Source organism: Rufibacter aurantiacus, assembly GCF_017916345.1.
Classification (GTDB): domain Bacteria; phylum Bacteroidota; class Bacteroidia; order Cytophagales; family Hymenobacteraceae; genus Nibribacter; species Nibribacter roseolus.
In genome coordinates, this window is the sequence record NZ_JAFMSV010000001.1 from 980,017 (window position 1) to 1,210,702 (window position 230,686).

At 50.8% G+C, this 230,686-nt stretch carries 213 protein-coding genes, 4 tRNA genes and 1 riboswitch (2 of these 218 running past the window's edge); of the genes, 61 read left to right on the top strand and 156 right to left on the bottom strand.

Annotated features, from left to right (window positions below; all coding sequences use genetic code 11):
• From J3P34_RS03945 to tsf, 6 genes are all read left to right on the top strand, one after another.
• Window positions 1-595 carry the 3' portion of a sensor histidine kinase gene (locus tag J3P34_RS03945; RefSeq protein ID WP_246853526.1) on the top strand. 512 nt of this gene lie to the left of the window's left edge, so 595 of the gene's 1,107 nt are visible here — the last part of the coding sequence; its start codon lies beyond the left edge, outside the window; its stop codon occupies window positions 593-595.
• A 168-nt stretch (window positions 596-763) separates the two neighbouring features.
• The gene (locus tag J3P34_RS03950) at window positions 764-1,477 is read left to right on the top strand and encodes an RluA family pseudouridine synthase (RefSeq protein WP_210486508.1); all 714 of its coding nucleotides are present in this window, start codon (window positions 764-766) and stop codon (window positions 1,475-1,477) included.
• A gap of 435 nt (window positions 1,478-1,912) precedes the next feature.
• The gene (gene rplM, locus J3P34_RS03955; RefSeq protein WP_210466491.1) at window positions 1,913-2,362 is read left to right on the top strand and encodes a 50S ribosomal protein L13; all 450 of its coding nucleotides are present in this window, start codon (window positions 1,913-1,915) and stop codon (window positions 2,360-2,362) included.
• 14 nt (window positions 2,363-2,376) lie between these two features.
• Window positions 2,377-2,763, top strand: a complete 387-nt coding sequence (gene rpsI / locus J3P34_RS03960) for a 30S ribosomal protein S9 (protein WP_123127659.1) — start codon at window positions 2,377-2,379, stop codon at window positions 2,761-2,763.
• A gap of 24 nt (window positions 2,764-2,787) precedes the next feature.
• The gene (rpsB, locus tag J3P34_RS03965) at window positions 2,788-3,549 is read left to right on the top strand and encodes a 30S ribosomal protein S2 (RefSeq protein ID WP_210466492.1); all 762 of its coding nucleotides are present in this window, start codon (window positions 2,788-2,790) and stop codon (window positions 3,547-3,549) included.
• Window positions 3,550-3,705: 156 nt separating this feature from the next.
• Entirely contained in the window at window positions 3,706-4,539 is an 834-nt protein-coding gene (tsf, locus tag J3P34_RS03970; protein WP_210466493.1) for a translation elongation factor Ts, read from the top strand.
• A gap of 243 nt (window positions 4,540-4,782) precedes the next feature.
• Here the strand turns inward: tsf and J3P34_RS03975 are convergent, their stop codons facing one another.
• Entirely contained in the window at window positions 4,783-4,935 is a 153-nt protein-coding gene (locus tag J3P34_RS03975) for a hypothetical protein (protein WP_210466494.1), read from the bottom strand.
• A gap of 646 nt (window positions 4,936-5,581) precedes the next feature.
• Entirely contained in the window at window positions 5,582-6,928 is a 1,347-nt protein-coding gene (locus J3P34_RS03980; RefSeq protein WP_210486509.1) for an NAD(P)/FAD-dependent oxidoreductase, read from the bottom strand.
• Between the two features lie 270 nt (window positions 6,929-7,198).
• Here J3P34_RS03980 and J3P34_RS03985 point away from each other — a divergent pair, with 270 nt between their 5' ends.
• Window positions 7,199-8,056, top strand: coding sequence for an urease accessory protein UreD (locus tag J3P34_RS03985; protein ID WP_210486510.1), 858 nt, complete (start codon window positions 7,199-7,201; stop codon window positions 8,054-8,056).
• Between the two features lie 119 nt (window positions 8,057-8,175).
• Here the strand turns inward: J3P34_RS03985 and ureG are convergent, their stop codons facing one another.
• From ureG to J3P34_RS04015, 6 genes are all read right to left on the bottom strand, one after another.
• Window positions 8,176-8,928 (bottom strand): urease accessory protein UreG, encoded by a 753-nt coding sequence (gene ureG, locus J3P34_RS03990; protein ID WP_210486511.1) that lies wholly within the window; start codon window positions 8,926-8,928, stop codon window positions 8,176-8,178.
• Window positions 8,929-8,971: 43 nt separating this feature from the next.
• The gene (locus J3P34_RS03995; protein ID WP_210486512.1) at window positions 8,972-9,649 is read right to left on the bottom strand and encodes an urease accessory protein UreF; all 678 of its coding nucleotides are present in this window, start codon (window positions 9,647-9,649) and stop codon (window positions 8,972-8,974) included.
• A 176-nt stretch (window positions 9,650-9,825) separates the two neighbouring features.
• Entirely contained in the window at window positions 9,826-11,547 is a 1,722-nt protein-coding gene (gene ureC / locus J3P34_RS04000; RefSeq protein WP_210486514.1) for an urease subunit alpha, read from the bottom strand.
• Between the two features lie 197 nt (window positions 11,548-11,744).
• Complete coding sequence (locus tag J3P34_RS04005) at window positions 11,745-12,500, bottom strand: urease subunit beta (protein WP_210486515.1); 756 nt, start codon at window positions 12,498-12,500, stop codon at window positions 11,745-11,747.
• Window positions 12,501-12,541: 41 nt separating this feature from the next.
• The gene (locus J3P34_RS04010; protein ID WP_210486516.1) at window positions 12,542-12,820 is read right to left on the bottom strand and encodes an Rdx family protein; all 279 of its coding nucleotides are present in this window, start codon (window positions 12,818-12,820) and stop codon (window positions 12,542-12,544) included.
• A gap of 44 nt (window positions 12,821-12,864) precedes the next feature.
• Window positions 12,865-13,491, bottom strand: a complete 627-nt coding sequence (locus J3P34_RS04015; RefSeq protein ID WP_210486517.1) for an urease accessory protein — start codon at window positions 13,489-13,491, stop codon at window positions 12,865-12,867.
• A gap of 516 nt (window positions 13,492-14,007) precedes the next feature.
• Here J3P34_RS04015 and J3P34_RS04020 point away from each other — a divergent pair.
• Window positions 14,008-14,817: an SDR family oxidoreductase gene (locus tag J3P34_RS04020; protein ID WP_210486518.1), complete on the top strand. Its 810-nt coding sequence runs from the start codon at window positions 14,008-14,010 to the stop codon at window positions 14,815-14,817.
• Window positions 14,818-15,000: 183 nt separating this feature from the next.
• On the opposite strand, the gene J3P34_RS04025 is transcribed toward J3P34_RS04020, so the two are convergent.
• From J3P34_RS04025 to J3P34_RS04055, 7 genes are all read right to left on the bottom strand, one after another.
• A complete protein-coding gene (locus tag J3P34_RS04025) occupies window positions 15,001-15,441 on the bottom strand; it encodes a hypothetical protein (RefSeq protein WP_210486519.1) in 441 nt (146 codons plus the stop codon).
• A 170-nt stretch (window positions 15,442-15,611) separates the two neighbouring features.
• Window positions 15,612-15,857, bottom strand: coding sequence for a hypothetical protein (locus tag J3P34_RS04030; protein WP_210466515.1), 246 nt, complete (start codon window positions 15,855-15,857; stop codon window positions 15,612-15,614).
• Between the two features lie 205 nt (window positions 15,858-16,062).
• Window positions 16,063-17,865, bottom strand: a complete 1,803-nt coding sequence (locus tag J3P34_RS04035; RefSeq protein WP_210486520.1) for a MutS-related protein — start codon at window positions 17,863-17,865, stop codon at window positions 16,063-16,065.
• A gap of 506 nt (window positions 17,866-18,371) precedes the next feature.
• The gene (locus tag J3P34_RS04040; RefSeq protein WP_210486521.1) at window positions 18,372-18,797 is read right to left on the bottom strand and encodes a RidA family protein; all 426 of its coding nucleotides are present in this window, start codon (window positions 18,795-18,797) and stop codon (window positions 18,372-18,374) included.
• A gap of 106 nt (window positions 18,798-18,903) precedes the next feature.
• Complete coding sequence (locus tag J3P34_RS04045; RefSeq protein ID WP_210486522.1) at window positions 18,904-20,247, bottom strand: hypothetical protein; 1,344 nt, start codon at window positions 20,245-20,247, stop codon at window positions 18,904-18,906.
• Window positions 20,228-20,815 (bottom strand): anti-sigma factor, encoded by a 588-nt coding sequence (locus J3P34_RS04050; RefSeq protein ID WP_210486523.1) that lies wholly within the window; start codon window positions 20,813-20,815, stop codon window positions 20,228-20,230. Before J3P34_RS04050 ends, J3P34_RS04045 begins: the two co-directional genes overlap by 20 nt.
• A gap of 83 nt (window positions 20,816-20,898) precedes the next feature.
• Window positions 20,899-21,459 (bottom strand): RNA polymerase sigma factor, encoded by a 561-nt coding sequence (locus tag J3P34_RS04055; RefSeq protein WP_210486524.1) that lies wholly within the window; start codon window positions 21,457-21,459, stop codon window positions 20,899-20,901.
• 236 nt (window positions 21,460-21,695) lie between these two features.
• Between J3P34_RS04055 and J3P34_RS04060 the strand changes: the two genes are divergently transcribed.
• Window positions 21,696-22,652: an alpha/beta fold hydrolase gene (locus tag J3P34_RS04060; RefSeq protein ID WP_210486525.1), complete on the top strand. Its 957-nt coding sequence runs from the start codon at window positions 21,696-21,698 to the stop codon at window positions 22,650-22,652.
• Here J3P34_RS04060 and J3P34_RS04065 read toward each other — a convergent pair.
• The 18 genes from J3P34_RS04065 to dapF all read right to left on the bottom strand — a co-directional run bounded on the left by J3P34_RS04065 (window position 22,649) and on the right by dapF (window position 45,362).
• Complete coding sequence (locus tag J3P34_RS04065) at window positions 22,649-23,146, bottom strand: DUF4442 domain-containing protein (protein ID WP_210486526.1); 498 nt, start codon at window positions 23,144-23,146, stop codon at window positions 22,649-22,651. The genes J3P34_RS04060 and J3P34_RS04065 overlap by 4 nt on opposite strands.
• Window positions 23,147-23,407: 261 nt before the next feature.
• On the bottom strand, window positions 23,408-24,325 hold the full coding sequence (locus J3P34_RS04070) for an SMP-30/gluconolactonase/LRE family protein (protein WP_210486527.1): 918 nt from the start codon (window positions 24,323-24,325) through the stop codon (window positions 23,408-23,410).
• A gap of 5 nt (window positions 24,326-24,330) precedes the next feature.
• Window positions 24,331-24,807: a hypothetical protein gene (locus J3P34_RS04075; protein WP_210486528.1), complete on the bottom strand. Its 477-nt coding sequence runs from the start codon at window positions 24,805-24,807 to the stop codon at window positions 24,331-24,333.
• 153 nt (window positions 24,808-24,960) lie between these two features.
• Window positions 24,961-25,365, bottom strand: coding sequence for a hypothetical protein (locus J3P34_RS04080; protein ID WP_210466525.1), 405 nt, complete (start codon window positions 25,363-25,365; stop codon window positions 24,961-24,963).
• A gap of 41 nt (window positions 25,366-25,406) precedes the next feature.
• Window positions 25,407-26,969 carry an L-piperidine-6-carboxylate dehydrogenase gene (amaB, locus tag J3P34_RS04085; protein ID WP_210486902.1) on the bottom strand — a complete coding sequence of 521 codons (1,563 nt, stop codon included), beginning with the start codon at window positions 26,967-26,969 and terminating at the stop codon, window positions 25,407-25,409.
• A gap of 148 nt (window positions 26,970-27,117) precedes the next feature.
• A complete protein-coding gene (locus J3P34_RS04090; protein ID WP_210486529.1) occupies window positions 27,118-28,617 on the bottom strand; it encodes a Do family serine endopeptidase in 1,500 nt (499 codons plus the stop codon).
• Window positions 28,618-28,800: 183 nt separating this feature from the next.
• The gene (locus J3P34_RS04095) at window positions 28,801-29,235 is read right to left on the bottom strand and encodes an Hsp20/alpha crystallin family protein (protein WP_210486530.1); all 435 of its coding nucleotides are present in this window, start codon (window positions 29,233-29,235) and stop codon (window positions 28,801-28,803) included.
• 1,115 nt (window positions 29,236-30,350) lie between these two features.
• Window positions 30,351-31,556, bottom strand: a complete 1,206-nt coding sequence (locus tag J3P34_RS04100; protein ID WP_210486531.1) for a M20 metallopeptidase family protein — start codon at window positions 31,554-31,556, stop codon at window positions 30,351-30,353.
• A 254-nt stretch (window positions 31,557-31,810) separates the two neighbouring features.
• The gene (locus J3P34_RS04105) at window positions 31,811-32,089 is read right to left on the bottom strand and encodes a hypothetical protein (protein ID WP_210486532.1); all 279 of its coding nucleotides are present in this window, start codon (window positions 32,087-32,089) and stop codon (window positions 31,811-31,813) included.
• A gap of 402 nt (window positions 32,090-32,491) precedes the next feature.
• Window positions 32,492-33,040 carry a sporulation protein gene (locus J3P34_RS04110; RefSeq protein ID WP_210486533.1) on the bottom strand — a complete coding sequence of 183 codons (549 nt, stop codon included), beginning with the start codon at window positions 33,038-33,040 and terminating at the stop codon, window positions 32,492-32,494.
• An 11-nt stretch (window positions 33,041-33,051) separates the two neighbouring features.
• Window positions 33,052-33,723 carry a deoxyribose-phosphate aldolase gene (deoC, locus tag J3P34_RS04115; protein WP_345890333.1) on the bottom strand — a complete coding sequence of 224 codons (672 nt, stop codon included), beginning with the start codon at window positions 33,721-33,723 and terminating at the stop codon, window positions 33,052-33,054.
• Window positions 33,713-37,093: a preprotein translocase subunit SecA gene (gene secA, locus J3P34_RS04120; RefSeq protein WP_210486534.1), complete on the bottom strand. Its 3,381-nt coding sequence runs from the start codon at window positions 37,091-37,093 to the stop codon at window positions 33,713-33,715. Before secA ends, deoC begins: the two co-directional genes overlap by 11 nt.
• Window positions 37,094-37,766: 673 nt before the next feature.
• Entirely contained in the window at window positions 37,767-40,016 is a 2,250-nt protein-coding gene (locus J3P34_RS04125) for a family 1 glycosylhydrolase (protein WP_210486535.1), read from the bottom strand.
• The gene (glf, locus tag J3P34_RS04130) at window positions 40,003-41,220 is read right to left on the bottom strand and encodes a UDP-galactopyranose mutase (protein WP_210466533.1); all 1,218 of its coding nucleotides are present in this window, start codon (window positions 41,218-41,220) and stop codon (window positions 40,003-40,005) included. The genes J3P34_RS04125 and glf overlap by 14 nt, the downstream gene beginning before the upstream one ends.
• A gap of 176 nt (window positions 41,221-41,396) precedes the next feature.
• Entirely contained in the window at window positions 41,397-42,695 is a 1,299-nt protein-coding gene (locus J3P34_RS04135) for a glycosyltransferase family 1 protein (RefSeq protein WP_210486537.1), read from the bottom strand.
• Between the two features lie 231 nt (window positions 42,696-42,926).
• The gene (locus J3P34_RS04140; protein ID WP_210486539.1) at window positions 42,927-43,451 is read right to left on the bottom strand and encodes a GNAT family N-acetyltransferase; all 525 of its coding nucleotides are present in this window, start codon (window positions 43,449-43,451) and stop codon (window positions 42,927-42,929) included.
• Window positions 43,452-43,693: 242 nt separating this feature from the next.
• A complete protein-coding gene (locus J3P34_RS04145; protein WP_210466536.1) occupies window positions 43,694-44,509 on the bottom strand; it encodes a glycosyltransferase family 2 protein in 816 nt (271 codons plus the stop codon).
• Window positions 44,510-44,591: 82 nt separating this feature from the next.
• Window positions 44,592-45,362, bottom strand: coding sequence for a diaminopimelate epimerase (gene dapF, locus J3P34_RS04150; RefSeq protein ID WP_210466537.1), 771 nt, complete (start codon window positions 45,360-45,362; stop codon window positions 44,592-44,594).
• A 391-nt stretch (window positions 45,363-45,753) separates the two neighbouring features.
• On the opposite strand from dapF, the gene J3P34_RS04155 reads away from it, so the two are divergent.
• Complete coding sequence (locus tag J3P34_RS04155) at window positions 45,754-46,641, top strand: class I SAM-dependent methyltransferase (RefSeq protein WP_210486541.1); 888 nt, start codon at window positions 45,754-45,756, stop codon at window positions 46,639-46,641.
• Between the two features lie 238 nt (window positions 46,642-46,879).
• The gene (locus J3P34_RS04160) at window positions 46,880-47,818 is read left to right on the top strand and encodes a Ppx/GppA phosphatase family protein (protein WP_210486543.1); all 939 of its coding nucleotides are present in this window, start codon (window positions 46,880-46,882) and stop codon (window positions 47,816-47,818) included.
• A 583-nt stretch (window positions 47,819-48,401) separates the two neighbouring features.
• Here the strand turns inward: J3P34_RS04160 and J3P34_RS04165 are convergent.
• Entirely contained in the window at window positions 48,402-50,765 is a 2,364-nt protein-coding gene (locus tag J3P34_RS04165; protein ID WP_210486545.1) for a tetratricopeptide repeat protein, read from the bottom strand.
• A gap of 670 nt (window positions 50,766-51,435) precedes the next feature.
• Window positions 51,436-53,073, bottom strand: a complete 1,638-nt coding sequence (locus J3P34_RS04170; RefSeq protein WP_210486547.1) for a DUF4139 domain-containing protein — start codon at window positions 53,071-53,073, stop codon at window positions 51,436-51,438.
• A gap of 116 nt (window positions 53,074-53,189) precedes the next feature.
• Between J3P34_RS04170 and J3P34_RS04175 the strand changes: the two genes are divergently transcribed.
• Both J3P34_RS04175 and J3P34_RS04180 read left to right on the top strand, forming a co-directional pair.
• A complete protein-coding gene (locus J3P34_RS04175) occupies window positions 53,190-54,248 on the top strand; it encodes an Ldh family oxidoreductase (RefSeq protein WP_210486548.1) in 1,059 nt (352 codons plus the stop codon).
• 221 nt (window positions 54,249-54,469) lie between these two features.
• Window positions 54,470-54,997 (top strand): hypothetical protein, encoded by a 528-nt coding sequence (locus J3P34_RS04180; RefSeq protein ID WP_210486549.1) that lies wholly within the window; start codon window positions 54,470-54,472, stop codon window positions 54,995-54,997.
• Window positions 54,998-55,133: 136 nt separating this feature from the next.
• Here the strand turns inward: J3P34_RS04180 and J3P34_RS04185 are convergent, their stop codons facing one another.
• On the bottom strand, window positions 55,134-55,925 hold the full coding sequence (locus J3P34_RS04185; protein ID WP_210486550.1) for a CPBP family intramembrane glutamic endopeptidase: 792 nt from the start codon (window positions 55,923-55,925) through the stop codon (window positions 55,134-55,136).
• 198 nt (window positions 55,926-56,123) lie between these two features.
• Here J3P34_RS04185 and J3P34_RS04190 point away from each other — a divergent pair, with 198 nt between their 5' ends.
• The 4 genes from J3P34_RS04190 to dnaK all read left to right on the top strand — a co-directional run bounded on the left by J3P34_RS04190 (window position 56,124) and on the right by dnaK (window position 64,335).
• Entirely contained in the window at window positions 56,124-58,556 is a 2,433-nt protein-coding gene (locus J3P34_RS04190) for a zinc-dependent metalloprotease (protein WP_428480428.1), read from the top strand.
• 422 nt (window positions 58,557-58,978) lie between these two features.
• Window positions 58,979-60,610 (top strand): TldD/PmbA family protein, encoded by a 1,632-nt coding sequence (locus J3P34_RS04195; RefSeq protein ID WP_210486551.1) that lies wholly within the window; start codon window positions 58,979-58,981, stop codon window positions 60,608-60,610.
• A 124-nt stretch (window positions 60,611-60,734) separates the two neighbouring features.
• Window positions 60,735-62,069, top strand: a complete 1,335-nt coding sequence (locus J3P34_RS04200; RefSeq protein WP_210486552.1) for a TldD/PmbA family protein — start codon at window positions 60,735-60,737, stop codon at window positions 62,067-62,069.
• A 406-nt stretch (window positions 62,070-62,475) separates the two neighbouring features.
• Window positions 62,476-64,335 (top strand): molecular chaperone DnaK, encoded by a 1,860-nt coding sequence (dnaK, locus tag J3P34_RS04205; protein ID WP_210486553.1) that lies wholly within the window; start codon window positions 62,476-62,478, stop codon window positions 64,333-64,335.
• A gap of 109 nt (window positions 64,336-64,444) precedes the next feature.
• Here the strand turns inward: dnaK and J3P34_RS04210 are convergent, their stop codons facing one another.
• The 51 genes from J3P34_RS04210 to J3P34_RS04460 all read right to left on the bottom strand — a co-directional run bounded on the left by J3P34_RS04210 (window position 64,445) and on the right by J3P34_RS04460 (window position 101,687).
• Window positions 64,445-64,750 (bottom strand): FtsB family cell division protein, encoded by a 306-nt coding sequence (locus J3P34_RS04210; RefSeq protein ID WP_210466549.1) that lies wholly within the window; start codon window positions 64,748-64,750, stop codon window positions 64,445-64,447.
• Between the two features lie 169 nt (window positions 64,751-64,919).
• Window positions 64,920-66,197: a phosphopyruvate hydratase gene (gene eno, locus J3P34_RS04215; protein WP_210466550.1), complete on the bottom strand. Its 1,278-nt coding sequence runs from the start codon at window positions 66,195-66,197 to the stop codon at window positions 64,920-64,922.
• Between the two features lie 16 nt (window positions 66,198-66,213).
• Window positions 66,214-67,326, bottom strand: coding sequence for a glutamine-hydrolyzing carbamoyl-phosphate synthase small subunit (gene carA / locus J3P34_RS04220; RefSeq protein ID WP_210486555.1), 1,113 nt, complete (start codon window positions 67,324-67,326; stop codon window positions 66,214-66,216).
• 79 nt (window positions 67,327-67,405) lie between these two features.
• Entirely contained in the window at window positions 67,406-67,930 is a 525-nt protein-coding gene (rplQ, locus tag J3P34_RS04225) for a 50S ribosomal protein L17 (RefSeq protein ID WP_210486558.1), read from the bottom strand.
• 66 nt (window positions 67,931-67,996) lie between these two features.
• Complete coding sequence (locus tag J3P34_RS04230; protein ID WP_210486560.1) at window positions 67,997-68,986, bottom strand: DNA-directed RNA polymerase subunit alpha; 990 nt, start codon at window positions 68,984-68,986, stop codon at window positions 67,997-67,999.
• Window positions 68,987-69,024: 38 nt separating this feature from the next.
• Complete coding sequence (gene rpsD / locus J3P34_RS04235; RefSeq protein ID WP_210466553.1) at window positions 69,025-69,630, bottom strand: 30S ribosomal protein S4; 606 nt, start codon at window positions 69,628-69,630, stop codon at window positions 69,025-69,027.
• Window positions 69,631-69,651: 21 nt separating this feature from the next.
• A complete protein-coding gene (rpsK, locus tag J3P34_RS04240; protein WP_123127710.1) occupies window positions 69,652-70,044 on the bottom strand; it encodes a 30S ribosomal protein S11 in 393 nt (130 codons plus the stop codon).
• A 10-nt stretch (window positions 70,045-70,054) separates the two neighbouring features.
• Complete coding sequence (gene rpsM, locus J3P34_RS04245; RefSeq protein WP_186641349.1) at window positions 70,055-70,432, bottom strand: 30S ribosomal protein S13; 378 nt, start codon at window positions 70,430-70,432, stop codon at window positions 70,055-70,057.
• A gap of 9 nt (window positions 70,433-70,441) precedes the next feature.
• Window positions 70,442-70,558, bottom strand: a complete 117-nt coding sequence (ykgO, locus tag J3P34_RS04250) for a type B 50S ribosomal protein L36 (RefSeq protein WP_071885446.1) — start codon at window positions 70,556-70,558, stop codon at window positions 70,442-70,444.
• A gap of 4 nt (window positions 70,559-70,562) precedes the next feature.
• A complete protein-coding gene (gene infA, locus J3P34_RS04255; RefSeq protein WP_048919321.1) occupies window positions 70,563-70,781 on the bottom strand; it encodes a translation initiation factor IF-1 in 219 nt (72 codons plus the stop codon).
• 3 nt (window positions 70,782-70,784) lie between these two features.
• A complete protein-coding gene (gene map / locus J3P34_RS04260; RefSeq protein WP_210486562.1) occupies window positions 70,785-71,555 on the bottom strand; it encodes a type I methionyl aminopeptidase in 771 nt (256 codons plus the stop codon).
• 3 nt (window positions 71,556-71,558) lie between these two features.
• The gene (gene secY / locus J3P34_RS04265; RefSeq protein WP_210466555.1) at window positions 71,559-72,884 is read right to left on the bottom strand and encodes a preprotein translocase subunit SecY; all 1,326 of its coding nucleotides are present in this window, start codon (window positions 72,882-72,884) and stop codon (window positions 71,559-71,561) included.
• A 3-nt stretch (window positions 72,885-72,887) separates the two neighbouring features.
• On the bottom strand, window positions 72,888-73,334 hold the full coding sequence (gene rplO, locus J3P34_RS04270) for a 50S ribosomal protein L15 (protein ID WP_210486563.1): 447 nt from the start codon (window positions 73,332-73,334) through the stop codon (window positions 72,888-72,890).
• A 2-nt stretch (window positions 73,335-73,336) separates the two neighbouring features.
• Entirely contained in the window at window positions 73,337-73,516 is a 180-nt protein-coding gene (rpmD, locus tag J3P34_RS04275) for a 50S ribosomal protein L30 (protein ID WP_149092193.1), read from the bottom strand.
• A 2-nt stretch (window positions 73,517-73,518) separates the two neighbouring features.
• Window positions 73,519-74,037, bottom strand: a complete 519-nt coding sequence (gene rpsE, locus J3P34_RS04280; protein ID WP_149092192.1) for a 30S ribosomal protein S5 — start codon at window positions 74,035-74,037, stop codon at window positions 73,519-73,521.
• 4 nt (window positions 74,038-74,041) lie between these two features.
• Complete coding sequence (rplR, locus tag J3P34_RS04285; RefSeq protein WP_210466557.1) at window positions 74,042-74,395, bottom strand: 50S ribosomal protein L18; 354 nt, start codon at window positions 74,393-74,395, stop codon at window positions 74,042-74,044.
• A gap of 8 nt (window positions 74,396-74,403) precedes the next feature.
• Window positions 74,404-74,958, bottom strand: coding sequence for a 50S ribosomal protein L6 (gene rplF / locus J3P34_RS04290; protein WP_210466558.1), 555 nt, complete (start codon window positions 74,956-74,958; stop codon window positions 74,404-74,406).
• 9 nt (window positions 74,959-74,967) lie between these two features.
• On the bottom strand, window positions 74,968-75,366 hold the full coding sequence (rpsH, locus tag J3P34_RS04295; protein WP_210466559.1) for a 30S ribosomal protein S8: 399 nt from the start codon (window positions 75,364-75,366) through the stop codon (window positions 74,968-74,970).
• A gap of 86 nt (window positions 75,367-75,452) precedes the next feature.
• The gene (gene rpsN / locus J3P34_RS04300; RefSeq protein WP_186641338.1) at window positions 75,453-75,722 is read right to left on the bottom strand and encodes a 30S ribosomal protein S14; all 270 of its coding nucleotides are present in this window, start codon (window positions 75,720-75,722) and stop codon (window positions 75,453-75,455) included.
• Between the two features lie 4 nt (window positions 75,723-75,726).
• The gene (gene rplE, locus J3P34_RS04305) at window positions 75,727-76,278 is read right to left on the bottom strand and encodes a 50S ribosomal protein L5 (RefSeq protein WP_210466560.1); all 552 of its coding nucleotides are present in this window, start codon (window positions 76,276-76,278) and stop codon (window positions 75,727-75,729) included.
• A 1-nt stretch (window position 76,279) separates the two neighbouring features.
• The gene (gene rplX / locus J3P34_RS04310; RefSeq protein ID WP_210466561.1) at window positions 76,280-76,603 is read right to left on the bottom strand and encodes a 50S ribosomal protein L24; all 324 of its coding nucleotides are present in this window, start codon (window positions 76,601-76,603) and stop codon (window positions 76,280-76,282) included.
• A gap of 20 nt (window positions 76,604-76,623) precedes the next feature.
• Window positions 76,624-76,992 carry a 50S ribosomal protein L14 gene (rplN, locus tag J3P34_RS04315; RefSeq protein ID WP_062543988.1) on the bottom strand — a complete coding sequence of 123 codons (369 nt, stop codon included), beginning with the start codon at window positions 76,990-76,992 and terminating at the stop codon, window positions 76,624-76,626.
• A gap of 1 nt (window position 76,993) precedes the next feature.
• A complete protein-coding gene (gene rpsQ / locus J3P34_RS04320; protein WP_210466562.1) occupies window positions 76,994-77,251 on the bottom strand; it encodes a 30S ribosomal protein S17 in 258 nt (85 codons plus the stop codon).
• Between the two features lie 11 nt (window positions 77,252-77,262).
• Window positions 77,263-77,457 carry a 50S ribosomal protein L29 gene (gene rpmC / locus J3P34_RS04325; protein WP_062543986.1) on the bottom strand — a complete coding sequence of 65 codons (195 nt, stop codon included), beginning with the start codon at window positions 77,455-77,457 and terminating at the stop codon, window positions 77,263-77,265.
• A 2-nt stretch (window positions 77,458-77,459) separates the two neighbouring features.
• Window positions 77,460-77,882, bottom strand: coding sequence for a 50S ribosomal protein L16 (rplP, locus tag J3P34_RS04330; RefSeq protein ID WP_062543985.1), 423 nt, complete (start codon window positions 77,880-77,882; stop codon window positions 77,460-77,462).
• A 26-nt stretch (window positions 77,883-77,908) separates the two neighbouring features.
• The gene (rpsC, locus tag J3P34_RS04335) at window positions 77,909-78,709 is read right to left on the bottom strand and encodes a 30S ribosomal protein S3 (protein ID WP_149092185.1); all 801 of its coding nucleotides are present in this window, start codon (window positions 78,707-78,709) and stop codon (window positions 77,909-77,911) included.
• Between the two features lie 5 nt (window positions 78,710-78,714).
• Entirely contained in the window at window positions 78,715-79,101 is a 387-nt protein-coding gene (gene rplV, locus J3P34_RS04340; RefSeq protein WP_149092184.1) for a 50S ribosomal protein L22, read from the bottom strand.
• The gene (gene rpsS, locus J3P34_RS04345) at window positions 79,101-79,379 is read right to left on the bottom strand and encodes a 30S ribosomal protein S19 (RefSeq protein WP_048919303.1); all 279 of its coding nucleotides are present in this window, start codon (window positions 79,377-79,379) and stop codon (window positions 79,101-79,103) included. The genes rplV and rpsS overlap by 1 nt, the downstream gene beginning before the upstream one ends.
• 3 nt (window positions 79,380-79,382) lie before the next feature.
• Window positions 79,383-80,207, bottom strand: coding sequence for a 50S ribosomal protein L2 (rplB, locus tag J3P34_RS04350; RefSeq protein ID WP_210486565.1), 825 nt, complete (start codon window positions 80,205-80,207; stop codon window positions 79,383-79,385).
• A 12-nt stretch (window positions 80,208-80,219) separates the two neighbouring features.
• Entirely contained in the window at window positions 80,220-80,507 is a 288-nt protein-coding gene (rplW, locus tag J3P34_RS04355; protein ID WP_210466564.1) for a 50S ribosomal protein L23, read from the bottom strand.
• On the bottom strand, window positions 80,507-81,139 hold the full coding sequence (gene rplD / locus J3P34_RS04360) for a 50S ribosomal protein L4 (protein ID WP_210466565.1): 633 nt from the start codon (window positions 81,137-81,139) through the stop codon (window positions 80,507-80,509). The genes rplW and rplD overlap by 1 nt, the downstream gene beginning before the upstream one ends.
• Before the next feature lies 1 nt (window position 81,140).
• Entirely contained in the window at window positions 81,141-81,761 is a 621-nt protein-coding gene (gene rplC, locus J3P34_RS04365) for a 50S ribosomal protein L3 (RefSeq protein WP_210466566.1), read from the bottom strand.
• A gap of 407 nt (window positions 81,762-82,168) precedes the next feature.
• Window positions 82,169-82,474 (bottom strand): 30S ribosomal protein S10, encoded by a 306-nt coding sequence (gene rpsJ, locus J3P34_RS04370; protein WP_048919298.1) that lies wholly within the window; start codon window positions 82,472-82,474, stop codon window positions 82,169-82,171.
• Between the two features lie 10 nt (window positions 82,475-82,484).
• The gene (gene fusA, locus J3P34_RS04375; protein WP_210486567.1) at window positions 82,485-84,584 is read right to left on the bottom strand and encodes an elongation factor G; all 2,100 of its coding nucleotides are present in this window, start codon (window positions 84,582-84,584) and stop codon (window positions 82,485-82,487) included.
• Between the two features lie 2 nt (window positions 84,585-84,586).
• Entirely contained in the window at window positions 84,587-85,054 is a 468-nt protein-coding gene (gene rpsG, locus J3P34_RS04380; RefSeq protein ID WP_210466568.1) for a 30S ribosomal protein S7, read from the bottom strand.
• A 13-nt stretch (window positions 85,055-85,067) separates the two neighbouring features.
• Complete coding sequence (rpsL, locus tag J3P34_RS04385; protein WP_048919295.1) at window positions 85,068-85,484, bottom strand: 30S ribosomal protein S12; 417 nt, start codon at window positions 85,482-85,484, stop codon at window positions 85,068-85,070.
• A gap of 102 nt (window positions 85,485-85,586) precedes the next feature.
• Window positions 85,587-85,901 carry a DUF3467 domain-containing protein gene (locus tag J3P34_RS04390; protein WP_149092178.1) on the bottom strand — a complete coding sequence of 105 codons (315 nt, stop codon included), beginning with the start codon at window positions 85,899-85,901 and terminating at the stop codon, window positions 85,587-85,589.
• A gap of 1 nt (window position 85,902) precedes the next feature.
• Entirely contained in the window at window positions 85,903-90,219 is a 4,317-nt protein-coding gene (rpoC, locus tag J3P34_RS04395) for a DNA-directed RNA polymerase subunit beta' (protein WP_210486569.1), read from the bottom strand.
• Between the two features lie 123 nt (window positions 90,220-90,342).
• Window positions 90,343-94,215 (bottom strand): DNA-directed RNA polymerase subunit beta, encoded by a 3,873-nt coding sequence (rpoB, locus tag J3P34_RS04400; protein WP_210486571.1) that lies wholly within the window; start codon window positions 94,213-94,215, stop codon window positions 90,343-90,345.
• A 154-nt stretch (window positions 94,216-94,369) separates the two neighbouring features.
• A complete protein-coding gene (gene rplL / locus J3P34_RS04405) occupies window positions 94,370-94,750 on the bottom strand; it encodes a 50S ribosomal protein L7/L12 (RefSeq protein WP_149092175.1) in 381 nt (126 codons plus the stop codon).
• Window positions 94,751-94,787: 37 nt separating this feature from the next.
• Window positions 94,788-95,315 (bottom strand): 50S ribosomal protein L10, encoded by a 528-nt coding sequence (rplJ, locus tag J3P34_RS04410; protein WP_210466571.1) that lies wholly within the window; start codon window positions 95,313-95,315, stop codon window positions 94,788-94,790.
• Window positions 95,316-95,324: 9 nt separating this feature from the next.
• A complete protein-coding gene (gene rplA / locus J3P34_RS04415) occupies window positions 95,325-96,014 on the bottom strand; it encodes a 50S ribosomal protein L1 (protein WP_149092173.1) in 690 nt (229 codons plus the stop codon).
• Window positions 96,015-96,025: 11 nt separating this feature from the next.
• The gene (gene rplK / locus J3P34_RS04420; protein WP_123131288.1) at window positions 96,026-96,469 is read right to left on the bottom strand and encodes a 50S ribosomal protein L11; all 444 of its coding nucleotides are present in this window, start codon (window positions 96,467-96,469) and stop codon (window positions 96,026-96,028) included.
• 12 nt (window positions 96,470-96,481) lie between these two features.
• The gene (gene nusG, locus J3P34_RS04425) at window positions 96,482-97,039 is read right to left on the bottom strand and encodes a transcription termination/antitermination protein NusG (protein WP_149092172.1); all 558 of its coding nucleotides are present in this window, start codon (window positions 97,037-97,039) and stop codon (window positions 96,482-96,484) included.
• Between the two features lie 15 nt (window positions 97,040-97,054).
• Window positions 97,055-97,246, bottom strand: coding sequence for a preprotein translocase subunit SecE (gene secE / locus J3P34_RS04430; protein WP_210466572.1), 192 nt, complete (start codon window positions 97,244-97,246; stop codon window positions 97,055-97,057).
• A 24-nt stretch (window positions 97,247-97,270) separates the two neighbouring features.
• Window positions 97,271-97,343, bottom strand: a tRNA-Trp gene (locus J3P34_RS04435).
• A 108-nt stretch (window positions 97,344-97,451) separates the two neighbouring features.
• Entirely contained in the window at window positions 97,452-98,639 is a 1,188-nt protein-coding gene (gene tuf / locus J3P34_RS04440) for an elongation factor Tu (RefSeq protein ID WP_210466573.1), read from the bottom strand.
• 60 nt (window positions 98,640-98,699) lie between these two features.
• A tRNA-Thr gene (locus J3P34_RS04445) sits at window positions 98,700-98,771 on the bottom strand.
• 43 nt (window positions 98,772-98,814) lie between these two features.
• Window positions 98,815-98,887, bottom strand: a tRNA-Gly gene (locus tag J3P34_RS04450).
• A 73-nt stretch (window positions 98,888-98,960) separates the two neighbouring features.
• Window positions 98,961-99,043 (bottom strand) — tRNA-Tyr (locus J3P34_RS04455).
• A 115-nt stretch (window positions 99,044-99,158) separates the two neighbouring features.
• On the bottom strand, window positions 99,159-101,687 hold the full coding sequence (locus J3P34_RS04460; protein WP_210486573.1) for a M1 family metallopeptidase: 2,529 nt from the start codon (window positions 101,685-101,687) through the stop codon (window positions 99,159-99,161).
• A gap of 82 nt (window positions 101,688-101,769) precedes the next feature.
• Here J3P34_RS04460 and J3P34_RS04465 point away from each other — a divergent pair, with 82 nt between their 5' ends.
• The 3 genes from J3P34_RS04465 (at window position 101,770) to frr (ending at window position 103,740) form a co-directional block, all read left to right on the top strand.
• Window positions 101,770-102,264, top strand: a complete 495-nt coding sequence (locus tag J3P34_RS04465) for an acyl-CoA carboxylase biotin carboxyl carrier protein subunit (protein WP_210486575.1) — start codon at window positions 101,770-101,772, stop codon at window positions 102,262-102,264.
• An 87-nt stretch (window positions 102,265-102,351) separates the two neighbouring features.
• Window positions 102,352-103,059, top strand: a complete 708-nt coding sequence (pyrH, locus tag J3P34_RS04470; RefSeq protein ID WP_210466576.1) for a UMP kinase — start codon at window positions 102,352-102,354, stop codon at window positions 103,057-103,059.
• Between the two features lie 117 nt (window positions 103,060-103,176).
• The gene (frr, locus tag J3P34_RS04475; protein WP_210466577.1) at window positions 103,177-103,740 is read left to right on the top strand and encodes a ribosome recycling factor; all 564 of its coding nucleotides are present in this window, start codon (window positions 103,177-103,179) and stop codon (window positions 103,738-103,740) included.
• A gap of 106 nt (window positions 103,741-103,846) precedes the next feature.
• On the opposite strand, the gene J3P34_RS04480 is transcribed toward frr, so the two are convergent.
• The 5 genes from J3P34_RS04480 to J3P34_RS04500 form a co-directional block, all read right to left on the bottom strand.
• Window positions 103,847-104,251: a hypothetical protein gene (locus J3P34_RS04480; RefSeq protein ID WP_210486578.1), complete on the bottom strand. Its 405-nt coding sequence runs from the start codon at window positions 104,249-104,251 to the stop codon at window positions 103,847-103,849.
• Window positions 104,252-104,633: 382 nt separating this feature from the next.
• Window positions 104,634-105,212: a nicotinate (nicotinamide) nucleotide adenylyltransferase gene (gene nadD / locus J3P34_RS04485; RefSeq protein ID WP_210466579.1), complete on the bottom strand. Its 579-nt coding sequence runs from the start codon at window positions 105,210-105,212 to the stop codon at window positions 104,634-104,636.
• Window positions 105,213-105,214: 2 nt separating this feature from the next.
• Window positions 105,215-105,799 (bottom strand): guanylate kinase, encoded by a 585-nt coding sequence (gene gmk / locus J3P34_RS04490; protein WP_210466580.1) that lies wholly within the window; start codon window positions 105,797-105,799, stop codon window positions 105,215-105,217.
• A gap of 21 nt (window positions 105,800-105,820) precedes the next feature.
• Window positions 105,821-106,114 (bottom strand): hypothetical protein, encoded by a 294-nt coding sequence (locus J3P34_RS04495; protein WP_210466581.1) that lies wholly within the window; start codon window positions 106,112-106,114, stop codon window positions 105,821-105,823.
• A 12-nt stretch (window positions 106,115-106,126) separates the two neighbouring features.
• Window positions 106,127-106,723 carry a sigma-70 family RNA polymerase sigma factor gene (locus tag J3P34_RS04500; RefSeq protein ID WP_062543958.1) on the bottom strand — a complete coding sequence of 199 codons (597 nt, stop codon included), beginning with the start codon at window positions 106,721-106,723 and terminating at the stop codon, window positions 106,127-106,129.
• A gap of 168 nt (window positions 106,724-106,891) precedes the next feature.
• Between J3P34_RS04500 and J3P34_RS04505 the strand changes: the two genes are divergently transcribed.
• Window positions 106,892-108,427, top strand: coding sequence for a glycosyltransferase family 2 protein (locus J3P34_RS04505; RefSeq protein ID WP_210486580.1), 1,536 nt, complete (start codon window positions 106,892-106,894; stop codon window positions 108,425-108,427).
• Between the two features lie 340 nt (window positions 108,428-108,767).
• Here the strand turns inward: J3P34_RS04505 and ahcY are convergent, their stop codons facing one another.
• Complete coding sequence (gene ahcY, locus J3P34_RS04510) at window positions 108,768-110,075, bottom strand: adenosylhomocysteinase (RefSeq protein ID WP_210486582.1); 1,308 nt, start codon at window positions 110,073-110,075, stop codon at window positions 108,768-108,770.
• A 150-nt stretch (window positions 110,076-110,225) separates the two neighbouring features.
• Entirely contained in the window at window positions 110,226-110,921 is a 696-nt protein-coding gene (locus J3P34_RS04515; RefSeq protein WP_210486584.1) for a DUF4397 domain-containing protein, read from the bottom strand.
• Between the two features lie 158 nt (window positions 110,922-111,079).
• Between J3P34_RS04515 and J3P34_RS04520 the strand changes: the two genes are divergently transcribed.
• Window positions 111,080-112,267: a THUMP-like domain-containing protein gene (locus J3P34_RS04520; protein ID WP_210486586.1), complete on the top strand. Its 1,188-nt coding sequence runs from the start codon at window positions 111,080-111,082 to the stop codon at window positions 112,265-112,267.
• A 91-nt stretch (window positions 112,268-112,358) separates the two neighbouring features.
• On the opposite strand, the gene J3P34_RS04525 is transcribed toward J3P34_RS04520, so the two are convergent.
• The 3 genes from J3P34_RS04525 to J3P34_RS04535 all read right to left on the bottom strand — a co-directional run bounded on the left by J3P34_RS04525 (window position 112,359) and on the right by J3P34_RS04535 (window position 114,294).
• Window positions 112,359-112,985, bottom strand: a complete 627-nt coding sequence (locus tag J3P34_RS04525; RefSeq protein WP_210486588.1) for a DNA-3-methyladenine glycosylase — start codon at window positions 112,983-112,985, stop codon at window positions 112,359-112,361.
• A 10-nt stretch (window positions 112,986-112,995) separates the two neighbouring features.
• Window positions 112,996-113,454 (bottom strand): hypothetical protein, encoded by a 459-nt coding sequence (locus J3P34_RS04530; RefSeq protein WP_210486590.1) that lies wholly within the window; start codon window positions 113,452-113,454, stop codon window positions 112,996-112,998.
• Window positions 113,455-113,559: 105 nt separating this feature from the next.
• On the bottom strand, window positions 113,560-114,294 hold the full coding sequence (locus J3P34_RS04535) for a DUF4919 domain-containing protein (RefSeq protein WP_210486593.1): 735 nt from the start codon (window positions 114,292-114,294) through the stop codon (window positions 113,560-113,562).
• A gap of 35 nt (window positions 114,295-114,329) precedes the next feature.
• Here J3P34_RS04535 and J3P34_RS04540 point away from each other — a divergent pair, with 35 nt between their 5' ends.
• The 3 genes from J3P34_RS04540 to J3P34_RS04550 all read left to right on the top strand — a co-directional run bounded on the left by J3P34_RS04540 (window position 114,330) and on the right by J3P34_RS04550 (window position 117,997).
• Window positions 114,330-114,518 carry a hypothetical protein gene (locus tag J3P34_RS04540; protein WP_210486595.1) on the top strand — a complete coding sequence of 63 codons (189 nt, stop codon included), beginning with the start codon at window positions 114,330-114,332 and terminating at the stop codon, window positions 114,516-114,518.
• 168 nt (window positions 114,519-114,686) lie between these two features.
• Window positions 114,687-114,865, top strand: a riboswitch (cobalamin riboswitch).
• 119 nt (window positions 114,866-114,984) lie between these two features.
• Window positions 114,985-116,913, top strand: coding sequence for a TonB-dependent receptor plug domain-containing protein (locus J3P34_RS04545; RefSeq protein ID WP_210486597.1), 1,929 nt, complete (start codon window positions 114,985-114,987; stop codon window positions 116,911-116,913).
• 28 nt (window positions 116,914-116,941) lie between these two features.
• A complete protein-coding gene (locus tag J3P34_RS04550; RefSeq protein ID WP_210486599.1) occupies window positions 116,942-117,997 on the top strand; it encodes a YncE family protein in 1,056 nt (351 codons plus the stop codon).
• Between the two features lie 189 nt (window positions 117,998-118,186).
• Here J3P34_RS04550 and J3P34_RS04555 read toward each other — a convergent pair whose 3' ends face one another.
• On the bottom strand, window positions 118,187-118,519 hold the full coding sequence (locus J3P34_RS04555) for a hypothetical protein (RefSeq protein WP_210466592.1): 333 nt from the start codon (window positions 118,517-118,519) through the stop codon (window positions 118,187-118,189).
• Between the two features lie 238 nt (window positions 118,520-118,757).
• Between J3P34_RS04555 and J3P34_RS22075 the strand changes: the two genes are divergently transcribed.
• The 10 genes from J3P34_RS22075 (at window position 118,758) to J3P34_RS04605 (ending at window position 127,855) form a co-directional block, all read left to right on the top strand.
• Window positions 118,758-119,303, top strand: coding sequence for a hypothetical protein (locus J3P34_RS22075; protein ID WP_246853530.1), 546 nt, complete (start codon window positions 118,758-118,760; stop codon window positions 119,301-119,303).
• Window positions 119,304-119,500: 197 nt separating this feature from the next.
• Window positions 119,501-119,833, top strand: coding sequence for a hypothetical protein (locus J3P34_RS04565; RefSeq protein ID WP_210486601.1), 333 nt, complete (start codon window positions 119,501-119,503; stop codon window positions 119,831-119,833).
• Window positions 119,834-119,966: 133 nt separating this feature from the next.
• Window positions 119,967-120,536, top strand: coding sequence for an AraC family transcriptional regulator (locus J3P34_RS04570; protein ID WP_210486603.1), 570 nt, complete (start codon window positions 119,967-119,969; stop codon window positions 120,534-120,536).
• Between the two features lie 166 nt (window positions 120,537-120,702).
• Entirely contained in the window at window positions 120,703-121,032 is a 330-nt protein-coding gene (locus J3P34_RS04575) for a four-helix bundle copper-binding protein (protein WP_210466595.1), read from the top strand.
• A gap of 318 nt (window positions 121,033-121,350) precedes the next feature.
• Window positions 121,351-122,292 (top strand): cation diffusion facilitator family transporter, encoded by a 942-nt coding sequence (locus J3P34_RS04580; protein WP_210486605.1) that lies wholly within the window; start codon window positions 121,351-121,353, stop codon window positions 122,290-122,292.
• Between the two features lie 129 nt (window positions 122,293-122,421).
• Window positions 122,422-122,790: a four-helix bundle copper-binding protein gene (locus J3P34_RS04585; protein WP_210486606.1), complete on the top strand. Its 369-nt coding sequence runs from the start codon at window positions 122,422-122,424 to the stop codon at window positions 122,788-122,790.
• A gap of 347 nt (window positions 122,791-123,137) precedes the next feature.
• Window positions 123,138-124,196, top strand: a complete 1,059-nt coding sequence (locus J3P34_RS04590; protein ID WP_210486608.1) for a flavin-containing monooxygenase — start codon at window positions 123,138-123,140, stop codon at window positions 124,194-124,196.
• A 319-nt stretch (window positions 124,197-124,515) separates the two neighbouring features.
• A complete protein-coding gene (locus J3P34_RS04595; protein ID WP_210486610.1) occupies window positions 124,516-126,762 on the top strand; it encodes a heavy metal translocating P-type ATPase in 2,247 nt (748 codons plus the stop codon).
• A 78-nt stretch (window positions 126,763-126,840) separates the two neighbouring features.
• Entirely contained in the window at window positions 126,841-127,053 is a 213-nt protein-coding gene (locus tag J3P34_RS04600) for a heavy-metal-associated domain-containing protein (protein WP_210486612.1), read from the top strand.
• Window positions 127,054-127,312: 259 nt separating this feature from the next.
• Window positions 127,313-127,855, top strand: coding sequence for a hypothetical protein (locus J3P34_RS04605; protein ID WP_210486614.1), 543 nt, complete (start codon window positions 127,313-127,315; stop codon window positions 127,853-127,855).
• A 311-nt stretch (window positions 127,856-128,166) separates the two neighbouring features.
• Here the strand turns inward: J3P34_RS04605 and J3P34_RS04610 are convergent, their stop codons facing one another.
• Window positions 128,167-129,726, bottom strand: a complete 1,560-nt coding sequence (locus J3P34_RS04610; RefSeq protein WP_210486617.1) for a protein adenylyltransferase SelO — start codon at window positions 129,724-129,726, stop codon at window positions 128,167-128,169.
• A gap of 425 nt (window positions 129,727-130,151) precedes the next feature.
• Between J3P34_RS04610 and J3P34_RS04615 the strand changes: the two genes are divergently transcribed.
• Both J3P34_RS04615 and J3P34_RS04620 read left to right on the top strand, forming a co-directional pair.
• A complete protein-coding gene (locus tag J3P34_RS04615) occupies window positions 130,152-130,895 on the top strand; it encodes a proteasome-type protease (RefSeq protein WP_210486619.1) in 744 nt (247 codons plus the stop codon).
• Window positions 130,892-131,734, top strand: a complete 843-nt coding sequence (locus tag J3P34_RS04620) for a transglutaminase-like domain-containing protein (protein ID WP_210486621.1) — start codon at window positions 130,892-130,894, stop codon at window positions 131,732-131,734. Before J3P34_RS04615 ends, J3P34_RS04620 begins: the two co-directional genes overlap by 4 nt.
• A gap of 149 nt (window positions 131,735-131,883) precedes the next feature.
• Here the strand turns inward: J3P34_RS04620 and J3P34_RS04625 are convergent, their stop codons facing one another.
• The 3 genes from J3P34_RS04625 to J3P34_RS04635 form a co-directional block, all read right to left on the bottom strand.
• Complete coding sequence (locus tag J3P34_RS04625) at window positions 131,884-134,529, bottom strand: cation-translocating P-type ATPase (RefSeq protein ID WP_210486623.1); 2,646 nt, start codon at window positions 134,527-134,529, stop codon at window positions 131,884-131,886.
• Between the two features lie 155 nt (window positions 134,530-134,684).
• Window positions 134,685-134,972 (bottom strand): YciI family protein, encoded by a 288-nt coding sequence (locus J3P34_RS04630; protein WP_210486625.1) that lies wholly within the window; start codon window positions 134,970-134,972, stop codon window positions 134,685-134,687.
• Between the two features lie 140 nt (window positions 134,973-135,112).
• Complete coding sequence (locus J3P34_RS04635; RefSeq protein ID WP_210486627.1) at window positions 135,113-136,537, bottom strand: FAD/NAD(P)-binding protein; 1,425 nt, start codon at window positions 136,535-136,537, stop codon at window positions 135,113-135,115.
• 314 nt (window positions 136,538-136,851) lie between these two features.
• Here J3P34_RS04635 and J3P34_RS04640 point away from each other — a divergent pair, with 314 nt between their 5' ends.
• The gene (locus J3P34_RS04640; protein ID WP_210486629.1) at window positions 136,852-139,128 is read left to right on the top strand and encodes a B12-binding domain-containing radical SAM protein; all 2,277 of its coding nucleotides are present in this window, start codon (window positions 136,852-136,854) and stop codon (window positions 139,126-139,128) included.
• Between the two features lie 83 nt (window positions 139,129-139,211).
• A complete protein-coding gene (locus J3P34_RS04645) occupies window positions 139,212-139,823 on the top strand; it encodes a hypothetical protein (RefSeq protein ID WP_210486632.1) in 612 nt (203 codons plus the stop codon).
• A gap of 54 nt (window positions 139,824-139,877) precedes the next feature.
• On the opposite strand, the gene J3P34_RS04650 is transcribed toward J3P34_RS04645, so the two are convergent.
• Window positions 139,878-140,411: a GNAT family N-acetyltransferase gene (locus J3P34_RS04650; RefSeq protein ID WP_210486634.1), complete on the bottom strand. Its 534-nt coding sequence runs from the start codon at window positions 140,409-140,411 to the stop codon at window positions 139,878-139,880.
• Between the two features lie 273 nt (window positions 140,412-140,684).
• Between J3P34_RS04650 and J3P34_RS04655 the strand changes: the two genes are divergently transcribed.
• The 3 genes from J3P34_RS04655 to J3P34_RS04665 are packed head-to-tail and all read left to right on the top strand — an operon-like array spanning window position 140,685 to window position 144,580.
• A complete protein-coding gene (locus tag J3P34_RS04655; RefSeq protein ID WP_210486636.1) occupies window positions 140,685-141,338 on the top strand; it encodes a (2Fe-2S)-binding protein in 654 nt (217 codons plus the stop codon).
• Window positions 141,335-142,318 carry an FAD binding domain-containing protein gene (locus tag J3P34_RS04660; protein ID WP_210486638.1) on the top strand — a complete coding sequence of 328 codons (984 nt, stop codon included), beginning with the start codon at window positions 141,335-141,337 and terminating at the stop codon, window positions 142,316-142,318. Before J3P34_RS04655 ends, J3P34_RS04660 begins: the two co-directional genes overlap by 4 nt.
• Before the next feature lie 12 nt (window positions 142,319-142,330).
• Window positions 142,331-144,580 carry a xanthine dehydrogenase family protein molybdopterin-binding subunit gene (locus J3P34_RS04665; protein ID WP_210486641.1) on the top strand — a complete coding sequence of 750 codons (2,250 nt, stop codon included), beginning with the start codon at window positions 142,331-142,333 and terminating at the stop codon, window positions 144,578-144,580.
• Window positions 144,581-144,687: 107 nt separating this feature from the next.
• Here the strand turns inward: J3P34_RS04665 and J3P34_RS04670 are convergent, their stop codons facing one another.
• Window positions 144,688-145,683: a hypothetical protein gene (locus J3P34_RS04670; RefSeq protein ID WP_210486643.1), complete on the bottom strand. Its 996-nt coding sequence runs from the start codon at window positions 145,681-145,683 to the stop codon at window positions 144,688-144,690.
• A 287-nt stretch (window positions 145,684-145,970) separates the two neighbouring features.
• Here J3P34_RS04670 and J3P34_RS04675 point away from each other — a divergent pair, with 287 nt between their 5' ends.
• On the top strand, window positions 145,971-147,332 hold the full coding sequence (locus J3P34_RS04675; RefSeq protein ID WP_210486645.1) for a T9SS type A sorting domain-containing protein: 1,362 nt from the start codon (window positions 145,971-145,973) through the stop codon (window positions 147,330-147,332).
• A gap of 87 nt (window positions 147,333-147,419) precedes the next feature.
• Here the strand turns inward: J3P34_RS04675 and uvrB are convergent, their stop codons facing one another.
• The 13 genes from uvrB to J3P34_RS04740 form a co-directional block, all read right to left on the bottom strand.
• A complete protein-coding gene (gene uvrB, locus J3P34_RS04680) occupies window positions 147,420-149,453 on the bottom strand; it encodes an excinuclease ABC subunit UvrB (protein ID WP_210486646.1) in 2,034 nt (677 codons plus the stop codon).
• 176 nt (window positions 149,454-149,629) lie between these two features.
• Window positions 149,630-149,986, bottom strand: a complete 357-nt coding sequence (locus tag J3P34_RS04685) for a hypothetical protein (RefSeq protein ID WP_210466618.1) — start codon at window positions 149,984-149,986, stop codon at window positions 149,630-149,632.
• A 90-nt stretch (window positions 149,987-150,076) separates the two neighbouring features.
• On the bottom strand, window positions 150,077-150,292 hold the full coding sequence (locus J3P34_RS04690; protein WP_210466619.1) for a hypothetical protein: 216 nt from the start codon (window positions 150,290-150,292) through the stop codon (window positions 150,077-150,079).
• Window positions 150,293-150,385: 93 nt separating this feature from the next.
• Window positions 150,386-152,044 (bottom strand): outer membrane beta-barrel protein, encoded by a 1,659-nt coding sequence (locus J3P34_RS04695; RefSeq protein WP_210486647.1) that lies wholly within the window; start codon window positions 152,042-152,044, stop codon window positions 150,386-150,388.
• Window positions 152,025-152,600: an RNA polymerase sigma factor gene (locus J3P34_RS04700; RefSeq protein ID WP_246853531.1), complete on the bottom strand. Its 576-nt coding sequence runs from the start codon at window positions 152,598-152,600 to the stop codon at window positions 152,025-152,027. The genes J3P34_RS04695 and J3P34_RS04700 overlap by 20 nt, the downstream gene beginning before the upstream one ends.
• A 205-nt stretch (window positions 152,601-152,805) precedes the next feature.
• On the bottom strand, window positions 152,806-153,543 hold the full coding sequence (locus J3P34_RS04705) for a shikimate dehydrogenase family protein (protein WP_210486648.1): 738 nt from the start codon (window positions 153,541-153,543) through the stop codon (window positions 152,806-152,808).
• A 33-nt stretch (window positions 153,544-153,576) separates the two neighbouring features.
• Window positions 153,577-154,221 carry a DedA family protein gene (locus J3P34_RS04710; protein ID WP_210466622.1) on the bottom strand — a complete coding sequence of 215 codons (645 nt, stop codon included), beginning with the start codon at window positions 154,219-154,221 and terminating at the stop codon, window positions 153,577-153,579.
• Between the two features lie 18 nt (window positions 154,222-154,239).
• Complete coding sequence (locus J3P34_RS04715) at window positions 154,240-155,022, bottom strand: phosphosulfolactate synthase (protein WP_210466623.1); 783 nt, start codon at window positions 155,020-155,022, stop codon at window positions 154,240-154,242.
• Between the two features lie 7 nt (window positions 155,023-155,029).
• The gene (locus tag J3P34_RS04720; RefSeq protein ID WP_210486650.1) at window positions 155,030-156,430 is read right to left on the bottom strand and encodes a tetratricopeptide repeat protein; all 1,401 of its coding nucleotides are present in this window, start codon (window positions 156,428-156,430) and stop codon (window positions 155,030-155,032) included.
• 74 nt (window positions 156,431-156,504) lie between these two features.
• Complete coding sequence (locus J3P34_RS04725) at window positions 156,505-157,470, bottom strand: NAD-dependent epimerase/dehydratase family protein (RefSeq protein ID WP_345890335.1); 966 nt, start codon at window positions 157,468-157,470, stop codon at window positions 156,505-156,507.
• 28 nt (window positions 157,471-157,498) lie between these two features.
• Window positions 157,499-158,251 carry a tyrosine-protein phosphatase gene (locus J3P34_RS04730; RefSeq protein ID WP_210486655.1) on the bottom strand — a complete coding sequence of 251 codons (753 nt, stop codon included), beginning with the start codon at window positions 158,249-158,251 and terminating at the stop codon, window positions 157,499-157,501.
• A gap of 4 nt (window positions 158,252-158,255) precedes the next feature.
• On the bottom strand, window positions 158,256-160,694 hold the full coding sequence (locus J3P34_RS04735) for a GumC family protein (RefSeq protein WP_210486657.1): 2,439 nt from the start codon (window positions 160,692-160,694) through the stop codon (window positions 158,256-158,258).
• A 15-nt stretch (window positions 160,695-160,709) separates the two neighbouring features.
• On the bottom strand, window positions 160,710-161,540 hold the full coding sequence (locus J3P34_RS04740) for a polysaccharide biosynthesis/export family protein (protein ID WP_210486659.1): 831 nt from the start codon (window positions 161,538-161,540) through the stop codon (window positions 160,710-160,712).
• A gap of 368 nt (window positions 161,541-161,908) precedes the next feature.
• Here J3P34_RS04740 and J3P34_RS04745 point away from each other — a divergent pair, with 368 nt between their 5' ends.
• From J3P34_RS04745 to hpf, 4 genes are all read left to right on the top strand, one after another.
• Complete coding sequence (locus tag J3P34_RS04745; protein WP_210486661.1) at window positions 161,909-163,048, top strand: acyl-CoA dehydrogenase; 1,140 nt, start codon at window positions 161,909-161,911, stop codon at window positions 163,046-163,048.
• Between the two features lie 84 nt (window positions 163,049-163,132).
• Entirely contained in the window at window positions 163,133-163,327 is a 195-nt protein-coding gene (gene rpsU, locus J3P34_RS04750; RefSeq protein WP_149092115.1) for a 30S ribosomal protein S21, read from the top strand.
• A 74-nt stretch (window positions 163,328-163,401) separates the two neighbouring features.
• Window positions 163,402-164,280 carry a tyrosine-type recombinase/integrase gene (locus tag J3P34_RS04755; protein WP_210486663.1) on the top strand — a complete coding sequence of 293 codons (879 nt, stop codon included), beginning with the start codon at window positions 163,402-163,404 and terminating at the stop codon, window positions 164,278-164,280.
• Between the two features lie 26 nt (window positions 164,281-164,306).
• Window positions 164,307-164,606 carry a ribosome hibernation-promoting factor, HPF/YfiA family gene (hpf, locus tag J3P34_RS04760; protein WP_149092113.1) on the top strand — a complete coding sequence of 100 codons (300 nt, stop codon included), beginning with the start codon at window positions 164,307-164,309 and terminating at the stop codon, window positions 164,604-164,606.
• A gap of 74 nt (window positions 164,607-164,680) precedes the next feature.
• Here the strand turns inward: hpf and metK are convergent, their stop codons facing one another.
• Window positions 164,681-165,985 carry a methionine adenosyltransferase gene (gene metK, locus J3P34_RS04765; RefSeq protein WP_210486664.1) on the bottom strand — a complete coding sequence of 435 codons (1,305 nt, stop codon included), beginning with the start codon at window positions 165,983-165,985 and terminating at the stop codon, window positions 164,681-164,683.
• 328 nt (window positions 165,986-166,313) lie between these two features.
• On the opposite strand from metK, the gene J3P34_RS04770 reads away from it, so the two are divergent.
• Both J3P34_RS04770 and J3P34_RS04775 read left to right on the top strand, forming a co-directional pair.
• Window positions 166,314-167,123: a phosphatase PAP2 family protein gene (locus J3P34_RS04770; protein WP_210486666.1), complete on the top strand. Its 810-nt coding sequence runs from the start codon at window positions 166,314-166,316 to the stop codon at window positions 167,121-167,123.
• Entirely contained in the window at window positions 167,123-167,962 is an 840-nt protein-coding gene (locus J3P34_RS04775; protein WP_210486667.1) for a phosphatase PAP2 family protein, read from the top strand. Before J3P34_RS04770 ends, J3P34_RS04775 begins: the two co-directional genes overlap by 1 nt.
• A gap of 79 nt (window positions 167,963-168,041) precedes the next feature.
• Here J3P34_RS04775 and J3P34_RS04780 read toward each other — a convergent pair whose 3' ends face one another.
• The 10 genes from J3P34_RS04780 to J3P34_RS04825 all read right to left on the bottom strand — a co-directional run bounded on the left by J3P34_RS04780 (window position 168,042) and on the right by J3P34_RS04825 (window position 188,607).
• A complete protein-coding gene (locus J3P34_RS04780) occupies window positions 168,042-170,429 on the bottom strand; it encodes a prolyl oligopeptidase family serine peptidase (protein WP_210486668.1) in 2,388 nt (795 codons plus the stop codon).
• Window positions 170,430-170,591: 162 nt separating this feature from the next.
• On the bottom strand, window positions 170,592-172,175 hold the full coding sequence (locus J3P34_RS04785; RefSeq protein WP_246853532.1) for an amidase: 1,584 nt from the start codon (window positions 172,173-172,175) through the stop codon (window positions 170,592-170,594).
• A 264-nt stretch (window positions 172,176-172,439) separates the two neighbouring features.
• Window positions 172,440-173,042: a hypothetical protein gene (locus J3P34_RS04790; protein ID WP_210486671.1), complete on the bottom strand. Its 603-nt coding sequence runs from the start codon at window positions 173,040-173,042 to the stop codon at window positions 172,440-172,442.
• Between the two features lie 17 nt (window positions 173,043-173,059).
• Window positions 173,060-174,565: a RagB/SusD family nutrient uptake outer membrane protein gene (locus tag J3P34_RS04795; RefSeq protein ID WP_210486672.1), complete on the bottom strand. Its 1,506-nt coding sequence runs from the start codon at window positions 174,563-174,565 to the stop codon at window positions 173,060-173,062.
• Window positions 174,566-174,578: 13 nt separating this feature from the next.
• The gene (locus J3P34_RS04800) at window positions 174,579-177,584 is read right to left on the bottom strand and encodes a SusC/RagA family TonB-linked outer membrane protein (RefSeq protein ID WP_210486673.1); all 3,006 of its coding nucleotides are present in this window, start codon (window positions 177,582-177,584) and stop codon (window positions 174,579-174,581) included.
• Window positions 177,585-178,379: 795 nt separating this feature from the next.
• Window positions 178,380-179,897: a RagB/SusD family nutrient uptake outer membrane protein gene (locus tag J3P34_RS04805; protein ID WP_210486674.1), complete on the bottom strand. Its 1,518-nt coding sequence runs from the start codon at window positions 179,895-179,897 to the stop codon at window positions 178,380-178,382.
• A gap of 5 nt (window positions 179,898-179,902) precedes the next feature.
• Window positions 179,903-183,136: a SusC/RagA family TonB-linked outer membrane protein gene (locus tag J3P34_RS04810; protein WP_210486676.1), complete on the bottom strand. Its 3,234-nt coding sequence runs from the start codon at window positions 183,134-183,136 to the stop codon at window positions 179,903-179,905.
• A 746-nt stretch (window positions 183,137-183,882) separates the two neighbouring features.
• Window positions 183,883-184,995 carry a DUF6588 family protein gene (locus tag J3P34_RS04815; protein ID WP_210486678.1) on the bottom strand — a complete coding sequence of 371 codons (1,113 nt, stop codon included), beginning with the start codon at window positions 184,993-184,995 and terminating at the stop codon, window positions 183,883-183,885.
• Between the two features lie 162 nt (window positions 184,996-185,157).
• On the bottom strand, window positions 185,158-185,955 hold the full coding sequence (locus J3P34_RS04820; RefSeq protein ID WP_345890334.1) for a sulfite exporter TauE/SafE family protein: 798 nt from the start codon (window positions 185,953-185,955) through the stop codon (window positions 185,158-185,160).
• Between the two features lie 78 nt (window positions 185,956-186,033).
• Window positions 186,034-188,607, bottom strand: a complete 2,574-nt coding sequence (locus J3P34_RS04825) for a lamin tail domain-containing protein (protein WP_210486680.1) — start codon at window positions 188,605-188,607, stop codon at window positions 186,034-186,036.
• 175 nt (window positions 188,608-188,782) lie between these two features.
• Between J3P34_RS04825 and J3P34_RS04830 the strand changes: the two genes are divergently transcribed.
• Window positions 188,783-189,772: an aspartate-semialdehyde dehydrogenase gene (locus tag J3P34_RS04830; protein ID WP_210486681.1), complete on the top strand. Its 990-nt coding sequence runs from the start codon at window positions 188,783-188,785 to the stop codon at window positions 189,770-189,772.
• An 82-nt stretch (window positions 189,773-189,854) separates the two neighbouring features.
• On the opposite strand, the gene J3P34_RS04835 is transcribed toward J3P34_RS04830, so the two are convergent.
• Window positions 189,855-190,202, bottom strand: a complete 348-nt coding sequence (locus J3P34_RS04835) for a DUF6970 domain-containing protein (protein WP_210486682.1) — start codon at window positions 190,200-190,202, stop codon at window positions 189,855-189,857.
• A gap of 188 nt (window positions 190,203-190,390) precedes the next feature.
• A complete protein-coding gene (locus J3P34_RS04840) occupies window positions 190,391-191,449 on the bottom strand; it encodes a hypothetical protein (protein ID WP_246850394.1) in 1,059 nt (352 codons plus the stop codon).
• Between the two features lie 308 nt (window positions 191,450-191,757).
• On the opposite strand from J3P34_RS04840, the gene J3P34_RS04845 reads away from it, so the two are divergent.
• Entirely contained in the window at window positions 191,758-192,198 is a 441-nt protein-coding gene (locus J3P34_RS04845; protein WP_210466646.1) for a response regulator, read from the top strand.
• Window positions 192,199-192,319: 121 nt separating this feature from the next.
• Here the strand turns inward: J3P34_RS04845 and J3P34_RS04850 are convergent, their stop codons facing one another.
• The gene (locus J3P34_RS04850; RefSeq protein ID WP_246853534.1) at window positions 192,320-195,241 is read right to left on the bottom strand and encodes a VPS10 domain-containing protein; all 2,922 of its coding nucleotides are present in this window, start codon (window positions 195,239-195,241) and stop codon (window positions 192,320-192,322) included.
• Here J3P34_RS04850 and J3P34_RS04855 point away from each other — a divergent pair.
• On the top strand, window positions 195,228-195,431 hold the full coding sequence (locus J3P34_RS04855) for a hypothetical protein (RefSeq protein WP_210486684.1): 204 nt from the start codon (window positions 195,228-195,230) through the stop codon (window positions 195,429-195,431). The two genes, J3P34_RS04850 and J3P34_RS04855, sit on opposite strands and share 14 nt — an antisense overlap.
• Window positions 195,432-195,462: 31 nt before the next feature.
• Here the strand turns inward: J3P34_RS04855 and J3P34_RS04860 are convergent, their stop codons facing one another.
• The 4 genes from J3P34_RS04860 to dxs all read right to left on the bottom strand — a co-directional run bounded on the left by J3P34_RS04860 (window position 195,463) and on the right by dxs (window position 199,624).
• Complete coding sequence (locus tag J3P34_RS04860) at window positions 195,463-196,278, bottom strand: alpha/beta fold hydrolase (protein WP_210486687.1); 816 nt, start codon at window positions 196,276-196,278, stop codon at window positions 195,463-195,465.
• A 56-nt stretch (window positions 196,279-196,334) separates the two neighbouring features.
• Entirely contained in the window at window positions 196,335-196,883 is a 549-nt protein-coding gene (locus J3P34_RS04865; protein ID WP_210486689.1) for a hypothetical protein, read from the bottom strand.
• A gap of 192 nt (window positions 196,884-197,075) precedes the next feature.
• A complete protein-coding gene (locus J3P34_RS04870; protein ID WP_210486691.1) occupies window positions 197,076-197,330 on the bottom strand; it encodes a hypothetical protein in 255 nt (84 codons plus the stop codon).
• Window positions 197,331-197,707: 377 nt separating this feature from the next.
• Window positions 197,708-199,624: a 1-deoxy-D-xylulose-5-phosphate synthase gene (dxs, locus tag J3P34_RS04875; RefSeq protein ID WP_210486693.1), complete on the bottom strand. Its 1,917-nt coding sequence runs from the start codon at window positions 199,622-199,624 to the stop codon at window positions 197,708-197,710.
• 394 nt (window positions 199,625-200,018) lie between these two features.
• Between dxs and J3P34_RS04880 the strand changes: the two genes are divergently transcribed.
• Both J3P34_RS04880 and J3P34_RS04885 read left to right on the top strand, forming a co-directional pair.
• Window positions 200,019-200,795 (top strand): segregation and condensation protein A, encoded by a 777-nt coding sequence (locus tag J3P34_RS04880; protein ID WP_210486695.1) that lies wholly within the window; start codon window positions 200,019-200,021, stop codon window positions 200,793-200,795.
• Entirely contained in the window at window positions 200,779-201,897 is a 1,119-nt protein-coding gene (locus tag J3P34_RS04885; protein ID WP_210486697.1) for a lysylphosphatidylglycerol synthase transmembrane domain-containing protein, read from the top strand. The genes J3P34_RS04880 and J3P34_RS04885 overlap by 17 nt, the downstream gene beginning before the upstream one ends.
• Window positions 201,898-202,023: 126 nt before the next feature.
• Here the strand turns inward: J3P34_RS04885 and J3P34_RS04890 are convergent, their stop codons facing one another.
• The 4 genes from J3P34_RS04890 to J3P34_RS04905 form a co-directional block, all read right to left on the bottom strand.
• Window positions 202,024-202,617: a hypothetical protein gene (locus tag J3P34_RS04890; protein WP_210486699.1), complete on the bottom strand. Its 594-nt coding sequence runs from the start codon at window positions 202,615-202,617 to the stop codon at window positions 202,024-202,026.
• Window positions 202,618-202,724: 107 nt separating this feature from the next.
• A complete protein-coding gene (locus tag J3P34_RS04895; protein ID WP_210486701.1) occupies window positions 202,725-203,132 on the bottom strand; it encodes a DUF6334 family protein in 408 nt (135 codons plus the stop codon).
• Between the two features lie 34 nt (window positions 203,133-203,166).
• Window positions 203,167-204,129 carry a TonB family protein gene (locus tag J3P34_RS04900; protein ID WP_210486703.1) on the bottom strand — a complete coding sequence of 321 codons (963 nt, stop codon included), beginning with the start codon at window positions 204,127-204,129 and terminating at the stop codon, window positions 203,167-203,169.
• A gap of 34 nt (window positions 204,130-204,163) precedes the next feature.
• A complete protein-coding gene (locus tag J3P34_RS04905) occupies window positions 204,164-205,291 on the bottom strand; it encodes an energy transducer TonB (protein WP_210486705.1) in 1,128 nt (375 codons plus the stop codon).
• 444 nt (window positions 205,292-205,735) lie between these two features.
• Between J3P34_RS04905 and J3P34_RS04910 the strand changes: the two genes are divergently transcribed.
• Entirely contained in the window at window positions 205,736-206,212 is a 477-nt protein-coding gene (locus J3P34_RS04910) for a cell division FtsX domain-containing protein (RefSeq protein WP_210486707.1), read from the top strand.
• 140 nt (window positions 206,213-206,352) lie between these two features.
• On the opposite strand, the gene J3P34_RS04915 is transcribed toward J3P34_RS04910, so the two are convergent.
• On the bottom strand, window positions 206,353-206,772 hold the full coding sequence (locus tag J3P34_RS04915; protein ID WP_210466657.1) for a nucleoside-diphosphate kinase: 420 nt from the start codon (window positions 206,770-206,772) through the stop codon (window positions 206,353-206,355).
• 193 nt (window positions 206,773-206,965) lie between these two features.
• Between J3P34_RS04915 and J3P34_RS04920 the strand changes: the two genes are divergently transcribed.
• The 3 genes from J3P34_RS04920 to J3P34_RS04930 are packed head-to-tail and all read left to right on the top strand — an operon-like array spanning window position 206,966 to window position 209,547.
• A complete protein-coding gene (locus J3P34_RS04920) occupies window positions 206,966-207,976 on the top strand; it encodes a DHH family phosphoesterase (RefSeq protein ID WP_210486709.1) in 1,011 nt (336 codons plus the stop codon).
• A 33-nt stretch (window positions 207,977-208,009) separates the two neighbouring features.
• The gene (locus tag J3P34_RS04925) at window positions 208,010-209,017 is read left to right on the top strand and encodes an FKBP-type peptidyl-prolyl cis-trans isomerase (protein ID WP_210486712.1); all 1,008 of its coding nucleotides are present in this window, start codon (window positions 208,010-208,012) and stop codon (window positions 209,015-209,017) included.
• Between the two features lie 11 nt (window positions 209,018-209,028).
• Window positions 209,029-209,547 (top strand): FKBP-type peptidyl-prolyl cis-trans isomerase, encoded by a 519-nt coding sequence (locus tag J3P34_RS04930; RefSeq protein WP_210486715.1) that lies wholly within the window; start codon window positions 209,029-209,031, stop codon window positions 209,545-209,547.
• A 96-nt stretch (window positions 209,548-209,643) separates the two neighbouring features.
• Here the strand turns inward: J3P34_RS04930 and recO are convergent, their stop codons facing one another.
• The 13 genes from recO to J3P34_RS04995 form a co-directional block, all read right to left on the bottom strand.
• Window positions 209,644-210,351, bottom strand: a complete 708-nt coding sequence (recO, locus tag J3P34_RS04935; RefSeq protein ID WP_210486717.1) for a DNA repair protein RecO — start codon at window positions 210,349-210,351, stop codon at window positions 209,644-209,646.
• 92 nt (window positions 210,352-210,443) lie between these two features.
• Window positions 210,444-212,759 (bottom strand): type IX secretion system anionic LPS delivery protein PorZ, encoded by a 2,316-nt coding sequence (gene porZ, locus J3P34_RS04940; RefSeq protein ID WP_210486719.1) that lies wholly within the window; start codon window positions 212,757-212,759, stop codon window positions 210,444-210,446.
• A 100-nt stretch (window positions 212,760-212,859) separates the two neighbouring features.
• Window positions 212,860-213,705 (bottom strand): geranylgeranylglycerol-phosphate geranylgeranyltransferase, encoded by an 846-nt coding sequence (locus tag J3P34_RS04945; RefSeq protein WP_210486721.1) that lies wholly within the window; start codon window positions 213,703-213,705, stop codon window positions 212,860-212,862.
• Between the two features lie 112 nt (window positions 213,706-213,817).
• A complete protein-coding gene (locus tag J3P34_RS04950; protein WP_062543874.1) occupies window positions 213,818-214,012 on the bottom strand; it encodes a cold-shock protein in 195 nt (64 codons plus the stop codon).
• A 110-nt stretch (window positions 214,013-214,122) separates the two neighbouring features.
• The gene (locus tag J3P34_RS04955; protein ID WP_210466664.1) at window positions 214,123-214,617 is read right to left on the bottom strand and encodes a KdsC family phosphatase; all 495 of its coding nucleotides are present in this window, start codon (window positions 214,615-214,617) and stop codon (window positions 214,123-214,125) included.
• 79 nt (window positions 214,618-214,696) lie between these two features.
• Complete coding sequence (iscX, locus tag J3P34_RS04960) at window positions 214,697-214,936, bottom strand: Fe-S cluster assembly protein IscX (RefSeq protein WP_210466665.1); 240 nt, start codon at window positions 214,934-214,936, stop codon at window positions 214,697-214,699.
• Between the two features lie 148 nt (window positions 214,937-215,084).
• Entirely contained in the window at window positions 215,085-215,414 is a 330-nt protein-coding gene (locus J3P34_RS04965) for a 2Fe-2S iron-sulfur cluster-binding protein (protein ID WP_210466666.1), read from the bottom strand.
• Window positions 215,415-215,509: 95 nt separating this feature from the next.
• Complete coding sequence (locus tag J3P34_RS22415; protein ID WP_210486722.1) at window positions 215,510-216,313, bottom strand: Rossmann-like and DUF2520 domain-containing protein; 804 nt, start codon at window positions 216,311-216,313, stop codon at window positions 215,510-215,512.
• 169 nt (window positions 216,314-216,482) lie between these two features.
• Window positions 216,483-219,089, bottom strand: a complete 2,607-nt coding sequence (gene ccsA, locus J3P34_RS04975) for a cytochrome c biogenesis protein CcsA (protein ID WP_210486723.1) — start codon at window positions 219,087-219,089, stop codon at window positions 216,483-216,485.
• Window positions 219,090-219,238: 149 nt separating this feature from the next.
• Window positions 219,239-219,664, bottom strand: coding sequence for a cytochrome c maturation protein CcmE domain-containing protein (locus tag J3P34_RS04980; RefSeq protein WP_210486724.1), 426 nt, complete (start codon window positions 219,662-219,664; stop codon window positions 219,239-219,241).
• 140 nt (window positions 219,665-219,804) lie between these two features.
• Window positions 219,805-220,083 (bottom strand): CcmD family protein, encoded by a 279-nt coding sequence (locus tag J3P34_RS04985; protein ID WP_246853535.1) that lies wholly within the window; start codon window positions 220,081-220,083, stop codon window positions 219,805-219,807.
• The gene (ccsA, locus tag J3P34_RS04990) at window positions 220,070-220,735 is read right to left on the bottom strand and encodes a cytochrome c biogenesis protein CcsA (protein WP_210466671.1); all 666 of its coding nucleotides are present in this window, start codon (window positions 220,733-220,735) and stop codon (window positions 220,070-220,072) included. The genes J3P34_RS04985 and ccsA (J3P34_RS04990) overlap by 14 nt, the downstream gene beginning before the upstream one ends.
• Window positions 220,736-220,766: 31 nt before the next feature.
• Window positions 220,767-221,408, bottom strand: a complete 642-nt coding sequence (locus tag J3P34_RS04995) for a heme exporter protein CcmB (RefSeq protein WP_210466672.1) — start codon at window positions 221,406-221,408, stop codon at window positions 220,767-220,769.
• 498 nt (window positions 221,409-221,906) lie between these two features.
• Here J3P34_RS04995 and J3P34_RS05000 point away from each other — a divergent pair, with 498 nt between their 5' ends.
• Both J3P34_RS05000 and J3P34_RS05005 read left to right on the top strand, forming a co-directional pair.
• The gene (locus J3P34_RS05000; RefSeq protein WP_210486725.1) at window positions 221,907-224,720 is read left to right on the top strand and encodes a TonB-dependent receptor; all 2,814 of its coding nucleotides are present in this window, start codon (window positions 221,907-221,909) and stop codon (window positions 224,718-224,720) included.
• A 59-nt stretch (window positions 224,721-224,779) separates the two neighbouring features.
• A complete protein-coding gene (locus J3P34_RS05005; RefSeq protein ID WP_210486726.1) occupies window positions 224,780-226,114 on the top strand; it encodes a T9SS C-terminal target domain-containing protein in 1,335 nt (444 codons plus the stop codon).
• A gap of 235 nt (window positions 226,115-226,349) precedes the next feature.
• Here the strand turns inward: J3P34_RS05005 and J3P34_RS05010 are convergent, their stop codons facing one another.
• From J3P34_RS05010 to J3P34_RS05020, 3 genes are all read right to left on the bottom strand, one after another.
• Window positions 226,350-226,691 (bottom strand): hypothetical protein, encoded by a 342-nt coding sequence (locus J3P34_RS05010; protein WP_210486727.1) that lies wholly within the window; start codon window positions 226,689-226,691, stop codon window positions 226,350-226,352.
• 282 nt (window positions 226,692-226,973) lie between these two features.
• The gene (locus tag J3P34_RS05015) at window positions 226,974-227,966 is read right to left on the bottom strand and encodes an AAA family ATPase (RefSeq protein WP_210486729.1); all 993 of its coding nucleotides are present in this window, start codon (window positions 227,964-227,966) and stop codon (window positions 226,974-226,976) included.
• Window positions 227,967-228,021: 55 nt separating this feature from the next.
• Window positions 228,022-228,393, bottom strand: coding sequence for a DMT family protein (locus tag J3P34_RS05020; RefSeq protein ID WP_210486731.1), 372 nt, complete (start codon window positions 228,391-228,393; stop codon window positions 228,022-228,024).
• Between the two features lie 638 nt (window positions 228,394-229,031).
• Between J3P34_RS05020 and J3P34_RS05025 the strand changes: the two genes are divergently transcribed.
• A protein-coding gene (locus J3P34_RS05025; RefSeq protein ID WP_210486733.1) for a T9SS type A sorting domain-containing protein crosses the window boundary here: on the top strand, window positions 229,032-230,686 show its beginning. It continues 4,684 nt past the right edge of the window; only the first 1,655 of its 6,339 coding nucleotides appear in the window; it begins with the start codon at window positions 229,032-229,034; its stop codon lies off the right edge, out of view.

Sequence of the window (230,686 nt, forward strand, 5' to 3'; positions counted from 1 at the left end):
TGATGAGCGCGTGCGCGACAAGTTCCTCATGAAAGCCGCCAAAAGTCTGGACGGCCTAGATACCCTGGTGCAGGACCTCATCACCATCTCCCAGCTGGAGAAAGGCGTGATGCAGATGAAGAAGTCTAAGTTTGACCTGAACGAGCTGGGCCGCGAGGTGCTGGAACAGTTAGAAGGCAAGGCACAGGCCAGGAACATCACCATTCACCTCCTTAACGCCCCCGAGGAAGTTTTCAGGGTAATCGGGGACCGGGGTCGTATCAAGCAGGTGCTCGTCAACCTGATAGACAACGCCATCAAATACGGCTCGGAAAACGGCAACATCTGGCTCTCTTTCCAAGACGGAAAGAAAAAGACCTTGGTAACCGTGCAGGACGACGGACCGGGTATTCCCAAAGAGCACCACAACCGCATCTTTGAGCGCTTCTACCGCATAGACAAAAGCCGCACCCGTGATGTCTCCGGCGGAGGCTCGGGGCTGGGGCTAGCCATCTCCAAGCACATTGTGGAGGCGCATAAATCCACCATCGCAGTCTTCAGCGAGGTGGGCCAGGGCACCACCCTCCGGTTTAAGCTCACCCGCGTTAAAGATTAACCCCTGTTTTAAGGCAAGTTTCACCTAAACAGCCCTAAAACGGGGAATCTGCCGGGAAGAAAATAAGTGGTACCTTTGTGCCGCGCAGAGACTGCCGCCGTTTTGGCCCTGTTTTCGTAAAAGCAGAGCAAAAACGGCCAGCCTGTCTGCCGTCACACATCTGTTTCTATGAAGTTACCCGCTTTCCGCGACCTTATTGTTTTTGAGAACGACGATTTCATTGTAGTCAATAAACCACCGTTTCTGGCTACGCTGGAAGACCGTTCTTTCAACGCGACCAACCTGCTCACCCTGGCCCGCCAGTACCACGAGGACGCCCAAGCCTGCCACCGCCTGGACAAAGAAACCTCCGGCTGCCTGGCCATTGCCAAGAACCCCGAGGCCTACCGCCACTTGTCCATGCAGTTTGAGAACCGCCAGGTACAGAAAATCTATCACGCCGTAGCCTGGGGCAGCCACGAGTTTGATAACCTACTGGTAGACCGCGCCATCCAACCCGGACTCAAAGGCGTAGCCAAACTAGCATTTAAAGGCAAACCGGCTCAGACCTATTTCACTACCCTGGAGAAATTCGGTCGGCACACGCTGGTGGAATGCAAGCCCATTACGGGCCGTATGCACCAGATCAGGCTTCATCTGGCTTTCCTGAAAGCCTCCATTGTGCAGGATGAACTCTACGGCGGCGAGCCGCTGTACCTCTCCAGTCTCAAGCGCAAATTCAACCTGGCCAAAGACACCCAGGAACAGCCAGTCATCAAGCGCTTCGCGCTCCACTCCTACCAATTGGGCTTCACCCTGCTGAACGGGGAGCAGGTGACCATCACCTCAAAATACCCCAAAGATTTTGAAGTGCTCCTGAAACTGCTCCGCAAGAACGGCTAGTAGCGGCGTTACACGTAACGCCGTGTTGCCACGCAGAGGCACTGTCTGTAATCAGAAGCAGCCTTACGCCCGGGCAAAAGCCACACCTTTATAATTCACAGTTGCTGGGATAGAGACGTTTCTGTTGAATAAAACCACGGCGTTACGTGTAACGCCGCTACATGACAGCATCCATTTCAGGCCTGTTTTTCAGAAATGAGGCTTGGAATGGATCTTTGTTTTCCAGGGCATTTTCTGTAAGACGGCTCCTAAACACCAAGGCTTCTTTGTGCTAAACGCTTCAGGAATAGCGGGAAAGTAGTTGCCAAACGGTTAATTCTATTGATTTTCAAGGGAATAAATAGCGTTAGTGTTGCACAACAAAAAGGAAGCTTGTATCTTTGTGACCATTTTCAAGAAAAAGCATACATTCTTTTCACCCGTTAACCATTTACAATGGACCATTTAAGTTATAAGACGCTATCAGTTAATAAGGCGGCCGCTAATAAAGGCTGGGTAGTGATAGACGCCGGAGACTCAACCCTTGGCCGTGTGGCCTCTCAGATCGCGATGATCCTTCGCGGAAAATCTAAACCTTCTTTCACGCCTAACGCTGACTGCGGCGATAACGTGATCGTGATCAACGCGGACAAAGTTCGCATGACCGGTAAGAAGTGGGATAAGAAAACCTTCGTTACGCACACTGGTTACCCAGGTGGTCAGAAGACCTTCACTCCGCGTGAGCTGAAAGCCAAGTCTTCTACCCTGTTGGTAGAGCGTGCGGTAAGAGGTATGTTGCCAAGAACCCGTTTGGGCCGTGAGCAATTCCGCAACCTGTTTGTGTACGCTGGTGCTGAGCATCCGCACGCTGCGCAACAGCCTGTTCAAGTAAAACTTACAAAATAATCTAGACATATTTAATGGAAGTTCTCAATACATCTGGTAGAAGAAAAACCTCGGTGGCGCGCATTTACATGACGTCAGGGCAAGGGAATATCACTATTAACGATAGAGATATTAAGGAATACTTCCCTAGTGAAGTATTGCAAACCATCGTTCAGCAGCCATTGTCGCTGATTGATGCGGTTGGCAAATACGACATTAAGGCGAACATCAAAGGCGGTGGCGTGGCCGGTCAGGCAGAAGCCCTTCGTTTGGCTATCACCAAAGCGCTGGTGGAAGAAAACGCTGAGACCCGTCCAGCCCTGAAAAAAGAAGGATTCTTAACGCGTGACCCACGTATGGTGGAGCGTAAGAAATTCGGTCGCCGCAAAGCCCGTCGTTCCTTCCAGTTCTCTAAACGTTAATATATCATCAGCTGTATCAATATCATGGCTAATACCACATATAAAGAATTACTGGACGCCGGTGTACACTTTGGTCACCTTACCAGAAAATGGGATCCTAAAATGGCTCCGTACATTTTCATGGAGAAAAACGGCATCCACATCATTGACCTGAACAAAACCCTTGCCTCATTAGACGACGCGACCAACGCTATTAAGCAAATCGCGAAATCTGGCCGTAAGATTTTGTTTGTCGCCACCAAGAAACAAGCACAGGACATTGTGGCTGAAGAGGCAAAACGCCTTAAAATGCCTTACGTGACCGACCGTTGGTTAGGTGGTATGTTGACTAACTTCCAGACTGTGCGTAAGTCTTTGAAGAAAATGTCAACTATTGACAAAATGGTGAAAGAGAACACTGCTTATGCCGCTATGGCGAAACGTGAGCGTCTGATGTTATCTCGTGAGCGTGAGAAACTTGACCGTGTGTTGGGTGGTATCGCTGACCTGTCACGTCTCCCAGCTGCTCTGTTCGTAGTAGACGTGAAGCGTGAGTCTATCGCTATCAAAGAAGCTCAGAAACTGAACTTGCCAGTATTCGCCATTGTGGATACCAACTCTAACCCAGAGACAGTGGATTTCCCAATCCCGGCCAACGATGACGCTTCTAAATCTATCTCTCTCATCACTTCTTTGATTGGCCGCGCCATTGAAGAAGGTCTGTCTGAGCGTAAAGTAGACAAAGAAGATTCTGACAGAAAACGTTCAGAAGACGAAGGCATCCAGGAGAAAATTGACGCTGAATAAGCCTCTCTGATCTCTTTATAGAATTGTAAAAGAAACTGAACATTAGGAAGCCTGGCCACTGATGTTCAGTTTCTTTTTAACCAAACGGGAACCCGCCTCTCTGGCAACTCCCTCTCCTACTGAAACTTATTATCCGTATTTCTTAATAAAAGAACAATGGCTATTACAGCACAAGATGTAAACAGACTTCGTCAGGAAACTGGCGCTGGTATGATGGACTGCAAAAAAGCGTTGACAGAAGCCAACGGCGATTTTGAGACAGCCAAAGATATCCTTCGTAAACAAGGTCAGAAAATTGCCAGCAAGCGTGCCGACAACGCTACTTCTGAAGGAGCGGTATTAACTCAGGTAAACGCTGATGGTACAGTTGGAACAGTGATCGCGCTTGCCTGCGAAACTGAGCCAGTATCTAAAGTAGAAGATTTCAGAACTTTGGCCCAGACTGTATTGGCGGCTGCCGTTGCCAACACTTCAGGTACCAAAGAAGATTTATTAGCTACGCCTCAGGCCGATGGCCGCTCACTGCAAGACCACATCACTGACCTGATGGGTAAAATTGGTGAGAAAATTGACGTAGTTTCTTACGAGACCGTAACTGCTGAGAAAGTTGTTGCTTACAACCACTCAAATGGTAAACTGGGTGTATTGGTAGGTTTAACCAACACCGGCGGAAACGAAGTAACTGAGGTTGGTAAAGATGTAGCCATGCAGATTGCTGCTATGAAACCAATTGCAGTAGACAAAGACGGAGTTGATGCAAATACCATCCAGCGTGAGATTGAGATCGGGAAAGAGCAGGCTCGCGCCGAAGGCAAACCAGAAGAAATGCTGGAGAAAATTGCCCAGGGCAAGCTGAACAAATTCTACAAAGAAAGCACTTTGCTGAACCAGGAGTTTGTGAAAGACCCATCTGTGACCATTGCCAAATTGTTGGACAACACTTCCAAAGGCATGACCGTTACTGAGTTCAAGCGCGTTGCCATTGGGTAATCTAGCTTAACTTAACCCATATTCAAAAGCCCCGCTGTTCATTCAGCGGGGCTTTTCTTTTGAATTTATTAATAGAATTAATTAACTGATAAGGGTGTAACCGACTAGGCATAGCTGGATTAGCATGCTTTCATAAAGTTAAACCCTGGCTTATTTTGTATAGATTTAGGCTATAGAGGTTTTTCTTATGGTATAGGCAGGTGCCGTAAGGTCAGATTACTTCACTGCTAAATCAGGTACTGTTCAGTTACCGGCAGGCATGGAAACTCTCTGCTCAAGCTGAGGCACTTGCTCTCCCTGGGCTTTGTTGTTCTTTGCACTCTTAGACTTGATCTGCTCTTTTCTCATTCTCTTCTCAGCAGAGATATAACTCAAGAAGGTAGCTTTTGCTTTCATAACTAAAGGGTTTCTGATTTAACAATTTATATTACTTATAGATTAAATATGAACTTGCGAGCACCCAACAAACCCGTTGTTGAGAAGGAGGAGCCAAATGATTTATGCTTATTCTCTTGCCGAACAGAAGAAAAAACCAAATCGTTCTCCTATTTTGAAATTATTTTACAAAAAATATAAACAAAACACTTTATAAAATCTATATCTAGCTTTTCCTATACAAGCCCTGCATTTTTCATGCAGGTACTTTTACCTCTCTTTTTAGCCTTATATAATTTTCTTCATCTAATATAGTGCAAAATTAATAGCATCCAAAATATTATTTACTAATTTTTATAAATTAATGGATAATACCTAATAGTAAGTAATTTATTAATGAAAATAATGACATTTATACTGACCCAAAACCCGCATTATCCTCAATAAGGCATGATTTTACTACCTACCAAGAAAAGGAGGCATAAGGAAAACACAGTCCCTTCTCTCCAGTTCTTAAGTGATGTTTTTATAAACAGAATTTTATGGGAAAGCCATTTGGTATGACTTTCCAGCAATAGTCCTCATCCGGCTTCAGACTACCTCCCTTCATACAAAGAAAGAGGCCTGCTTACGCAGGCCTCAGTACCAGTTATTAAATCGTTAGAGTCTAATCAAGATCGGCCTGCCGGCGCACAAACTCCTGCCCTGCCACATCCTCTTTCCTAATAAATGGCCTGATAATCAACCGGTTACCATTTTCAAAGGTAAAGAACTTGTAAACCCAGTTGGCCAGCACCACCAGTTTGTTCCGGAACCCAATCAGGTAATAGATGTGCACGAAGAGCCAGGCCATCCAGGCTAGAAAGCCTTTCAGGTGCATATCCTTGGGCAGATCGGCCACCGCCCGGTTACGCCCGATGATGGCGAGTGATCCTTTATCAAAATACTCGAAAGGAACGAGCTGCTCATTCCTGATCATGCGGCGCAGATTCTTGGCCAAATGCTGCCCTTGCTGGATGGCAGGCTGCGCCACGCCAGGGTGTCCTTTGGGCCATTTCTCGGTCTTCATGGCTGCCACATCGCCAATGGCGAAGATATCTGGGAAGCCAATGATCTGGTTAAATGGATTCACCAGGTAGCGCCCACGTTCACTGGCCTCCGGCGGAAGGCCGCCTATCTGGGCTCCGGATACGCCAGCGGCCCAGATCAGAGTCTGGGTTTTGATGGTTTCGCCCCCCTTGAACGTCACCGTTTGGCCGTCATAAGATTCTACCAGGGTGTTCAGCTTCACAATGATGCCGGCTTTCTCCAGGTACTCCCGCGTAACCTGGCTTGATTTAGGCGACATGGGCGGCAACACGCGGTCCAGGCCTTCTACCAGTACAATGTTCATCTGGCTGAAGTCAAGCCCCGGGTAATCGCCGGGCAGGATGTGTTTCCGCATCTCGGCCAAAGCGCCTGCCAGCTCCACGCCAGTTGGCCCACCGCCCACAATCACGAAATTGAGCAGGCTTTGCCGCACATCGGGGTCTTTGATCATATTGGCCTGCTCAAAGGCCTGCAGCATCTGGCTTCTAAGATTCAGGGCATCGGGGATCTGCTTCAGCGGGAAAGAGAACTTCTTGATCTGCTCGTTCCCAAAATAGTTGGATTTGGTACCCGTGGCGATGACCAGGAAATCATACCGTAATTCCCCCACCAGGGTAGTGACGGTCTTGGTAGCCGGGTTCACCCCGGTCACTTTCACCTGCCGGAAGTGGAAGTCCTCGTAATCCTCGTCAAACATCTTCCGGAGCGGCTCGGCAATGGCATCTGGCTCCAGACCTGCCGTGGCTACCTGGTACAGCAAGGGCCAGAACCCGTGGTAGTTCTGCCGGTCAAACAACACCACCTGGAAATCTTTCCCAGGCAATCCCCTGACAAGATTCACGCCACCAAATCCGCCGCCAATGATGACCACCCTTGGTTTAGTGGTTTCCGGTATGTTAAGGGTAAGTTCCTTTATATGAAGCATAAGTCTATCTGTAGAAGTTTCAATTGGCAGAGGGCAAATCCACGGCCGTTCTATCTCATAGCCTTATACTGGATTTCCTGTATAGAGGATATTCTATTTAATGATAGCCCTTAACGCAATACAGGCGCAAGCAAATGATTCCACAGAGGTGCCCCTGTTTGGTGCCCGTTTTGGAAAAACGGCTTCAAAACACAGTCAGACAAATCTTACCAATGAGAGCGAGCGGCTTTCTGCCGATTCTTCTCTATTTTGAAGCCGAAAACAAAATTGATGGAGAATACAACTCACTGGAGCGAGGTAGAAGTGGCCCTGGTCAACGGCAAGTCACGGCTTATTTCCAGCAAGAACCTGCAACCGCTGAAAATCCTGAACCCCGGCTCTTTCTATGACAGCTGCCACGTGGTACTGTCCAGCTACGGGGGCGGCATGGTCTCCGGCGACCAGATTAACCTGCGGATTACCTGCGGCGCACACGCCCGGCTTTTCCTGAGCACCCAGGCCAATACCAAGATCTTCAAGAGCACAGATCAGGCCGATGCTGAGCAGCATTTCAACGCGCACGTGGGCGAAAACGGATTGGCCGTCTCGTTCCCAGACCCCGTGGTGCCGCAGGAGAAAAGCCGCTACAAACAGACGCAGCACTGGCACCTGCACCCCTCGGCGGTGCTGTTGGTGGTGGATTGGTTTCACTCCGGCCGCATGGACCAGGGCGAGCAGTTCGTTTTTGAGGCGTTTTCCTCAGAACTGAAGGTAAGCGTGGGAAACAGACTGGTATTGCTGGACCGATTCGGGTTCGCGCCGGAGGAACACATCGCCTCCTCCCCTGCCAACTTTGACGCATACCAAACCATGTTCTCGGCCTATCTGGTGGGCTCACCGGAGAACAGCCGGCTCCGCCAACTCGCCCAAGCGATGCAGGAACTGAAGATGCCGGGCAGCACCGGCCTGGACTTCAACATGACTGAGCAAGACTACGTGCTTTCCGTGTCAGAGGCGAAAGAAGGTGTCTACGTACTCCGGGCCATGGGCAAGACCCGCCAGGACCTGGAGCCGCTTTGCCAACATCTGCTGGAAACCTTGAGCCAGGAAGAGTTCTTCGGGTACAATCCGCTGGAGCGAAAGTATTAACCACAAAGCAACCCTGTTTTCAATCCGATTTTCTGATAACAGGCCTAAAACAACCTTTCGTTAAGACTATAGAAAACTACCGGAGCCGCAGGTAATTTTTAATTGCCAGACGCGCCAACCTATCGTCTGTCTTCCCGCACCGACTCGAGCGCTTTTGCCTTCGCCTGGAAAATATGGTTGATAATCACATCCAGGTTGTAGCCATCCAGCGCGCGGGCAAACACAAACGGACCATCGCCCCGCATCTTGAGAGAGTCGCGCTCCATTACGCCTAAATCGGCGCGCACCAGAGCCGCGATGTCAATTTTGTTGATCACCAGCAGGTCTGACTGCGTGATGCCCGGCCCACCCTTGCGCGGAATCTTGTCGCCGCCCGAGACATCAATCACATAGATGGAATAGTCTACCAGCTCCCGGCTGAAGTGGGCCGCCAGGTTATCGCCGCCGCTTTCCACGAATAAGAGGTCAATCTGGTTATTGAACTTGGCCATGAGGCCCTCCAGCGCATCCATGTTCAGGGAAATATCCTCCCTAATAGCGGCATGCGGACAACCGCCGGTTTCCACGCCCACAATACGGTCGGCGGAGAGGGCACTGTTCCGGATGAGGAACTCGGCATCTTCACGGGTGAAGATGTCGTTGGTGACCACACCCAGTTGGTAGTCGTTGCGCAGGCGCTCGCACAAGGCTTTGAGCAAGGCGGTTTTGCCGGTGCCTACCGGTCCGCCGATGCCCACCGTGAACGCCCGCTTCCGGAAATTGCGGTACGGCGGCAGTTTGCGGGTCTCGCGTTCGTCAAAATTACCCGGTGATTCATAGAACTCGTGGGTGTGTCCGTGCAGCAGCAGCGCTAGTTTATCTACAAAAGGCATAGGATAATGAGTGAATGGGTGGTTGAGTGAATGAGTGAGTAATTTAATTCTGGAACAGTTTGGAATAAATATCTTCCTGCAGGACCTGGGCGGTATCCAGCATGAAAGCCGATCTGGTGGCTTGGGTGTACTCTGTGTTTGTTTGGTTTTGGAGCAGATTTTCGAAAATCGAGTAAAAATCGTGCTGCAGTTTATGCCCCTCCATAGGTCCGATGAATCCCAGCCGGATGGCGGCGCTCACCTGATCCCGAAGCGCCATGTGCAGGTACATGGTCTGCAGATCATACAAAGTAAACTCCACCCGCTTCAGGCACAGCGCGAACACCAGCACGAAATGCGTGGATAGGTCCTGTTCCTCAAACCACCGCCTTACCTGCTGCATGCCAGAGGCCGGGTAGAAAGATTCCAGCAGCTTCACCCAGTTTTTCCCCTGCACCACACTCGCCTTCCGGATGGTGGGCACTAGCATCATGGCATCGTATTCTTCGGCAACGGTCTGGAGAGCATGGTTCAGATCAGGCATTGGCAGATGGAAGCACGAGTTCAGAAACGGGATCTCCATGCCCACCACCTGCTGCAGGTATGAGTACAGGTAATGCCGCAGCCCCAACCGGTCTTTGATGAGTCCAAACGTGATGCTGCTCTCCAGCCCGTAAGAATATGCAAACGAGCCGGTAGGAATGGAGGAATCCACAAGATGCAGCAGCCGGGCGAATTTCATTTGTAAGACGCTAAAGGATAGATGTTAGATATTAGACGGTGGTTCTATTTTGGTGCCGTTTTAGTGAAAACTGGCCTGAAATGTATTGGATCAGGAATAATAGATCAGGCATTGTAGAGACAAAATAGTGCCTGGTCTCTACAATCCTTTTCTTCCAATTCTAAATTCCTAATTAACTAAAACAGGTTGTACAGCTGGGTCAAGGGCAGTTTCTCGGCGGGTTCGCAGGTAAGGTGCACGCCGTCCACGGTGACTTTGTAGGTCTCGGGGTCTACCCCAATGTTAGGCAGGTAATCGTTCAGGGCCATGTCTTTTTTGGTGACGCTGCGGCAACCTTTCACGGCCACCACCTGCTTCTGCAAACCGTAATGCTGCTGTACAAAGTCCTGAGAGGCCTGCGAGACAAACACCATAGATGTCTGCCCAATGGCCTTGCCGAAGGAGCCGAACATCGGTCTTGACAGAACGGGTTGCGGCGTGGGGATGGACGCATTAGCATCGCCCATCTGAGATTGCACGATGATACCGCCTTTGATGATCATCTCGGTCCGGGAACCGAAGAAGGCGGGTTTCCAGAGTACCAGATCCGCCAGCTTGCCCAGTTCTATGGAGCCAATTTCCTCGGAGAAGCCGTGCGCCCTGGCCGGATTGATGGTGTATTTGGCCACGTAGCGCTTCGCCCGAAAGTTATCAACTTCCATGACTTTGCCGGTGTCTTCGGGCAGCAGGCCGCGTTGCTGTTTCATCTTATGGGCCGTCTGCCAGGTGCGGGTGATTACTTCGCCCACGCGGCCCATGGCCTGCGAGTCCGAAGAGATGATGGACAGGGCGCCCAGGTCATGCAGGATATCCTCCGCGGCGATGGTCTCTCCCCGGATGCGGCTCTCGGCGAAGGCCACATCCTCGGGGATGTTCTTGTCCAGGTGATGGCAGACCATGAGCATGTCTAAGTGCTCGTCAATGGTATTCACCGTGAACGGGCGCGTGGGATTGGTGCTGGACGGAATCACGTTGGGTTCACCGCAGATCTTGATGATGTCCGGGGCGTGTCCGCCGCCCGCGCCCTCGGTGTGGTACGCGTGGATGGTGCGGCCCTTGAACGCCGCCGTGGAGGTCTCCACGAAACCGCTCTCGTTCAAAGTATCGGTGTGGATGCAGACTTGCACGTCGTACTGCTCGGCAATGGAAAGGCACGTATCGATGGCTGCGGGCGTGGTGCCCCAGTCCTCGTGGAGTTTGAAACCCAGCGCGCCGGCTTCCACCTGTTCAATCAGCCCCTCAGGCTTGGACGAGTTGCCTTTGCCCAGAAACCCGAAGTTCAGCGGATAGGCTTCCGTGGCCTGCATCATCATCCTGATGTAGAACTCGCCGGGCGTACAGGTAGTGGCCGTCGTGCCCGCCGCCGGACCGGTGCCGCCACCCACCATGGTGGTCACGCCCGAGGCCAGCGCCTCGTTTATCTGCTGCGGACTGATGAAGTGGATGTGGCAGTCAATGCCGCCCGCCGTGAGAATCAGCCCCTCTCCGGCCACAACCTCCGTGGTCACCCCCACCACCATTCCCGGGGTGACACCCGGCATGATGTGCGGATTACCGCCTTTCCCGATGCCGGAGATGCGCCCGTTCTTCACCCCGATATCCGCTTTGTAAATCCCGGTGTAATCCAGGACCAGGGCGTTGGTGATGATAAGGTCCAGCGCCTCGGCCTGCCCGATCCCGGCTGCCTGTCCCATTCCGTCGCGGAGCACCTTCCCGCCCCCGAACTTGCATTCCTCGCCGTAGACGGCATAGTCCTTTTCTACCTGGATCACCAGATCGGTGTCTCCGAGGCGAACGCGGTCGCCCACGGTGGGTCCGTACATCTCAGCGTAGGCGCGGCGGTCAAGGGGAAGGCTCATATCATTGATTGTTAGTTGCTGATTGTTTTAAAGGCGATTTAGAAAACTGGCTTGAAACGAGTTTGCGCAGACGCTCGCAGGTCCTCCGGACGCTACGAGGTCTTTGGAGCTTTTCAGGCTCAAACCTTTGAGGTCTTGAAGTCTTTACAGTTTTTTGTTTTCGGCCTCTTTTTCTTGACTTGGGTGGAAAACGGGCGTTACTTCTGGCTTAAGAACTGCTGTTTTTCGGCTTTCTGAATGGCTGCTACTTTGCCGGCTTCGCTGAGTTGCCCGTCTACCAGGTTATTGCCGCCGTAGCTGATTCTTTCGCCTGAGAGTTCCACCAAGGTCACCCGTTTCCGCTCGCCGGGCTCAAAGCGCACGGCCGTACCGGCCGGAATGTTGAGGCGGAATCCGTAGGCTTTTTCGCGGTCGAATTGCAAAAGGGCGTTGGTTTCGAAGAACGGGTAATGGGAACCCACCTGTACCGGACGGTCGCCCATGTTGGTGACTTCCACCTCAACCGTAGCGCGGTCCTGGTTGAGCGTGAGTTTGTCTTCTCCCAACAGGTACTCGCCGGGATTGGGTTGGATGAGCGTATCTGGCGGGGTGGTTTGCGCGGTTTTGGTGAGCCCGGAGCCGTACAGGGCCAGTTCAGGAGCGACTTGCTCGCGGCAGATGGGATGGTGCACGGTCACCAGTTTGGTGCCATCGGGGAAAGTGCCTTCCACCTGAACCTCGTGGATCAGCTCGGCCACGCCCTCCATGACATCGGCGAAGCCCAAGAGCTTTTTGCCTTTGTCCATGAGCGTGGCCACGCGCTCGCCGTCCCGGATAAACTCCAGCAACTGCGTGGCTATGAGGGCCACCGCCTCGGGGTAATTGAGCCGCAGGCCGCGGGCGTAGCGTTTCTGGGCCACGAAACCGGCGTTGTGCAGCACCAATTTGTCTATGTCTTTGGGCGAAAGATGCATTTGCGGTAGTTCTGAGTCTTGGGTTCTGAGTCCTGAGTTTGTTATTTTTTATCTGAGTGGCCGAGGCTTTTCTCGGGGTTCACCTGATCGCGGACCAGTTGCTTGAGTTCTTTGATCTCGGGAAAGCGTCCAGCGGTTTTCCGGTCGAAGATCACCTGGTCATTGATCCGGATGATGTAAGAGCCGCTGGTTTCGCTGGGTTCCAGGAGCACGCCTTTCACATCGTCGGTGAAGGTGGTGAGCAGTTCCTGGGCCATGTAGGCGGCGCGCAGCATCCAGCCGCATTTGGGGCAATATTCTATGCTGACGGTAGGCTTCATTTATGGGGTATAATTGAAAAAAAGGGAAGAAAACAGCCATGGAGTTACAGAATCAGGTTTTCGTACATCATCCAGCCGCCGTAGGCCACGCACAGCACCGAGGACACCACCACCATACCCATCCGTACGCTTCGGCCTATTTTCATGCGCTGGGTGAAGGGGATGTTCACCAGGCCGGCGGCCACAAACATGCCCAGAATGGAGCCCAGCCCAAACATGACCAGGTACGCCACGCCCAACCACGGATTCTCAATTTTGCCCATAATGGAAATCACCAAGGCTCCGCTTCCGGCCAAGCCGTGGATCAGACCTACAGTGTACGCGTAGCTGTGTTGGTAGCGCGGGGTTCTGGATCGGGAGAAGTTCTGCTTGTTCGTCAGTCGGCTGATGCCCATGATCACGAGCATCAGCCCAACTCCGGCCTCGAAATACCCGAAACCGGCTTCATATTTGGTGGAGTGCAGGAAAATAACCTGGCTCAGGATGATAAGGGAGCCCAGCAGCACAATAGTGGTGGTATGGCCCAGGCCCCAGAACAAGCCGTCTTTCATGGCCAAGAGCCAGCTGTCGCGCTTGGAGACAATGTTACCCACGGCAATGAGGTGGTCTGCCTCAAACGCGTGGCCCATTCCCACCAGGGAGGCAAACATCAGGGGCATCAAGGTCTGCATGGATTCTTAAACTATGTACTTCCTAAATAATTCTGAAAATCAATTTAAGAATCACAGCCAAAGAAACAAAGTGCGGCATTTTCTGCAAAGAAGAACAGTAATATTCAAATTTTCCTTAATGAGAAAATTCTATCTAGATTTCAAAGGTTCTTTCTTCTTTTTTGGAGAATGCATTTCTAACCGAAGCTTTTTCGCGCTTAAAAGGCAAGAAATTTTGCGAAACCAAGAGGGAAATAAATTTTCCAGAGAATAGAGAAAAACATGATAGATGGCTGGAGTTGCCGAAATAAACCGAAGAGTTTAAGCAAAGGGTTTCATACCCGTTTTTCTCAAAATATGCCTGAAACAGAAATACACATTTAAACCCAAGGAAGGAGTTATAGGCCTGCCAATATGTAAAACCTCCAATGCGGTACTTCCTCTATTATCGACTCTTCCCTTTCCGGTAACCCAAGCAAAGACAACATTTACCCATAAGCCGTAGTATCTGATAAGGCACAACTCAAAAACTCAGCTATGGAAGAAACAAGTCAGAAACGTTTACAGAACCAGGTTGCGATAGTTACCGGGGCCAGTTCCGGAATTGGGCAGGGTATTGCCATCAGGTTGGGTCAGCACGGCGCCAGCGTGGTGGTGAACTATCACTCAGACGAGGAAGGTGCCCAGGCCACTAAAGACCAGATTGAGGCCGTGGGTGGAAAAGCGATCCTGGTGAAAGCCGATGTCTCGCAGGAGCAGGAGGTGGAAGCCATGTTCAAAACTGCTAAAGACACCTTCGGGACCATAGATATCCTGGTGAACAATGCCGGTATCCAGAAAGACGCCGCCTTGGTGGACATGACCATGGAAGAGTGGCACAAGGTGATAGGCACCAACTTGACGGGGCCTTTTCTCTGCGCCCGGGCTGCGGCCCGTGAATTCATCGCCCAAGGCATTAGAAAAGAGGTTTCCAAGGCAGCCGGTAAAATCATTTTCGTGAGCTCCGTGCATGACATTATCCCGTGGGCGGGCCACGTGAACTATGCCACCTCTAAAGGGGGCGTGGCCATGATGATGAAAACGCTGGCCCAGGAACTGGCACCGCAACAGATTAGAGTGAACAGTATCTCGCCAGGAGCCATTAAAACCGATATTAACCGTGAGGAATGGGAAAGCAAGGAAGGCGAACAGAAGATGCTCTCGCAGATACCGTATGGCCGCATTGGCGAGCCAGACGATATTGCGCGGGTAGCGGCTTGGCTGGTGTCTGATGAAGCGGATTACATTACTGGTGCCACCTTGTACGTAGACGGCGGCATGACCCTCTATCCCTCCTTCGCTGATTAATTAAATAGTCAGAATTAGTGGTGAAATAAGTTGTGTCCAGGAGACTTCTGCCCGCAGATATCTCCTGGACATAATCTTTTTAGAGAAGGCTTAAACGTATAGCCCAGCCACAGGCAGAAATATCCTTATTTCCTTGGTGAAAGAGCAAGATTTTCAAAAAACCGCCCCTAAATGAGCAAAGCCTTACTGCCGGGGATGATTGCGGTGCACCATCTGCGCCACCGATTCCTCCAGCCATTTTACGGCCTCGTTCTCGGTGAGGAAGGCTTTACGGCACACATCAGAGGAGTTTGAGGTGATCGCTGACAAGGCGGCCCCTTCCTGCAGGCGCTGCATCTGGCGCGGGGCTAAAAGCCAGGCCACCAACACGTGGGAGGAGACCTGTTCCAATACCTTGGGGTAAAACTCAAAACTGAGCCAATCGCTTTCCTTCTGTGACATGTCGCCTTTGGAGCGGCAGTCAAGCAGCCAGGAGCATGCCTCATGCTCTTTGGCCGTGGAGAGAATGGCCAGGCAATTCATTTTGAACTCAGTGAAAGTGACAGGCTGCTGCCAACGGATAATGACCGTTTGCATATCCGCCCGATAGGAGATCTTGATATGTTTGCTGAATCCTATCTTCATGGCGCAAGGGGGACTAAACGCTACTTAGTGGCGCTTGGGTTGAAAATCATACCTAAGTCGTTGTCTGTCTGTTGTTGAATTTAGCGGAAGGGTTTGGTAAATGCAAACTCTGCAACGCATTTTCCTTGGTTTCCGCTAAAAATAGCGTAGAAGTACGAAGAATATTCCAATTATTCATGTCGGCGGCGGGCCTCATGCAGGTTCTTCCGCATGGAAAGGAATAATTCAATACTGCCCTGCAGGAAGGGCTCGTCTAACCAGGTTTTCACTTCCTCATCGCCGCCCGTTACCTCCATCTCACTTACTTTATAGGTTTGCTCAAAGGGGCCTAACTCCAGTTTAAGTAAGTACTTCCCGTTCCAGGCCAATAAGGTAATCTTGATGTCGGGGTGAGGAATATCAGCTACTACACGCATGGGTAAAGAAAAAGAATGAGGGTTTCAGTTCAAAACTACTGTACGCAAAGGTAACCGGCAGGATTTCAAAACTGTTACCCCAAGTTTAAGATTTCTCCTTCCGGGCAGAATCCTTTTCTTCTGGGCAGCCATCTGCCTTCCACACTTCAGAAGCAGAAAAGCGATTACTTGTTTTAGCCCTGATTTCCTCTAAATGGCCTGTAAACTATAACTCAATACCCATCTGGCGCATGAGTTGGCTGGCGTTGAAGCTCTGGCAAATACCGGGCCGCAGGGTATAGTCGAACCGCAGTTGTCCGTCCTCAAAATAGCTGTTGAAACTGAAGTTCTGTACCGAGCCCGGCAGTTCCTGCTCCATATTGCCCAGTTCCAGGTCATGGGTAGACACAAAGCCTGCCGCTTGCCGTTGGTGCAATTGCCTGATCAAGGCCATTGCCCCCTGGTGGCGGTCATGGGAATTGGTGCCTTTCAGGATCTCGTCCAGGAAGAAGTACACCGGTCGGTTGGTGCGCGTGAGGTCCAGCAGGATTTTAAGGCGCTTGAGCTCGGCGTAGAAAGAAGAGGTATTCTCCGCCAGGTTGTCCTCGGTGCGCATGCTGGTGTACACCTGGCCGGGGAAAACCGTCACCTTTCTCGCGCAAACGGCTGCGCCGGTGAAGGCCAGCACCATGTTCACGCCCACCGCCCGCAGAAACGTACTCTTGCCAGACATGTTGGAACCTGTGATCAGCACCGTGTTGCCGGCACCCTTAAAGGAAATGCTGTTGGCCCGGCGGTCCGGACTGAAGATTAGCGGATGACTCAGTTCATCGGCGCAGAACTCAAAAGGCTGGCCACTGATCTGGGGAACGGCGAATCCTGGGTTGGCGTATTGGAATGCAGCCAGGCTGGAAAGCGCCTCAAACTCGGCGGCGGCATCAAGCACCTGCCCTATGTTACCAGACATGGTTTTCTTCCAGCGCTCCAGGCGCCACATCCAGATGAAATCCCACATGAGCATGTGGTTCAAGATAAAGTTAAGGTAAGTATTGAGCCGCGCCGAGAGAAACTGGATAATGGAAGCCAGCTTGCGCACGTGCTCCGAGGCCTGCTGTTCGCCAATCTTGAGTTGCTGCTGCAGAGCTTGGGCCTTTTTGCTTTGAAAACTGCGGCCTTCAATATGCACCAACAGGTCTGTGTAGCTGCGTAGAGTCTCATACATACCGGTGCTCTCCTCATAATACTCATCGCGCTGGCGCTGGAACCGGTAGGCCACCAGAAACTGAACCACTACCAGGGCTATGAACGGATAATGCGAGTGGTCCTGCGCCCAGTAAACGGCGGCGGCGATGGTGAGCAAGGGCAACAGGAACGTCAAGACCACCAGCCAGGGTTTACCGGAGAAAAAATCGGGGCTCTTGAGCCACTGCAGGAAAGGTTGGGGCAATTGCTGGGTTTTGCGGTGGTGGTGCATGGCCCGGGCCTGCAGGTTCTGGCGCCACTCCAGATCAGGCTGAAGCTCGGCCACTGCTTCCTGCCGCGCTTTGATCTCCTCGGCCGGGGCCGGCGCTTTGAGCCACTCGGCCAGGCGTTGCTGCCCCAAACGCGTCACGGCCCTGTTCAGAAGCTGAAAAAGCGAATTTCCCCCGAAAACGTCCAGGTCGGCGGTGTAGAAGTGGTTGGGTTCCTGAAACTCCTCACCCGCTGGGAAATCGGTGAGTTCGCCTCGCAGGCGTTCGTTTTCCTTTCTGTTAATGAGGCCCAGGTAAAGTTGGTGCTTGCGGGCGTATTCAATTTTGTTGTGCCAGTAAATGAGCGCCGCGAAGATGAAGTACCCGCCAATGAGCAGGCCAAGCCCGGCCCCGTTGTGCCCGTAGTAAAATAACACTACGCAGCCCAGCACTGAGCCTACGAAAAAAGACAGCCTGAGCCACCCAACCCATCGGTATTTGGTAGCCTGCCGCTCCTCGGCGGCTAAAAAGTGTTGCTCACGCTGGGTGAACAACGCTTCTGGGGAATTTTGTATCATCAAGAACTACTTCAAATCATCAAAGAACCCGCTACAGGTTCTGTCCTGCGGTTAGGCCCGCGCCTAACTACTCAGGCAAAATAGGAAACTGCTTCCAGTATATATTGTTTCAAGGCCGTTTTTTAGAAACTGGTTTGAAAACAAATATCCTACTTCTAGAAAGATAAAACAGCCGAGTTATTGCCCGCCAAAAAATACTTATTAGCAACAAGGTAGGCTTCTATTTCACACCCATAGTCTTTAACAGCCCAAAGAATTCCTGTTCATTAGAGCCTTGGCGGTTCCTGGCATCCAAAGGCCGCCTCCCTCTCTACTGTCATCCTGAAAGAATCTTGTGGGCGAACTAGAAAAGCAGTGATGTACCGCCTTTACCGTTCGCCCACAAGATTCTTTCAGGATGACAAAGGTGAGTATACGTGTGGACACGAGCCGGAGGCTCGCGCCAGCGTTTGCAGTGGTATCATTTCAGGGCTGTTTTCCGAAAATCGAATTGAAAACAGAAACCCCTAAATAGTAGCGATGCACTTGAGTTCTATGGCAATGGAGGTGGGCAGCGCGTTTACCTCTACCGTGGTGCGGCAGGGCTGGCAGTTCTGGAAATACTGGGCATAGATGCGGTTGTAGGTCTGGAAATCAGCTTTCATGTTGGTGAGGAACACGGTCACATCTACCAGGTTCTCCCAGGCGGAGCCGGCCTCTTCCAGAATGGTGCGCACGTTCTTGAATACCGAGTGGCACTGGGCCTCTATGTCATAGCTGGTGATGTTGCCGGCCTCGTCCAGGGTCACACCCGGGATCTGTTTCACGCCTTTCTCGCGGGGTCCCACTCCTGAGAGGAACAACAGGTTGCCTACCTTCCGCGCGTGCGGGTACAGGCCTACCGGTTCGGGGGCTTGGGAGGCGTTTACTATTGCAGGTATTGTCTTGTCCATGGTCTTTCTGTTTTGAGGCCTGTTTTCCTAAAATAAGCTAAAAACAGGGCAAAAAAGAAGCGGACCTTGGTAGGTCCGCTCTCCCCATGATAAAATGCTGGTGCTTTTAGTTGAAGGCAATGCTGCCGTATCTGCTGGTGACGCTCACCGTGCCTTTGGGCGAGGCCGACTTCCCGTATTTGCCTTTGTAGGTGCTGGAGGTGTTGCGCACTTCCTTGAGGCTGAAGTTAGCCAGATCCTGATCTACCTTGAAGTTGCCGTATTGGGTGTCTACCTCAAAGTTGAAGGCCGAGTTATCGGCGAAGCCCAGGGCCATGCCGGTGTAGCCACCCGTCAGTTCCAGTTTCCGGAAGTTAGATGACACGTTGTTGATCTCGAAGCCCGAGCAGTACTTCACGTTGAGGCTGGCTGATTCACGCAAGCTCCCTATTTTGATGCCAGAATAACTGCCGGTACCGGTGATCTGCCCGGCGCTACCAATGTGGAAGCGGGAATCATAGCGGCTGGCCATGGTGAGCATGTCTACCTTGTCAATGGTGATGCTGCTGTAAGCGGTGACGGTGTTGATGTCATCGGCGCCCATCAAGCGCATGTGAGAGTACTTGAACAGCAGGTCGCCGCCTTTCACGTAGCCCAGCATGCACTCGCCGCCGCTGTAGGCCACCGTGATCCGGTTCTTAGGGTTGTTGAGGCTGCCGGTGGTGAGCTTGCCGTACTGCACCTCAAGGTCGGTGGGGCCGTCAAAGTCGGGCATCTGCACAAGGCCGTATTTATTGGCGATACGCAGTGGGTTGGCTCTGGGCATTTTCACCAGGTAATTGATCTCAAAGGCTTTCTCGCTGCTGGTCCTGATCTGCATGGGCTCCCGCTCCGTCACAAAAGACACCAGGTTGTTGCCAAGATCCTCGTTCACCCTGATGTTGATCTTGTTCAGGATCTCCTGGGCTTTTTCCTCGGTCATGGCACGGGCCACTACAGTCACTTCCACGGCAATCTCGTTTCTGTTCCAGGTCTGCACATCTACTCGGCCAAACTGGTTTTCAATGTTGAGCTTGTCTGAGCGGTCTACCTTAAAGGAGCGTTCCACTTTCTTGATCTTGGTGTGGGCATAGGCTCCCTGCAAGTCTGGGGTGGGCTGTTCTGGCCCAGGCTGCTCGGTTGGGATCTGCGGCGTGTCTATCAGCACCTGGTTCAGGTGGATAGAAGGCAGCGACAGGTGCTCAAGCTCTAATTTCACCTCACAGGGAGAAACCTGGGCCAGGGTGGCCAATACCTCGGGAGCCTGCAGAGCGGCTAGGGCCTGCTGCACCTGCGGGGCCACCTCCACCCTTGTCTCCTCTTTCAAAACTTCTTTGCAGGACGCAGACACACGCGAGGTCTGCCCCTGGGCGGTCCCAAGCGCAAGGCAAAAGCAGAAAAGAGGTAACAGTTTAGATATTGGTTGTTTCATGACGCGCTTGAGTTTTAACGTTACTTCTGCTTTCAAGTACTTCCAGTTGTTGGTTCAGCAGCGCGATCCTCATTTTTAGGTTATCGCTCATGGCCTGCAGAAGCACTTCTTTGTTGGGCGTGGTGTAGAGTTCTTTCTTGAGCTCATTGTACGCTGAGTCCAGCTCTGCGAACCGTACCTGGCCGGCCCCCATGGCCTTCAGCTCAGATTTCTTCTTCTCAATCACCCGCACATACTTGGTTTCTATCTGGCGCAGCTCAGGGGCTATTTTCTCCAGCGGAACCGGTTGCGTGGTGGCAATGGCTTCTGAAGGCTGCGAGGCGTTCAGGTAATAGCGGGCCGAGAAGGCGACCATCACCAGCAGGGCAATGGCGGCGGCATAGCGCCAGGCGGTGTGCCAGTTGATGGAAATTATTTTGGCCTCTTGTTCTCTCTCAATGGGAATGACTGGTTTCTGCTCCTCGGTCTGCAATTCTGCGGCAATGTCCTGCCACAGATCCGGTCGGGGCGCAAAAGAGTCAAACTCTTCTCGGTGGGCCTGTACAAAATCTTTTAATCTATCTTTCATGGCTGTTGCTCTTTGTACTCTTACTCTCTAACTAATGGCACTCTTATTTAAAGTCTGCCCGTTTAGGGGCTGTTTTTATTATTTCAGCTGTAAAACTTCTGCTCCTCAATAAGGCTCAGCAGTTTCTTGCGGGCCCGGCTGTACTGAGATTTAGACGTCGCCTCGCTGATGCTCAGAATATCGGCAATCTCGCCATGGTCATATCCTTCCAGGAGGTACAGGGTGAGCACCACGCGGTAGCCGTCCGGCAGTGACTGGATGGCCTTTTTGATGGTTTCCACTTTGTACTCCAGGTCTTCCTGGTCCACCTCAGGGCCTTCATCGGCGAAGTCCTGATGGTCTTCCATGGGCACCACCTGCAGGCGCCGGCTGCGCACCTTGGTGATGGACTTGTTAATGACAATGCGCTTTAACCAACTACCGAAGGTGGAGTCTCCCTTGAATGTATGCAGTTCCCTGAACGCGCTCAGAAACGATTCCTGCAAGACATCCTCGGCCTCGGTATAGTCATTGGTAATGCGCATGCTCACGTTGAACATGGACTTACTGTAGAGTTTGTACAGTTCATACTGCGCTTTGCGGTCGCCCTCTTTACAGCGGGCCACCACGTGCGCGTTAACGTCGGTGTATTCCAGCGTCTCCAAATTGTTACCTTTTAATGCTCATCATGACGGTAATTTCAGTAACAGCAACCCGGAACAACACCAACACTTTTCGCTGAGCCTATCGGCTCTCTCCTGTTCCAAACTTCTACTCTAAAGACTTTGCAAAAGCCTTAGGGTTGCACCATGCTCCAAAAAAATCCTATGTATTAAATAACCTTTAAATTTTCATTTTATTTCTCATTTTTGCCCAAAATTCACAACCTATCGCCTTTTTCATGAAACTTTCTTTATCCCTTATTCTGATTTTCCTCCTGGGAATCAGTTTCTCCCCTGTGCTGGCCCAGACCCAGAGCGCTCCTGCGGGGGCTAATGATGCCAAAGAAATGCGCCTGACCATGAGCGACGGCACCCAGTTGTATGTGAAAGTATCGGGCAAAGGACGGCCCTGCCTGTTCATCCACGGCGGGCCCGGTGCCTGGAGCCATTCTTTTGAGGTGCTGGGCATCAACACCCTGGAAGATTCCCTACAGATGGTGTATGTAGACCAACGCGGCAGCGGCCGGTCCGGGAAAGCGCCCACGGGAAATTACAGCCTGCAGCGCACGGTCCAGGACTTTGACGAGGTGCGCCAGCAACTGGGCTTTAAGCAATGGACGGTTCTGGCGCATTCCTTCGGCGGGATTCTGGCCACCGAGTACGCCTACTATCATCCCAAAACCATTTCCCGCATGGTTTTGCTGAACGCCACCTTAAACCTGAACTACTCGGCGCAGGTGCAGATAGACAAAGGCCTGGAGATTCTGAAACCCGAGAACCCCGCTCCTTTCCTGGACCAGAGCAAACCCGTGATTGACCGTTTTATGATGATGATCCAGGCTTTGAACGAAAAGGACAAATACCACCAGCTCATGTACACCACGTCTGAGGGCCTGCGCAAAATGAACGAGGAAGACGCCAAACGCCCGCCTAACTACAGCTTCGGGCAGGCTTGGATGAACTACCCCGAGTACTTCCAAGATTTCACCGAGGTGACCCGCCACCTGAAGATGCCCGTGCTGGCGATCTCGGGGAAGCAGGATTTCTCCATCGGGCCGGAGCACTACAAAAGCTTCAAATTCCCGAACCAGACCTCGGCCTCTATGCCGGGCGGTCACGTGATCTATCTGGAGCAGAACGCCCAGTTCCAGAAGACCATCAAGGAATTCCTGAAGAAAACGAGCAAGAAGAGCTAGGCCCTGGGGCTTCTGGCTTTGTAGGACCAGGTAATCCGGAAACGGGCTACTTCCTCGCCCTGTTCATCCCTTCCAATGCTCAGAGCCTGCACGCTTTGCCCCGGCCCCGTAGTCTGGGCGGTACGCACGGCAGCGGCAATGGCTTCCCCGTCCTGGCAGGTAAAGGTGATGGTGCCCACGGCCTTTTTGCTGAAATCGGCCTCTAAACCCACCACCAGCATAGACACTGAAGGCTGGGCGTGGTGCAGGTACATCATGCTCAACACCCCCGAGGCCATCTCGGCGGCCATGCTCAGGCAGGCGAAATAGATAGACCGGAACGGATTTTTGGTCAGGTACTTGTACCCGATGGTCACCTGCGCTTCCCCTTCCGTGAGACGCTTGATTCTGATACCCGCCAGATACGCCATGGGCAGGTTCCTGAGCAGAAACAGCTTCAGCTTTACAGGATTGGTGATCAATGCACGGAAGGCTGCGGTGGAAGCGGTTGTCATAAGCCAGAAGTTGGTACCTCAGAAAAGATAGATATTCTGCCCGAGGATTGAAAACCCTGCCACCGCTGCCTTCCTGTTTTAGGGCTGTTTTCATGAAATCGGCCCTAAAACAGAAAAGCCCGAACCATTCTAACAAGGTTCGGGCTTTTCTGTTTCAGGGCCAAGACTTGGTTCTTGGGTAAGTCTGGGCTAAAGGTTTCGTTTTAGGGCTGTTTTTACCAAAACGGCCCGAAAACAGCAGTCTGTTTAAGCAGCAGATAACTAGATTCCCTTCACCTTCATTTTCAACCCGTACACCGATCCCATGGCCGTGATAAACAACGTGGACCGGTCTTTGCCGCCGAACACCACATTGGCGGTCCAGTTCTCCTGGATGGGGATATGCGCAATCTGCCGGCCTTCTTTGTCAAACACGGTGACGCCTTTGCCGGTGAGGTACACGTTTCCCTGGTTGTCAATGGTCATGCCATCTGAGCCCATTTCCACGAACAACTTTCTGCCGGAGAGCGAGCCGTCTTTGTTGATAGTGTAGACGTAGGTTTTGCCGGCTTCAATGTCTGCCACGTAGAGTTTTTTGCCATCGGGGGTGCCTACAATGCCGTTGGGTTTCACCAGAGTCTCGTCTACGGGATAGAACTTCTTCCGGTCAGGGCTCAGGTAATAGAGGTATTCCCCGGCCTGCTGCTTTTCGGGGGTCCTGGTCCAGTAATCCCGTTTGTACAAGGGATCGGTGAGGTACATAGCACCCGAAGGGGCAATCCAGAGGTCATTGGGGCCGTTGAGGAGCTTGCCTTTGTACTCCTTCACCAGTACGGTAGGCTTCCCGGCCTTATCAAAAGACCAGAGCTGGTTGTCCATATCGGCAGCCGCGATGAGGTTGCCTTTCTGGTCAAAATACAGCCCGTTGGCCCGCCCGGCCTGATCGGTGAACAGGCTGATCTTCCCGGTACTCGCTGACCATTTGTAGATCTTGTTATTGGGCTGATCTGTGAAGTACACGTTGCCCTCTTGGTCTGCCGCTGGCCCTTCGGTGAAGGAGTAGCCATCGCCCAGTTTCTCCACTTTGGCGCCTTTGGCAACAATACCGTTTTTGTCTGTGATCTGGGCAGACAGCAGTTTGGGGATAAGAAAAAGAAGGGCAGCGCTCGCCACCAGAATCAGGACTTTGGGTTTGGTCATTACAATTACAGTTTACTTTTCAGTTTGTAGCCGTACCACAGCCCGGCCACGGACACCGGGATAAGGCACAATACGGCCACCCAGGCAAAAGGCTTCATGATGTAGTTCAGGAGCCAGCCATTTTCCACCGGACCCGCAGCCGCCTGCAAAAGCAACGCGGCGAGGCAGCAGATCAACGTGGAGAACAGCACCACCTTCAGGCTGGAGAAGACTCCCACCCAGGCGTACTTCTTTTTCCGAAGCATGATTTTCACGCCGGCCTTTCTGCCCACCAAAAAAGCGAACAGCAGGCTGGAGAAGACAAAGATGGTCACGTTGGCTGCTCCCAGGTACGTGACGAGGTCCCAAAACATCTGGGCGGAGCTGGTCACGGCCAGCATAAAGGTGAAGAAGAGCACGGCAATGGCCACCTCGGTGACCAGCGTTGCCCTGATTGCGTAGGCAATCCCTTGTCTTCGCGCTCTTTTAAGGGTGGTATCCATGAGGATTTTTGTTTCTTGCTAAGAATCAAACAGGTTAACTAATGAACAGTTTCACTTTCCCTCTTGAGAGGAAATCACCCTAAATACCTTGCCCTTCTCCATCAAAATGGTTGTGCTATAGCGTTGTAATGCGGTATAGTGTTGCAAAGTTATTTATATGGGTTCGGGGTACTTTTCATAGACAGAAGCACATTCGTACTCTTTGCCATTCCAATCAACTATAATTGGTTTACACCGAATATCTACAACATCTTCTCTACTTCCTAAAAGGTCTATACTAATCTTAAAAGATTTTACCGCCTCAAAATGGATTTCTTCTTTATACAAGATTTCTAAAAACCTCACTTTAAGTTGACTCAAGGAGGTTTTTACGCCTGAGTGCTCTATGGAAGGATAAATGGTATTGTTTAAAACATCCAACTCTAAATGAGTAAACCCCATTTTCAAGGCTAATCTATATAAAACAGTACTAGTGTATTTTCCACCTATAAGGCTTAATGTACTCAAATAAGAAGCTGCTGTATTGTGACCAACTGATTTAAGCTTTTTTAACTTCATAACTTTGCTTCAAGCCTCTGCTTCGTACTTTATTTGCCTTCTTAGAAGTCGAATTTGATGCCTTGGGCCAGCGGCAACTCCCGCCCGAAGTTGATGGTGTTGGTTTGTCTTCTCATGTAGAAGCGCCACGCATCCGAGCCCGACTCGCGCCCGCCCCCGGTGTCTTTCTCGCCCCCAAATGCCCCGCCAATCTCGGCCCCTGACGTCCCGATGTTCACGTTGGCGATGCCGCAGTCAGAACCCCAGTGGCTCAGGAAGGCCTCGGTCTCCAGCAGGTTGGAAGAGAAGATGGACGAAGAGAGTCCCTGGCGCACGCCGTTCTGAATGTCAATGGCATTGTTCACATCCCCGCTGTACTTGATGAGGTACAAAATGGGCGCGAAGGTTTCTTCCTGCACGGTGTGGTAATAGTGCTCGGCTTCCACAATGGCCGGGGTCACGTAGGTACCGGTGGCGTATTCCTCGCCTTCCAGCACCTGGCCGCCAATCAGCAGATTCCCGCCTTCCCCCTGCACTCTTTCCAGCGCGGCCAGGAAAGCCGTGGTGGCGTCCTTGTCAATAAGCGGCCCCACCAGAATACCGTCTTTCAGCGGATCCCCGATGGGCAGGTTAGGATATACTTTCAGGAGGCGTTCTTTCACCTCGTCATAGATGCTGTCATGGATGATGAGGCGCCGGGTAGACGTGCAGCGCTGGCCGCAGGTTCCTACCGCCCCAAACACCACCGCCCGGATAGCCATTTCCAGATCCGCGTTGGGCGTGATGATGATGGCGTTGTTTCCGCCTAATTCCAGCAAAGAACGCCCTAAACGCCGACCCACAGCCTCGCCTACTTTCTTACCCATGCGGGTAGAACCAGTAGCCGAGATCAAAGGCAAACGCTCATCATGCGCCATTTTGCTGCCCACCATGGCATCGCCGATGATGATGTTGAACACCCCCTCGGGCACCTGGTTCTGCTCCAGCACCTCCCGGATGATATGCTGACAAGCCACGGCTGTGAGCGGGGTTTTCTCCGATGGCTTCCAGACCACCACATCGCCGCAGATGGTTGCCAGCATGGCGTTCCAGCTCCAAACCGCCACCGGGAAGTTGAACGCCGAGATCACACCCACCACGCCCAGCGGGTGGTATTGCTCATACATGCGGTGCGTAGGGCGCTCTGAGTGCATGGTGTAGCCGTGCAGCTGCCTGGACAAGCCCACCGCGAAATCGCAGATGTCAATCATCTCCTGCACCTCACCCAGACCTTCCTGCAGGATTTTGCCCATCTCGTAGCTCACCAGTTTGCCCAGAGCTTCTTTGTGCTCGCGCAGTTTCTGGCCTATCTGGCGCACCACCTCGCCGCGCTTGGGCGAGGGCCAGGTACGCCACGCCAGAAACGCCTGCTGCGCCGTAGACACCACCTGCTCATAGTCCGCCTCAGAGGCCATGTTCACCGCGGCAATGGGCTTGCCGTTGGTGGGCGAATGGATGGTGCGGGTCTCTGCGTTGTTCTCCCCGCCCCACTTCAGCCCGGTGCTGTAGGCGGGGTTGGTGTCCTGAATGCCCAATTGGGCTAGAATATCAGTGATATCGGTCTGGAGCGTGGTCTCGGTCTGCATATAGGTTCTGGTTAACTTCTGGTTCATTTGGGGAATAAGGCACTAGTATAGCCCTTTCTACCAACATAAAAAACAAAAAAGCTCCTGCCGCAGGGCAGGAGCTTTGCAAGAGCCGTTTAGGGCTTATATTTCTCAAAACAGGTCAAAATTAGCGACCCAGGGCGTAATAAGCACGACGACCATCTGGGTAAACCCCTTCAATGAGGAGTCCGCCGCGGCGGGTGCCTTTCAGCACTTTGTCTACGTCCTGAGGCGCGTTGGTGGGCGCTTTGTCAATGCTGGTGATAATGAAACCATCTTTCATACCAGTCTCGGCAAAGGCGCTTTCCTCCACTCCGGTGATTTTCACGCCACCCGGGATGTCCAGTTTGTTCAGTTCCTGCTTGCTGGCCGCCTCAAACTTGGCGCCGTCAATGGTCATGGCCTTTTTGGAGTTAGGGTCACGCTTCACGATCTCGGTGCTGCCGCTGGCGTTGCGCAGGGTTACATTGGCGGTTTTATTGTTGCCACCGCGCAGGTAAGTCACCTTGATCTTGTCACCAGGACGGTAACGGGTTACCTGCTCCTGTAACTGGGCTCCGGTGTTCACCTTCACGCCGTTGATCTCGGTGATTACGTCACCTTGCTCAATGCCGGCAGATTTGGCGGCGCTGCTCTCAGAGAAACCAGCTACGTACACCCCGTTCAGGGTTTTCAGGCTTTTCTCTTTGGCCAGATCGGCATCCACTTCCTGCATCTGCACGCCTAACAAAGCACGCTGCACTTCACCGTATTTCAGGAGGTCATCCACCACTTTGCTCACGATAGAAGAAGGCACCGCGAAGGAATAACCCGCGAAAGAACCAGTCTGGGAAGCGATGGCAGTGTTGATCCCGATGAGATCACCGTTCAGGTTCACCAGGGCCCCACCGCTGTTACCAGGGTTCACGGCAGCATCGGTCTGGATGAAAGACTCCACGCTCATGTTCCCGGCACCTTGCAGAATACCTACGTTACGACCCTTGGCGCTCACGATACCAGCGGTCACGGTAGAGTTCAGGTTGAACGGGTTACCTACGGCCAGCACCCACTCGCCCACTTTCACATTGTCAGAGTTGCCGTAGCGCAGGGCAGGCAAATTGTCAGCGTTGATTTTCAGCAGCGCGATGTCTGTGTTAGGGTCAGTACCCACCAGAGTGGCCTCATACGTGCGTTTATCGTCCAGAATCACCTGTATTTTATCGGCACGGTCAATCACGTGGTTATTGGTCACCACGTATCCGTTAGAGGCGATGATCACCCCAGAGCCGGAGCCCATGGCCGGACCTTGCTGCTGGCGCTGATATCCTTCAAAATCATCACCGAAGAAATCACGAAAGAACGGATGGATTTCACCTGCACTTGGCCCACGGCGCGCCTGAACTTTATATTCTGTAGTCACGTGCACCACCGCCGGAGTCACCAACTCAGCCGAGGTCACGAAATTGAGGCCTTCCGGCACCACCACATCTGAGGTGCGCATGGCACTGGTATACCTCACGTTGGTATTGGGCAACTGCTGCCCGCTCACGGGAGCATCATCGTCCAACAGTTTGTAACTTCCAACGGCTACGCCTCCACCTACCATAGCAGAGAGCATCAGCCCCAACATTAGCTGTTTAGTTTTCATATTGATTGGTCAGCTATATAGGTTAATAAATTGAAAAGTATCTCTTTTCTTAATGTAATGGACTGTCTTGTTTCTTCTGTACGTGGGTAACGCTAAAATAGCAAAACTAGTATTATATCATACTCAAAGACTACGCCAAAAAGGCGCCCAAAAGCGCCTTTTTAACATATTCTTAACGTTTGGTTACTTTACAGAAATCTGGTGCTTCACCACTTTCTCTTCCACTTTAGGTACGGAAATGTGCAGCACTCCGTTCTCAAATTGGGCATCAATTGCCGCAGCATCAATGTGCTCTGGCAGTTGGAAAGAGCGTCTGAACTTACCGTACAGGTTCTCTACGCGGTGATATTTCTGATCCTGGTTTTCTTTCTTGAAAGTACGCTCGCCACTTACGCGCAACACGCCTTCCTCAAACTCCACGTTGATGTTTTCTTTGGTCACCCCTGGCAGGGCCAGTTCCACCTCATAGGTCTTCTCAGTTTCCCAAAGATCAACGGCCGGCGTGAAACCCTGTACCCGACGGTTGTTCACAGTGTCCTGAAAAAAACTGTCCAAAAGGCTGCTGAAAGTCTGTTGCGCTCTGCCTTGCAATACCGGATGTTGTTTTACAGTTGTCATTGTCTTTATCTCTTAGGTTTAAATTTCTTGTTGGATATCTACCTATTAGTAAATTTTGTACCAACTGTATAATCAGAGCACATACAGACATTAAGTCTTGATTTATAGAATTAACTAGAATTAGTTAAGACATTTTGTCTTATAAGTATTATTCAGAGTGGAAATTTGGTCATCACGCATGGTTGATTTCTAAAAAGCATTGCTCTATGCCGCAGTGGGAGCATTAGAAAGCCCTAGTTGCTACCGGTGGTTTCTGGCTTATTTTCTGAAAAGCGGCCTGAAACTCACCACTCCCTGCCTCTCCGAGGATAGAATTTTGCTATGCGTCAGAAGTTATTTGAGCCGCAGTTTTGGATGTTGGTGATAACACCAACATCGGTGGACGAGGTTGTCTAGAGAACAATGAGGAATGTAGGGACACCTCTTTTGGGTGCCCTTGCAGGTAGCGTCTGTCCTTTGCGGAGAAGACCCGTTGGAGACAAGGCATGCCTTGTCTCTACATGATCAGAAAACCCGAGCAAACACCCTAAAGCCAGCAGTTTCCTGCGGCAGGCCGGGGCGAAGGCCTACAGTGAGGCCGAGACACGGCCTGCCGCACGGATGAACTGTTCAAGCAGTAATGGCCTGCGTGGACTATGGAACAGATAGCCTTTGCCAGGTGGTACCTTGATTGAAGCCTCACTGTCCGAGCGTCAGCGAGTTTGAGGCTTCTTGATTCTTTTGGTTACTTTTCTCATCAAGGAGAAAAGTGACAAACCTCCAAACGGAGGAACAAGCGCTGGAATTAGAGCAAGAAGGTAGTTGGGGGTAAAGACCCAAATACAGGTTTGAGGCTGACGCCTCACTGCAGTTGCAAACTGCAGACCATTATAGGTCCAAGTTGAAAACTTGAACCAGTGAAGAAGGGTTAAAGCAGGAAACAATTACATTCCTTTTCAACCTGCCCTATTCAAAAAGATATCTGCATATGACAAGGGCAGTTTATAAGATTAGCTTAAACACCAAAACCGCGAAAAAACCATATCCTTCTGCTTAGAGCCTCTTTTCTCAAAAAAGGGCTCCAAACAGAAGGCTTTCTATATCTAGAAAAAAAGGTTTCTACAAAGAAAATCAGCTTACAACTGAGCGGTTATTGCGTGAAGTTCGCTGATGGCCAGCCAAGCCATAAGACCACTCCCTACTTCCAGGGCGGCTTCGTCAATGTTGAAGGTGGGCGTGTGCACCCCTGAGGTGATGCCGCGTTCCTCGTTGCGGGTACCCAGGCGGTAGAAGCAGGCATCGGTTTGCTGTGAGTAGTAAGCGAAATCCTCAGCGGCCATCCACATGTCCAGGTCTACTACGTTGTCTGGGCCCAGATAGGTTTCGGCGGCGGTGCGGGCGCGGGCCACCAGTGCCGGATCATTCTTGAGGAAAGGGTAGCCGTCCATGATGTTGATGTCGCAGGAACCGCCCATGCTTTCGCACAGCCCTTCGGCCAGCTTCTTGATTTTCTGTTTGGCCTCGGCGCGCCAGGTTTCGTCCATGGTACGGAAGGTGCCTTCTATGTGCACCTCGCCCGGAATCACGTTGGTGGCGCCGTTGGCAATGACTTTCCCAAAAGACAACACCGATGGTACCTTGGGATTGGCCCGCCGGCTGACGATCTGCTGCAAGGCTACCAGCAAGTGCGCCGAGATCAGGACAGGGTCCACCAGTTGCTCGGGCAAGCCGCCGTGGCCGCCTTTGCCTTTCACGGTGATGTAGATCTCATCGGCGGAAGCCATGTACATGCCGGACCGGAAACCAACTTTGCCGGCCGGCAGAAACGGAAACACATGCTGGCCCATGATGCTCTGCGGGCTTGGGTTCTGCAGCACGCCTTCCTTGATCATCAAAGACGCACCGCCCGGGAATTTCTCTTCGCCGGGCTGGAAAATAAGCTTTACGGTGCCTTCAAACTCATGGCGCAGTTCCTGTAGAATGCGGGCCGTGGTCAGCAGCGAGGAGGTGTGTACGTCATGGCCGCAGGCATGCATCACGCCCTCGTTTCGGCTTTTATACTCCACCTCGTTCGTTTCCAGAATGGGCAGGGCATCCAGATCAGCGCGGAGTGCAGTGGTGGCTTTCTCGGGGTTACGGCCTTTGACCAGCGCCACTACCCCTGTTTCGGTGACACGCTCCGGCTCCAGCCCGTACTCCTGCAGTTTCCTGAACACATAGGCCGAGGTTTCATATTCCTGGAAGGACAGCTCGGGGTTCTGGTGCAGGTGATGGCGGGTAGATACCGTGTCTGACGCGTATTTCCGGGCGAGGTCCTGTATATGGTGGGTTAGTTCTTGCATAGTAGAAAGGCAAACGAATACGGCAAAGGTACGGCTATAAACCGAAAATGCCGTTTAGAGCATGTTTACAGAAATCAGCCTCTAAACGGTACGTTATCCGTTCTCCAATACTTGCAGAGATGTAGGATTCTGAAGCGGAGAATGGTTCACTACTTATTTAGCTCCTATGCTCCAGGCGGCTCAATCCCAAGAAATGCTATGTGTGCTGGGTATTACGTTGAGGGATGTTGTTTCTGACAAAAGACTGCCGCTGGCTAAGAAGCCGATTTTTGCCGCAGGAATCCAAAGGTGGCTTCCATTCTCCGGGCCCTGGCCAGGCCTGTCAAGGTAAGGTAAACCAGAGGCGGGTTGTTCAATGGACTGATGGCTACAAAACCTTCCTGCACAAGGTCATTGCAAAGAGACAATGTTTGCTCTATAGACAGGTGATTGTCCTGGGCTATCTCTGCGGAAGATACGGGATGGTCTTCAGGCTCCAGATACCCGCGTACTCTGCCAAAAAGATTAAGTAAGATCAGGTCCTGTTTATCCATTACACAATGCTCTTACCTAAAACTACGAAGCGCTTTTCTATTCTTGAACCGCCTCTTTGCTAATTAAGTAGTCTCCACTTCATTTTCAGTAATTCTCCTCCCCCCCCCCCGTCAAATCCTAGTGCTGCCATCCGTATTTTTCCAGACTGATTTTACCTGCCCTACAAAGACAATCACCAGCGTTACACCAAACCAGAGCCGAGCTATTCTACAGGCAAAATGTTTCTTAGAAGCAGCAGCGGCACCTTTCATTCCTGTAAATCCATAACAGCCCACACTTCTCAGAAGACTAAATAGGAATGGATGATTCAGCAGAATAACACAAAAAATCCGCCGTTCAGCGCCTGTTTTCTGAAAAACAAGCCCTGAACGGCGGATGGTAAAACCAGACGGTTTAACGTCTTATTTAGGGATGTTGATGGTTTCCTGCACCAGCAGGGCGTTTGGCAACAGATCCTGAATTTTGTTCAAGGCAGCCTGGGCCTCTACCCGGGTAAAGAAATCACCGATCTTGAGCACATAGGTGGGCTGCTTATAGGTGAGGTAATCTTTCTCCTCGGGCAGTCTTCTCACAATGTTGTTGCGCAGGTCCATGGCGGCTTTCCGCTCAATGCCGGTGTAGGCCAGAATACGGTAACCCGCGGCGTATTTGATGTTACGGTTTACCTGCGCCACGCTGTCCATAAGCAGCGTCACCTGCGGACCTACGTGGTTTGTGGGAGCGGGCGGGGCCATGGGTTCCGAGCCACCTTCAGGGGCTGCCGGAAAAGTGGGCCGGTACTTCTTGGTGTCTACCAGGGTAGCCGTGCCTTCTCCCTTTTTCCCGTCAGAACGGCCGCTACCTGTAGAGGCAGAACCGTTACCGTTGTTCGTGGAAGAGGAAGTACTACCGGTGGCAGCACAGCTCATCATAAGGGCCAGGCAAAGGAAGGTAAAAAGTCTATAGGTCATGTCTCTCCAAATCATAGCAATGAAACGCCGGAGGATGTTCCAATCCGGTCTGCTCCCGCTTTCACCAACGCAAGGGCGGCTTCCTTTGTTTTGATCCCGCCCGAGGCTTTGATCTTTATGTGTTCAGGCAGATTGGCGCGCATGAGCAGCACGTCTTCAATCTGAGCACCGGAAGCGGCGTAACCCGTAGACGTTTTCACGTAATCGGCCTCGGCCTCCACGCATATCTGACACACCTGCACAATCTCCTCCGGAGACAAGAGCGCCGTCTCTATGATCACCTTCAGGATAGAATTCTTGAAGTGGCACAGCGTGCTGAGCTCCTGCAACTCTGACATGACTTCCTCATGTTTCCCCGATTTGAAAGCCGCGATGTTCATCACCACGTCAATCTCAGTGGCTCCCTCAGACAGGGCCTGGTGCGCCTCAAAGAACTTCACCTTGGCCAATTGGTACCCAAAAGGGAAACCCACCACGGTGGCTACTTTTACGCCCGTGTCCTGCAGGGCAGCCACGGCCTGGCGCACAAAGCAAGGTGGCACGCACACTGCCGCGAAGCGGTACTGGACCGCTTCCTGACAGAGTTGTGCCACCATATCTTTAGTTGTATCAGGCTTTAGCACCGTATGGTCTATATACGGTGCCAAGCTCTGTTCCGGGGAAATCAGTGATTTAGTCTTCAAGGAGTACGCAACGGTTGTTGAGCAAATCGTTTTCTACGTTTTTGAACTTAACGTCTTTCATAACCCGTCCGTCTGAGTACATCACGTTGACGCGGTCATTTCGGCCAGCGTGCTTCTCTACCCTGATTGGCGCATGCTTTGGAGCGGCGGCCTGCGGCATGGAAGGCATACCCTGGGTAGGCTCTTCTAAGGTAGAATGCACCTCCTCTTTCTGCTCCTGCAATCTTGGTGCTTTCGGGGCTTTAGGCTGGCGGGCTTCCTGCACGGGAACCGGCGCCTCCTGCTGTACCGGAAGATCGGCTTTGAACAGGAAGGAAACGGTTTCTTCGTTCACCTTACTGATCATGCGCTTGAACAGCTCAAATGACTCAAACTTGTAGATCAACAACGGGTCTTTCTGCTCGTACACCGCGTTCTGCACACTTTGCTTCAGGTCGTCCATCTCGCGCAGGTGCTGGGTCCAGGCCTGGTCAATGGTGGCCAGGGTGATTACTTTCTCCACGGTCTTGATGAGCTCGCGGCCGTGGGTGTTCACCACTTTCTCAAGGTTGGCAATGGCAGTGATCTGCTTGCGCCCATCAGAGAAAGGCACAGCAATGTTCTCAATCAAAGGACCACGGTTCTCATAGATATCAGCCATGATAGGCGCCGACTGGTCCATGATCTGGTGGTTCTTGGCCAGGTAGAAATCAAGGGCTTCATTGTACAGGCGATCCATCAACACATCTACAGACTGGCCAGCCAACTCAGACGCGGTAATAGCGGAGTTGAAACCAAACACCCGGATGATGTGCAGCAGGAAGTCCTCGTGGTTACCGGTAGCTTTGTAGGTTTGTACAATGTCCTCGGCGGTATCATAGATCATGTTCCAGATATCCAGTTCCAGACGCTCGCCATACAGGGCGTTGCGGCGGCGCTTGTACACCACCTCGCGCTGGGCGTTCATCACATCATCGTACTCTAACAGGCGCTTCCGGGTACCGAAGTTATTTTCCTCTACTTTCTTCTGTGCTCTTTCAATGGAGTTGGTGATCATGGAGTGCTGAATCACTTCGCCTTCCTCCAGACCCATACGGTCCATCAGGCGGGCTATGCGGTCAGAACCGAACAGACGCATCAAGCTGTCTTCCAGTGACACGAAGAACTGGGAAGATCCCGGGTCACCCTGGCGGCCTGAACGACCACGCAACTGACGGTCAACGCGACGAGACTCGTGACGCTCCGTACCTATGATGGCCAATCCGCCCGCGGCTTTAGATTCCGGGGTAAGTTTAATGTCCGTACCACGTCCCGCCATGTTCGTAGCGATGGTCACGGTGCTTGGCTTACCGGCTTCGGCCACAATCTCGGCCTCGCGCTGGTGCTGCTTCGCGTTCAATACCTGGTGAGGCACGCCGCGCAGCTTGAGCATGCGGCTTACCAGCTCAGAGATCTCCACCGAGGTAGTACCCACCAGTACCGGGCGTCCGGCCTGGGTCAGAGACTGAATCTCTTCTACCACAGCGTTGTATTTCTCACGCATGGTCTTGTAAACCTTGTCGTGCTCGTCTTTGCGCTGGGCTACGCGGTTCGTAGGAATCACCACCACGTCAAGCTTGTAGATCTCCCAGAACTCACCGGCTTCGGTCTCAGCGGTACCGGTCATACCGGCCAGCTTGTGGTACATCCGGAAATAGTTCTGCAGCGTAACCGTAGCGTAAGTCTGCGTGGCGTCTTCTACGCGCACGTTCTCTTTCGCCTCAATGGCCTGGTGCAAGCCGTCTGAATAACGACGACCTTCCATTACCCGGCCGGTCTGCTCATCCACTATCTTCACCTTGTGGTCATCGGTCACGATGTACTCGGTGTCCTTCTCAAACAGGGTGTAGGCCTTGAGCAACTGGTTGATGGTGTGCACGCGCTGCGACTTCTCCTGGTACTCCTGGATCAGGCGCTCTTTCTCGTGCAGTTTCTCATCGGCAGACAGTTCTTTGTGGCTCTCGATGTTGGCCAACTCAGTCCCGATGTCTGGCAGAATGAACAGGTGCGGGTCTTCGCCCTGACCGGTGATCAGGTCAATGCCTTTCTCGGTGAGCTCAATCTGGTTGTGTTTCTCGTCAATGGTGAAGAACAAAGGCTTGTCGGCCTCTGGCATCTGACGGGCATGGTCTTGCAGGTAATATGCTTCGGTCTTCAGCAAGATCTGGCGCACGCCGGTTTCGCTCAGGAATTTGATCAACGGCTTGTTTTTAGGCAGACCTCTGAAAGCGCGGAACAAGGCCAGACCACCCTCTTTGTCATTTCCTTCTTTGATGAGGCGCTTGGCTTCTACCAGGTAGTTGCTCACCAATTTACGCTGGGCTTCTACCAGGGCGGCTACGCGGGGCTTCAGCACATAGAACTCGTGCTCATCACCACGCGGTACCGGACCAGAAATAATCAACGGCGTACGGGCATCGTCAATCAACACGGAGTCCACCTCATCCACCATGGCATAGTGGTGCTTGCGCTGTACCAGTTCACCGGGCTCGCGGGACATGTTGTCGCGCAGGTAGTCAAACCCGAACTCGTTGTTGGTACCGTAGGTGATGTCCGCCAGATAGGCGTTGCGGCGGGCATCAGTATTTGGTTGGTGTTTGTCAATACAGTCAATGGTGATGCCGTGGAATTCAAACAACGGCGCCATCCACTCAGAGTCACGCTTAGCCAGGTAGTCGTTCACGGTTACTACGTGCACGCCGCGTTTAGCCAGGGCGTTCAGGAAGGCTGGCAAGGTAGCCACCAAGGTTTTACCTTCACCCGTCGCCATCTCGGCAATTTTACCCTGGTGCAAGACAATCCCCCCAATGAGCTGCACGTCATAGTGGAGCATGTCCCAGGTTACCTCGTTGCCGGCGGCAATCCATTTATTTAACCAAACGGCCTGATCACCGTTGATCTGCACGTTGGGTTTGCGCGAGGCAAAGTTGCGGTCAAGGTCGGTAGCGGTAACCGTCAGCTGACCGTTTTCTTTGAACCGGCGGGCGGTCTCTTTTACAATGGCAAAGGCCTGCGGCAGCACTTCCATGAGCACCACTTCCAGGTCTTTATTGCGGTCTTTTTCCAGAGAGTCAATCTCAGTGAAGATCTCTTCTTTCTGGGCAATGTCAAGCTCCGGCTCGTTCTCTATGCGTTGGTAAAGAACCGTTACTTTATCATCAATGGGCTTAAGACGCTCTGCGATCACAGCCTGTACCTCCAGGGTGCGGGCGCGCAGTTGGTCATCAGAAAGGGAATTGAGCTTGGCGAACTCCTGGTTGATGAGCGCTACGTACGGCAATACCCCCTTGATATCCCGCTCCGATTTGGTACCGAAAATCTTAGCGACCGTCTTCCCAACAAAATCAAACATATATAACTAATTAAGATGTACTTGAATCAATTTCAAAAATACGCGGTTTTTCCGACAATTTTCTATCTAGCTAAAACAATACCACTTACACAATAGTGCCCTTGGTATGACGGTATGTCATAGAAAGTGAAAATTGGATGGAAATTGCCCTGGGTCAGAAAAAAGCACCGGTATTTCAAGACTCCTTTTGCAAAAACAGCCCTAAACCAAGGTTCGTCTAAAATTAACCTGATTTCTGCCCTTTGTCAACCCACCGGGCAAGCGCTTTCCTCTCCTGCCGATTGAACAGACAGAACTTTCAAGCCGTTCACCAAAGAGATGGAAACCAGCCATGCTTCCCTTGGGAGCAGATTTTCCCCAAGATTTCATCCGAAGGAGAATGGATTAAGCTTATTCAGGAATAGCACATCGGCTCCTATGCACCAAAAGGTTTTGCTCAGGTATTATTTCCTGAATTCAAAGGCCAAAGCCTAAGTTTTAGCCCCACCTTTTACCTCTGTTTGAGGTGTTCAGTTCTTCTGACGGAATTGCCTGTTCAATGAGTTGCTGGGGTTTTCCGGCGCCGTGTGAGAAGGTTACACGCTTTCAAGGCTGAGCAAAAAGAAAAGTCCGTTTGGGGCCTGTTTTACCATAAACAGGCCCTAAACGGACTTAATGGAAATAACACAGATTCTTACGCCTGCGCGGCAAACTGCATCTCGTCTTCGGGGTTATGCAACTGACGATCAGATGGTCTGAAGTTGAATTCACACATGTGCAGGAACCTACGCAAGGCATCTTCTACCGACGGCAGGATGGCTCTTTTTTCTGTCCCCAACGCCGAAGAGGCGGGCCGGGCAGCTGGCAGGTTGAATGTTTCATGCGGTACCGGCTGAAGCCAGGGACTGGGCTCCAGGCCCGCCAAATTGGCCGCCAGTTCCGCCAATTGGGCCCAACTGAGGGCGCCTTGGTTGGCCAGGTGCCAGATGCCGCTCTCCCCGTCAATCAACAGGTCAAGGGCGGCGTTCACCAAATCCGGCACGTAAGTAGGTGTGACAATACTGTCTTCCGCGGCAAGGAACGTCTCCTGGTGGGCAATGGCTTTCAAGGCCTTGTACACGAAGTTATGCTCATCCCAAGGCCCGAAGAAGGCACTGGTCCTGATGACCAGGGCACCAGACATAGCGGCCTGCACCTGCTCCTCGGCCAGGGCCTTACTGGAGCCGTATACATTCAGCGGATTAGCCTCGTCTTTCTCTGCATAAAGGGTTGGCTTGTTACCGTCAAAAACCAGGTCTGAGGAGAAAGTCACAAACCCGATGTTCTGCGCCTGGCACACTTTGGCCAGCACAGCCGGCCCCAAGGTGTTTTCGCGGTAGCAAGCTTCAGGTTCACTTTCGGCGTCATCAACGCGCACGTAGCCGGCCGTATTCACCAAAGCCCAGGGTTGGAATTTACGCAGCGTCTCCTCCACCGAGGCTTCATCTGCAATGTCCATATCCTGCCTGGAGAGCAGCACGTACGGGATTCCCCTTACATCACAGACTTTGGCAAAGGCCCGGCCCAGGGTACCAGTGGCACCCGTAATGAGCAGCGGCTGAACGGTGAGATTATTCAGTTGCCGCAAAGGTCCGGCAGCCATATTCCAGGACTCAGGGCATTCTGCCAAAGGCGGGTAGACACTGCGGCAGGCGCGTTTCCACCAACCGTCAATCTGCAGCACCGGGTGGCGTTCTTCCTGTTTGGTCAGGCCGCTCAGGAATTTGGAGACGGCCGTATGGGCTGGTTCCCCGCTGCGCAGGTCGTAGACGCCAATCTCGTAATGGCCGTTGTTCTGGGTAAGCAGGGTGTTCCAGTCATAGGCACCCAGTAAAGTCCAGGCGGTGACCCCCAGGATGTCTTTGCCCTGATTTCTTAAAAACGAGGCAGAATCCCAGACCTCGGCAAACCAGCGCATCTGCTCCTCACGGGTGCAGCACAGATGGGCCTCGGTAATGGCCACCGGAATGTCATAGCGGTCACAGACCTGCTCCAGGATTTTCTGCACACCCAGCGGATTGGCAGCCTGTACGCGCACGGCTTCCACATCGGCGTAGCGCTGATAGTGGTTGCTGCCGTGGGTGTGCCAAGGATAGTCAATGATGCGTTCGTCCAGGTACCGCTCGCTGGTGACGTAGTAGTTCACCCCAATCACGTTAGGCGGACAGGGGTTCTGCACCAAGTCATCCAGGGTTTCCTCGGGCACGTTTACCTCGCGCAGGTAGTTCCACATGGCGTGCTGCCGGTCTACCTTGCCGCAGAGCAGGTCCCAGGAAAGCCACCGGCGGTGATTCTCAAAGTTTGCCTGGTATTGCAACGCGGGAGTGCTGTGGGAGTACCCCAGGTCATCGGTCTGCACCAGTTGGGCATTTGGGTTTATTTCCCTTATCGCCTGCATGGCTAGCCGGGTACCGTTGATTTGGTTTAGTAAAGCTTTGGCAAAGGAGGAATCGTCTTTGGCGTGAGGGTACCAGAAACCGTATAATGCGCTGAACCGGGCGGTGGTAAGTGGTTCGTTGATGGGGGTGTAATAGGTGACCCAGGGGAACTGTTTGGCCACGGAGCGCGCGTACTGCGCAAATTTCTGGGGGAAGTCGTCGTCCAGAAGGTCTGTATATCGGGGGCCGCTGCCATGATGCAGCAGCCCCACGATAGGGTCAATGTTCAGTTCCCGGAGGCGGTTGAGCCGCTGAGTGGCCCAACTCCAATCCTGTTTTTCCGGGTGCTCTGGGGCCACGCTCTCCCACAGTACCGGGTATCGTAATTTGGTGATACCCAATTCCGCAAACAGATCAAGGTCCGTTAGACGTTGCGCGTGCCCGCTCTTGGCTAGCTGGTCAAAGTACTGCTCACCAACGCGGTTAATGGTACACTCAACGCCCCCCCAAAGCTCAATGTTTCCCATTCGGAGTAACTTTGGTGGAACTTCCGTTTACGGTGCTGGCACCTCCAGTCAGGGCTTCGCGCACCACTTTGGGCAATACGTCCATGCCGTCCACAACAGGCTGTTTGGTCACTTTGTCGCCTGTCAGTTTCTTGTGCAGGGTAAGCGCCTGGGCCACAACCTGGTCCATGTTATAGTACTTGTAGGTAGCCAGACGGCCCACGAAGTGAACGCCAGGGGTGGCATCGGCCAGCTTTTTGTACTTGTTGTACAGCTCGGCGTTCTCTGGTTTAGGCACTGGGTAGTAAGGATCTCCCTCTGCGCGGGGGAACTCATACACCAAGCTGGTTTTAGGGTGCTGCTGACCGGTAAGGTATTTGAACTCCGTTACGCGGGTGTACAGCTGCTCATTAGGGTAGTTCACCACGGCCACCGGCTGGAACACTTCTTTGTTCACGGTCTCGTGCTTGAACTCCAGCGAGCGGTACGGCAGTTTTCCGTATTTGAAATCGAAGTACTCATCTACCGGACCGGTATAGATCATCTCTTTGAAAGGAATGAAGTCTATGATGTCATGGTAGTCTGTGTTAAGCATGATCTTGATGTTGGGATGGTCCAGCATCTTCTCAAACATCTTGGTGAAGCCGTGCAGTGGCATGGCCTGGTAGGTGTCTGTGAAGTAGCGGTCATCACGGTTGGTGCGGGTAGGCACGCGCGAAGTCACGGACTTGTCCAGTTCAGAAGGGTCCATGCCCCATTGCTTGCGGGTGTAGTTCTTGAAAAATTTCTCGTAGAGCTCGCGGCCCACTTTGCTTACCACCACATCCTCTGAGGTACGGATGTTGTCCACCTTCTCAGCCACTGACTCAAAGAACTTGTCCAGCTCAAAGGAAGTTAGGTTGAGGCCGTACAGCTTGTTGATGGTGTCCAGGTTAATAGGCATAGGAACCTGCTGTCCGTCTACGCTGGCCAGTACGCGGTGCTCATATGGGCGCCACTCGGTGAACTGCCCCAGGTACTCAAATACCTCTTTGGAGTTGGTGTGGAAGATGTGCGGACCGTACTTGTGCACCAGAATCCCGTCTTCGTTATAATGGTCATAGGCATTGCCGCCAATGTGCGAGCGTTTGTCTATGATTAGTACTTTTTTATTGGAATACGTAGCTAAACGCTCGGCTAGTACGCTCCCGGCAAAGCCTGCCCCTACAATCAGATAGTCGAACATATTGTCTTTTGGCTAAAAGTTAGATCAAATTTAATTTTGCTTATTTTACACGGATACTAATGGCGTATCTCCTCACACTCTCCTCCAGGGAGAGAGAATCTTGTTTCCTGCTTTGGGGCTGTTTTCTTAAAAATTAGCTTGAAACGGCCGGGCTTTTCTTTCCCAGAAGTGAAGCCCTATTTTGCGGCTGAACTCTGCCTGCCCTTTTTCTCCGTGCTTACGCACTGCATCAGGCGCACCATGTTCTGCCAGGTCTTGTCCCATGAGATACCAGCCAGGTATTCATCTGCGCGCTGCCTCCATTTGGCATCGTCTTTCTGGGCCAGCGCTTTCTCCAGGGCTGCTTCAAAATTCTTAGTGCCGTCAGCTATGTGCACCAGGTTCAGCTCGCCATACGGGCGCACCACATCTCTGATAGAGGTAGACACCACGGGTTTACCGGCAGCCAGGTACTCTGGGGTTTTGGTTGGGCTGATGTATTTAGTGGAATCATTGAGGGCGAACAACAGCATGGCTACGTCCCAGCCGGCCAGGTAAGAAGGAAGTTCCTGGTATGATTTCCCGCCCAGGTAATGGATATTATCGGCGTGCGGCAACACGGCTGCATCTATCTTCACCACCGGCCCGATAATAACAAACTGCCACTCCGGGCGTGCTGCGGAAAGTTCGCGGAGTAGCTCAATGTCAAAGCGCTCATCTACCACCCCGAAGAAGCCCATGCGTGGGTGCGGGATATTGGCCTGGTCAGCGGGATCTTCCTGGTCTTGGCGGGCCTGCGCGAAATGAACTTTATCTATGCTGCTTGGGAACGCATACACTTCTTTATGACGATCCTTTTTGGCTTCGTACAGGCTCTGGCCACCGGTGAAAACCACGTCTGCCTTCTGCAGCAACTCAGCCTCCAGTTCCAGCAGGCGCGGAGGGGCAAACTTAAACGCAGAAAGCTCATCCATCACGTCAAACACGGTAAGAGCCGGCGTGAACTGACGGGTTATCTCTAACGCCATAGGCGTATAGTACCAGAAAACGGTTTTGCTCAGGTCATGGTCGGCCATGAAGGCGTTGAGCAGTTCTATTTGCTTGGCGTCTGATTCTTCTGGGGTAAGGCCATTGGGTAAATGCGCAATGACTTTGGTTACCCGGCCTTCTTCGCGCTCCTCCATTTCCAGACGGGGCTGCGCATTGTCATAGAAGTAAGGCTCCTCAAAGAAGAATAAGCGGGTGTGTTTGGCAAAACGCGAGAGCAAGTGCTGCGGGCGCTGGTACACAAAATCCCATCTCAGGTGCGATAAGCAGATAATGGCAGAAACAGAAGTAAGATAGGCCTCCAGACTTGTGTCGTTGGCTAATTTTGGGGCGGTTTTTGGGGTATTATTTACAGACGGTGTGTGCGTACTGGTTGAGGTTACTTCTGGTTCTGGCGTAAGGGAGCTACTCCCCCCGCCGGGGATAAAATCTAAGTCTAGGTCAAACATATCAAAAGCGAGTTAAGAAGTGAGGGTCCTGAAAAAGAGCGCGATAATGGGTGCCTTTTCCTTTTACAAACCTAGCTTACGCACTTTTGGAAAAAAGGCTGCATTTCAATAGGATTTACCCTTGATTACCCTACAAAAACCGCCAAAATTCAGTATAAACCCATCTATTGGGAATGCGATTTATTCCACCCAGATACACATTGGCACCCTTAGAAATACTTTATCCTTTTTTTAAGATAAGCCTAGTATTTTCTGAAGTTCCACCACTGCCTGCCACCCCTTTGGGGTCCTGAGCCAGTCTTTGCGAACGCCCACTTCCTGGAATCCGGCCTGCCTGAAAAGCTGTAAACTGGTGGTATTCTCCTGGCTTACGGAGGCGTAAAGCTGGTGCAGTTGCAACACCTGGGTGGCGTATTCTTCCAGAAGCTGGAGCGTCTCTTTGCCATAGCCTTGCCCCCGCTGGTCAGAGGCCAGCGCAATGCCTACCCCCGCCCGCTGGTGGAGCGGCTCAAAGTCAAAAAGGTCAACCGTGCCAATGGCACTGCGCTCCTGCTGCAGGCAAACCATGAGCCTGAGCTGCCGGGCCGCATAGATGTCCAGGCTGGCGCTTTCCAGGTACTGACGCAGGGCCTCCTGCGAGTAAGGCGCTACGGACAGACTTACCGGCCAAAGGTTTGGGTCATTCTCCAGTCTGTAGAGAAACGCCAGGTCTGAGGGCTCTGGCGCGCGCAGAAAAATGCGGTCTGTTTGAAGCATGGGCAGCTACAGGTGTAAATGGCTTCTAAAAGGTAGGCGCAGGCACCACGCCCGGGTCCTAAAGGTACAGCCAAAAGTAAATAAACCAGCCTCACATAAAGCCACAACCCTGCTCCTGTTTAACTGTTTTTTGTCTTATTTTAAGAAAACAGGCGCGAAAACCAAAAACCGCTTTTTTTCAGATTTTCCAGACCGTGCAAATGGCATAATACCTTTGGTTACCGTCAGTGGATTTTGGACTGTTACTTCTGCAGGTATTGGTCCACCCCTTTTTGGCAGTAAGTGATGTTGGTCTGGATGGTGGTGCGCAGCAGTTCCTCGTTGATGGCTTTGCGGCTGGTGTCAACATACGTGTGGTGCAGATGGTACTGAACTCCGCCCATTTTCAAAGATTTTTTCCTGATGCCGGCATTCATGAGACGAGCCGCTATCTCACTGTCTTCGGGGCCCCACCCCACGTAATTTTCATTATAGCCATTCACCGCCAGAAGGTCCTTACGCCAGAAAGACATGTTGCAGCCTTTCACGTAGTATTTGTTTTTGCCTGTAAGTTTGTAACGGTCCGCCAGAACCCGGCGCAGGAAACCACTGCGTAGCCCATTAAAAAGATTACTGGTCTTTACGATATCGATTAGACCGAATTGCGTTATTTGTTTCTCCAGTACCTCTTGTGAAATTTCCGGGGAGAGATTAATTCTGCCGCCTGCCAAAAAGCGGCCAGGCGCTGCTATTGAAAGATGGTCTTGAATAAAATTAGGATGCAGAATAATATCACCGTCTACCTGCACTATGTAAGGCTCTTTGGTTTGGGCAATAGTTCTGTTCAGGATCATAGACCGTTGGAACCCGTTATCCGGATGCCAGACATGGATCAACGGAACCGGGAAATGCTTCTGAAAACGCGCGATCAAATCCTTGGTCTCCGGGCCTGATCCATCATCGGCAATTAAAACCTCTTTGGGCATCACTACCTGCTGGGCCACACTCTGCAGACACAGGTTGAGGGCCGCGGGCCAGTTGTAAGTTGAAACAATGAGCGAGCACGTGGGTGATGCCATTCAATAAGGGCTTAGGGTTATGTTCTTCTTTGCAAAATTTTAAACGGGGGAATATTGATTGGGGGAATTAAAGTAAACAGAATTACAGGCTGATTTCTCCTTTGAAAACCTGCAGGGCCGGACCAATGAGGAACACGTTTCTGAAACCGTTGCCTTCCTTCTCAAAGCTTACCTGCAGTTCTCCGCCCAGCACCTGGATGTGGACAGGACTCTCATACCCGGCCCGGCTGGCAGCCAGGGCGCAGGCGGTTACGCCGGTTCCGCAGGAGAAGGTCTCATCCTCCACGCCGCGTTCATACGTACGCACAAACAACTTGTTATGGTGCAGGTGCTCCACGAAGTTCACGTTGGTACCTTCGGCCTTGAACCGGTCTGAGTAACGGATGGCCCGCCCCTCTGCAAACACGTTCAAATCCTGCAGCGCCTCTACCTGCTTCACGTAATGCGGCGACCCGGTGTTCATGAAAGTAGCGGTATCCAGGTCTTCTACTTCGTCCACATCTTTCATCTGCAGGTGCACCAACCCGTCTTTCAGAAATGCCTGGTGCGGACCGTCAGAGGCGATGAAGTACGCCTGGTCTTCTACCACGCCCAGGAACTGGGCAAAGGCCACCAGGCAGCGTCCGCCGTTTCCGCACATAGAGCCCACACGGCCATCGGCGTTGTAGTAGACCATCTCAAAGTCATAGCCTTCTTTTTCCTGCAACAGCATAAGGCCATCGGCCCCGATTCCCTTGCGGCGGTCGCAAAGGAAAGCCACCTGCTCCTGACTCAGTTGAATGTTCTGTTCCCGGTTGTCCAGCACCACAAAGTCATTGCCGGTGCCCTGGTATTTATAGAAAGTCAAATTCATGATGTAAGTAAAGGAGCTTTTCCTGCTTATGGAATGTGGTCTCCTGCTAGTAAGAACCTTGAAAATTAAGAAAAAAAGAATTGCCGCGCTATTTCCTCACTTTATAACCTGATGCTTCTGGTAAAGATTCACTATCGTCCTCGGCGGTTGCTCCTCCAGCCTAAGGTAAGGAAAACCCGTTTTTGGTTTCGGCCCTGATTTCCTGAAAAGAGCCCCTAAATAGCTCTCCCTGCACGCTGAGCCAGAAAACAGCCTTATTTTGGTTTACAGGCGTTTCCTCAAAAACGAGGTGAATACGTAGGTTTTTCTAGCGCTGCAAAGCACCTTACAAGAAGAACAGCACTGCAACCCACAAAACCGTACCTTTGCACCTTTACCACCCCAAAAACCTATGTACACTTTCCTGACCACCAGCGCCTGGACCGATTACGAACTGATTGACTGCGGCAACTTTGAGAAACTGGAGCGCTTTGGAGACTACGTGCTGGCCCGACCCGAGCCTCAGGCCGCCTGGGACAAACACCTCTCCGAGGGTGAGTGGCAAAGGCTGGCGCAGGCTACCTTCAAACGCGAGAAAGGCAACCAGGAGAAAGGACAGTGGCAACTGAAAAAAGGCATGGCCGAGCAGTGGTTCATCAACTACCGTTACAACGATCTCAAACTGCGGTTCCGGTTGGGCTTGTCTTCTTTTAAACACGTGGGTTTGTTCCCTGAGCAGGACCCTAACTGGCAATTCATCTTTGACCGCACCCGCGCGCTGCCCGGCAAGCCGAAGGTGTTGAACATGTTCGCCTACACCGGCGGTGCTTCCTTAGCAGCCAATGCCGCTGGTGCCGATGTCACCCACCTGGACAGCGTGAAGCAGGTGAACTTCTGGGCCCGCCAGAACATGGAGGCCAGCAACCTGGACAACATCCGGTGGCTCGTGGAAGACGCTATGAAATACGCCCGTCGCGAGGTGAAACGCGGAAACAAATACCAGGGCATCATCCTGGACCCTCCCGCATACGGCCGTGGTCCCGATGGCGAGAAATGGCTCCTGGAGGAACAAATCAATGAGCTCATCAAACTCTGCTCGCAACTCCTGGACCCAGAGAATAACTTCTTCGTGATCAACCTGTATTCCCTCGGGTTCTCGGCTCTGATTTTGGATAACCTCATCAAAGCGTCTTTCGGCAACACAGTGCGCAACGAGGAGCTGGGGGAGCTTTACCTTGAAGACCAGGCCAAACGCAAACTGCCGCTAGGCACGTTCTTCCGGTTCAGCTCTGTGAAATAGATTGTTATTTGTTGGTTGTTGATTGCCGTACCGCCAAAGCCGTTTTAAGCCTGATTTGTAGAAAATCGGCTTAAAACGGCTTTCTTTGTTTAGAAGAAGAGTTTGCCTGGTCAAAGCACCGCCTTTTACCGTAGTGCCTTCTTAAAACCTATTGACGTTCAATCCATCAGTAGAATAGAGTTATTTACTCGTACTGATCGATTCTTAATTCCTAATTCTAAATTCCTAATTCAAAAACATGTCGCGCCGATTTGCCCTTATAGACCTTGGAACCAATACTTTCCACCTGCTTATTGTTGAACTGGACGCCGATGGCGGGCAACAGACCCTATATAAAACCAAAGTACCGGTGAAACTGGGCGAGGGCGGCATCAGCAAAGGCGAGATCACGCCGGCGGCCCGGGAGCGCGGCCTCAAAACACTGGCCGAGTTCAAAGAGATCATGGACCAGCATGGGGTGGAAACGGTGAAAGCCACCGCCACCAGCGCCCTGCGCAATGCCAGCAACGGCGCTGAGGTGGTGGCCGCCATCAAAGAACACACCGGCATTGACGTGGAGGTGATCTCAGGCGCCCGTGAGGCCGAACTCATTTTCAAAGGCGTGCAACTGGCCATGGAAGTGGGCCCCAAACCGGTGATGGTGATGGATATTGGCGGCGGCAGCATAGAATTCATCATCGGGACGGACAAAGGCATTCTCTGGAAGAAAAGCTTTGAGATTGGTGCCCAACGCCTTCTGGACAAGTTCTACCCGGAACAGGAACAAGCCATTAAACCAGAGCAAGTCAAAGCCCTGCGCCACTACCTGCAAGACCACCTGCAGAAACTTACCTCCGCCGTGCTGCAGCACCAACCCGAAGTCCTGATCGGTTCTTCGGGCACTTTTGACACGCTGGTAGACATGGACCTGGCTCCCCAGGGAATCACCCGCGACCCCAACGGCTCCCCCGATATGTCTTTAGCGCTGGCTACCTTTCACCGGCAGTACAAAGAACTCCTGCAAAAGACCCGCCCCGAGCGTCTGGCTATTCCCGGCATGCTGGCCATGCGGGTAGACATGATTGTGGTGGCGTGCGTAGCCATTGACTGGGTGCTGGAGAAGTATAATCTGAACAAGATCAGGGTTTCTGCTTATGCGCTGAAGGAAGGGATGTTAGCGGAGTTGTTACAGGGGTAGGTCTTCTTCTTAGTTTCTATTTGATTGTACTCGTAGTCCGCTTTCGCTGGCGCGGCAGTTTGCGTTAGCTCATAAGCTGGGTTGTTGCAAAGCTAGGCTCCGAGCGCTCACGGCCGCGAGGCCCCGCCTTCCGGCCTCGCGCTGCGCCAGCTTCCTTTGCTCCCTTACGGTCGCAATGCCTTGCGGCACCGGAACCTGACAAGGCGCTCCACCGAAAGGCTGGAAAAGGGAATACAGTAGGAACGCCTCAGACCTCACAGGTTTTCAAAACCTGTGAGGTCTTGCTTTGTAGAGACGCAACACCTTGCGTCTCTACAAAGCATTGCTGAGGGGGGGCAGAGTGTTTACACCTGCTGATTCTCTCATTCCAACATTTGCCGAATGTAGAGACAAGGCATGCCTTGTCTTCCACGTGTCCTCCGTAATTAACGTCAGGAACCAGAAAGGGCACCCACAAGAGGTAGCCCTACTTATATTATATATCATATAGACCATTTGCTGAAAATGGCTCCCAAACGAAAACGTGAATCATACAAGCAGAACGGCCTCTCCTGATTAGGAGAGGCCGTTCTGCTTGTATGATTCACGTCAGTTTCTTGAATTGCTTTTGGTAGGCTTTGTTCAGGGTTTTCAGGTCTTTGTTGCCGCCGGTGTAGGTGTTGGCGAGTTGCTTGTAGTCTCCTTTGGGATTAGCCTGGGCATCGCGGGTGGCGAGGAGCTGGCCTATCTGTTCCTGCAGTTGGTTCAGGTTGTATTTGGTATACTTCAAGGTAACTAAGCGTTTCACTAATTCCAGGGCACCGGTGGCGTCCCCGTTGGCGGCGGCGTGCCGGGCAACCTCGGCCACGAAGGTTTTGTTTTCGTGGGTCACGGCAAAAGCGAGCAAAGATGCATGCTCCAAGCCAAACCGAGCGACGGCGGCAGTTTCATAATGCCGGCTGGCTTCCTGGTACACCTTCACGGCCTCGGGCATATTGTTCTGGCCGATGAGCGCATTGGCTTTCTGCAGCAGTTCCTGGTAGTGGGCCGGGGCATCAATCCGGGCCAGTTCCACTTCGGCGGTAGCCGATGGGATGGCGCATCCGCCGTTGTCTTTGGCGGCCGCAATGGCCTGGTCCAACGCAGCGGCGGCCTGGGCAAACTTGCGCTCGGCGCTTAGCTGCAGGGAGCGCTGGTAGTGCTGGTCATAAGAAGCTTGGGCGTTGGCGCACTCCTGGGAGAAGATTCCCTGGTTCAGAGCCCGGAACTTGCCGTCCAGTTCTTTGTCGTTCACCAAACCATAACGGATCTGCAGGTTGGTGACCTCGGCGGAGATGGAACGGGCCTGGGGCAATTTATTGGCGTTGGCCTGTAACTGACCTTGCGCGATTTTCTCCAGGATCACCGGGCGGGCCGCCTGCCGAAGCAGTTTCTCGGCATCAGGTTGGGACTCTAAGCCAAAGTCACTGACCAGGCTCTTCCCTTTCTCAAATGCCATTAACGCTGCAGCATACTGTTTGGTCTGGAGGGCTTTGCGGCCATCGGCCATGTAGCCGGCATACACTTGTTGCTGTACATCGCGGAGCAGATTGGTAGCGGCGGCATCTGAGTCTATGGCGGTTTTGTTGTTGCGGGCGTACTGCTGCGCTTCCCGGGCCAGCTTTTCGGCCTGGTTTAGGTTTTTCTGGTCTAGGGCCTGGCGTCCGTCCTGCAGCAAGTCATCATAGATGCCGTTTTTGGCGAACTCAATGCCTTTCTCCCACAGCTCGGGGCGGCAACGCAGGCTGGAGATGCCTCGGCAGAAATCCTGGGCTTCTTCAAACTGCTCCAGCGCCTGGCGGTACTTGCCCTGGTTGTTCAGCTGCTCTCCGTTGCGCACGTATTCATTCTGGATATCCAGCGCCAGCTCCTGCCCAAACCGGTAGGTCTCTGGATCAACCTGCATGCGGTTGAGGAGATCGCGGGTGCGTTTAGAGGCTTCTTTCAGGTAACCGGCCTTAAAATCAAGCCGGGCCAGTTGCAGGTGCGCCGGCGCGAAGGCGGGGTTGGCCTGCAGCGAGCGTTCAAAGAACTCGCGCCCAGCCCGAACATTGCCGTTCATGGCCATCTCCAGGCCACGGTTATAGAAGATCTCGGGGAGGCGGGCCCACATCTGATCAAGGGCTATCCGGCGCTCTCTCATACGTAGCTCCAGATCCTGCATGCGGCGCTGCAACTGCACGGGATCATGCCGGCGCAGGCCCAGTTCGCGCTCCATGCGGTTGTCATCCAGCAAGGCCAAGTCCCGCTCCAGCAGTTTCAACCGATCGCCGTGTAAGGCCAAGTGATCAATATCATTGGGGTTCACGGCCTGTAGATCGCGGGAAAGCTGGGCCAAACGGGCATCTGCTTCATAGTATCGGTTCACCAAATTCAACCGGTTGCGCACAGCACCATCGTTACTGGCGGAGAAACCCAGTTTCTTCTCTACTACCTTCAACTTGTAGCCCGTGAAATCAGAAGTGTCTTTCACGGAAGTCTGCACCAGCACGGTAGCCCCGTCTTCGCTGATGCTCTTGTTTGAAATATCGAAGGTCTGCAGCACTTTGTCTTCGCGGCCCAGCAACTGCACCTTGGCCGTGATCACGGTTGGGGTTAAGGCATCAGAGAAGTCAAACTCCCGGAAAAGCACCTGCTCGCGCACCCGCACATGGCGTACCGAGGCGTTCACCGCAACCTGGTCTCCGGTGCGCGTGATCTTCTCCTGCTGCTCATACTCCACCGGCAGCACCAGTTTCCCCGACCGATGATGGTTGTCTCTCCCCAGTTGCTGCGCCAGGGCGTTCAGGTCTGAGTTGGCGAAGCTGGAAATGGAGATAGTCTCCTGCTTGGTCTGCTCATACAGTACTTTGGAAGATGACTGCGCTCCAGCCTGCCCGCCCCAGAAGAGCAGCGAAACGATGAAAAAGGAGAGTAAATGAGCTTTCATAATATTAGCAATATCTTATATTCAGCAAAAGGCAAAATCCGTTCCAGAAAAAGAGCCATGGAAAGTTATTTACCAGGAAGATGCAACACCGCGCTTCCAGGTTGCTTGATCCCCTGAAATTTAGTTCGGTGAATACAGGGGCTTTAAGGGTGTTTTGCGGAAAACAGGGCCAAACCCATAAACAGGACACGTAAGTCCTTGGGCTCCCCTATTTGCAATGGGATTGAAGATTTGGGAATGTTTGGCCGGCAGGTGTAAAAATTCTTCTACCCCTTCAAAGGGGGAGTCTTATCAGCAATGTGTGAAGACGCAAGGTATTGCGTCTCTACAGAGGAAGACGCTCACAGGACCTGCGGACGCTGCGAGGTCTGAGGCGTTCTTGCTGGCGTATTTCTTTTCCAGCTTTTCGGTGGAGCGCCTTGTCAGGTTCCGGTGCCGAAGGCATTGTGACCGAAGAGAGCAAAGGAAGCTGGCGCAGCGCGAGGCCGGAAGGCGGGGCCTCGCGGCCGTGAGCGCACGGAGGGAAACCATGAAACAACCCAGCTCATGAACCAACGCAAACGGCAGCGCCACGCCAGCACCAGCGGACTACGTAAGCAAAAAAGACCACTGAAAGACAAACAAACGCCAAGCAAACAGCACTTCATCTCAAGAGAACCAAAGAAGCCCCTTACAACCCACTCACCTTCTTATTCTTCGGATACTTCACCACGTACCGCAAAGTGCGCTTCACCGTCTCATTCGGTTTCAAAGAAATCTGCCAGGTTACCTTCCCAGAATCCTTGTCCAGTTTGCCGCCGTTAAGGTCCACGTCCTCCACCTCAATCTCCGAGGTTGTACTCATGGGAATCTGGTCTTCCACCGTAATGGTCACCGGTTGCGCCTTGGTATTCCGGAGGCTGATCTCGTAGCCAAACTGTTCTTTGATGTTGCTGCCCAATGTGGAGCGTTTCTGGTAATCTTTCAGACGCTCGCGCTGCACCACCACGTTCTGGTCACGGCCCAGGGAAAGGGTGAGCGTGTCACGGGTTTGCTCCGGGTTTAGAAAAGACTTACCGGTAAAGGTGCCCGCCAGAAAAACGTTGGCCTCACCGGGCAGCAGTTTCAGGTTCTCCCAATTGGTTAGATAGGCTACCAGAAAAGCCGTGGGATCAAGCTTAGGTACGGTGGTGTGGGCATAAGTGGTGGTGAGGCTGTGCTGCTGGATGTCTACGGTGTGTGGTTCCCCATCAGATGGTACGCTGAACGGAATGCCAATCTTGAACTCGGCGGCCAGAGTGGTGGCCACGGCTTCGGTGAAGTCTGAAGTGGAGGTGGATACACCTGCCACTTTATTCTCAATGGCTGTTACCACTACTTCGTTTAATGCATCCCCTTCTTCATCCTCTCTAATCACCGGAGAAGAAAATTTCACCTTACTACGGATAGGTGGAGGAGGAAGTTGAATACTCAACTGCTGAGGAAACAAATCAGGCTTCTGCGCGCCTTCAGCCGGGTTGGTAGTTGCCAAGGTCAGTTGCACGTTGTCCCAGTTTACGCCGGTGTTCTGCCGCACGTTGGCCTTGTATTGCAGTTGCACCGGTCCCTGGCTGCCGCTTGCCCTGAGATCATAAATAGGTTCCCAAATGGCATTGATAACAACATAAGACACCTCTAATCCAACCTGCGCCCGGGCAGCCGCCTGCACGGACACAATCACGCGGTTGTTCGCCTGCTGGTTCTGCCGGGTTTGGTTCACCTGGTTGATGAACTGGTTCTGGCGCTCGCGCAGCAGGTTTAATTGCAGGTCTATGGTTTGGATTTCCTTCCGGATGGCCAGCAAACGGGTGCGGTAATAATCGGCTACTTCTTTGAGGCGGGCGGCGGTGAGTCCGGTTTGGGAACCGCCAATGTTCTGGTTGGCCTGCAACAGCCCTTCCTCTTTCTGCAGGACTTCGCGCTGGTCTGAAAGCGTTCTGATGCGGCCGTTATAGCTTTGCAGGGAGTCTTCCAGCCGTTGCAACTCAGTGGGCTTGGTGGTATTTCGAAGGAAATTCTGCTCGTAACGTACCGAGAGCAGCGTTACGTTGCCCGTTGGGTTCACCTGCACGCTCCGCTCATCCAACTGCGCGGGAAGGCCTTCCAGCACCAACTCGGTCACGCCCGGGTCTACCGTTGTTCTGCCAATGTTGGTTACCTGCGCGCGGTTCAGGAACACCGTGACGGCTTTCACCTGGGTATTCATGGTTTCCTGTTTTTGCGCCGAAACAGGAAAAACAAGCCAGAAACAGCTTAGCCATAGGCCCAGGCTCACGCGGAACAAATTCATAAAGGGGAGGTTTAGGAGTAGATAGAACAAATGGATGCTTTCACAAAGGAAGCATTTCTGCTGGAATGTTTTCTTCCGTTTGCCTTACCTTTGGCGCTTTCAATCTGAAATTGCGCATGTACCCCTACGAACGACTTTTCGATTTCTCCCGCAAGATATTCCTGGCCATCGGCTGCCCGCCCGAAGACGCCCAAACCGCAACTGAAACCCTGCTCTCCGCCGATATCCGCGGTGTAGACTCTCATGGCGTAGCGCGCCTCATTGGGTACGTGCGCCTCTGGGAAGCGGGCCGCATCAATGCTACGCCCAACGTGCGCATCGTGCACGAGACGCCCAGCACCGCCACCGTGGACGGCGACGGCGGCTTAGGTCTGGTAGTAGCGCCTAAGGCCATGCAGATTGCGCTGGAGAAAGCCAAAGTAGCCGGCAGTGGCTGGGTGGCCGTGAAGAATTCCAACCACTTCGGGATTGCCGGTTACCACGCCATGAAAGCCCTGGAGCATGACATGATTGGCATGGCCATGACCAACGCCAGCCCGCTCGTAGCCCCTACTTATTCCTTGGAACGATTGCTGGGCACCAACCCCATCGCCGTAGCCATCCCGGCCAACGAGCAGCCGCCCTTCGTCGCAGATTTAGCTACCACCACCGCCGCCAATGGCAAACTGGAGATGCTGCAGCGCAAGAACCTGGAAGCACCCCTCGGCTGGATTCAGGCGGTAGACGGCTCCCCTTCTACTAACCCCAACGAACTGAAAGACGGCGGTGCCCTGCTCCCCCTGGGCGGTGATACCGGCAGCCATAAAGGCTATGCGCTAGGCGCAGTGGTAGACATTTTCTCAGCGGTTTTGTCCGGGGCCAATTACGGGCCGTGGGTGCCGCCATTCGTGAGCTTCCTGGCGCCGCCCGCAGATCCGGTGGGCGAAGGCATCGGGCACTTCTTCGGGGCCATGCGCGTAGACGCCTTCCGCCCTGCCGAGGACTTCAAGCACCACATGGACAACTGGATCACCCGCTTCAGATGCTCCAAAGCCAAAGAAGGCCACCAGGTCCTCATCCCCGGCGATCCGGAGCGCATTTTCACCGAGCAACGGATGAAAGAAGGTATTCCGCTGCTTCCGCCGGTAGTGAAAGATCTGGAAGGCTTGGGCGAGAAGTTTGGGGTGATTTTGTAAGAAATAGTTTCGGGCCTGTTTTGCAGAAGATAGGCCCGAAACACTGCTTACCTTTGTCTCCAAGAAGCATAACTCCAATTCACAGGAACTACCTTGAATCTTATTTTCAAAATCAATCCCTTTCTTAATCACCCTTTATGAAACAAACTTTACTATTTTCCTTCTTCTCTTTATTCTTTTTATCAACTGCTATTGCATAGACAGGCACAGCTGAGAAAAAAGTGACTGATAATATTTGTGCCTGTATTTCCAAGCTTGACTTTGATAATATCACAGACAAAACCACGGCAGAAAAGGCTCTTATGGACTGCTTCTCCCAACAATCAAATCTGTTATTAGATTTGGCCGATGAAAAAAAGATAAACGTAACAGATCAGTCTGCCATGAGAGAGCTAGGCATTGGGGTTGGTAAAAACCTGATCCGGGAAAACTGCCAAGGATACTTAAAACTATCTGTAATTATAGCAAAAGGTTCAGAAGCCGGAGCGGCTGTAACTGGCACTTCTGAGGGCAGATTTAAAAGAATTGACACCAAGGAATTCAACTACTTTGTCTTAACAGACAACACCAACAATGAAAAATCTTTTATCTGGCTTAGACAGTTCCCTGGCTCAGAGAACTTCACTGCTGATGTTAAGAAATTCACCAACAACAAGCTAAAAATCAAGTGGCAGGAAATTGAAGTATATATTCCTTCGGCCAAGAATTATTACAAAATAAAAGAAGTAGTGGGGATAGAAGTTTTGTAAAACGCCATATACTCTTTAAGCTATTTGAAGCATCTGCTTCACCCTATTACCAAAAAGCAACGGCCACTTTCTCAGGAAAGTGGCCGTTGCTTTTTGGCTTATTTTCAACAAAACAGGCTAAAAACATTTTCGCTTTCTACCGCAGCCGAGAAGCTTTACTTATCCTTCTGCCCACCCAGTAATTCACCACTGCAAAAAGAAGAACAAAGATGGTCAGTTCCCAAAGGCCTGAAAAGGTGGAGGGTCCTTCTTTCACGGTAAGCACATCCTGCCCCAAACGGTAGACAATATTACCGGCCCAGTGCGCGCCTACGCTGTACCACAGATTTTTGGTATAGACCAGCGGAATGGCCAGCATGATACCCAACGCGAACAGATACGCCAACGCAGCAAAACCGTCATCAAGGGAATAGAGGTGGTTCAGGACGTAGACCGCGGAAGACACCAACACAAATCCCCACCTACTCAACCGGCCTTGCAGATGGCCAAAAAGGTAGCCTCTGGTGAGAATGTCCTCGGCTAGGGAAGGTAGAAATGTTCCTGCCGCAAAGATCAACGTCTGGGTTACCAAAGTAGAAAAATCGGGTACAAAGGTTACCACCTCTATGCCCATCCACAGCCGAAGAGCAAAAGCTAATCCGTTTACCAGTAAGCCCAGCGCCAATCCTAACAGCAGCAGGAGCGCATACTTCTGGTTGAACTGCATGCCCCAGGCTCTCAGGCCCCGGAAGCCCTGCAACCGGGCCACCAGATAAGCCACCGGCACCACGGCCAGCATTAACCCCAGAAACAGCGGAATATGCTGGTGGAAACGCATAGCGTACTCGGCGGCATGGTACGTCAGGGCCAAGGCCAGGTAACCTGCTACAATGGCCAGCCAGGAATGGGCTCTGGTAAAGCTCGGCGGAGTGGTTTGGACAAGCGGCATCTTTTACAAGAAATAAGAAGGTGCGTTCAGTTCGGTTTCACTGCAAATATAGAGCTATTTAGATATTGCTTCCACCCACGTTTTCAGCGCCTAAGCATGATAACCGGAAGAGATAAGCTTAAACATAGCCTTGCCCCTATGTTCTTAATTCACTACCTTATCCAGCTCATTCCGTTTCAGGCTTACTTTCTCAAAAACATGCGCAAAACGCTACTCCCCTTTCTCTTCGCTTTTCTGGCATTTTCCCAGATCTGGGCCCAAAACAAACCCGCAGGCATCGCCGGTAAAACCGCGGGCATGCAGAAGTTCAGTGGTTATTTCCCGTTTTACTGGGACGAGGCCACCGGCCGTATCCTGCTGGAGATTGACAAACTGGACCAGCAATTCCTATATGTGAACTCCCTGGCCGCCGGCCTCGGCTCCAATGACATCGGGCTGGACCGTGGCCAACTGGGCGGTGAGCACGTGGTGTATTTCCACAAAGTAGGGCCGAAGGTACTCTTGATTGAACCCAACCAGGGCTACCGCGCCATGAACGGCAACCCCGCCGAGGAACAGGCCGTGGCGCAGTCTTTCGCGCAGTCGGCGTTGTGGGGATTTAAGGTGGAAGCCACGGAGGGAGACAAGGTGCTGGTAGACGCCACTGAGTTCCTCCTCCGCGATGCCCATGACGTGGTGGGCAGCATCCGGCGCAGCCGCCAGGGCTCTTACCGCCTGGATGCCAACCGCTCGGTCATGTACCTGCCCCGCACCAAGAACTTCCCGCAGAACTCAGAGTTTGAGGCCACGCTCACCTTTGTGGGCGGTGAGGACGCCGGCGGTTTCGTGCGCAGCGTCGCCCCATCGGCGCAAGCCATCACGCTGCGCCAGCACCACTCGTTTGTGCAACTGCCAGACAAAAACTATACGCCCCGCGCCATGGATCCCAGAGGCGGCTACTTCGGGATTGAGTACTTTGATTTCAGCACGCCCGTGGACCAGCCTATTGCCAAGCGGTTCATTGCCCGGCACCGCCTCCAGAAAAAGAATCCGGCCGCTGCCGTCTCAGAAGCCGTGGAACCGATTGTGTACTACGTGGACCATGCCGCGCCGGAACCTATCAGAAGCGCGTTGCTGGAAGGTGCCCGCTGGTGGGCGCAGGCCTTTGAGGCCGCTGGTTACAAAGACGCTTTCAAAGTAGAGATCCTGCCCGTAGACGCTGACCCCATGGACGTGCGCTACAACGTAATTCAGTGGGTACACCGCAGCACCCGCGGCTGGTCGTACGGCGCTACCGTCTCGGACCCCAGAACCGGTGAGATCATCAAAGGTCACGTGAGCCTGGGTTCGCTGCGCGTGCGCCAGGATTTCCTCATCGCCGAAGGGTTGCTGGCGCCCTATGAACAAGGCAAACCCGCCAATCCCGAGATGATGAAAATGGCGCTTTCCCGCCTACGGCAACTGTCGGCGCACGAACTAGGGCACACCCTGGGCATCATGCACAACTACGCCGCCAGTGTGAGCAACCGCGCCTCTGTAATGGATTATCCCCACCCTACCGTTAAACTGACCGCGGGCGGCGAGATTGACCTTTCTGATGCCTATTCCTTGGGCATAGGTGAATGGGACAAAGAAGCCATCAAGTTCGGGTACCAGCATTTCCCCGCCGGCACCAATGAACTGCAAGCCCTGGACCAGCAGTTGCGCGAGGCCCACAAACGCGGCCTACAATTTATCTCTGACCGTGACTCGCGGGCTCCCGGCGGCGCGCATCCGCAGGCCCACCTCTGGGACAACGGCGCCAGCGCCTCTGAAGAACTGAAGCATGTATTAAGTGTGCGGCAGAAGGCCTTGGAGCGTTTCGGGGAGAACAACATCAAGCCCGGCGTGCCTATGGCGATGCTGGAAGACGTACTGGTGCCCATCTACAACTATCACCGCTACCAGGTAGAGGCGGCCGCCAAACTAGTGGGTGGCGTGAACTACACCTACGCCTCTCGCGGTGACGGACAGTTGGTAACCGAGTTCGTGCCCGAGGCCGAGCAGCAGAAAGCCCTGGATGTCCTGCTCTCCACCCTTCAGCCTAACGTGCTGGTGCTGCCGGAGAAAATCATCGCCGCTATTCCGCCCCGGCCCGCCGGCTGGTCTCCTACCCGCGAGCTGTTTGACAAACGCACTGGCCTCACCTTTGACCCGCTGGCTGCTGCAGAGGCCTCGGCTGATTTTACGCTGTCTTTCCTCTTCCACCCAGAGCGCGCCACCCGCTTGGTGGAGCTGAAAGCCCGAGGCAACAGATTAGGTCTGGATGAGGTCCTGGATCAAATCATCGACCAGACCTGGGAAAGCAAAAACGTATCGGGCATGAATGGCCAGGTGCAGCTACTCACCCAACAACTGGTGCTCACGCATCTAATGGCGCTCTCCCAAAACGAGGAAGCCTCCTACGCCGCCCGTGCCGCCGCGCTGCTGCAACTGAACCAATTGGAGAAGAAAGCCAAGAAACTGGCCAACTCCTCTAACGATGCCGTGAAAGCCAACGCGCTCCTGGCCCTTGACCGCCTCAAAAAACCACAGGAAGCCAAACCGCAACTCCACAAAGACCTTCCGCCCGGCGCCCCCATCGGCTCACTGGACATGATTGGCTGCGAATAGCGTTTTCAGCCGTTTTTCTGAAAACAGCCCTAAAACCCACCTCAAGCAGAGGTGGGTTTTTTATGGATTCTAATTTATAACACGCATATCGTCACCCATTGAAGTGGGTAGGGGATGACAATGCGGTTTGAAGAACCAGTGGCTTTACTACAGAGAAGAGGCTTCAAAGATGCTCCTTACGGAAGGGCAACCACAAGGGATTGCCCCTACATTCTGGGAATGCCATCATCAGCATGAGTAATCATCCCCCTACCCCCTTCAAAGGGGAACGAAATGCGTCACAAAGACTAAAAGAGGTATTCATCATGATCATCAGTTTGGCTGCAACCACACCTTCTATATAGAAAATAACCGATACTATTCCCTTGCAAATGCACTTGAAATTCTTATATTTAAATAACTAACCCTTAACTTCTTCCACCTTGAAAAGACGCGATTTCCTTCAACTTTCCGGCCTTGGGTTTGGTGCCCTCATGTTGCCGATTCCGCTATGGGGCAATGATGTTGCTCCGGAGGCGATGCTCACTCCCCTGGAAGCAACCGTGAAGAAACAAATTGCCGATGCGGCCCTCAACGCCGCCAAGTCTAAAGGTGCTTCTTACGCCGATGTCCGGATTGGCCGCTACCTGAACCAGTACCTCATTACCCGGGAAGACAAGGTGCAAAACACCGTGAACACTGAGTCTTTCGGCCTGGGCGTGCGGGTTTTGGTCAACGGGACCTGGGGGTTCTCCGCGATTGATGAAGTCACGCCCGCCGGGGCCGCCAAGGTTGCCGAGCTGGCAGTGGCTATTGCCAAAGCGAACTCCAAGCTGCAGACCGAGCCGGTAAAGCTGGCGCCGCAACAAGGTTATGGTGAGGTGAGCTGGAAAACGCCTATTGAGCGCAATGCCTTTGAGGTGCCGCTCAAGGAGAAAGTGGACATCCTCCTGGGTGCCAATGCTGCCGCCATGCAGAACGGTGCCAACTACGTGAATTCAGCCTTGTTTTTGGTAAACGAGCAGAAATACTTCGCCTCCACAGATGGTTCTTACATAGACCAGGACGTGCACCGCATCTGGCCCGTGCTCAATGTCACCGCCATTGACCAGAAAACCGGCAAGTTCGAGACGCGGCAATCATTGAGTTCTCCGGTGGGCATGGGCTTTGAGTACCTAAGCGGCCGGCCCGCCGATAAATACAAAGGCATTACCACCCGCTACGGCAGAACTTATGACATGGTGGAAGATGCCACCGCGGCGGCCAAACAGGCCAAAGAGAAACTCACCGCTAAATCTGTACTGGCGGGCAAGTACGATCTGGTTCTGGATCCCTCGCACCTGTGGCTCACCATTCACGAGAGTGTAGGGCACCCGCTGGAACTGGACCGGGTATTGGGCTACGAAGCCAACTTCGCCGGCACCTCCTTCGCTACGCTAGACAAGTGGCAATCCAAAAACTTCAAGTACGGCAGCCCGCAGGTGAATCTCTTCGCCGATAAAGTGCAGCCCGGCTCACTGGGTGCGGTGGGCTACGACGATGAAGGCGTGAAAACCAAACGCTGGGATCTGGTGAAGGACGGTACGCTGGTGAACTACCAGGCCACCAGAGACCAGGTGCATATTCTGGGAGAAAAAGAATCGCACGGCTGCTGCTACGCCGATAACTGGAGCTCGGTGCAGTTCCAGCGCATGCCTAATGTGTCTTTGGCTGCCGGCAAACAGAAGCTGAGTGTAGATGACATGATCAAGAACGTGGAAAAAGGCATCTACATCATAGGCGACGGTTCTTTCTCCATTGACCAGCAGCGCTACAATTTCCAGTTCGGTGGTCAACTGTTCTACGAGATCAAAGACGGCAAAATTGTGGGCCCGCTCAAAGATGTGGCTTACCAAAGCAACACCCAGGAATTCTGGAACTCCTGCGCCGCCGTCTGCGACGAGAGCGACTACCGCCTGGGCGGCTCCTTCTTCGACGGTAAAGGCCAGCCCATGCAAGTCAGTGCGGTCTCTCACGGCTCCGCCACCACCCGCTTCAATGGCGTGAACGTCATCAACACAGGTAGGAAAATCTAGCGATTTTCTGGTTCTGAGTTCTGAGTCCATAGTCTTGATTCAAATTCTTCAACTCAGGACTCAGAACTTTAGACTCAGAACTTTCAACAAGTAGTTTCAATCAACTGAAAGACGCTAATCAACCATGGCAATATATACCCAAGAACAAGCACAGGCCATCCTGAAGAAAGTGATGGCATTGAGTAAAGCCGATGAGTGCGAGGCTAACCTGAATGGCAGCAAATCTGGGAATGTCCGATACGCGCGCAACTCCGTATCTACCGCTGGCGAAGCCCATACAACCTCACTGGTGGTACAGTCTTCCTTCGGGAAGAAAGTGGGCACCGCTACCATCAATGAATTTGACGATGCCTCGCTGGAGAAGGTGGTCCGCAGGTCTGAAGAGTTGGCTAAATTGGCGCCTGAGAACCCTGAGTACATGGGCGTGCTGGGTCCGCAGAAATACATCACCACCAATCCGTACGTAGAGGCAACGGCAGCCATTACGCCAGACAAACGGGCCGAGATGGTGGCGCAAAGCATATCGGCCGCGAAAGCCAAAGAGCTCATTGCCGCTGGTTACCTGCAGGATTCGGTAGGCTTTCAGTCCATGATGAACAGCAAAGGGCTATTTGCTTACAATAAAGATACCGGCGTTGATTTCTCGCTCACGGTGCGCACGCCAGACGGCACCGGCTCTGGATACGTTTCCAGGGGATTCAATGATGTCAATAAACTAAACACCGCCACGGCCTCGGCAATTGCGGTAACTAAAGCCACAGGCTCAAAAGGCGCCAAGGCCCTGGAACCCGGCAAGTACACCGTGATTCTGGAACCTGCCGCGGTAGCGGTGATGTTGGAGAATCTGTTCTTCAACATGGATGCCCGCTCCGCCGACGAAGGTCGCAGTTTCCTCAGCAAGGCCGGTGGTGGAAACAAACTGGGCCAGAAACTGGTGGACGAACGCGTAACCATCTACTCAGACCCCTCGCACCCCGAGCTGCCTACCTCACCGTGGGCGCAGGACGGTCAGGCCCTGAACAAAGTCACCTGGATAGACAAAGGCGTGATAAAACAGATGCCGGTCTCCCGTTACTGGGCGCAGCAGAAAAAAACTACGCCGGTGCCATTTCCCAACTCGGCCATTATGCAGGGCGGCACCCAAAGCCTGGAAGACATGATCAAAGGCACCACCAAAGGTATTCTGGTGACCCGGCTCTGGTACATCCGCCCGGTAGACCCGCAGACGCTCCTGCTCACCGGCCTCACCCGCGATGGGACCTTCTACATTGAGAACGGCAAAATCAAGCACGCTGTCAAGAACTTCCGCTTCAACGAGAGCCCCATCATCATGCTCAACAACCTGGAAGCCTTGGGCAAAACTGAGCGCGTGGTCAGCGGCGAGTCCAGCAACAACTACCTGCTGCCCCCCCTAAAAATTCGGGACTTCACCTTCAGCAGCTTGTCTGACGCGGTGTAAGTGATCTCACAAAGGCCCTCTCCCACCGAGAGGGCTTTTTTAGGCCTACTTTCCAAGAATAAGTTCTAAAATGTAGCGTCGTTACACCGTAACGACGTGGTTCTACAGGGCAAAACCGCCTCCTTACTATATAATATAAACTGCCTTTACAACATTGTCTTGGAGCAAAGCCTTTCTGGTAGTGACGTTCTTGTTTCAAAGACACGCGTCGTTACAGTGTAACGACGCTACTGATTCCATTTTAGGCTCATCTTCAGGAAAACAGCCCCAAAACGCCTCCTTATTTAATTCAGGAATCACGCCTGTCTTTCGCCACCTATCTCACAGGAAACCGTACCCTTTTAAGAGGCTATTTCTTCGTACTTTTGCGGAAGTGCGCTGAAACGCGCTGCATTAACTTTGACACATGGCTAAAATAGCAATAAATCTTACCACCGCTTCCATCCAAAAGGAAGAGGTGATTGTGGGCATTGACCTGGGTACCACCAACAGTCTGGTGGCTTATATGCACCCCGAGGACCATGTACCCATCGCCATCAATGACCAAGGCTTGGGCACCATTGTCCCATCGGTAGTGCATTTCTCCAGAGAAGGGGAAGTGATTGTGGGCAATAACGCCAAAGAATACCTGCTAACTGATTCGGCCAACACCATTTATTCGGTGAAGCGCCTACTGGGAAAATCTTACCAGGACCTGGGCGAGCACAAGGACTTCTTCGGCTACAAGATCATTGACGATAACTCTGAGGGGCTGGTGAAGATTCGGGTGCAGGACAAATTCTACTCCCCTATTGAACTGAGCGCCGAGATCCTGAAGGAACTCCGCGCCCGCGCCGAGCACGCCCTGAAAACCCCGGTGAACCGCGCCGTAATTACCGTGCCCGCTTACTTCAACGATTCCCAGCGCCAGGCCACCCGCGATGCCGGGAAACTGGCCGGGTTGGAGGTATTGCGCATCGTGAACGAGCCCACGGCGGCTTCGTTGGCGTACGGCATCGGCTTGGACCAAAGCGAGGAGCGGACCATTGCGGTGTATGACCTGGGCGGTGGTACCTTTGATATTTCCATCCTGCGCATCCACCAGGGCATCTTTGAGGTGCTCTCTACCAATGGTGACACCTTCCTGGGTGGCGATGACCTGGACCGTGCCATTGTGAACCACTGGTTCCAGCAGAATCCTTCCCTAGCCACGCAGGTATCTGAGGATGCGAAACTATCCCAGGCGGTGCGTTTACAGGCCGAGGAGGCGAAGAAAGCCCTCAGCAGCCAGAATACCTTCACTAGTCAATTGAATGGCGTGGAGTTAGCCTTAGACCGGCCTACGTTTGATCAGCTTATCACCCCTATCGTAGACCGCACCATGGCTTCCTGCCGGATGGCTCTGAAAGACGCCAACTTGCAGCCCGAGCAGATTGACACCGTGATCATGGTGGGTGGTTCTACCCGCGTGCCCCTGGTGTACCAGTCCGTTTCTGAATTCTTTGGGAAGCCCGCGCACAATGAACTGAACCCAGATGAAGTGGTTGCTTTAGGAGCCGCCATCCAGGCTGATGTACTGGCCGGGAACCGCAAAGACATCCTGCTGCTGGACGTGACGCCGCTCACGCTAGGCATTGAAACCATGGGTGGCCTGATGGACTCCATTATCCCACGCAATTCCAAGATCCCTACCAAAGCCGGCCGGCAGTACACCACTTCCGTGGACGGACAGGTGAACATGAAGATCTCGGTGTACCAGGGCGAGCGCGATCTGGTGAAAGAGAACCGCAAACTGGCCGAGTTCGACTTAAAAGGCATTCCAGCCATGCCCGCCGGCTTCCCTAAAGTAGACGTGAACTTCATTTTGAACGCTGACGGAATCCTGAAGGTAGAGGCCATTGAGCTGCGCTCGGGTGTACGGCAGGAAGTGGAAGTGAAACCGCAGTACGGCCTCACCGATGAGCAGGTGGAGCAGATGCTGATGGACTCCATTACCCACGCCCGCGAGGACGTCTCCACCCGCATGGTCATTGAGGCCCGCACCACCGCCGAGCAGATGATTTACCAGGTAGAGCGCTTCGTGCAGAAAAACGGCGAGCACCTGACCTCGGAGGAAATTGATTTGACGAATCAGAACGTGCAGCGCCTGAAAGACGTCCTGCCTTCCGGCGATAAAGACACCATCCTGAAGGCCGTAGACGTACTGGAGGAGCAAACCAGTCCCTTCGCCGAGCGCGTAATGCAGATTTCCATCAAGAAAGCCATGACCGGCAAAAAGATTGAGTAATCTGTTTTAGGGCCGTTTTTCTAAAAACGGCCCTAAAACAAAAAGTCCCTAAAAGCAGAAGGCGCAACCGGTTAAGTTGCGCCTTCTGCTTTTAGGGACTAAAATAGGATTACTTCTCTTCTTCGTCTTTCTCCACAATGAGGTACAGGTCCTCGGTGGGTTTCTTCATGAGGTATTTTTCGCGGGCAAATTTCTCCAGCAGCGCGGGGTTGCTCATCAGTTCCTTGCGGTCTTTCTGTACCTCGGCAATTTTCTCCAGGTAATAATCGCGCTCCTCTTCCAGAATGGTGAGTTTGCGGCTGGTCTGAAACTGGGTGATGAAATCATTAGAGTCAAAGAAGAACATCCAGGCCAGGAAGGCCACACCAGTCAGGAAATAGAAATTACGGAAAAATTTAGGGACGCGTGCTAACATAGTCTAAACAAAAAAATGGCGGCAAACTTTCGCTTGCCGCCATGAATTTACAAAGAATCCCAGAAGGTATCTGCACAGGAAGCAAATCAATTCTGCAAATTCTGTTTATGTCCTGTTTTCTGAAAAACAGATCCAAAACGGATCATTGCTGATTCGCCTCATAGGCTGATTACATGTTCCGGCCCGGAAAATAAGCTACCTCGCCCAGTTCTTCCTCAATACGGAGCAACTGGTTGTACTTGGCCATCCGGTCTGAGCGGGAAGCCGAGCCGGTTTTGATTTGGCCGGTGTTTAACGCTACCGCCAGGTCAGCGATGGTGTTGTCCTCGGTCTCGCCTGAACGGTGGCTCATGATGCTCTTATAGCCGTTTCTGCGGCCTAAGTTGATGGCATCAATGGTCTCGGTCAAAGTCCCGATCTGGTTTACCTTGATGAGGATCGCGTTAGCGGTTTTCTGATCAATACCTTGCTGCAGACGCGTTACGTTGGTTACGAACAAGTCATCCCCTACCAACTGCGTTCTGTTCCCGATAGAATCGGTCAGGGCTTTCCAGCCGGTCCAGTCATCTTCGTCCATACCATCTTCAATGGAGATGATTGGGTATTTGTTTGCCCACTCGGTCCAGAAGCTCACCATCTCAGAAGAGGTAAGTTTGTCGCCGGTAGATTTCTTGAAGTGGTAGTGGCCGGTAGAGGCATCGTAGAACTCAGAAGCGGCAGCGTCCATGGCGATCATGAAGTCCTCGCCCGGACGGTATCCAGCGGCTTCAATCGCCTGCAATACCACCTCAATGGCTTCCTGGTTAGACCCGATGTTCGGAGCGAATCCACCTTCGTCACCCACGTTGGTAGACATACCTTTTTTCTTCAGTACGTTCTTCAGGTGGTGGAACACCTCGGTACCCCAGCGCAGCGCCTCAGAGAAAGAAGAAGCACCCACAGGCATTACCATGAACTCCTGGAAGTCGATAGAGTTGTCAGCGTGGCTACCGCCGTTCAGGATATTCATCATAGGCACAGGTAAGGTGTTGGCGTTTACGCCACCTACGTAGCGGTACAGAGACTGACCTGCCTCTTTGGCAGCGGCTTTGGCGGCAGCCAGAGAAACACCCAAAATGGCGTTAGCACCCAACTTGGCTTTGTTGTGCGTGCCGTCAATCTCAATCATGATCTTATCCAGCAGGCTCTGCTCGAATACATTGAAACCAACCAGTTCATCGGCAATGATGGAGTTCACGTTCTGCACAGCTTGCAGAACCCCTTTGCCCATGTACATGCTCTTGTCATCGTCACGTAACTCTACAGCTTCGTGTTTACCGGTAGAAGCTCCAGATGGAACAGCGGCACGGCCAACAATCCCGTTCTGGGTGATCACGTCTACCTCAACGGTAGGATTTCCGCGGGAGTCAAAAATCTGGCGGGCTTTGATGTCTTCAATTAAGCTCATATAGTTCTATTTTGATTTATGATTTCTTTTCTTTCTCCAGCATCTCTACAAAGAGGTCAAACAGGTACTCAGAGTCGTGCGGCCCCGGAGAAGACTCTGGGTGGTACTGTACGGAGAATGCCGGTTTGTTCTTTATCCTGATGCCTTCAACGGTATTATCGTTGAGGTTGATGTGGGTAATTTCCACATTAGGGTTATTCTTCACCGCCTCGGCGTCTACGGCAAAGCCATGGTTCTGCGAAGTAATCTCGCTACGGCCAGTGATGAGGTTTTTAACCGGGTGGTTCAAGCCACGATGACCATTGTGCATTTTGTAGGTAGGAATACCGTTGGCCTGAGCCAGAATCTGGTGCCCCATGCAAATCCCGAACATAGGTTTCTCTACTGCAAGGATCTGCTCTACGCTTTTCACTGCTTCGTTGGTTACGGCAGGGTCACCAGGACCGTTGGAGATAAAGTATCCGTCGGGTCCCCAGGCTTCCATTACCTCAAAGGTGGTACCGTAAGGGAACACTCGGCACTCGCAGCCTCTGATGGTAAGGTTGTTCAAGATATTACGTTTCACCCCTAGGTCCAGCACCGCTACTTTGAAGCGAAAACCTTCTACAGGCAAGTCATACTGCGCGGAAGTAGTCACTTTAGAAGAAAGCTCCAAACCAGCCATGGAAGGAACCTCCAAAAGAAGGGCTTTGAGTGCTTCAATGTCAGTGGTCTCTGAAGAGATGATGGCGTTCATCACGCCTTTGTCCCGCACATAGCGCACCAGCTCACGCGTATCGATCTCACAGATGCCCACAATGCCGGCTTTCTCAAAGTATTCCTGCAAAGATCCTTCGGCAGTCTTTCTTGAAAAATGGTGCGAAAACTCTTTGCAGACAAGTCCTTTGATCTGGATGTTCCCAGACTCTACTTCTTCTGGCTGTACCCCGTAGTTACCCACGTGAGACACGGTGGTAATCACAATTTGGCCGTAGTAGGAAGGATCTGTAAAAATCTCCTGGTAGCCGGTCATGCCTGTGTTAAAACAGACCTCGCCGCCAGTGGTTCCAACTTTCCCTAGGCTCTTACCATGGAAAACAGTGCCGTCTTCCAGCACCAATACTGCATCAGTTGTTGTATGAAGCTTCATTCTGTTTTAAATATGTGGCAAAAATAAAAAAGGGATACGAGTAATCTCGTATCCCTTTTCATTAATTATTGCATACTTATTATTCTGCAGCTGGAGTTTGAGCTGAATCAGTAGCAGCAGCATCTCCGGAAGTAGCAGCTGGTGTCTCTGGCGTAGCCTGAGCATCAGTTGATTTCTTACCAGAAGACCGGCGTCTTGTTTTAGGCTTGGCAGCTGCGGCAGTACCGGTTGTGCTCAGCATATCATCGTTGTAATCAACAAGTTCAATGATGCACATTTCAGCATTATCACCTAAACGGGTGCCAGTTTTCAAAATCCGGGTATAGCCACCTGGACGATTCGCAATTTTGGCTGATACGCCATCAAAAAGCTCTTTAACGGACTCTTTGTTTTGCAGGTAAGAGAATACAGTACGACGTGAGTGTGTGGTATCGCTCTTTGATTTGGTTAATAGAGGCTCTACATATTTCCGCAGTGCTTTCGCTTTAGCCACCGTAGTGATTACGCGCTTATGCAGAATTAAAGATGAAGCCATGTTAGAAAGCATTGCAGCTCTGTGAGAAGCTGTTCTTCCTAAGTGGTTGTTTTTTTTACCGTGTCTCATTACATTGATTGTGCACGTGCATACCGTCGATCAACCTTTCGGGATCGGGAATTATGCCGTAGATTATTAATCCTCTTCTAATTTGTACTTGGCGATATCCATTCCGAAAGTCAGGCCTTTGTCAGAAACCAGGTTTTCCAACTCAGTCAAAGACTTCTTCCCAAAGTTACGGAATTTCATCATGTCTGAAAGATCCAATTGCACTAAGTCACCCAAAGTTCTGATGTCAGCTGCTTTCAAGCAGTTGTACGCCCGAACAGAAAGGTCCATGTCATGCAAAGGAGTCTTAAGTACTTTTCTCATGTGCAGCATTTCTTCATCAACCGCTTCTTCCTCTTCAGGCTTCACAGTCTCAAAAGTCATAGTGTTGTCAGAGAAAAGCATGAAATGCTGGATCAGAATATTGGCAGCTCCTTTCAAAGCGTCTTCCGGATGGATAGAACCATCTGTAGTGATCTCAAGTAAGAGACGCTCATAGTCAGTCTTCTGCTCAACGCGGGTGTTCTCAACGCTGTATTTCACGTTCTTAACAGGCGTGAAGATAGCGTCAATCGCGATCTGGCCGAAAACCTGATCTGTTGGTCTGTTCTCTTCTGCTGGCACGTAGCCTCTTCCCTTCTGAATGGTTAATTCAATCTCGAAAGAAGACTCAGGGTCCAAGTGGCAAATCACTAGGTCAGGATTCAACACCTGGAACGAGCCAGAGAATTTATTGATGTCACCGGCAGTGAAGGTATCTTGCTTGCTGATGCTTACGGTGATTTTATCATCAACCAGGTCACCAATTTTCTTGAACCGAACCATTTTCAGGTTCAGGATAATCTCAGAGACATCTTCAACCACACCTTCAATGGTAGAGAACTCATGGAGCACACTAGGAACCCGGATGCTGGAGATGGCATATCCCTCCAATGAGGAGAGAAGAATTCTTCTCAGCGCATTCCCAATGGTAACACCATAGCCCTTTTCTAGCGGCTTAAATTCAAACTGCCCGTTGAAATCGTCGGATTTCTCCATTACGACTTTCTCTGGCATTTGAAAGGCTAATATTGACATGATTGCTGGTTTAAGGTTGACACTTAAATTAGAACTGATTACTTAGAGTAAAGCTCGACGATCAGCTGCTCCTGAATTTTCTCAGGGATCTGATCACGCACCGGGTTGGAGATGAATTTACCAGCTAACTGGCTACCATCCCACTCTAACCAAGTGAAGGCACGAGCATTACGGCCAGCAAGGCTGGTAGTAATAGCTTCTAAAGATTTTGATTTCTCGCGTACACTTACTACATCACCAGGACGCAGGGTGTAAGAAGCGATGTTCACCACATTTCCGTTTACCTGGATGTGGTTGTGGTTAACCAATTGTCTGGCACCACGTCTGGTTGGAGCAATACCTAAACGGTACACAGTGTTATCTAATCTTGCTTCTAACAAAGCAAGTAAGTTCTCACCAGTGATACCTTGTTTACGGGCAGCTTTGTCAAACAAGTTCTCAAACTGTTTCTCCAATACACCATAGATGTATTTGGCCTTCTGCTTCTCCATCAACTGGATAGCATACTCAGATTGTTTTTTTCTACGACCACGGCCGTGCTGGCCTGGACCATAAGCTTTCTTAGCTAAAGCTTTGCTTGGTCCAAAAATTGGTTCGTTATATCTTCTAGAGATTTTACTCTTAGGGCCTGTGTATCTTGCCATTTCTAATACTAAATAATATCCTTAAACTCTTCTGCGTTTTGGAGGACGACATCCATTGTGCGGAAGTGGAGTCACATCTTTAATAGAAGTAACTTCAATACCTACGTTTTGCATAGTCCGGATAGCAGACTCACGTCCTGCTCCTGGGCCTTTCACAAAAACTTCAGCCTTTCTCATTCCAGCTTCGTAAGCTACTTTACCGCAGTCGGCAGCAGCCATTTGGGCAGCATAAGGAGTATTTTTCTTAGACCCTTTGAATCCCATTTTACCAGCAGATGCCCAGGAGATAACCTGGCCATTGTTGTTAGTAACAGAGATAATAATATTGTTGAAAGAAGCTTTGATGTGTACCTGACCAACAGGCTCCACCACAACAACGCGCTTCTTGGCTTTATCTTTTCTTTTCTGAGCCATTGTCGTTTAATTATTTAGATGCCTTCTTCTTGTTTGCAACAGTCTTACGCTTACCTTTTCTGGTTCTTGAGTTGTTTTTGGTTCTCTGACCTCTAACTGGTAAACCTTTTCTGTGACGAAGACCGCGGTAAGAACCAATGTCCATCAAACGCTTGATGTGCAATTGAACTTCTGACCGAAGAACACCTTCAACTTTGTGCTCAGCAGCGATAATGCTACGGATCTCTCCGGCTTCATCCTCGCTCCAATCTTTCACCTTCTTGTCAAGATCCACCCCAGCCTTCACCAAAATAGACTGTGACAACTTGCGGCCAATACCGAAGATGTACGTCAAAGCGATTTCGCCTCTTTTGTTATCTGGAATATCAACTCCTGCTATTCTAGCCATGTTTTTAAATTAACCTTGTCTTTGTTTATAACGTGGATTCTTCTTGTTGATCACGTAAAGCTTGCCTTTACGTCTGATCACTTTGCAGTCTTCACTGCGCTTCTTAACTGACGCTTTAACTTTCATCTGTTTATTTGTATCTGTAAACTATTCTGCCTTTACTAAGGTCGTAAGGAGACATTTCCAATTTTACTCTATCACCGGGAAGAATCTTGATGTAGTGCATCCGCATCTTACCGGAAATGTGAGCAATAACTTGATGGCCATTTTCTAATTCTACCCGAAACATTGCATTGGATAGTGCCTCAATGATGGTACCGTCTTGTTCGATGGAAGACTGTTTAGCCATGTATTAGTTCAGTGCTTTATCTATGTAATCAAAAGTAGTTAAAATCTCTGCTTTGCCCTTTCTTACTACAATGGTATGTTCAAAATGCGCAGAGGGTTTCTTGTCTCTGGTACGGATGGTCCAGCCATCGTTTTCCTGAACCACATGTCTTGAACCAAGGTTCACCATGGGCTCAATGGCTATTACCAGGCCTTCCTGAAGTTTCATGCCCTGCCCTCTTTTCCCATAATTAGGAACCTCCGGGCCTTCATGTAAACTGCGGCCAAGACCATGGCCTACTAATTCCCGTACCACGCCATAACCATATTGCTCTACATGAGACTGTATGGCAAAACCAATATCACCAATACGGGAACCTACTACCGCTAATTCAATGCCTTTGTACAAAGACTCTTTGGTGCGGCGAAGCAATTCAGAGACTTCTGGCGCCACCTCACCTACAGCATGGGTATAAGCACTGTCACTGTGGAAACCTTGAAAAAAAACTCCACAATCAATAGATACAACATCTCCTGACTGTAGAGCATACTTACTAGGTATACCATGAACTACTGCAGAGTTTAAGCTGATGCACAAGCTGTGCTTAAACCCGTTATACCCCTTGAAAGAAGGAGAACCACCATTGTCTCTGATAAATTCCTCAGCGACAGAATCTAATTTTAAGGTAGTAACACCCTCAGCTACGTGCTTGGCGACTTCACCGTGCACTTGGCTGAGGATGTTAGCACTTTGTTTAATAAGCTCGATTTCTTCTTCGGTCTTATATAAAATCATTCCTTAGGAAGCAACCGCTATATTTTTTGAACGTCCTCTGAGTTTACCAGATTTCATCATGCCGTCATAATGACGCATCAACAAATAACTCTCGATTTGGTTCAAGGTGTCTAATACCACACCTACCAGGATGATAAGAGAAGTACCGCCAAAGAAGGCAGCGAACTCTCTGGTGATACCAAACAACATAGCAATTGAAGGCAGAATTGCAATAATTGCTAAGAAGAGGGCACCTGGTAAAGTGATTCTCGTTAATACTTCATCAATGTACTCAGAGGTAGCAAGTCCTGGTTTTACACCTGGTACAAAACCACCACTTCTTTTCAGGTCATCAGAGATCTGGTTAGGATTCACACTGATGGCTGTATAGAAGAAAGTAAATACAATGATCAATACTGCAAAAGACAAGTTATACTGCCAAGAGGTGTAATCAGAGAACACATTACCAATTTCATTGGCGATATCACTCTCATTTCTCCAAAAGGAGGCGATCATACCTGGCAAGAACATTAATGATTGTGCGAAGATAATAGGCATTACCCCTGCAGCATTCACCTTTAATGGAATAAATTGTCTCTGGCCAGCTTGTAAGGAAGAAGAACCTCCAACTTGCTTAGCATACTGAACTGGAATTCTTCTGATCGCCTGGGTAAGCATCACTACTCCCATTACCACGAAAAAGAGAACAATCAGCTCAATAATGAAGATCAGGGCGCGTCCAAGTCCTAACGCCAGAGCCTCTCCTACGATGGCACCTGGAAGACGAGACACAATCCCGATCATGATCAACATGGAGATACCGTTTCCAATACCTTTGTCTGTGATCTTCTCACCTAACCACATACAGAACATAGTCCCGGCGGTAAGAATGATCATGGAAGAAATTGTAAAAAGCGGGCCAGCAACAGACGGATCTATGGCTTCTGCGTTAATAGTAGCCAAGAAACCCACTGATTGGGCAAGCGTGATCACAATAGTAAGCACCCTTGTATACTGGTTGATCTTCTTACGACCAGATTCCCCTTCTTTTTGCAATTTCTGGAAATAAGGAACTGCAATGGTTAGAAGCTGTAAAACGATGGAAGCAGAGATATAGGGCATGATACCCAATGCAAAGATGGAAGCATTACCAAATGCTCCACCTAAAAAGGCATCCAATAAACCCAAGATTCCCTGGGCGCCGCTTTTCAATTGAGTTGGATCAATTCCTGGCAACACCACATAGGAGCCTAATCTGAAAATTGCGATGAATCCTAAAGTATTTAGGATTCTAACTCGCAAATCTTCAATCGCAAAAATATTCTTAATCGTAGTAATCAGCTTCTTCATCTGTTACAGAGTCACAACCTTGCCGCCTGCTTTTTCAATAGCCTCTACTGCAGTTTGAGAGAATGCATGCGCATGTACCTCAATGGCAGTAGTTAATTCGCCTCTTCCAAGAACTTTGATGTTATCGTTCTTAGACGCTAAACCGTTGTCACGGAGAACAGCGAAGTCAATAACAGTAGATCCAGATTTAGAAGCTAAGTTCTGAAGAACATCAAGGTTTACAGCAGTGAACTCAACCCGGTTAATGTTTTTGAAACCGAATTTAGGCACACGGCGTACCAAAGGCATCTGACCACCCTCAAAACCTGCTTTAGAAGAATATCCTGAGCGAGATTTTGCCCCTTTATGTCCACGGGTAGAGGTACCACCTCTACCAGAACCGGTACCACGACCAATTCTCTTCCGGTTCTTGGTAGAACCTTCAGCAGGCTTTAAATTACTTAAGTTCATTCTTAGACCTCCTTAACCGATACTAAATGTTGGATGCTGTTAACCATACCTGCAATCTGAGGGGTTAACTCTTTCGTTACAGTCTTATTGATTTTGCCAAGACCCAGAGCCTTCATGGTTCTTTTTTGTCTTTCAGGGCGGTCAATAATACTTTGGATCTGGGTGATTTCTACACTTGCCATAATTACCCGTTGAATACACGTTGTAAACTGATTCCACGCTGCTGAGCAACAACCAAAGGATCACGCATTTTGGAAAGCGCATCAAAAGTTGCTTTTACCACGTTGTGTGGGTTAGAAGAACCTTTTGACTTAGCCAATACGTCTCTGATTCCAGCACTGTCAAACACAGCACGCATCGCACCACCGGCAATGATACCGGTACCAGCTGCGGCAGGCTTAATCAACACAAAACCACCAGAGAATTTACCTTCCATTGGATGTGGAACAGTGTGCTTAAACAAAGGAACACGAACCAGGTTTTTCTTGGCATCATCAATACCCTTTGCAATTGCATCGGTTACCTCGTTTGCCTTGCCTAAACCGTATCCTACAACACCGTTACCGTCACCTACTACTACAATGGCAGAAAAACTGAATCTTCTACCACCTTTCACAACTTTAGCAACGCGGTTGATAGCTACTACGCGCTCTTTCAACTCGATTTCGCTCGCTTTAATGCTTCTGATATTTAATTTAGACATGTTCTTAGAATTTTAGACCCGCTTCACGAGCCCCTTCTGCTAATGATTTAACACGACCATGGTACAGGTAACCACCTCTGTCAAAAACAACTTCAGTAATACCTGCAGCCAAAGCTTTAGCTGCAATGTCACGTCCAACCACAGTTGAAGATTCACTTTTGGTTGAAGTGGCTCCGCCTTCATTTACAGAAGATGAAGAACTTGCTAATGTAACACCATTCACATCATCAATCAGCTGCGCATAAATAAACTTATTGCTTCTGAAGACAGACAGACGGGGACGCTGAGCAGTTCCAGACACCTTGTTACGGATGCTGCGACGAATTCTCAGTCTTCTTTTTGCTTTATCGAATGCCATTTTCTTACTTATTTAGAAGCAGTTTTACCAGCTTTTCTTCTAACAACCTCACCCACGAAACGAATACCTTTGCCTTTGTAAGGCTCAACTTTACGTAACGAGCGGATTTTGGCAGCTACCTGACCAATCAACTGCTTATCAATACCTTCTAAGGTGATCACTGGAGCTTTACCTTTCTCAGTCACTGCCGTAGCAGTGATTTCCGGAGGAAGAGCTACGTAGATATTGTGAGAATATCCTAACGCAAGTTCCAGGCTTTGTCCTTGGGTTGTGGCCTTGAAACCAACACCTACCAATTCCAAAGAAACCTTATATCCTGTGCTCACACCAAAAACCATGTTATTGATAAGCGAGCGATACAAACCGTGAAGGGCTTTGTGTCTTTTCTGCTCTGTTGGACGGGTTACTGTAAGTACCCCATCCTCAATAGCAACAGCAATGTCCGTATCAACTTGTGAAGAAAGGGTTCCTTTTGGCCCTTTCACTGTAACCAGGTTATCCTGGTTAACCAACACCTCTACACCTTGTGGGAGTGTGATTGGCAGTTTTCCTATCCGCGACATTTCTCCTGATTAATACACGTAACACAATACTTCACCACCTACATTAAGGCCTCTGGCCTCTTTGTCAGTGATAACACCTTTGGAGGTTGACAGGATGGCCACGCCATATCCATTCAACACTCGTGGCATCTCATCTAGATGCACATACTTACGGAGTCCCGGCTTACTGACTCTCTCAAGTTTCACGATAGCAGACTGCTTGGTAGCGGGATCATACTTCAAGGCAATCTTAATTGTACCTTGAACTGAACTATCATCGAACTTGTAACTTTGAATATAACCTTTCTCGTAAAGAACTTTGGTTAATTCCTTTTTTATTTTGCTAGCCGGAATTTCAACTACACGGTGATTTGCCTTGATGGCATTCCGTAGTCTAGTTAAATAATCTGCTATCGGATCTGAATGCATTAGACTATATTTTTAGATTCCGCTCTTTTTAAGGAGCCGCAAAGATACTAATGTTTTCCTAACTATAATAATGATAGGAGTAATAATTACCAACTAGCCTTCGTTACTCCAGGAATCTTGCCGGCAGAAGCCATCTCTCTGAAAGTAACACGAGAGATGCCAAACTTACGCATATAGCCTCTTGGTCTTCCGGTTAATTTACATCTGTTATGTAACCGTACTGGAGAAGCGTTTTTAGGCAACTTATCTAGAGCTTCATAATCGCCAGCAGCTTTTAACTGAGCTCTTTTAGCTGCATACTTGGCAACTAACTTTTGTCTCTTGAGCTCTCTTGCTTTCGCTGATTCTTTAGCCATTTCCTTATTTCTTTAATGATGCGAACGGTAAACCAAATCCTTTCAATAACTCCAGGCTTTCTTCATCTGTAGAAGCAGTAGTCACGAAAGTAATATCCATACCAGCAATAGACTTGATCTTGTCAATGCTGATCTCAGGGAAAATGATTTGCTCTTTAACCCCTAATGTATAGTTTCCGCGGCCATCAAAACCTTTGTCGCTGATACCTTTGAAGTCACGTACCCGTGGAAGGGCAATAGTAACCAAACGGTCAAGGAACTCATACATTCTCTCACCACGCAAGGTCACACGGGCACCAATTGGCATACCTTCTCTCAACTTGAAGTTTGAGATAGAGTTTTTAGCCTTGGTTTGAACCGCTTTCTGACCAGCAATGATAGTGAGTTCATCAACTCCAATGTCAACCAGTTTTTTATCTGCCACAGCATTACCAATACCTCTGTTGATAGAGATTTTGGTAATCTTAGGCACTTGCATTATGCTCTTGTATTGAAACTTCTCTTTCAATGCAGGCACAATCTCTTTTGAATACTTATCTTTTAGTCTAGCTGCCATGTTAGATTAAATTTCCAGTTTTTTTGGAATAACGTTGAAGCTTACCGTCGTTGTTCAGCTTCTTACCGGTTCTAGTGGCAACATTTGTAGCAGGCTCTACTAACTGCACATTGCTGGCATGAATAGGAGCTTCTAATTTTACAATACCACCGTTAGGGTTTTTAGCGCTTGGCTTTTGGTGCTTAGAAACCAGGTTCAAACCTTCAACTACCACTTTCTGCTTATCAGTAAGCACAGAAGTAACAGTTCCTGTTTTGCCTTTATCATCACCAGCGATCACTTTTACAGTGTCACCTTTCTTCACATGAAGTTTATGCTTTGACATCTTGTTTTCTCTTCTCGTGTTTAAATTACTTCAGGAGCCAAAGAAACAATTTTCATAAACTGTCTTTCACGTAACTCACGGGCAACTGGCCCAAAGATACGAGTACCACGTGGCTCATCGTTGTTGTTCAATAACACCGCAGCGTTATCATCAAAACGAATATAAGAACCGTCTTTACGACGAACTTCTTTCTTGGTGCGAACAATCACAGCTTTGTGAACAGTTCCCTTTTTTACGTTTCCTGAGGAAAGAGCAGATTTTACGGTAACAACAATTTTATCACCAACAGAGGCGTATTTTTTTCCTGTTCCACCCAATACACGGATGACCAGAACCTCTTTTGCTCCGCTGTTATCAGCAACAGTAAGTCTCGATTCTTGTTGTATCATTTTATTTAGCTCTTTCTACGATTTCAACTAAGCGCCAATTTTTATTCTTGCTCAATGGTCTTGTTTCCATGATGCGTACAGTATCACCGATACCGCACTCATTGTTCTCATCATGGGCCATGAACTTCTTGGACTTGGAAACAAATTTCCCATAGATTGGGTGTTTCACTTTGCTTTCCACAATAACAGTGATGGACTTGTCCATCTTGTTACTTACCACGCGTCCAGTTTTTTCTTTTCTTAGATTTCTCGTCTCCATGGTTTTCTATCTTAGCCATTGAGCTCCAGAGAGCGCAGTTGCGTCTCCAGCCTGGCGATGGTTTTTCTAGTAAGCTTAATTCTTGATGGATTCTCAAGCGGAGAGATAGCATGAGCAAACTGCAAGTTCACCAGGTTGTTTCTCTCTGTTGTAAGTTGCTCTTTCACTTCATTGAGTGAAAGAGCTTTGATTTCAGATTGCTTCATGACTATTTCTCAACGTAATCTCTACGTACTACAAATTTAGTTCTCACTGGTAGCTTTTGAGCAGCCAGTCGTAAAGACTCTTGAGCTACTTCTAGCGACACTCCATCAGATTCAAACATGATGGTACCTGGTTTAACCACGGCTACCCAGTATTCCGGAGATCCTTTACCCTTACCCATCCGTACCTCTGCAGGCTTTTTGGTGATAGGCTTGTCAGGGAAAATACGAATCCATACTTGGCCTTCCCGTTTCATGGCACGTGTCATTGCGATACGAGCAGCTTCAATTTGACGGGCAGTGATCCAAGAGGCTTCTAATGATTTAATTGCGAAAGAACCAAAGGAAATTGTGCTTCCTCTGTGCGCAAGACCGGTTACCCGGCCTTTCTGCATCTTTCTATATTTGGTCCGTTTTGGCTGTAACATTTCTTAAATTCCTAAAAATTGAACAACTACTTGCGTTTTGGTCTGTTATCACCACCACGCTTTTGGTTGGCATCTGCAGGACGCTTGTTGCGGTTGTTGTCTCTGCGATCACCGCGGTCATTGCCTCTCTCGCCTCTTTCGTTGCGAGGACCGGCAGATTGACCACCACTTTGTTGACCAGCGTTAGGAGATAAGTCACGCTTACCGAACACTTCTCCTTTGAAGATCCACACTTTGATACCCAGTTTACCGTACACGGTCTGAGCTTCTGATAAGGCATAGTCAATATCAGCACGCAAGGTATGCAAAGGAGTACGTCCTTCTTTGTAATGCTCAGTACGGGCCATCTCGGCACCACCTAAACGACCAGATACTTGGATTTTGATACCTTCAGCACCTACTCTGATGGCAGAAGCAATTGCTTGTTTCATAGCTCTTCTGAAAGAGATACGCGCCTGCAATTGTTGGGCAACTGATTCACCTACCAGTTTAGCATCCAGTTCAGGACGCTTAATTTCAAAGATGTTAATCTGAACATCTTTGCTGGTGATTTTCTTCAGCTCTTCTTTGATTTTATCAACCTCTTGGCCACCTTTTCCAATCACCACGCCTGGACGGGCAGTGTTGATAGTGATGGTGATTCTCTTAAGGGTTCTTTCGATGATGATTTTAGAAATACCTCCTTTTGGAATACGGGCAAGGATGTATTTACGGATCTTCTCGTCTTCGATCAGTTTATCAGCGAAATCCTTTCCTCCGAACCAATTAGAGTCCCAGCCTTTAACAATACCTAGTCTTAGGCCTACTGGATTAACTTTTTGTCCCATTTTAACTATTTGGCTTCGTTAGAGGTAGATGTTTCAACTGTCTCCACTTCCACTTTAGAATCAATCACAAGTGTCACGTGGTTAGATCTTTTTCTGATTCTGTGGCCACGACCCTGAGGAGCAGGACGCAGACGCTTCAGCATCTTTCCTTCATCTACTCTAATCTCTTTAATATATAGATTAGCATCTTCAATGCGGGCATCTTCGTTAGCTGCTTGCCAGTTAGATAAGGCAGACAAAAGAAGTTTCTCCAGTTTAGGAGCGCCGGAATTAGCAGTGAATTTGAGTAAACCTAATGCTTGGGTAACTCTTTTACCACGGATTAAGTTCGCAACCAATCTCATCTTACGCGGTGAGCTTGGTACATTGTTTAATTTAGCTACCGCTTCCATTATCTTTTACCTTTATCTTTCTTAGCAATATGGCCTCTGAAGTTTCTGGTAGGGGCAAATTCACCTAATTTGTGACCCACCATATTCTCAGTTACATACACAGGGATGAACTTATTCCCATTGTGTACCGCAAACGTATGGCCTACGAAATCTGGAGAGATCATGGAACGGCGCGACCAGGTCTTGATCACCGCTTTCTTTCCAGACTCATCCATTGTCTGCACTTTTCTATCGAGCCTGTAGTCAATATAAGGCCCTTTTTTTAATGATCTTGCCATTACTTATTTCTTCCTTCTATTAACAATCAGGTTCTCGGAGAATTTATTTTTGTTTCTGGTCTTCTTACCTTTTGCGTACAGACCTTTACGTGATCTTGGGTGACCACCTGATGACTTACCTTCACCACCGCCCATTGGGTGATCTACAGGGTTCATGGCAACACCTCTCACTCTTGGTCTGATACCCATCCATCTGCTACGTCCGGCTTTACCAAGCTTCACGTTCATGTGGTCAGCGTTAGATACGGTACCTATTGTAGCCATACAGTTAACAAGTACCATTCTCATTTCACCGGAAGGTAATTTCAAGGTAGCATAACGGCCTTCGCGGGCTACAAGCTGTGCGTAAGAACCTGCACTTCTTGCCAGAACCGCTCCCTGGCCAGGAGCTAACTCAATGTTATGAACAATGGTACCTAGTGGAATATCAGAAAGCGGTAACGCGTTACCTACTTCTGGAGCCACACCAGGACCTGATACTACAGTAGAATCAACAGCCAAGCCTGCAGGAGCAATGATATAAGCTTTCTCACCATCCGCGTAGTACAGCAGGGCAATGCGAGCTGTTCTGTTTGGATCGTACTCAATAGCTTTTACCGTTGCAGGAACCCCATATTTGGTTCTCTTGAAGTCGATGATACGGAATTTCTTTTTGTGACCGCCGCCAATGTAGCGCATGGTCATTTTTCCGTCATCGTTGCGTCCACCAGATTTTTTCTTGGATGCCAACAAAGATTTCTCCGGCTCGCTCTTCGTGATCTCAGTGAAGGCAGGCGCTACTCTAAATCTTTGACCTGGTGTTGTCGGTCTTAGTTTTCTTAATGCCATTCTATTATTTGCTTATATACCGCTATAGAAATCGATTACTTCCCCTGCTTTCAAAGTAACAATCGCCTTCTTAGAGGATGCTGTGCGGCCTGTAACAACACCAGACTTGGTGTTGCGAGACTTCAATTTGCCTTGGGTTCTCATAGTAGAGATCTTCTCTACTGTTACACCGTAACGTGACTGGATCGCTTTCTTGATCTCAATCTTATTTGCTTTTCTATCAACCTCAAAAGCATATTTACCTACTTCGTTCAAAGCGGTAAGCTTCTCAGTCAATAATGGTCTTTTCAGGATACTCATTATTTCGATGTGTAAATTTCTTCAAAAACAGAAAGAGATTCCTCTAAACAAACTACTTTGTCTGCGTTCAACAAGTCATAAGTTGTCAAAGCACCTGGAGTAGCCACCTTTACCTTAGGCAGGTTTCTGCTAGACAGAACCACGTTGGTATCAACATCTTTCGTAACGATCAATGTCTTTCTAGTGCCCACGTTCAAGCCTTGCAGTATGGCTGCGAAGCTCTTTGTTTTTGGAGTATCAATGGTGATGTTATCAACTAACACCAGACGCTCATCTTTAGCCAAAGTTGAAAGTGCTGACAATCTTGCCAGAGACTTCAACTTCTTGTTCAATTTGAAGCTATAGTTTCTTGGTCTTGGACCAAATACACGGCCACCACCAACAAAAACTGGGGCTTTCAAAGAACCAGCTCTGGCTCCGCCTGTACCTTTTTGACGTTTGATCTTTTTGGTAGAACCGGCAACCTCATTACGCTCTTTCGCTTTGTGGGTACCTTGGCGCTGGTTAGCTAAGTATTGCTTAACATCCAGATACATGGCGTGTTCGTTAGGCTCAACCCCGAACACAGACTCAGGAAGGGTTACTTTCCTTCCGGTATCTTCGCCTTTACTATTGAAAACTGATAGCTCCATCTTATTTCTCAACTACAATAAATGAATTTTTAGCGCCTGGGATAGAACCGCTAACTACAAGTACATTTTGCTCAGGCAGGACACGTAACACGCGCAGGTTTTGAACCTTCACGCGGTCGCCACCCATTCTACCGGCCATGCGCATTCCTTTGAATACACGTGATGGCCATGAGCAGGCTCCAATTGAACCAGGGTGTCTTGCTCTGTTGTGCTGACCGTGGGTCTGCCCGCCAACACCACTGAAGTTGTAGCGCTTCACTACCCCTTGGAAACCTTTACCTTTTGAAGTTCCAACTACATCAACGAATTCGTTCTCTTCGAAAAGGTTTACATCTACTGTATCTCCCAGGGAGAAAGAGGCAACATCGTCTAATCTAAACTCTACTAATTTCTTCTTAGCAGTGGTGTTAGCTTTTGCGAAGTGTCCTGCAAGCGCCTTGCTTACTCTTTTTACCTTCTTCTCTCCGTACCCAAGCTGAACAGCGGTGTAGCCGTCTGTTTCCTGCGTCTTAACCTGAGTTACTACGCATGGTCCTGCTTGAATCAAAGTACAGGCCACGCTCTTCCCTTCAGGAGTGAAGAGGCTTGTCATTCCGATTTTCTTACCGATAATTCCAGGCATTCTACTTTTTTATTTAAACAATTAAAATTAACATCCCGAAATAGGGTCTATTTTCGGGAGTGCAAAGTTCTATATTTAATTTTTATTTTACAAGCTATCCTAAATTATTTGTTTTCAGATACTAAGGTATTTTCACCTCTGTACTTACCCTTAGGTCACTCATAAGTAGGTCGTTAACTTTCCTGCATAGGAAATGATTCCAACCTCTTGGCTGTTTTCAGGCTTATTTTGCGAAATCTGGTCTAAAACACCTTTCTTCACTCCTTCTCACTCCATATCAAATGGATGTATTTCCAGGCCAACCTATTTTCAGGTCATTTTCACCAAAACAGCACTTAACAGGTTTTCTGTTGCGGCACAAAAAAAGGGAGAGGTTACCCTCTCCCTTTTATATTGAGTGTTGCTTATCAAACTTTGATTTCAACATCAACGCCACTTGGTAATTCAAGTTTCATCAATGCGTCTACCGTTTTAGAAGAAGTAGAGTAGATGTCTACTAATCTCTTATAGGTGCAAAGTTGGAATTGCTCTCTTGCTTTCTTGTTCACGTGTGGTGAACGAAGTACAGTGAAGATATCTTTCTCGGTAGGCAAAGGAATAGGACCACTCACGATCGCACCAGTTGCTTTTACCGCTTTCACGATTTTCTCTGATGATTTATCAACCAGATTGTGATCGTAAGATTTCAGTTTGATTCTGATCTTTTGATTCATTCTATTTCAACTATTTCGAAGTCCCTTTAATTTTTGCCACGATGCCATCTGCCAAGTTCTGCGGTACTTGCTCATAGTGTGAGAAAGTAAGAGAAGCAGTTGCTCTACCTGAGGTGATGGTACGTAAGTCTGTTACGTAACCAAACAGTTCTGATAAAGGAACATCGGCTTTCACTACGGTAGAAGTACCTTTGGTATCCATACCTTTCATGATACCTCTTCTTCTGTTCAAGTCACCAGTAACCGGACCAGTGTACTCATCTGGAGTAACCACGTCAACGGCCATGATTGGCTCAAGAAGTTTAGGGGCACATTGCTTTCCAGCTTCTTTGAAACCTGCACGGGCGGCAAGTTCAAAAGACAAGGCATCAGAGTCAACATCGTGGAAAGAACCGTGGAACAAACGCACTTTCATTGAATCTACAGGGAAGCCGGCCAGGATACCGTTCTTCATTGCTTCTTCAAATCCTTTCTGCACCGGCGGGATGAATTCTCTTGGAATTACACCACCAACAATTGCGTTCTCAAACTCAAGGCCTGTCTTACCATCTTCGCGAGGACCCATGGTGAACACGATGTCTGCGAATTTACCACGACCACCAGACTGCTTTTTGTACACTTCTCTGTGTTCAACGCTCTTGGTAATAGTTTCTTTGTAAGCCACCTGAGGAGCACCTTGGTTCAACTCAACCTTGAACTCACGTTTCATACGGTCGATGATGATCTCCAGGTGAAGCTCACCCATACCTCTTAAGATCGTCTGACCAGTTTCCTCGTCAGTGTTTACTTGCAGGGTAGGATCCTCTTCAATGAGTTTGGCAATAGCCATACCCATTTTGTCAGAGTCAGCCTGAGTTTTAGGCTCAATGGCGTATCCGATTACCGGTTCTGGGAAGTCCATTGATTCCAGCACGATTTTGGCGTTCTGGTCGCAAAGGGTATCCCCAGTTTTGATATCTTTAAAGCCTACTACCGCTCCGATGTCACCAGCAGCCAGTCTTTCGATTTGGTTCTGCTTGTTGGCGTGCATCTGGAAGATACGGGAAATACGCTCTTTGTTGTTTGAACGGGTGTTGTACACGTAAGAACCAGACTCCAGTACACCTGAATAAGCTCTCACGAAGCACAGACGTCCTACGTAAGGGTCAGTAGCGATTTTAAAAGCCAGACCAGCGAATGGATCGCTTTCACTTGGCTTGCGCACTACCTCTTCTCCTGTATCTGGATTGGTACCTACAATGCTTTCTTTATCCAGAGGTGAAGGGCAAAGCGCCATCACGTAGTCAAGCATGGTTTGTACCCCTTTGTTTTTGAAAGAAGAACCGCAAAGCATCGGCACGATGGCCATGTCAATAGTTGCTTTACGCAACGCGTTCATAATTTCGTCTTCGGTGATGGTCTCAGGATCATCGAAGTATTTTTCCATCAGAGACTCATCGTAATCTGCTACTGCTTCCAGTAACTTCTCACGGTACTCAGTGGCTTCCTCCAGCATATCGTCTGGAATAGGAACTTCTCTAAAGGTCATCCCTTTGTCGTGCTCATTCCACTCAATACCTCTGAAGTTCACCAGGTCAACCACACCTTTGAAGTCATCTTCAGCCCCGATTGGTAACTGTAGCGCTACGGCGTTGCTGCCCAGCATTTCTTTCACTTGCTTACAAACAGCAAGGAAGTCAGCGCCTGAACGGTCCATTTTATTAACGAAACCTATACGGGCTACTTTGTAGTTGTCAGCAAGTCTCCAGTTAGTCTCAGACTGTGGCTCAACACCATCAACTGCGCTAAACAAGAAAACCAGGCCATCCAATACACGCAGGGAACGGTTCACCTCTACGGTGAAGTCAACGTGACCTGGAGTATCAATGATGTTGATGTGGTATTTGTCACCTCTGTAGTCCCAGTTTACAGTAGTAGCGGCAGAAGTAATGGTGATACCTCTTTCCTGCTCCTGCTCCATCCAGTCCATGGTGGCAGCTCCATCGTGCACCTCACCAATTTTGTGGGAAACCCCAGCATAGTAAAGGATACGCTCTGTAGTTGTGGTCTTACCGGCATCAATGTGCGCGGCAATACCTATGTTTCTGGTAAATTTTAAGTCTCTAGCCATTCTTAGAATCTGAAATGCGAGAATGCCTTGTTAGCTTCCGCCATTCTGTGAGTATCATCTTTCTTCTTCACAGCAGCACCTTCTCCTTTGGCAGCGGCGATAATCTCACCTGCCAATTTATCCATCATGGTCTTCTCACCTCTCTTGCGAGCGTAAGAGATCATCCATTTGATACCAAGAGAAATCTTTCTATCCGGACGCACCTCAGTTGGTACCTGGAAAGTAGCACCACCTACACGGCGGGATTTTACCTCTACACCTGGCATGATGTTGTTCAATGCTTTTTTCCAGGTCTCAAGACCGTTCTCTTTAGTTCTTCTTTCAACTAAATCGCAAGCATCGTAAAAAATCTTGTATGCCACACTCTTCTTACCGTCTACCATCAGGTAGTTTACAAAACGGGTAACCAGAGTTTCTTTGTATTTTGGATCAGGAAGAAGAATTCTCTTCTTTGGTTTCGCTTTTCTCATTGTCTTAACTCAATTATTTTTTCTTACCGCCTTTTCCTGCAGCAGCTGCTGGCTGACCTGGTTTAGGACGTTTTGCTCCGTACTTAGAACGGGACTGTAGACGACCGTTTACACCAGCAGTGTCCAACGCACCACGGATAATGTGGTATCTTACACCTGGTAAGTCTTTCACACGACCACCTCTGATCAGCACAATGGAGTGCTCCTGGAGGTTGTGACCTTCACCCGGGATATAGGCATTGACTTCTTTGCCGTTTGTCAAACGCACACGGGCCACTTTTCTCATCGCTGAGTTTGGCTTCTTAGGTGTGGTTGTGTAAACGCGTGTGCACACGCCACGTCTTTGTGGGCATGAGTCAAGAGCTGGAGACTTAGACTTTGATGTTAGCGCTTCTCTTCCCTTTCTTACTAATTGTTGTATAGTAGGCATTTACTAACTTTTTAAACTGATTTCTCTCTTCAAAAAATGGTTTGCAAAGGTATAAATTTTGCTTTGCAAATTCAAAGTTTTAATTCATTAATTATTAACCGCTTAGGCTTCGCCAATAGTTCCCCCAAAATTGAGCGGAAAGCTTGGGGCTTCCGGCGTCTGCTTGATAGCCCCAAAACTTTGCTCATACTTTAGGATGTTTTCCTCCAAAGCAGCCAAGAAACGCTTGGCATGCTCTGGAGTAATCACCACTCTTGACTTTACTTTTGCCTTCGGGATCCCGGGCATCAGACGGATAAAATCAATCACGAATTCACTGTGGGAGTGCGCGATCATGGCCAGGTTTGCATACTCGCCCTCGGCAATCTCCTCCGTCAACTCAATGTTGATCTGTCCTTGTTGTTCTGCTGCGGCCATTTTATTTCTCTTGCAGTTCGCCTTGCTTTGCTTTCACTCCGGATTGTCTGCTTGCTGTAAGAGCTTCGTACTCTTCCTTGGAGCCAACAATGATTTTTGAGTATTCGCGCAAGCCGGTACCCGCAGGGATCAGGTGACCAACGATTACGTTCTCTTTCAAGCCCAGTAATTCGTCTGCCTTTCCTTTGATGGCTGCCTCGCTCAGTACCTTGGTAGTCTCCTGGAAGGAAGCCGCCGAGATAAAGCTTTGCGTACCCAATGAAGCCTGCGTGATCCCTTGCAAGGTTGGTCTAGACACCGCTGGCTGTGCGTCACGCACGGTCACCAGACGCAGGTCTCTACGCTTCAGGCTAGAGTTCTCATCGCGCAGACGACGCGCCGTCACAATCATACCTGGTTTCATGGCGGTTGAGTCACCTGCATCCTCCACTACTTTCATGTCAATGATCATGTCGTTCTCTTCCATGAACGTCACTTTGTCAACCGTTTGGTTTTCCAGGAAGCTGGTATCACCCGGGTCAATCACGTTCACTTTCTGCATCATCTGACGAACCACCACTTCAATGTGCTTGTCATTGATCTTCACCCCTTGCAGACGGTATACCTCCTGGATTTCGTTCACCAGGTATTCCTGCACTGCGCCAGGTCCCTGGATGTTCAGGATATCGTTTGGTGTGATGGCACCGTCTGACAACGGAACACCTGCACGCACAAAGTCATTGTCCTGTACCAGGATGTGCTTGGAAAGAGGCACCATGTACTTCTTCTTAACACCGTCTTTAGACTCAATGTAGATCTCACGGTTACCGCGTTTCACGCCTCCGTAAGTTACCACACCGTCAATCTCACTCACTACCGCTGGGTTAGACGGGTTACGAGCCTCGAAGAGTTCTGTAACGCGTGGCAGACCACCCGTGATGTCGCGGGTTTTACCAATAGCGCGTGGGATCTTGGAGATAATCTGACCAGCCTTGATCTGCTGTCCGTCTTCTACTGTTAAGTGGGCCCCTACCGGAATGTTGTAGGTTTTAGGCTCACCGTTGGCCGGCATGATGACAATAGCAGGGTTCTTGGTCTTATCCTTGGTCTCGATAATCACTTTCTCACGGTGACCAGTCTGCTCGTCAGACTCCTCACGGAAGGTGATACCCTCCACAATGGACTCGTACACGATGTTACCGTCAAACTCAGAAAGGATAACCGCGTTATATGGATCCCAGTTACACAGCTCGTCGCCTTTGGCCACGGTGTCTCCTTCGTTCACCAACAGGAATGAACCGTAAGGCACGTGGTTACTGATAAGCAGTTTGCCAGTGGTTGGCTCTACAACCTTCACCTCACCTGAACGGCCCATTACAACTTTCACCGGTTCGCCTTCTGCATTGGTGGTTTCAATTGTCCGAACATCTTCGAACTCAATCACCCCGTTGAATTTAGCACGGATAGCTGCATCTACCGCAATGTTAGACGCCGTACCACCCACGTGGAAGGTACGAAGTGTCAACTGAGTACCTGGCTCACCGATTGACTGTGCCGCGATAACCCCAACCGCTTCACCTTTCTGCACCATGCGGCCAGTTGAAAGGTTACGGCCGTAGCATTTGGCACAGATACCCCGCTTGGTCTCGCAAGTCAACACGGAACGGATCTCAACGCTTTCAATAGCCGAGTTCTCAATGATTCTGGCTACTTCTTCGGTGATTTCGTTTCCAGACTCGTGGATCAGTTCTCCAGTGATCGGATCAATGATGTCATGTACGTTCACACGACCCAGGATACGCTCAGACAGAGACTCCACAATATCTTCGTTGTCTTTCAGGGCGCTTACTTCCAGACCGCGCAGAGTACCGCAGTCGGTTTCGTTCACAATTACGTCCTGAGAAACGTCTACCAGACGACGGGTCAGGTAACCCGCATCCGCCGTTTTCAAGGCCGTATCCGCAAGACCTTTACGGGCACCGTGGGTAGAGATGAAGTACTCAATTACATCCAGACCTTCTTTGAAGTTGGAAAGAATTGGGTTTTCAATGATCTCCCCTACTGAGCCTTGCAAGGATTTCTGCGGCTTAGCCATCAGACCCCGCATACCACCTAACTGACGGATCTGCTCACGGGAACCACGGGCTCCTGAGTGCATCATCATGAAGATGGAGTTAAATCCTTGGTCGTCTTTCTCAAGACGGTTCATCAGGGTCTCGGTGATCTGGTTGTTAATACGTGTCCAGATATCAATTACCTGGTTGTAACGCTCGTTATCAGTGATCAGACCCATAGAGTAGTTCGCCCAAACAGCGTCCACGTCTTTTTTGGCCTGCTCTACCAGGATATCTTTCTCTTTCGGGATCACAATGTCACCCAAGCCCATAGAAAGACCGCCTTTGTAGGCAGACTGGAAGCCCAGGGTTTTGATGTCATCCAGGAACTGAGCAGTTCTCGCCATACCCGTTACTTTGAACACGCGGGAGATGATCTGCTGCAATTTCTTCTTAGAAAGAAGTTCGTCTACGTACCCAACTTCTTCTGGCACGAACTGATTGAACAATACCCTTCCGGCTACGGTCTCAATCAATTTAGTCTCCAGTTCGTTGTTGTCATTTAAGACTTTCACACGCACTTTGATGAACGCATGCTTAGACAAGCGGCCTTCATTGATGGCGATGATTACTTCTTCAGCGCTGTAGAAAGACATGCCCTCACCGGCGATTTTCTCGTTCTCGGTTGAGCGTTTGCCTTTGGTTACATAGTACAGACCCAACACCATGTCCTGGGAAGGTACCGCGATTGGCGCACCGTTGGCAGGGTTCAGGATGTTGTGCGAAGCCAACATGAGCATAGAGGCTTCCAAGATTGCGGCCGGTCCTAGTGGAACGTGTACCGCCATCTGGTCACCGTCAAAGTCGGCGTTGAATGCAGTGGTTACCAATGGGTGCAGCTGAATCGCTTTTCCTTCGATCAGTTTCGGCTGGAACGCCTGAATACCTAATCTGTGGAGCGTAGGAGCACGGTTCAAAAGAACTGGGTGTCCTTTCAGCACGTTTTCCAAAATATCCCAAACAACCGGGTCTTTTCTGTCCACGATTTTCTTCGCAGATTTTACCGTCTTCACAATCCCGCGCTCAATAAGCTTACGGATGATGAACGGTTTGAAAAGCTCAGCTGCCATGTTCTTAGGCAGACCGCACTCATGCAGTTTCAGCTCTGGACCTACCACGATTACGGAACGGCCAGAGTAGTCAACACGCTTACCAAGCAAGTTCTGACGGAAACGTCCTTGCTTACCTTTCAGCATGTCAGAAAGTGATTTCAGGGCACGGTTACCTTCTGCTCTTACAGCGTTCACTTTACGTGAGTTGTCGAACAGGGAGTCAACGGCTTCCTGAAGCATACGCTTCTCATTCCGCAGGATCACCTCTGGTGCTTTGATCTCGATCAGACGCTTCAGACGGTTGTTACGGATAATTACACGACGGTATAAGTCGTTCAAGTCAGACGTAGCGAAACGGCCACCATCCAACGGAACTAATGGACGCAATTCTGGTGGAATCACAGGCACCATGCGGATCACCATCCACTCAGGCTTGTTCTCGATTCTGGTTGCGGCATCACGGAAAGCCTCTACTACGCGCAGACGCTTCAACGCTTCTGCCTTCCGCTGCTGAGAAGTCTCATGGGCAGCAGAGTAACGCAAATCATAAGAAAGGTCATCCAGGTTGATGCGCTCCAATAACATCTGAAGGGCTTCAGCTCCCATCTTCGCGATGAACTTGTTTGGATCATGGTTGTCCAACATCTGGTTCTCGCGTGGCAACTTGTCAATCATGTCCAGGTACTCATCCTCGGTCAGGAAGTCCAGCATGTTCACGCCGTCCTCGCCCAGGATACCTGGCTGGATTACTACGTACCGCTCATAATAGATGATCTGGTCAAGCTTCTTGGTTGGTAAGCCCAGCAGATAACCAATTTTGTTTGGCAGTGACTTGAAGTACCAGATGTGTGCTACCGGTACAACCAGTTCGATATGGCCCATGCGCTCACGACGCACTTTTTTCTCGGTTACTTCTACACCGCAACGGTCACAGATAATCCCTTTGTAACGGATTCTCTTGTATTTACCGCAGTGGCACTCCCAGTCCTTCACTGGCCCGAAGATCCGCTCGCAGAACAAACCACCCATCTCTGGCTTGTAGGTTCTGTAGTTGATGGTTTCAGGCTTAGTCACCTCTCCGTTTGATCTCTCTAGGATTGATTCCGGAGAAGCCAATGAGATAGTAACTTTAGAGAAGTCTTGGATTAATTTTTTATTTCTTGCTAACGCCATGTTATGTGTTGCTAGATATGTAAATTTCCTTTTTACTAAACGGCCCTTCTAACGCTGAAAAGGGAGATTTCAAGACGAGGCGTATTGCGCCCCTTTTCCTGAAATCTCCTCCAAAACAGCTTATTAGTCCAGCGTAATCTCCAAGGCCAAACCTCTGAGTTCGTGGATCAACACGTTGAATGACTCAGGGATATTTGGCTTTGGCAACACGTCACCTTTTACAATGGCTTCGTATGCTTTCGCACGACCGATCACGTCATCTGACTTCACGGTCAGGATTTCCTGCAGCACGTTAGCGGCACCGAAGGCCTCCAACGCCCACACCTCCATCTCACCGAAACGCTGACCACCGAACTGGGCTTTACCACCCAATGGCTGCTGCGTGATGAGGGAGTATGGTCCGATAGAACGGGCGTGCATCTTATCGTCTACCAAGTGACCCAGTTTCAGCATGTAGATAACACCTACCGTGATTGGCTGGTCAAAGCGGTCACCGCTCAAGCCATCGTACAGATAAGAACGTCCAAATTTAGGCAAGCCAGCCTCGGCCAATTCTGCAGAAACCTGTTCTTCAGTGGCACCGTCGAAGATTGGGGTAGCATAGGTGCGTCCCAATTTCAGACCTGCCCAACCTAGAACGGTCTCGTAGATCTGACCGATGTTCATCCTTGAAGGTACCCCAAGTGGGTTCAACACGATGTCCATTGGTGTTCCATCTTCCAGGAACGGCATGTCTTCCTCACGCACGATACGGGCTACTACCCCTTTGTTACCGTGACGACCCGCCATCTTATCACCCACTTTGAGCTTACGCTTCTTAGCGATGTATACTTTGGCTAGCTGCACGATACCGGCTGGTAACTCGTCTCCTACTTCCAGAGTGAAGCGGTCGCGTTTGAAACGGGCAGAGATCATGTTGCGGCGCTTGGTGTAGTTTTTCACCAGTTCCAACAACATTTTGTTTGTCTGCTCATCCGCGGTCCATCCTTCCAGGATCAGATCCTTGAACATGTTCACCTCTTCAGGAACAGCGTAGTTGCTTTCGTCCTTATAAGGGTTTTTGTCAGGAAAAAGTGCCTCAGAGATGTTTTTCTTACCAAACTTCGCACCCTTGGTCAGGATTTCGTCTCCGAAACGGTGACGTACCCCTTGGCTTGTCTTGCCTTCCAACAGTTGTACCAGCTTCTCAATCATCACGTTCTTCACGGCTTTGAGTTCAGCGTTGTACTTTGTCTTCAGGTCTTCTACCTCTTTCTTCGCTTTCGCGCGGAGGTTTTTATCTTTCTTAGGACGAGAGAATAACTTCGTCTCAATCACCACCCCATTCAATGATGGCGGCGCTTTCAACGAGGCATCCTTCACATCACCGGCTTTGTCCCCGAAGATGGCTCTCAAAAGTTTCTCCTCTGGGGTTGGGTCGGTCTCTCCTTTAGGAGTGATCTTACCAATGAGGATGTCACCTTCTTTCACTTCGGCACCGATGCGGATAATACCGTTCTCATCCAGGTTACGAACGGCTTCCTCGCTTACGTTCGGGATCTCAGAGGTTAATTCCTCCTCACCGCGTTTCGTCTCGCGAACTTCCAGCTCGAACTCTTCAATGTGGATAGAAGTGAACACGTCATCTCTAACTACACGCTCAGAGATTACGATCGCATCCTCAAAGTTGTATCCTTGCCAAGGCATGAACGCTACCTGCAGGTTTCTACCTAGGGCAAGTTCTCCCTGGTTCGTGGCATATCCTTCGCACAGGGGCTGACCTTTGGTTACCCGCTCGTTCTTCTTAACAAGAGGAGTCAGGTTGATACAGGTATCCTGGTTAGTGCGGCGGAACTTGATCAGGTCATACGTCACGTACTCGGCGTCAAAGCTCACCAGTTTCTGGTCCTCAGAGAGGTCATAACGGATGATGATCTTATCTGCGTCAACGAAGTGCACGTAACCGTCGCCTTCTGCTCTTACCAACGCTCTTGAGTCAAGGGCGGCTCTCAGTTCCAGACCGGTACCAACAATTGGAGCCTGTGGCTTCACCAACGGTACTGCCTGGCGCTGCATGTTAGATCCCATCAAGGCACGGTTCGCATCGTCGTGCTCCAGGAACGGAATCAACGAGGCGGCCACCGATACGATCTGGTTAGGTGCAACGTCCATGTAAGTATAGCGCTCTGGCTCTACTACTGGGAAGTCACCTTCAAAACGACCTTTTACTTTGTCGTTGATGAAGTTACCGTTCTCATCGATGATGGCGTTGGCCTGCGCGATGTGGTGGGTATCCTCTTCCTCAGCGGTCAGGTATTTCACTTGGTGGGTCACATCTACTTTACCTTCCACTACATTGCGGTAAGGAGTTTCAATGAAGCCCATGCTGTTCACGCGGGCGTGCACGCAAAGAGAAGAGATCAGACCGATGTTTGGTCCCTCTGGTGTTTCAATGGTACAAAGACGACCGTAGTGGGTATAGTGAACGTCACGTACCTCAAAACCAGCGCGCTCACGGGAAAGACCTCCTGGTCCCAGAGCAGACACACGACGTTTGTGCGTGATCTCTGCCAGTGGGTTGGTCTGGTCCATGAACTGAGACAACTGGTTTGTTCCGAAGAACGAGTTGATCACGGAAGAAAGCGTACGCGCGTTGATCAGGTCAACCGGTTTGAATTCTTCGTTGTCACGCACGTTCATACGCTCCTTGATGGTTCTGGCCATACGGGCAAGACCTACACCAAATTGCGCATATAACTGCTCGCCTACCGTTCTTACACGGCGGTTGCTCAAGTGGTCAATATCATCAACAACGGCTCTTGAGTTGATCAGACCAATCAGGTATTTCACAATCAGGACGATGTCCTCATTAGTCAATACTTTGGCATCCCAGTTTTTGTCAAGGCCTAGTTTCTTGTTGATTCTGTAGCGTCCTACATCACCCAGGTCATAACGCTTATCACTGAAGAACAACTTCTGGATAATGTCACGGGCAGTCTCTACGTCTGGCGCTTCTGTGTTACGCAGCTGACGGTAGATCTGCTCAACGGCTTCCTGCTCAGAGTTTGAGTTATCTTTCTGCAGGGTGTTGTAGATGATGTTGTAATCTGCGATGTTAACGTTTTCACGGTGAAGGATGATGGATTTCACCCCTGAGTCAATGATTACGTCCAGATCGTCTTCGCTCACTTCTGAGTCACGCTCCAACAGCACTTCGTTACGATCGATTGACACCACTTCACCGGTATCCTCATCCACGAAGTCTTCTGTCCAGGTGCGCAGAACCCTCGCAGCCAGCTTTCTGCCAACCACGCCTTTCAAGGTCTTCTTATCGGCCTTCACTTCCTCAGACAACCCGAACAGGTCCAGGATGTCTTTATCCGTTCCGTAACCAATAGCACGCAACAAAGTAGTTACCGGGAATTTCTTCTTCCGGTCAATGTACGCGTACATCACATTGTTAACGTCTGTCGCAAACTCAATCCAGGATCCTTTGAAAGGGATGATTCTGGCAGAGTAAAGTTTGGTACCGTTGGTGTGCTTGCTTTGGGCAAAGAACACCCCTGGTGAACGGTGCAACTGAGATACAATCACGCGCTCGGCGCCATTGATCACAAATGAACCCTTCTCGGTCATATAAGGAATGTTTCCTAAGAAAACTTCCTGTTCAATAGTCTCAAAGTCCTCGTTATCCGTATCATTACAGATCAAACGAAGCTTTGCCTTTAATGGAACTGAATAAGTCAACCCACGGTCAATGCACTCATCAACGGAGTACTTGGGCGGGTCAACATGGTAATCTACGAATTCCAGAACGAAATTCTCTCTTGAGTCAGAGATCGGGAAGTTCTCAGCAAAAACTTTGAATAGACCTTCTTCCGTGCGGTTCTCGGCAGCGGTTTCCAACTGGAAAAAGTCTTGGAAAGATTGTAGCTGAACGTCCAGAAAGTCTGGGTAATCAATTACCGACTTAATGGACGCAAAGTTGATCCGCTCTGTCGTTTTACTTGTAGCCAAAGTTGTCTGATTTTAACGTTTAAACTTTGTCGTGTCGGGAAACAGCCTTTTCTCCGACAGAATATTCTAGAAAATCATTTCTAGGTACAAACAGGAAAAGACCTGACGAAATTGCCAGGTCTAACCCTTAGTGGTAATGGAAGGTAGTGTGGGATTACTTAACCTCCACTTCAGCACCAGCTTCTTCCAATTGCTTTTTCAATGAATCTGCTTCATCTTTAGCAACACCTTCTTTCAATGGTTTTGGAGCACCATCAACCAATTCTTTCGCTTCTTTCAAGCCAAGACCGGTAAGTTCTTTCACTAGCTTCACAACTGCTAGTTTAGAGGCACCTGCTGACTTAAGGATTACATCAAAAGAAGTTTTTTCCTCAGCAGCGGCTCCAGCGTCTCCACCGGCAGCACCAGCTACCATTACAGGAGCAGCAGCTGCTGGCTCAATACCATACTCATCCTTAAGAATAGTAGCAAGTTCATTAACTTCTTTAACAGTTAAGTTAACCAACTGCTCAGCGAATGCTTTCAAATCTGCCATTTTTATTAGTAATTAAAGTTGTTTTAAAATTGAAATGTTATTGTTCTCTCTCTGATAAAGTTTTAAGCACACCAGCCAAAGTATTGCCACCGCTCTGAAGGGCAGAAATAACGTTTTTGGCAGGAGATTGAAGTAAGCCGATGATTTCACCAACCAATTCTTCTTTGGACTTGATTTTGCTCAGGGCATCTAGTTGGTCATCACCTACGTAGATGCTGCTGTCAATGTAAGCTCCTTTCAAGATTGGCTTCTTAGCGCCGGTCTTGCGGAAATCAAGTAATAGTTTTGCTGGAGCATTACCAGTAGTAGCTTCAAATAGGATTCCTGAAGAACCTTTCAAAGCCACATCCAAAGCAGATGTATCTGTGTCTAAGGTATCAAGCGCCTTACGAATCAGAGTGTTTTTGTAAACTTTGTACTCAATGCCTCTATCAAAGCAAAGTCTTCTGAATCTGTTGATAGTAGCAACGGTCAATTCTGAAGCGTCTGTGATGTAGACGAAGGAGTTTTGAGCTAATTTCTCACTCAGGTCACGTACAATGATTTCTTTCTCTTCCCGTGTCATCTCTTCTCGTTAAATTGAGGTTTTGTCAACTACTACACCAGGACTCATTGTGCTTGACAATGTGATGCTCTTAATATAAGTTCCTTTTGCAGAAGAAGGCTTTAAACGGTTAAGGGTAGCAATTACCTCAGAAGCGTTTGCAGCAATTTGATCTGGACCGAAGGACACTTTACCAATGCTAGTGTGGATGATACCGGTTTTGTCAACTTTGAAGTCAATTTTACCAGCTTTCACTTCTTTCACCGCCTTGGCTACGTCTGTGGTTACAGTACCAGCTTTAGGGTTTGGCATTAAGTTACGAGGTCCTAAGATACGGCCCAGTCTACCTACTTTCGCCATTACAGCCGGCATGGTGATGATTACATCAACATCTGTCCAGCCTTTTTCAATCTTCTGGATATAGTCATCCAGACCTACGAAGTCAGCACCTGCGGCTTTCGCTTCGTCTTCCTTGTCAGGAGTGCAAAGCACCAACACACGTACGTCTTTACCGGTTCCATGAGGAAGCGTTACCACGCCTCTCACCATTTGATCAGCTTTGCGCGGGTCAACACCTAGACGTACATCAATGTCAACGGAAGCATCAAACTTAGTGAAAGTGATTTCTTTTACTACGCCTGCTGCATCTAACAGAGAGTACTCTTTTTTAGGGTCGTACTTTGCTAAGACTGCTTTTCTGTTTTTAGAAATTCTAGCCATTTGCTTTTTAATTACTCACTCCAAGGAGCAGTTCCTTTTACTGTGATACCCATGCTACGTGCGGTACCAGCTACCAAACGCATTGCTGCCTCAACTTTGAACGCATTCAGGTCAGGCATTTTGATTTCAGCGATCTCGCGAATCTGATCCCAAGTTACAGAACCCACTTTGTTACGGTTAGGCTCTTTAGATCCGGATTTAATTTTCGCAGCGTCCATCAACAATACTGGAGCGGGAGGAGTTTTAATTACGAAGTCAAATGACTTGTCTGTGTACATTGTAATCAAAACTGGGCATACTTGGCCGGCCTTATCCTGGGTTCTGGCATTGAACTGCTTGCAGAACTCCATAATGTTAAGACCTTTAGATCCAAGTGCAGGTCCTATCGGCGGTGCTGGATTCGCGGCGCCTCCCTTTACCTGAAGTTTCAGATAACCTTTTATTTCTTTTGCCATTATTATTTATTACTACTGTTCTTTTTCTACTTGCATGTAGTTCAGCTCTACCGGAGTATTCCGCCCGAAGATCTTCACCATTACATTCAGCTTGCGACGCTCTTCAAACACCTCTTCTACAGTACCAGAGAAACCGTTGAATGGACCGTCCATTACTTTCACAGTTTCGCCAACAATAAAAGGAGTCTCCAAAGTTTCCACTTGCTCATCTGTTTCGTCAACCTTTCCTAAGATGCGGTTAACTTCAGACATTCTCAGCGGAACCGGTTTTTCGTCTGCTCTACCGTTTCCAGAACCCAGGAAGCCAATAACGCCCGGGGTGCTGGTAATCAAGTGCTCTACCTCACCGTTGGAGATGTCTGCAAAGATCAACACGTAACCAGGAAAAAAGCTGCGTTCTCTAACGCGTTTCTTCCCGTTCCGCATTTCATATACTTTCTCTGACGGAATGAGTACCTGCGGCACCATCTCCGTTAAATTATGACGTGCTACTTCATTCTCCAGGTAAGACTTTGCTTTCTTCTCCTGGCCTGAAACCGCCCGTACTACATACCATTTTAAATCTGCCATTTTCTCCAGCTTAAATTAGAACTGGTTGTAAAACCAATTCAGGGTGGAGTCGTAAACGAAATCCATAGCACCTACAATGATGGCAAACACAATGGAGCCAACCAAAACCAACATAGAGCTCTTCTGGAGCTCTGAGTAAGTTGGCCAGGTAACCTTGTGCTGCATCTCTTCTACAGCGTCATTGAAAAATTTTGTCAGCTTTCCCATTCCTGATGCTATTAACTCTATTTGCACGGGAGGTAGGACTCGAACCTACAACCAATGGTTTTGGAGACCACTACTCTACCAATTGAGCTACTCCCGTAAAAAAATGCACGCCATTCATTTAAATGGAGTGCAAATGTATTATTCTTTTCTTAAAAAAACAAGTCCGCCCTACATTTTCAGCAAGGCGGACTTATGATTTTAATAATTAGTCAAGGATTTCAGTTACCTGACCGGCACCTACAGTTCTACCACCCTCACGGATAGCGAAACGCAGACCTTTCTCCATCGCTACTTTGTTGATCAGCTCAACAGTGATAGTGATGTTGTCACCAGGCATAACCATTTCAACACCTTCTGGCAGAGTGATCACACCAGTTACGTCTGTAGTTCTCAGGTAGAACTGTGGACGGTAGTTGTTGAAGAATGGAGTGTGACGTCCACCTTCTTCTTTAGAAAGAACGTAAACCTCAGCTTTGAATTTTTGGTGAGGAGTTACTGAACCTGGCTTGCAAATAACCATACCACGGCGGATATCAGTTTTCTCAATACCACGCAGCAACAGACCTACGTTGTCACCTGCTTCACCTCTGTCAAGGATTTTGCGGAACATCTCAACACCAGTTACTGTAGACTTCAGGCCTTCAGCACCCATACCTAAGATGTCAACTTGCTCACCAGAGTTGATGATACCACGCTCGATACGGCCAGTAGCTACTGTACCACGACCAGTGATAGAGAACACGTCCTCAACTGGCATCAAGAATGGAAGGTCAGTCAAACGAGCAGGAATTGGAATGTAGCTATCAACAGCTGCCATCAATTCTTCAATGGTTTTAACCCATTTCTCATCTCCGTTCAAGCCACCAAGAGCTGAACCCTGGATAACTGGGATGTTATCACCGTCGAAATCGTAGAAAGAAAGAAGCTCTCTGATTTCCATTTCAACCAGCTCTAACAATTCTGGATCGTCTACCATGTCCACTTTGTTCATGAACACAACAAGAGCAGGAACACCTACCTGACGAGCCAAAAGGATGTGCTCACGAGTTTGTGGCATTGGACCATCTGTAGCGGCAACCACCAAGATAGCACCGTCCATCTGAGCAGCACCTGTAACCATGTTTTTCACGTAGTCAGCGTGACCTGGGCAGTCAACGTGCGCGTAGTGACGGTTCTCAGTAGCGTACTCAACGTGAGAAGTGTTAATAGTAATACCACGCTCTTTTTCTTCAGGAGCGTTGTCAATAGAAGAGAAGTCTCTTTTTGCGGCTAGACCTTTGCTCGCTAAAACCTGAGTAATAGCAGCAGTCAAGGTTGTTTTGCCGTGGTCAACGTGCCCAATAGTACCGATGTTTACGTGCGGTTTGGAACGATCAAATGTTTCTTTAGCCATTTTAGAAAGTATTTAGTTCTTGGGTGAAACGGTGTATTGTTTGTTAAAAAATACCGCTTGAGCCAACGATGGGAATTGAACCCACGACCCCTTCCTTACCAAGGAAGTACTCTACCCCTGAGCTACGTCGGCAAAATAAAAGAATGCAGCTTTCGCTGCATTGCTCTCTTTAAAGAGCGGGAGACGAGGTTCGAACCCGCGACCTACAGCTTGGAAGGCTGTCGCTCTACCAGCTGAGCTACTCCCGCTTGTTACTGGTAACATCAGAAATCTTTACGAAACAACCTGTAACCTTGCCTCAATTTCTGACCGTGTTAAGTGTGGGGAGAGAAGGATTCGAACCTTCGAAAGCTTACGCTAACGGAGTTACAGTCCGTCCCATTTGGCCACTCTGGAATCTCCCCAATACTGTTTCAAAGAACCCTAAAACCGAGTTGCGTTGCCGTTTTCGTTCTTAGGAGCTGCAAAACTAGTGGGTTTTTCTTCCATGTCAAATATTTCTGCAAATATTTTTTTCAATCAATTCATTTGGGGGCTCATGATGGAGGCTAATTTGGGGTCTTTAGCGGCCAATTCCTGAACCTTTTGGCGGCGTTCATCGGTCTCGGCCATGAGTGTAAGCATTTGAAACGCTGCTTGTTTCGCTTCGGCCATGGTCTCTTGCTCCACTACCCGCACCAAGGCTTGCCACCCCCTCTCCTGCCGGTCAATATTTTTTTTCAAAAGGAAGGCGCCGAAGCTCTGCACGAAGTAATATAAGTCACCGCCCCGCAGTCTGGAGGCGTTTTTCAGATACCAGGCGTAAAGCTCTTCTTCATCACTCTGGGTAAAAGCCGAGGCCAGGGCATTGACCACATCTGGGTTCTTGTATTGGAGAAAAGGCTTTAATCGATTCAAGTTATGATCACCTTTGGTCCAGGCGAAGATGGCGGCACTCACCACCTGGTAAGAAGAATCATTTAGCCGGCTCTCTATAATCTCCGGAGGCAAGCCGTTCAAGGTACTCAGCACATAGGTAGCCGTGGCCCGTACCGCACTGTGCGGATCAGTCTCTGCCATACGCTGCACCTGGGCCTGCATACGCGGGTTCTGCATTGATTCTTTAGACACCAGTACCTCCAGGCCGGTGGCTCTTATCTTCCAGAAAGGATCCTGCATGGCTTTCTCCAGAACCTGGTCAATCTGCGTCACAGTAGTATCTCTCAGGTGTTCCAGGGCATTGGCTTTCGCGGCATAGGCGGCACTGTTCAGGAACTGAGCCGACCACTCAGGCACAGACTTTTCATGGTTTATATTGGCCAGCAGCTTCTGCGTGGGATCTACCACCACCGCCTCTGGCGCGGCTTGCATAGTAAAGGTGAATGCCTGAGTTGCTTTCTCCAGTTGCACCTGCTCCTGCTGCCATTTTCCATTCTGGAGCAGAGCAACGGTCAGTGGCATTTTGTAAACTGTAGTGCGGAGGGTATCCTGGGTTTGGTTCACCTGCACGGTCAAGGCTCCGTTCTGGTAGGAATGGCTCACCTTCAGGTCGGGATGGCCCGGGGTTAGGAACCATTGTTGGAAAAACGGCCGCAAATCGCGTCCGGTGGTTTCCTCAAAAGCTAGGCGCAGTTTATCAATCTCTACCGGCGAGTACTTGTTCTGGGTCAGGTACAGGTACAGCGCTGCGAAGAATGCCTCATCCCCTACCTCCTGCCGAAGCATGTGCAGCACCCGCCCGCCTTTAGCGTAGGAGTGGCTGTCAAACATGTCTTCCTTGTCTGTGTAATGGAAACGGATCAAAGGCTCTTGTTTGGTTCTGGACTCGGCCAGGTACTCCAGCAAGGCACTTTGGTGCGTAAGGGCGGCTTCGTCAGGTCCGTATTGGTGTTCGGCCCACAGGTATTCTGAGTAATCGGCAAAGGATTCGTTCAACGGCAGGTTGGCCCAGGACTCGGTAGTGACCAGATCCCCGAACCACTGGTGGAACAGCTCATGCGCGATGATGTGGTCCCAGTTCTTGTCCAGCAGCTCGCGGCGGTCCTGCTGCACAGATTCCATGAAGGTGGAGGCGGAGGTATTCTCCATGGCGCCAGACACAAAATTACGGACCACCACCTGCGCGTACTTATCCCATGGGAAAGCTACACCTAGCTTCTGGGAGAAGAACTCCAGCATGGCTGGCGTCCGCCCGAAGGTGGCTTTGGCAGTGGCCGCGTACTCCGGCTCCACCCAATAACTCACCTCTTTGTTCCGCCATTTGTCTTTGATCACCGAGAACTCGCCAATAGCCATCATGACCAAGTACGGTGCGTGGGGCTGGGTCATCCGCCAGTGATCCGTTTTAAGCCCGTTTTTCAGACTCCTGCTGGAAACCAGCGTCCCGTTAGACAGGGTCTTGAACTTGTTCTCCACCGTGATGAAGATGTCCTGGGTCATCCGCTCGTTGGGCTTGTCAATGGTAGGGAACCAGGCCGAGTTCGCCTCGGTCTCGCCCTGCGTCCAAATCTGCTGGGGCACGCCCTCCTCGTTACCCAGAGGGTTGATGAAGTAGAGGCCTTTGTCTGACTGGATGGCCTGGCTGCCATGGGCCTGCAATTCATTCGGTTTGGCCGTGTAAGAGATGTAAACCTGGAGCGTATCGGTGCGGGTGTAGGTCTTGTCCAGCTTCACCGTTAGTTTCTGCTGGTCATAGTCATAGGTCAGCGGCACGGCCTGCTTGCCTTTGAGCAAAGTCACTTTGTGGATGTCAAAACCCTTAGCGTCCAGCACCACCTGTTGCTGCGGGTAGAAGTACGGCTTTAAGGTAAGGGTGGCTTCTCCCAGCAGGTGCTGCTTCGCCCAGTCAAACCGCACGTTCAGGTTGGTGTGCAGCAGATCCATGAGGCGCTCGGCCGAAGGTTGGTAGGGACCGCGGCTTGTTTGGGGCATCTCCGTAACTACGGAATCTACGGCTATGGCAGCGGTTTCTGAGGCGACAACGGGTGCGGCTGCCTTCTTCACAGCGCAGCCTGCAGCCGAGCCACACAGCAGAATGAACAAGAAGCCACGGGAAAGGATGTGATTCATGTAATGATTTATTAACTTTGGGAACTCAAGTTGTGAATTTATTTCACACGTACGGTAAATTACTGTCTCTAACCCCGCCAACATGTTACAGGTAAAATCGGCTGCCGCCACCTGGCAAGTAGTTCTGGAGAAAAACCAGATTCTTCTCAACGATGCTCCATTTACCTGGGATTTGCTTCCCCTCAGCCCTACTTCCTTCCATATTCTGAAAGACGGCCGCTCCTATACCGCCGAGTTGCTGCAGGCTGACCCGGAAACCAAAACCTTCCAGATCAAAATCAACGGCAATGTGCATACGTTACAGGTGCAGGACCGGATGGATTTGCTTCTGGATAGCCTTGGCATGGGTCAGGCGCTGGCGCACAAGATCAATGACATCAAAGCGCCTATGCCGGGCCTTATCATTGACATCAAGGTACAGCCGGGCCAGGAAGTAAAGAAAGGCGACCCCATCCTTATTCTGGAAGCCATGAAGATGGAGAACATCATCAAGTCTCCCGGCGACGGCGTGGTGTCTGAGGTGAAGGTAACCACCAGGCAGAACGTGGAGAAAAACCAGGTATTGATCGTATTTTAAAGAATATTCCGTTTTGGGCCTGTTTTGTGAAAAGCGGGCCCAAAACGTGTATAGACCCGTGTCACTAACTATTACTATTTTATAAGCATGCGATTCAAAAGAATTCTATTGAAGCTCAGCGGAGAGTCCTTGATGGGCGAACAGCAATATGGGATTGACACCAACATGCTGGTGCAGTACGCCGAAGAGATTAAATCTGCCGTAGATCTTGGCGCCGAGGTGGCCGTAGTGATTGGCGGAGGAAACATTTTCAGGGGCGTACAGGCCGAGTCTGTTGGATTGGACCGCGTGCAGGGCGACTACATGGGTATGCTGGCTACCGTGATCAACAGTATGGCGCTGCAGAGCGCGCTGGAGAAGGTGGGCATCTTCACCCGTTTGCTTTCTGGTATCAACATCCAGCAAGTATGTGAGCCGTACATCCGCCGCCGCGCCATGCGCCACCTGGAGAAAGGCCGCGTAGTGATCTTCGGGGCGGGTACCGGTAACCCTTACTTCACCACTGATTCTGCCGCTTCCCTGCGGGCCATTGAGATTGAGGCCGATGTGGTGCTGAAAGGTACCCGTGTAGACGGCATCTACTCCGCTGACCCGGAGAAAGACTCCTCAGCCGTGCGGTACCAGGACATCACCTTTGAAGAGGTTTTTGAAAAAGGCCTCAACGTAATGGACATGACTGCGTTTACCCTTTGCAAGGAAAACAACTTGCCTATTGTGGTGTTTGACATTAACACGCCGGGCAACCTGGCCAAACTGATTAAAGGCGAGCGTGTAGGAACCTTGGTTTCTATGTAATTACAGGTCTTGCTGCCCCGGCAGTGGATTTTACAGAATTAAATCAGAAATTTGTGCCGCCCTTTGGCATTTGCTACGGTGGTACCGTTTAGTCATCTTTCTAAATCAGAAAACCCAATGACCGAAGAAATTAACTTTTATTTGAGCGAAGCCGAGGAGTCAATGCAGAAATCGGTGCAGCACACTAGTGTAGAATTAACCAAAATCAGAGCCGGCAAAGCGTCCCCTGCCATGGTAGAGGACCTGCGCGTAGATTACTACGGCACGCCAACCCCCATCTCGCAGGTGGCCAACATCATGACCCCAGATGCCCGTACGCTTATGATCAAGCCTTGGGAGAAAAACATGGTGGCTGAAATTGGCAAAGCCATCAAGAACAGCGACCTGGGCCTGAACCCCATGACCGAGGCAGACGGCATCCGGTTGAACATCCCGGCCCTGACCGAGGAGCGTCGCCGCGAGCTGGTAAAGCAAGCCAAAAACGAGACCGAAAGCGGTAAAATCCGCGTGCGTAACATCCGTAAAGACGTGAACGACTCACTGCGCAAACTGCAGAAAGAAGGCACCTCAGAAGATGCGGTGAAAGACGCCGAAGGCAAAGTACAGAAACTGACTGATGCCTACATTGTGAAACTGGATGAGCTTCTGTCTAAGAAAGAGGCCGAGATCATGACCATCTAAGGTTTTGCGTTCCAGGTCTGTTTTAAGGAAAACAGGTTAAAAAGAGAAGGCCCCGCACTTGACAGTGCGGGGCCTTCTCTTTTATGGGAATTTGAAAAAGTAAGCTTTACGCCGGAATGGCCGCCAACCACCTTTGGGCCTCGGCCAGGCTGTCAAACACTTCGATGCCGGTGGTGTCATAGGTGAAGCGCAGGGATTTATCTGTAGACAACCGGCTGAACATGCTGGGCGAGTACACCCAGGCAAAAGACACCATGCCAGCCTGCCGCATGCGCGGAAACCAGTCTGAGCCTACCCACTCCGCCGCGCTGGACCAGATGCCCTCCACATGGGTGTTGTCATTAAGGACTTTGTAGCAATTGAATTGCGCCATGGCCTCCAGAATACGCTCGCAGCCATCCTGTACAGATTGTTTTGTCTGAAAACCAATCCAATCTGCGTTGATGTACTGCTGGTTCTGGTGATAGGTGATAGAAATATAGGTATCCTGGAAGAAGGTGATGGAACTCATTGTCAGGGGGTAGTCCTTCAGTTTGTCTGTCTGGGAAAGAAAGCAAATTACACTACTTCCCTGAGAGAACCAAGTACTTATACGCTAAAAAATATGGCTATTTCAACTCATTCATTGGCTAAACCTTATTTTAACGCCCTTTAGAATAAAAGGTTTCCCATTTTTATCCACATACTAGAAAATAGCAAAAAGTAAGTAGCGTAGAAGAAACAACTAAGCACGGTGCTTTCCCTTTGCCGGCTTAGTCTTCCACTAATCTGCGGTTTCCAAGGTTTTCAAGTGGCTTGAAACTCAAAAAATTTGAAAACAGAAACCGGCGTTCTGGGCTCCTTTTAAAAAAAGGATGCCTAAAACGTCGGCTTATGGCAATTGATTTCTTCTACTAAATATACAGCTTCTTGGCTTGTATGTATTCCTGTACTTCTTCCTGCAGCAGGTAACGGGTAGATTTACCTTCCTTGAGACACTTCCGGATGAAAGTGGCCGAGATATCCAGGAGCGGAGCCGGAACCACGGTTATCTTGGCGTGGTTCTGCAAAGCCTCGGGAATCTTGGCGCTACCCGGCCGCGGATAAACCAGCACCTCGTAGAGATCCAGAATCTGCTCGTAGTTTTTCCACTTGGGCAGGGTAGCCAGGTTGTCTTCGCCCATGATGAGCACAAACTGGTACTTAGGATACTTTTCCCTGAGATAGGTAAGCGTATCTATGGTGTAGCTGGGCTTGGGCATCCGGAACTCAATGTCGGTTACGCCTAGATCGGCGTTATCGGCAATGGCCAGACGCACCATGTGCAGGCGGTCAAACTCATGCAACAGGCTGCTGCTGGGTTTGAACGGGTTCTGCGGGCTCACCACGAGCCAGACGGTGTCTAAGGTGGTATTGGCGGCCATGTAGTTGGCCAGGATCAGGTGCCCTATGTGGATGGGGTTAAAGGATCCAAAGAGTAATCCTACCCGCATGGCTACACAATAGGCTCTTCTGGATAGATAAAGTCCCGCACCAGTTTCTCGGCCCGGGCAAAGGCCTCTTCCAGGTTCTCGTTCACAATCACCTCATCAAACTGGTCTTCAAAGCTCAATTCGAATTTGGCCTTGAACACGCGGCTGGAGATGCTGGAGGCTGAGTCTGTGTTGCGGGCCACCAGGCGCTTGGAAAGCTCCTCAATGGAAGGCGGTTTCACAAAGATGGCCAGGGCGCGGTCTTTGTAGAAGTTCTTCACGCTGAGACCGCCTTTGACATCCACGTCCAGGATGGCGTGCTTGCCTTCAGACCAGATGCGCTCAATCTCAGATTTAAGGGTACCGTAGAAAGCACCCTCGTACACTTCCTCCCACTCCACGAACTCATCCTTCCCGATTTTGTCGCGGAACTCTTCTGGGGTAATGAAATAATAATCTTTGCCGTTAACTTCACTGCGGCCCCGGCGGTCGCGGGTGCAGGCTGAGATAGAGAAACTTAGCTCTGGAAGTACGTTTACTAAATGACGGACAATTGTGGTTTTGCCGGCTCCTGACGGGGCCGAAAAAATAATGATTTTACCTTGCATCCAGGGTAGGAAAGCTTAATACTAAGCCGTTTGGTGGATTTTTGATTTGATGGAGTCTACTAGTGTAGCGGGAGTACCTGGTCTGCGCAGCGAGGCGTTCAGGAACTTTACAAACAACCGTTGTTTGTCAACGCTCTCAAAGCAGGGAGAGCATTCATCGGCTTTCTCAGACAGAAAAGCCTCATCTTCTTCTGTAGCTACACCTTCCAGCCACTTCTCAAAAACGCCCTGCACCTTCTCACAGTCTGGTTCATGGCTCTCATCTGAGGCGTTTGCGCCCATCAATTCATCAGTCATAGTAGTAGTCCCCATCATATTAATTTCTGTTTAGCCATTATAGCCCATTGACTTCGCGTATTTTTCCAACTTCTCTTTCAAAAAATGCCGGGCCCGGTGAAGGCGGCTCCTTACTGTTCCTATGGGAATGTCCAGGATCTTGGCCATTTCCTCATACGTGAACCCTTCAAGGTCACACAGGATAATCACGGTCCGGAAGTCTACCGGCAGTGAGTTCAGGGCACCCGCCACTTCATCGCCAATCAGGTCCTGCACACTTTCCATGCGCAGGTCTGTAGTACCGCCAGAACTGTCCCCCTCTGCGTCCACGTCTTCTGAATTGTAGTAACCTTCCACCTCAGAGTAGTCTACTTTGGCGGGTTGTTTGCTCTTTTTCCGGAAGTCGTTTATGAACGAGTTCTTTAGGATGCGGAACAGCCAGGCCTTGGCATTAGTTCCGGGTTCGAAATAATCGAAGAAACGATACGCCTTGAGATAGGTCTCCTGTACCAGGTCATTGGCGTCATCTTCATCCAGGGTAAGACGGTACGCGAAGTTGTAGAGAGGCGAAATAACCGGCATCAACTCGGCCTCAAACCGGGCGTCTTTCTCCTCTTTTGTCATTGAATTCGCTCTCTGTTCGCTCATTGGTCTTGATTTTGTACTTTTACACTTGGGATAAAAATACCTATACGCAAATATAGAAATTAAATATACATAGGTACATACGAATATTAGGGCAGATGTTTACATTAACCGGCCCCAACGTCGTTTTTCGGGAATCCATCCACCTTCCTTTTTCTGTTTCCGCGCCGCATGCCTCAACCTATTTCTGTTACCATACTCGCTAAAAACAGCCAGGAGTTGCTGCCGCAATGCCTCAAGGCGCTGGCCCGGTTCCCGGAGGTTATCCTGCTGGACAACGGCTCCACTGATGCCACCGTTTCCATCGCCGGTCAGTTCCCCAACGTAAAGGTTTTTTACTCGCCTTTCATCGGGTTTGGCCCGCTTAAGAACCTGGCCGCCTCCTACACCTCTCATGACTGGGTCCTTTCCATTGACAGCGATGAGGTCCTGACGCCGGAACTAGCTCAAACCATTCTCAGCCATCCCTTAGATAACGCCAAAGCCTACCGCTTCTTGCGCCACAATTTCTATGGGAAACGTTTAATCAATGCTTGTGGTTGGGAAAATGATTATGTGCTACGCCTTTTTAACCGCAAAGTTACCTCCTTCACAGACCGCGAGGTGCACGAAGGAATCAAGACCGAGGGGCTTGCGATTGAGACCCTGCCGGGCATCCTGAACCATTATTCCTTTAAGAACACAGATGAGTTACTCAGGAAACTGAACCAGTACACCACGCTTTTTGCCCAGGAGAACCGATTCCGGAAATCGTCCTCGGCCTTTAAAGCCACTTACAAAGGCTTCTGGACCTTTCTGCGCAACTATTTCCTGAAACGGGGCTTCCTGTACGGTTTTGAGGGATTCCTCATCTCGGCCTGCAACGCCAACGGGGCTTTCTACAAGTACATGAAACTGCACGAGGCCAACCGTTCCATGACCACCAGCCTCATCATCTCTACCTACAACTGGCCAGATGCGCTGGAAGTAGTTTTGAAGAGCGTGGCCCTGCAAAACGAATTACCAGATGAGGTGATCATTGCCGATGACGGATCACGCGCCGAAACTAAGGCAGTCATTGAGAAGTTTCAGGAAAGCTTTCCAGTGCCGCTGCGCCACTGCTGGCATGAAGACACCGGCTTCCGGTTGGCGGCCATCCGGAACAAAGCCATGGCCATGGCCACCGGCGAGTACCTGCTCTCCATTGACGGCGACATGGTGCTGCACCCAGACTTTGTCAAGAGCCACAAACGCATAGCGCGCGCCAACACCTTTATTCAGGGCAAACGCGTGCTGCTGCAACCCGAGCTCACCAAGCAGATCCTGCAAAGCAAACAGTGGCACATCACGCCTTTCTCCTCCGGCATCATCAACCGTTTCAATGCCGTTTCCTCAGAAACACTGGCAAAACTCGGCTCCAAAAAACGCCCCGACATCAAAGCCATACGCGGCTGCAACATGGCTTTCTGGCGCGCCGATGTTATACAGATCAACGGCTTCAACGAGGATATTGAAGGCTGGGGCCGCGAGGACAGCGAGTTTGCCATCAGAATGCTGAACGTGGGCGTGGAGCGCCGCAACCTGCCCTTCGGCGGGGTAGGCTACCACCTGTACCACCCTGAGAACGCTCGCACTTCCCTCCCAGAGAACGACAAAATCCTCGCCGATGCCATTGCCCAGAAAGCCAAATGGTGCAGGAACGGGATCAGTAAGTATCTTCAAGCTTAATACTGACCAGAACAGCTATTGCTAACTTTACAAGAGAAGCATGAATCCAGCCGCTTTCATGCTTCTCCGGAATTTCCCTTCTGAGTCTACCTCTCTTTTGTCATCCTGAAAGGATCTTGTGGGCGAACTAGAAAAGCCTTGAATAAGCGCTACTACCGTTCGCTACCAAGATCTTTCCAAGATGACAGTAATGGGGATTACTCATATACTTGGAGGGTGCGTTCATCCTTAGAAGGTGCGTTTATCGTCCCCAGAGCGGCAAAACAAAACGCCCGGCTTCTTTGCAGAAGCCGGGCGTTTTTATGCTGTTTTCCGGAAAAAAGGCCGGAAACGGATATGCTTAGTAGCGGTAGTACTCTGGTTTGAACGGTCCTTCCACCTCCACGCCGATGTAGGCAGCTTGCTCTGGAGACAGTTCTTCCAGTTCCACCCCGATTTTGGCCAGGTGCAGACGGGCTACTTTCTCGTCCAGGTGCTTAGGCAGGGTGTACACTTTGTTCTCATAAGCCTCGGCGTTCGTCCACAGTTCAATCTGGGCCAGCGTCTGGTTAGAGAAAGAGTTTGACATCACGAATGATGGGTGACCAGTGGCACAGCCCAGGTTCACCAGACGACCTTCTGCCAGAATGATGATGTCTTTGCCGTTGATGGTGTACAGGTCCACCTGCGGTTTCACGGTGTCTTTGGTATGACCGAAGTTCTCGTTCAGCCAGGCCATGTCAATTTCATTGTCAAAGTGACCGATGTTGCAGACAATGGTTTTGTCTTTCATGGCCTGGAAGTGCTCGGCGCGGATGATGTTGAAGTTACCGGTAGCGGTTACCACAATGTCAGCCTCAGGAATGGCATTCTCCATTCTGCGTACGGCAAAACCGTCCATGGCAGCCTGAAGGGCGCAGATCGGGTCAATTTCTGTTACGATCACGCGGGCACCGGCACCACGCAATGAAGCGGCAGAACCTTTTCCTACGTCACCGTAACCAGCCACTACGGCTACTTTACCGGCCATCATCACGTCAGTAGCTCTTCTGATAGAGTCTACCAATGATTCTTTACAGCCGTATTTGTTATCGAATTTAGATTTGGTCACCGAGTCGTTCACGTTGATGGCAGGCACCAGCAAAGTGCCGTTCTTCATACGCTCGTACAGACGGTGAACACCCGTGGTAGTCTCTTCAGACAAACCTTTGATACCGGCAGCCAGCTCTGGGTATTTGTCAAACACCATGTTGGTCAGGTCACCACCGTCGTCCAGGATCATGTTCAACGGTTTGCGGTCTTCGCCGAAGAACAAAGTCTGCTCAATGCACCAGTCAAACTCCTCGGCGTTCATGCCCTTCCAGGCGTACACCGGGATACCGGCAGCAGCGATAGCCGCCGCGGCGTGGTCCTGGGTAGAAAAGATGTTGCAGGAAGACCAGGTCACCTCAGCACCCAAGGCTACCAGGGTCTCAATCAACACGGCCGTCTGGATGGTCATGTGCAAGCAACCCGCGATACGGGCGCCCGCCAATGGCTGGCTTGCGCCGTACTCCTCACGGATAGCCATCAGACCCGGCATCTCAGCCTCGGCCAGTTTAATTTCTTTTCTTCCCCACTCAGCCAGGGAAATATCTTTTACTTTGTAAGGCAAATACGTTTCTACCATTGTAGTTAAGGTTTTACTGTAGAAATGCAAAGGTACAGAAAATGTTTATCTTACTCAATTTTCTGCACTTTAGCTATACCAGATTTGCTTTAAAGCACCGTGCCACCTGCCTTGACAAGGCAGGTGGCACGGCAAAGCTCAGCTCTCTGCTTAATTGTTCATAATCACGCCAGCTCCCAACGTGTTGGTGTTGCCAGACGGAGGGTTCAGGAACCCCTGGGCATAAACCGTGTAGATTTTACCAGCCTGCAGGTTCAGAGTGGCCGTTACGGCTGCTACGTCAGTGCCTACGGGCTGCACCTCCAGAGTATAGCTTCCGGCATTCACCGGCGTGAAAGCCGTGCCTTCCTTAAACTCAATGTCAGAGAAGAGGTTATTCCCACCCTGCACCACAACATCCACGCCAGGCGCATCTGGCGAAAGGTGCACGAACCGCACGTGTGCCCGACCGCTGGCCGGAGCCGTCAAGTCATCTACCAACACCACCGGGGTAAGACCAGAGAGCGGACCAGCCGCGAAGACTGAATAATTCTTGTCTTTCTCCAGCGTCACATTGGCATCTATGACCGGACTGCCCATTCCGGCCCCGGCGGCAGTCACTTTGATGTTCCTTGAGCCGGCGGGAAGGGTCAGATAACCCGTATTGTTGGGATAATTCAGAGCCGAAGTATTGGCTTTTGTTCCGTCTACATACAAATCCACTCCAGGAGCATTGGGCGAAGCATGCACCACCAGCACCCGGGCCTCCTCGGTCAGCATTTCCGAAGCGTCATCGTCATCATCGCAGCTCGTGAGGAATAGCACGGGCAAAACGGCGAGTAGGGTAAGTTTCATCCATTTTTTCATAGCTGTACTTCACTTAAGGTAAAAACTAACTCATTTACAGGTAGAACCAGTTCACCAACTCTATGTTTAAGATTTCTACATAAAACATTAAACAAACCTATTTACCCCACACCCGTCTGCATTTCCGTATCTTTGCCTCTCCACGCCCGAGCCGTTTTATGCGTATTTTCACCATTGAAGAGCAAAAGTTCATCCTGGACCACCAACAGCAAGACACTGCTCAACTCATGTTGCAGGCGAAGCGTTTTGCCCCCCTGCCGGTCCCGGAATTAGTGCAACAGATAAAGTCCCGTCAAAAGGCGCAGCAAAAGCTCCCTACCTGGGCAAAGCACCCGCAAACCATTTTCCCGGTTTCTCTTTCGGTTGAACAGAGCTCTTCTGAAGATACAGCTGCCTATAAGGCAAACCTGGTGAAGGGACAGGCGCTGGTGGACCTGACTGGCGGCTTTGGGGTGGACAGCTATTACTTCGCCAGGAGTTTTGGTCAGGTGATCCATATTGAGCAGAACCAGGAACTGCAGGAAATAGCCAGTTATAATTTCAAGTTGCTGGGCGCGGAAAACATCCAAAGTCTTTCTACCACCGCAGAAGAGTATTTGCAACGCATGGATACATCAGTGGATGTCATCTACCTGGACCCGGCCCGCCGCGGGCAGAGCCAGGAGCGGGTTCACCTGCTGCAGGACTGCACGCCAGACGTGTTGGGCTTGCTGCCTTTACTGCTCCAGAAAAGTAAAGCGGTGCTCTTGAAGACCGCCCCCATGCTGGACATTGATCTGGCGTTGCAGCAGTTGAGCCACGTTGCCCAGGTGTGGGTAATCGCCGTGCAGAACGAATGCAAAGAAGTACTCTACCTTCTGAAGCCCGAGGCCACGGAACCGCCTCTCCTCACTACCGTCAATCTCTTGGCGCACCAGGAAGCCCAGCCGCTCAGCTTCACCAAAACGCAGGAAGAGAACGCTGCTGTTACCTATTCAGAGCCCCAGCGGTATCTGTATGAACCCAATACGGCCTTGCTTAAAGCCGGCGCCTACAAGTGGCTTTCTGAGAAATACGGCGTACACAAACTCCACCGCAACAGCCATCTCTACACCTCACAAGAACTGCAACTAGCGTTTCCGGGCCGGATTTTTGAAATCATGACCAAACCGAAAGCCAATACCAAGGAACTGCAGCAGCTTCTGCCCAAAAAGAAAGCGAATATCACCACGCGCAATTATCCGCTTACGGTGGCGCAGCTCCGGGATAAGGTAAAATTGAAGGAAGGCGGAGATGATTATCTTTTCGCCACCACCGATCTGCATAACAAACCCATTCTGCTGCTCTGCCGGAAAGCCGGGGTTTAGTTGTAAGCTGTAGTTTAATGTATACTCAGCCATTCAGATAAATGAAAACAAAAGCCCTCGACGGAAATGGAATCCAGCGAGGGCTTTTGTTTTAGACCGGGTAGACAGGCTTGGCTTTGCTCACCCAGCAGCTGCCTTTGAGGCTGAAGCGCCAGGGCAGCAGCGCATCGGCCCCGGCGTAGGCTACCCCCACCCGTGGACCAGCGATAATCTGCTCCTCTGGCACAGTCACGCCCCGGTCTTCAAACCAGATTTCGTCTCCAGATAAATCAGTGCCGTTATGCTGGGTAGAGATGCCCAGCGCCTGCGTGACCAGCCCAGGTCCGGCGGTAAGGCGGGGCTCTACTTTAGCAAGCCCTCGGCGGAGCCGCATTTCCTCAATCCCTTCCAAGGGTTCAAGGGCCCTGATGAGCACGGCATCGGCGGTGCCCTCCACGTTGGTCACGATGTTGAACAGCGAATAGATGCCGTAGATGAGGTACACGTAGGCCACGCCGCCCTGTTGGTACATGATCTGGGTGCGTTTGGTGCGGCGGCCCAAGTGGGCGTGGCAGGCGGCGTCTGAAGTACCGGAGTATGCCTCTGTTTCCACTACCATGCCACCGGTGAGCACGCCGTCAAAAGAAGAAAAGAAGTACTTGCCAATCAAGTCGCGGGCGATGGTGACCACGTCTGGCCGGGTGTAGAAATCAGGGGTAAGCTTTTGCTGGAGGGGCATAAACGGGCGACTATTGGCGGATGAAGACTTCAGTGGCACCATCGGCGATGACGTTGCTGATCACGAGCGTGTTCTCGCCGCAGAACCAGAACTGGTAACCCACTGGCGGGAGGCTCTGCCCCACCAGTTTGAAGGGTTTGCGCTCACCCTGCAGTTTGCCGTTCACGTGCTCTTCAAACTCGCCGTTCTCATAAAAAGTCAGGGTTTTGGCTTCACCTATCTGCTCCCCGGTCAGGAACTCGTCTTCCTGAGCGCCCATGTAATTGGTCTGGAGGCCGCGCAGCTCCCATTTGCCTTGTAACTGTGAGACCGCCGTAGCCGAATCTGTGGTGGTAAACTCACAAAGAGCCACCGCGGTATCCTTGTTTTCTTCTTTGGGTGAGGAGCCCTCCGCAGGTTTTTCACCGTTGCCCTGGCAACTGGCCAGAGAAGCGCCCAGTATCAGAAGCGCCGCATATATCTTTTTCATAGTAGGGTCAGTTTGAACCTTAGCAAGAACGCAAAAAGAAAAGGGGCAGCCAAGTGACTTTCATCCTTGGTTGCCCCTATCGTTTATAAATCAGGAAATTCCTAGTTAACGCTTTTTCTCCACCGCTTTCTGGATGTTGAAGTAGACCTCGGTGAGGTTGAGTTTGTTAGGGGTCTGCAGGCTTACCAAATCATATTTGTTATCCACCAGCTGCGGCCGGCCTTTCTGCCGAAGCCCCACCACCGTGAGGAACATGTATTCATCGCGGGGGGCGTTCAGCACCACAGCGGTTTCTTTGCTGCGCCCGTTGCCGCTGGCTTTGATGGCAGCCATGAGGCCCTCAAACTTGGTGAGCCACTTCTGGCTTTCCACCTTGTTGTTCATCTCGCCGTAGGCCATGTGCATGAGGTACATCACATCCAGGTTGAAGGGATCGGTGGCCAGCAGTTTTTTGCCTGTGCTTATAATCTCTGGGAACCGCTCATATAACAGCATCTCATTGAGGGCATCTGATTTATCGTTGGGTTTGTAGGGGTTGTAGCCAGGTTGCATGGTCCAGCCGTAATACAGGTGCTTGTACTCGTCCAGAGTGAGTTGGGTGTCATTGGCGTGGTAGCGCTTGAGCAGGTTGGGGTAGTACATCTTGGACTTGGGCGAACTCACCGCAGTCTTGATAGCACTGTAGTCAACTTTGGAAACGGTCTGACCCTGCCCTTCTTTAAAAACTGATTGGGCCTGACCATTTTTAGAGGTTTGGACTTCGCCTTTTTTAGAAGTCTGGGCCTGGCCTTGCAAAAGGAGTCCCAGGCACAGCAGGCTAAGAATAAAGAATTGTTTCATGTGGATGATAAAGGGAAATTGAGACGATTTAGCCCATGGCAAATACAGTGCTAAAAACTACAGGCTTTGTAAAAAGTTACATCTTCATCGCGGTTCCAGCAGCACAGCACATCCGTTTCGGGCCTGTTCTTGCTAAAATAACGCTGAAACAGAAGAATTATGCGTCACAAACCGGCTTTAAAATGACGTATCATTTTCACAATGAAGACACCTGTTTTTCCTGATGACACCTCTAAGCAAAGCTGCTTGCCTGGTAACCGATGTCAGCTCCGCCAGGAACTATCTTCCTGCTGTTTCAGGCTTGTTTCCCGGAAAACAGCCTAATAACAGCCGTTTACAAAAATTCAGCGGGGCTATAGTGGGCTTGTAAAACTTCCCGTACCTTTGCTCCCGATATTGGTGACAGCCTCGGTCTTCTTCCGATGATGTCTTAAAAGGGAATCAGGTGGAAAACCTGAGCTGTACCCGCAACTGTTATCTTCAAACCCATTCTGCCCACCACACGCCACTGTCTGCTTTGCCAGATGGGAAGGCCGGGCCGAAGAAGAGAGCCAGGAGACCTGCCAACATCCAACATTCACCTGGAGGCTTTCGGGAAAAAAAGCAGCAAGGATGGTGGCTCCAACGTGGGCTGGCGTTTTCGTTTATCTCTTTCTCTGCAGTCTTCCCAGGTTGGCAACCCTGAGGAATATGGTACGTCGTCTTTTTCTGTTTGCGTTGGCTACGGTGGCCACAGAGCTTCTGGCGCTGCGGGAAAGCCATGCCCAACTGAAAGACACCGTGCAGCTGGCACCTGTCACTGTCTCTGCCCAGCGGTACACCCGCTACGCCGCGGGTGCCAGGGTGCAGACGACAGACTCCCTCCTGCTGCAACGGCGGCCGGGCCTCACGCTCGCTGATATGCTCCAGCAGCGCAGCCCCTTGTACCTTAGAAGTTACGGCAACGGCATGACGGCCACCGTAGCGTTCAGGGGTACCTCGTCCAGCCACACGGCTGTGCTCTGGAACGGCTTCACCATTGCGCTGCCCACCCTGGGCATGTCAGATTTTGCCTTGTTACCCCCTTCAATCAATACGCAGGTGAGCCTTCAGCACGGACCAAGCGGTGCCTTACACGGCAGCGGGGCCGTGGGAGGAGCTGTTCTTCTGGACAACCCGGTATCATTTGCCCCCCAGCAGCAGATACAGGTACAACAGGAATTGGGCAGTTTCGGGCATCAACGGACCGCTGCGGGCGGATCTTTCTCCAACGGCCGTTTAGCCCTCACCTCCTCTTTCACCCGCACCGCCGGCGACAATGATTTCCGGTTTAGAAACACCACCGCCTTCGGGTCGCCGTGGGAAACGCAGCAGAACGCCGCCTTCGCGCAAACCAGCCTGGCGCAGGAACTACACTACAAACTGGCCCCTGAACAGCGGCTCACCGTGAGGGGCTGGTACGTGAAGACGCATCGGCAGATACAGCCTTCAATGGGCAGCGCCAACACCCACGCCCAGCAGGACGATGAGAACCTGCGCCTCATGGGCGAGTGGCAGGGCCAGTTAGCCGGCGGCACCACCACCGTCCGGACCGCCTTCTTCAACGATGTGCTCAATTATAAAGATGACGGGGTTCTTTCCCTCTCCAAAGTGAACACCTACCAGAGCCAGGTAGAGCACGAACGGGCCTTGCTGCCCAACCTGCTGCTGCAAGTGGGCGGAGAAGGCCAGTTGTTCAAAGCCGATGTGGGCGGCTACGGCGGGAAAGTACAGGAACAAAGATTCTCGGTTTACGGCTGGCTGCGCTATGACCCGTTGCCCATGCTGCAGTTGAGCCTCAACGTTCGCCAAGCCTGGGTACAGGGCTTCAATCCGCCGATTACGCCCACACTGGGCGCCAACCTCCAAATCCTGGAACAGGGTGGCAATACAATAACGGCCAAAGCCAATGTCTCGCGCAGCTACCGGGTGCCCACGCTCAATGACCGTTTCTGGCGCCCTGGCGGAAATCCGGCCTTGAAACCCGAGAGCGGCTGGGGCTACGAGGGCGGCCTGGTGCACCAGCATAAAAGCGGCCCCTTAACGGGCACCACAGAACTGACCGGCTATGCGCTACAGGTGAAAGACTGGATCCAGTGGCAGCCCTCCGCCACCGGCGGCTACTCTGAACCGGTGAACCTGCAACGGGTAAAAGGCAACGGCGCCGAACTGGACAGCAGGTGGCAGTACAGACTGGATGAAAATCGGTCCCTATCCGCTGGGCTGGCCTACGCCTACACCATTTCTGAGCAGAAACTCCCCGATGAACGGGCGCAGCTACAGAGCCGGCAGCTGTTTTATGTGCCCAAGCACAAGGTGGCTACCTGGGCCGAGGTCCGCTACCGCAGCTGGTGGCTTTCTTCTGATGCTACGTTCACCGGCCGCCGCTTCACAGACAATGACAACAACAACTGGCTGCCGGCCTATGCGCTGGTGAACATCGGGCTGGGGAAAACCTTTACCTGGCGTTCCTTTGAGACCCAGCTTATGGCTCAGGTGCAGAACCTTTCCAACACCGTGTACCAGACCATGGCGTACCGGGCCATGCCGCCGCGCAATTACAGAGTATCCCTGGCCCTGAGATGGGCCACCCAACCATAATTCACATTTTTACTCTTTTACCAACTCTATGAAAGTTAATACCCTTAAGAAGTACTTCCTGTATGTATTGCTGGGCAGCAGCAGCCTACTCACCACCTCCTGCGACTCAGATTCTGAAGACTCTACTCCCAAAGGCGCCTACGAGCACGGTGTCTTCATTCTGAACGAAGGCCAGTTTGGCACTCCTACCGCTGAGGTAAGCTTCCTCTCTCCAGAGACCAAAACCCTGATCCCCGACCTGTTCAACAAGGTGAATAATCGCCCTTTGGGCGATGCCGCGCAGTCTATTACCTTCATAGGGGATAAAGCTTACATTGCGGTGAACAACAGCGAAAAGATTGAAGTGGCAGACGCTTATTCCTTTGCCTCCACCGGCGTGATCAACGGCCTGAAAATCCCGAGATACATGGCAGCCCTTAACAACAACAAAGCCTACGTGACCGAGTATGTAGGCTACGCTTTCTCTGGCTACACAGGCACCGGTCGGGTTTCTGTCCTGGACCTCACCACTAACAGCGTGACCAAGACCATCAACGTGGGCCTGTTGCCTGAGGGAGTGTTGATGTACAACGACAAACTGTACGTAGCCAACAGCGGCGGCAATACCATCTCGGTGATCAATACCACCACCGACGCCGTGGAAAGCACCATCCTGGTGGGCGAATCTCCTAAGCACCTGGTGCTGGATGCGAACAACAAGATCTGGGTTCTGCGGGGCGGCTATGGCACACCGGGCGCATTGGTGAAGATTGATCCGGCCAACAACAACGCCATTACCTCCTACGGCTTCCCGCTGGGCACCAGCGGACCAGGCTACCTGACCATCAACGGCGCTAAAAACACGCTGTACTTCACCTACAACGGCAGTGTGTACACCATGGCCACCACTGCAACTTCCGCACCTACCACCGCGCTCATCCACCGCGATGCGTATGGTTTGGGCATTGATCCGCAATCTAACACCCTGTACCTGGGCCTGGGAGGCTATACTTCCAACGGCTGGGTAGTGCGTTACCAACCAACCGGCACGGCTATTGACTCTTTCCAGGTGAGAATCCTGCCTAACGGTTTCTCCTTCAGATAAGCGGTTTCAAGGCCGTTTTCTGTAAAACGGTCATATAACAGAGAGCCGCCAGCTTCTATTGAGGCTGGCGGCTCTCTGTTTATAGGGGCTAGAAATCCTTACTTGCGTTTAGAGCCGGTTTTCTGGGAAATGGGCCAAAAACAGAAAAGCCTGCCTTTTTGAGGGCAGGCTTTCCGGGAGGTATGTCTTTTAATTATTGTCTCGGTCTTGCTTCTGCTCAGCTGCGCCGCCTACACCCTGGTTGCTTACCCCGGAGTTGCGCTCTCTTACCTTGTCTTCCTGCTGGTCGTAGATTTTCTGATTGGTAGAGTCGGTGGCGTTGGTGTTCACGGGATCCTGGGTCTCATCAGACACGCCGGGCGCGTTGTTTTCAGTAGGGCTTTTGTCTTTGAAGTCACTTTCTTCCACGTTCACCTGGCCTTCGCTGGTGCCGGTGCTGCAGGAGGTGGTGCCCAAAAGTAATGCGCCTCCCAACAGAAAGGCACAGGAAACTTGTTTTATAGAAACGATTCGCTTTTTCATAGGTCTGGTTCAATAGGTGACGTTTTCCGGGCTCGGCTAAAAACCTTCAGGCCCACACTTGAGGATAGTACGCGCATGACTGTATTTGAGTTAGCCCGCGGGCGCCTTTCCGGTATTATTTGCCATCGGGCCCGGTCTGGCTAATCTTAACTAATCCGTCTCCGTACAACAGTACACGCCAGGGTATCCTGGCAGAATCATTTGTTTAAGTTTCACCTCAAATAAAGGAGAAAGAACCATGACCAAAGGAAAAGGCGATAATAGCCCTAAGCAGCATAGACGAGACCAGGACAGAAGCTGGCGCGATATCAACAGCCAGGATGACCAGCTCAACAACAGTAACCGCCATAACAACAACCCGCCGTACGAAGGCTCTCCGGAAACCCGGTCTAACCCCAACACGCCGGGCAGCGGAAACCAGAAATCCAGCAACAATGACCAGGGAGGCATGAACACCGGTGCCGGCGTGAGCGGACAGCCTAACAATGAGCATAACCACAACCGCGACCAGGGCACCAACGATCCTAAATTCCAGGATGGTCCGGTAGCCGGCGGTGCCGATAACACCCGCGGCGAGAACGTACCTTCTAGAGAAGGCCACGGCGGCGGCGCCAAGAAAGGCAAGTTTGACCCAGAGCAACACTCACCGCAGGGATCCAACTCCAACCCATCAGACACCCGCGGTTCAGACTCCTCAGACAAGGAGTTCATGAACAACCAGCCAAACGCCAGTACCCTCAAAGGCCACAAAGACAAAGAAGGCCTGGGCAACGAGAAAGAGTAATCCTTCTCTTGATTTCATGACACAAGAAGGGGCAGCAGGCGTTTCAAGCCTGTTTTCCGCAAAAGACCCGGGAAAACGCCCCGGGTCTTTTGTTTTAGGCATCTGGGGAAGTTACGTTTGGGCAGAAAACCAGCTTTGCCGTATCTTAGCGGAAGCATCTGCCTGGGCAGGCTCCAACCATTTTTTTCTAGCGTACCATGGCCAAAGAGGTAAAAAGACATCCGTTCCAGCGTGACTGGCGCCGCGACCTGCTCATTGTCGCGCTCATCAGTATGCTGCTGGCCATGACGCTGCTGCTGTACGCCTTCGGGCTCACCAGCGATTTTATCTACCGGCTGTTCAACGCGTTCCTGGGTATTTTCATCATGGTGGCCGGCACCGCCTTTGTGATTGTGCCCGGCGTGAACTGGGTTTTCATGCGCTTATCCGGAAAACTGCCTAAAAACGCCCCCAAGTCTCCTAAGTCTGCCGCGCCCCGGCCAGCGGCCCCTAAAAAGAACGTGCCCAAAGCCAATTGGCCGGAAGACTGAAGGAGTCCTGAGTTCTGAGTCTTGGGTTCTGAGTTGTGGCAGGTGGATTACACTCTTTTAGCGTTTTCTATGTTACCAGGGAGAAACATTAGCACATCAGCACATTTTCTAATTAGCACATTACCTTAGCACCATGGAACACCACCTGTATATCAAAAACATGGTTTGCCCGCGCTGCATTGCCACCGTGACGGAGGTTTTGCAACAGCAGGGTTTGGCGGTGCAGGAAGTGAAATTGGGCGAGGCCGTGGTAACCAGTGACCAGGAACCAGACGCAGCCGCTATTTCTCCGGCTTTAGAGGCCCACGGTTTTGAACTGCTGCAGGAGAAAGACGAACAACTCACCGATCTCATCAAAACCACCCTGCTGGAGTACCAGCGCCACCTAGAGGAAGAATACCAGCCTATCACCACCTCGGTGTATTTGGCGGAGAAACTGGGCATGTCTTACCAGCACCTGAGCAAGGTTTTCTCCCAACAAACCGGCACCACCATTGAGAAATACCTTATCCGGCTCAAGATTGAGCGCGTGAAAGAACTCATCTCCTACGGCGAGCTGACCCTGAGTGAGATTGCCTTCAGGTTGCAGTACAGCAGCGTGCAGCACCTTTCCAACCAGTTCAAGAAAGTCACCGGCATCTCCGTGACAGACTACAAGAAGAACCCCACCATTGCCCGCACCCCGCTGGACAACCTGTCTTAGACAGGAATCACTTAAAACTCACCATCTAATTTTATAAGAACCGCCCGCCCAAGTGGGCGTACTAATACTATGCCCGGCCGGGCCGGAAAGAAACAAATCATTTTCTGCCCGACCGGCGAAATAGCGTGTGCATGTGAATGAATGTTGTACCCCTTAACCCAACCCTATGCACAATTCCCCAATAAGACATGTATTAGACGCACTCTATGAGTGTATCCTGGCCTGTGAGCACTGTGCCACCTCTTGCCTGCAGGAAGAAAACGTTAAAATGATGGCGCGCTGTATCCAGACCGACCGTGACTGCGCCGATGTCTGCCGCCTGACTTTGACGCTTTTGGCCCGGGGCTCGGCGCACGGCAAGCACCTCTTGCGCGAGTGTATTGAGGTCTGCGAAATCTGCGCCACCGAGTGCTCCAAACATGACCATGCCCACTGCCAGCAATGCGCCGAAGCCTGCCGCCGCTGCGCCGAGGCCTGCAGGTCGGTGACGGTTTAAACCAGGGAAAGCCCCAAGAGTAGAGCAGCCGGTATTCCCGGCTGTTTCTTTTTAATCCCCTATGAGTTTGCTCTGCATATTAGGCTCGTTTTTAGAAAATCGGGCTTGAAACTATCTCTTCTCCTGTTATTTACCGGGCACTTGGCAACCTCATTGGCTGGAGTTCTTGCGCTCTGAAGACGGCAGTTACTACCCAATTTTGTAACTCTGGGGCCTTAAAATGTAATAGGGCGATTTTCCATTTGGCTTTTCTTTGCCTCTCATGCCAGCTTCTCCTGCCGGCTACGTATGAAAGAAAATCAAACGCACTTTGCCCCTATGGCACATTCACATTCCCACGGACACGCACACTCCCACGCGCACCAGCATGGTCATAGCCTGCCTGCTTCCGGTCACCTGAACAAGGCTTTCCTTCTAGGCATCGGGTTGAACATCCTGTATGTGGTGGTAGAGGCCGGGGCCGGTTGGTGGTACAACTCCCTGGCGCTCCTCACCGATGCCGGCCATAACTTCACCGATGTCATTAGTCTGCTGCTGGCTTTCTTGGCCCTGAAAATGGCCCAGCGCAAACCCACTGATCGGTTTACCTACGGCTACGGCAAAAGCACCACGCTGGTATCTTTGCTCAACGCCATGTTGCTGCTCCTGGCAGTGGGCGCCATCGGGTGGGAGGCCATCAATCGGCTGGGCACCGCGCCAGCCCTCAACGGAACGGCCATCTCGCTCATCTCGGGCGTAGGTATCATCATCAACGCGGGTACTGCGCTGCTTTTCTTCCGTGACAAAGACCATGACATCAACGTGAAGGGCGCCTACCTGCACATGGCCGCCGATGCCTTGGTGAGCCTTGGCGTGGTGGTAGCCGGACTGGTCATGTACTACGCGGGCTGGTACTGGGTAGATGCCGTCATGAGCCTGGTCATTGTGGCCGTGATTGTCTGGGGAACCTGGGGGCTGCTGGTAGAATCGCTTCGGCTCACCCTGGACGCCGTGCCGCACGGCATTGACTTAGCCGCCATCAGGACCTATCTGCAGGAGGTGCCCGGCGTGGCCGAGGTCCATGACCTGCACGTCTGGGCCATGAGCAGCACCGAGAACTCCCTCACTGCCCACCTGGTAGTGGAAGACGGCTACACTGATATCCAGTTAACCCAGATCAGGGCCGGCCTGCGCGATCATTTCCACATTCCGCATGTGACGCTGCAGGTAGAGCGCGGCGCCGAGGGCCACGCCTGCACAGAGGCCGGCGTGTACCACTAAGCAAAGGACCTAGGTATGGAGACAGGCAGATCCCAATTGATTTAAGGCTCTTTTCTCAAAAGCAAGGCAAAAACCCCAACCCCATTCTTTTTCAATCGCGTATAGAAGAGGAGACCAAACCTCAAGCCTATGCGTACCGAGTATAAACCGGCCATTGATGCGTTGTTGGCCTGCATCGCGGCCTGCGACCATTGCGCCACCGCCTGCCTGCAGGAAGAAGAAGTCAAGAAAATGGCGCGTTGTATCCACCTGGACCTGGACTGCTCCGCTTACTGCAGCCTCACCGCCTCGTTTCTCTCCAAGGGGTCTGAGCACGCCCGGCTGGTGCTGCGACAGTGCGTGGAGATTTGCGAAGCCTGCGCCGTGGAATGCGAGCGCCACGCCCACGATCATTGCCAGGCCTGCGCCGCTGCCTGCCGACGATGCATTGAAGTTTGCCAGGAACTGATTCCTAAGTCAGACGCAGTGGCTGATCTGCTTTACGCCTCAGCGCCATAATATGCCTGTATAAGTTTTCGGCCTGTTTTCACCAAATGGGCCCCAAAACGAAGAAGCTCCCTTCTCTGCCTTAAGAGGGGAGCTTCTTCGTTTATACCACGCTGTAGGGGCAATCCCTTTTGATTGCCCCTACAGCGTGGGAACTGAAAGGCAACCACAAGGAATTGCCCCTACAGTTCCCACGCTGGCGCGAGCCTCCGGCTCGTGTCCGCACGCATTCCTGACACTCTTCCCCGGTATGCACCTTCGCTACTGAAAGCCGAAATCTTGCACCTCTTCCATATAATTGTGTAAGACCTCGGGATTGCCCAGTTTCTAGCTTTGCCTCTCCACACAGATGAAAAGTGATGCAGAAAACTTGGCAAAAGCAGGAAATCTACGAAGTTCTGGTGATCGGGACTGGTCAGGCGGGCCTGGCATTTGGCTTTTACCTGCAACAGCAAAAAAAGACCTTCCTGCTACTGGACGCCTCCTCCAGAGTGGGCGACTCCTGGCGGAACCGCTATGATTCCCTGCGCCTGTTCACCCCTGCCCCCTACTGCAACTTGCCCGGCTGGCCGCTGGATCTACCCAAAGACCATTACCCCACCAAAGACGAGATCGCCGGTTACCTGGAACAGTACGCCCAACGTTTTCAATTGCCTTTGGCTTTAGAACATAAGGTAGTAGCCTTAACCAAAACGAATGGTATTTTCCAGGTACAAACCCAAAAGCAATTGTTTCAGGCCAGGCAAGTGGTAGTCGCTACCGGACCGTTCCAAACGCCATCCGTACCCAACTACGGCACAAACCCTGCTGATAGTGTTCTGCAACTGCACAGCTCCCAGTACCGCAACCCGGCGCAAATTCCTGCCGGAAAAGTAATGGTAGTGGGAGCCGGTAACTCTGGGGCGCAGCTTGCCGTGGAACTAGCCCAAACGCACGAGGTGCACCTGTCCGTGAAAAGGCCGCCGCAGTTTTCCTCCCTTCAATTGCTGGGCAGAAGTGTTTTCTGGTGGGCTACCAAGACCGGAGCCATCTACGCGCCGGCCACTTCCTTCCTCGGGAACAAGATGCTAAAGCAAGCCGATGTGATCTATGGCCGTGAGTTAGAAATGCTGCTACAAAAAGGAGAGGTTCAACTCCGCCCGGAGATCAGAGCATTTGACCAGGAGCAAGTCATTTTTCAGGATGGTACCCAAACTTCCTTCACCAGTATTCTTTGGGCAACGGGTTTCAGACCAGATTACAATTGGCTACAGATCCCCGGGGCAATAGCGGAAAACGGTGCTCCTGTGCACCAGAACGGAATCAGTCCATTAGCGGGATTATTTTACCTGGGCCTTTCCTGGCAACGGAGCCGAGGCTCTGCCCTGCTATTAGGCGCGGGCAGAGATGCCCAGTTCATCGCGCAACAGTTAAGCTGAAACCATTATCTCCTGCACTTTCTTCCAACGGAACCATGAATGAACGTCAACCTACTCCACCCAGGAGGGGAGTATCAGATAAAGTAGACCTGTCACTACACGCAAAAGCAGCTGAAAAAAATAATTACTCTTAAAAGGGTCAGGGTTGGGTTTCTCACAAGCTATGATTCCTGTTTTCGACCTACTTTCCAGTAAATCTGCCAAAAACAGCCATTCCTTAAAATTATGTAACTCCGGATATACAAAGCTGTAACGACCCCGCCTCTTGCCAGCCGTATCTTTGTCATAGAAATTGAAACTGACGTTAAACCTTACCGATATGGCAACCCTTACAAGTGAAAAAACCAAGCCTGCCATAAGGAACACCTTCCCTATAGATGGCATGAGCTGTGCCGCCTGCGCCGTGAGCGTGGAGTCCATGCTGCAGGCCCAGCCTGGCGTGCAAAGTGCCGCGGTGAACTACGCAAATAAAACCGCGCTGGTGGAATACGCCCCCGGCACCGATCTGCATTTGTTGCAGAGAGCCATCCAGGACATTGGCTATGATTTGTTGCTGGAGAAAGAGGAAGCCACCCAGGAAGCCCAACAGGCCCGCGAAGAGGAAGCCTACCGCCGCATCAAAACCAAAACCATTTGGGCTGCGGCCTTGTCATTGCCGGTGGCGGTCATTGGCATGTTCTTCCACCATATGCCCTACGGCAACTGGATCATGCTGGCCTTCACCCTGCCGGTGGTGTTCTGGTTCGGGCGCAATTTCTATGTGAACGCGTTCAAGCTGGCCCGCCACGGCAAAGCCAACATGGACACGCTGGTGGCGTTGAGTACCGGCATCGCGTTTCTGTTCAGTGCCTTCAACACCATTTATCCTGAGTTCTTCCTGTCCCGCGGGCTGGAGCCGCACGTGTACTATGAGGCCGCCACGGTCATCATCGCCTTTATTCTGCTAGGGAAACTGCTGGAGGAAAGAGCCAAATCCCGCACCTCAGGGGCTATCAAGAAGCTGATGGGCTTGCAGCCGAAATCGGTGAAGGCGCTGCGCAACGGACAGGAAGTGGAACTGCCCATTGAACAAGTGCTGGTAGGCGATGTGTTGCTCATCCGGCCCGGCGAGAAGATTCCGGTGGATGGCCGGGTGGTGAGCGGTTCCTCGTTCCTGGACGAGAGCATGATCAGCGGCGAGCCCATTCCGGTGGAGAAAGCCGCCGGAGACCAGGTGTTCACGGGCACCATCAACCAGAAGGGCAGTCTGCAGATCTCGGCGGAGAAAGTAGGCGCCGAGACGCTTTTGGCCCAGATCATCAAAATGGTGCAGGAAGCGCAGGGTTCCAAAGCGCCCGTGCAGAAACTCACCGACAAGGTGGCCGGCATCTTCGTGCCCATCGTCATCGGAATTGCGCTGCTCAGCTTCGCGGCCTGGTACTTAATGGGCGGCGACAACAACGTGACGCACGCGCTGCTGGCTTTGATCACGGTGCTCATTATCGCCTGTCCGTGTGCGTTGGGGCTGGCCACGCCAACTGCCATCATGGTGGGCGTGGGACGTGGCGCCGAGAACGGAATCCTAATCAAAGACGCCGAGAGCCTGGAGACCGCCCATAAACTCACCGCCGTGGTGCTGGACAAAACCGGCACCATCACCAAAGGCAAACCCGAAGTTACCGAGCTCATCTGGACTGCTCCCCAGGAAGCCCAGAACGAGTTGGCTTCGGTGCTGCTGACGTTGGAAAATCAATCGGAGCACCCGCTGGCCGAGGCGGTTTCCAAATACCTCACGGAGCAAGGCGTGCAAGCCGCGACCTTGGAGCAGTTCGCTAGCGTGACCGGCCGGGGCGTACAGGCGCAGGACCAGGGACAGACGTTCTGGCTGGGCAACGAGAAACTGATGCAGGAGAACGGCCTCCGTTTCTCGGTCGATTTGGAGAAAACAGCCCAGAAACTGAAATCCGAGGCCAAGACGGTGGTGTTCGCGGGTACGCAGGGTCAGGTCGTCACGCTCATCGCAATTGCCGATGCCATCAAAGAGACATCAGCGCAGGCCATCCGGGAAATGCAGCACCTGGGCCTGAACGTCTACATGCTCACCGGTGACAACGCCCAAACCGCCGCTGCCGTAGCCCAGCAGGTAGGTCTGCAACACTTCAAAGCCGAGGTGATGCCCCAGGACAAAGCCGATTTCATCCAGGAACTGCAACGCCAGGGCCAGGTGGTGGGCATGGTGGGCGACGGCATCAACGACTCCCAGGCGCTGGCCCTTGCCGATGTAGGCATCGCCATGGGCCGCGGCACCGACATCGCCATGGACGTGGCCAAAATCACGCTTATGCACTCAGACCTGCGGGCCATTCCTAACGCCATCAAACTGAGCAAAGCCACCGTACGCACCATCCACCAAAACCTGTTCTGGGCGTTCATTTACAACTTGATCGGGATACCGGTGGCGGCGGGTTTGCTCTACCCTATCTGGGGCTTCCTGCTGGACCCCATGCTGGCGGGAGCGGTCATGGCTCTGAGCTCGGTTTCTGTGGTTACCAACAGTTTGCGCCTCCGGACGTTAACTTTGAAGTAATTGTTGATTGTTAAATGCCGATTGTTTTGACTTGATTCCTGAATCTTCATTCATAATTCCTAATTTTTAATTACCGCTATGTCGACTCTTAAATTCAAAACCAATATTAAGTGTGGCGGCTGCATTAGCGCCGTGACTCCTGCTTTAGACAGCACTTCTGGTATCCAGAACTGGGCTGTTGACACCGCCAATTCAGACAAAATCCTGACTGTGGAAGGTGATGTTACCCCAGAGAAAGTGATTCAGGCAGTAACCAAGGCGGGTTATACTGCCACCCCGGTGCAGGCCTAACTTCCTGCTAGGCTTGACAAAAAGGCCACCTGAAAGATTAGGTGGCCTTTTTGTTTCTGGGGCTGGCTACTTCCTTGTTCTTTTCCTTGGGAATGCAGTTTTACAAAGCGGAATTCAGGTTTGAAGCGTGTCAGCTTTAGGCTTCTTTTTCAGAAATCGGCTCTAAAACAGGGAGGCATTGTTTGCCCAAACAGATAAGTAGTCAGATTTATGAATAAGTTTGCGGGCACATCGTTTACAGGTAAACTCCCCCATAGGCATGGCAAAATATCTTCTGTTAGGGTTCTTCCTCTTTTTAGGGTTCACCAGTACTTGCCAGGCCCAGACCGGAGATTCGCTCAAAACCCAGACGGGCACACACCGGTACCTGCTGCTATCTAAAACCGGAACCCTGATGCGGTTCAGAATCTACCCCGGCGAGACGATCACCTTTAAGCGGTTCAAGGACGAAGGCCTGCGCACCCAGACTGTATTGGATATCAGGGGGAATTCTTTCTATGTGGAGGGGCTTGAAGTTCCGCTGAAAGACGTGGAAAAAATCAGACTCCGGAACCATACCGGCGGCCGGAAAGTAGCCAACTTTGCCGGGCTGTTCCTCAAGACCGCGGGCACCATCTTCACCCTGGTAGGCGCCATCAATACCCTCACCAACCTCAATGACAAAGCTGACCGGCAGGATGGTTTACAGACCATGGGTACCGCTGTGGTTCTATACGCTGCCGGAGAAGGTCTGCACGTCCTAAGAAAAGGCACTTATACTATTAATGAAAAATGGACCCTGAAAGTCATGGAGATGTATTAACCTCTCCTTTCTTCCAGGGTCCATTCTCTGTTTTTGTTAGGCTTTCCTAAAAACAGCCTCTAAATAGAACTGATCCTTCCTTACCAAGCCATATTCAAGTAGTAATTACCAGTCACGCATATCGTCCCCCTTTGAAGGGGGTAGGGGGATGATTACTCGTGCAGGTCACGCATTCCCAAAATGTAGGGGCAATCCCTTGTGGTTGCCCTTGCACGGTAGTAAGAGATGGACGGTTCTTCAAGCGTCTTTGTCATCCCCCTACCCCTTCAAAGGGGGACGGAATGCGTGTACTTTTAAATTGTGCTGTCTACTTAAGAACTGCAGGAGAGCATGGAGCAGCCGGCTTTCTGGCTGGCCCAGTCGGGGCGTTTGGCGAAAAGCTCGTCGTGGTGGCGGGAGTACGGGTCTTTCATGGCTTCCTGCAGTTTCAGGAATAGCTTGTTCTCGCCGCGTTCCAGTTCTTCTATGGCCTGGTGCAGAAGGTAGTTCCTCAGGATGATTCTGGGGTTGGCTTTCCGCATGCGTTCCTTAACTTCTTCACGGATGCCTGAATTGGCTTTAAGGCGGGTGGCGTAATCCTGCATCAGGGTGAATAGCGTGGCGCGCTCGCCTGCTTCAATTTCCCGGTAGAAGCTATCTTCGAAATGCGCGGTCACCTCGGCCTCGGTGCCTACCTGCTCCGGCAGGTCCATGAGCAACTGGAAGAAGATGGTCATATCCAGGTTGAGGGTGTAGAGGGTATCGGTGAAGCGGGTGATGAGCTCCTGGTCACCTTCCGTTACCCCGTCCAGGCCAAGTTTGTTAGCCATCATGGTGTAGTACTTCTCGTGGAAGATATCGCTGTAGGTTTCCAGCACAGCCACCAGTTCCTCGGTACCAGATAATAAAGGCGCGATGGCGCTGGCCAGGCAACCCAGGTTCCAGTAGCCAATGGACGCCTGTTTCCCGAAGGCGTAGCGGCGGCCCGGCAAATCGGTGGTGTTGGGGGTAAAATCGGGGTCGTAATCGTCCAGGAAAGAGTACGGACCGTAGTCAATGGTGAGGCCCAGGATAGACATGTTGTCGGTGTTCATGACGCCGTGCACAAAGCCTACGCGCATCCACTCCACCATGAGCGCAGCCGTTTTCTCCACGATTTCCTTAAACCAGGCCAGAATCCGGCCCTCTCCCTGCAAATGCGGATAGTAGCGGTCAATGGTCCAGTCTACCAGTTTTTGGAGGTTCTCGTTCTCTCTTCTGGCGGCCGGCATCTCAAAGCTCCCGAAGCGCAGGAAACTAGGGGCTACCCGCATCACAATGGCACCGGGCTCAAAAGCAGGGTTGCCGTTGTAGAACATATCACGCAGGACCTGGTCGCCGGTAGACACCAGGCTCAGGGCGCGGGTAGTGGGCACACCCAAATAGTGCATAGCCTCGCTCATGAGGTATTCCCGCACCGAGGACCGCAATACGGCCCGTCCATCGGCCCGGCGGGAATAGGGCGTGAGGCCTGCGCCTTTCAGCTGCAGTTCCCAGGATTTGCCGTCCGGCGCCAACCACTCGCCCAGCGTAATAGCCCGACCGTCGCCCAACTGCCCGGCCCAATTCCCGAACTGGTGTCCGGCGTAGCAGGCAGCGTACGGGTACATAGAAGGCGCCACGTGGTTTCCGCCCAGAATGTCGATGTCCTTCTGATCAGTGGGTTTCTCAATGCCCAGTTCCTGCGCCAGTTCTTCAGACCAGGCCAGTAACTCCACTTTCCTGACCGGGGTGGGCAAGGCTTTGCTGTACAGGACGCCCGGTGTCTGGCGCGGTTTCACGTTGCCGCTGTCATCACCGTCAAAGGCTTGGACAAACTCATTTTTATATTCTTTTTCGCTTAAAGACTGCATACGTTTCTGGATATAAGTGCGCTTCCGGCTAGTTGTCCTTCATTTCACAAAAGATACCAGCAGAGCTTTCTTTTAACAGAAATAAAGAGAAAGTAGTTGAGTTTAGCCCTCAATCTTTTTCAAAGAACGGGTTTCTATCAGAAGATCCTATCCCTACCTTATTGCGGCTCTGGTTTACCAGATGATACTCTCTTCACCAGAAGCATCCCCGCCTTACAAACACAGGCAAATTCGTCCTCAGGCATCTATTGATGGGCTTGTATCCAATTGGCTTCGGCAAAAACATGGTGTTGCGGCAAATACCTACGTTAATCTTTCCTATCTTTAAATCCATTACTTACCTTATTTACAATATTTTAACTATAACCGGTTTAGAATATTACTTTGTTTACACCAGGTACTTATTGGCAGAAGGGAGGCTTATTATGACTTACTGTTTAGGAATAAAAGTGAAAGAGGGGCTGGTTGCCATAGCAGACACCAGAATTACCGCGGGCTCTGATACCACAGAGAAAAAGAAAATTTACATTCAGCAACACGGGCAGCATTCGCTCTTCATCATGACCAGCGGCCTCAGGTCGGTGCGGGACAAAGCGGTGCTCTACTTCCAGGAGCTCATGGAAAGCGGGCCCGGGCACAACAAGCTGTACAAAGCGGTCAATGACTTTGGGGCGCAGGTAAAACGGGCAGCCAAAGAAGACAAAGAAGAGCTGGAACAGGCGGGCCTCAGGTTTAACCTGCATACCATCATTGGCGGGCAGCTGAAGGATGACGATGAGCACAAACTCTTCTTGCTCTACCCAGAGGGCAATTGGGTAGAACTGGGCCAGGGCGCCCCGTTTGTGGTGATTGGCAACTCCGGCCACGGCAAAGCCATCCTGAACCGCACCCTAACCGATGATTCTTCTATGCAACTGGCCCTGAAAACCGGTTTTTTATCATTTGATTCCACCCGCGTCAGCGCCAATGACGTAGACTTTCCCATTGATGTCGTGCTCTACCGTTCCAACAGTTTTGAGATGGTAGAACACCGGTACACCAAAAAAGACCTGGAAAGTATCTCTGAACAATGGGCCTCTGAACTGAAATCTGCCTTGAACAAAATTCCGGACACCTGGATGGAGGCTGCTTTCAACAAGATTCCCGTGCCTACTGAAGACCACCTATGAAATTAGCGGTAACTGTCAAGATGAAGTATGACATCATTTCTTCTTCCTCCGTCATCTTGAGCATTTTACCCTTCAAATCTGAAACGCAAACTGTATGGGAGGAGGTCTTTGAGGCAGTACCCGGCGTAACCATGCAGGAAGTGCTCGCGGCGGCCGGCGAAAAGCGCATGAAAATCCTTGAGGTGCCAGACGCCGGCACGGTCACGTTTGCCTTCTCTGCCAAGGTGGAGAATGAGATAAAAACCATCGCTGCCGAACAGCTGGCAGATGTGGCCATCCCGATGATGCCTGCCTCGGTGCTGCGGTACCTGCACCCCAGCCGGTATTGCCAGTCAGACCGCCTGTACAAGTTTGCGCACCATAAATTCGGGCACATTTACCACGGCTTTAACAAGGTCATGGCCGTGCGCGACTGGATTCATGAAAACGTGGAATATAGCGGTGGCTACACTACGCCGCATACCTCGGCCTTTGATACCATCACCGAACAAGTGGGCGTCTGCCGTGATTTCGCGCACCTGGGAGTGGCCCTGTGCCGCGCCCTCACCATTCCGGCCCGGTATGTGACCGCGTATTCTTACAGACTGCAGCCCCAGGACTTCCACGCCTGTTTTGAGGCCTACCTGGGCGGTCACTGGGTTCTCTTGGACGCTACTAAAATGGCACCCCTCAACGGAATGGTGAAGATAGCCTCCGGCGCCGATGCCACCGAGACCGCTTTCGCCAGCACTTTCGGCAACCTCCAGTTCCAGGACCATGAAGTAAGCGTCACCCTGCTGGATTCTGATTTTGAAGCCGTAGACAGTGATAGCACCTCACAAGGCTACTCGTTTTCCTAAAGGCCAGCGTTTTAATGAGTGTTTTGTTTGAAGGGCGTTTTCCTGAAATCAGGCTAAAACCAAAGTTAAACTGATTTAAGCCTGATTTCAGGAAATCGATCAGGAATCAGGTGCTCTAGTTTCTTAGACCTTCCCCAGCAACTCTCATCTTATTTATTTTTCCTGGATACCCACGGCATCAGCTTCCAGACTTCCATCAAGGTCACGGCGCCAAAGGCCAGACCGGCGGCTTTCTGCCATTCTTCCCACCCGAAATCCGCGGGAATGGAGAAGATAGGCCGAAGCGCCGGCAGCACCGTAAGCCCGTACAGCCCGAAGCAGAGCAGCACGGCCCCCCACAGGTATTTGTTCTGGAAGAACCCGGCCCCGAAGGCGGTTTGGGTGTTAGAACGGGCCGCAAAGGTCTGCAGGGTCCGGGCCAGGATCAAGGTGGTAAAGGCCATGGCCACGCTCATCTCCAGCGATTGCTGCAAGCCCAGCCACTGCGAGACAATCACCGCCGTACCAATCAGCAGGCCCCGCATGAGCACCGAGCGCAGGGTATCGCCAGCGAAAATGCCTTCGTTGATGTCCCGGGGTTTGCGCTGCATCACATTAGGTTCCGGCTTTTCCACCCCTAGCGCGATGGCGGGCAAAGAGTCATTGAGCAGGTTGATGAACAGCAACTGAATGGGCGTGAATGGGTTGATCCAGTCCAGGGCCAAAGCAAACAGAATGGCGATGATGGCGCCCAGGTTCCCGGCGAACAGGTAAGCAATGGCTTTCTTGATGTTGTCAAACACGGTCCGTCCCACGGCCACGGCACTCACAATGGACACGAAGTTGTCATCCGTAAGGATCATGGCGGAAGCGTCTTTGGCCACATCGGTGCCGCTGCCCATGGCAATGCCAATGTCGGCTTGTTTCAGGGCGGGGGCATCGTTCACGCCGTCGCCGGTCATGGCCGTGATCTTTCCTTTGCGCTGCCAGGCGCGCACAATCCTGATCTTGTTTTCCGGCGACACGCGGGCGTACACGGCAATGTGCTCCAGTTTCTGGTCCAGTTCCTCTTCAGAAAGGGCATCAAGTTCCTGGCCGGTCAAAGCGATATCGTCCTCGTCCATTAACCCGATGTCCCTCCCGATGGCCTGCGCGGTGGTCTTGTGGTCGCCGGTGATCATGACCGTGCGGATGCCGGCGCGTTTGGCTTCCTCAATGGAAGAGTACACGGCCTCGCGCGGCGGATCAATCATGGCTTTCATGCCCACCAGCACCAGGTCGTTTTCGTCTTCAAAGGAAATGGAGGCGCCATTAGAAAGCGGTTTGTAGGCGAAGGCCAGCACGCGGAGCGCCCGGTTAGAGAAGTTCTCGTTCTGCTCCCTCACCTCTTCTTGGAGTTCCGGGGTGAAGGGCTGCTCCTCGCCGTCAATGAGCACGCGGGAACAGCGGGAGAACACCACATCGGGGCCGCCTTTGGTCAGCATCAGCCGTTGCCCTTCAATAGTGTGCACGGTAGACATGAGTTTGCGGTCAGAGTCAAAGGGCAACTCGTCTTCGCGCCCGAACTCCTCCCGCAATTGCTGGTAAGGCTGGTTTTTCTTGTTGCTGAACGCGATGAGGGCCACCTCGGTGGGATCGCCCAGTTCGGCGCCGTCTTCGTTGATCTGGGCATCGTTGGAGAGCACGGCCACCTGCATGAGCCGGCGTTCCTCAGCTGTCCACCGCGAGGGGTCATCGGGAAATTCGTCTTCTGATTTGCCGGGCACATAATAGTCTACCACCGTCATTTTGTTCTGGGTGAGCGTGCCCGTTTTATCGGTGCAGATGACGCTGGTGGAGCCCAGGGTTTCCACGGCGGGCAGCTTGCGGATGATGGCGTGGCGCCGGGCCATTTTGTTCGTGCCTACCGCCAGCACAATGGTCACGATGGAGGAAAGCGCCTCGGGGATGGCGGCCACTGCCACGGCTACGGCAAACATGAAGGCTTTGAGCAAGGCTCCGGTGGTGTCCTGGGCCGCGGTACCAGTCCAAACGCGGAAGGCCTCCACCCCGAAGATGACGATACACAGCGCCAGAATGACCCAACCCAATTTTTTGCTGAAATCGGCGAGTTTGCGCTGTAGCGGGGTTTGCTTTGACTCGGCGGTGGCCAGCAGATCAGCTATTTTCCCAATCTCGGTTTTGGTGGCAGTAGCGGTGACCACAAACGCGCCCCGGCCGTAGACCACCAGCGCGCCGCTGTACACCATGTTTTTGCGGTCGCCCAGGGCAACTTCCTCCGGAATGGGGTTCACGTGCTTCTCCACCGGCAAGGACTCGCCGGTGAGCATGCCTTCATCGGTGCGCAGGGAGCCGCTCTCCAGCAAGCGCCCGTCAGCGGAGACGTAATCGCCGGCCTCCAGCACTACCAGATCGCCGGGCACCAGTTCGCGGGCCGGAATGGTGTTGGTGACGCCTTCGCGCAGCACCTTGGCCGAGGGGGCCGACATCTGGCGCAGAGCATCCAGGGCGCCCTCGGCTTTCTTGGTCTGTACCACACTCACAATGGCGTTGAGCACCAGCACGGCAAAGATGATGACCGCTTCTATAACTTCGCCCAGGACCAACTGCACGGCGGCGGCAAACAGCAGCACAATCACCATGGGGTCTTTGAAAGTCTCCAGCAGCAGTTTCAGGACAGAGTCTTTCTCGGCCTCTTTGAGTTCATTGTAGCCGTGGGTCTGGAGCCGGGTCTGGGCCTCGGCGGCGGTGAGTCCCTGGGGAGAAGATTGAAGTTCCCGCAAAATCTCCTCTGTGGGGCGTTGGTAGAAATCCATGGAAACTGGGTTTGGTTTGAAGTAAAAAGCAGAAGTCCCTGTCTGCTTACCCGGTACTACGGAAAAAAACGACAAGCCTCCGCTTTCTGATCACTATTCTACCCTGGATTGTACCTGGTTCTGAGCCGATTTGCCAAAAACAGCCCTAAAACGAATCAACCCAACAGGGCTTCCATACCGGCCTCGGCGCGGGACGCCACAAACTCCACTATCCTCAGTTCTACCAGATCCTGGTACACGAACGGGTCTTCCTGCATGAATTCCTCTACCTGGCCTTTGCTGTCTGCCTTGCAGAAAATGAGACCGCCGTCGCGGGGTACCTTTCGGCCCGAGGCCAGGAACAAGCCACTGGCGAAGCCCTTCTCCACGAAGGCCATGTGCTCTGGCAGGAACGGCTCTATCTCTGAAAAAGGTGCTTTGTAGGTGAGTTCAATCAGGAACATAGGATTAAAAAAATTAGACGCCGGTAAAACTACAGCATCTTTCGGCTACTTCTTGTTTCCAGGTCGTTTTCCAGAAATGGGCCTGGAAACAGCACTTCAGGATTCAAGCCAGGCAAGGCGCCATCTCAAAACCAGCTTGTCTACAGGGCTGCCGCCAGCATGGTCTCGCCAAATAAAAGCAGGCTGGCCAGGGAAGCCGCTTGTTGCCTTATCTCGCGCAGGGCCGTGGACTCATACAACATTCCTTTCAGCGGGGGGCCTATGGCAAACAGGTTCTCCACGGGCAAACCGGCGGCATTGAGCACATTCCCCTCCTTTGTAGCCGTGATGCCCATTTTTAACTCATCTGCCTGTATCAAACCTTGTTCCAGCAGTTGTTGAATCAGCGGGTGCTGGCTTTTGGTGTAATCACAGAGCGGACCGGTACAGTTGATGACCATGGCTACCTCCAGCGTTTGGGTATCGGTGCTTTGCCTTTTCCTGATCTCTGCTTGGGCCATTTCCCCGTTGGCGTGGAGGTCTACCAGGGAGGCGGCCTTGACCTCTAATTGCCCTTTCTCCTGTAGCTGCCGGAGCATGTGAGAAGAGGAAAGCGGCATCCGGTGCCGATGGATTTCCCAATAGGGTTTTACATGACGCAGAAACTGTTTTTTCTCCTGGAGGGAAAAATTCTGCCAGATACCGGAGAGAGAATCCCGCAGGGCATCTACCACGCTGTGCCAGGAGTATCCCTTTTGGGCGGCTATGCTGATTTCTTTTCTGAGCAGGCGCATCGCTTTCAAAGGGGAAAGAGGATTCTGTAGACGCACCGGAGCCACAGGGTAAGGCACCGTGTCTACCTGATGGGCCTGCGGAAGCAAGCCATGCCGAGACACCACGTATATCTTGCCCTGGTGCCCTTTCTTAACCAGGCTGCCCAGCAGATCTACCATGGTCAGACTGGAGCCCAGCAGCAATAAAGGGGCCTGAAGCGGCAGTTCATTCAAAATTTCCGGAGACCAGGCCGAGGCTTTGTACAGAGAGCTTTTGTAGAAAGCTTTGTTGGGAATGGGAATTTCCACGGGCGGCAGGTTGCCCAGGGCCAGCACCACTTTCTGCACCGACAACCAACTTCCGGTATTGAGGGACACCACAAAGGAAGGGCCACTGGTTCTTCTCTCCAAAGAGATCACCTCCTGGTTTACCCGCACCAACTTCACTCCCTCGTAGGCATTGGCTTCCGCGGAGGCCAGGCAATCTTCCACGTAGTCGCCGAAAATACACCGCTGGATAAAAGCATCTGGGGTCACTGGCGAAGGCAACTGACCCGCATAGTCAGTTTGGTGTTCCCGGAGCCAATCCACAAAATGGTCGGGCATTTCCGGGAACAAGGTCATGCGGGACGCCGGCACATTCAGGGGCTGGAAAGGCAGACTGCTGCTGTAGGCCACTCCCCGATGCAGTTTCCGGGCCTCTTTTTCCAGCAAATACACCGTGGTGGCTTTTCGGGCTGCCTTCAACAGGTGAATGGCCGTCAGGGTCCCACTTAATCCTCCTCCAACAATGGCGATGCTTGTATGCTCCATAGGTCTTATATAAGCTGTAAAGAGAACGCGATGGGGGTTATGTGCCGAAACTTTGCCAAAGGAGTTGGCGGAAGAAATGCCGTTCAGCGAGTCCGTACTTATACGAAAGTTGCCGCAGGTGGTTAGGTGGTTACGGTACATTCATTACCTAACCACCGAGATGCTTTTTCATTACCTAGCCCTTGACTTTCGGCTTACTGCCTTTGTTTATGGCTTCCGGCCCCTTCCAGCGAACTCAAAGGTAAAGTCGGCTGTTTCTCACACAAATACCCTGAACTCCGTTTAGAGGCTGCTTTCCAGAAATCAACCCCTAAATGGAGTTAACAGCGCTTAACGCAAGACTCAGCACACCTTTCACTACCTTTGCCCAAAATAAAATTCCCTTGACTTCCACTCCTAAAATCCTGCTCATCACGCCGCCGCTTACGCAGCTGAACACGCCCTACCCCGCCACCGCTTACATTAAAGGTTTTCTGCGCGGCCGAGGGTTTGACGTGACGCAGACTGATTTCGGGTTGGAGTTGGTTTTGCGTCTGTTTTCCCGCAAAGGCCTGAACCAGGTATTCCAAGCCATTCTGGACGGTGCTTACGAGCTATCGGATAACAGCCAGCGAATGCTGCGCCTGCGCAAAGCTTACCTGGACACCATTGAGCCCGTCATCCGTTTCCTGCAGGGCCGCGACAGCACGCTAGCGCACCCCATCGCGATGGGTTCATTTCTGCCGGAGGCTAGCAGGTTTCTGCAGTTAGCCGATCTGGAGGAAGCCTTCGGGACCATGGGCATCACTGATAGGGCCCGGCACCTGGCCACGCTGTACCTGGAGGATTTAGCCGATCTGATCAAGGAGACCGTGTGCCCGCACTTCGGTTTTAGCCGGTACGCAGATAAACTGGCCCTCAGCGCCACGTCCTTTGACCCGTTGGAAGAAGAACTGCAAACCGCGCCTAATCTGGTAGACCAGATGCTACTGGATTTGCTAGCCGAACGGATGCAGGAAGTGCAGCCCGAGGTGGTAGGTTTTTCCGTTCCTTTCCCCGGAAACCTGTACGGTGCGTTGCGGTTGGCGCAGTTCATCAAGCAAAAGTACCCGCACGTGAAAACGCTCATGGGCGGCGGCTACCCCAACACCGAACTCAGAAGCCTGCGCGAGCCCCGCATTTTCAAATACATTGATTTCATCACACTGGATGACGGCGAAGGTCCGTGGCTCAAACTGCTGGAGTTTTTCCAGGGCCAACGCGACGTAGAGCAACTGCAACGCACCTTCCTGCTGCTGAACGGTGAGGTACAGTACCTCAACGGCTCCACCGATGCCGACATCCCGCACACCGAGGTAGGCACGCCCGATTACAGCGACCTGAAAATCCACGAGTACCTGAGCGTGGTGGAAGTGCTCAACCCCATGCACCGCCTCTGGTCAGACGGCCGCTGGAACAAACTCACCATTGCCCACGGCTGCTACTGGAAACGCTGCTCCTTCTGTGACATCACCTTAGATTATATTTCCCGCTACGAGACCGCCCCGGCCACGCTGCTGGTGGACCGCATTGAGCAGATTATCGCGCAGACTGGCCAGACCGGTTTCCACTTCGTAGACGAAGCCGCCCCCCCGCTAGCCCTCCGTGATTTGGCCATTGAATTGCTGCGCCGAGGCGTGAAGATTACCTGGTGGGGCAATATCCGTTTCGAGAAAACCTTCTCCGCTGATCTGTGCCGTTTGCTGGCCGCCAGCGGTTGTATTGCCGTGTCCGGTGGGTTGGAAGTAGCTTCTGACCGCCTGTTGGCGAAGATGGAGAAAGGCGTGAGCATCGCCCAGGTGGCTAGAGTGACACGTGATTTCACCGCCGCCGGCATTATGGTGCACGCCTACCTGATGTATGGCTTCCCCACCCAAACCGCACAGGAAACCATTGATTCCCTGGAAGTGGTGCGGCAGCTGTTTGAGCAGAACGTGATTCAGAGTGGGTACTGGCACCGGTTCTCCATGACCGCCCACAGCCCCGTGGGCAAGAACCCCGAGAAATACGGCGTGGTGAAAGTGGGCCCGGAACCTGGCTTGTTCGCCGATAACGACTTGTGGCACGAGGACCCGCAGGGCGCCGACCACGAGCTTTTCGGGGCTGGTTTGGCGAAAGCGCTGTATAACTACATGCACGGCATTGGGCTGGAAGAACCGCTTTCTTTCTGGTTTGATTTCAAAGTGCCGCGCTCCTCTCACCCCAAGAACATGATTGCCCAAGCGGTGGAAGCCATCGGCAAACCCGATTCTGAGAAGCAGAATCTTCGCGTGCTATGGCTGGGTAATGCCCCGGAAATAGAAGTAGTCACCAAAACCAAGAAAGGCCGCACCTTCCACAACGCCCTGCTCACCTTCACTGAGAAAACCGAGGAATACGAAATCAGGACCTCTCCCGAAGTGGGACAATGGCTGCATTCCTGGCTCACCAGACTGTCTGAAGATTACGGCACCAAGTATTTATTGAAAGACCTGGCCGCCGATTATCCTGAGGGGCAAATGTTCACCTTCCAGGAGTTCCTGATCACCGATACGTGGTTGGATCTGCGGGAGCGCGGGTTATTGGTGGTGTAAGGCTGTTGGCGCAGACGCTCGCAGGTCCTCCGGACGCTACGAGGTCTTTTGAGCAAACGCTATTGGTTCTCGTATATGGGTAGATGCAGAAGACAAAGGAATTTGAGCCTTGTAAGTTCTATCATGTTTATACCCGAGGCAATAACAGCGAAACGGTTTTCGTGAATCAGGAAAGCTATTTTCACTTCCTTCAGTTATACCGGAAATACGTGGCTCCGTTTGTGCATACTTACTGCTACTGCCTGTTACCTAACCATGTGCATTTCCTGATTCAGGTGAGGGAAGTAGAGGCGCTTTTTAAAAGAAGCGAGCAAAACCAGGAGTTGATACCTGTTCGCATTCAGAGGCAATGGGGACATCTCCTGAACGCTTTTACCAAAGCCATGAACGCCCGCTACGACAGAGTAGACAGTCTGTTCCAGAAGCGGTTCAGAAGAAAAGAAGTCACTTCTGAAGCATACTTTACAAGCCTGATTTTTTACATTCATTTCAACCCGCAACATCACGGGTTAATTCAGGATTTCAAAGATTGGCCTTACTCATCTTACAATAGCCTCTTATCACAAAAGCAGACTAACTTGGAACGAGAAACAGTTCTCAAATGGTTTGGAGGCAAGAGCCCCCTGAAAAGTTTCCACAAAGCAAATGCTGACTTCCGCAGCATCATTCCTCTTATAGAAGAAGACGAATTGTAATGCCGTTTGCTCAAAAGACCTTGTAGCGTCCGGAGGACCTGCGAGCGTCTGTGCCTATACCTCCCGCTGCATGTACAGATCCCGCTGCACGTCCTCGCCCAGCACAAAAGTCAGCTCACCCGCTTCCCGGAAACCGTATTTCTGGTAGAACCGGATGGCCCGCTCGTTGCTTTCCCACACGGTGAGCCACACCACGTCGTGCCCCTTTTGCTGCGCGCGTTCTAAGCTCATTTTCATCAAAGTATCGCCTAAACCGCGGCCGGTCCAGGCCTGGAGCAGATACAGCCGGCTTATCTGAAAAGGCTTCTTCCCGGATATTTCAGATGGCGCCGGGCTAGTGCTCCACTTCACATAGGCCACGGCCTCTCCCTCAGATTCCACAATCAGGAACTCCGTATCTGGATCGGCTAATTCTGCGGCCTGTAGTTCCGGGGTGTACATGGTGGGCTGGAACGCGGCCATGTCCTCGGGACGGTTGTAGGCTGCAAAAGTCTCGTCAAAGGTGCGCCAGCCCAGATCGGCAAGTAAGCGGGCATCGGCGGCGGTTCCGGGTCTGAAGGTGAATTGGTTTGATGGTAAAGCAGGCATAAAGCTTAATTCTAAATAGGGACGCAAAGATACGCCAGAGTTCCGCAGGAAACCGTATAGCAGTTGATCTCCGGAAGCAGCTTCCTGTTTAGAGCCTGTTTTTGGGAAATCGGCCCCAAAACAGGAACCTTGTTCCGGGCTGGATCTTCAAATTCGTCTCGTTAGTGTCGCCTACCCAACCCATCGGTAAGGTCTCCGTTTGTTATTTAAATTGATTCTGATGCCCATTATGGGTAATATGCCTTCTTAAATCCGCAAATAATTTCTGTACATATGGCCGAAGAAAAAGACTTTCCCCAGCCTCAGCCCGAGGGCGAGGAAGGGCAACGCCCGAATGAAGCCCGCCGCAATTTCCTGAAACAATCTTCTATCCTGACCGCCTTCGCGCTGACGCCGGGCGTGGCCGTGAAAGCCGCCGATCTGAAGTTTGAGGAGAAGGTGGCCGCCGCCTTTGAGAAGGTGAACGTGACGCTGGAGATCAACGGCAAAAAACGTAAGCTTTCCGTGGAGCCCCGCACCACCGTGCTGGACCTGCTCCGCGAGCAACTCCACCTCACCGGCACTAAAAAGGGCTGCGACTACGGCCAATGCGGTGCCTGCACCGTGCACGTAGACGGGCAGCGCGTTCTGTCTTGCCTCTCCCTGGCGGTGATGCAGGACGGAAAGAAAATCACCACCATTGAGGGCCTCGCCGACGGCGACAAACTGCACCCCATGCAGGAGGCCTTCATCAAGCACGATGGGTTCCAGTGCGGTTACTGCACCCCGGGCCAAATCATGAGCGCGGTGGCTTGCGTGCGAGAAGGCCACGCCGATTCTGACGATGAGATCCGCGAATACATGAGCGGCAATATCTGCCGGTGCGGCGCCTACCCCAACATTGTGAACGCCATCAAGGAAGTTAAAAACGGAGGACAGAAAGTATGAACCAGTTCCAATACGTTCGGCCTACCAAAAACAAAGCGGCCATTGACACGGTAGCCAAAGAGCAGACCGCCATGTTCATTGCCGGCGGTACCAACCTGCTGGACCTCATGAAACGCGGCATCGTGGTGCCCGAGAAGCTGGTGGACATCAACAAACTGCCGCTCCGCAAGATCGAGAAAGAAAACGGCGCGGTCCGCATCGGGGCACTGGCCCTGAATGGTGAAGTAGCCGAGGACAAACTGGTCCTGGAAAAGCATCCGCTGTTATCCCAAGCCTTGAATGCGGGCGCCTCGGCGCAGCTCAGGAACATGGCCACCGTAGGCGGGAATATGCTGCAGCGTACCCGTTGTCCGTATTTCTATGACACCGCCCTGCCCTGCAACAAGCGCGAACCCGGCACCGGCTGCGGCGCCCTGCAAGGCTTCAACCGTATGCACGCCATCTTCGGGCACAGCGATAAATGCATCGCCGTGCATCCTTCCGATATGAGCGTGGCCCTGGTGGCGCTGGATGCCAACGTGCTGGTCTCCGGCCCCAAAGGCGACCGCAAGATCCCTTTTGCCGAGTTCCATCGTCTGCCCGGCGACACTCCGCAGATTGACACCAACCTGCAGAAAGGTGAGCTGATCACCGCCGTGGAGGTGCCGGAAACCGCTTTCACCAAAAACGTGAATTACCTCAAAATACGCGACCGCGCGTCTTACGCCTTCGCGCTGGTATCAGTGGCGGCGGCGCTCCAGATTGAAAACAACACCATCAAAGATGCCCGCCTGGCCATGGGCGGCGTAGCTCACAAACCCTGGCGCCTGACCGATGCTGAGAAAGCCCTGGTGGGCAAACCAGCAACGGAGCAGACATTCCGGCAGGCCGCCGAGATCGCTATGCGCGGGGCCAAGGCCTTTGAACACAATCAATTTAAACTGAAACTAGGCCCTAACACCATTGTGCAGGCGCTGAAAAACGCGGCAGCTGCCGTTTAACCTCTCTTCCTTATGAAAGATTATTTCTTCCAAGATAACGTCGGGAAGCCGATGGACCGGGTAGACGGTCGGCTGAAGGTGACGGGCGCGGCCAAATACTCCGCGGAGTACGAATTGCCCAACATGGCGTACGGCGTGCTGGTGGGCAGTACCATCACCAAAGGCCGCATCAAGAGCATCGACACCAAAGCCGCCGAGCGCGCGCCGGGCGTGATTGCCGTGCTGCACTACCAGAATGCCCCAAAAGTACCGGGCTACATCCAGGCCGCACACCCAACGGAACCAAAACCCGTCGGGCAGCCGCACCGCGTGTTCTATGACGACAAAGTCTACTTCAACGACCAGCCCATCGCCATTGTGGTGGCCGATACGTTGGAGCGCGCCCGCTATGCTGCTAGGCTGGTGAAAGCGCAGTACGAAGAAGACAAACACGCCACTGACTTTCTCAAGCACCAGTCCAAAGCCATTCTGCCTACGCACGCCCAGCGCAACCCTAAGCACTACTTAAATGATTATGTGAAGGGCAAAGAGGATGCGTACAAAGGCGAACCGCTGAAGGTTGAGGGCGAATACGTCATTCCTACGGAATTCCACAACCCCATAGAACTGCAGGCCATTGTGGCCCACTGGGAAGCTGACAACCGCCTCACTGTCTATGATAAAACCCAAGCGGTGATTGGTACGCAGAACGCATTTGCGAAGGAGTGGAACATTCCGGTGGAGAACGTGAAGGTGATTGCCACGTTTGTGGGTGGCGCCTTCGGGAACGGGTTGCACACCTGGCCCCACGAAACCGCCGCCATCATCGCTGCCAAGAAGGTGAACCGCCCGGTGAAGGTAATGCTCACCCGCGAGCAGATGTTCACCATGGTGGGATACCGTCCGTTTGCCTGGCAGAAAATGGGCATGAGTGCGACCAAAGACGGAAAAATCACCGCCATCACGCACGAAGCAATCGGACAAACGTCTTCTTACGAGGAGTTCACGGAGTCTGTCTTGCAGCAGACGCGCATGATGTACACCAGCCCCAACATCACCACCCGCTACCGCATTCTGCCGCTGGACGTGAGCACGCCCATCTGGATGCGCGGTCCCGGCGAGGCCACTGGCGCGTTCGCCTTGGAATCGGCGATGGATGAGATGGCCTACGTGCTGAAAATGGACCCGCTGGAGTTCCGCATAAAAAACCACACCGACCGCGACCCTGAACGTGACCTGCCCTGGTCTACCAAATATCTGACCGAGGCCATGCAGATGGGCGCCGAGAAAATCGGTTGGAAAAACCGAAAACTAGAACCCGGCACCGTGCGCAACGGCGAATGGCTGGTAGGCTACGGCATGGGCGTGGGCACGTTCGGCTCGCACCGGAACCGGGCCTCGGCTAGAGCCGTGCTTCGCTCCGACGGAACCGTACTCATCCAGAGTGCCACTACCGATATCGGCCCCGGCACCGGAACGGCTATGGTACAGATCGCCGCTGATGCGTTGGGCATGGACCCCAGCAAAATCACCTTTGAGCTGGGAAGTTCGCTTTTCCCGCCGGCACCTAGCCAGGGCGGATCGGCTACGGTGGCCAGCGTGGGCTCTGCCGTACAGGCTGCCTGTAATTCTCTGAAGAAGAAGCTGGCTACAATGGCATCCGGCAACGCGGAATCCAGCTTCAAAGGAGCCAAATACGAGGACCTCGCTTTCAAAGACGGACAGGTTTCCCTTGCCAACGCGCCCAACACCAAGCTGTCTCTCACTGATATTTTGAAACAGCAGCGCCTGCCGGAGTTGGAAGCCACCGAGGAGTCAAAACCAGACAATCCGGAACGGAACAAATATTCCATGTACTCGTTTTCGGTGCATTTTGCAGAAGTGCAGGTGCATCCGCTCACCGGTCAGGTACGGGTGACCAAGTTGGTTTCCTGCGCCGATGCGGGTAAAATTGTGAACAAGAAAACAGCCGGGAACCAGATGATTGGTGGTGCCGTGGGCGGCATCGGGATGGCCCTGACCGAGGGTGCCGTGATTGATGACCGATTCGGGCGCTACGTAACCAAAGACTTCGCCGAGTACCACGTGCCGGTGCACGCCGACTCGCCTAACATTGAGGTGGCTTTCGTGGACAAACCGGACTTCATCGGGAACCCGCTAGGGACGAAAGGTATCGGGGAAATCGCGACCATCGGCGTAGCGCCGGCCATTGCCAACGCCATCTTCAACGCCACCGGTAAACGCATCCGGGAACTGCCTATCACCCCGGATAAGTTGATTTAAGCTTATTCCTTATAGAAACAGAAAAGCCGCTCTACTAGATAGAGCGGCTTTTCTGTTTTGGAGGTTTTTTGGTGAAATCGGCGTGTAAACGGCCAATCCATTTTAGACTAATACCGGTAGCCGGGGAAATACTTGATATCAAACTCCATGTAGTCCTCATCATGACCGTTACCGGTGTGGGTATCGCCGCCGTCATCCACGATGCTTTTTACCTCTATTAGCCCGTAAATGACCCAGGAGTTGTTGAGAGGGTAGCGCACCCTTACTGCGTAGATATCGCCGGCCTGCACGTTGTTCACCTCGGTCTTTTCAGGGCCATATTGTTTCATAGCGGCTGCAATCTGGTTGGGCTGGCTCCAGTTCCTGGCGGCGGCGGGCACTTTCACGTACGCCACCTGTCCTTCGCCCATGCTCGGGCCCGACGTAAAAGAATGCTCAAAGCGCTGATCGAGCCAATCTCTAGGAGGCATTTTGTTTGTAAGGAAGGCGAACGGGGTAAGTCCGGGCTCATTGACCAAAGTCTGTGGCTGGGAATCCCCAATGCGATAGTCCAGGATGGTCAAAGAGTTTCTTTTCTCTCCCCAATAGTTGTAGAGTTTCACGCCTTTGTATTCTGAAGAGGCAGATACGGTAAACTTCACCTCAAAGGGTTTGCCGGTGGCCGGATTATGGTAAACGGCGCCATTTGCCTCCTGGGGCTCTACCGTGAGTACAATCTCCTGGCCCGGTTGCGCCTGCATTGGGCTATCGTTGACAATGTACTCCAGCTCGTACTCATTGGAGGTTAGGCCACCAGAAACAGAAGAAGCCGTGCGGTTCACCACCAACGGAAAATCGCGCCCCCTCAGGTTGTCATAGACCTTGAGATCTTTGATACCTTGATTGGAGTCAAACCGAAAGAAATAGCGGAGGGTATCGCCGGAGTAGACGCGCATTTCGCTTGCCCGTCCAGACGGGATGTAGCCGTTATTGGTGAATTTGGAAAAGAGCACGCTGCTGGTTAAAGCGGCATAAGGAGCAGGGGCTGGTTCATCGTCATCAGAGCAGGAAGCTAATAAATAGGGAGCGGCTAGAAGCCAGAGCAGTTGGAAAAGTTTTTTCACGGTAACATAAGGGTTAGATGGAGCGATTCCTGTCTCTTAGTTTACAACTGCACCTGATATGTCCCGACCACACTTTTTAACGACAGGTATCTCTTCAAAGCAAAGACCATTCCAAGGGCTTTCACCCCTAGCTCCAGAAAAGGCTCTTTGCCTGCTTGTTTACCAAAGCGCTGATGCACAAGCAGGTTGTCCCTGAGTTTTTTTAAAGGAAAATTAATTCATTCTGCAACTTCTGCCCCATTGCCGGAATCTCCAATACAATACATCCCTAACAGATGGTCTCTTCTATGAAATCTTTCCTGGCGCTTTTAACCGTTTTGGGCCTGTTTTTAACAAAAGCGGCCGCACAGGCTGTCTGGACTCCCAGCCCACCCCTTAGCTCCACTTTCGCCAACACCACCAGCATCGCAGTCAGTCCGGTGAATGACAGAATCTTCATTGGGTCAACCGATGGCGGTATCTTGAGTTCTGATGATGGCCGGATCTGGCAGCAGGTGTTACCCCACGCGGTGGTCAGTCTCCTGGCGAAAGCAGACGGCACCCTGCTAGCCGGCGGAAAAGGAACTGTCTACCGCTCCGTAGACCAGGGCCAGAACTGGACTTCTCACCCGGTCAGCAGTGAATACTCCATCCGGAAGATTGTGGCAGATAGTGAGGGAAAACTGTATCTGGTTACCGGAGACCTGGGCGAAGACGGTAGCGAAGAGGAATTTTACGTGGGAGACGGCGTTTTCACCTCCACAGATAATGGCCAAACCTGGACGAAGGATATTCAGGGCATGACCGGTACTTTGAGCGCCTGGAATCTGGCGGTGGGCAAGAACGATCAGGTGTACGTGGGCACCCATGACGGAAACGGGCGGCAAGACACCAGGATAGGTTTATACACGCGCCAGAAAGAGCAAACCACTTGGCAACCCGTTGACATCAAATTCCGGGAGATTGCCAACTTCAATGTGGCGTACCTGCACTCCATCGCGGTGGATGAGAACGACAGCCTGTATGTTGGCGTGGCCGGAAGCTCTGGTAGTTTAGCCGTGGAAGGAACCCTTAAATCTTCGGATAATGGGCAGACGTGGCGGCCTTTGTACCTCACCCACAACACCACCTGGAATTACTGGCATCAACCCGTGGCCCATAGCTTTTACGTGAGCAAAGACGGCACGCTCTGGACCAGCAACTGGCCCAGCCGGGGCATTCTGGTCTCCAAAGACAAAGGAGAAACCTGGACCAGGGATATGCAAAACATCGGGACTCCACCTTATGCCTCCAGCCTGCAACACTTTCAGTTTGCCGAGAACAGCCAAAACAGGATTTTCGCCCTGCAGCCTTTTGACAATTATGTGTATTCCAAAATCTACCTGTTAGGCACAGATAACCCTTCAGAGGATTTAAGGTTCACGCTGGAGGCTTTCCCCAACCCGTTCCGAGATCAGTTGAACCTCCGGTTTACCCTCTCCTCGCCTTCTGCAGTACAGATTCAGGTGACAGATGCCAAAGGGGCATTGGTTTACAAACAAGCATATAAAGCCTCGGCCGGCGTCAACGCCTTGCAATGGAAGTCACTTCATAATGCTCCCGGCGTCTACTACGTTTCCGTACAGACCGACACGTATCAAAGCACCAAGAAAGTAGTCTTGTTACCCTAATCACAAAAGAGCCTCGCCCGTTTTAAGGCCGATTTCCTAAAAACGGCTCCAAAACAGGCGAGGCTTTCTTTTGCTGTTAGTTAATGCTTAGTCGCGCTTGCTTTTCAGCAGCTTGCGCAACTCGGCGAGTTCATCGCGGTACTTGGCGGCTTGCAGGAAGTCCAGCTCTTTGGCGGCGGCTTCCATCTGCTTCTCGGTTTTCTTGATGACCTTCTCCAGTTCGTCCTTCTTCATATACTGCACCACCGGATCAGCGGCCACGGACATGAGGCTTTCATCTGGGCCGGCGTAGGCCTTCGGCTCGCGTTTGTTACTATCGGCCACCGAGGTCTGCTCCATGATCGCTTCCTTGGACTTGAGCACGGTGCGCGGCGTAATGCCATGCTCCAGGTTGTACTCCATCTGCACGGCGCGACGGCGGTTAGTCTCGTCAATGGCGCGCTGCATGGAACCGGTCATGCGGTCGGCGTACATGAGCACTTTTCCGTTCTCGTTACGGGCGGCACGCCCGATAGTCTGGATGAGGGATCTCTGGTCGCGCAGGAAACCTTCCTTATCCGTGTCCAGGATGGCTACCAAACTCACCTCCGGTAAATCCAAGCCTTCACGAAGCAGGTTCACGCCAATAAGCACGTCAATCTCGCCCAGGCGGAGTTCCCGCAGAATCTCTACCCGTTCAAGAGTTTTCACCTCAGAGTGGATGTATTTCACCTTGATGTTGAGGCGCTCCATGTATTTGGTGAGTTCCTCGGCCATGCGTTTGGTCAACGTGGTCACCAGAATACGATCCCCGCGTTTGATGCGGTTGTCCACCTCGTCCAGCAAGTCGTCAATCTGGTTCTGGCTAGGCCTGATCTCAATCTCGGGGTCCAGAAGACCCGTAGGGCGGATGATCTGCTCTACCACCACACCCTCTGATTTCTGGATCTCGTAGTCGCCGGGGGTGGCGCTCACGAAGATGACCTGGTGCATCACGCTCTCAAACTCGTTGAAGGTAAGCGGGCGGTTATCCATGGCGGCGGGTAAACGGAAGCCGTACTCCACCAACGCGGTTTTGCGGGAGCGGTCACCACCCCACATGGCGCGCACCTGCGGCAAGGTGGCGTGGCTCTCGTCAATCACCATCAGAAAGTCATCGGGGAAATAGTCCAGGAGGCAGAATGGGCGGGCACCGGGCTCGCGACGGTCAAAGTAACGCGAGTAGTTCTCAATACCGGAGCAGTAGCCCAGTTCCCGGATCATCTCCAGGTCAAACTCGGTCCGCTCCTTAATGCGCTTGGCCTCGTTGTCACGCCCTTCTTTGAGGAAGTATTCGTGTTGGGCCACCATGTCAAACTGAATCTCGTTGATGGCTTGGTTCAAGGTGTCTTTGCCGGTCACGAAGAGGTTGGCTGGGAACAGCGAAATGCCTTCCTCGTCGGCGATCTTCTTTCCACTCTGCGGATCAATGCGCTGGATGGACTCAATCTCGTCGCCCCAGAAATAGATGCGGTACGCGAAATCGGCGTAGGCCGGGAAAATATCCACGGTATCGCCTTTCACCCGGAAGGTTCCACGTGTGAACTCCACCTCGGTGCGGCTGTAGAGAATGGACACGAACTGGTAGAGCAGGTTGTTCCGGCTCACCTTCATGCCCGGGGCCAAAGGAATCACGTTCTTCCCGAATTCCTCGGGGTTGCCTATACCGTAGATGCAGCTCACCGAGGCTACCACAATCACATCGCGGCGGCCCGAGAGCAAGGCCGAGGTACAGTGCAGCCGCAGCTTCTCAATCTCCTCGTTGATGGCCAGGTCCTTCTCAATGAAGACATCAGACGAGGCGATGTAGGCCTCGGGCTGGTAGTAGTCATAGTAGGAGATGAAGTACTCCACCGCGTTGTTGGGGAAAAACTGCTTGAACTCGCCGTACAGCTGCGCGGCTAGGGTTTTGTTGTGGCAAAGCACCAGGGTGGGCTTTTTCACCTCCTGGATCACGTTGGCTACCGTGAAGGTTTTACCCGTACCGGTGGCACCCAGCAACACCTGCGCGTGCTCACCGGTTTTTATACCACGCACCAATTCCTTGATGGCTTTGGGCTGGTCTCCGGTTGGTTGAAATTCTGAGGTTAACTGAAAATCCATAGAGGAATTAAATACAATCAAAGGTAACGGATTATAACACCAGGCTTGGCAAGAGAGTTTACCTTCTTGCTAAATATACTGGTGTTTAAAGGCTACTTTACTAAAATAACGCAAAAACGCCGCTTTTGGCAAAGCGGCGTCTCTGTTTTATATGACCAGAAAAGAATCTTCTAAGTTTAGTTGCAGGGCGACTCACTCACGGTGAGCACCTTTACATGCGGATAAATGATAGGAATGAAGCCGGGACAGTCAGGCGCCTCGTTCTCCGGGATGGATTTGATGGTGATGTACAGCCTTTTGCCTGGCACCTGATAGACAGGATGCAAGTTGAAGGTGTTCACATACACCGTGTCATTACTGGGTTTGGTGTCCACTATCTCGGCCGCGGCTGGATCCAAAACGGCCAATACCGTACCACAGCCCTGGTCTAATACCACCGCCTCAAAACAATCGCTGGTTACCTCCTCATCCTCGCAACTGGAAAAGGTGAGCAAACCCGCAAGCCCTAATAAAGCTACTCCTCTTAAACGCATTTATTCTATCAAACTTTTATGCTAATAATTTGACCTTGATTATAAAGATAATGATTTTCACTATTAATTTATTTCAAATTCAATAAAGAATCAAGGTAAAATCAAGGTATTTTGTTTTATCTTCTTGTCTGCCACCGCTTTCTGTACCTGGCTCTTCATAGCGGCAATTATATTTTGTTCTTTCTCACTTACAACATCCTTAATTTCTTCTTTAAGCCACAGGACGGAGGTACCAATGTACAATGGCACAGAAAATAACAATGCCCAGTTTCTTACTACTTTGGGGAGAGAGCAAGTCTTGTTCATAATGGTAAGGGAACTTGGTAAGCGTATGCCTGGATAGAGGAGACCACTAAAGGAAGGCATACCCCTACTGCTGTTGGTAAAAAATAAACTTTATTACTTGGCAAGGCGCCATCTGCCGCCTATACTAACCCCAAGCTGGTACGGATTGGCCTGTCTCTGAGCCTCCCGCAGCATAGGGCTGAGCGAGTAGGTGAATTCAGGAGCCAACAGTATACTCATCTTCTTGGTGACGTCATAGCCAACCCCAATGGAGGTAGTGGTTGCCCACTGTACCGTCCGGAATGGGGAATCTTTGTCATTGAGCCCATATCTCACAGCCTCTACCTGGTCTGTCTCTGGCACAATGGTGTTCTGCACCAGCAGGTTCATGTTCAGCCCGCCAGAGAAAAGGGCATACATTCTCTTCATGTTCAGCCGGTAAGCCAACCGCACGGGCAAACCTACCTGTTGGTACCGGTACCTGGTATTGTAGCGGTCGGTGCGATCTACAGTGATGGCTCTAGCGGCCATTTCATTGTTGAAAGCGTTGGTCACCAAAGGTGCACTCTTGCCCGACGAGCTCCCCAGGTCAAACCCTACCGTGGATAACACCGACCCTCCCTGGTACACCAGGTAAGACTGCGTGGTGGTTGCCTCGTTCTGCGTGTACAATACCCCGGTCTCCAGTTGCCAATTGTCATTGATCCGGTAACTGGCACCCACTAGGGCTGCATAAGAATAGGTTGGGGTATAGCTGTGGTTGTATTCCTCTACCGCCTCCTTGTACTGCGCATATGCCTGGGGTTGTCCTACGGCCGGGCTGTTCATAGCAGAATTATCGCTTAATTTTACTGGTGCGTAAGCATACTGAGGGCTATAGGCCATGGTCACGCTCCACTTGTAAACGTCACTTTCTTCGGCTTCATTGCCTTTTTTAGGCGCAGGGGTCTGGGCCAAGCTGGTCAAGGGGGCTTCCTTCTGAACCAAAATACTTCTCTCAGGCACTCCTTTAAGCGAATCCAAGCCCAACGGGAGTCCTTTAGAAAATGCCAGATTATTTGTAACAGATCGGGAAAAAGCCTTGTTTTCCCCGCTTATTGGCTGGATGGTTTTGTCTGTAACCGGCCTTTCTGCCTCTGTTGTGATGGCTAATTCTACGGCAGGTTTGCTTTCTTTCAGTATTTCTGCATCTGCAGTGGTGGTATTTTCTTTAGGGTTTTGCTGCGCCAATGAAACGGTGGAAGCTGGCCGGTTCTCATTCAAAGCATAAGTCCTGCTATTAGAAGCAGCCCCAGCAGCATCTTTATTTTGAGCCTGTTTCCCAGAAAACACCCTTGGAACGGAGGCCAGAACTTCAGGCGTAACGTGGCGTTCTGAAGCTTCGGCCATCTCAGGAGCTTCGGCTATCGCGGGGGCGGCATTTGCCGGAAGGTCCACATCGGCCGCAGGCCGGTTTGGCACAGATGCCGCCGGAGCTTTCTGGCTACTTCTCTCCTGCCCGGAAGCAAGGGTATGCTGCTGGTCAACCAGAAGAGAGGAATCCTGCTGCCAAACAATGATGCCCGCCGAGAGCAGGAGCAACAGCAAGGCGGCCGCCATGGAGCGGTACCATATCATCTGCTTCCTATACCGGTGCAGTTCCTGGTTCTCTATTTCGCGGTGCACGTTTTCCCAGATTCTGGGTGGTGGAGCGCTTTCAGCTTCAGCAAAGCCATTCCGGAAGATGTCCTCCACAGACTGGCCTTTCTCTTTATCAGCCGGTGACTTTTTCATGGTATTGCTGTTTTAACCGCAACAACGCCTGCCGTAAGCTGGCGCGGGCGCGGGAATATTGTGACTTGGAGGTGCTCTCGGTGATGTCCAGCATCTCTCCTATTTCTTTGTGCGAGAAGCCTTCAATGGCATACAGGTTAAAAACCGCCTGGTAACGCGGCGGCAGGCCCCGCACCAGTTCCAGCAGCTCCTCGTAGGCAAACTGGCTGTCTATGCTATCGTGCTCAGAGACATCGTCCCACTCCTCCTCCTGGTCTGTGACCATGAGGTGCCGGTTTGTGCGCTGGTGTTTCAGGGCCGTATTGATCACGATACGCTTTACCCAGAACTCCATCGGACAATCCCCCTTGAAATCCTGCAGATAGCGGAAGACCTTGATAAATGAATCCTGCAAGATATCCTCGGCCTCAAAATCCGTACGGGCATACCGCTTACTCACGGCCAGCATCTTCCCCGCGTACCGCTGGTAGAGCAGATGCTGGGCATCCCGTTTGCCGGCTACCGCCCGCTTGATGAGGTCTGCCTCTGAAGGATCTTTGGGTTTAAATATCTTCAACGGAGGGTCATTAAAATGATCTTCTACAGGTAAGAGCCCTTAGGGGCCGCAATGGTTGCATGGCCGCGGCGTCCACAGAAAATAATTTTACAACTTACTTGGTCACAGGTAAGATAACCAGAAAACAGGGTATATCCCAGCCTAAGGCACAGCGTTGCCTACCCTGTTTTAGGGCTGTTTTACAGAAAAGAAGTTAAAAACGAAATTAGCTGTGCCAGATCTGCCAGGCGACTTCGGCCTGGAGACAGAGCATTTCATAGCCGTTGATGGTTTTGGCGCCCATCTCCTTGCCCCGTTTCATGAACAGGGTCTCGGCCGGATTGTACACCAAATCATACAGGTAATGGTGAGAAGACAGCAACTCATACGGAATGGCTGGGGCCTCGTCTTCTTTGGGAAAAGTGCCCACCGGGGTGGTATTGACAATGAGGGAGACTGATGCCATAATGCCGGGCGTGAGCTCCCCGTAGGTAAGCAGGCCCGGTTTTTTCTCCCTGGAGACTACTCTATAGGAAATGTTGAGGTACTCCAACGCCGCTATCACCGCTTTGGCTGCCCCACCCGTGCCCAGCACCAGCGCCTGCGACAGCGAAAAGCACGGGTAGAAATGCTGGAGCGACTGCATGAAGCCCTGGTAATCTGAGTTGTGGCCCACCAGGCGGCCGTCCTCAAACTTAACAACATTCACTGCCCCAATGCGCGCCGCGGCCGGGTCCAGAGAGTCCAGGAAAGGAATGACGGCTTCTTTGTACGGGATAGTTACGTTCAACCCCTTCAGGTTGGGATGCGCCTGCAGTAAACCGGGAAACTCATCGATGGTGTCCAGCTCGAAGAGATGGTAGACGCTGTCCTTGTTTCCCTCTGTGAGGAATTTCTCTGTGAAGTATTTTTGGGAGAAAGAGTGGCTCAGCTTGTAACCTACCAGCCCGTAAACATTTTCCATATCAGGTAATCTGCGAGTTGGCTTACTGTTGGCCTATTGCTGTTTGGGGCTCAGCTTCTGCTTTACTATTTCAATGATGGGCGGGATGATAGAGATTAGGATGATCCCGAAAATCACCAAGGAAAAGTTTTTCTTCACTGCCGGGATGTTCCCGAACACGAAGCCGGCCACCGTGAAGCCAACCACCCACAGGAAACCGCCTATGATGTTATAGGAAAGAAACTTGCTGTATTTCATGGTTCCTACGCCGGCCACAAACGGGGCAAACGTGCGGATGATGGGAATGAAACGGGCAAAGATAATGGTTTTACCGCCGTGTTTTTCATAGAAAGCTTGGGTTTTGAGCAGGTACTCCCGTTTCAGGAACCGGTAATCCCGCTTGAAAACCTTAGGCCCGAAGTAATCCCCGATGAGGTAGTTTAGGGTATCTCCCAGAAAAGCGGCCACAAAAAGCAGGACCAGCAATATCCAGATGTTCAGCACACCAGTGGCCGCAAACGCGCCCGCGGCAAACAAAAGCGAGTCGCCGGGCAGAAAAGGCATTACCACCACCCCAGTTTCTACAAAAATGATCAGGAAAAGGATAGCATAGGTCCAGGTACCGTAGTCAGAGATAATCTGGCTTAGGTGCTGGTCCAGGTGCAGAAACAAATCAATGAACTGACGGAGTAACTCCATAGGGCTGTAGAATGGTGCTTAGATAAGTTTATCTAACATTCCCTTGTCAAGGAAATGCGTGAAAGTATCGCCTCTGAGGCCTAACCGGATAGTTTCCAGCGGCACAATCTCATTGGGCGCAATATTGCCCAGGTTCACGTTGGCCCCCAGAAGTTTGATAAAGAAGACTTGCTGCGCTTTTTGCGGCGCTTCCCAGATGATTTTCTCAAAAGGGATCTTGGTAAGGATTTCCTCCACCAAGCCGCTTCTCACCTCACCGGTAGAGCGGAAAAGCCCCACGTTGCCGCTTTCCCTGGCTTCCCCGATTACCTTCCAGGCGCCGGCATCCAACTCGGCCTGCATCAGGCTGATCCATTTGTAGGGAGGGATGATTTTTTGGTCATCTTTAGACCCTACCTCAGAGAGGACAGTGGTTTGCTCCGCCAGCGTACGGATATACTTGCATTTGAGCTCATGGTCCATTTCAATGGAGCCGTCTGAGATTTCGGCAAACTCCAGCTTGTATTTGTCCAGCAAACGGCGGTAATCTTCGAACTGACCGCGTACGATGAAGGCCTCAAATAGGGTACCGCCAAAGTACACCGGAATTCCCGCTGCCCGGTAGATGTCTAGTTTCTGGTCCAGGTTAGGCGTCACGAAGGAAGTTGCCCAGCCCAGCTTCACAATATCTACGTACTCACCGGCTACCTCTACAAAATTTTCGGTTTCGCGTAAGCTAAGGCCTTTGTCCATGGCCATGGTAAAACCGCTGTCTCTTGGTTTGGAAGTGCGTTGGGGGAGGTGGGTAAGTTCGTAGTTCATGAAAGCGTTATTTGCGATACTGGTCTATCAGGCGAGCAAGGGCTCGCTGGGACTCCAGTTCAGGAAAGAAATCGAAGAGAAGCCTATGCTTATCGAAGTCCAAAATTAAAGCATTTTCCAAATAATTATATGCCTGCTTATACTTTCCTGCCGCCAGACTGTAGGCACAAAGGCGATATTGAAGTTCTGCTTCATCGGGCTGCAACTCTAAAGCATTCAGCAGTAGATCGATAGCTCCCTCATAGTTGCCTTGCTCATAAAGGATAATGGACCAGTTCAGCCAAATATCTTTGTTCTCGGGGGCCAGGGTGCTGGCCTGCTCATAGGCTTCCACGCTGGAGATGATGTTCCCCAGTTGGTATTCGGCGGCAGCCAAAGCCAGCCAGTAATCAGAGTTCTCAGCGTAGAAAGAGATGGCTTTCTTATAGAAATGGACGGCTTCCATCCATTTCCCCTGCAAGTCTAAAATAACCCCAATCCCAAACCAAGCCTCATCCATCTCGGGTGAAAGGTCAATGGCTTTCTGGTAGTACTTATGCGCAAGGTCCCACTGGGAGAGCTTCTCGTAGCACTCCCCTATGTTGCACAGGATATCGGCATTAGGCTCAGTATGCTCCAAAGCAGCCTGGAAAGACTCAATGGCTTTGGTGAACTCGCCCATGTACACGTAGTTGTTGGCCAGGTTCACATAGGCAGGAGCCAGATCTGGCTGGATTAGCGTCGCGTATTCATAGGCGCCTACGGCTTTTTCATGGTTTCCCAGCCTGCTCTGCGCCAGACCCAGGTTAAACCAGGCCATGGCCGAATACGGGTCTTCATCCACGAACCCCTGAAAGAAGTTGATGACGTCCTCGCCCTCACCGGTGATCTCCAGGCAATACAGCAGTTCCTGCAAGGCCAGCTCATTCTCCATGTTCAGGAGCAGGCTCTTCTTATAGTACTTCATGGCCGCCTTGAACTTGCCCCAACTCTGGTAAGAAAGACCTATGTTGAAATAGATGTCATCCTTTACCTCAGATTGGTCCACGGCCTGCTTGAAACAGTCAATCGCCAGCGCGAAATCTCCCTTCTGGTTGAAAATAATGCCTTTAGTCAAAGGAATATCCTCATTGTCAGGCTCCATCTGGGCCACTTCCTCCACTAAGTTCAAGGCCTCATCAAACGCTCCCAGCATGGCCAGCACCTGCGCCTTGTCAATGAGCAATTCCGTGGAGAAAGGATACTGCATGATACCCACATCACAGGCTTTTAAAGCCTGGCTGTAGTTAAAGCTATTGGCATAGTAATCTATGATACTCTCATAATCTGAGAGATCAAAGAATACAGTAGTATTAGACTCCAGCATGTTTTCGAACCTTTTTACCAGGTCCAGGTCTTCGCTGGAGAAATCTTCAAAATTATCGTTCATCTACAAGTAAATCTCAACATGGGCCATGGTCATGGCCCTTCTCAATACAACACCTCTACCCTAACTGGATTGTGCTAGACGACTCCTGCTTTTGCAAGCTCCTCACAACTCCAACGCAGGGTATCTTGCAACGGACGGAACGTGATTCCAGTTGCCGCCTTTATTTTTGAATTAGAATAAAAGTGTTCCTCTTTTGCCATCCGGGCAGTTTCTTTGGTAATCAATGGTTTTGTGCCTGTCAATTTTCCACGCACGCTTTCTACCCGCCAGACTATCTCCGCTACCCAGGAAGGCACTTTCACGCTAGGGGCTTTTTTCCCCATCAATGATGCCACCGCCTGGAAGAAATCGTGATAAGAAGCCTGGTGTCCGTTGATGATAAAACGTTCGCCCCAGTGGTTTCCGTTCATTAACCGCCACATGCATTCCACCACATCCCGAACATCTACGAAGTTAGCATACCCTTGGGTATAGAACGCACGCTCATCAGAAATATATTTGAAAAGTTGGGTACTGCTCCGCGACAAATCACCAGGGCCCAGGATGACGGAAGGATTCACGATTACTGCCTGAAGGCCTTCGGAGATTCCTCGCCAGACCTCCATCTCAGCGAAATGTTTGGTAAACGCATATACTGACCTCTCTACCGCCGGATCCCATTTCATGTCTTCATGAATGAGTTTCTCGCCCTTTTTCCGGTTAATGGCCGCAATAGAACTAACATGGCATAGCCTCACGCCTGGGTTTGCCAGGCAGGCATCCACTATGTTGGCGGTGCCGTCTACGTTTATCTGTTGCAGCAGCCCGGCATCCTGCGGGGCATACGAGACAAAGCCTGCGCAATGGTACACTTCTTCTACCTGCTGCACCAAAGACCTCAGAAACAAAGGGTCCAGGATATCTCCCTCCACCCATTTCAAGTGAGGATGTTTTATTTCTGAGGCAGTTTTCCTGATAATGGCCGTAACCGCACAGCCTTCTTTCAGCAGACGCTGCAAAAGAAAATGGCCTAAAAGGCCACTGCCACCGGTTACCAGCACATGTTTCAAAAGGATAATCAGCTTAAAGTTATAGCGTGGTATTTAGGAGGGGCAATTTCATCGCTTCCTGGAACAAAGGTTCATTTACCACCCGCTCCAGTACCCTGATGTGTTTCTCAGAGTGTGTATCTGTACCCAGAAACTCGACCGCTTTCCTTTTGATGAGTTGCCGAGCTACCTCTTTGGCCTGTTTAGAATAATACCCCGTCAATGAGTTGGTGTTAATCTGAAAAAGCACCCCAGTCTCCCTCAAGGAAAGCAGGGCTTCCATTCTCCCATAAAAGTAAGTGTACCGCTCAGGATGTGCCAAAACCGGGGTATAGCCTGCGGCCTGGGTCGCAAAAATCACCTGCCGCAGATGGGAGGGCTCATTCATATAGGAAGTCTCAACCAAAAGGAACTTACGATCCCCTCCGAAAGTCAAGAGTTCCTCTCCCTTCTCCAGTTTAGCGGAAAACCATTCATCTAAGTAATACTCTGCCGCACAGGAAAGCGCTATTTCAAAGCCCCGTGCATTTGCCGCCTCCTGAAGTTCTTGTAGCTTAGCCCTGATAGTTTCTGGGGTATTTTTATAAAAATCGCCCATAATGTGGGGCGTCATGCAAAGCTTCTTGAAGCCCAAAGCGGAAAGGCCTTCAAGAAGCTGCAAAGAATCGTCTAAGGTTGTAGCACCGTCATCTAACCCTGGGAGTAGATGAGAGTGCATATCGGCAAACAGATCAGCAAAAGAAGAGGTAGCAGTCTCACTCTTACCCCAGAGCTTACGAAGGTTACCCCACATATCTCTATTTGAAGATAGACTTCAACTTGCTTCCAAATGTTGGTTTTACTTCCTCATCATAGTAGCCTTGCCCATACCCGTAACCATATCCGTACCCGTAACCATAACCGTAACCGTACATATTGGCCCCGCTTACATCATTTAAGATAGCGGCCATGTTGGAGAGGTGGTTTGTACGCACCAGCTTATCAATGCCTTTCAAGAACGCTTTTTTGGAGTAATTGGCCCGCACAATATAAAGCGGAACATCTGCCTTGCGCATAATCAATACCCCGTCCGTTACCAAACCAACTGGAGGACTGTCAATCAAGACGATATCATAGATTTGGTGCAGTTCCTCCAAAACAGCATCAAAACGGCTCCCCATAATCAACTCAGACGGATTCGGAGGCGTAGGTCCCGCCGAGATAAAATCCAGGTCTGGAATGGAGGTATTTTGCACGCTCTCAAGCACAGTATGCTTGTCAATGAGTATCGTGCTCATACCCTTACTGTTGTCTCCATCCAAAGCAATATGCACCTTAGGCTTCCGCATATCTAAGTCCAGAACCACAACTTTCAACCCAGACATAGCAATGATACCACTCAAGTTCACCGCCACAAAAGTCTTTCCTTCACCACTTATGGTGGACGTAACTGAAATGATCCTTTTCTTCTTGGAGGCACTCATAAACTCCAGGTTAGTCCGGATGGAACGAATAGACTCGCTCAAAGCAGACTTAGGGTTCTGATTCACCACCAACTTGGAGAACGGCATTTTCTGCTTGTCATACGATGGAACAACTCCAAGGACCGGGATAGAAGTATTCCGCTCCAGTTCTCTAACGTTTGTCACAGTATCGTGCATCAAATACCGGGTGGCAATTAAACCAATGCCCAAGAACAACCCTCCGGCAACCCCAATGGCATAGATAATAAGCCTGTTGGGAGAGATGGGGCTCGACTCATCCGGTAGGTTAGCAGGTGACAGGATCTGGAAATCCGGAGTAGTGCCTGCCATCGCGATTCCATACTCCACTCTCTTATTCAGGATTTGGGTAAAGAAGCTTTCATACAGACCAAAAATCCGCTCTAATCTGGCCCGCTCTGTTTCCTGTGAAGGAGCTTGCAGGATTTTACCTGTCAATTCTCCTTGAGTTCTATCAATGTTTTGAATCTTCGTCTGCACCAGAGCTCTGCTGCTATTTAAGATGCCCGCAATTCTATTTTGAGTAAAAGCCAGTTTATCTTCCAAAGAATTATCGGCAGTAGTGTTACCCCTACTGGTTAATCTAACAGTTCTAAGGCGCGCCTGCAGATCACTCAACTCTGTTAACTGTTCAGCCAGTTCAGGATCCTGGTTTTCCTGGCCTTGAAGACCGGAAACAACCATGGCCAAATCTTCATTTCTCTGAACTTTAGCTTGGATAGTATTCAACAGTGACAATTGGAACCTGAGTTCCAACTTTTCCTTTTCCAGTTCCTGAACCTGAGCGAGCGCTTCCTGCAGGTTGGATTTGATATCATAAGACTTAGTCTGTCTTACAAATCTTTCTATATCATTCTCTGCTTTCCGGAGGCTGTCTTCCGTGTCCTTTAACTGATCGTTTAAGAAATTAAGGGTTTGCCTGCTTGCCTGGTTGCTTCGCTCAATCTTGTGCTGCAGATAAACGGCGTCAATATTATTGACAATATCGTGTGCCTTATACCGATTAAAGTCTTTGAATGAAATCTGAATTGTTTTAGACTCAGGATTTAGAATGGCAGTGGTTAGATTATTATCAATATAACCTTTGAGAGAACGATTACTATGCACAATAAAGAAATACGTTTCTCCAACATTGGCAGTAGTAAAGGAAGGCAGAGCATTGATAGTAATGGTACTACCAGAAAGTGCAAAAGGAACGCCAACTGGATGTGAAGAATGTTTTCCTCCTTCGCCTACATAAACATCGAATTTACTGGGGGAGTCAAACTTCACGTATATTTTCTGATCATACACGTTAAAGTTTGTAGAGTCATAAACTATTTCAAATGGACTGTCTTTATACAACTCTGCATCTAGCACCCGTGCCTCCACATGGTAACTCACCTGAAGAGGCATGGTTCTCTTCAGTCTTTCAAATACAATATTAGACTTGATCAGATCAACCTCTCCTTGAAGCTTTCCAATTCCAGACTCTACTTTGAGGCCATTATTCTCTAACCCAAGCACACCCGCTTCAGACTGCTCATCCAACTTGATGGTGGAGGATGATTCATATACTTTTTTGGTATATCTTAAATATAAATAAGAGGCTGAAGCACCCAGAATAACAAGCAGTAATACCCATGGAATGCTGCGCCGTACTACATGCAAGAGGGTAACAAAATCTATGCTTGTTCCTCCGTCATCCTCTTCATCCTCAACACTCCCCAAACGATGATCTAGTTCATCCAGATCATTGGCTGTCTTTACGCTCATGAAATTACTTTGACCTTAATTGATTATATTCCGGATAACAATATAAGAGGTAAGCACATTTGAAAGAGCCCCTACTACTGTCAAAACATCTCGCAGGGACTCATTAAATACCCGTCGCACTGGTTCCACGTAAATGACATCATTAGGCTGCACCTTGAGGCTCGCCCTCTGCAAACCTGCCACCGTGGAGAGGTCTATAACATGCACAATAGGTTTTCCTGAAGCCACATCTCGTATCAATCTTATATTTTGCGCCTTCCCATTTTCCGGGATTCCGCCTGCCAGCGCCAAAACTTCTACCACATTGATATTTTCATTAGAAAGGGGAACCACTCTACCTCCTGTGGCACCAAGCACCACCACCCTTCTACTGATTACTTGTGAATAAACATAGGTGTCTCTATAATAAGTTTCAAATCTGCTTTGGAACAGACTATCGGCTTGGGAAACGGTCAATCCCTGTACCGGCACAAAGCCAATCATAGGAACTTTAACCTCGCCATTGGGCAGAACTGTGTATTCCTGTTGATCCTTCTGGTTGTTTTGTTGGGCTGCCACGTTTCCCCCACCTCTACCTCCTGTCTGGGTTAATTCCTGACGCAAGAAGTTGTTAGGGTCTACCAGAATCTCACCTTTGTTCGTGTAAATCCGGATGTTCATGACATCATTCGGTTGAATCCTATAGTTTCTTCCAGCCTCGGCCATAGAAGCCCGCAACAAATCGGCGTTTACGTCACCCTCTGTTCTGAACATGACGTTCTGCCGATAGACATTACAGGAACTGAGTTGTGAAATCCCAATCAAAAGAAGGAGATAGAAAAATGGTTTGCGGAAAGCAAAAAGCATACCTATATAGGAAGAGTCTTAATTACAAAATAAACATCTGCACCCTACTTAGGTTAGGTACAGACAGAGCCAACCACAAAGTAAGGCAAAAGTTATGGCTACGCCAAAATCTTGAATAAAGGAATAGGTCTACTTCAAAAACACCCAATCAACTTTCCAGTCTTTTTTTGATAAAAAAGTTTATAAAATCATGGTAAACACTTAAACCAGTCATTTCATCTGGGGTACACACCTCCTTTGGGAACACACGTAATCTTTTGAGTGACAAATTCCTCAGGCTAGAACAAGAAACCCTAACATACGTTAGGTAGGATTAGGTTTTTATGCTACTTTTATAAAAAAAGATTAAAAGGATAACCTATACCCCAATGCAACTTATCTATAACGAGAATCAGCAAATGATTGCTGATATGATCCGTGATTTTGGCGCAAAGTCCATCAAACCAGACATGATGAAGTGGGATGAATCCCAGGAGTTCCCTATACATGTCTTCAAGCAGTTGGGTGAACTAGGGCTCATGGGCGTACTAGTGCCACAGGAATATGGTGGGTCAGGGTTCGGCTACCTGGAATATGTGACTGCCATTGCTGAGTTATCCAAGATTGACGGTTCTATTGGCCTTTCCATGGCCGCTCACAATTCTTTGTGTACCGGACATATCCTGCAGTTTGGCAATGAGGAGCAGAAACGTAAATGGCTTCCTAAACTAGCCTCCGCCGAGTGGATTGGCGCCTGGGGACTTACAGAGCCTAACACCGGATCTGATGCAGGAAACATGCGCACAGTAGCGGTAAGAGACGGAGACCACTGGGTGCTTAATGGCGCAAAGAACTTTATTACTCACGGTAAATCTAGCAACATTGCCGTAGTGATTGCCAGAACCGGCGAGGTGGGTGATTCCCATGGGATGACTGCCTTTGTCATTGAGAAACCAACCGAAGGTTTTTCAGCGGGGCGTAAAGAAGATAAGTTAGGCATGCGCGCCTCAGAGACTACCGAGTTGATCTTTGAGGATTGCCGCGTACCGCACGAGAATATCTTGGGGGAAGTTGGCGAAGGATTTATCCAGTCTATGAAAGTACTGGACGGCGGCCGGATCTCCATTGCGGCTTTGAGCTTAGGGATTGCCCAAGGAGCCTACGAGGCGGCTTTGGCTTATGCCAAGGAACGCCAGCAATTCAACAAACCTATCGCGCAGTTCCAGGGCATTGCCTTCAAACTGGCAGATATGGCCACCGAGATTGAGGCTGCCTCCCTGCTGACCTACCGGGCCGCGGATATGAAAAACCGGGGCGAAAACGTGACCAAGGAATCAGCCATGGCTAAACTGTATGCCTCGGAAGTGAGCGTACGGGCCGCCAACGAGGCCTTGCAGATTTTCGGGGGATACGGATACACCAAAGACTACCCAGCTGAGAAATACTACCGCGATGCCAAGCTCTGCACCATTGGCGAGGGCACCTCAGAAATCCAGAAACTTGTTATCTCCAGATCAGTATTAAAATAATTAGGGAATAGGTATTGACTGTCAATAGATTTGTCAATATCTTTGCACTCCTTAAAACAATTGACTTTAAAATCAATCTCTTATATGATCATCATCAACGTAAAGGATAACGAGTCTGTAGACAAAGCCTTAAAAAGATTCAAAAAGAAATTTGAAAGAACTGGCGTATTGAAGCAATTGCGTGCCAGAACTTTCTTCCAAAAGCCTTCTGTAGCCAAAAGAAAGCAGAAAGAGAGAGCAATCTATAAGCAACAGTTGTTCGCGAACGACAACTACTAGGCCTTATCTTTAGAATTTACGTGGTAATTCCATAAATTAGTGCGTACCGCCCCACAGCGGCTACTTACTGATTTATGGAATTATTTTTTAAGTACCTCCAGTACGAGAAGCGCTTCAGTCCGCATACCATTACCTCGTACCAGACAGATCTTCAGCAGTTCAAAGAATACCTTCAGGAGGTATATGACCTGGAGGATATCCAGGCGGCAGACCATGCCATTATCAGGTCCTGGGTAGTGACGCTGGTCCAGAAGGAACTGGACAGCCGCACCATCCACCGGAAAATTGCCTCCCTCCGCTCCTATTTCCGTTTCCTGGTACAGCGCGGGGTGTTGGAAGTCAACCCTACAGTTAGGATTAAAGCCCCGAAATTAGCCAAGAAACTCCCGGCCTTCATCCCCGAGGATGCTTTTACCCAATTGCTGGACCAAAGCGAATTCTCACCTGATTTCAAGGGCCAGCGGGAAAAACTCATCCTTGAATTGCTTTATGGCACCGGCATGCGCCTGGCCGAGCTGACCAACCTTAAACTGGAGGATATCAATCTCTCCGCCAGCACTTTGAAGGTTTTGGGCAAAGGCAACAAGGAACGAATATTGCCCCTAAACCACTCTCTGGTCCAGGCTCTCACCGTTTATTTGCAGGAACGGCGGGCCACTTTTCCCAAAAACAATTCTCCTTTTCTCTTCGTTACGGATAAAGAGGCGCCCCTCTACCCCAAGTATGTATACCGGGTGGTGAAAAAGTACATGAGTTCTGTGTCTACTGCCATCAAAAACAGTCCGCACGTACTCCGTCACTCCTTTGCCACCCATCTACTTAACCGAGGGGCAGATTTGGGCGCCATTAAAGATTTGTTGGGCCATGCCAGCTTGGCGGCCACGCAGGTCTATACCCACAACTCAATTGAGAAGCTCAAAGCCGTCTTTGAGAAGGCTCACCCAAAGGCTTAATTCGTAACACCCTAAAGAAGTAAACTATGAAACTGCAAATCCGATCTGTACACTTCACCGCAGACCAAAGTCTGTTAGATTTCCTTCAGAGAAAACTAGACAAGTTAGATACCTTTTTTGACAGAATAGTAAGCGGCGAAGTGGCCCTGCGTGTACAGAAGCCAGAGTCTCATGATAATAAACTGGTGGAGGTAAAAATCTTCGTTCCTGGCGCTACCCTGTACTGCTCAGAAGAGGCCGGTACTTTTGAAACTGCCACAGACAAAGCCGTAGAGGACCTTAAAAAGCAACTCATCAGGTACAAAGACAAGTTAGCCACCCATTAAGATAAAGACACCCTATAAATAAAAAGGGCCCCATTTTGGGGCTCTTTTCGTTAAAACAGGTGCTAAACGCAATTTTATAAATTGAAGGCGGCTTTGATTTTATCTACGTAGTCCAGCTTCTCCCAGGTGAAGGTCTCGAACTCTCTGGTTTCGGCTTTGCCGTTCACCTGATAAGTCACCTGCTTCAAGCCAGACTCGCGGCCCATGTGACCGTAAGCGGCAGTTTCTGAGAAAATAGGGTTCTGCAGCCCGAAACGCTTCACAATGTCATAAGGACGCATCTCAAACAACTCATTCACTTTGTTGGCGATCTCGCCGTCTGTCATCACCTCGCCATTGGCGCCTTTCACTTTGGTGGTACCGTAGGTGGTCACATATAAGCCAACCGGCTCAGCTACCCCAATCGCGTAGGCTACCTGTACCAAGACTTGGTCAGCCACCCCGGCGGCTACCAGATTCTTGGCGATGTGGCGAGCGGCGTAGGCGGCAGAACGGTCTACTTTAGAAGAGTCTTTTCCAGAGAATGCCCCTCCGCCGTGGGCGCCTTTGCCCCCGTAGGTATCCACGATGATCTTACGGCCTGTTAAGCCGGTATCGCCGTGCGGACCACCAATCACGAATTTCCCAGTTGGGTTGATGTGGTAGGTGATGTCATCGGTGAACAAATCAACGGTACGTTGCGGCAAATGGCTCTTTACCCTGGGCAGCAGAATATTCAGCACATCTTCTTTGATCTTGGCCACCATCTTCTCCTCAGCCTGCTTAGAGGCAGTTCTGTCAGAGGCGTCCGAGCTTTCAAACTCATCGTGCTGGGTAGAGATCACCACGGTGTCAATTTTCTCCGGCACGTGGTTGTCTGAGTAGCGGATGGTCACCTGAGACTTGGCATCGGGGCGCAGGTAGGTCATTTCTTTGCCTTCTTTCCGCACAGCGGCCAGTTCCTTCAGAAGCAGGTGAGAAATCTCCAGAGCCAACGGCATGTAGCTGTCGGTTTCGTTTGTGGCGTACCCGAACATCATGCCTTGGTCACCGGCACCCTGATCTTCTGGGTTCTCGCGCTCAACGCCCTGGTTGATATCGCCAGACTGCTCATGGATGGTAGAGATCACCCCGCAGGCCTCGGCATCAAACTTATACTCTGACTTGGTATACCCAATGCGGCGGATCACCTCGCGGGCTACCTTCTGCACGTCAACGTAAGCGTCTGATTTCACCTCGCCGCTCAGCACCACCAGACCGGTAGTTACCAGGGTTTCGCAGGCTACTTTGGACTGAGGATCTTGTTTCAGGAACTCATCTAACAGAGCGTCAGAGATTTGATCGGCTACTTTATCCGGATGTCCTTCCGATACCGACTCAGATGTAAAAAGATAAGGCATTCTCTAAGGTATAATTTCTATGACAAGGCGGTCACCTCCCAGGTTTTATGAAAAACGCATCAGGCACTTGGTCCGCAAGAGGCAAATTTAGCTTAATTGCCGAAGATGCAAAAACCTTGCTTCTTAAATGCGGGGTTCTGTCTCCAATTTCTTCGGTAAGTACCCCTTAATGCGGTACCCATTTTCGCTTTTGCCCTGGTTTAAAGAAAACGACCCCAAAACGGGTTTTCTCACTCTGGCCGGCTCCGTTTTGCAGGGCAGAAACCTTTTATACCTCCTCCCGTTTCAAAAACATCTTTTAATCCAAACCAACCTACCTTCCCCAACTATGAAAAGGAACCTGTTTACACTTATCATAAGCATTTTCACTTTTACCCAGACTTTTGCCCAATCAGAATCACCCTATAAAACCTCCTTCAAGGTAGATGCCCCTGTTACCGCCGTTGGCATGGGCTTAAGCGGATTAGGTCTTTACCTGATGCAGCAGAAAGAGCCTTTCACCGAGGCAGAAGCCATGAACCTGCGGAAGAGCGATGTCAACAGCTTTGACCGCTTCTCGGCCGGAAACCATAGCGAAAGCGCTAAAAAGGTAAGTGACTTCATGCTGTATGGCTCTCTGGCAGCCCCTGGGCTATTGCTGTTTGACTCCAAGATCAATAACAACACGGGTCAACTGTTGGCATTGTATGTAGAGACCATGTCCATCACAGGAACCATTTTCACCATGAGCTCCGCCGCGTTTCCCAGGGCCCGGCCTTTGACGTATAGCCCCGAGGTGGAAATGGGCCAGAAGACCCGCGCCAACTCCCAGAACTCTTTCTTTGCCGGGCACACGGCGGCAGTGTCTACCATCTCCTTCTTCACCGCCAAGGTTTTCCATGACTATAACCCAGATTCTCCGGCGCGTCCGTTTGTATGGGCTGGCGCGGCCCTTGTACCCGCTGCAGTAGGTTACCTGCGTCTGGAGGCCGGAAAGCACTTCCTCAGCGATAACCTGGTAGGTTACGGAGTAGGCGCAGCCGTAGGTATTCTGGTGCCGCAGCTGCACAAGAAAAACAGCGGACTCTCCATCTCGCCCAGCGTGATCCCGGTACTTGGCCAGAATCTTGACGGAGTAAGCCTGCAATATAAATTCTGATGAAACGCCTGCTTCTTCCATATCGGTACCTGTTGGTACTGGCGGCGCTACTGCAGTTTGCGGGAGGCCCGGTGCAGGCCCAGAGCCAGGAACGATTGTACCACACAGACCTGCTCCGCGATGGCCTCATCACCGCCGGCGGCGTAACCATGGCTGTGACCGGCTCCATGCTGCTCACCAACAAGAAGCAGCTTACCGAGGAAGACCTGAGGAACATTGACAAAAGCCAAGTAAACAAGTTTGACCGGTGGGCTGCGGGCAATTACAGCAAGAAAGCCAAAGACGCCAGCGATATCTTCTTCTACACCTCCTACTTTGTGCCATTACTTTTCTTAGCGGATAAAGAAGCAGGCCCGCACGCCAAAGACATCTTTTTTCTCTACGCCGAGACAGTTTCCCTGGCCGGAGGAGTGTACGCGCTGACTGCCGGACTCACTAACCGGAAAAGACCCAACGTCTACGCCACTGATGCACCACTGGAGGAACGCCTGCACAAGTACGCTGAGAACTCCTTTTTCGCAGGCCACACGGCGGCTACTGCCAGCGTTGCCTTTTTCACCGCCAAGGTCTTTCATGACCTGCACCCAGATTCTCCCTGGCGACCGGTAGTGTGGGGAGTAGCGGCTGCTTACCCGGCTACAGTTGGCTATCTGCGGCTAAAGGCTGGTAAACATTTCCTCAGCGATAACCTGGTGGGTTACGCCGTTGGGGCGGGCATTGGTATTCTGGTACCGGAACTCCACAAGAGAAGCCGGGAAACCAGTTGGCGATTGGTGCCAGCCACCGAGCAGCTCCCCGGCCAGTCTCTGCAGGGCGTGGCACTCACCAGACGTTTTTAGGCTATATTTTTCAAAAAGCCCTATAAAACAGGAAAGCCAGCCTCCATGGAGGCTGGCTTTCCTGTTTTAAGTTAAGATTCTATTTCGGGGCCGATTGGTTTAAATTGGTTTCAAACAGCTTCAGAATACGCTTGTACTCATCGGTCCAGCTGCTTGGCTCCACGAACCCATGGTCTTCTATTGGATAAACGGCCAACTCCCAATTCTCCTTCTTCAGCTCAATCAGGCGCTGCGACAGCCGCACGATGTCCTGGAAATGCACGTTGGTGTCTACCATTCCGTGGCACATAAGGAGGGCACCTTTCAGGCCTTCGGCGAAGTAGATGGGCGAACTGCGCACGTAGGCTAGGCTGTCATTCTGCGGTTCGTTCAAAATGTTGGAGGTATAGCCGTGGTTGTAGTGTGCCCAGTCCGTTACGGACCGCAGGGCAGCGCCGGCGGCGAAAACATCGGGCTGGGTAAACATGGCCATGAGCGTGATGAAACCGCCGTAAGAACCGCCGTAGATCCCGATGCGCTTAGGATCTACTTGGTATTTCTCCACCAGCATCTTGGCGCCGTCTACATGGTCGCTGAGGTCTTTGCCGCCCATGTGCCGATAAATGCCTGTCCGCCAGTCACGGCCGTAGCCCGCGCTGCCGCGGTAGTCAATGTCCATCACGGTATAGCCTTTGTCCACCAGCAGGTTGTGGAACATGTATTCTCTGAAGTAAGTGCTCCACCATTTATGGGCGTTCTGCAGGTACCCCGCACCGTGCACAAAGATCACCGCCGGACCGCTGGCAGTTGCGTTCTCCGGCTTGTACAACCTGGCATGGACATCGGCCCCGTCCGAGGCTTTGAAGGTGATTACCTCCGGCTCGCGCCATGGATAGGCATTGAATTCCGCCGTAGTAGATTTGGTGATCTGCACCGGTTTAGCGCCGGGCTTGTTCTCCATGAGGTACAGCTCCCAGGGCTTGTTGGAATAGGAATAGCGGATGGCCAGGTTCTTTTCGTCCGGGGACATGGTGACCTCATGGGCGCCCATCATGCGGGTGATCTGCTCCATTTTGCCGCCTTTCAAAGGCATTCGGTAGAAATGCTGCTCCCCCGGGTGCACCTGATTCGTGGTAAGATACCAGTACTTTTTGTCTTGGGACATCTGCAAATTGAGCACCTCAAACTTACCGCTGGTAAGGGCAGCTTTCTTTCCTGAGGTGGCGTTGACCGTGTACAGGTGAGCGTAACCGCTTTCCTCAGACAAGAACCACACGTTCTCGCTATCGGGCATCCAACCGATCTCGCCGGCGCCGTAGCCGTTAATCCAGGCTTCGTCATGCAGGCGGTCCAGCACTTTGATGGCGCGGGTAGTCGGGTCAAAGGCCATGATCCAGCGGTCTTTGTTATCATGTGATCTGGCCACCAGCACCGCTTTCTTGCCATCCGGTGAATAATAAGGCCCAAACATCATGACCTTCCGTACCTCAGCGGCAGAACGCACAGAATCGGCTTTGGACTGTTTCTGGTCTTTGAGGTAAGCGGGTCTGTCCAGAATGCCGGGCAGCGATTTGAAGGAGACCAGGTAAGTGGTATCCAGCCGCGTATCATAGAGCCCCAGTTCATACGTGGCCTGGTCATCGCCTACCTTGGTGCGGGTAGGAATCTCCTCGGTGTAGCCCGATGCCGTCACATAGTTGGGCACCTGCGCAATTTTGCCGCTTGCCGGCCTGGTCACCAAACGATAGGTGATAAACCGCTCATCGGGGCTCAAAATTATATTGTCCACTGATTTATCCTCGATGTAAATCTCTTTGGGCCGGTTCCTGGCGGTTTCTTTCTGCGCCAGACGCTGCTGCCGACGTTCTTCTTCCCGTTTCTGGATGATCTGCAACAGTTCTGTTTGCTGCGCCTGCAGGAAACGGTCCTGCTTGTCTTTTACCAACTCGGGGTCCACGGGCTTTCTGCCTTTCCTGAAATCGGTGAGCTGCCGGGTTTGACCGTTACCTATATTCCAGGCGTAGAGATTACCATCTTTCACGTAGGTGATTTCCTGCTCGTCAAAGGTAAACGCCGGCGATGACTCCCGCTCCACAGTTTTGGTGAGCTGGCGCAGTTTGCCGTCCTTCACGTTCACCAGGAAAAGGTCGCCGCCGCGCTCGTATAACCGCATGGTGCGTTTCTGGTTAAAGACGCCGCCGGGCGTGAACAGCTTTTTCCGGTCCACCGCCGATACTTTGCTTACTTTCTTGCTGCCCGCCTGCACCGTGTACAGCGAGTCGCGCCGGGCTTTCTCAGGATTCCACTGGAAGTAGACCTGCTTGCCATTATCTGACCAGTAGACACTGCTGGGCGAGGTACCGATCCACTGAGCCGGGTCTTGCATGATTTTATCCACAGTTAGCGTAGGCTTGTTCTGGGCCTGGCTCTGCAAGAATGAAAATAAAGTTAGGGTCCCTACTACAAGGGATTTGGTGAAAGTGTGCATTTTCAGCTTGTTTTCTGGAAAATGGGTTAAAAACGGAAACGTCCCCAGGAGGCGACAAACCTCATGCAATCCGAAGCTTGCCTCAAGCTGATTTCGCCTTCTTTTTCACGAAACAAAGCAAAAACAGCCTGAGACACTTTAGTGGGATTGGGTCCGGAACTTCTACACTGCGATGGAAGGATGCTTCTTGTGGAAATCGGTTTTGTCCTGGTACTCCTTCACGAAGGCCAGCAACTCCGCCTCGCCAAATAACTTCCCGATGAAAGTGATAGTGGTAGGTCGGTTTTGGTTCGTGAAGCCGTTGGGGATCACCACGCAGGGGTGCCCCGTCAGGTTGGTGACCACCAGGTTGCTGCTGGCAAAAGACGGAGACACGTACACGTCTACTTTCTGCATGAGCTTGTCCATTTCCTGCACCAGTTGGTAGCGGACCCGTTGAGCCTGCAGGTATTCCACCGCCGGGATAAACCGGGCGCTCCGGAAAGTGTTGGGCCAGGCGTTCCGGTCCTGGTTCACCATCTGGTCTACTTTCCCATTCAGGGTGATCTGCTCAAAAGCGGCCGCGCCTTCCACTGAGATGGTCATCACCAGGTCATTCACCGGCAGCTTGGGCAGGTCCATGGGGATAAGCTCGTGACCGGCCTTTCTCAGCGCCTCCAACGTGGCCTGGTCCTGGGCTTTGAACGGATAGTCTTTGTCAAAATCGCTCTTGAGGTACCCGATGCGCAGTTTCTTCACATTGATGCTAGGCGAGTAGTTGAAAGGTGCCTCATACACCGACTGGTCCTTGCCGTCCGGTCCGTAGATGGCATTGAAAACGATGGCGCAATCCTCCACCGATCTGGCAATAGGCCCGATCTTATCCATGGACCAGCTCAACGCCATGGCGCCGTGCCGGCTTACCCGCCCGTAAGTGGGTCTCAGGCCCGTAGTGCCGCAGGCGGTGGAAGGAGACACAATAGAACCCAAAGTCTCGGTGCCGATAGCAAATGGCAGCAAGCCCGCCGCTACCGCTGAGGCTGAACCCGCCGAGGAGCCACTGGAGCCACGGTTCAGGTCCCAGGGGGTCCTGGTCTTGCCGCCGTACCACACATCGCCCATGGCCAGCTCGCCTAAAGTGGTTTTGGCTACGAGCACCGCCCCGGCCTCGTGCAGCCTCTGCACCACGGTGGCATCTTCGTCTATGACCTGATCTTTGTAGGGCACCGAGCCCCACGTGGTTTTATAGCCTTTGGTGTTCAGCAGATCTTTCACCCCATACGGGATGCCGTGCAGTAGACCTTTGTAATTACCGGCTTTGATCTCGGCATCGGCCTGCTGGGCCTGTTGCAGGGCCAGTTCCTCGGTGAGCGACGTGACGCAGTGCAGTTTGGTATCGTATTTCTTTAATCGGGCTAAAAAGAACCTGGTCAGCTCCACCGAGGAGATTTTCTTAGTACGCACCAGCTCAGCCAATTCCCGTACCGTGTAGAACGCCAAATCCTCCTGATTGCCGGGCAGGCTCACCTTCCCGGCGTCCGAGGCCTTGAACGCTTTTGACTCCTTCTCAAACCTAAACCCAACCGGCAAAGGGTTGAATATAAGGGCCGGTGGCACGCTGTTGTCCAGTTTGGCTTCCCTTAACCTGCCATAGCTTTTCCGGAGATCGGTTAGCTCCGCCAGGGCGGTATCCAGTTGCGCGGGCTTGAAGTTGAGGCCAAGCAACTGCTGAGCGCTCTGCACCATGGGCACCGTGATCTTCTCCATTTGGGCCTGTTTCCCGAAAAACGCCCCAGAAACGAAAAGGACTCCGCCGAAAGCCGACAGCGTTAAAATTCTATTCAGATTCCTGATCATGCTAATTTCTCTATGTGCTCTTTTTGCCATGACAATTTAGGCCAAAGTTTAGGACTTTCTAGGCTTCCATGGTGGTTTAGGCCTAACCTATAATAAAAAAGCTGCCCATTATGGGCAGCTTTTTGGAAAAAAGAAGGCTATCCGTTTGGATAGCCTTCTTTTTTTTATCTCACCTTATTGCTGTTGAGCTGCAGTAGGTTGATAAATAGAAACATAGAATGTATCATAATTTGGAGAAGCTTTTAATTCTTCGTTTCCATTTAACCGAAGTATGATACTCCTTGTAGAACCCGGTGCACTGCCTCCTGCAATTGGTCTGATTAAGATATAACCCTGTGATTTATTTGCAGGAATTACCACTTTACCATTTGCATTGCTATCGTCAAAAGTATAGTCAGTTCCCTGAACTGCAGTACTTGTAGACAATACTTCAAAATTAAGGACTGTTTCAGTGCTTTTTTGAGGACCAACTAATTGAACCAATACACTGTCTACTGCTCTAGCACTGAAAGTAGTTCTAGTTCCAGCCGCACTAGTATGAGCGTAGGCTGTAGGAGTGATAAACCTGGAAGTGTCAGTCTGAACGTTTGCTGCCGGAACAGTTAACACCCCTTCTCTACGTAAAACAGAAGTCAGTTTCCCTAGGGTCTGGTTTTTAAACTCAACCACTGAAGGCCCTTGGTATTTTAAAGCCTCTTCACCCTCTTCTGGCAAGCAACCGGCTAGAAGAAAAGCCCCAGCTATAAGTAAAAATGCGTATCTAAATATTTTTCTCATTGTTAATGTCTGTTGGATTAATAACCTGGGTTTTGAGGAAGACTTGGGTTCAAAGTCACTTCAGCAGTAGGAATTGGTGCCAAGATTCTGTAATCATCTGGTGCAATCAAACCAACCGCAGTAGCTGCCGGTTTAGTAATACCTTCGCCCCAACGTTTCAGATCAAACCATCTATGCCCCTCAAAGAACAACTCCCTTCTTCTTTCGTCTTTGATGTACTGAAACAATTCACCTTGTGTAGCAGGGATAAGCGCTGCTGAGTTTCTGCTGGTTTTCAAAGTTGTTAACAATGCAACAGCATCTGCTAATTCACCTTGCATCACGTGAGCTTCGGCTAACATCAAAAGAACATCTGCATATCTGATGATCTTAATGTTATCTGTGTAGGCACCATTGGCAGCATTATACTTGTTAGACCAAGTATATGTCACGTTACCTGAGGTTGAAGAGGCACTTCTGAAAAACCAGTTCTTTCTTACATCAAGAACAGTGGCCTGGTTAGAAAGAGTAGGGTCTAAACCAAATAGAGCCAGTAGTTCTGCAGAAGGAGTTTGCCCACCATAAGTAGAAACGTTCGCCGTTCCAGAAAGAGGAGTGTTTCTTCCGTTTGGCTGAGTATAGGTGAATGGGCTGTCATTTACACCTAAAACTCCAGCTACTTCCGTGGCCTGAACGAAGTTCAATTCAAACAGGGACTCTGGGTTAGGAACGGTGTTAAAGGCAGCTACAATATTAGGAGCAAGGGTAGCATTGGTATTGGCTAAAGCAAACTTCAGCTGCTCTTCCGCTTCGGCCCATTTCTCCCAGTACAAATAAACCTTTCCTAATAAAGCATGCGCCGCTCCCTTGTTCATATTATACCTAGCACCAGAAGTACCAGCAGCATCTAGAACTGGAATAGCAGCTTTTAAATCTGTTTCAATTTGGGTATAAACTTCAGTCACAGTAGCCCGAGGTGTCATAGTTGCATCTTGAGGCGTATTTGTAGGAGCTAGCCTTAATACTACGCTCTTGTTGAAGCCCGCTCCGGTACCTGATGCAGGAATTTTGTTTGGTTCGTATCCATATATACGTGCCAAATCAAAGTAAACCATGGCTCTTAACGCCAAGGCTTGCGCTTTTACCTGGGCCTTTCCAGCTTCCTCAGAAGCACCAACGCTTAAGTTATCAATATTGGCAATGATTGTATTCAAATCATTGATTGTACCGTAAGCAGTTCCCCAAATTCCAAAATGAGAGTTTCTGGTGTTTCTGTTTACTCCGGTGTAGCGCCCGCTGGCCTGTGATGTTTCTGTGAAGATGTTATCTGACAGTGCATCACCTAATAAAGCCATGTCTCTACCCCAATAAGTAAAAGACTGGATTCTATCATAGGCAGAGGTTAGTACAGCTCTGTAGCTTCCCAGAGTAGACAAGGCGGTAGAAGTGGCCAAAGAGGTCTCTGGCTCCACCTCCACTATATCCTCACACGCTTGAAAAGATAAGCCTGCAAGTATAGAAAGTGCGATTATTTTCTTCTTCATGATGAATTAGCGATTAAAATTCTAAGGTGATACCGCCTGTGATTGTTCTTGGATTTGGATAGGCATTCAAGTTGTTTCCAGTGTTTTCTGGATCATCACCTCTGTAGTTAGTGAAAGTTGCCAGGTTGAGTGCTTGAACAAATACACTTGCTCCACTGAACTTAGCTCTCTGAATAAGTGCTGTAGGCAACTTATAGTTTAAAGTAATTTGCTTTAAACGGATGTAGGCAGCATCTTCCACAAATCTTGAAGAAAGGTTTGTGAAATCATATCCACCTGGCTCAACACCACCATCAAATGGACGAGGAACACTGGTTATCTGACCTGGTGTAGTCCATCTTTGCAACTGGCTTCTCACTTGGTTGTCTGTTCCTGAACCAGCCCATTCTAACACCTGTGCAGCTTGCAAATAAGACTCATTTCCATACTGATATTGAAAAAGCACGTCCAAAGAAAGGCCTTTATAGGAGAAATTGTTAGAGAAACCACCGAAGAAAGCTGGGTTTTGATCTCCAACTACTCTTCTGTCATCGGTCTTAGGTGAATAGGTGATATTTCCATTCTTATCGTACCACATTGGCCTACCATCTGCTGGGTTAACTCCAGCCCACTGGTAAGTATAGATCAAATTGAGTGCTCTACCAACTTCATATTGATTGGTGTTCAATGTGGTTCTGCCTTCATTCAGTGCTAACAACTCAGTTCTTAAGAAGCTGATGTTAAAACCGGTTGACCAAGTGAAACCACCTTTGTCAACATTGATTGTACCTAATTGGAATTCAATGCCTTCTGATTGTGCAGATCCTGCATTCTCTAGAATAGTTCCAAAACCAGAGTCAGTAGGAAGCTGTCTTCCTAAGATCAGGTTGGTGTTCTTTTTACGGAACACATCCACAGCTCCAGTGAATCTGTTACGGAACATAGCAAAGTCCAAGCCTAAGTTAATCTGAGCCGACTCTTCCCATTTCAAGTTAGGGTTCTCCAACTGAATTGGTCTAAGTCCTGGATTATTTGCGTATTGTCCACCGTTTCCGAATAGACCAAGAGCTCCAAAGTTATCTTGTGGCTGTACACCAACTACACCGTAGCTAGCTCTTAGCTTTAGGTCATCCAAGAAAGTAACACCTTGCATGAAATCTTCACCAGTTACTCTCCATCCACCAGACACACCATAGAACAAGCCATATTTATTGCTGGCTCCAAATCTCGAAGAACCATCATAGCGCACTGTTACACTACCTAAATACTTAGTCTTGTAATCATACTTGAAGTTTCCGAAGAAACCAGCCTGCTTATACCCGGTGAAAGAAGAAGACGCAGTAGTTGGAGTTGCAGCGCTACCCACCAATTTAAGTAAAGGGCTTGCAAAACCTTGTCCAGCAGCGGAGATAGTAGTATTGTCAACTGAGCGATATTCAAAACCTACCAATGCACCAAGGTTATGGACTTCAGCAAATTTCTTATTGTAGTTTACAGTTGCCTGCGTTGTCCAGTTGATATTTCTTCTGAAGATTTCAGAAGCTGAACCGCCCACACTTGCTCCTACTGGAATATCACCTGGGCGGTAGTTACGATCTTTCACATCAGAAAAATCAATACCACCCAACACTCTGGCACGCAGGCCAGGTATAATGTCATAGTTGAATGCCATGTTACTTACAGACTGCACGATGTCACCCTGCCGATCTTCACGAACAATGTTCTGCACAATATTCAAAGAAGTTCCTACCAATGAAGTATTGAAAGTACCATCTTCATTATAGATAGGGTTTAATGGGGCAGTAAATAAACCACCGGTGAAAGCACCGTTTGTAAAGAAACCAGCGTTAGTAGATGGTCCAATAGCCTGCGAAGCAGTTAGGCCAATGGTAGACTCAAGGGAGAATTTATTATTCAACTTGTGGTCTAAGTTTGCTCTTACTGTTCCTCTGGTAAATGAAGAGTTCAGAACAGTTCCTTCAGTCTTGTTGAATGAGCCAGAAACAAAAAAGCGGGTTCTGTCATCTCCTCCATTCAGCGATAAGTTATACTCCTGGAGCTTACCTTTTTGCTGAATAGCTTTAACCCAGTTGTAAGAAGGAAAATTACCTGGAGTTGGAAGGGTTCCGCCATAATACTCATCAATGGCAGCTTGAACGCCATCAGCGTAGCTTCCACCTACGCGTTGCTCGTAGTTTCCAAATGCTTCTGCTCTAAGCATGAACCACTCTTCTGCATTCAAAATCTCGTAAGGATTGTATGCTTCTGAAACACCGTACTGGGCAGATACTTTAACTCTAGTTGCTCCAGATTTACCACGTTTTGTGGTAACAATCACAACCCCGTTACCAGCCTGAGAGCCGTAAATAGAAGCTGCGGCAGCATCTTTCAAGATCTCGATTGACTCAATGTCAGAAGGGTTAATTGATGAAAGGACGTTGGCTGATGTTTGACCAGACAATCCTCCTGGGCTAACCTGCACCCCGTCAATGATATACAATGGCTGAGTGCTACCGTTGATAGTAGCAGTACCCCTGATATTAACAGTAATACCACCACCGGGCTGACCACCACTAGATACCACCTGCACACCTGCGGCACGGCCTTGCAAGGCTTTATCAAAAGTCTGAGTTGGCAAACTTTCAATTTCAGAGCCTTTTACCGTTGCAATTGCGCCGGTAATCTCACGCTTGTCTTGCACGGCCCCATAACCAGTTACAACAACCTCTGAAAGTTGCCGAGAATCAAGCCCTAACCTTGCATTGATGGTTGATTGAGTACCGATTACAATTTCCTGACTTGTGTAACCAATAAAAGAGAATACTAAAGTACCACCCTCATTTGGCACATTCAGTACATAGGCCCCATTGATGTCTGTTGGGGCAGCGGTAGTTGATCCTTTGAGTTGCACTGTCACGCCAGGCATTCCCTCACCTGTTTTGGCGTCAGTCACTCGTCCTTTTACAGTCCTGGTTTGAGCCCATGCCTGAGTCACAAGCATCAGCAACAAAGCAAAACTGAATAGTAAAGCTTTCTTCATGTGTTTTTTGGTTTGTTTGTAGAGATATATTTTGTTTTGATACCCCAATTTAGATATTCAATCAATATTAACAAATCCCTAACATATTAATTTTCATGTAATAAAGGGTCTCCTAATACCTCACAATCATGTTTTCAGCTTAATCAAAAAATAATATTTCTCGATTTTAAAATTTTACATCCGATATAATAGTAATTCTAAAAATTCAATAACAAGTATTCATAAGTAGTTACAATAATCGCAATCAGCATTCTTTATTGGCTTTTAGGATTTTTTATCAAAAAACCTCGAAAAAAATAGGCAAAGGCTAGATTTGCTCTTAGGCTCATTCTTACACAAACCAGGACATTCAAATCTACTCGAACTTTTATTTCTATAAGTTATTGATTGTTTCTCCACTTAATGAAAGACTTTGCAAAGGACACCTAAGTGGAATAAAGAAGCGTTCCCACTGTATCTTCCTTGATATTTTCTAATTTCATATACTTATTAATCTAAAAATCAAGCACTTGCACTTTAATAAAATCTAACCATTGGCTCTATTATCATATTAAAGTAATACAACATCTTACTTTACCACATATAGGTACAAATCAGCCCTACCTGTTTAGGGCCTAAAGATGATACAAATCAGCTTTATATTTCACTCTACATCTTCCTTTTCATTTAGTTCATATGGATTAAATCGTTTTTACTTTAGATTAAAAAAAATGGCTACTCTTTTAATGAGTAGCCATTTAAAGCATTTCAATTACATGCTAAACATCCATTGGATAAGATATCTGCTTATAGTAACTATTGATTAAGCATAGGATTATTCAGCACCTCAGCTTGTGGAATATCAAATGTAAGCTCATCAGAATTCCAGGAAAATGAGTTATCTGCCTCAAACAGGTGGTTAGATCCTCTTTTAATGGTTCTCTTATTTCTCTTTACAGAAAGGTAAGATTTCCCTTCTCCCCAAAGCTCTATACGAGTTTGCAAGTGAATTTCATCTAAAAGAGCTTGACCTGCAAGTGCATCAACATAAGCATAGTCTAACAGAGTTGTCATCCTTTTTGCTAGAAGAGTTTTGAGTGCGTCTTTCGCCGCTCCTTCTTGGCCTAATCTTGCTTTAGCTTCTGCATTCAACAATAAGAATTCCTCCAGACGCATGTAAACATAATCTGTCTCAATATAGCGTTGTCCACCGATTGTTCTTGCGGGAGCATAGAACTTATTTCTTGGCTGAAGGTTAGTAGAATGGAACTGCCCTTTTCTGATATCGCCTGGCTTTATGGCATCATAGAGGCTCTTATCAATGGTTTTTGGATCTCCAGCCCAGGCGTAGCTATAAGAGTAAACATCTACCTGACCCCACCAAGAAATAAGGTTAAGTCCGTAGTCAAGCACAAGATCCATTCCCCAAATCCAGCTTGGAGATGACAACTTATTAAATCCGGCAATGTCTCTGTTAGTTATCTGCCCTGCAGCATCAAACTGAGCAACAACTTCGTTTGGATTCAATAATCTGTAGCTTGAGTTTGCCAAGATATCATCTGTCAAAGTGACTACCTTTTGCAAATCGGCTTGGGTGCCTCTTGCAGCCAAAGTATAGGCCAATAGTCCCTTAGCTACCGTTTGGTCAACTTGGTTTTTAGCAGTTCTGTTGAAGCCCTGCAAGGCCACAATAGCATCTTCTAAGTCCTTTACAATGAAATTGTAAACTTCTGCAGTACTACTTTTAGCTTGCGCCGGGATGGATGTGGTGTTATAGATTGGTAAAACCTTCTCAGTCCCATCTCCATAACCAGCCGAATAAAACTGGGTTAAATAAAAATAAGCATATGCTCTCATTGCTTTAGCTTGACCCATTAACTGAGTTCTGTTAGCATCTGCTTGAGCAGCATCATTACCCCCCAAAAGATCAATCAGAGTATTTGCAGCAAAAATTACCCGGTAGTAGTATCTCCAAGGCTGGTAAGTAGCATTCAGAGTAAAATCTTTCGTAGCCTGATATCTTGCGATTCCTGAATACCATCCGTAGGTAGTTCCAGCCAAAACCATGTCAGAAGCAAGCATATCAGCATAGATATCGTACCCCTTTTGACCGAAATCATCATGGTTGGTAGTACCACCTGTACCAGTCTGGTACATAGTGGAGTACATACCAGACACGAAAGAATTGAGCAATGTAGGATCGGTTTTCGCCGCTTCCCGGATCTGGTCAAGCGACAACTGCTGGTTAGGTTGCTCTTCTAAGAATTCATCTTTACAGCCGCTGGAAAAAACTGACAAGGCAGCTACGGCTAGTATATATATACTTTTCTTCATTTTAATTAAATTTTGATTCTTAAACCTGCTGTAACAGTAGATAAAGGAGAGTAACGGTACGTGTTTGAACCTCCTGTTTCGGCAGTAGACGGGTTAAAGCCTTGACGGGCGCTATTCAACCATAAATTGTCTCCAGAAACCCATACAGATACACCACCAACGCCAAATCTGCTTGTAAGGCTTTTAGGAAGAGTGTACCCAAGGCGCACGTTATTCAATGCAAGGTAATTTGCCTTAGTAAGGAAACGGGTAGATGCTGCTGTTACGTTGGCATCACGGGCATTTGAAAGACGAGGCACCTCACCGTTACCTGGGTTTTCTGCACTTTGCCATCTGTCAAGGATATCAACATGCCAGTTGTTGCTTCCAACAACACCACTGTGCATTAAACTTGCATATGCACCATCATAGGCGTAACCACCAAGGCTGTAAAGCATTTGTACGCTCAAATCAAATCCTTTATATCCTGCAGATAAGTTAAAGGCACCTCTAACATCTGGAATAGGAGATTTACCAACATACTTCTGGGTAGCTTCGGAATAGGTTTTGGTTGTTCCTACCATAATATTGCCTGCCTGATCTGGGTTCTTGGCCAAGTAATCGGTTAAGCTTGCAATCTGCTCGCCTGTGTTGAAAGCACCGTCCTTGTTTGCATCAATGTAGTGAACGGTCCATCTTCCCTTACCATCCAAAGGATCTACTCCAGCCCATTCACGCATGTAGAAATCAAAGATGGAATGATCTTTAGACCAGCCATAAGTTCCTTGCACATCAATTGCTTTGGGCTGGCCAGTTGCCGGATCAAGTGGCATTTCAGTTATCTTGTTTGTAAACATCTCTCCGTTTACACCCAGATCTAACCTAAAATCCTTTGTTTGCACAAGGTGACCAGTTAAGTCAAACTCAAAACCTTGATTTCTCAATTTACCAGCATTTGAAGTTAAGATAGCATATCCGAGTGACGGAGCTGTTCTAATATCAAATATCAGGTTCTCAGTGTTCTTGATATAGTAATCAAAGGATCCGTCAAGATACTTACCCAGTTCAAACTCAATACCAGTTTGAAACATCTTAGAAGTCTCCCAAGTTAAATCTGGGTTACCCTTTGTCTGGAAAGAGAAACCAGGCTGATTGTTCACATTGTTTACAGAATACAAGTCATACCCTGAGTAAACACCAACTCCAGCTTGGTCACCAATAAGACCGTAGCTGGCCTTTAACTTCAAGGAATTCAAGAAGCTTAAGCTGCTCATGAAATCCTCACCTGAGATAAGCCATGCAGCACCCACTGACCCGAAGGTACCCCACTTTTCATTGATGAATCTTGATGATCCGTCTCTTCTGATAGTTGCTGACAGGAAATACTTCTTAGCGAAATCATAGTTGATTTGCCCAAAGAAACTTTCCAGTTTGTATCTGGTTGTGTAGGAGTTTTGAGTTGGGTTCTTTACAACTGCGTTGCTCAACTCTAAGATATTTGGATCTACTAATCTATATCCCGAAGCAGAGAAAATGTTTTGGCTATAATCTGTTGCCTCATGAGCCGCCAAAATCTCAACTCCTTGCTGACCAAAAGATTTAGAGTAACGCAAGAGATTCAACAAGTTATAAGAGAAACGCTCTGTTCTTGTTAAACCCAATGAACCTTGTTGGCCTGCAGAAGAACCATAGAATTTGTTGTTCAACCAACCATATTTATTATGGTAATACTGTACACCAATTCTGTTTTCAAATGTTAAGCCGTCTATGATTTTGAAATCCAGGTTAGCATTACCATTTATTTCATCACGATTGTGTCTTCTGGTATTATAGGCTGCATCTGCAATTGCGTTGGTCAATCCACCGAAACCGCGGGCGTAGTCTCCTTCTGCACCATAATCATAGATATTGTTGCCAGCATAGTAAGGGTCTGGCATTAATGCACCTGTAGCATCTCTTTTAAATAAAGGATAGATAGATGGCATGTTATCTACAAACCAGAAGATGCTACCTGAATCTTCTGTTTGACCACCTTCATTTGTCTCTGATCTGGCATAATTAAAGTTAAGACCGCCAGTTAACCAGCTTGTTACCTCTTGTCTCAAATTCAAACGAGCTGTTAATCGCTCATAATCTGAGGCCAAAGAATAGCCTTTATCATCTAAATAACCAAAAGAGGTATAGTAACTAGTTCTGCCTGAAGAACCACCCAATTTTACATTGTATTCTCTACGAGCAGCATTTTGGAAGGCATAATCCTCCCAGTTTTCAGGATCGTATTTTCTAGTGACGCCCCCTCTAACAGTTCTAGTGGCCGGATCAATCAGTTCTCCACCGTTTGCCACATTCCACAAGTTGTAGCCAGTTCTTACACCACTATTAGAAAACAAGTTTGTGTTTGCGTAAGTAATACGCGACTCTGGGGTACCGGTATTAGGATAGTTATAGAGTCCTTCCCAACCCAACGCTATATATTGCTCTGGTGATTTGATAGTCTCGTATCTTGGCAATAATTGCATGTTTGTACCAAAATTGGCATCAGCTTCAATGAAAGATTTTGCTCCTCTTCCGCTTTTGGTAGTGATTACCACTACACCATTGGCGCCTCTGGAACCGTAAATGGCAGTAGCTGCTGCATCCTTCAGAACAGTGGTGGACTCTATATCAGATGGGTTAATTGAGTTAAGACCTCCTAAGAAAGGAACGCCATCTACCACATACAATGGGTCGCGGCTACCATTTACGGATCCTAAACCACGAATACGGATGGTGGCAACTGTCCCTGGTTGACCGCTAGTATTAATAACTCTAACACCGGCAACTTCCCCTGCTAAAGCTTGGGATACGTTTGCAACATTCTTCTTTTCTAAGGCAGCTCCACTTACAACCTTTGCCGATCCTGTAAAAGATTGTTGTGTCGCGGTTGAATAACCGGTTACCACAATCTCTTGAATTGCTTCTGCATCAGTAATCAGTCTAACATCAACATTTGATTTTGTTCCAATATTGACTTCTTGATTTTGAAAACCAATAAAGGTAAAAACTAAGGAACCACCTGCGTTAGGCACTGCAATGGAGTAAGCTCCATTGATGTCCGTTGGCGCGGCGGTTGTACTTCCCTTGAGTTGAACTGTCACACCAGGCATTCCCTCTCCTGTTTGTGCGTCAGTCACTCGTCCCGTCACAGTTCTGTTTTGAGCCCACACCTGAGTCACCAGGGCTAAGATCAAAGCAAAACTGAGTAGTAAAGCTTTCTTCATGTGTTTTTGGTTTGTTTGTAAAAATTATTGTTAGAAATCAAATTTAGACCTAAAAGGTATATTAACAAACTCTTAACATAACTTTTCCCTAAAATTTGAAACCTATACACTAAAGAAACGTTTAACGACAGCTTCTAAAAGTCATGTAGTTCAACAAACCCCAGATTCTCAGGCAAAACACATCTACCTTTCTCTAAATCCCTAGTAAAACATGCACCTTCCTTTCTACCTCTTCAATAAAACCCTTTTAACTCTGAAATAAAGGGGGGTTTTCAACAGACACCATCAACCAAATACTTATTATTAAGCATTGGAAATCAAATAATTAAGCGGCTTGAAATTAATTTATCAGAATACACAAAGCAGTCTTTTACTTAAATAAATTATATTTTAAGGGAAATTTATTATATAAATGAAAAATTGAATTTTATTTATTATTATTAATAAATAAAACAAAAAAGAAGAAATTCACCCTCATTGGCAAGACCTTACTTCTCACCCTCTGGCACTTAAAACAGAAACTCTTTGAAATTGACACTGTCATATACTGCACCGGTTTACGTAAGTGATTTTGCCCTTCTTTGCGCAAAACAGGCTTAAAACAAAACCTAGAGCTACACCTTCTCCCGTTTACATCAAACCAGGGCACAGGCTGAGAACGACCGCTTGCAAAGAAGTCTTAAATAGCTAAAAGGCCTCCGTCAATACTTTGACGGAGGCCTTTTAGTGGGCAATCTATTTTAAGCTTAATTAAACCCAATTCCTATACCGGCGGTAGCAGTGGGGTATTTGGCAAGGGTATATTCTCCATAAAGTGAGAAGACTAGCAGTTTCAGGCGAAGTCCACCGGTAAGCCCCCACTGGCTGTCTTTCATGTTCAGCAGCACAGGATCAGTGATATCTTCTACGTATTTATTAAATGGTACAGTAGTGCGGTAGGCTAATACAGGGTATTTGCCTTCCACGTTCAGATCGGTCTCTACATTGCTGTAACGAACTCCGGCGTACCCGGTAAGTACGCTGAAAGTTTTAGAGGCAACCAAACTGGCGGTCCAGGCTTTGGTGTTCAGGGTAAGGGCTTGGCCGGCATAGTAACCAGCTTCGCGCTGCTGGGCGGTAGCATAAGGTCGGTCTTCTTCCGACAAAGGCACATCTATCCCCGAGTAAGAGCTCTTTAAATTGGTATATCCCCCGAAAACAGTGATGTCAAACCCAGGGATCATGCTGATAACCGGAATGTACTGCTTAATACCGTGCTTCACCCCAAACCCAAGAAGTTGTCCTTCAAAGTCATCATACTTTACTTTAGGCGAGTATCTCACGGCTATTTCCGTGTCTTGGATCAGGCCCAGGCTTACCTGCGCCATGGGTACGGGTAAGAATTTATAGCCAGATCCCTGCGGCGCATTGATAGAGCCAATTCTTTGGTCTATGCCATTTGATTTGGCATACAGTGAAATCTCAGGACCTTCCTGATCTTCACCGAAGATGGTGGGGGTGATCACTGGTTTGCTGGGATCAAATTTGTTTCCATTGGCATCCCGCACCATGGTCAGCCCCAGTTTAGACAAGTCAAATGTCCTGTCTTCTTCTGGGGAGAAGGCGGCAGTGGCGAACACACGCACATCAAAGCGGCCCAGTTTCATGGCTTTGCCCGAATTGAACCAACCACCGTTCAGGCCGTGGCCAAATGCTTTTGAGGCAGGCTCGGCGTAAGCCCGCACCAGTTTGTTTGCGTCTTCCTTGCCCGCTCTAATAAACTCACCTACTTCATCCTGGGCCTGGGCCGGACTAGCGGCCAGAAACAAGCCCACGACGGGCATGGCCCAAAAAGAGATCTTCAGTAGATTATTTCTCATTTCACTCTATTTTTTTGTTGGTGTCTGTTGCTGTTGGTACTATCCTTTTCTGTTTGCGAACTTCATTAATAAACAGCAACTTTCAAATAGGACAATCTTATAATACTTAGTTTTAAGTAAACGTTTTTAAACAGGTTTTCAGAAAGCTGCCCTAAATCGCATTTACTTGAAAGTGTCAAAAGCGAACTTAAGGATGATACCAGACACCACCACCAGGAAAAGCTTTCGCACAAAGCCAGAGCCCTTGACCAGCGCAATACGCGTACCCACTACCGAGCCGATCACACTACTAACGGCCATAGGGATGCCTATATGATACAGGATGTAGCCTTTGTACCCAAAATACAACAGCGCTGAAAGGTTGGTAGCCACGTTAACCACTTTGGCCGAAGCCGAGGACGTGAGGAAGTTGAAGCCAAAAACGCCCACGAAGATGAACATGAGAAAAGAGCCAGTTCCGGGCCCGAAGAACCCGTCATAGAACCCTATCACTAACCCCACGCCTATGCCGTACCAGATCTCTTTAGAAGGAGCCAATCGGGGTGCATGGATCGCGCCGAAGTCCTTTTTAAAGAATGTGTAGATGGCCACCGATATAAGGAGCACCAAAATCAAGGGACGCAGCAGATCGGCGTTGAAGTGGCTGAGGGCACGGGCACCCAGAAACGAGAAAACAAAGGCGGTAATGGCGGCGGGCAGCAGGGCGTGCCAGTTGATCTCCACGTTCTTGGCATAACGCCACATAGAAACCGATGTACCCGCAATACTGGACAACTTGCCGGTGCCAAATACCGTGGGGATAGGCACGTGGGGCAGAAATACAAACAGCGCCGGCAACTGGATAAGCCCTCCACCACCCACTACAGAATCAATCAAGCCTGCCAGAAAAGCAAACAGGCACAGGTAAACAATATCCAACGTTGAAGAATTAAGCCAGCCTTTTGGCAAATGAGACCGCAAATATTCTGAAAATGTGCGGCTTAATCAAAAACAGAATACCGGCCCAACATTATTTTGGTCTATTTACAGGAAAACAAGCTAAAAACGCCCACCTACCACAGCCGTCTCTTTTAAAACTTCCTTCTGCCCCTGCAGGTTGAACAACTCCACCAGTACCACATAATACCCGATGGCCGCTTTGGAACCAGCATCGGTGAGGCCGTCCCACTGCAGCACGCTCTCCGCCCCTAATAAAGTATTGGCCGAGAGTTTCCGGATGTAGCGGCCGTGGGCATCAAAAATGGTCACCGAGGCTACAAACCCGGCCTGCGGCAACTTGAACTGCAGCAACAGGGCATCGTCTATCCCATCACCGTCCGGGGTGATGGTTTTGGGCTGCAGGGTCAGCTTCCCGTTTTGAGCATTGTTTTCCCGAAACTGGGAGTTTTCATACCCCGGCGTGGCTTTCACTTGGGTAGCCGCCGAGTAAAAGCTCTCCGCCGTGGAGGGTCCGGCCAGGGAGATACGTTCAAGGGAAATTCCCTCGGTGTCATGGATAAGCTTGAAATGCTGCTCCTTTTGATACACAACCTCATCCATGATGGTCTCATCTGGTAAGAGCAAGACCACGGTGCCCGCCTCATCTGGGTACGAGGGCAGGGTGGCCATCTCCATAAATCGGTCTGCATGCCCAGATGGGTACTCCCGTTGCAGAATGGCAGAATCAGAGGTCAACACCAGGTACTCACCGGGCGCTAACAGGAAATTCACCGGAGTGATCACGCGGGCGCTCGCCACCTCTCCATCAGAAGACCTGTTGGCCAATTTCCAGTTCTTTAGGTTCAGGTACTTGGTAGACCGGTTCACGATCTCCACAAAGTCAACACCGCCGGGCCTAGGGTTGAACAGGATCTCATTGATGACTACATCGCCTTTCTTTGGCGCGGCTGGAAGAAGCACGGTTTGCGCCTGAGAATCCGCTCTGTTCCCGGCGCAATCGGTTAACCTCTGCACCGTGACGGTATAGCGCATGTTTTCCTGCAACGGGGTGGAAAGCATCAATTCCACCTGAGTAAATTCCGGTGACAAAACCCGGGCTCGCTGCACAGCAACACCGGATGAGACGGAATAATGAGCTACTCGGCTAGCTTCCGCGCTGTCTAGCGGCTCATCGAAAGAGAGCAAAATTTTATCTGGGCTATTGGCTACAATTTGCTTCAAAGCCGGAGGTTTGTTATCTACCTCCTTTACCGAGTTCACTTGACCGGGGGTGCCACCTCTCCCATCCTTAGAGGCTATCCACTGCGAAGCCCCAGTGCAGCGGGTGTTCACATCCTTCAGCTCCAGGCTCCAGCCACCGTTTTTCTTATCTGCGTCTCCGTACCAACTGGTATTGTACCGCACGAAATCTACCAACTGACCGCTGGCATTAAAAATCTCCACGTCATCACCGCTGTCATTGAGCGACGGAAACGTGGTTAGACCTACTACTGGACCATATGGGCGGAAAAGCGCCGTATCTGCGGCGGCACATACAATGAGGTAAGCGCCCGGTTTCAGCAGATAATCCGGGAAGGTGCCCGATGTGGTAGTGGCATCCGAATATTGCCAACCACGCAGATTGAAGGTTTTGTCACTGCGATTGTAGAGCTCAATGAACTCGGCGGCTGGCAGATCTTGCAAGGGATTCAGGTCAGCGTAAATTTCGGTGACCCGAACATCACCCGGGTGAGCTATTGGAGAATAAGAGAATGTTCCGGTGAGGTGCTGCGTGAGGGTGCCATTAGAGCTCGTGATTTGCAGTACCTCAATCTGATTGCTGCCGGTCTCAAAATCCTGGTTGAACTGCAGTTCCACTAGCTGGGGCGTGGATGCTTGCCAATCTGCTTTGGCGGGCATCTCCTTTCCGTTGAGCCGGTAGTTCGCCACGTTTCTGGCATCATTTTCCAAAACTGGCCCGGAAAAGGTCAGCTCAACCGTCCTAGATCCGGTGGCCACTGTGCTCACCAGGCTGATTCTGCCCAGGTCTTTGACCGTGAAGTCATCGAAATAGAAGCGTTGGGCATTGGCCTGTGAATATTTGAAAAGCACCCCGGCGTAGGCTGAGGCCGTGTACCGCGCATCCTGCACATTGCCCTGAACCTCGTAGCTTTGCCGGGTGCCGGTCCTATCCAGTTCCAGGGTCCAGTCATAGGTGGCGGTGCGGGTGACCTTTACCCAGAGTTTATTATCTGTGCCCGCTATGGTTTTATCGGGGCCGTTGATGATTTTGGTGACGGTGCTGCCGTCTTTGCGGTAGAGGCTTACCTCATCCTCGGTATTTCCCAAGCGCACAAAGTACCCCTGCAGATTGCCTTTAAGATCAGGCGCATCAGAGACCAGGTACACTTCCGCCAGGTTACCCGAGGAGGTAGCGAAACCCAGTTGCACGTAGAACTCCCACTGCGTGGCCACGGCCAGACCGTTACCGGTAACCAAATGCAGCACGGCGCCTGTTACCGCCGGGCCCTGGCTTTGCAGTTGCCCAGCGGAGTTCACCCGGAAAAAACCTGCATCGCCCTGCCAAACTGGGTTCTGGGTGTGGTCTCCATCTGAAAAAGATTCCTGAATTTGCGCGTGCGGGGCAGTTAAAAAGGCCCAGTATAAAAGAAAAGCAAGAAAGAATTGCCTCATAATAAGCCTGTACTTTATAATCCGTGAAAAGTTGGCTTACTTTGCAATTGGCCTGTGCGCTTTCTGCCTGATTCTCAGAAAACAAGCTTAAAACACCCAGACCATTGTTTCCGGAGAAAGCTACCCCACCCGTTCTTCTCCGGTGATTGTTCAAATATTTTTTACAAACCTTTACATGAAAGTAGCTGTAGTAGGCGCCACCGGCCTAGTGGGTGGCGAAATGCTGAAGGTCCTGGCGGAGCGTAACTTCCCGGTTGACGAATTGTTGTTGGTAGCCTCTGAGAAATCAGTGGGCCAGAAGATGAATTTCAAAGGCAAGGAATATACCGTGATCGGGATGGAGGAAGCCATTGCGCAGAAACCCCAGATCGCCATTTTCTCGGCGGGCGGAAGCGTAAGCAAGGAGATGGCCCCTAAGTTTGCCGCGGCCGGCACCACGGTGGTTGACAACTCCTCGGCCTGGCGCATGGACCCCACCAAGAAACTGGTGGTGCCTGAGATCAACGCGAAAGAGCTTACCCCCGAAGATAAGATTATCGCTAATCCTAACTGCTCTACCATTCAGATGGTGGTGGCGTTAAATAACCTGCACAAAAACCTCAAGGCCAAACGCATTGTGGTAAGCACTTACCAGTCGGTGACCGGAACCGGCAAGAAAGCCGTTGACCAGCTCATGAACGAGCGCGGCGGCAAAGAGGGTGAGAAAGCCTACGCCTACCCTATTGACCTGAACGTGATCCCGCACATTGACGTGTTTGAGGCTAACGGTTACACCAAGGAAGAAATGAAAATGGTGAACGAGACCAAGAAAATCATGGGCGATGACTCCATCAGGGTAACGGCTACCACTGTGCGCATCCCCGTGATGGGCGGTCATTCGGAATCGGTGAACGTGGAGTTTGAGAACGATTTCACTTTGGATGAGGTGTACCAACTCTTGCAGGAGACGCCGGGCGTAGTGGTGGTGGATGACGTAGCGAACCTTAAGTACCCCATGCCGATGGATGCCCACGGCAAAGACGAGGTACTGGTAGGCCGCATCCGCCGCGATGAGACCCAGGATAAAACCATCAACATGTGGATTGTGGCCGACAACCTGAGAAAAGGGGCTGCCACCAACGCCGTTCAGATTGCCGAGTACCTGGTAGAAAACAAGCTGGTGTAATCGTAGCATTTAAATATAAAAAGAAAAGGCCACCTACAGAGGTGGCCTTTTCTTTTTATATATCAGGTAGGTGAAGTAAATTTTATTTTCCGTTCGTCCAGATCGGTTGGAGATCTTTCACTTCTTTGGAGAAATCGGGGCAGGTCTCATCTCCGCCGTAGCACAAGAGGTTGCCGTCACAATCATACACCGAACTGATGGAATTGACATTGGGCTCGCAACTTGCCAGCACAAAAACGGTCCGGTTTTTCCAGGTGCCGGTCTGCACCACCTGGCAGTACTCAGATGCCTGCAGTTCCTGCACCTTCACCCGCAGCCATTCAATCTCCTGGGTAGGATTAGCGACCACACAGGTCTGGTAAACCTGCTCATCCTCGCAGGAGGTAAGCGCAAGAATGCATAGCAAACAGAAAGCGTACAGAGTTTTCATAGAAGGGGGCTTTATAGAGATGATACCTAAAACAAGCTGGAGGTTGCATCACTGTTCATTTTCTTTGGATATCGGCCGGAATGGTCCGGGCCCTTGACTTTCCAAAAGCAGAGAACCTGTGTTCTGGGCCTGATTTTTAAAAAACAGGCCCAGAACACAGGTTCTCTTATTTCAACTGATGCTGCGTTCTACTGGTACTGGATGTACATAGGCTTTGGCGTGAGGGCCAGCACTTCTTTAGGCGTGTACAGCTTGGAGCCCTTCTTCTTTGTATCGTTGTAGTAGAAAATCTTGAACCCGGTATACTGCACCGGCTCTTTCTTGATGTAAGCCAGGTAGGTACTCTTCTTCAGGACGCGGTCTCCCCAGCCATCCATGTGCATCACAAACTGCACGTTGGGCCGCAACTTGATGTTCTTGTAATTGGTCACCATGCGCTGGGTGAAGCGGTGCACCACCAGGATCTTTGGCGGCAAGTTATACTTCACGGCAATATCGTTTAGGAACTGGGTAGCATAGTTGATTTCACTTGCATCTAAAGTACCTATTTTACGGCCCGGGATGGCGCCGTTCTTCATCGCGAACTCTGGGTCAATGCCTAAATGCACCTGGGGCAATTTCAGCCATTGTTCCAGGCGCGGTAATTCAGCTTCCACGGTGCTGCGTCCAATCTGAATGTCAAGGAACACAATGGCGTTTCTTCTGGCAGCCCAGGCAATCACGGTATCGGCCAGGTGATCGCTCATGCGCATACGGTAGGTACCGCTTTTTCCGGGAGCACCCTGGGCGGTCACAAACACCAGGTGAAGCGCCGGCTGTACCGGAATACTGGGATCTGCCGCTTGCCAAGCTTTTACTTCGCCGTCAAGTCTAGCCAGCATTTGGTCCCGAGGAATTTCGCCCAAGATTCCCATCCGTTTTGAGAGCGGATTTCCGTAATAAGCCACAATCCGTTTGTGGGGCAGAATGGCACCGGGGTTATCCGCGGCCTCGTCTTTCACTACAAAGGCAGGGGCTGCTGCCGGAGCCGCCGAAGAATCACCGGCTGCGGTTGAGTCTTTCAGGGCCGTAGCCGTGGCTTTCACTTTTTTGGTAGAATCTGGGGCAGCAACTGCGTCTTGATGGGGAGCGGCCTGGGCTCCGTTCGCTTCTTTCTGCCCTCCCCCATTACAAGCGGTAAGCAAACCTATACCAAAGGCACACAGCAGTTGCAGGCCGTTGCCTCTCTTTATCAGATTGAAATTCATGTGAGACTAAGTGGATAAATCAAATTTGCGGTTTCCGCCTTTATGGTGTTGAAGATAGCCTTTTTCAACTGCTTCTCCTCAGAAAAAAGCGCAAAGACTTCAGTTTTGCTCGTAAAAAATTGAATTCTAATGCCTTACAAGCAATCGCCAAACATCTTTTCTATTCTTGAAAACTGCTTCTCTGCCAAAAGGTTGTCTCTGGGTTAGGCATGTAGGGCAGGAACCAGTAGGCTCAGGATTTATATTCTTTTACCTGACTCCTTATTTTGCGTATACTGTACCTTTACCGGAAATAAAACGCTCCACCCATGGAAAGAATCAACCGGGTCTTGTTAATTGACGACGACGATATCACCAACTATATGAACAAACGCGTTCTCAATAAAGCCGAGATCGCGCAGCAGATTGATGTGGTTACCGATGGCCAGGCGGCTCTGAATTACCTGAGCAGCCCCGAGCACCTGGAGGCAGAAGTCCCCCTGGACCTGATCCTGGTGGATATAAAAATGTCGGTGATGGACGGGTTTGACTTCCTGGAACGGTACCAGCACCTGGCCCCGGAACGGAAAGCGAAAAAGCTGTTTGCCTTGTCTTCCTCGGCCAGCTTCTATGACCTGCACCGCCTCAAGGAGTTCCCCGATGTGGACGGCCACCTATCCAAACCCCTTACCCAAGCCGATGCCCTCCACCTGATCAAAGAGCATTTCGGGCCCAATGGCTCCAGCACTGACACTTTTGCCAGTAGCTAACCACCAGCATAGCGGCTGAAACCGCTTGCCTGATTCATCTAAAAAGAAGAACTTCCGTTTCTGCCCTGCTTCCTATGAAACAGGGCAAGAACGGAAGTTCTTTTTTAAGACAGGTCCAGACCTATTCTCTTCCCCGGCGCTCAGGTGCTTTCAAAGTAAATTCCTGCGAGGTCTTGTTTCCGTTGGCTTCAATCTCCACCACGTACTTACCTGGGCGCAGGTACAGCTGCTCATTGGCAGACTTGGTCACTTTCACCGGATCACCGCCTTTGCGGCCCTCGTTCAAAGCTTGTTCGTACGCCCCGGTGTTCAAGGGATCAAGGGTCAAGTCATAAGCCACGTAGTTCAGGCCGCGTTCGCTCTGGTCTTTCAGTTCCTTCAGCACCTGTCCTTTGTCAGTCTTCACGCGCACGGTAGTTGTACCAGCGACATTCACGAAGTAAGGGATGGTTAATGATGGGGTCAAAGGCTCATTCCAGGCCCCGAACTTCTGTCCCCAACGCTCTGAGTACTGCGGTGCAACAATCTGGAACGCATGCACGCCTTTCTGCTGCACGGCCGGCGTGAGTTGCTGCAGATGCCACACGTTACCGATGTAGATAGAGCGGCCATGCGTGCCCACCACCAGGTCATTCTCCCGCGGGTGGATAGCTAAGTCATGCACCGCCACCGCCGGCAGCACATCGCCGCCCATCGCCTGGAAGGTCTGGCCTTTGTCCAGAGACACGTACAAGCCGTTGTCTGAGCCCACGTACAACAGATTTGGATTGCGCGGGTCTTCCTTCACCACGTTTAGCGGCTCTTTTGGCAAATCCTTGCCTATTTGCTTCCAGCTCTTTCCGTAATCCTGAGACACGTACAGGTAAGGATTGAAGTCATCCCAACGATAGCCGTTCAAAGTAGCGTAAACGGTTCCTTCGTTTTCCGCCGAGGCGGCCAGTCCGCTGATCCACATGTCCTGTGGCAGTTTATCAGAGATCTTCGCCCAGGTGTACCCGCCATCGCGGCTGATATGGATAAGGCCATCATCGGAGCCGGTGTACAGCAACCCGAAACGCTTAGGTGATTCCTCAATGGTGGTGAGCGTACCGTAGCCCACATCTCCTTTGCGGCCACCTTTGGTCAAATCACCGGAAAGCGCTTCCATGTTCTCGCCTTTGTTCAGGGAGCGGTGGAATTTGTTGGACCCGAAGTACAGCACATCCTGGTTGTGGCGCGACAGCAAAATGGGGCTTTCCCAGTTGAACCGCAGCGGGCGCTCACCCAATTGGTGCTTGGGTTGAATGGACAAACGCTGCCCGGTGGCTTTGTTCAGGCGGTAATAGGCGCCGTACTGCGAGCCGGTGTACACGGTGTTGTTATCGCGGTAATCTACCTGCACCATCATGCCGTCGCCGCCGCCTAAGCGCTGGTACGGGTAGCGGCCGTTGTCGGTCCAGGCGGAGCTGGCCTGGTAAGTGCTGGGACCGCCCCACACGCCATTGTCCTGCAAGCCGCCGTACACGTTGTAAGGCTGCGCCATGTCAACAGTCACGGAGTAGAACTGCCCAACGGCCGGTGAGTTCGCTTTGAACCAGGTTTTACCATCGTCATAGGTAATGTTGATGCCGCCGTCATTGCCGTTCACCAGGTGACCGGGACGCGTTGGGCTCACCCACAAATCCTGGTGGTCTGAGTGCACGTTGTCGCCGCCGATCTCTTTCCAGGTTTTGCCCGCATCCTCTGATTTCAGCAACGGCACGCCCAGAATGTACACGTGGTTCGCGTTCAACGGCGACACCCGGATTACCCCGAAATAATAGCCGTAGGTGTAGTACAGGTCATCAATGTAGCCTTCGTGGGTTTTCTTCCAGGTCTTACCGGCATCGTCTGAGCGGTACACCTGCGCTCCCGTCACGGGCGTTTCAATCATCATGCTGTTGGCATCCACCAGGAAATCTGACAGCGCCACCGGTCTGATTTTATCAGAGCTCACCATTTCCTTAACCGTTCTGGCCGTGTACTGGCGCGGGAAGTTGTTTTCCTCCAGGAAAGTGTTAATGGCGGCATCGTCCATCTTCAGGAAATCTTCTTTAGAGAAATCCTTGAATTGCTCTTTGCGCAGCTTGTTGCCAGTGGCCACGGCGGGCTTCACGTCTTTGCGCAGGTCCTGGTTGTCTACGCTGGCGTAAATGATGTTGGGGTTCTGCGGGAAAATGCTCAAGCCAATCCGCCCGATGCCTTCGGTGGCCGGGAAGCCGCTGTTGCCGCCCGTGATGCGCTGCCAGGTATTGCCGCCATCGGTGCTTTTGAACACGCCTGAGGTGCTGCCGCTTTCCACGAAATTCCAGGCGCGGCGCTCGCGGTGCCACATGCTGGTGTACAATACATTGGGGTTAGACGGGTCAATGACCAAATCCACGGCTCCGGTGTTGTCATCGCCGCCTTTCAAGACGTGCTTCCAGGTGTTGCCACCATCAGTGGTTTTGTAGACGCCGCGCTCAGGGTTAGGCGAGTAGAGGTGACCCAAAGCCGCTACCCAAGCCGTATTGGGGTCTGTTGGGTGCTGGATGATACGCCCAATGTGATGACTCTCCGGCAAGCCTTTGTACTGCCAGGTTTTGCCGCCGTCGGTGCTTTTGTAGATACCCACGCCCGAGTAAGAAGAGCGGCTGGAGTTGGCCTCGCCGGTTCCCAGGTAAATGGTATTAGTTTTCCAGTCAACGCTGATGTCCCCGATGGTAATGACGGTTTCGTTGCTGAACAGCGGCTCAAACGAGATGCCGTTGTTGGTGGTGTGCCACAATCCGCCGGAGGCGTAGGCCACGTAAAAGTTGGTAGGGTCTGCCGGGTTTACGTCTACGTCTACCACGCGCCCACTCATCACGGTTGGCCCCACGTTGCGGAACGGCAGGTTGCTTACCAGAGAGGTTTTCTGCAGTTGCAGCCGCTGCTGATACCCTTCCATGCGGGATTTGGCGGAAGTAGCCGCGGGTTGTTTGTCTTTGTTTTTCTGGGCCACTGCCGGAAGGCTCAAAAGCCCCATCAGCATGAGTGGGTACAAGGGTTTGCGTAGCATAAAGGGCAAAAAAGTAGATTTGTTCGCGTTAGGTGTAGTTTTAAAATCTGAAAATAGAGGAAAAACCGCAGTTAACGAAACCGCCGCCGGTATTTGTCTCTCCCCTGCCCTGATTTCTCCTGGCCTCAAAAAAGAAACGCCGTTTAGCGGCTGTTTTTCAGAAAATAACCCCTAAACGGCGTCCAGGAAAGGTACTTTGAAAGGTCTTAGAACGAATTGGCCGCCCGGTATTTCTGGGCATCGGCGGGGTACAGGGTCTCGGCGAATTTAAGCAGGGCTTGGCGCGTGAGGGCAGTATTCTCAAACATGCCCATGTGCCCCACGTGCCCCAGAAAATAAGTCATGCTGTTCTCGGGCAGGTGGCACTGCTGCAAAGTGGCTTCCAGCGGAACCGCCGGATCTTCCTTGCCGGCCATGAAAAACACGGGCGCGGCGGTGGTCTTCAACAACTCGGTTCTATCAGGCCGGTCGCGCATGGCCTGCAGGCAGCCCAGCACCGTTTCCAGCGGCGTGGCTTTCCCGATGGCCTGCATCTTCTCAATGGCAGGTTGGCAGGACACCCGATTGCTTTCGGCAAACAGTGGGGCCACAAAAGAATCCATGAACTTGTCAAGGCCGTGTTTCTGCACGAAATCGGCGGTTTTGTTCCGGTTCTCTTTTTTCTCCTCAGAATCTGGCAAGGCGCTGGAATGGAACAGACATAATCCGTAGAGCAACTCAGGAAATAACTCCGCGATGGCTAGGCTTACGTAACCGCCCATGGAGTGACCAATCAAGAGGCATTTCTCTACCTGCAACGCCTGCAATGTTTCCTGCACCTGCCGGGCCTGGTTCTCCATGGAGAAATCCTGCGTGCCAGGGCTTTCGCCGTGGCCGGGCAAATCCAGGGCAATCACCCTGAACTGGTGCACGAGCGGTTTGGTGAAATCGGTCCAGACGTCTTTGCTTTCGCAGAAGCCGTGCAGGAAAACAAGGGCGGGGCCGGTGCCGGCCTCAGTATAAGTAAGGGTGGTATTGGTCATGGTGCAAGCGTGATTTTGGCCTGTTTTACGGAAAGGATGGCAAAAGAAGTATCCTTTTAGTGAATACAGCCCATATACATCTCTGTTTTTACCACAAAAGCTCCTCCCGCAGCGCTTTTCAGCACCTGCAGGGCAGAATCTGCACTGGATTTCTTCTCATAGATTCCGGAAACCAAGGCAATGGTTTTCTTTCCGGCCTTCTTCTGGTACAAATCCAGGTACTCCAGGCTTAGGTGTACGTCAGGACCTCGTCTTGGAAAGTAATCCCCGGCAAACACCTCATCTTCGTCATCCTCGGGTAGAACAATCATCTTTTTCCTGGTGTCATAATACCGTCCCATGGTGTCAATGGCTAGTGGCAAGGCTTGGGACAGGGCCATCATCTTTTCCCGAAGCGGGTAATAAGACTTTCCGGTATCTGCAATGGTGACGTAGTAAGTGGCATACTCTTCATAGTCACCGTTATCTCCTTCTATAAATTTACTTTCCGGCTCCGGCTCTCTGTTATTGTCTCCAACAGCAGAAGTAGTTACCACCGGTGCACTTCCCTCAGAAACCGAGGCTTCTGCGGTGTTCTCTTGAACCACCATCGGGGCGTCTTGCACAGCTTTAGATCCGCAAGAAAACAAGCAAAGACAAAAAGAGAGAAAGACCAGATTTTTCATAGACAGGCAGTTCTGCAGGGAAGATAGCAAATGTATAGAAATAAAAAGCCCACTTTGGTTTTCTCCAAAGGGGCGTATCAGTTGAAGGGGCATTCAATGAAATGAATCTACTTCAGTGCTTTGCAAGAACTTTCAATGTGCAGCCAGGGCCTTGGTCTTTTTCTTAATGTTGTTCACCGACATAAGCACCGTAATGGCGACAATAAAGGGCGCTTTCTTATAAAACTGGAAGTGGGTCACCAACTCTGAAAAGCCCATCTCTTCTCCGGCCAGCAGCTTTTTAGCAGGCACGTACAAGTCAATGACCAGGTAAATAGCCAAAGTCAACAAAAAAGACAACAGGCAGATTTTGAGTTTCTCTTTTAAGGGCAAGGTAGGTTCAGACATAGCAGACAGGTTCTTTGGCTTAAAGGTAAGGATTTGCTTCTTAGTGGTTTTGGCTCATTGGCTGCACCCCAAGATTCATTGTTACTTTATCGTTCCCCTTTGAAGGCCCGGGATGATAAGGCGTTGGGAGAACCGCCCAACTTCTGCTAAGCGCAAGGGCAACCACAAGGGATTGCCCCTACCAAATCGGAAATGTGTGAGATCAACACGAGAAATCATCCCCCTACCCCCTTCGAAGGGGGACGAAATAACTGTTGAAAATTGAAACTTGAACCTACCTGCCGTTTTGAGGCTGTTTTCCTTAAAATCAACCGAAAATAAAAAGACCTCACAGGTTTTGAAAACCTGTGAGGTCTGGTCTTATAATTTCAAGGTTTTTACACCCGTACGGTCACGTCCATCAGTTCGCGTACGGCGCGCTCTATTCCGTCTGGGTCGAAGCCGCAAAGGCGGTGGAGTTCCATTTGGGAGCCGTGCTCCACGATCATGTCCGGGATGCCGAGGCGTTTTACCTGGGCGTTATAGCCGTGGTCGGCCATGAACTCCAGTACGGCGCTCCCGAAACCGCCCTGCAGGCAGCCGTCTTCCACGGTCAGTACTTTGTCGTATTTCTGGAAGATGTGGTGCAGCATTTTCTCGTCCAGCGGCTTGGCGAAACGCATGTCATAGTGCCCTGGGCGCAGACCGTCCATTCTCAGGTTCTTGCAGACATCCACGGCGTAGTTACCAATGTGCCCGATGGTAAGGATAGCCACTTCCTCGCCTTCCTGGATCACGCGGCCTTTGCCCACTTCAATCAGTTCCAGCGGAGTGCGCCACTCAGGCATCACACCTTCGCCGCGCGGGTAGCGGATGGTGAAGGGCCCCATACCGTCTTGACTGGCGGTGTACATGAGGTTACGCAGTTCCTGCTCGTTCATAGGCGAAGACACCACCATGTTGGGTATGCAGCGCATGTAGGCAATGTCATAGGAACCGTGGTGCGTCTGGCCATCGGCTCCGGCGAAACCGGCGCGGTCCAGGCAGAAAACCACATGCAGGTTCTGTAAACACACATCATGCACCACCTGGTCATAGCCGCGCTGCATGAAGCTGGAGTAGATATTGCAGAACGGCACCAAGCCTTGGGTAGCCAAACCGGCGGAGAACGTCACCGCGTGTTGCTCAGCGATCCCCACGTCCAGGGCGCGGTCTGGCATGGCGGCCATCATGATGTTCATGGAAGAACCGCTCGGCATAGCCGGGGTCACACCCATGATTTTTTCGTTCTTTTCAGCCATCTCCAGTAGCGTGTGCCCGAAGACATCCTGATATTTGGGCGGCTGCGGCGTAGTATGGTGTACTTTGTAGATCTCGCCGGTGACTTTGTCAAACAGACCGGGCGCGTGCCACTTGGTTTGTTCTTTCTCGGCTAAGGCAAAGCCCTTTCCTTTCACCGTCACGCAGTGCAGGATTTTAGGGCCCGGTATTTTCTTGAGGTCTTTCAACACCAAGGCCAGATGATTTACATCGTGGCCGTCAATAGGTCCGAAATAGCGGAAGTTCAGGCTTTCAAACAGGTTGCTCTGTTTCAGGAGCGTGGCTTTGATGCCGCTTTCCACTTTGGCCAGAATCTGCTGGGCGTTAGGCCCAAACTTGCTGATCTTGCCCAGGATGTTCCAGATCTCGTCGCGCACTTTGTTGTAGGTGCGAGAGGTGGTGATATCCGTTAAGTATTCTTTGAGCGCGCCCACGTTGGGGTCAATGCTCATGCAGTTATCGTTGAGCACCACCAGCAGATCGGCGTCTGAGGCGCCGCCGTGGTTCAGGGCCTCAAAGGCCATGCCCGCGGTCATGGAACCGTCGCCGATGACGGCGATGTGGTGGCGGTCATATTCCTTTTTGTACTGCGAGGCCACGGCCATGCCTAGCGCCGCCGAAATAGACGTGCTGGAGTGCCCTACCCCGAAGGCATCGTACTCGCTCTCTTTCCTTTTGGGAAAACCCGAGATGCCGTTGAGTTTGCGGTTGGTGTGGAAGTTGTCGCGGCGGCCGGTGAGGATTTTGTGGCCGTAAGCCTGGTGCCCCACGTCCCAAACCAGTTGGTCATACGGCGTGTTGAACACATAATGCAGGGCTACCGTCATCTCCACCACGCCCAGACTAGCCCCGAAGTGCCCTCCGTAGATAGACACGTTGTCAATGATGAATTGGCGCAATTCCTGGCAGACCTGTTGCAGTTGGTCTTCAGAAAGTTGGCGCAAATCTGCGGGCGAGTTTATTTTGGCCAGCAGTTCTCCGGGTTCAATTATCATAGGGGTGCACTTGGGTGGATATTGATGCAACAGCGTAAGACTCTGAAAGTTTTCACATATACGTAGCCGCACCCAGTAAAAGGCAAAATTAAGAATTATTTCTCAGAGGTCCTTTCCTGCGCAGACCAAGGCTACCGCATTTTTGACCTTATTCCTGAAAAGTAGCCTAAAAACAGCGTATCTCCAATTTCTGGGCCGGTACTTCCTGTTTAGGGCTTACGCCCGAAAAACAGTCTGTTAAACGCTGTTTGGGCCCGCAAATTACCTGCCAAATCTTTGTTTAAGGCCTTATTTTCAGAAAACGTCTCAAAAACAGGTTCTTCTGGTTTAAACGTTGGCACATGGCAATACTTATACGTAATTTTGCAAGTACACCATTGCCGTAACGCCACACGTGAGTTTCGAAATAAAGCTGTCGCTCTTTGAGGGTCCGTTTGACCTGTTGCTCTTCTTCATTGAGCGCGATGAGTTGGACATCCATGACATTCCTATCTTCAAGATCACCAATGATTTTGTGGGCTACATCCGGCAGCTGGAAACCATGAACATGGAGGTGGCCAGCGAGTTTATTCTCACGGCCGCCACGCTCATGCGCATCAAGGCCAAGATGCTGCTGCCCCGCTTTGAGAAAGATGAGCAGGGCAACGAGATTGACCCGCGTCAGGAATTGGTGCAGCACCTGCTGGAGTACAAACGGTTCAAAGAGGTATTAGGCGACCTGAGCCTGTTGGAAGACGTGCGCCTGCAACAGGAGGAACGCGGCAACACCGATGAGGAACTGAGCAAGATAGCGGCCAAGCACCAGCTGGAGTACGAGCTCAAGGACCTGAACCTGTACAGCCTCATGCATGCGTTCCACAAAGCCATGCGGCGCTACGAGGACGAGCAGAACCGGCCCAAGCACACGGTGGTCACCTACCCCTACACCATTGAACAGCAGCGCAACTACATCAAGCACCGGGTAAACGCCCAGGGCGTGGTGCAGTTTGCTGACTTAGTAGAAGCTTTCCCCGACAAGATCGGGCTGATTTTCAACTTCCTGGCCATCCTTGATTTGCTCCAGCTCAACGAAATTGGCTTGGAGATTGCGGAAGGGTTCAATAATTTCCGTATAGTGCCTTATTCTGAACACCAGCACCTGACCCTCACTGACCATGGATCTGAATCGTAAGAAACTGCTCTCGTACTTCACGCCGCAACGCATTCTCATTCCAGTGGTCATTGGCCTGGGTGTGATAGGATACATGTTCTACCGGGACAGCGCCCAGATGGACTTCTCGCCGCTCTACAACGCCAAGCCGTTCTGGATCTTCATGACCTTTGCGGTGCTGGTGGTGCGTGACTTCGGGTACATTTACCGCATCAGGTACGTGACGGAGAAATTCCTGAGCTGGCGCAAAAGCGTGGACGTGATTATGCTTTGGGAGTTCGCGTCCTGCGTGATGCCCTCGGTGGTGGGCGGGTCTACGGTGGCGGCCTTCATGCTGAACAAAGAAGGCCTGAGTTTGGGCAAGTCCCTGGCGTACGTAATGGTGACGGCCATGATGGATAACTTGTATTTCATCATCGCCGTGCCCCTCGTTTTCCTGATTACCGCCGGCAATATCTTCCCCGAGGTCTCGGCGATGGAGTTTTCGGTGACGCAGAGCCTAGAGATCGCTTTTGCGGTCAGTTACATCCTCATTGCTTTCTACGCCTTCTTGATGGCGTACGGCCTCCTTATCAACCCCACGGCGGTGAAACGCCTCTTCTTGCGGGCTACTTCTTTCAAGCTGACGCGCCGCTGGAGACCTGCCGCCTATAAGAACGGAAACGAACTGGTGTGGGCTTCGCAGCAACTCAAAGGCAGCACCTTCGGATACTGGGCCAACGCCGCCCTGAGCACCGCCTTCGTCTGGACCGCCCGCTATTTTGTGATCAACTGCCTTATTGCCGCCTTCACTGATATCAGTTTCCATGACCACGTGCTCATTTTCTCGCGCAACATGGTTTACAAGATTGTGCTGCTGGTGGCCGTGACGCCGGGTGGCGCCGGTATTGCCGAGGTGGCTTTTCCCACGTTCTTCGGGCAGTTCCTGGGCCGCTTCACTACGGTGATCATTTTGCTGTATCGCGTAGTGACCTACTACCTGTACCTGATCCTGGGCTCTTTCTTCCTGCCCCGCTGGGTTCTCCGTGTTTTCGGTGAACATCCGGAGGACGAAGAAGATAACGAACTGCGTTTAAGGCCTGTTTCTGAGGAACCAGACGTAAAACGAAAATATAGAGGATAGACCTCAATAAAAGGAAAGGGCCGGCTTGTTAACAAGCCGGCCCTTTCCTTTCTTCACAAATGACTTACGTGTAACATACTGACCAAACGTCGGCCGAGACTGACGTTTAGGTTTTGCTGTAGGTAGTTATTTTTTCCTCACGAACTCAATTACCCCGTTCATTCCGGTGAGACCGTATTTTTTATATGCAGGCTTACCTCTTAAGATGCCGATAGAATAGTCGTCGCTTTTTATCTCGCTTAATCTTTTTCTCAACCTCCTGTTTATTTTATAGTCCTTCCTAACCAATCCGTATCCGTCTACTGCCGCCGCACGTTGCTTGAATACCTCTCCCTCTATTGCGTAGATGGTGTATCTATCCTCAACCAGGATTTTATCAATATAGGTATAATCAGAAACCAAGTCGTAAAGCCTATCCTGAGTATTGGTGATGAAGCGCGAGTCAAGAAAGCGCTGTATCAGTGAATCATCTTCTATTGGCTCTGTAGCTGAAAAGTATATTGTATCGTTCTTTTTTGTGTAGGTTAAATGGAAGTCACTTTTTTGCCTGACCATTGCATCTGCATGGTTACGTGCTGGAATTGTAAGTCGGCAATTTTTATTATCAAGGAAGATTAAGTAGTGAATCTGATCACCTTCTTCAGATACTGTTCTATACCACGCGCCAAGCTTTTGCGCTGTCCCGCAAGTAAAGGTGAGAGCGAAAAGAAGTGTCAACAATAGGCGCATTTTTAATATCGTTAATTACCTATAACGGTTGGTATAAATGACTGCGAAGGCCGTCGGCCGAGACGGCGTTTATACAATGTTGGCGGTAGGTTTTCTTTTTAGTTTCTGCTTAGTTTGAGTATTTCAATCTTTGATGAAATAGCAATAAATTGAATAATGGTTTCTTCTTTTCCGTTGGTTACCTGAAGTTGGAATCCGTCCTGGTAACCTTGGTTGTTAGTTAGAATCCATGTCCAAACTAACTTCTTACCCAGCAAGTCTGCCAAAGTCGATGATTCCCTTAAAGCATTTATCGATATTTCGTTTTCACTTTCTGACTTCTTTATTGAGTCTGTACTGACAGTTAGCTCGTCAAGGTCGGGGTTTACAGTTAAGATTAGACTTTCTGTAGCTGTTTTTATAATTACTTGCTCAATCCAGTCAAATCCGTTTTTTTGCTTGTCCCATACTTTTATTGAAATTGATTCAATTGATTCTCCGACTACATTTTCAAGACTCAAAGACATTTTTAGTTATTTAACTTAACGCCAACTCCTAGATTTACTTCTTATCCATAATTTTAAAGGGGACGGTGTACTTCACCTGCACAGGTTTGCCATTTTGCATGCCAGGTTTCCAGAGTGGCATTTGTTTTGCCGCATGGAGCACCATCACATCTACGTCGGGCCTCACAGACTGGACAATTTGAAGGTTGTCTACAGAACCATCGGCTTTTACTGTAAACGAGAACACTACCGTCCCAGCTACGCCTGCCTTCTTAGCCAATGACGGCATTTCAAACTTGTGGTCCATGAACTTCATCAAGGCCGACAAACCTCCAGGAAACTCGGGCATTGACTCTGCAGGTTGGCCCTTGGACTCTTCACCGTGGCCCGCTGTCTTCTCATAGTTCTTCACCCCCGCCTCAATCCTTACCGGCAGCTTATTCTCCTTAGGTGGAATGGGACATGAGTAGCCATCGCCGTAGGCGCAGTACGGGTTGTAGGCTTTGTTGAAGTCCAGCCAAACGCTGTCTGTGCCTATGGGGATGGTGAAGTCAAGGTAGCGGCCGGTGGCATAGGTCTCCTGGCCGGTGGTGGCATCGGTGAAGGGGATGAACAGGTAAGTCATGTACTTGGGCTGCTTCTTGAGCTCCTGGTTCTGGTACACGCTCAGTTTGAGAGGCTGGCCCTGTAGTTTGAAATGCAACTCGCCGTACTTCACGTACTCTGGGGTGCGGGTGCCGGTGGTGGGCATGATGAAGACTGTTCCCTGCGTGTTTCTGACAAACTTCGCCTTTACGCGGTAGGTCTCGTTCACCGGGAAATACTCCAGGCCTTTGAAAGCGGCCTTTGCCTCGGCTTTCAGAGGCGAGTGCTCATCAAACTTGAACACGCTGTCTTCGTGGGCGCGGTGCCGGGCTATTTCTGTTCTGTAATCGGAGACCGGGACTTGTTGTGCTATGCTAAGCAGGGGAAGTAAGAGAAAAGCCAGCAAAGAGGTGGCAAATATTTTTGGCAACATATAAAACACTTTCTTTTTGATAGGGCTAATCGGCTTACCCGTTTCCGAACATAATTTTGTAAGGAACGGTCATGGTATAAGGCACTGGTTTTCCGTTACTAACGGCAGGTTTCCACCTGGGCATCATTTTAAGGACCCTTAGCGCTTCTGCATCAAGCCCCTTAGACAGTGATTTCACCACTTTGAAATCAGACAGGGTTCCATCCACACCCACCACAAATGAAACCAGCACGGTCCCAGATACTCTGCTTCTTGCATCAACAGGGGATATTCTAAAGTTATTACCCAAAAACCGCATAAAAGCCTCCTGGCCCCCCGGAAACTCGGGCTCTTTTTCAACCTTCGCGTTTGCCGCTAAGTTGAGCGAATCTAAGGGTAACAGATGCTCTTTCCTTAAGATGTACTGCAGGGCCCGTTCTTTACTCCCAAATACCGCCGGATCAAAACGCAGCTGCTCCATATCGTCTAGGGATATCAGGAAAGGCCAGAGTTCGTCTTCCTGATGCAGTTTGGTTTCCACCGCTCTACCGCTTTGCAGGTCATACAACTTCCTTTTCTTGACGACTCCGTTCTCATATTCTTTCACCAGTACTTTCTTCCCGTCGGGCTTCAGGAACTGCCATTGGCCGGTTTTTACCCCGTCCTTCCACTGCCCTTCCAACAGCAAGTCAAAGAAGGTTAACCCCACCCTGATTCTGCTGGTGGTTTCCCAGTTACCCGTACCGTCTTTGACCATTTGTTGCCCCAGGAAGTTGTAGGACTCCAGAACCTTGTAGTCCTGGTTTGGCAGAAACTCCACGGTCTGTAGCGGCTTGCCGTCTGGGTAATAGAATCGCCATTGCCCCACAGGCTGGTTTTCCTTGAAAAAGCCTTCCCTGTCTAACTTCTTGTTTGGGTGCAGAAGCTGGAATATCCCTTCTTTCCCGGCCTCACCGTAGGTAAACTGCTGAAATGCCTGCCCGTTGGCAAAATAGTCAGTGACTTTCCCTTTGAACTTGAAGGAGACAGTGTCTAAAGACGCTACCCGTATGAAAGCGGACTTCTGCTTGGTAGTGACAATTTTGTTAAGGTCATAGTAGATGGTCACCGGTACCACCTGCGCACCGGCATGCTGGAGCAGGAAAACCAACAGAAACAAAGAAAGGAGAATACGAAATCGCATGGCGGGGAAGCAGGATAGGTAACGGATAAATGATTTGATCTGATTTTTGATATACTTTTTGTAAAAGAGGCTTTAAACTACTGCCTAAAATAAAGCAAATCTCTTGAACCGTGTTCAAGCGGAGAAATGAAACGCAGTAAATCCATTTTAAGGCCGATTTTATGAAAGTAGGCTGAAAACGGAATTGTTCTTTTTTTTGGAAAAGATAAGGCTGTTCCTTCAGAAAAGAGGAGGTGTTACGGAGAAAATTTTTTCACCTAAACATTTCAGAAAAGTGGTGGTTACAAGAATAGATTTCCGCGGAAGTCTCCTGTTTTATCAAGTGTATTGACGAAATACAGATTTTTACGTATCAATTACTGCCCATCGTACTTTTTCGCCTCTCAGAAAAAGCGCCCGTTCAGCTCCTTTGGTATTTGCAAACTCCAACATAAGAATGGAACAATGGCAACAAATTCAGCCCAACGCATAGGCTTTTATTATGGCACCATGTCCGCCGTTGCGATGATCGTCTATTACTTGTTTATTAACTTCGTTGGCTTACAAAACAGCGAACTCATTCGTTTTGCCAGCAATATCTTCATCCTGATAGCCGTCATCATGGCTATTAACACCTTCAGGAGAAACTATGACGCCCTGCACAGACATCCGCCTTACCTCTCTGGGTTGTCTATTGGGTTTCTGGTAGGCCTGGTAGGCGCCGCGCTCTACGCAGCCTTTATTCTTTTCCATGCGATCTTCCTCAATCCTGGGTATGCCGGCGTACTCCATAACCAGGACTATTTTGGTTTCCGGTTGCCGCTGTTGATGGTGCTGGGCTCCGTGGTAATCCTGGGTACTGCCGTGGGCGCCATGACAAGCTACATCCTTATGATGGCTTTTGACCATTCTGGCGGCCAACCTGAAAAAGCAGAATACTAGTTCTTGGGGTATAAGGTAAGCCCTAAGAGTACAACTGGGGATTACAGCTTGTTTTCACCAAAACGGGGCAAAAACAGAAGCCCACAAAAAAACGCCTGGCTTGCGGCCAGGCGTTTTCATTATCTTTTCTCTAAAAGAGCTTAGAAACGCTCGTCAGCTGTGAAGAAGAAGTCGCCTTCAATCTGGGCGTTCTCATCAGAGTCAGAACCGTGTACGGCGTTGGCCTCAACAGACTTGGCGTAGATCTTCCGGATGGTTCCTTCCTCAGCCTGGGCTGGGTTGGTGGCGCCAATAAGGGTACGGAAATCAAGCACGGCGTTGTCTTTCTCCAGAATCATGGCCACGATTGGTCCAGAGCTCATGTATTTCACCAGGTCGCCGTAGAAAGGACGCTCCTTGTGCACCTCGTAGAACTGACCGGCACGCTCCTCGGTAAGGCGGGTCTTTTTCAGGGCCACTACTCTAAAGCCAGCCTCTTCCATCATTTTGGTGATACCGCCGATGTGGTTATCCTTCACGGCATCTGGTTTAATCATGGTGAACGTTACGTTTCCAGCCATTTTTCTTCTTTCGTTATCGGTTTAAATAGAATTTGCCCGGCAAAATTAATACTCTTTGGGCCAAAACCCATTCTGTACGGCAAAAATACTGGGGCGTTGGCCCGTTGATTGATTTTATTTGGTTTGTACTTTAATTCTTTAGAATTTTGCAGCTTGTATCCGCTATTTTTTCACAGCGGACTGTGAGTATACAATGCAGCAAATCAACGCGCTAAAGGAGCTTTTAGAGTCTCCTAAGAAGATCATGATCACCACGCACCATAAACCGGATGCGGATGCTTTGGGGTCTTCACTGGGATTGGCCGGCTACCTTAAGAAAAAAGGGCACCAGGTACAGGTGATCACCCCGTCTGATTACCCCTCTTTCCTGAACTGGATGAGCGGCAACGAAGACGTTTTGGTGTACAGCCCTAAAACCGATGCCCAGGCCCAGGCCATCATCAAAGACGCTGAAGCCATCTTCTGTCTGGATTTCAGTGCCCTCAGCCGCATCAACGAGCTAGGCGCCTACATTCAGCAGGCCACGGGCACCAAGGTGCTCATTGACCACCACCTCCAGCCCGAAGACTTCGCTGACATCATGTTCTCTGACACCAACGCCGCCGCCACCGCGGAGATCGTGTACGAGGTGATCAGGGAACTGGGCGATGAGTCTCTGGTGGATGTGGCCATTGGCGAGTGCCTCTACGCCGGCATCATGACCGACACGGGCTCTTTCCGGCACTCCAGCACCACCCGCAACGTGCACATGATCATTGCAGACCTGCTCCACAACGGCATTGACATCTGCAAGGTGCACCGCAACATCTATGACAGCTACTCAGAGACCCGGCTGCGGTTCCTGGGCTATGTGCTCAAAGACAAGCTCACGGTGGTACGGGAATACAACACCGCCTTCATTGCGGTGACCGCCGAGGAACTGAAGGCCTACAACTCCCAGACCGGCGACACCGAAGGACTGGTGAACTTTGCCCTCTCTATTGAAGGCGTACGCTTTGCCGCCCTGTTCATTGAACGCCAGGAAGCCGTGAAAATCTCCTTCCGCTCCGTGGGCGATATCTCGGTGAATGAGTTTGCGCGGGCGCACTTCAACGGCGGCGGACACAAGAACGCCGCAGGCGGGATCTCCCCTCTCCCCCTGAACGAAACCGTGGAAAAATTTGTGAGTCTATTACCGCAGTACGCGGAACAACTGGTAAACTAAACCCTTAAAAGACGCTTAATTAAACTAAAACCAATGTTCAAAAAATCTATTTACCTGCTGCCTGCTTTGGCGGTGGCCTTGTTTGCTTCTTCTTGCAAGAACCTGGGCGAGGATAAGTTTATGAAAACCCCTTCTGGCCTGGAGTACAAACTGTACACCCAGAAAGACGGAAAATATGAGGTAAAAGAAGCGAAAGTTGATTCCGCCGCCTACAAAGCCAAACTTGACAAAGTAATGAGCTTTGAGATGGAGTACCGCAACGCCAAAGATTCTTTGCTGTTCAGCACCAAAGACAACGCCATGCCTATCCAGATCAAAATGGTGGCATCTCCAAACAAAGGCAGCATTGAAGAAGCGTTCCTGATGTTGGATAAAGGCGATAGCGCCGTGTTCAAAATCAACGCCGATACTCTGTTCGCCAAGACTTTCAGAAGCCCGCTTCCTCCCTTCATTGAGAAAGGCAGCTTCCTTACCTTCTTCGTGAAAGCGATCAACCTGCAAACTGAGCAGGAAGCTATGGCCGACTATCCTAAAATGATGGAGCGTCAGCAGAAAGAGATGGAAGCCCGCGCCGCCAAACAAGCTCCTATTGATGACAAACTCATCCAGGAGTACGTGAAGAAAAACAACCTGCAGGCGCAGAAAACCGCTTCCGGCGTATACTACGTGATCACCCAGCCAGGCAGCGGCCCTAACGCCACCGACGGCAAAGTAGTGAGCGTGAAATACAAAGGCACCCTGCTGAACGGCAAAGAGTTTGACTCTTCTGACAAATCAAACGGCGGTAAACCCATTGAATTCCCACTGGGTCAGAACCAGGTGATCAAAGGCTGGGAAGAAGGCATCAAGCAATTCAACAAAGGCAGCAAAGGCACCTTGTTGATTCCTTCTCCTCAGGGATACGGCTCTATGGCACGCGGTGCCGAGTTACCAGCTAACTCTATCCTGCGTTTTGATGTGGAACTGGTAGACATTAAAGATGCTCCGGCAGCCCCTGCTGGTCCAGCTGGCGGTCCTGCCGGCCCTGGCGCAGGTTTATAATCTAACGTTATATGCAACAATTATTAAGAAGAAAAGCTTGGCAGTGGCTACTGGCGATTGGGGTACTTTTCGTCTTTAACGCCTGCAATGACAAGGATCCTTATGATCCGTATGCGAACTTTGACCATGCGGCCCAGGCGGCTCTGGAAGAAACCATGATCCAGAAGTATCTCACGGATAACAACATCACCGATTTCACCAAAACGGCCTCCGGGCTTTACTACGTGAAAAAGGAAGCAGGTACCGGAGACAAACCAACCGCCGGAGCCACGGTAGAGGTAAACTACATCGGCCGTTTCTTACAGAACGGTCAGAAGTTTGACTCCTCCTATGACCGGGCGCAGACCTTCAAGTTTGCGTTGGGTCAGAAGAAAGTGATTGCGGGCTGGGATGAAGGCGTGGCCATGATGCAGAAAGGAGAGAAAGCCTTATTGCTGATTCCTTCGCGTTTGGCTTACGGCCTGTACGGGTATCAGAACATTCCGCCTAACACCCCGCTTATGTTTGAGGTCCACCTCATCAACTTCTAATTGTTGTAAGCATTTAAAAAGAAGGGCCTCCCGCACAGGAGGCCCTTCTTTTTTGCCTTGTTTTATGAAAAGAGCCGCTAAACCCGGCTAAGCTGTTTACTCGCTCAGCACCTCAGACAGTACCGGCAAAGACTTGATCTCACCCAATTGGTCTACGTGCAACTGGAAGTAACGCACCAACAGCTGTAGCAGCTCCCGCCGGATTTTCCCGTTGGGGAGCTTGGCGCCTTCGGCATCTCTGATCACCTCGGCCAGGTAAGGCTCCAGTTGCTGCAGTTGCATGAGGTTGTTGCCCAGCGAAGCAGCCCCACCCATCTCAAAGGCCACTTGCGTGATCACCTCATCGGCGGAGGGCACCCCGAAGCCCAGGTAGTTAGCCAACTGGATGAGGAAAGCCAGGTGGAAATTCTCGAAGCCGGTCTCCATCTGGTCAAAAAGCAGGATGGCATTGTGCAGGAACGAGAACAGTTGCCGGTTCTCCTCCTCTTCCCGCACCGTCCTGGACACCACCTCAGACAGAAACAGCAGAATACTGCTCTTCCGGATGTCATAAGGCACGGTCATGAACGGATGACTGCATTTGTACTCAGAAATACGCGTCAGGCCGCCCTTGCCCGGGTACACCACCATGTCCAGCAGCGTGAAAGGCTGGAACAAAGCAATGCGCGAGGCGCTCCCCTTCTTCCGGACACTGTTCACAATGTAGCTCTGCAGGCCCAGCTCCTCGGTGTAGATGCGCACAATAATGGAAGACTCTTTGAACTTGATGTAGTTCAGGACAATGCCCCGGGTTTTTACAAGCATAAATGATTTGTGGTTTCTGATTACCCATACGTAGGCGCGTGGGTCTTGGTACTACAAGGGCACAGCTCGGGAGAATATTGCCGGGCTAGCCCCTACTGAATGGCGATCTTGGTGCTACACGTCTGCGAGCCATCCTGGGAGGAGGCCAGGACCACGTACACGCCAGGCTTGGCTTTGCGGCCGTTGTAATCGCGGCCGTGCCAGGCAAAGGTGCCACCGGCCGCTTTGCCTTCAAACACCAGGAAACCGGCCACATCGGTGATCTTCACCCACCCGTTCTCAGGCACCCCAGAAATTCCGATGTTACCCGTGAAACCCGTTCTAACGGGGTTAGGGAAAACCTGCAGGCAGTTCTTGTTCACAGTCTCATTGCGGGTGGCACTGCCCCTAAAAACCGCAATACCGCCCTCAGTACCAATGAGCACCTCGCCGGTAGATGGGTCCACGGAGATATCCCGGATCTTATCTGAGGGCAAAGGGCTGTTCCTGGTGGTGAAGTTATGGATCATCTCCTCGCCGGTTTCATTGAAAAGCCAAAGCCCGGTATCCGTTCCAATCCATTTGCGGTTGCCGCCGTCCACCGCAATGCTCCTGATCACCTGCCCCTGCAACAACGGACGGCGCTCATAGATGGGTAAATAAGCCCCGCTGTAAGCCGAAGTGAAAATATCCGGGGTGCTGGAGAACACGGCTACCCCGTTGTTCGTGCCGGCCCAGATTTCACCCTGCTGGTCCACCGCCAGCGCAAAGACCTGCTTGCCCGGCAAACCACCCTGCCCGGCTCCGCCGATGTACGCGTACTGACCGGTGAGGTCATCATAGACAATCATGCCGGCATCGGTGCCATTGGTGCTGATGGTGACCCACTTGTAGCCGCTTTCATCCACTACTACCTTGTCAAGACCGCTGCCCAAGCCATAGCCATTAAAAGGGTGCGATTTCCAGGTGCCATCCAGCTTCAGCTCATACAAACCCGGTGAGTTGGCGAACTGGTTTCGGTTGGTGACCCACACGCTTCCGGCCGCATCAACGGCAATACCAGGCACCCTGATGTAGTTGCGGTCATTGGCATCTATGGCGCTGAGCAGCGGGCTGTTGGTATTGTTGTACAGTTTCACGTTGTCAAGGCCGTCCCATTCCAGCAAACCGGCGCCGTAGCTGGCAATGTACAGTTTGCCGTTCACCGGGTTGCGGCGCGCCATGACCAGGTCCCGGGCATTGGTAGGAAACTGCCCCCCGCTGGCGAAATTATAGCTCGTCCACTGGCCGTTCTGGTACTGGTAAAACCCGGCCCCGGAGGAGCGTTGCAGGTATCCCTGGCTATAGCCTCCGCCCAGCACGGTGAACAAACCGGGTTCAGCGTACACACCAAACACATCCACATAAGCGGGCCCGTTGGGCACCAGCGCGATGGCTCCGGCAGACGTCACCTGCACCAATCCTTTCTCATAACTCGCGGCCCAGATGCCGCCCTCTCTGGTAGGAAGGGCCATGCGCAAATCCTGAAACAAAGGATCAACGAAGCGGGAGGCTTGCCCTGAGGCAAGAACTTGCAGCACTTCCTGCGGGCCCGTTACCAGAAGCCTTCTGCCGTTGGTTTCTATGGACCTGTATTGATTGTCTGCCGTGGAGAAAGCCGCCTTACTCCAGGAACTTCCGTTGAACCGGAAAAGGCCAACACCGTTGATGCCGGCGTAAACCCCACCCTCAAAAGCCGAAATGGCCCGGAAAGCATCGGAGGCAATCCCGAAGGGAATTCCCTCGGCGGAGCCGAAGCGGCGCCAGCTCCGGAAATCAAGCAGGTTGGCGTTGTTGAGGCTGGCAGCCATCAGCCCGCCCGAGGAAGCGATATAGAGACTGTCTTTCCAAACCGCCGAGGAATAGACCTGCACGGCCTCGCCCTGCGCGCCCAGGTTACTATAGGTGTCTTTGATTTCCAGCTTCACCAGGTCCACCACCACCAGCCCGAAGGAAGTGGAGACATAAGCCTTTTTGTTGTGGGTAGCCAGATGGTGGATGATCTTGGCGCCTGTCATGGACTTGCGCAGCAGTTCGGTAAGGTTCTGCACCTTGCCGTCTTTCAACAAATCCAGGTTGGTGTTTTCATAGGCTACTACCAGCGTAGCCGAGGCCGAATCATAGCTGAGGGCACTCAAGTTCACATCACTGAAGCCATCGGTGCGGGAGAGTTTCTGGAGGGTGTGTTCTTCTTTGATGTACCGGAAGAAGCCATCCTCGGTGGCACAGTAGACCGAAGAAGGAGTTTCGGCGATGGATTTGGCACGGTGGTTAGGCACGTGCACCTGCCATCCGCCCAGCGGCAACTGACTCGTCTGGGCACTAGAAGCCAGGCCCCATAACAGAGCACTCAGAAGCGTTACCCACCTAAATAAACCTGAAGGCGTCATATCCAAAGTTACACAGAATCAAGGTTGTTTTGCGCCTTATTTACCTAAAACAGAGTTAAAACGCACCACACCGGTTTTCAATTTAATCAGTGCCCGGGCCTTAACGCAGCACCATCATGGAACAGATGCCGGCTACCATAATCATTTTACAAAGCCAGCTCAGCCGGGCATATTCCTTTTTTCTATCGGCGTGGAAGATCTGCCGCAACAGCAGAAAAGTGGGCACCACCACCCCCATGAAAAGATAGGCCACAAACAGGGGTTCGTGCCACCGATGCGCCATGATAAAGCCCGTATACAGCAGGAAAAAGCCTACCAGCAGGTACAAAACCCATTTGGTTTGCGGCAGCCCCAGTACAATGGGCAAAGTACGGCACCGGAAAGAGGCATCGCCCTGCACGTCTTCCATGTCTTTGATGATTTCCCGCACGAGTGAAATCATAAAGGCGAACACGCCATAGGCCCAGGCGGCCAGGGAGGGCTGTCCGGCCTGCAGCGGCACCACCAGCACCATCACCGCCGACAGCAGGGCAATAGTGAAGTTACCCACAAAGGGCCGCTTTTTGAACTGCGCCGAGTAGCCCCACAGCAGCAAAGCCACGCCCAGCAAAACCCCACCTATGCGCCAGCCCAACAAAAGCCCCAGCAACACCCCAGCCGCCGACAAATACAGGTGAATCATCATGGCTTTGCGCCGGGTAAGGAACTTACCCACCACCACCCGGTCTGGCTTGTTGATACGGTCTATCTTAATGTCATAGTAGTCATTGATGATGTAGCCCGCGGCCGCAATGCAGATGGTGGCCACCATGAGAATGGCGAAAGGCCAGGAAAGCGCCTCCTGGAAGGAGCGCTCCGGGAAAACCAGGAACTTCCGCACCATGAGCTGTGCCAGCAGCATGATGAGGAGGTTGGGAAACCGAACAAGGGCCAGAAATTGCTTCACAGGTGCTGGAAAGGAAAACGTAAGTTACGGTATAAAATCCACCTATGAAAAAAGCCCCTGGGACCAGGGGCTTTTTGTTGAGAATGCAAAATGAGTATGAATCGTAGAAGTGTTAGATTTTCTTCACGTTAACCGCGTTGATGCCTTTTTTACCTTCTTTGGTGTCGAACTCTACTTTGTCGTGCTGTTGGATTTGGATACCGTTGAGGCCTGTAATGTGAACAAAGAAATCCTCGTTAGTGGCTTCCTCTGTAATGAAACCGTAGCCTTTGGACTCGTTGAAAAATTTAACAGTTCCTGTTTTCATAAAAATTTAAAAATTGAAATAATGAATGATTCTGTAAATATATGATTATTATACAAAAAGCAAACTTTATTTATAAAAATTTGAAAACCAAGGAAAACGGTTAACGTAGGCTACCATTTCTTCTGCAGCTTCATGACCATTTCAATGAGTTCGCGCACCGCGCCTTTGCCACCCTCGGCGGTAGCCACGTACTGCGAGATGTCACAGATGTCAATGGCCGCATCGGCGGGGCAGGCCGAGATGCCGCAGTGCTGCATCACTTCCAGATCAGGCATATCATCACCCATAAATACCACGGTTTCAGGGTCAATACCGTAGTAATATACGTAATTCTGGAAAGTATCCAACTTGTTCTCTGAGCCCAGGTAAATATCCTTCACATCCAGTGACTCCAGCCGCTTGCGTACCCCAGGCTCATTGCGCCCTGAGATGATGGCCACGCGGTAGCCTTTCCGGAGGGCATGCCTGATGGCGTAGCCGTCTTTGATGTTGAACGCCCGCGCCTGCTCTCCGGTAGAGAAACACAACAGGTTGCCGTCTGTCAAAACGCCATCCACGTCAAAAATGAAGGTGGTGATATTCTTGAAATCAGGAAGTGCTTGCATGGTTAGGACATCAGGGATAGGAACTGCAATTTACGTTTGGGGATTGTTTTGATGAAAACAAGCCCCAAACGGAGAAAAACTATTGGTTATCGCGCCACTCGTACACCCACTTGGCCTGGATCTGCTCCAGGTGGCCCTCAGTAGCCTGCTCGCGGGTACCTTCAAAGTTAGGTAAACTCAAAACCCACTCCAGCAAATCGGTGAACCGGATGCGGTAGATCTTGTTCTCGGTGAAATCATCGCCAAACTTCTCATAGAGGGCCATGGCAATGTCTTCATGGTCGCTCCACTTCATGGGTGGCTCATACAAATTACTCATATCTTGCTTAGTTGATAGTGTTTAGTTGATGGTTGTTAGTTTTCTGGGTTCGGTCAGGGAATAAAGCAGGAAATGAAACCTTGCATAAGGCCTGTTATGGTGGGTTTACACCTGGCCTATTCACTCACAACAAACCACTGATAACTAATTAGTGACCCAGGAAATCCTGCTTGGGAATAGTGATCACCAGGTCCTGGCCGCCTTGCACCACGCACTGGCAGGCCAGCCTTGAGTTGATGCGGGGGTTCACCGCGCGATCAATGTAATCTTCCTCTTTGTCGGTGATTTCCGGCAGGTCATCCATGCCGGTCTCTACGTAAACATGGCACGTACTGCAGCCACAAACACCACCGCAGTTGTGCTGCAGCTGAATCCCGTTGTTAAGGGCGACGTCCAGAACAGACTCTCCTTCGGCTCCCAAATGGGTTTCGTCGGGCTTTCCGTCCTCGAACTTATAAGTAATATTAACGACTTTCATTCCTGTGGATTAATAAAGGTGCAAAGGTAGGCATACAGCCGCCCTAATCAAAACCAATGCCGCTTGGCGGGGTTACCGAGAAGACACCAGTCGTTTTACGCCTGTTTCCCAGAAAACGGCTCATTTTCTGCCACCCTTTGGATACTTTCTGTGAGTACCTGATATAAATGTTGGTAGTGGGGCTGGGTTTGCAATAGTTGCAGATGCGCCTGCAGGGTATTGCTGTCTCCGCGGCGGGCCGGCCCGGTCTGCACCGTGAACGGCGGAAACTGAAAAGCTTTCTGCACCGTTTCCAGCACCAGCGGCTCAAGAAGATTCACCGGCAGTTCTGCTTTCTGTAACAGTTCCTGCGCCACGCCCCACAGATGGTTGGTGAAGTTGCAGGCAAACACCGCCGCCACGTGTAGCTGCTTTCTGGCTTGCCCATGCATCAAAACCACCTGATCGCTGAGCACCTTTCCCAAATTCAAAAGGGTTTCTTCTGCCGTTGGAGTGGAGCCTTCCACACAGATGGGAATTCTGCGCCAGTCCAGCTCCTTTCCCTTGCTGAAGGTCTGCACTGGATAGAAGACGCCAGTTTCTACCCCTATCAGTGAGGTCAGCAGTTCCATCGGCTGCGCCCCGGACGTATGGGCCACTAAGACACCCTCCGGGAAAACAGCATTTTGCACGTACAGCGGCAGCGCTCCGTCCGGAATAGCCAAAAGATAGACCTGGGCATTCGGCAATTGCCGGAAGTCTGTAGCGTCAGTGGCTACGGCACCCGGAACTTCCTCTGCTAATTTCTGCGCCGAGGCCAGCGTACGGCTGTAGATGACGGGTATCTCTATACTTGCCTCCTGGAGACCCTTCACCAAGTGCGTGGCCACGTTACCGGCCCCTATAATTGCAACCTTCATTTTTTCACCTGTTTGGAGAGGGCGAAGTTAGCAGCTTTCCGCTTTAACATCTCGGTAGACCGAGCATCCAGCAAAACCCTTTTCGGGCCTTTTGACCCAAACAGCCTATAAACAAAAAAGCCGCGGAAGAAATTGAATCCTTCCACGGCTTTGTATATGGTTCTGGAATTTAGGCCATTTGCTTTCTGCGTTTTACGGCTTCTTTTCCGGCCGGGCCCTTCGGTGAGGTGGCGTTCCCGCGTTTGCCGTCGTTGTAATGGCGCACAATGGCCATCACAAAACCCAAACTCATGATGATGGTACCAATCCAGAGAATACTGATGAAAGGTTTCTCCATCGCTTTCAGGATGATGTAGTCTTTCTGAGTGGTGTTGATACCAATGGTGAACTCGCCTTTGTCCGGGTCAATGCTCATGAGCATAATCCGGAGACCCAGGTCTTCAATCTCTTCGGGCACGCGGCCTACCATGCGGTCTCTGATGGCGTAGATCGGGTGCGCGTGGTAAGTGCGACGCTCACCCAATACCTGCATATCGGCTTGCACGGCCACATCGCCCGGCTTCAGGTTCAGCATGAGGGTGTCTTTGGCGGGCTCAATCCCGTGCAGCACGGCTACATAGTCATTGAGGTACAGCGTATCCCCAATTTTCACCTGATATTCTTTCAGTTCGCCCCACTCCTTCTCTTCATTAGGATCTGGAATAGTGGAAACGTGCGTGTACAGGTCTTTGGTACCGAACATCTTAATATCTGGGGAAGCCAGCAAGCCCATCTGCGGATTCACCTGCGCTCTTGGGTACAAGGTAAATTCCTCTCCAGATTCGCGGTTCTTGAATCCTACTTCGTAGTACGTGTTCTCAGGGGAGATTTCTACCGTGTCACCGGCGTTGTAAATGACTTTGTCACCATCTTTCAACGGACCGCGGGCAATGGCTTTATATTCATCTTCAAGGCGGAACAAACGCTGCTTGTTCACATACTCCGATAAGCCGTTAACCTCTAGGTACTGACCTTTGTAGGTCACCTTGTAAGGTCCCATATCAGTCCCGGCGTTGCGCCACAACAGCACGTTATCACGGTTGATGTCATCCCCGAACTCGCGGGCGTACACCATGCCAGACATGTTCTTGGAGATGATGTTGGAGTAACCAGAGGAGAACAGAATCCCGATGAGCATCAAGGCCACCCCAATGTGCGATACCGCTCCACCGGCGATAGAGACTTTCTTTCTGAGCAGGCCGAACACAATGGCCAGGTTACTGAACACCGCGTACAGAGACGCCAGCAGCAACAAAATATAAGACGGGTTGTCAATGCGCTCAATGTACCCCATTTTGCTTACCAGCAAGATAAGGGCGGCAAACAAAGCGGTAAAGATGAGCGGCAGCATGAACACTTCTGAAAGCTTGGTACCGTCGTTCTGTTTCCGCCACCACAGCAACTGCCCGGTACCAGACAACATGGCAATGGCAATCCCCATCCACATCTGGAACTTGGTATAATGCGCAATCTGGTCGGCAGGTAGGGCCACATTGGTTTTCACCCCAACGAAGCCCATAAATGCATTGTACACCGGAATGGACGTAGTCACTAACACCTGGAAGGCACCCAGACAAAGCACCGCGGCGCCAATGAACACCCAGAACTCCCCGGAGTAAGTTGCAATCTCTTTGGCCGTGGCCGGGATATGTTTCCAGCGGTACACCAGCAAACCAATAGCCAGCACCACAAAGGCCGCCAGGTAGGTGAACAACTGACCAGACAAGCCAAGGTCAGTAAAAGAGTGTACGGAGGCGTTACCCAGGATACCACTTCTGGTCAAGAAGGTAGCGTACAGCACCAGCAGGAAAGAGGTGATAAACAGGATGAAAGTAGCGCGCAATGCGGTTTTGCTTTTGCGGAAGGCCAGCAAGGTATGGATAGCGCCCACTAACACAAGCCACGGAATATATACGGCATTCTCTACCGGATCCCAGTTCCAGTAACCACCAAAGTTCAAAGTTTCATAGGCCCAATAGGCGCCCATCATGATACCAACTCCTAACACCACGGCAGCGAACAGGCCCCAAGGCAAAGCGGGTTTGGTCCAGGAAGCGAACTCTCTTTTCCAGAGACCGGCAATTGCAAAGGCAAACGGCACCAGGGTAGCGGCAAAGCCCAGGAACAGCACCGGCGGGTGAATCACCATCCAGTAGTTCTGCAACAACGGGTTCAGACCGGTACCGTCTTTCGGCACGAAGTTAGGGTCCATTTGGAACACCGGCGCATCGGTCATGAAATCGCGCATCAGGATGAACGGAGAGGAACCGATTTTCAGGTCACCGATCACCACCCCTAGAATCATGGACGTCAAAAACAGCTGCACGAAGGAGAAAACCGCCATTACTGGGCTTTCCCACTTCTTACCGGCAAACTTGATGAGCACCAGTCCCAACAGCGCGTGCCAGAAAATCCAGAGCAGGAATGACCCCTCCTGGCCTTCCCAGAAGCAGGAAATCATGTAATGCACCGGCAGGTGGTTACTAGAGTGGCTCCACGCGTAATGGTACTCGTAGCGGTGCGCGTAAATGATGTTGAAAAGACAGAAGATGATGCCGAAAACTGCCGCAACGTGCACAAAGAAGGCACCTCTGGCCAGTTTCTTCCAGTCTTTCTGCTCAGGGGTAAGCTCTTTGGCGTTGGAGGCAAACGCAAACGCGATCGCTGAAACCAGCGCCGTCACGAAAGCGAGGATGACACTGTAATGACCTAAATCACCGATTAAAGTATTAACCATTTCTAGTAGTTATGAGTCCTGAGTCTTGAGTTCTGAGTCAAAAACTCAAAACACGCCCCAAAACTCTTATAAATGATAACAACCATGAGAGACTTGGCTTCGCCTTAAGTAATTAACTCAGGACTCAGAACTCAAGACTCAGAACTAATTTATAGACTTGCCGTTTCTACCTTCACCTCATTCTCGGTGTACTTAGAAGGGCATTTGAGCAAAATCTTATCGGCTACAAACACATTCTCTTGCATGTTGCCGGTAATCACCACCTGCTCAGAGCGGTCAAAATCCTGGGGTTTGGGGCTGTAGTACACTACCTGCTGCTCAACGCGGTTGGTATCTACCAGCACAAAGGAGAAGTAGTTGGGGTCCAGCGTTGGGTCATACTTCATGCCTACAATGTGGCCCCGGGCGTCTTTTTTCAGGCGGCCTACCACGTGCACCTTGGTGTCATCTCCTTCTTTAGCGCGGGCCTGCGCTTCAGAGAACGGCACGTAAACACTGGCATCTGAAGCCGTTGACATGATGATCATGATGGCCACTGCAATAACTAAAATCCCGATGATGTGTATTCTTTTCATGGTTATTCAAGAATAGGCGAGTTCTGCCCGCCTCTTTAACAACACTTATTTAAAATTAAATCCGCACCAGGCGCTTTTCTGCATGGAACGAATACTTTGCATTTAAGGCCTGCTTTAGGTAAAACAGCCCCTAAACGGTTTTATTGCCGAAGCTCACGCTCCAACTTGCCAATCTTTCTATCCAGGCTGATGAGGTAAAACAGGATGCCCAGCAAGATGCTCACCAGTACCGCTACCACAATATAGATCTTGCCGTCCTGGCGCATGACATCTGCCATCTCCGGATCTGAGGCCGCTTTGTCCTGTGAGGTATATTCAATGGTGGAGCCTCCTTCCGTAGTGTTTTGCGCCGAGGCAGGAATTGAGAAACCAGCCGCCCACATCAGGAGCAGCACCAGGAGCCACTTATGCATTTTCATAGAATCGTTGCTTTAAAACTTCTAAACGGGTGCGAAGGTGCACCACCCAAACCCCTAACAGCGTCCAGCCAATCACGGCCGGGTAGAACACGGCGCGCAGGCGGCTGTCCAGGTCATAGGAGTTGAAACCGGGGTTTCCGCCGTTGCCCGGGTGCAGGGAATCTGTGAGGCGCGGCAGAATAAACAACAGCGGGATAAGCGCCGCAAACGCGAAGACATTGTACACAGCGCTGATGCGCGCGCGCTGCTGATGGTCCTGAAAAGAACCCCGCAGAATAAGGTACGCGAAGTAAATCAGGAGCCCGATGGCCGAAGCGTTCTGCTTGGGATCATTGCTCCAGAATTCGCCCCACGTGAAACGTGCCCACTCCATACCCGTGATAATGCCCAACACCCCAAACAGGATACCTACTTTGGCAGACTCATAGGCAATGATATCGTTTCTGGTAAGCGGGTTTCTGAGGTATTTTATGGAATACACCACTGAAACGAGCAAAATCAGGATCATGCCAAACCACATGGGCACGTGGAAGTACAGGTTCCGGATGGTTTCATTGAGAATAGCCAGACGGGGCACCTCGCTCAGCATGCCCATTACCACTGTGTACAGCAGCAGGGCAATCGTCAGCCATTTCCACCAGGTTAGTTTCATTCGTTTTTGACTTTGTTTTTATTTCCGGGCCTTAACTGCGCCACAGGTACGGGAACAGGATGTAAGACACGGTCACCACAATCATATTAATCGCCAGCAGCACCAGCGCCTCGTCAAGGCTCACCGAGGGGTCAAGCCCGTCTATGGCGTTCTTGGACATCTTCATGAGCATGAGCAGCATGGGTACCATCACCGGGAAACTGAGCACCGCCATGAGGGTTCCGGTATTGGCCGCCTTGGCCGCGATGCCCGAGATCATGGTCAGCGACGAGGCGAACCCAATCGCTCCTAAGACAATCGTCACCAGGAACATCCCCACATCCTGCACCGGGTTCCCGATCACAATGGCATAAAACCCGAAGCAAAGCAGGGACAGCACCAGCATGAGCGCCGCGTTGTACACCATCTTGGCCAGGATCACCCCCTGCGGACTCACCACACTATAATAATAGAGTAGCCGCCCGCGGCTTTCCTGGGCAAAGCCCTTGGCAATGGCGTTCACGGCGGTGAACAGCAGAATGATCCAGTACAAGGCATTCCAGACCGGCACCTCCAGCCCTCCAAAGCGCAGACTGAAGCTGAGGTAGCAAATGAAAACCGTGCTTCCCACGTACAGCAGCATGCCGTTGAACGCATACTTCTGCCGCCATTCCAGCACAAAATCCTTTTGCATCAGGTAAAGAACCTCTTTCAGCAGCACTTCTTCTTAACTTTTCCACAAAGGTACAACACAAATGAATGCTGATGGATGATTTCCGTCATTATTCACGCGCACAGGAGCTTGTTTTGGAGTTACTTTCAGGAAATCAGACCTGAAACGGAAACCATTACCTCCTTTCCCAGAACGATACCAAACCTCCCTTCCGTTGCCTCTCCCCTTCCATAAATCTCACCTTCATTTCAACCGGGCACCCTGCACCGGCCAGAATTATTCAGGTTCAGTTTAAAGGCTGTCTTGTTGGGGCGAAAGGCCGTCCTGTTTAGGCTTTGTTTTTCAGAAAAGAGGCCCAAAACGGCTAACTGGCTTTTGCAGGCCTGTTGAGTAACAGGAAACAAGACGAGTTAACCTCCGCTTAACATTCACTATTCCAACTTAACGATAGGGTAATATCGGGTTAATCATGGGGTAAAGTGGCCGCTCTAGTTTTGCAGCGAGACTAATACTAATCATATGAGATCGTTTTTACTCACCCTCTCTTTTATCTGCACGGCCTTAGCAGGCTTTGCGCAAACAGGAACCCTCACCGGAAAAGTAAAAGACAAGAAAACCGGCGAAGCCATTATCGGCGCCACCGTATCTGCTACTGCATCCAACGTAGCCGCCACCGACCTGGAAGGCAACTATTCCCTTTCTTTAGCCCCGGGCACCTACAAAGTCACCATCACCTATGTTTCCTATAAACCGCTCACGCTTGAGGGCGTGACCATTGAAGCGGGCAAGACCACTAACCTGAACTCCTCCCTGGAAGACGATGCCCACAGCCTGGGCGAAGTCACCGTGGTAGCCGAGCGCCAGGTGAACAATGACATCTCCCTTATCAAAGACATCAAGCAGAGTAATATTGTAGTGAGCGGGATGTCTAATGAGCAGATTGTGAAAGCGCAGGACCGTGATGCCGCTGAGGCGGTGCGCAGAATCCCCGGCGTGACCATTCAGGACAACCGCTTTATTATAGTGCGGGGCTTGAGCGAGCGCTACAACTCCGTGATGCTGAACAACGTGCTCACACCCTCTTCAGAGGTAGACGTACGCGCCTTTTCTTTTGATGTCCTGCCCACCAGCGTTATAGACAGAATCCTGATCTATAAGTCACCGGCCCCCGAATTACCCGGAGATTTCGCTGGTGGGGCCATCAAAGTCACCACTAGAAACGCCGTGACGGAGAACAGCGCCACATTCAGCATTGGCACGGGCTACCGCACGGGCACCACGTTCAACAACAACTACTATTCTTACAAAGGCAGCAAAACAGATTTCCTGGGCTTTGACAGCGGCACCCGCCAATTGCCCGGCAACTTTCCTTCCACCACCAGATTCCAGAACCTGAGCTACGCCGAGCGTGCCCAGTTCGGCCAGAACCTGGATCTGCCCAACACCTGGAAACCAGAGAAAGCCACCGCTTCGCCAGACCTGAGATTGAACTTCGGGCTGAACCGTGTTTTTGACGTAGCCGGCAACCGTCTCTCCAGCATCACCGCGCTTACCTACTCTAATTCCCACCTGCGCCAGAACACTTTCCGCAGCGATTACCAGCAACAGCAGGCAGACGGCAAAGTAGACACCAACTGGAACTACACCGACCAACTCTCGGGCAATACCATCCGGGTGGGCTTGCTGCAGAACTTCTCGCTTCGCCTGAATGAGAACAACAAAATAGAGTTCCGGAACCTGTTCAACCAGATAGGTATCTCCCAGACCACCGTGCGCCAGGGCTTCAACTACGAGACCGGCGGCGTGAAAGAGGAACAGAACTACGCCCTGCGTTACGAAAGCCGCAGCATCTACACCGGTCAGTTGCAAGGCACGCACTCCACCCCAGACCAAAAAAACACCTTCACCTGGTCAGCGGGCTACAACTTCATCAACCGCCAAGAGCCGGATTTAAGAAGAGTGCGCACCCAGCGCGATGCCGGATCTGAAGGCCCGTTCCGGGTACAGGTTTCCACCTTGTCCACGCCTTATGATGCCGCCCGCTTCTTCTCAGACCTGAACGAGAGCGCCTACATCGCCGAAGGCCAATGGCAGCACCTCTTCAACGCCGCAGATTCAGCTGATGTGGAGAACGCCCCTAAACTGAACATCGGGTTCTACGCCGAGAGAAAGGACCGTGACTTCAACGCCCGCACCCTCAACTACAAGCGCAACGCCGGCATTGGCGGCAGAACCGATGAAAACATCCTGAACCTGCCTTTGGACCAGATCTTCGCCCCGCAGAACATCTCCTTCCCCAACGGATTGATCTTTGACGAAGGAACCACCATTGCGGACAAGTATGATGCCTCCAACACTTTGGGAGCCGCTTACGCTGGTATCGCAAAGAAATTCTTAGACAAGGTCAACTTCTACGGAGGGGTACGCGCCGAATACAACTGGCGCCAGGTAACCACCGCTGACCAATCGGGCACTTACGAGGTAGACGAGAAGAAACTTTACCTGCTGCCATCGGTGAACGTGGCCTACAACTTCAGCCTCCGTTCCCTGCTGCGCGTGGCCTACGGCATGACCGTGAACCGCCCCGAGTTCAGAGAGCAGGCCCGCTTCAGCTTCTATGACTTCAACGAGAACGCCTCGGTACGCGGAAACAATGAACTCAAGACGGCTACCATCCACAACGTGGACATGCGCTACGAATTCTACCCCTCTTCTGCCGAGCTTCTTTCTCTGGGAGTTTTCTACAAACGCTTCATAAACCCCATTGAAACCAAACTGGAAGCCGGAACGGGTACCAACTACACCTTTGTGAATGGGAAATACGCCACCAGCATCGGGATTGAGGCCGAGGCCCGCAAGTCTTTCAGAGAGCTTTCCGGCAGCAAATTCATCCAAAACCACTCTCTGGTCCTGAACGCCTCCTTGATCCACAGCCGCGTGAACCTGGGTGACCAAGCCTCCGGCGAAGCGCAGGACAGACCTATGATGGGCCAATCGCCTTACATCGTGAACACCGGCCTGTACTACCAGGATGAAGAGACCGGCTGGCAGTATTCTATCATGTACAATGTCTTAGGCACCAGAGTTTACCGCGTAGGCGACGAGCAGAACCCCACCATTTATGAACTGCCGCGCCACGTGGTAGATGTGACCCTCACCAAGAACTTCAAGAACAGAATGCAGGTGAAAGCGGGCGTGACCGATCTGTTCAACCAAAAATTCCGCTTCAAGGAAGACACAAACCAGGATGGTGAGATCGGGTCATCAGACCTGCCCATTTACCTCTTCAACCGCGGCATGTATAGCACCATCACTTTAGGGTACACTTTCTAAAAAACAGCCTAAAAACGGGCATAGCTATTAATTAAACCAAACCATTTCTAAAAAAGAGTATGAAAGACTTAGGTAAATTATCATTGATGCTTTTAGCCGGTCTGGCCCTGGGCTTCACCTCCTGCTCAGACAGCGAGGACGACGATACGCCCACGCCAACCGTGAAAGGCACCGCCAACCTGCAAGGCACTATCTCCGCCAACAGAACCCTGGATGCCGATACCGTTTATACCTTGAAAGGCTTTGTGTATGTAGACAACAACGCCACCTTGACTATAGAACCAGGCACCATCATCAAAGGCGAGAAAGCCACGCAAGGCACGCTCCTGATACAGCGCGGCGCTAAGATCATGGCCCAGGGTACCGTTGAGAAGCCTATCGTATTCACTTCTAACCAAGCCAAAGGCAGCCGCGCTCCCGGAGACTGGGGCGGAGTGGTGATCTTAGGAAGAGCCAAGCATAACCAAGCCGAGGATCCGATTGTAGAAGGTGGTCCTATCGCTTACTACGGCGGCTCCAATGACGCCGACAATTCCGGGGTATTCAGCTACGTGCGTATTGAGTTCGCCGGTTACCCGCTGCAGCCTAACAAAGAATTGAACGGCCTTACCTTGGGCGCGGTAGGTTCAGGCACCAAGATTGACCACGTACAGGTTTCCTTCGGGGGCGATGATGCTTTTGAATGGTTCGGCGGGACGGTGAACGCCTCTCACCTGGTGGCCTACAGAACCACCGATGACATGTTTGACACCGACTTCGGGTACAGCGGCCGAGTGCAGTACGCTTTGGGTATCAGTGACCCCAACATGTGGGACGTAGCCACCGGCGGTGCCTCCAACGGTTTTGAGTCAGACAACGACGGTGCTGGCTCTACCAGAACTCCTTTGACCACTGCCACATTCTCTAACGTGACCATTGTAGGCCCAGGCAGCAACTTGCCAACTGGTGCCCAGTTCGGTCAGGGCGCGCACCTGAAAAAAGGAACCAGCCTTTCTATCCGTAACTCCGTGATCAGCGGCTATAACAAAGGCATAACGCTGGATGGCTCCGTAGTGGAAGGCTATGCCCAGAACGGCGGCATCAAGATCATGAACACCGTAGTAGCGGGCGCCGGCGAGAACACCGCCATTAACAAAGCCTCTTCTTCTACCTCAGAGTTCAATGCCACCACCTGGTTTAACACCGCCGCCAACGGCAACAGCATCAAGGCCTTGAACCAACTGGGTCTGGCTACGACTGCCCCTTACTTGCCGCAGACAGGTTCTATGGTGTTGAGCGGCGCGTCCTTTGCGGGAATCAACGGGTTTGAGAGCACTGCCTACATTGGCGCCTTCGGTACTACTGACTGGACCGCCGGCTGGACCAACTGGGACCCACAGAACACAGATTATTAATCAAAGTTATTCAAGACAAGATTGGCCATCAATATGGGTGAGAAATAGAGGTGGTACAATCACTTTGCGCGTGGCTTAGTCTCCCAGGCGCAGGGGGCCCGCCAGAGATGGCGGGCTTTATCTTTCATGAGAGAAAGAGCAGAAACAGAACGGGCCTCCAGTGGAGGCCCGTTCGTTTTGTTTGTTAATTTAAGAGCGAGGTGACCAAGTAATAAAGGGTAAGGTATTGAAGGGTTTAGTTTCTTTTGGCGGTGCCTTTGTATTTGTAAACAAGGTATCTCTTCTGTTGCACCGGGGTCAGGTGCTGCAGCACGGCCTCTTCATGCCGGCTGTTAATTTCAGCGTTCAGTTCCTCCAGCCGGGTACCCGAAGCAATGTTCTGCACTTCTGCCATTTCGCGCAGCCTTTCTTTCTCAAGTGCTTTGAGCTTCACAAACTGCGTCTCGCTTAATTTGAGTTTGGCGTGTAAAGTCCGCATTCCTGTTTTAAGGGCGTTTTTCTTGGTGGTGAATGAATCTGCCGAGGCCATGGCAGAGAAAGAGAGGATAAAGGCGAAAAGGAGTACTAAAGTTTTCACTGGTAAAAGACTGCTGTTTGTTTTTCTGATTCAAAGGTAGCAGCCTTAATCAGGCCGAATTTTGAAATTAGGCCAACCTCCTCAAACCAGAGTTTAAAGAGTAAATTCTCCCGATTAGCTGGCTTCCCTCTTCCCGGAAATCGCAAAATGCGGGTTGAATACCTTTTTTAGCCCGATAAATGAGTCCACACCTGTTTTAAAGCCGATTTTCTAGAGCTGGCCCTAAAACAGAAAAGGCAATCCTCGCAGACTGCCTTCTTTTATCTATGAATAACTTACTTCTTAACTGATTGGCACCTTCCGGAGGATGGCCTCCACAAAATCCTTCGTTTGCACATTGTCGGCCTCGGCCTCATAGTTCAGGATCACGCGGTGGCTCAGCACGTCTGAGGCAATCTCTTTGATATCCTCGGGCAATACGTAGTCGCGCTCGTCAAAGAAAGCCACGGCTTTGGCAGCCAGGTTCAGGGCAATACTGGCCCGCGGCGACACCCCATACTGCAGATATTGGGCAAAGTCCGGCAGATCATAGTCCCCGGGACGGCGGGTAGCGAAGACCAGTTCTATAATGTAGCGTTCCAGGGTCTCAGACATCTGCACCTGGTTTATCTCGTTCCGGATGTCAAAGATGTCCTGCTTGGTGAGGATGGTGTTAACCGTGCTGCTGTAAGACAGGTTAGACATGCGGCGCATGACCTCCAGTTCATCGGCTTTGGAAAGATAGTCCACGTAGACTTTCATCATGAAACGGTCTACCTGGGCCTCGGGCAGCGTGTAGGTTCCCTCCTGCTCCACCGGGTTCTGGGTGGCCAGCACCAGGAAAGGCAGATCCAGCCGGTAGGTCTTCTCGCCTATGGTTACCTGCTTCTCCTGCATGGCCTCCAGCAACGCCGACTGCACCTTGGCAGGCGAGCGGTTTACCTCATCGGCCAGGATCAGGTTGGCGAAGATAGGTCCTTTCTTTACCTCAAACGCCGAGGAGCTTTGGTTATAGATCATGGTGCCCACCAGGTCTGAGGGCAATAAGTCTGGGGTAAATTGAATGCGCTGGAAGTTCAGGTGCAGTACTTTGGCCAGCGTATTGATGGTCAAAGTCTTAGCCAGACCCGGCACGCCCTCCAGCAAGATGTGCCCGTTGGTGAAAAGGCCAATGAGCAGTCGGTTCACCATATATTGCTGGCCCACTACCACTTTGCTCATCTCCCTGAAGACCTGCTTTATCTTCAGCTGGTGTTCGCGAATCTTTTCCTGGTATGAGAGTTCTTCGGTCTGCATCTACTCTTTTAATTACTAATCGGCTAAGGTAACCATTCTATGGGATACTCTTGGTCTACCACTTCTTAAAGACAAAGAAAACCGCCAGTACCAACAGGGCAAAACCCACCAAATGGTTCCATGCCAGCTTCTCTGATTTAAACACATACACCGTCACCAGCGTGAAAACAGACAGGGAAATGACTTCCTGCAGGGTCTTGAGCTCAAAGAGGGAATAAGGCCCGCCGTTCTCGCGATACCCTACCTTGTTGGCCGGCACCTGGAAGATGTACTCAAAGAACGCCAATCCCCAGCTGATGAGTATAACGCTCACCAAACCCAGTTTCTGCAGCGCCGTGAATCTTTTGAAGTACAGGTGCCCATACCAGGCGAAAGTCATGAAAAGGTTGGAAAGGCAAAGCAGGAAGATGGTATAGAATGATTTCATGTGGTTTTACTTAAAACAGCTTTAAAACGGCCGGATCGCCAATTCTGATCTGCGGTTAACAGGATACGGCAGCCTGGAAACCATTAGCGCGCCTGGCACAGTACGAATGGTTTAGCGCCTTTTTTCCTAAATACGGACCAAAAACAAAGTTGCTATCCATCTACCTCAATGCAATGCTTATTTAAACAAATTTCCGCTTCCATTTTCAAATGATTGTTACTGGATTAACCATGAATTATACTACAATAAAACAATTCCCTTTACAATATATATTATTATACATATTAAAGCATTACTCTAATTAAATATGATTTTTTCAATCTTATAAAAAGCAACCAATAAACCCACATCCAAATCACTTATTAAACACCCTCTAAAAAGATACAAAAACAACAAGCTAAATCCGCTAAAAAAGCTCAATAAACGTCAATAAGCCCATTCATAACTGATTCAGGATCAATTCATCGGTTAAAACAGGCATTTTATCGAAATCAAAAACAAGCTGGATAAAATTGCATAATTTTGAAGCATAAATTAAAACAAGAAAAGCATAAGCTTATATTAATATTGATTTTGTTAAGTTTTCAGCACTTCAATAGCAGAATAACGCTCTAGACTATTCAATTTAACTCCCCTATATGGCACAAATCTTACGCCTTCTCGTGTTTGCCTTTGTTTTCTTCCCTCTTACATTGTTTGCTGAGGGATCAAAGCAGCTTACCCCCAACAAATCTTCTTCAGCCCTTACCAGCCCCCTCAATGACAAGGTCGGCTATCTGGCGCATGATGCCAACCTGCCTAGCGCATCTGGGGTGGCCATCACCTCGCTCAGCTTCCTTAAACCGGCTGGGTTCAGCCGTAACGGCGCCACCTACTCCAAGGACCATCGGCTGTACATAAGGGTGAAAGCCGGCGAGACGCTTTATTATGGGGTTCACCGTGCCATCCATGACCAGACCTCTGCCAACCAGGCAGACTTAACCATTACCCTGCGCCGCACCAACGCGATCACTGGCGTTGATGATGCAAATTATTCCTCGTCCTCCGTTTTAAGGGCAAACACCAGCTCCACCAGAAGTATGCTCTTAGTGGCAAACCAGAACGGGGTCATAGACAATGCCACTGAGGCCGAGAACGGCCCTAACAGACCTGCCATAGGCGGAAGAACCGCCGTTACCAACGGTTACACACCTTTGTCTATCACCAACGGCACCACAGAAGACTACGACTACTATGTAGAATTCACCCAGGCAGGGGAAACTTCCTGGACCGATGACGGACGGCGTTTTTCAGTTTATGACTTTTGGGATTTCACAGTGATAGATGCTGCCGGCACCGAGAGACAGGGCCGTATGCGCAGCAAGCTATGGTCTTTCTCGGCGGGCGGCACGGCCAACGTTTTCTCCAAGGATTTCAACTTATTCCCTTTGATCCCCAGCGAAGACCAAACCGGGAAATTCTTCGTGAAGAAAATAGAACTGGCGGGTATTGCCCCTCAAAACTTCTTCCGTTTCGTGACCAACAGTTTCGGGTCTAACACTACGGCGGGAGCCACTGCCAGCGAGAGACGGAAAAGCCAGACAAGCCAAACCGATTACCCAGAGTACTTCAACTTTGTGAATGACCCAGACCCTGCTATCTGGCCCAGTGCAACTGCTCCCACCTTCTCTGTGAGCCTGGCCTCTAGCTGTAACACCACCACCGGCGGCGGTAAGACCTTGTTCAACCTCAACACCACAGAGCGCAGCACTTTCCTGGTGCTCATTAACCTGGACGGCACCCCCGGTTACCAAACCAATAGTGCCGACGTACTACTGGAATCTTCCGGCGCCAAAGGTACCCGATCAGTTGAGTGGAATGGTTTGAACGGCTTGGGACAGCCCGTGGCCAAAAACACCACCCTTAACTATTCCTTCCGGAACGGTAGCATGCCGGTGAACTTCCCGGTTTGGGATGCGGAATGGAACGATGGCTTCAGAGTGATGGATGTACGCCCGCTAGCCCCCGGCACTACCGCCGGTGATTATTCATTGCTTTACTGGGATGACACCAACCTCCCCACTAGCTCCTTCCCTTCCCGCTCTGAGCTCTTCGGGGCTGTTTCCAGCACCGGTGTACACACCTGGGGCTCTGCTACCACCACAGCCGGGGACTTGAAAACCGTGAACACCTGGACGTACGGCTTCACTTCCTCCAGCCAGCAGTCCGCCACCTTTACCTATGACTGCAGCGCCGATGTAGCCGTTACTAACTTAGTTTCTGCCGGACCTTACGCTATTGGCAAGGAGTTCAC

Excerpts from the sequence above, each read along its gene's own strand:
- secY (WP_210466555.1), bottom strand. The coding sequence starts at position 72,884 with ATGAAGAAGCTGATTACTACGATTAAGAATATTTTTGCGATTGAAGAT.
- frr (WP_210466577.1), top strand. The coding sequence starts at position 103,177 with ATGACCGAAGAAATTAACTTTTATTTGAGCGAAGCCGAGGAGTCAATG.
- J3P34_RS04660 (WP_210486638.1), top strand. The coding sequence starts at position 141,335 with ATGAACCAGTTCCAATACGTTCGGCCTACCAAAAACAAAGCGGCCATT.
- J3P34_RS04910 (WP_210486707.1), top strand. The coding sequence starts at position 205,736 with ATGGCAACAAATTCAGCCCAACGCATAGGCTTTTATTATGGCACCATG.
- rplA (WP_149092173.1), bottom strand. The coding sequence starts at position 96,014 with ATGGCTAGAATTTCTAAAAACAGAAAAGCAGTCTTAGCAAAGTACGAC.
- J3P34_RS05020 (WP_210486731.1), bottom strand. The coding sequence starts at position 228,393 with ATGAAATCATTCTATACCATCTTCCTGCTTTGCCTTTCCAACCTTTTC.
- J3P34_RS04555 (WP_210466592.1), bottom strand. The coding sequence starts at position 118,519 with ATGAAAAAGCGAATCGTTTCTATAAAACAAGTTTCCTGTGCCTTTCTG.
- rpsC (WP_149092185.1), bottom strand. The coding sequence starts at position 78,709 with ATGGGACAAAAAGTTAATCCAGTAGGCCTAAGACTAGGTATTGTTAAA.
- J3P34_RS04190 (WP_428480428.1), top strand. The coding sequence starts at position 56,124 with ATGCGCAAAACGCTACTCCCCTTTCTCTTCGCTTTTCTGGCATTTTCC.
- J3P34_RS04690 (WP_210466619.1), bottom strand. The coding sequence starts at position 150,292 with ATGAACAAGACTTGCTCTCTCCCCAAAGTAGTAAGAAACTGGGCATTG.
- J3P34_RS04805 (WP_210486674.1), bottom strand. The coding sequence starts at position 179,897 with ATGAAGAAAAGTATATATATACTAGCCGTAGCTGCCTTGTCAGTTTTT.
- J3P34_RS04170 (WP_210486547.1), bottom strand. The coding sequence starts at position 53,073 with ATGAATTTGTTCCGCGTGAGCCTGGGCCTATGGCTAAGCTGTTTCTGG.
- J3P34_RS04585 (WP_210486606.1), top strand. The coding sequence starts at position 122,422 with ATGCGTACCGAGTATAAACCGGCCATTGATGCGTTGTTGGCCTGCATC.
- secE (WP_210466572.1), bottom strand. The coding sequence starts at position 97,246 with ATGGGAAAGCTGACAAAATTTTTCAATGACGCTGTAGAAGAGATGCAG.
- J3P34_RS04640 (WP_210486629.1), top strand. The coding sequence starts at position 136,852 with ATGGAGTTAACAGCGCTTAACGCAAGACTCAGCACACCTTTCACTACC.
- J3P34_RS04125 (WP_210486535.1), bottom strand. The coding sequence starts at position 40,016 with ATGGGAAACATTGAGCTTTGGGGGGGCGTTGAGTGTACCATTAACCGC.
- rpsQ (WP_210466562.1), bottom strand. The coding sequence starts at position 77,251 with ATGGAGACGAGAAATCTAAGAAAAGAAAAAACTGGACGCGTGGTAAGT.
- J3P34_RS04685 (WP_210466618.1), bottom strand. The coding sequence starts at position 149,986 with ATGCGTTTAAGAGGAGTAGCTTTATTAGGGCTTGCGGGTTTGCTCACC.
- J3P34_RS04895 (WP_210486701.1), bottom strand. The coding sequence starts at position 203,132 with ATGTCTTTGAGTCTTGAAAATGTAGTCGGAGAATCAATTGAATCAATT.
- fusA (WP_210486567.1), bottom strand. The coding sequence starts at position 84,584 with ATGGCTAGAGACTTAAAATTTACCAGAAACATAGGTATTGCCGCGCAC.
- rpsG (WP_210466568.1), bottom strand. The coding sequence starts at position 85,054 with ATGAGAAAAGCGAAACCAAAGAAGAGAATTCTTCTTCCTGATCCAAAA.
- J3P34_RS04390 (WP_149092178.1), bottom strand. The coding sequence starts at position 85,901 with ATGGCCGCAGCAGAACAACAAGGACAGATCAACATTGAGTTGACGGAG.
- J3P34_RS04965 (WP_210466666.1), bottom strand. The coding sequence starts at position 215,414 with ATGAAAGTCGTTAATATTACTTATAAGTTCGAGGACGGAAAGCCCGAC.
- J3P34_RS04655 (WP_210486636.1), top strand. The coding sequence starts at position 140,685 with ATGGCCGAAGAAAAAGACTTTCCCCAGCCTCAGCCCGAGGGCGAGGAA.
- J3P34_RS04030 (WP_210466515.1), bottom strand. The coding sequence starts at position 15,857 with ATGCGTGTAGTAGCTGATATTCCTCACCCCGACATCAAGATTACCTTA.
- J3P34_RS04995 (WP_210466672.1), bottom strand. The coding sequence starts at position 221,408 with ATGCAAAAGGATTTTGTGCTGGAATGGCGGCAGAAGTATGCGTTCAAC.
- J3P34_RS04135 (WP_210486537.1), bottom strand. The coding sequence starts at position 42,695 with ATGTTTGACCTAGACTTAGATTTTATCCCCGGCGGGGGGAGTAGCTCC.
- J3P34_RS04075 (WP_210486528.1), bottom strand. The coding sequence starts at position 24,807 with ATGGATACCACCCTTAAAAGAGCGCGAAGACAAGGGATTGCCTACGCA.
- J3P34_RS04930 (WP_210486715.1), top strand. The coding sequence starts at position 209,029 with ATGCAACAATTATTAAGAAGAAAAGCTTGGCAGTGGCTACTGGCGATT.
- ureG (WP_210486511.1), bottom strand. The coding sequence starts at position 8,928 with ATGCCTTTTGTAGATAAACTAGCGCTGCTGCTGCACGGACACACCCAC.
- J3P34_RS04525 (WP_210486588.1), bottom strand. The coding sequence starts at position 112,985 with ATGCCCCTCCAGCAAAAGCTTACCCCTGATTTCTACACCCGGCCAGAC.
- J3P34_RS04065 (WP_210486526.1), bottom strand. The coding sequence starts at position 23,146 with ATGACAACCGCTTCCACCGCAGCCTTCCGTGCATTGATCACCAATCCT.
- eno (WP_210466550.1), bottom strand. The coding sequence starts at position 66,197 with ATGAGCTTAATTGAAGACATCAAAGCCCGCCAGATTTTTGACTCCCGC.
- rplK (WP_123131288.1), bottom strand. The coding sequence starts at position 96,469 with ATGGCAAAAGAAATAAAAGGTTATCTGAAACTTCAGGTAAAGGGAGGC.
- J3P34_RS04465 (WP_210486575.1), top strand. The coding sequence starts at position 101,770 with ATGTTACAGGTAAAATCGGCTGCCGCCACCTGGCAAGTAGTTCTGGAG.
- amaB (WP_210486902.1), bottom strand. The coding sequence starts at position 26,969 with ATGCAGACCGAGACCACGCTCCAGACCGATATCACTGATATTCTAGCC.
- nusG (WP_149092172.1), bottom strand. The coding sequence starts at position 97,039 with ATGGCAGATTTAAAATGGTATGTAGTACGGGCGGTTTCAGGCCAGGAG.
- J3P34_RS04825 (WP_210486680.1), bottom strand. The coding sequence starts at position 188,607 with ATGAGGCAATTCTTTCTTGCTTTTCTTTTATACTGGGCCTTTTTAACT.
- nadD (WP_210466579.1), bottom strand. The coding sequence starts at position 105,212 with ATGCGGGTAGGATTACTCTTTGGATCCTTTAACCCCATCCACATAGGG.
- rplE (WP_210466560.1), bottom strand. The coding sequence starts at position 76,278 with ATGGCAGCTAGACTAAAAGATAAGTATTCAAAAGAGATTGTGCCTGCA.
- J3P34_RS04955 (WP_210466664.1), bottom strand. The coding sequence starts at position 214,617 with ATGCAAGCACTTCCTGATTTCAAGAATATCACCACCTTCATTTTTGAC.
- J3P34_RS04695 (WP_210486647.1), bottom strand. The coding sequence starts at position 152,044 with ATGAAAAAGTCACCGGCTGATAAAGAGAAAGGCCAGTCTGTGGAGGAC.
- J3P34_RS04605 (WP_210486614.1), top strand. The coding sequence starts at position 127,313 with ATGGCAAAATATCTTCTGTTAGGGTTCTTCCTCTTTTTAGGGTTCACC.
- J3P34_RS04870 (WP_210486691.1), bottom strand. The coding sequence starts at position 197,330 with ATGTCTGAACCTACCTTGCCCTTAAAAGAGAAACTCAAAATCTGCCTG.
- J3P34_RS04545 (WP_210486597.1), top strand. The coding sequence starts at position 114,985 with ATGGTACGTCGTCTTTTTCTGTTTGCGTTGGCTACGGTGGCCACAGAG.
- J3P34_RS04730 (WP_210486655.1), bottom strand. The coding sequence starts at position 158,251 with ATGTGGGGTAACCTTCGTAAGCTCTGGGGTAAGAGTGAGACTGCTACC.
- secA (WP_210486534.1), bottom strand. The coding sequence starts at position 37,093 with ATGTTTGATTTTGTTGGGAAGACGGTCGCTAAGATTTTCGGTACCAAA.
- J3P34_RS04100 (WP_210486531.1), bottom strand. The coding sequence starts at position 31,556 with ATGCAAGAACTAACCCACCATATACAGGACCTCGCCCGGAAATACGCG.
- J3P34_RS04095 (WP_210486530.1), bottom strand. The coding sequence starts at position 29,235 with ATGACAACTGTAAAACAACATCCGGTATTGCAAGGCAGAGCGCAACAG.
- J3P34_RS04610 (WP_210486617.1), bottom strand. The coding sequence starts at position 129,726 with ATGCAGTCTTTAAGCGAAAAAGAATATAAAAATGAGTTTGTCCAAGCC.
- J3P34_RS04980 (WP_210486724.1), bottom strand. The coding sequence starts at position 219,664 with ATGAAAAGAATACACATCATCGGGATTTTAGTTATTGCAGTGGCCATC.
- J3P34_RS04635 (WP_210486627.1), bottom strand. The coding sequence starts at position 136,537 with ATGGAGCATACAAGCATCGCCATTGTTGGAGGAGGATTAAGTGGGACC.
- J3P34_RS04050 (WP_210486523.1), bottom strand. The coding sequence starts at position 20,815 with ATGAAAGATAGATTAAAAGATTTTGTACAGGCCCACCGAGAAGAGTTT.
- J3P34_RS03950 (WP_210486508.1), top strand. The coding sequence starts at position 764 with ATGAAGTTACCCGCTTTCCGCGACCTTATTGTTTTTGAGAACGACGAT.
- tsf (WP_210466493.1), top strand. The coding sequence starts at position 3,706 with ATGGCTATTACAGCACAAGATGTAAACAGACTTCGTCAGGAAACTGGC.
- J3P34_RS04920 (WP_210486709.1), top strand. The coding sequence starts at position 206,966 with ATGCAGCAAATCAACGCGCTAAAGGAGCTTTTAGAGTCTCCTAAGAAG.
- J3P34_RS04595 (WP_210486610.1), top strand. The coding sequence starts at position 124,516 with ATGGCAACCCTTACAAGTGAAAAAACCAAGCCTGCCATAAGGAACACC.
- rpsK (WP_123127710.1), bottom strand. The coding sequence starts at position 70,044 with ATGGCTCAGAAAAGAAAAGATAAAGCCAAGAAGCGCGTTGTTGTGGTG.
- J3P34_RS04495 (WP_210466581.1), bottom strand. The coding sequence starts at position 106,114 with ATGATGGGGACTACTACTATGACTGATGAATTGATGGGCGCAAACGCC.
- J3P34_RS04790 (WP_210486671.1), bottom strand. The coding sequence starts at position 173,042 with ATGAGAAAAATATTTAGATACGCATTTTTACTTATAGCTGGGGCTTTT.
- J3P34_RS04535 (WP_210486593.1), bottom strand. The coding sequence starts at position 114,294 with ATGAAACAATTCTTTATTCTTAGCCTGCTGTGCCTGGGACTCCTTTTG.
- J3P34_RS04175 (WP_210486548.1), top strand. The coding sequence starts at position 53,190 with ATGTACCCCTACGAACGACTTTTCGATTTCTCCCGCAAGATATTCCTG.
- J3P34_RS04830 (WP_210486681.1), top strand. The coding sequence starts at position 188,783 with ATGAAAGTAGCTGTAGTAGGCGCCACCGGCCTAGTGGGTGGCGAAATG.
- J3P34_RS04620 (WP_210486621.1), top strand. The coding sequence starts at position 130,892 with ATGAAATTAGCGGTAACTGTCAAGATGAAGTATGACATCATTTCTTCT.
- J3P34_RS04845 (WP_210466646.1), top strand. The coding sequence starts at position 191,758 with ATGGAAAGAATCAACCGGGTCTTGTTAATTGACGACGACGATATCACC.
- J3P34_RS04735 (WP_210486657.1), bottom strand. The coding sequence starts at position 160,694 with ATGAGCGTAAAGACAGCCAATGATCTGGATGAACTAGATCATCGTTTG.
- J3P34_RS04505 (WP_210486580.1), top strand. The coding sequence starts at position 106,892 with ATGCCTCAACCTATTTCTGTTACCATACTCGCTAAAAACAGCCAGGAG.
- J3P34_RS04815 (WP_210486678.1), bottom strand. The coding sequence starts at position 184,995 with ATGAGAAATAATCTACTGAAGATCTCTTTTTGGGCCATGCCCGTCGTG.
- J3P34_RS04105 (WP_210486532.1), bottom strand. The coding sequence starts at position 32,089 with ATGGATAAACAGGACCTGATCTTACTTAATCTTTTTGGCAGAGTACGC.
- J3P34_RS04905 (WP_210486705.1), bottom strand. The coding sequence starts at position 205,291 with ATGCGATTTCGTATTCTCCTTTCTTTGTTTCTGTTGGTTTTCCTGCTC.
- J3P34_RS04110 (WP_210486533.1), bottom strand. The coding sequence starts at position 33,040 with ATGACCTATAGACTTTTTACCTTCCTTTGCCTGGCCCTTATGATGAGC.
- J3P34_RS04155 (WP_210486541.1), top strand. The coding sequence starts at position 45,754 with ATGTACACTTTCCTGACCACCAGCGCCTGGACCGATTACGAACTGATT.
- ccsA (WP_210466671.1), bottom strand. The coding sequence starts at position 220,735 with ATGAAACTAACCTGGTGGAAATGGCTGACGATTGCCCTGCTGCTGTAC.
- J3P34_RS04480 (WP_210486578.1), bottom strand. The coding sequence starts at position 104,251 with ATGAGTTCCATCACCTTCTTCCAGGATACCTATATTTCTATCACCTAT.
- rplR (WP_210466557.1), bottom strand. The coding sequence starts at position 74,395 with ATGGCATTCGATAAAGCAAAAAGAAGACTGAGAATTCGTCGCAGCATC.
- rplW (WP_210466564.1), bottom strand. The coding sequence starts at position 80,507 with ATGAGTATCCTGAAAAGACCATTATTGACTGAGAAGCTTACCGCTTTG.
- J3P34_RS04755 (WP_210486663.1), top strand. The coding sequence starts at position 163,402 with ATGGAATTATTTTTTAAGTACCTCCAGTACGAGAAGCGCTTCAGTCCG.
- J3P34_RS03985 (WP_210486510.1), top strand. The coding sequence starts at position 7,199 with ATGGAGAATACAACTCACTGGAGCGAGGTAGAAGTGGCCCTGGTCAAC.
- rplO (WP_210486563.1), bottom strand. The coding sequence starts at position 73,334 with ATGAACTTAAGTAATTTAAAGCCTGCTGAAGGTTCTACCAAGAACCGG.
- J3P34_RS04185 (WP_210486550.1), bottom strand. The coding sequence starts at position 55,925 with ATGCCGCTTGTCCAAACCACTCCGCCGAGCTTTACCAGAGCCCATTCC.
- J3P34_RS04040 (WP_210486521.1), bottom strand. The coding sequence starts at position 18,797 with ATGGACAAGACAATACCTGCAATAGTAAACGCCTCCCAAGCCCCCGAA.
- carA (WP_210486555.1), bottom strand. The coding sequence starts at position 67,326 with ATGAAGCTTCATACAACAACTGATGCAGTATTGGTGCTGGAAGACGGC.
- dapF (WP_210466537.1), bottom strand. The coding sequence starts at position 45,362 with ATGAATTTGACTTTCTATAAATACCAGGGCACCGGCAATGACTTTGTG.
- J3P34_RS04565 (WP_210486601.1), top strand. The coding sequence starts at position 119,501 with ATGGCCAAAGAGGTAAAAAGACATCCGTTCCAGCGTGACTGGCGCCGC.
- rplF (WP_210466558.1), bottom strand. The coding sequence starts at position 74,958 with ATGTCGCGGATAGGAAAACTGCCAATCACACTCCCACAAGGTGTAGAG.
- J3P34_RS04060 (WP_210486525.1), top strand. The coding sequence starts at position 21,696 with ATGAAACTTTCTTTATCCCTTATTCTGATTTTCCTCCTGGGAATCAGT.
- J3P34_RS04460 (WP_210486573.1), bottom strand. The coding sequence starts at position 101,687 with ATGAATCACATCCTTTCCCGTGGCTTCTTGTTCATTCTGCTGTGTGGC.
- rplV (WP_149092184.1), bottom strand. The coding sequence starts at position 79,101 with ATGGAAGCGGTAGCTAAATTAAACAATGTACCAAGCTCACCGCGTAAG.
- J3P34_RS03975 (WP_210466494.1), bottom strand. The coding sequence starts at position 4,935 with ATGAAAGCAAAAGCTACCTTCTTGAGTTATATCTCTGCTGAGAAGAGA.
- ahcY (WP_210486582.1), bottom strand. The coding sequence starts at position 110,075 with ATGGTAGAAACGTATTTGCCTTACAAAGTAAAAGATATTTCCCTGGCT.
- J3P34_RS04715 (WP_210466623.1), bottom strand. The coding sequence starts at position 155,022 with ATGAACTACGAACTTACCCACCTCCCCCAACGCACTTCCAAACCAAGA.
- J3P34_RS04520 (WP_210486586.1), top strand. The coding sequence starts at position 111,080 with ATGCGTATTTTCACCATTGAAGAGCAAAAGTTCATCCTGGACCACCAA.
- J3P34_RS04500 (WP_062543958.1), bottom strand. The coding sequence starts at position 106,723 with ATGAGCGAACAGAGAGCGAATTCAATGACAAAAGAGGAGAAAGACGCC.
- J3P34_RS04835 (WP_210486682.1), bottom strand. The coding sequence starts at position 190,202 with ATGAAAACTCTGTACGCTTTCTGTTTGCTATGCATTCTTGCGCTTACC.
- J3P34_RS05015 (WP_210486729.1), bottom strand. The coding sequence starts at position 227,966 with ATGCAGACCGAAGAACTCTCATACCAGGAAAAGATTCGCGAACACCAG.
- J3P34_RS04200 (WP_210486552.1), top strand. The coding sequence starts at position 60,735 with ATGGCAATATATACCCAAGAACAAGCACAGGCCATCCTGAAGAAAGTG.
- rplQ (WP_210486558.1), bottom strand. The coding sequence starts at position 67,930 with ATGAGACACGGTAAAAAAAACAACCACTTAGGAAGAACAGCTTCTCAC.
- J3P34_RS04925 (WP_210486712.1), top strand. The coding sequence starts at position 208,010 with ATGTTCAAAAAATCTATTTACCTGCTGCCTGCTTTGGCGGTGGCCTTG.
- J3P34_RS04165 (WP_210486545.1), bottom strand. The coding sequence starts at position 50,765 with ATGAAAGCTCATTTACTCTCCTTTTTCATCGTTTCGCTGCTCTTCTGG.
- J3P34_RS04780 (WP_210486668.1), bottom strand. The coding sequence starts at position 170,429 with ATGCACACTTTCACCAAATCCCTTGTAGTAGGGACCCTAACTTTATTT.
- rpsJ (WP_048919298.1), bottom strand. The coding sequence starts at position 82,474 with ATGAATCAAAAGATCAGAATCAAACTGAAATCTTACGATCACAATCTG.
- rpsH (WP_210466559.1), bottom strand. The coding sequence starts at position 75,366 with ATGCATTCAGATCCGATAGCAGATTATTTAACTAGACTACGGAATGCC.
- J3P34_RS04160 (WP_210486543.1), top strand. The coding sequence starts at position 46,880 with ATGTCGCGCCGATTTGCCCTTATAGACCTTGGAACCAATACTTTCCAC.
- dxs (WP_210486693.1), bottom strand. The coding sequence starts at position 199,624 with ATGATAATTGAACCCGGAGAACTGCTGGCCAAAATAAACTCGCCCGCA.
- porZ (WP_210486719.1), bottom strand. The coding sequence starts at position 212,759 with ATGACGCCTTCAGGTTTATTTAGGTGGGTAACGCTTCTGAGTGCTCTG.
- infA (WP_048919321.1), bottom strand. The coding sequence starts at position 70,781 with ATGGCTAAACAGTCTTCCATCGAACAAGACGGTACCATCATTGAGGCA.
- rpsI (WP_123127659.1), top strand. The coding sequence starts at position 2,377 with ATGGAAGTTCTCAATACATCTGGTAGAAGAAAAACCTCGGTGGCGCGC.
- J3P34_RS04800 (WP_210486673.1), bottom strand. The coding sequence starts at position 177,584 with ATGAAGAAAGCTTTACTATTCAGTTTTGCTTTGTTGCTGATGCTTGTG.
- J3P34_RS04035 (WP_210486520.1), bottom strand. The coding sequence starts at position 17,865 with ATGATACAAAATTCCCCAGAAGCGTTGTTCACCCAGCGTGAGCAACAC.
- J3P34_RS04145 (WP_210466536.1), bottom strand. The coding sequence starts at position 44,509 with ATGGCATCACCCACGTGCTCGCTCATTGTTTCAACTTACAACTGGCCC.
- J3P34_RS04550 (WP_210486599.1), top strand. The coding sequence starts at position 116,942 with ATGAAAGTTAATACCCTTAAGAAGTACTTCCTGTATGTATTGCTGGGC.
- rplB (WP_210486565.1), bottom strand. The coding sequence starts at position 80,207 with ATGGCATTAAGAAAACTAAGACCGACAACACCAGGTCAAAGATTTAGA.
- recO (WP_210486717.1), bottom strand. The coding sequence starts at position 210,351 with ATGCTTGTAAAAACCCGGGGCATTGTCCTGAACTACATCAAGTTCAAA.
- J3P34_RS04570 (WP_210486603.1), top strand. The coding sequence starts at position 119,967 with ATGGAACACCACCTGTATATCAAAAACATGGTTTGCCCGCGCTGCATT.
- rpsL (WP_048919295.1), bottom strand. The coding sequence starts at position 85,484 with ATGCCTACTATACAACAATTAGTAAGAAAGGGAAGAGAAGCGCTAACA.
- J3P34_RS04080 (WP_210466525.1), bottom strand. The coding sequence starts at position 25,365 with ATGAAGTTAAAAAAGCTTAAATCAGTTGGTCACAATACAGCAGCTTCT.
- J3P34_RS04985 (WP_246853535.1), bottom strand. The coding sequence starts at position 220,083 with ATGAAAATGCATAAGTGGCTCCTGGTGCTGCTCCTGATGTGGGCGGCT.
- rplJ (WP_210466571.1), bottom strand. The coding sequence starts at position 95,315 with ATGACACGGGAAGAGAAAGAAATCATTGTACGTGACCTGAGTGAGAAA.
- J3P34_RS04230 (WP_210486560.1), bottom strand. The coding sequence starts at position 68,986 with ATGTCAATATTAGCCTTTCAAATGCCAGAGAAAGTCGTAATGGAGAAA.
- J3P34_RS04885 (WP_210486697.1), top strand. The coding sequence starts at position 200,779 with ATGGATCTGAATCGTAAGAAACTGCTCTCGTACTTCACGCCGCAACGC.
- ureC (WP_210486514.1), bottom strand. The coding sequence starts at position 11,547 with ATGAGCCTTCCCCTTGACCGCCGCGCCTACGCTGAGATGTACGGACCC.
- J3P34_RS04010 (WP_210486516.1), bottom strand. The coding sequence starts at position 12,820 with ATGAAGCCTACCGTCAGCATAGAATATTGCCCCAAATGCGGCTGGATG.
- rpsD (WP_210466553.1), bottom strand. The coding sequence starts at position 69,630 with ATGGCAAGATACACAGGCCCTAAGAGTAAAATCTCTAGAAGATATAAC.
- rpsB (WP_210466492.1), top strand. The coding sequence starts at position 2,788 with ATGGCTAATACCACATATAAAGAATTACTGGACGCCGGTGTACACTTT.
- J3P34_RS05000 (WP_210486725.1), top strand. The coding sequence starts at position 221,907 with ATGAGATCGTTTTTACTCACCCTCTCTTTTATCTGCACGGCCTTAGCA.
- J3P34_RS04785 (WP_246853532.1), bottom strand. The coding sequence starts at position 172,175 with ATGGAGAAGATCACGGTGCCCATGGTGCAGAGCGCTCAGCAGTTGCTT.
- rpsN (WP_186641338.1), bottom strand. The coding sequence starts at position 75,722 with ATGGCTAAAGAATCAGCGAAAGCAAGAGAGCTCAAGAGACAAAAGTTA.
- J3P34_RS04720 (WP_210486650.1), bottom strand. The coding sequence starts at position 156,430 with ATGAACGATAATTTTGAAGATTTCTCCAGCGAAGACCTGGACCTGGTA.
- J3P34_RS04530 (WP_210486590.1), bottom strand. The coding sequence starts at position 113,454 with ATGAAAAAGATATATGCGGCGCTTCTGATACTGGGCGCTTCTCTGGCC.
- J3P34_RS04665 (WP_210486641.1), top strand. The coding sequence starts at position 142,331 with ATGAAAGATTATTTCTTCCAAGATAACGTCGGGAAGCCGATGGACCGG.
- rplL (WP_149092175.1), bottom strand. The coding sequence starts at position 94,750 with ATGGCAGATTTGAAAGCATTCGCTGAGCAGTTGGTTAACTTAACTGTT.
- rpmD (WP_149092193.1), bottom strand. The coding sequence starts at position 73,516 with ATGGCAAGTGTAGAAATCACCCAGATCCAAAGTATTATTGACCGCCCT.
- J3P34_RS04515 (WP_210486584.1), bottom strand. The coding sequence starts at position 110,921 with ATGAAAAAATGGATGAAACTTACCCTACTCGCCGTTTTGCCCGTGCTA.
- J3P34_RS04210 (WP_210466549.1), bottom strand. The coding sequence starts at position 64,750 with ATGTTAGCACGCGTCCCTAAATTTTTCCGTAATTTCTATTTCCTGACT.
- J3P34_RS04745 (WP_210486661.1), top strand. The coding sequence starts at position 161,909 with ATGCAACTTATCTATAACGAGAATCAGCAAATGATTGCTGATATGATC.
- uvrB (WP_210486646.1), bottom strand. The coding sequence starts at position 149,453 with ATGGATTTTCAGTTAACCTCAGAATTTCAACCAACCGGAGACCAGCCC.
- rplP (WP_062543985.1), bottom strand. The coding sequence starts at position 77,882 with ATGTTACAGCCAAAACGGACCAAATATAGAAAGATGCAGAAAGGCCGG.
- J3P34_RS04675 (WP_210486645.1), top strand. The coding sequence starts at position 145,971 with ATGAAATCTTTCCTGGCGCTTTTAACCGTTTTGGGCCTGTTTTTAACA.
- J3P34_RS04860 (WP_210486687.1), bottom strand. The coding sequence starts at position 196,278 with ATGACCAATACCACCCTTACTTATACTGAGGCCGGCACCGGCCCCGCC.
- J3P34_RS04900 (WP_210486703.1), bottom strand. The coding sequence starts at position 204,129 with ATGTTGCCAAAAATATTTGCCACCTCTTTGCTGGCTTTTCTCTTACTT.
- J3P34_RS04645 (WP_210486632.1), top strand. The coding sequence starts at position 139,212 with ATGCAGAAGACAAAGGAATTTGAGCCTTGTAAGTTCTATCATGTTTAT.
- rpsM (WP_186641349.1), bottom strand. The coding sequence starts at position 70,432 with ATGGCTAGAATAGCAGGAGTTGATATTCCAGATAACAAAAGAGGCGAA.
- J3P34_RS04600 (WP_210486612.1), top strand. The coding sequence starts at position 126,841 with ATGTCGACTCTTAAATTCAAAACCAATATTAAGTGTGGCGGCTGCATT.
- J3P34_RS04090 (WP_210486529.1), bottom strand. The coding sequence starts at position 28,617 with ATGAAAACTAAACAGCTAATGTTGGGGCTGATGCTCTCTGCTATGGTA.
- ccsA (WP_210486723.1), bottom strand. The coding sequence starts at position 219,089 with ATGGTTAATACTTTAATCGGTGATTTAGGTCATTACAGTGTCATCCTC.
- J3P34_RS04575 (WP_210466595.1), top strand. The coding sequence starts at position 120,703 with ATGCACAATTCCCCAATAAGACATGTATTAGACGCACTCTATGAGTGT.
- iscX (WP_210466665.1), bottom strand. The coding sequence starts at position 214,936 with ATGAGTAATTTGTATGAGCCACCCATGAAGTGGAGCGACCATGAAGAC.
- rplC (WP_210466566.1), bottom strand. The coding sequence starts at position 81,761 with ATGCCTGGAATTATCGGTAAGAAAATCGGAATGACAAGCCTCTTCACT.
- J3P34_RS04590 (WP_210486608.1), top strand. The coding sequence starts at position 123,138 with ATGCAGAAAACTTGGCAAAAGCAGGAAATCTACGAAGTTCTGGTGATC.
- rplN (WP_062543988.1), bottom strand. The coding sequence starts at position 76,992 with ATGATACAACAAGAATCGAGACTTACTGTTGCTGATAACAGCGGAGCA.
- J3P34_RS04015 (WP_210486517.1), bottom strand. The coding sequence starts at position 13,491 with ATGCAGACCTTGATGCCCCTGATGTTTGCCTCCCTGGTGGGAATGGGC.
- rpmC (WP_062543986.1), bottom strand. The coding sequence starts at position 77,457 with ATGAAGCAATCTGAAATCAAAGCTCTTTCACTCAATGAAGTGAAAGAG.
- J3P34_RS22075 (WP_246853530.1), top strand. The coding sequence starts at position 118,758 with ATGACCAAAGGAAAAGGCGATAATAGCCCTAAGCAGCATAGACGAGAC.
- J3P34_RS04740 (WP_210486659.1), bottom strand. The coding sequence starts at position 161,540 with ATGCTTTTTGCTTTCCGCAAACCATTTTTCTATCTCCTTCTTTTGATT.
- rpsU (WP_149092115.1), top strand. The coding sequence starts at position 163,133 with ATGATCATCATCAACGTAAAGGATAACGAGTCTGTAGACAAAGCCTTA.
- J3P34_RS04840 (WP_246850394.1), bottom strand. The coding sequence starts at position 191,449 with ATGAATTTCAATCTGATAAAGAGAGGCAACGGCCTGCAACTGCTGTGT.
- J3P34_RS04710 (WP_210466622.1), bottom strand. The coding sequence starts at position 154,221 with ATGGAGTTACTCCGTCAGTTCATTGATTTGTTTCTGCACCTGGACCAG.
- J3P34_RS04045 (WP_210486522.1), bottom strand. The coding sequence starts at position 20,247 with ATGAAACAACCAATATCTAAACTGTTACCTCTTTTCTGCTTTTGCCTT.
- J3P34_RS04770 (WP_210486666.1), top strand. The coding sequence starts at position 166,314 with ATGAAAAGGAACCTGTTTACACTTATCATAAGCATTTTCACTTTTACC.
- gmk (WP_210466580.1), bottom strand. The coding sequence starts at position 105,799 with ATGCAAGGTAAAATCATTATTTTTTCGGCCCCGTCAGGAGCCGGCAAA.
- J3P34_RS04580 (WP_210486605.1), top strand. The coding sequence starts at position 121,351 with ATGGCACATTCACATTCCCACGGACACGCACACTCCCACGCGCACCAG.
- J3P34_RS04705 (WP_210486648.1), bottom strand. The coding sequence starts at position 153,543 with ATGGAAAATGTTTACGGGCTGGTAGGTTACAAGCTGAGCCACTCTTTC.
- J3P34_RS04915 (WP_210466657.1), bottom strand. The coding sequence starts at position 206,772 with ATGGCTGGAAACGTAACGTTCACCATGATTAAACCAGATGCCGTGAAG.
- hpf (WP_149092113.1), top strand. The coding sequence starts at position 164,307 with ATGAAACTGCAAATCCGATCTGTACACTTCACCGCAGACCAAAGTCTG.
- J3P34_RS04005 (WP_210486515.1), bottom strand. The coding sequence starts at position 12,500 with ATGCATCTTTCGCCCAAAGACATAGACAAATTGGTGCTGCACAACGCC.
- rpoC (WP_210486569.1), bottom strand. The coding sequence starts at position 90,219 with ATGGCGTTAGCAAGAAATAAAAAATTAATCCAAGACTTCTCTAAAGTT.
- J3P34_RS04070 (WP_210486527.1), bottom strand. The coding sequence starts at position 24,325 with ATGACCAAACCCAAAGTCCTGATTCTGGTGGCGAGCGCTGCCCTTCTT.
- J3P34_RS04540 (WP_210486595.1), top strand. The coding sequence starts at position 114,330 with ATGGCAAATACAGTGCTAAAAACTACAGGCTTTGTAAAAAGTTACATC.
- J3P34_RS04650 (WP_210486634.1), bottom strand. The coding sequence starts at position 140,411 with ATGCCTGCTTTACCATCAAACCAATTCACCTTCAGACCCGGAACCGCC.
- dnaK (WP_210486553.1), top strand. The coding sequence starts at position 62,476 with ATGGCTAAAATAGCAATAAATCTTACCACCGCTTCCATCCAAAAGGAA.
- J3P34_RS03995 (WP_210486512.1), bottom strand. The coding sequence starts at position 9,649 with ATGAAATTCGCCCGGCTGCTGCATCTTGTGGATTCCTCCATTCCTACC.
- J3P34_RS04630 (WP_210486625.1), bottom strand. The coding sequence starts at position 134,972 with ATGTTCCTGATTGAACTCACCTACAAAGCACCTTTTTCAGAGATAGAG.
- ykgO (WP_071885446.1), bottom strand. The coding sequence starts at position 70,558 with ATGAAAGTTAAAGCGTCAGTTAAGAAGCGCAGTGAAGACTGCAAAGTG.
- J3P34_RS04795 (WP_210486672.1), bottom strand. The coding sequence starts at position 174,565 with ATGAAGAAGAAAATAATCGCACTTTCTATACTTGCAGGCTTATCTTTT.
- J3P34_RS04020 (WP_210486518.1), top strand. The coding sequence starts at position 14,008 with ATGGAAGAAACAAGTCAGAAACGTTTACAGAACCAGGTTGCGATAGTT.
- glf (WP_210466533.1), bottom strand. The coding sequence starts at position 41,220 with ATGTTCGACTATCTGATTGTAGGGGCAGGCTTTGCCGGGAGCGTACTA.
- J3P34_RS03980 (WP_210486509.1), bottom strand. The coding sequence starts at position 6,928 with ATGCTTCATATAAAGGAACTTACCCTTAACATACCGGAAACCACTAAA.
- J3P34_RS04625 (WP_210486623.1), bottom strand. The coding sequence starts at position 134,529 with ATGGATTTCTACCAACGCCCCACAGAGGAGATTTTGCGGGAACTTCAA.
- J3P34_RS04810 (WP_210486676.1), bottom strand. The coding sequence starts at position 183,136 with ATGAAGAAAGCTTTACTACTCAGTTTTGCTTTGATCTTAGCCCTGGTG.
- rplX (WP_210466561.1), bottom strand. The coding sequence starts at position 76,603 with ATGTCAAAGCATAAACTTCATGTGAAGAAAGGTGACACTGTAAAAGTG.
- J3P34_RS04855 (WP_210486684.1), top strand. The coding sequence starts at position 195,228 with ATGAGTGGGTACAAGGGTTTGCGTAGCATAAAGGGCAAAAAAGTAGAT.
- map (WP_210486562.1), bottom strand. The coding sequence starts at position 71,555 with ATGATTTTATATAAGACCGAAGAAGAAATCGAGCTTATTAAACAAAGT.
- rpsS (WP_048919303.1), bottom strand. The coding sequence starts at position 79,379 with ATGGCAAGATCATTAAAAAAAGGGCCTTATATTGACTACAGGCTCGAT.
- J3P34_RS22415 (WP_210486722.1), bottom strand. The coding sequence starts at position 216,313 with ATGAAGGTTGCAATTATAGGGGCCGGTAACGTGGCCACGCACTTGGTG.
- rplM (WP_210466491.1), top strand. The coding sequence starts at position 1,913 with ATGGACCATTTAAGTTATAAGACGCTATCAGTTAATAAGGCGGCCGCT.
- J3P34_RS04025 (WP_210486519.1), bottom strand. The coding sequence starts at position 15,441 with ATGAAGATAGGATTCAGCAAACATATCAAGATCTCCTATCGGGCGGAT.
- metK (WP_210486664.1), bottom strand. The coding sequence starts at position 165,985 with ATGCCTTATCTTTTTACATCTGAGTCGGTATCGGAAGGACATCCGGAT.
- tuf (WP_210466573.1), bottom strand. The coding sequence starts at position 98,639 with ATGGCTAAAGAAACATTTGATCGTTCCAAACCGCACGTAAACATCGGT.
- rplD (WP_210466565.1), bottom strand. The coding sequence starts at position 81,139 with ATGGAGCTATCAGTTTTCAATAGTAAAGGCGAAGATACCGGAAGGAAA.
- J3P34_RS05005 (WP_210486726.1), top strand. The coding sequence starts at position 224,780 with ATGAAAGACTTAGGTAAATTATCATTGATGCTTTTAGCCGGTCTGGCC.
- J3P34_RS04950 (WP_062543874.1), bottom strand. The coding sequence starts at position 214,012 with ATGAAAACAGGAACTGTTAAATTTTTCAACGAGTCCAAAGGCTACGGT.
- rpsE (WP_149092192.1), bottom strand. The coding sequence starts at position 74,037 with ATGTCTAAATTAAATATCAGAAGCATTAAAGCGAGCGAAATCGAGTTG.
- J3P34_RS04140 (WP_210486539.1), bottom strand. The coding sequence starts at position 43,451 with ATGCTTCAAACAGACCGCATTTTTCTGCGCGCGCCAGAGCCCTCAGAC.
- pyrH (WP_210466576.1), top strand. The coding sequence starts at position 102,352 with ATGCGATTCAAAAGAATTCTATTGAAGCTCAGCGGAGAGTCCTTGATG.
- J3P34_RS04775 (WP_210486667.1), top strand. The coding sequence starts at position 167,123 with ATGAAACGCCTGCTTCTTCCATATCGGTACCTGTTGGTACTGGCGGCG.
- J3P34_RS04615 (WP_210486619.1), top strand. The coding sequence starts at position 130,152 with ATGACTTACTGTTTAGGAATAAAAGTGAAAGAGGGGCTGGTTGCCATA.